Genomic DNA, 230,686 nt, shown 5'->3' with positions numbered 1-230,686 from the left:
CTGAGCAGGGCTTTCGCAATAAAGCCAAAATGGTGGTCAGCGGCAGCGTTGAAAAGCCGCTGCTGGGGATGCTGCACCGCGACGGTACGCCGGAAGATTTAACCGACTGCCCGCTGTATCCCGCCTCGTTTGAGCCGGTGTTTAGCGCTCTGAAACCGTTTATCGCCCGGGCGGGGTTAACGCCCTATAACGTTGCCCGCAGGCGCGGCGAGCTGAAATACCTTCTGCTGACCGAAAGCCAGATCGACGGCGGGATGATGCTGCGCTTTGTGCTGCGTTCGGAAACCAAACTAGAGCAGCTGCGCGCGGCACTTCCGGGATTGCAGCAACAGCTTCCGCAGCTCAAGGTTATCACCGCAAATATTCAGCCGGTGCATATGGCGATCATGGAAGGGGAGAAAGAGATCTTCTTCACCGAACAGCATGCGCTGGAGGAGCGTTTTAACGGCGTGCCGCTGTGGATCCGTCCGCAAAGCTTCTTTCAGACTAACCCCACCGTCGCCAGCGCGCTGTACATCACCGCGCGCGACTGGGTGCGTGCGTTACAGGTTCATCACATGTGGGATCTGTTCTGCGGCGTCGGCGGCTTTGGCCTGCACTGTGCCACGCCAGACATGCAGCTCACCGGCATTGAGATCTCCGCCGAAGCGATTGCCTGCGCGAAGCAGTCCGCCGCGGAGCTGGGGCTGACGAATCTGCACTTCCAGGCGCTGGACTCCACGCAGTTCGCGACCGGGCAGGGCAACGTGCCGGAGCTGGTGCTGGTGAACCCGCCGCGCCGGGGCATCGGCCAGGCGCTCTGCGACTACCTGAGCCAGATGGCGCCGGAGTACATCGTCTACTCCAGCTGTAACGCGCAGACCATGGCGAAGGATATCGCCAGCCTGCCGGGCTACCGCATCGCGCGCGTTCAGCTTTTCGATATGTTCCCCCATACCGCCCATTATGAAGTGTTGACGTTGTTAACCAAAGCGTAGGCCGGGTAAGGCGAAGCCGCCCCCCGGCATAAACCCCACACAATGTTCAACAAAATGTGAACTCTTCCCCCGCTCGAAATCAGGTAAGCTTACGACATAACAAATGATTGAAGGCTTACCCATGAAGCAGATCCTGCTGGTAGAAGATGACCACGATATCGCGGCACTCCTGCGTCTTAACCTGGAAGATGAAGGCTACGCCATTACCCACGAGCCCGACGGGGGCAACGCCTTACAGCGTCTTGAAACACAGCCGTGGGACGCGGTGATCCTCGATCTGATGCTGCCGAATGTCGATGGTCTGGAGATTTGCCGCCGTATCCGCCAGATGACCCGTTACCTGCCCATTATCATCATTAGCGCCCGCAGCAGTGAAACTGACCGTATTACCGGCCTGGAAACCGGGGCGGATGATTATCTGGCAAAACCTTTCTCGGTGCAGGAGCTGATTGCCCGCATTAAGGCGCTGTTCCGCCGACAGCAGGCGATGGGCCAGGCGCAGACGGACGGCATTATTCAGGCGCACGGTCTGACTATCGATCCGCTGGCGCGCACCGTGCGTCTTAACGGTCAACACGTCGATCTCACTCCGCGTGAATTTGAACTGCTCTATTTTTTTGCTCGCCATCCTGGAGAGGTCTTTTCACGGCTGGCATTGCTGGAGCAGGTGTGGGGGTATCAGCACGAAGGCTACGAACACACCGTCAACACCCATATTAACCGCCTGCGCATCAAAATAGAAAAAGATGCCGCCGAGCCGGAGATCGTTCGCACCGTCTGGGGCAAAGGCTACAAATTCGCGGAGCAGAATCATGATGCGTCGCTTTAGCCTGAGCCAGCGCCTGACGCTGCTGTTTACGGTGTTACTGCTGCTCTGCGCCACCGTCGCCTGTGCGGTGCAGCTCTACAGTAGCATGCAGTACGGCAACGCGATGGTGCAGCGGCTCTCCGGCGGGCTGGCGCAGCAGATTGTGCAGCGGGAAGCGATTCTGGATTCGCAGGGCAGGGTGGATCGCAGCGCCTTAAAACCGCTGTTCGACCGGCTGATGACCTTTAATCCGAGCGTCGAGCTGTATGTTGTCTCGCCTGATGGCGATATCCTGGCCGATGCCGCCCCGCCGGGGCACATTCAGCGGCAAAAAATTGACCTCGCGCCGATACAGAATTTCCTGAGCGGGACGGTGATGCCGGTGTTTGGCGACGATCCCCGAAGCCAGAATAAGAAAGTCTTCAGCGCCACCCCGCTGCGGCAGGACGGCGAGCTGAAGGGGTATCTGTACATTATTTTGCAGGGGGAAGAGTCCAACGCGCTGGCGGAGATGGCCTGGCACAAAGCGCTCTGGAGTACGGCGCTGTGGTCGATGCTGCTGGTGGCGCTGTTTGGTCTGCTGGCGGGGGTGCTGCTCTGGTACTGGGTGACGCGCCCGGTTAAAGAGCTCACGCTGGACGTGGCCGGGCTGGAGCAGGACAGCATCAGCGCGATTAAGCAGCTGGCGGCCCAGCCGCTTGAGCCTGCCGGCCAGGATGAAGTGGCGATCCTGCGCAATACCTTTATCGAGCTGGCGCGCAAAATCACCTCTCAGTGGGATCGGCTGGCCGACAGCGACCGCCAGCGCCGGGAGTTTATCGCCAACATTTCGCACGACTTACGCACCCCGCTGACGTCGCTGCTGGGTTATCTGGAAACGCTGTCGCTCAAATCCGCCACGCTGTCGCCGCAGGAGCATCAGCAGTACCTCGCTACCGCGCTGCGTCAGGGGCAAAAGGTACGCCATCTGTCGCAGCAGCTGTTCGAGCTGGCGCGTCTTGAGCACGGCGGCATCAAGCCCCAGCGCGAACGTTTTGCCATGGCTGAACTGATTTCCGACGTGGCGCAGAAGTTTGAGCTTACCGCCCGCACGCGCGAGGTGAACCTGCGTATTGATGTGCCGGGGCGATTGCCGCTGGTGAACGCCGACGTGTCGATGATCGAGCGCGTGGTCACTAACCTTCTGGATAACGCCATCCGTCATACGCCGAGCGGCGGAGAAATTCGTCTGGCGGTCTGGCAGGAGAATGAACGACTTCAGGTCGAAGTGGCAGACAATGGTACGGGCGTAGATGCCTCGCTGCGCGACGATTTGTTCCAGCGGCCTTCAGCGTTAAATCCTCAGGCGTCGCGAGAGAACCGTGGGGGATTAGGGCTGTTAATCGTGAAGAGAATGCTGGAGCTGCACGGCGGTGGGATCAGGCTGATGGAGTCCGTGAGCGGGGCGCGGTTCAGGTTCTTTGTACCGCTATGAGAAATTGCCGGGTGGCGCTGCGCTTATCCGGCCTACAGACCACCCCCGCAGGCCAGACCACCCGGCAAAAAGAGATTACTGAGGGAACCACTGCTCGCTGATTTTCTGGTACGTACCGTCAGCTTTGATCGCTTTCAGCGCGCCGTTCAGTTTCTCAAGCAGAGCCTTGTTATCCGGACGCACGGCAATACCGAGGCCAGTGCCGAAATACTGCGGATCGGTCACTTTCTCCGTCGCTGTACCCAGCTGCGGGTTGGTTTTCAGCCACTCATTCACGACTGCGGTGTCGCCAAATACGCCATCGATACGGCCATTTTTCAGGTCGATAATGGCATTCTGGTAGCTGTCGTAGGCCACGGTTTTCACTTCAGGATGCTTGTCCTGGAGGTATTTCTGGTGCGTGGTGCCGTTCTCCATGCCGATGCGCTTGCCTTTCAGCTCGTCGAAAGATTTATAAGCTCCTTTCTTCGCAATCACCACCGCAGAGTTCGCGTAGTACGGGTCGGTGAACGCGACCTGCTTGCTGCGCTCTGGCGTAATGTCCATGCCGGAGATCACCGCATCGTATTTTTTAAATTTCAGGGACGGGATCAGGCTGTCAAACGCGTGGTTAGTAAAGGTGCAGTCGGCCTGCATCTGTTTGCACAGCGCTTTCGCCAGGTCAATGTCGAAACCGACGATCTGGTTGCTGGCATCCAGCGATTCAAACGGCGGATAGGTGGCAGAAACGCCAAAATTGATTTTATCGGCGGCGGATGCGCCAGCGGCGAAGGTTGCGAGTAATGCGGCCAGAACTAACTTTTTCATTGTAATGCTCCCGTCTGTCTTATTGATGCGCCGTGTCTGCGGCCTGGATGTACAATGCCAGTTAATGAATTTATATGCAATAAAAATGATTAAGTATTATTTTAATCACAAAAAAAAGCGGATAACCCATCAGGTTACCCGCTCCATGAATACCGTTTTATGCATTTGCGTGGTTAATTCCTGCGCTCAAACGCTAACGCCTTACGCTCGATAAGACGCATCATCAGCGTCAGCAGACCGTTGACCACCAGATAGACCAGACCCGCCGCACCGAACACCATTACGTCGTAGGTGCGTCCGTACAGCAGCTGTCCGTGGCCCATCACTTCCATCAGGGTGATGGTGTAGGCCAGTGAGGTGCTTTTGAACACCAGAACGACTTCGTTGGAATAGGAAGAGAGCGCGCGCTTAAAGGCATAGGGCAGCAGGATCGCCAGCGTATCCTTCTTGCTCATGCCCAGCGCTCCGCAGGACTGCCACTGGCCTTCCGGGATCGCGCGAATGGCACCGTAGAACAGCTGCGTGGTGTAGGCGGCGCTGTTCAGCGAGAGGGCAATCAGGGCGCAGAGCCACGGTTCAGAGAGCAGGTGCCAGATCACCGGGTATTCCTGTAACGACGGGAACTGCCCCGGGCCGTAGTAAATCAGGAAGATTTGCACCAGCAGGGGCGTACCGGTAAAGAGCGTAATGTAGCCACGTACAATCCACACCAGCACTGGCGTTTTCAGCGTCAGGACGATGGTGAAGATCAGCGCCAGGATCAGCGCCACGATGATAGACGCGACGGTCAGCGTCAGGCTGGTGTGCAGCCCTTTCATCAGTTCGGGTAAATAATCCAGCATCAGCCTGGTCTCCGTTCAAAACGCGTTGCGCGCAGGTCAATACGCTTCAGAACGTACTGGCTCAGCAACGTGATCACCAGGTAGATTGCCGCCGCGACGATGTACCAGGTAAACGGCTCCTGCGTACGGGTGGCGATACTTTTGGTTTGCAGCATCAAATCGTTCACGCTGATCAGGCTTACCAGCGCGGTATCTTTCAGCAGTACCAGCCACTGATTACCCAGCCCTGGCAGGGCATGACGCCACATCTGCGGCATCACCAGGCGGAAGAAGATCGCCGCTTTCGACAGGCCCAGCGCCTGACCGGATTCCCACTGACCCTGTGGCACCGCTTTCAGCGCGCCGCGCAGCGTTTGTGACGCATAGGCTGAATAGAGCAGGGAGAGCGCAATCACGCCGCACAGGAACGGGCTGACGTCGAAGTTCTCGATCTGCATCTGCACCGGGATTTGCGCAAAGCCGAGATTAATCGTGAAGCCGTCCGACAGCGTTAACAGCAGCTGTGAGGAGCCGAAATAGATAAACAGGACCACCAGAATTTCCGGGAGTCCACGCAGCACAGTCACCAGCGCTGAACCGAGCCATGCGACAGGGCGCCACTTAACGGACTCCCACACCGCAAAGAACATCGCCAGTACGAGGCCGATAATCAGTGCACAAACGGCAAGGCCGACGGTCATCCCGGCGGCGCTTGCTAAAGGAAAAATTTCATTCATCAGGAATTACTTCTGGAACCATTTTTTGTAGATGGTTTCGTAGGTGCCGTCTTTCTTCACTTTTTCCAGCGCAGCGTTGAATTTCTGCTGCAACTCGGTGTTGCCCTGACGTACGGCAATACCCAGACCTGTACCGAAGTAGTCTTTATCGGTCACCTTGTCACCCACGGCAGCCAGCTTGTCGTTCGCTTTCAGCCATTCAGTCACGACAGCCGTATCCCCGAACACCGCATCGATACGACCGTTTTGCAGGTCCAGTTTCGCATTCTGGTAGCTGTCATACGGCACGGTGGTGATTTCCGGGTGCTTATCCATGATGAATTTCTGGTGCGTGGTGCCGTTCTGCACGCCGACTTTCTTGCCTTTCAGCAGGTCAACGGAGGCGTATTTACCTTTCTGACCGATGAACAGCGCCGAGTTGTCGTAGTAAGGGGTGGTGAACAGAACCTGCTTCTCACGCTCCGGTGTGATGTCCATACCGGCCATTACGGCGTCGATACGGCGGAACTTCAGGCTTGGGATCAGGCTGTCGAACGCCTGGTTGCTGAAGGTACAGGTCGCGTCGATCTCTTTACACAGGGCATTTGCCAGGTCCACGTCGAAGCCAACAATCTTGTTGTTCGCATCAATGGATTCAAACGGAGGGTAGGACGCTTCAGTGGCGAAACGGATGGTCTGGGCTGCGGTAGCGGAAAGGCTGACGCTAGCAAGCAGCGCGGCAATCAATACTTTTTTCATTATAATTTCCCTAACACATCAGTGTGATAAGTAGTTTTTGAAGGCATCGGTTTGCGGGTTAGTGAAGCAGCTCGCGTCACCCTGCTCAACGATATACCCGTTTTCCATATAGACCACGCGGCTGGCGGTTTTGCGCGCCACTTCCACCTCGTGGGTCACGATGACCTGGGTAATGTTGGTTTCCGCCAGCTCACGAATGATACTCACGATCTGGGCAGTAATTTCCGGATCCAGCGCCGCGGTCGGCTCATCGAACAGCAGCACCGCTGGCTCCATCATCAGCGCACGGGCGATCGCCACACGCTGTTGCTGACCACCAGAGAGATGCAGAGGATAACGGTCGCTGTACGGTTTCAGACGCAGACGTTCCAGCAGCTTTTCAGCACGCGCCATTGCCTGGTCTTTGCTTAAGCCAAGCACGCGGCACGGGGCTTCAATCAGGTTTTGCACCACCGTCAGATGCGGCCAGAGATTGTATTGCTGGAAAACCATGCCCACGTTTTGACGCAGTTCACGAATCGCTTTATCAGAAGGGGTTTTCGCGAAGTCAAAATGGTTACCGGCGATGGCCAGCGTTCCCGAACGGGGCATTTCAAGCAGATTTAAAACACGCAGAAGGGAGCTTTTTCCCGCGCCGCTTGGGCCAAGCAAAACCAGCGTTTCGCCCTCCGGGCAACTCAGCGTAATGTCGAACAGCGCCTGGTGTGCGCCGTAGAAGCAGTTAATGCCGTTTAGTTTAATACTCATCGGGGCAGTCTTTACTCATCCAGGCAAACTATAGCAATTGAGGCCGCAGATAGTACCGTTGACAGAATAGTTATGCAATATTTATGCGTTAAAAGTTAAATATAACCCGTGTTTACTCTTAAACATAGCACAAAATAGCGACGGGAAAGGGGGGCGAGTATAAATGTCGGCATTCCGCCTGAAATGCCGGACATTTTACGGGGTTAACGTTTATTTAACGGATGCGTTAGCGGTTCTCAATCGACTGGCGAAGGGTGCCTGCCGGGGCATGAACGCTGCCGCCAATGTAGCGTACATCATCTACTGCCCAGCACTGGCCTTCACGGATCATCAGCACCTCATCCTGCCAGGTTTGCGTCCCCTGGGTTAGCTTCACGCGCAGGGGAATATTGCGTGCGTCGGTATTTGGAATGGTGGATGCGCTGGCGACGTCGGCGCTGTCCGGCAGCGTGTCGCGGCTTGAGAACGGATCGGATGACAGCAGGGCGTTATGCTGCGGATCGCGCGAAGCGTCGGTGAGCAGTTTCGCCAGATTATCGCTCAGGTACGGGCGCAGGGCGGTCAGGTCATTACCGCGATGCTGAATACGGTAATCATAAAATTGTTGCGCCACGGCGTCCGGGCCACCCTCAATACAAGGGCCGCTGCGGGTTCCGATATCCTTAAAGGCTGGCGTGACCGGCGTTGTGCAGGCGCTGAGCACCAGCGCGCATGGCACTAAAAGCGTTAAAGCAGAGTAGCGCATGTTGATTTCCTTATTTATTAACTATCCTTTCAATCATAGCGTAACGAACCGATAATGCAGTTGCTAACGCATTGAACGCTAAAGAAGGAGAGAAAGTATGCAGTTTTCAACAACGCCAACCCTGGAAGGTCAACCGATTACCGAGTACTGCGGCGTGGTCACCGGTGAGGCGATTCTGGGCGCGAACATATTCCGGGACTTCTTTGCCGGCATTCGGGATATCGTCGGGGGTCGCTCCGGCGCGTACGAGAAAGAGCTGCGTAAAGCGCGTGACATTGCGTTTAAGGAGCTGGGCGAGCAGGCCAAAGCGCTGGGCGCGGATGCGGTGGTAGGTATTGATATCGACTACGAAACGGTCGGGAAAGATGCCAGCATGCTGATGGTGAGCGTAAGCGGTACGGCGGTGAAAACCCGTCGATGAAGCGTTCGCTCTCAACCCTCCTGCTGGCGATATTGCTGGCAGGATGCGCCTCGGAAGAGGGCATCGTTGATAAAGGCGCCTACGAGCTGGATACGCGCCATCAGGCGCAGGCGGCCTACCCGCGTATAAAGGTGCTGGTTATTCACTACACCGCCGACGATTTCGACACCTCGCTTGCGACCCTGACCGATAAAAACGTCAGCTCTCACTATCTCATTCCCGCAAAGCCCCCAGCTCCACAGGGCAAACCGCGTATCTGGCAGCTGGTCCCGGAGAGCGAGCTGGCCTGGCATGCGGGCATCAGCTTCTGGCGTGGCACCAACCGCATAAATGATACCTCCGTCGGCATTGAGCTGGAAAACCGCGGCTGGCGGCAAACCGATGGCGTGAAAACCTTTACCCCCTTCGAACCGGGGCAAATTGCGGCGCTGATCCCGCTTGCCAGAGATATCATCGCCCGCTACGACATAAAACCGCAGAACGTGGTGGCACACTCGGATATCGCCCCGCAGCGCAAAGACGATCCTGGCCCGATGTTTCCGTGGCGCGAGCTGGCGCAGCAGGGTATCGGGGCCTGGCCCGATCCGGCGCGGGTGAATTTTTATATCAACGGCCGACCGCATTATCAGCAGGTTGATACCGCAGCGCTGCTCGATCTGCTGGCGCGCTACGGTTACGAGGTGCCAGAAAACAGCACGCCCGCACAGCAAAAACGCATCATCATGGTTTTCCAGATGCATTTCCGCCCGCAGTTATGGAATGGCGTAGCGGATGTGGAAACCATGGCGATTGCCGAAGCACTTTTAGAGAAATACGGGCAGGGGTAAACCTTCGGATTACCCCCGAGTGAGTATATTTTCTTAAGTTTCTATCAGATTAATCCTAAGTACAAACTCATTTCATTTTTAGTTAATTGACTTAAAATTATCCCGATTTAAGATGGACACATAGCGCGCTAAGTAATGTAGCGAATTAATCAAAAACTTTACTCTTTTATTTTTATTCTTGAGATTTTCATCAGGTAAAAATTTATGGTTCGGCGTAAATGCCGCGGCCATCTTATTTTAAAAAATCACATCTTAAATCGGGTATAACAATGTTAAGCATCTATGGAAAAAAATTACGTCCACAATATGAAATGGAAAGAATTATTTCTGCAACCGCAGGCGTTGAAGAAAAAACGTTAAAGAAATGGCAGAAAATTTCCACTACTGATTCCGGTTACATTCATGTCATCGTCAGCGGCGAAGTCGAATTTCGACGTGAATCTGACGAACTGTGCATGTTTACTGTCACCGGACAATGCCTTTTCGGCCTATCGTCAATGTATTACAACGCCACCCATATGTACGGCCTTGTCCGGACGAATACGGTCGTTCGCTCGATCAAGAAAGAGGTCTTCGCCCAGCTGATGACCGAAAAAAATCTGTGGCCTGACCTGACCAAAGTCCTTTCCTGGTACATATGCGTGATGAGCAAACGTGATGATGTTCTGGTTGCCCGCAGTGCGTATTCTGTTGTTCGTGAATTTTTATATGAGATTAACGATCTGACTGTTCATCAGCAACGTGATATTAACGTTTATGATTACATTCAGGAATACACTAACCTCGCACGTAGTACTATTATCAAAATCCTTTCTGATCTGAAAAAAGGTCAATATATTGTGGTGGAAAAAGGTCGATTGCTTAACCTCACCGCACTGCCTGAAAAATATTAACACCTACTCCCGCCGTTCTCCTTTCTCACTCAAAGGAGAACGGCTATTTCCACTGTTTTTTACACTCGCTTGTGAATTATCCTGCGTTTCGTCAACCGGCGGCGCGGGAATTTTTCCTTGAGAATAATCCTGCTCCTGCTCTTTTAATGCCTGCTTAAATAATTCCGTTAATGATGACTCTTCACTGCTCGTGCTGGCGGGGGCGATATCGTGCTCATGCGCCTCGGTTCCGGGTAAGGTATCCCGCGAGGTATCGTGCGGCACCGCGCCCTCGGGCGCCTGCTGCCAGTCGGCATCATCACTGCTGATCGGCAGATCCTGCATCGGTGGAACATCAACATGCACTGGCGCAACTTTAGGCTGCGGATGCGGGAACGGTTTACTCACGTACACGTAATGCATTTCCGAAAGCTGCGTTTCCGGTTTGGCAACGCTGGCGTTGACCGGTTCAGGTGCCGGGTGGCGCAGGTTCCAGTAGACGTGCATATACAGGCCGACAACCAGCATGGCGCAAAGCCCGACCAGCCATAACGCTGTTTTGCCGAATACGTTTTTCAGGCTGGGGAGGCGGTACGAAAACCAGACCGCTTCCCCGGTTGTATAGCTGCGCTGAGCCGCAAGGCAGATGGTCGACATTAGGCTTTCTTCTCCTGCATTTTTGCGTCCGGGGTGGTGCGGGTTGCCTGAATCAGTACGCCCGGCGTGCTGTTGGTCACGCGCATCAGCTGCATCAGCGTTTCTTCACCGGGGATACCATCCACGTGCAGATGCATTTTTTGCTGGAACTCGCGGGTGCGTTTCATCATTTCTGCGGTCCAGATCCGGGCATGCGTTTCGGGCTGGCTCAACGCGATGCTTAACTGCTGATCGAGCCAGACCATGTCTTTGCTGTCGCTGGCCGTGCCGATCGCGTCTTTTCCTTCCGGTGTCAGGCGGTGCAACTGGGTGAAGTTGCCGGTCGCATGCCGGTTAAACCAGCTGCGGCTTACCTGCCAGGTCCGGTTATTCATTAACAAGTCAATTGATGTATCTCCGACCCTGGCGACCACTGCATAGTTAAGGTGACCGCTGGTTTTCAGCTCACTGACCCACGGATACCCTTCCTGCGCCAGCGTCTGCGGGGACGCGTTCCCCTGTTTACACATCAGGTTCACTTTAGCGGCGTTCTGGCACAGCGCATCGTCGGCCGAGGCGTCATACCCCCACATGAGATAAAGCTGATGCATCGCATCCGGCTGATTAACTATTTCGTTGTCGATAACCGGCACTACGGCTGCCTCAGGTTTTGGCGTCTGCTGTTTCCAGCTGACGGGCACCGGCAGCTGGATCGGCAGGCGCGCGCCGATCGACGAGGTAAAATACCAGCCGCAGGCGGCAAATAGCACGGACGCAAACAGCCCCACGGTTGCCAGGCGCTTACCGTGTTTTTTGGCGGGCAGGATCTCTCCCGCCGCCAGACGTAAATGGCGTGGGCTGACCTGCGCCGCGCGTTCCGTCCAGGCGGCGAGCATTGACAGGTGTGCCAGCGCGTTCAGTTTGCTGATGTTGCCTTTGGTCAGCGTGTGCATTTTGCGCACGCGGGCAGGCGGCAACGGCGAATGTTCACAGTCGTGTTCTTCGCACTGCGCCTGCACATAGCTCAGGTATTCGCGGCAGGTGAGGGGGCGCAGGACATGATGTGTGTGCGTATATTCGCGCAGTTCAGGTTGCTTTAGCAGGCGTTCCTGCTCCGCAGCACCCGTCAGCACCACGGCGAGCCGGAAGTTCAGCTCCTGGGCGCGCGTGAGCAGCGTTCCCAGGACTTCACGGCAGCTCTCCTTCATGGCTTCGGAATGGGCGATCGTCAGCACTCTGGATTTTGCTTTCCCCTCCTGCCACTGGCGCAGGACGGCATCCACCGCCTGTATGCGATCTTTAATCGCTTTCGTTCCCGGGTTGAGTTTGTACAGCAGGCTACTGGCACTCAGTTTGGGAAACGCGTTGATGGCAATAACGGTATTGCTGCTGGCTTTCAGCGCGTCGATGAAGTGGCTCAGAAGCGGAGCGTCGTCGCAAAAAAGCCCGATAATACCCGCCAGCTGGGTTTTCTCTTTCAGCAGGTTGAACACGTCCTGATGATAAGGCACCAGAAAATCACCGGATAAACGGGTGATTGTCCTGAATGGCGGATTTTTAAAATTAAAGTGGCTCTGATACATAACGACTGACCGTCTCTGATTAGGAATAGCAACAGCAGCAGAAAGTAAGGTAATGCCCCTGAGCGGTCAATTTGCAGACAGGGTAAAAATATCCAGCTGGCCGCGCCTAACATCTGGATTTTATACGGTCAATATTTTTCTGTATGAAAGTTGGTGGCGAAGTCAGTGGTCGTATTTGCAACAGCTTATTACTATTTTCCTCCATATTGGCGCAGTATGACGCTGCTTATTTTTGCTTTGCTATAGGCCGGATAAAAAATGAGGTTCTCATTTCTGTCACGGTGGGTAACGCCTTGTATTATGTTTGTGCTGCTCATTTTTAGCGGCCAGCAAGGGTATCTCACCTTAAAAGATTATAAAAAAGTTACGAATAAGTTGGCTAAAGCTGATCTACAGCCGCTGAAAAAAACGCGCGAAGATAAACCCTTCACGCTTTTTACGGCTGCCGTCCGTCAGGAGAACTTAGCGGATGCGGCAAAAGCCCCGCTGGCAGCGGAGATAGAGGGCATTGTGCGCAGTGATGACGCCTGGCTCTCCTTTGCTGTTATCAAAACCCCAGGCGGTCAGCGAAGCTACCGTGAGGGTGAACCTCTCGCCGGATTTAACGACGCATTTATTCAGGAAATAAACAAAGATAATGTGGTGGTTAATTATGAAGGTGCTACGCAGGTACTGGCGTTAAATAAACCGGACTATTTTAAGGGGGGCGTGGATAGCGGCCCGGTTACACAATCGACGAAAGATGCTGGCGCAGAAAGTTTGCATCTTGATGATTATCTGGTGTTAAAACCCATCATTGAAAAAGGCCGACTGGAAGGCTACAGGATAAATCCAAGGAATGCCTCCGCCTTTTACAGTCAGTCAGGTCTGGAAAAAGGCGATGTGGCGGTTCAGGTTAACTCTGTCGATATGACCGATGAAGCAAAAGCGAAAAGCATTATTGCCAACTGGTCGAAAATGAAAGAAGCGGATGTCGTCGTGCGGCGTCACGCTCACCTTGAAAATATTCGGGTTAATGTTCTAAACAATTAACAAGTGTGCAGACATGAAAAAATTTCCCTGGGCGTGCGTGGCGCTGACCGCATTGTCGTTATATTCCAGTTCGCTGCTTGCAGCTAACTTTAGCGCGAGTTTTAAAAATACTGATATTCGCGAGTTTATCGATACGGTAGGCCGCAATCTCAACAAAACCATTCTGGTCGACCCGTCCGTCCAGGGCACCGTCTCGGTCCGAACCTACAACGTGCTGACAGAAGATGAGTACTACCAATTCTTTCTGAGCGTGCTGGATCTCTACGGCCTGTCGGTGATCCCGTTGGACAACGGCATGGTCAAAGTGGTGCGCTCAAGCGTGGCGCGTACCGCCGGTGCGCCGCTGGCAGACAGCAAGAACCCGGGCAAAGGTGATGAGATCATCACCCGCGTGGTGCGCATGGAAAACGTACCCGTTCGCGAGCTGGCCCCGCTGCTGCGTCAGCTCAACGATGCCACTGGCATCGGGAACGTGGTGCACTTTGAGCCGTCCAACGTCCTGCTGTTAACCGGTAAAGCCTCGGTGGTGAACCGCCTGGTGGATCTGGTGCAGCGCGTCGATAAAGACGGTATTCAGCGCCGCGAAATCATCCCGCTGCGCTTTGCCTCTGCCAAAGAACTTTCGGATATGTTGAACAACCTCAACAACGAAGAGCAGAAAGGGCAGAACGCGCCGCAGCTGGCGACCAAGGTGGTGGCGGATGACGAAACCAACAGCCTGGTGATCAGCGGTTCGGAAGATGCGCGCGCGCGTACCCGTTCCCTTATCCATCAGCTGGATCGCGAGCAGAATAACGAGGGGAACACCCGCGTCTTCTACCTCAAATATGCCAGCGCCACCAAAGTGGTGCCGGTGCTGACCGGGATTGGCGAGCAGCTGAAAGACAAGCCGGGCGCGGCCAAAGCGAAAACCGCGAGCGCCTCAACCGATCTGAATATCACCGCCGACGAGTCAACCAACTCCCTGGTGATCACCGCGCAGCCTAATGTGATGAACTCCCTGGAGAAGGTGATCGACAAGCTGGATATTCGCCGTCCGCAGGTGCTGGTGGAAGCGATCATTGCCGAAGTGCAGGACGGCAACGGCCTGGATCTTGGGGTGCAGTGGACCAGCAAGCACGGCGGCGTGCAGTTTGGCGCTACCGGCCTGCCAATCAGCCAGATTAAAAATGGCACCATGAAAGGGGCGAGCTTCACGGGCCTTGCGACCGGCTTCTTTAACGGTGATTTCGGTGCGCTGATGACCGCGCTCTCCACCAACGGCAAAAACGACATCCTCTCCACGCCAAGCGTGGTCACGCTGGATAACAAAGAAGCGTCATTCAACGTCGGTCAGGATGTGCCGGTGCTTTCCGGTTCGCAAACCACCAGCGGCGACAACGTGTTTAACTCCGTTGAGCGTAAAACCGTCGGTACCAAGCTGAAGATTGTGCCGCAAATCAACGATGGCGACATGATCCACCTGAAGATTGAGCAGGAAGTGTCCAGCGTTGACAACAGCGCGACGGAAGATTCGAGCCTCGGCCCAACCTTCAACACGCGCACGATCAATAACGAAGTGATGGTTCACAGTGGCCAGACGGTGGTGCTCGGCGGCCTGATGGAAAATGTGACCAAACAGTCCGTCTCCAAAGTGCCGCTGCTCGGCGATATCCCGCTGGTCGGGCAGCTGTTCCGCTACACCTCGCAGGATACCTCTAAACGCAACCTGATGGTGTTTATTCATACCACCGTCCTGCGTGACGATGACAACTACAGCGCAGCCTCGAAAGAGAAATATGACCAGATCCGGGTGCGCCAGATGCAGCGCGTGGAAGAGAAAAAGCTCGGTATTGTTGAGCCGAGCGACAACGCCGTCCTGCCCGCGTTTCCTTCAGCAAGCCCTCACGTCGCACCGGTGAAAACCTCCGCGGCACGCAATCCGTTTAAAGAGTAAGGCGGAGGGATACCGTGGACGAACTGAGTAAATCCCTGTGTAGCAGCAACTACGCAAAAGATAACGGCGTTCTGCTTTACAACAATGACGTCTATATCCGTGAGGACACCCCGGCGTTAGCACTGCTGGAGGTGCGCCGGGTGCTTGGACGCGCGTTCGTCCCGATCACTCTGGCGCCGGAAGCGTTTGATGAGATGCTGGCCAAAATCTGGCAGCAGAGCAGCGGCGTGTCGCAGCAACTGGTGGACGACATGGACGCGGATATCGATCTGATGGCGTTAACCGAGGAGATCCCGGATAACGAAGATCTGCTCGATAACGACGAAAACTCGCCGGTGATCCGCCTGATCAACGCCATTCTCGGCGAGGCGGTGAAGGACGGCGCGTCGGATATTCATATCGAAACCTTCGAGCGCACCCTGAGCATTCGCTTTCGCGTTGACGGCGTGCTGCGCCCGGTGCTGCAACCGGCGCGTAAGCTCGCCCCGCTGCTGGTATCGCGAATCAAGGTGATGTCGAAACTCGACATCGCCGAGAAACGTCTCCCCCAGGATGGCCGTATCTCCCTGCGCATCGGTCGCAAGGCGATCGACGTGCGTGTGTCGACCATTCCGTCCCAGTACGGCGAGCGCGTGGTGATGCGTCTGCTCGATAAAAGCAATCTCAAGCCCGACATCAACAAGCTGGGGCTGATTGATGAAGAACTGGAGAAGCTGAAAGGGCTGATCGAACGCCCGCACGGGATCATCCTCGTTACCGGCCCGACGGGTTCCGGTAAAAGCACCACGCTGTACGCCATTCTTTCAGCGCTGAACGGCCACGAACGCAACATTCTGACCGTGGAAGATCCGATTGAGTACGAGCTGGAAGGGGTGGGGCAGACGCAGGTTAACCCGCGCGTGGACATGACCTTTGCCCGCGGGCTGCGCGCCATTCTGCGTCAGGACCCGGACGTGGTAATGATCGGGGAAATTCGTGACGGTGAGACCGCCCAGATTGCGGTGCAGGCGTCGCTGACCGGTCACCTGGTGATGTCGACGCTGCACACCAACAGTGCCGCAGGGGCGATAACCCGTCTGCGGGATATGGGGCTGGAGTCCTTCTTAATCGGTTCATCGTTGCTCGGTGTCATTGCCCAGCGTCTGGTGCGTCGGCTGTGTACGCACTGCCGGACCACCAGTCCGCTGGACGCCAATGAAAAAGCGCTGTTCAGCTTTATGGACGCGCCGCCAGAAGCGATTTACCGCGCGGTGGGGTGCGAACACTGCCGTCAGAGCGGCTATCAGGGCCGCGCCGGTATTCATGAATTTCTGGTGGTGGACAGCGCCATGCGCCGCGCCATCCATGAAGATAAGGACGAAATGTCCCTCGAAACGCAGCTCTTTAAGCAGGCCTACAGCCTGCGTGAAAACGGGCTGCTGAAGGTGATCGGCGGCGTGACGTCTCTGGAAGAGGTCATGCGCGTCACCGCCGAGCGTGGGGGGGATGCATAATGGCTTTCTACGCCTGGACAGCGACGGATGCCGCGGGGAAAACCCAGCGCGGGACGTTACAGGCCGAGGGGCAGAAGCAGGTTCGCCAGTGGCTTCGCGAGCAAAAACTGATGCCCGTCAGCATTACCGAAACCCGCGAAACGGCGGCTGGCGGGAAAGCGAAAACCGGGGTGAAGCTCTCCACTCCGGTGCTGTCGATGTTTACCCGTCAGCTTTCGACGCTGGTCAACGCCGCGCTGCCGCTGGAGAGCGCGCTGAAAGCGATCTCGAAGCAGACGGAAGACAAAAAGCTGGCGGCGATGGTGGTGGAGATCCGCGAGAAGGTGGTGGAAGGCCACACCCTGTTCGATGCCTTCAGCCAGTTCCCGCGCACCTTCGACAAGCTTTACTGCACGCTGGTGATGGCCGGGGAGAAAACCGGTCACCTGGGCGACGTGCTGGAGAAGCTGGCGGAGTACAACGAGCAGCGCCAGAAAATGAAAAGTAAGCTGACGCAGGCGATGGTCTACCCGATAACCCTCACCGTGGTCGCCATCGCGGTCATCAGCATACTGCTAGTGGCGGTGGTGCCGCAGGTGATCGAGCAGTTCACTCACATGAAGCAGCAGCTGCCGATCACCACCCGGACGCTGATTGCGGTAAGTGATTTCCTGCAAGCCTGGGGCATTTATATTGTGGGCATTCTGGGGGGGGGCTTTATCGGCTTCAAAACCTGGCTGAGGAATGCCAAAAACCGTTTTCGCTGGCACAGCTGGCTGGTGAACGGCTCGCCGATTAAAAAGCTGGTCTGCGCCATCAACAGCGCCCGCTATATCCGTACCCTGAGTATTTTGCAGGCCAGTAGCGTGCCGCTGCTGGAGGGAATGTATATCGCGATGGACGGTATCGAAAACCGCTATGCCCGGCAGGTGCTGGAGCAGGCCGCCGACACCGTGCGCCAGGGGGCGTCGCTGTATGCGGCGCTGGAACAGGCGAAATTATTCCCGCCCACCATGCTGTATATGGTTGCCTCCGGTGAAGAGAGCGGGGAATTAGGTAATTTAATGGATCGCGCGGCGGAAAATCAGGAATCGGCCTTACAACATCGAATTACATTAACGCTGTCGGTCTTTGAACCGGCGCTGGTGGTATCCATGGCGACGATTGTTTTATTCATCGTGCTTTCAATATTACAACCGCTTCTGCAACTTAATAATATGGTAGGTTAAATCATGGCTTTAAAACGTAAAAACCTGGCTCGCCAGGCGGGCTTCACATTGCTCGAATTAATGGTGGTCATTGTTATTCTCGGCGTACTGGCGAGTATGGTAGTGCCAAATTTAATGGGCAATAAGGAAAAAGCCGATACGCAAAAAGCAACCAGCGATATTGTCGCGCTCGAAGGCTCGCTGGATATGTACAAGCTGGATAACCACCGCTACCCGACCACAGAGCAGGGTTTGCAGGCGCTGGTGACCAAACCTGAAATCGCGCCAATCCCGAACGGCTACCGCACGGACGGCTATATCCGTCGCCTGCCGCAGGACCCCTGGGGCAATGATTATCTTCTGGTGAGCCCGGGTGAACACGGCGCGGTGGACGTCTTCTCAGCCGGTCCGGACGGCGAAGCCAATACCGCCGATGACATTACCAACTGGTCTCTGGATAAGAAAGAGAAATAATGAAAAATCAACGCGGCTTTACGTTGCTGGAAATTATTCTGGCGCTGGTGATATTTGCCAGTTGCGCCATGATGGTGGTGTCCACCATTCCTTCGCGCAGCGGCGCGGATATATTTGGCCAGCAATTAAAAGCGCTTGTTGATTATGGTTCAGACCGTGCGGTGATGGACGGAAATATTGTCGGGCTGGTGATCGCCACCGATAAATATCAGCTGGTGACGATCGCCGATGAAAATGGCGAGCGTCACTGGGTGCCATTATCTGCCGGACGCATTACCACCAAAGGTGATTTTCCGGAAGAGATGCATGTGTCGCTCTCGCCGCAGCGCCTGGCCGCGACGGTGACGTCCGAGCCGCAGGTGATCTTTTTACCGGACGGTGAAATCAGCCGCTTTACGCTGACGCTGCAAAGTTATGACAAACAGCACCATTTCCGCGTGGTGTCGCAAGGTGCGGCGCCGTTATCGGTAGAAAACGATGGCTAACGGCAACAAAAAGCAAAAGGGGATGACGCTGCTGGAGGTGATGGTCGCTCTGGTGATTTTCTCCACCGCCGCGCTGGCGCTGATGAACTCGGTCTCCCTGAACGTGCGTTTTACCCATGGCCTGGCCGATACCTTGCAGGCTAGTTGGGTGGCGGAAAACCAGCTGGCGGAAGCACAGCTCACGAAAACCGACTTCCCGGATGCTGAACAGCAGGGGACGGAAATCATGGGCGGGCGCAGCTGGAACTGGCGTAAGCAGCGGGTGAAAACCGCCGACAACGTCTGGGCGAATACAATACGCGTGTATGCGGAAGGCGATGAGAGCCAGCCGGTTATTTCCCTGCATATCATTCCGCCGGGAGAGAGCAAGTGAAGAAAACGCGACGCCAGCGCGGATTTACCCTGCTGGAGATCATGATTGCGCTGACTATCTTCGCGGTGATCAGCACCCTGGCCTGGCAAATTCTGGACGGCGCGATGCGTACCAGCTCGGCGACGGATGCCAGCGCCGCAAAGCTCAACCAGCTTCAGCGCGCCTGGAGTCTGATGGAGCGTGATTTTTTCCAGCTTCAGGCGCGCGCCCCGCGTAATGAGCCGGAGCTGTTTCGTCAGGCGGGCGATGCCCTTGAACTGACCACCCTGAATGGCGTGAGCGGAACGGTCCAGCTGGAGCGCGTGCGCTGGCGGCTGGAAGAGGGGCGTTTGTATCGCGACGTCTGGCCGGTCATTGACGGCCCGGCGGACGTTAAGCCTGACGAAGTGCCGATTGTCAGCGGCGTTAAATCATTGCAGTGGCGGTTTTATCGTCAGGGCTGGCTGAAAAGCTGGAGCGACGCCGCCCATCTGCCGGACGGCGTGGAGGTTACGTTGACGATGGAAAACGGGGATACCTGGCGCTGGGTATTCACCACGCCGGGTGATATGCAGGAGGTGGCCGCTGCCGCGGCGCCAGAGAAAGCCGCCGACGCGCCTGGGACGCCCCCGGATGCAGCCCCTGCGTCTGCCCCTTCGCCGGAGACCAGACCATGAAGCGGATGCGTCAACAACAGGGCGTAGCCCTGCTGGTGGTGCTGATTTTGCTGGTGATGATGTCGGCGCTGGCCGCCAAAATCAGCCAGCAGTTCTGCCGTAATTTGCAGAAAACGCATTATCAGGTAAGCCAGCAGCAGCTGCGCTGGGCGATGCAGGCCCAGGAAAAAGTGGTGAAGGACCGGTTACAGACCGACACCAGTGGCGAGAGCAAGCCGCTGGCGCTGGACGGCGACTGGCATCAGCCGCTGGAGACGCAGGGTGAAGATTACACGGTCGTGAGCCAGGTGGAAGATGCGCAGGACTGCTTTAACGTCAATAACCTGTTGACCGCCGACATCGCACCCCAGGGGCAAAGCGCTCCCGCGGTGGCGGAAACACCGCTTAAAGCGCGGATTGTAGAACAACTTCTGACGGAAAGTGGGCTCAGTCCGGGCACGGCGGAGGCGGTCTATTTCCAGCTGGTGGATTATCTCGATGGTGACAGCACCACGGCGAAGGAGGGGGCCGAAAGCGATGCGTGGGCTGGCGTCGTGCCCGCGCGGCAACCGGCAAATCAGATGATGCGCAGCATCGCGGAAATCAAACTGCTGCCGGCGTTCCCTGTTACGGCATATCCAAAGGTGAGCAAGCTGTTATGCGCGCTGCCGGACGCCGCCAGCAAGGTGGACGTGAACACCCTGCAACCGGAACAGGCCGCCGTGCTGGCGGCCATGTTCCCGGGAAAACTCACGCGGGATGACGCCGTTCGCCTGCTGGATTCGCGTCCGGAATCGGGCTGGGAAAATATGGAAGCGTTCAGCAAAGCGCTGGAGCAGGCCTTCCCGCAGTTAAAAGACGATCTCCCGCAGGTGGTAGATCAATTTTCTATAAACAGCCGGTACTTCCGCGTGAATTACACCGGCAATACCGATGAATTAACGCTTCGCGTGGTCAGCCAGTTTCAGGTGAATAACGAAGCCGGTGAGATCGTGACGTGGCAGCGTCGTTACCGAATGATTGAATAAGAAAAGTAGAACGTTATGAAACAGGTACTTTTTGTTCGTCCCGACAGCCGCGAGCGCGGGAAAATAATGTGGTGTGAGTCCGGCAGCGAGCGCGTCGAGGTGGTCGACAGCCTGGAGATGCTGGCCGAACACCCCCTGGCTACGCGCGTTTGTCTCCTGTTACCCGCCAGCGACATGATTTTCCGCCATTTTAGGCTAGCGAAAAAGGTGGCTTCTCAGGGAATGGCCTTCTCGTGGATGGCAGAAGAGACGCTGATTGGCGACGTGGACAACCTCCACTGGACGGTACTCCACAAAAAAGGCGCCGACGTCGACGCCGTGGCCATTGACGCCGACCGCCTGCGCGCAACATTAACCCGCTGTCAGGAGGCCGGATTAAACGTGATTCAGGCCCTGCCTGATGCCTGGCTCCTGCCCGTGACGGCAGGGGGCAGCACGCTGGTCGCGCAGGATGATGGCTACTGGCTGCGTTTATCGCCCCATGTGGCGGGTGAAATGGAGGCAACCCTGCTGCCGCTGTTAATGCAGAAAGCCGGGGTCGGGGAAGTGTGGTGTTACGGCGATGCGCCTGCGAAGGTGCACGTTGACGTGCAGCATGCCTGGCAGCATCCGCTGGCGCTGATCCAGCCGCAGTGGCAAACCTGTCGCGTTAACCTGCTTCACGGTGAATTCAGCCTTAAGGCCGGTCATGGGCGGGCGGCGAAAAGGATGAAAGCCGCGATGGTGGCGGCGGGCGTGCTGTCTGTTGGTCTGCTGCTGGGGCCACGCATTGCGATGGCCTGGATGCTGGTGCAGCAGGAAAATCGGGTGCAGCAGGAGATCGTCCAGGTTTATCAGCACCATTTCCCCAGCATGCGCCAGCAGACCAATATCAAATATCACTTTGGCCAAAGCCTGAAAAAACAGAGCAAGGGGTTCTTTCTTCAGCTTGAGGAGCTGGAGAAAGCCCGGCAGTCAGTCCCTGCGATGGAGATCGATCTGCTGGAATACGATGCGCAGCAAAACACCCTGACGCTGAGCGTCAGCGCGCAAAACCAGCCCGCGTTGCAGGCGTTTGTTAACCAGACCAGTGAGAATTTTGATTTTACCTTACAGCCTGTTTCAACAACCGAACCGTATACCGCCATGATCGCAGGGAAACATAAATGAAAGAGCGAATCGCACAGCTGAAAGCGCGCTATCAGAATTACAGCGCCCGGGAAAAAATCATTTTAAAAATATGTGCCGTTGCCATTGTGGGGGCAGCGGTGTATTACACAGGAGTGATCCCCTTGGATAATATGATTAAAAATAGTAAATCGACACTTAAAAGACAAAAAGAGACGCTTAACTGGATGCGCAGTGAAATTGATAAAAATCATCTTCAGATCCAGTTAGTCAAAACGGATAATCCGCGTACGGTGGTCGAGAATAGCGCCCATGAAATTAACCTTTCGCTGACGGATGTGCGCCAGGAGGGGCAAACTTTATCGTTCGTGGTGAATCGGGTTAATGTGTATGAATTAAAAAGCTGGCTGCGTGAAATTAATCAGACCACCGGTGTGAGATTGCAAAAAATAAACCTCACGCCGGTTGACCACCTCAGCGATGTGAAAGCGCAGGTGCAACTCACCTGGGCAAAAAACGCATGAATACCTTCGCGCTGATGCGGGATGCCTTTCCGGTAGGGTTCCCGATAATGAGTGCGATCCTGGGCGGCATTGTGGGCAGTTTTCTTGGCGTTGTCGCCGAACGCGTACCGGGGATGGTGATGGATGAGGAGGGGAGCGGTAATCTGCTCATTCCGGCCTCGCACTGTCCGGTGTGCCAGCACGCGCTCGCCGCGTGGGAAAACATCCCGCTGCTCAGCTGGCTTTTATTACGGGGGCGCTGCCACCAGTGCGGCAGCGCGATCCCGCTGCGACTCTTTCTGGTCGAACTGATCTCCGCCTTGTTTTTTGGCATCACGGCCTGGTGCATGCCGGACGTTCAGGCGCTGTTCTCTTTGTGGTTACTGGCGGCTTTTTTACTGCCGCTGGCCATGATCGACTGGCAGCACCAGCTGCTTCCGGACTGCCTGACCCAGCCGCTGCTGTGGGCAGGTCTCTTGCTTCATGTGTTTGACCACACGTTGCCGCTACGCGATGCGCTGTTCGGCGCGGTGGCGGGCTATCTGTCGCTCTGGCTGCTCTACTGGGCTTTTCGTCTGATCACGGGACGAGAAGGTCTGGGTTACGGGGATTTTAAGCTACTGGCAGCGCTGGGCGCCTGGTGCGGCTGGCAGGCGTTGCCCTCTATTGAACTGGCGGCAGCGTTAAGCGGTATTGTCGGTTATTTCGCCGTAAATAATTTAAATAAAAATAACCTCACTATTTCTTTTGGTCCTTATCTCGCCTTTGCTGGAATAGGGGTTTTTATTAGTCAGCAAATTGCTTTCACATTTTAAATATACAGGTCAAGATTTTTTATAAATCTTTTTGATGGAGGAAGGAAAGGACGATCCTTTACGCTCAGTGTATCGTAAGAGATATAAGCTACACGGGATTTGGCTTGTATCTTTTAATGGAGGAATACAACGCAGCAACAATTTTTTGTTCACGGCACTCACGTTGGTTAAATACGCATTACGCGAAACGCATCCATGATCTCACGGAAGACATGGGTTACTACGTTATAAATAAATTTATCAGGAAATAAAAATGAAATTTATGAAGCCAAAATATCTGGCGCTCTTTATTGCGGCGGCAACCAGCTCCGCATTTGCAGCAGCGCCAGGTGCACCGACGATCGGCTATGGCAATGACAAATTTGCCCTGGTGGAAGTGGATCAGGCTGCACAGGATTATAACAATCTTGTCAAAGTGCATAACGATGGCGTGGATGTAAAAGTTGAGTGGAACGTCTGGAGTGGTGATGCGCCAACTTCTGCGAAAGTTCTGCTGGACGGACAGACCGTATGGACCGGCGCAGCCGGTGCGACGGGCTCTGCAACGTTTAAAGTGAAAAAAGGCGGGCGTTATCAGGAACAGGTTGAAGTCTGTAATGCCAGCGGCTGTGCGAAAAGCGCCAGTAAGCTGATTATTGTGGCTGACACCGACGGTAGCCACCTGCTGCCGCTGAATACGTCTCTCCAGGAGAACAACAAAGCGTTCGCGAAGCATACCGATAAAGTGGTTGCGGCCTACTTCCCGGAATGGGGCGTTTACGACCGTAACTTCCCGGTTGATAAGATCCCTGCGGCAAACCTCAACCACATTCTGTACGGCTTCATTCCAATCTGTGGCGGTGACGGCATCAACGACGGCCTGAAAACCATTGAAGGTGGTAACAGCTTCCGCGTGCTTCAGAACGACTGTAAGGGCCGTCCTGACTTTACCGTGGCGATCCACGACCCATGGGCTGCGCTGCAAAAACCACAGGCTGGAGTCTCCAACTGGGATGATCCGTACAAAGGTAACTTTGGCCAGCTGATGGCGCTGAAAAAAGCGCATCCAGGCCTGAAAGTGCTGCCATCTATCGGCGGCTGGACGCTTTCCGATCCGTTCTTCCACATGGGCGACCCGGCTATCCGAGCACGCTTTGTCTCTTCTGTGAAAGATTTCCTCCAGACGTGGAAATTCTTTGACGGCGTGGATATCGACTGGGAATTCCCGGGCGGTGGCGGTGTAACCGAAAACCTGGGTAACCCGCAGCAGGATAAAGCGACCTATACCGCACTGATGCACGACCTGCGCACCATGCTGAACGAGCTGTCTGCACAGACGGGCCGTACCTATGAACTGACCAGCGCCATCGGTGCAGGCCGCGATAAGATCGAAGACGTGGATTACACCACGGCTCAGCAGTATCTCGACCACATCTTCCTGATGAGCTACGACTTCTACGGCGGCTGGAGCAACACCGTTCTCGGCCACCAGGCTGCGCTGCGTGCGCCAGCATGGCGTCCGGACACTGATTACACCACTGAAAACGGCGTTAACGCGCTGCTTGCGCAGGGTGTACAGCCAGGCAAGATCGTGGTGGGTGCGGGCATGTATGGCCGCGGCTGGACCGGCGTGCATGGCTACACCGGTGACAATCCATTCACCGGTACGGCAACCGGCATGGTGAAAGGCACCTGGGAACCGGGCGTGGTTGACTATCGTCAGATCGTGAACGAATACAAAGGCAAACCGGGCTGGGAATACGGCTACGACACGACCGCTGAAGCCCCTTACGTCTTCAACAAATCCACCGGCGACCTGATCTCGTATGAAGATGCGCGTTCAACCACGGCGAAAGGCAAGTATGTTCTGGCCAATAAACTGGGCGGTCTGTTCGCGTGGTCTATCGACTCTGATACCGGCGACATTCTGAATGCGATGAACGAAAGCCTGCTGGGCGGCGACTCGACTCCGGTTGATCCGGTGGTCACCAACCACGCGCCAATCGCGTCCTCTGCCGATCAGAACGTGTCTGGCCCGGCAACCGTCACGCTCGATGGCTCTGCTTCCAGCGATCCTGATGGCGATGCGATTACCTACAAATGGACTCAGGTCTCTGGTCCGTCTGTCACCATCAACAACAGCACCAAAGCGAAAGCGACCTTCAATGTTGCGGCAGCGACCACCGACCAGACCATGACGTTCCGCCTGACGGTGACCGATGCAAAAGGCCTGAGCAACGCGATTGATGTCCAGGTGGTGAACAAGGCACCGAAAGCTAACCAGGCACCGGTTTTAAACCCAATGGAAGCGATCACGCTTGAATCTGGTGAAACCTATGCGCTGCATGCCCAGGCTGCGGACCCAGACGGTGATGCGCTGACCTACGCCTGGAGCGTACCAGCAGATATGCACGCCACCGGAACTGACTCCGCGAACGTGAATATCACGGCGCCGGAAGTGAGCTCGACGTCTACCTACACCCTGAGCGTGGTAGTGAGCGACGGTAAGACCAGCGTGCAGTCTAACGTCCAGGTTACCGTGAATCCGAAAGCGGCGCCTGCACCGGTACCTGCTGACGAAGACACTAACCCGGTGGATGACGTTACCCCTCCGGCTGATGATGTGACTCCTCCGTCTGACAAAGGAAGCTGCGATGCACCTGTGGATGCTAACGCCAGCAAATACGCGGCGTGGGAATCCAGCAAAATCTACAACGGTGGCGATACCGTAAGCTTCGACCATCTGGTGTGGAAAGCGAAGTACTGGACTCAGGGCAATCAGCCTGGCTTCGGTGTGGATGCATGGGAGCTGGTGAGCAACGTGAAGATGAACTGGCGTTCTGACCTGGTCTACAACGGCGGCGACACTACCACCTATGAAGGTAACGTTTACCGTGCGAAATGGTGGACCCGTGGTGATAACCCAGCCAACAGCGACGTATGGGTAAAAGAAGGCGCATCAACAGATTGCAAATAATCTAACCCATTAATCACTCCCCCTTTAGAGGGGGAGTGATTCAAAATTCATTTTACAGGATGTTGGTAAGGAGAAATAACCGAAACTGTCAGCAGGTAAAAATGAAAAAGTTAATTTTGTTGTTATTGATAATAAGCCAAAGCGCACTGGCAAATTGTTGGGATAAAGCGGCGCATTATTATCATGTCGATCCTTATTTACTGTACGCGATAGCGAATGTGGAATCCGGTATGAATCCGTATGCGGTTGGGCAAAACCGTGATGGCACGCGGGATGTCGGGCTGATGCAAATCAACAGTTCGCATTTTACCGCGCTGGAAAGCAGAGGCATCGACGAATATCGATTAATCACGGAGCCGTGTACTTCGATCATGGTCGGGGCTTCTATCCTTTCCGGGATGATCAGGGTGTATGGCTATAACTGGGAAGCCGTTGGCGCGTATAACGCCGGACTGAAAAAAGAAAATTATCCGCAGAGGATGAAATATGCCCATAAGGTCTGGGCCAAATATCAGCAACTGAAATTAGCAGCACGTTATTAACGTTTTTTATTTTTGAAGAATTCCTGAAGGTGTTCTTCGAAAAGTGAAAACAGCTGAATGTGGTTTATGTATTAACGGAGTAATACCTAAGCCGGGATATTAACATTTAATTTGAAACGAACAGGAAAACTGAAATGAACAAAAGGACGTTACTGAGTGTACTCATTGCGGGAGCCTGCGTGGCGCCATTCATGGCCCAGGCTGCGAATCTGAAGGAGACCAGCAGTGAGCCGTACACCATCAAAGCCAGCGATCTGGCGAAGAAAGAGAAGGAACTGACGGACTTCCCGCTGATGGCTTCGGTTAAAGAGACCATCCAGACGCTGGATAACGCGCAGGTCGAACTGATTGAGCCAGGCCGGGCGGCGAACCCGGACAACGTTAAACGCGTTGAAGGGATTGTGAAAGCCAGCGACTGGGAATATCTCTTCCCGCTGCGCGCCCAGGCCTATACCTACAGCAACTTCCTGAAAGCCGTGGGTAAATTCCCGGCGCTGTGTAAAACCTATAATGACGGTCGTGACAGCGACGCCATCTGTCGCAAAGAGCTGGCCACCATGTTTGCCCACTTTGCCCAGGAAACTGGCGGCCACGAAAGCTGGCGTCCGGAAGCCGAATGGCGTCAGGCGCTGGTCCACGTACGTGAAATGGGCTGGAGCGAAGGGCAGAAGGGCGGTTATAACGGCGAATGTAACCCGGACGTCTGGCAAGGACAGACCTGGCCTTGCGGTAAAGATAAAGACGGCGATTTCCTGAGCTATTTCGGACGCGGTGCGAAACAGTTGTCTTACAACTACAACTACGGTCCATTCTCTGAAGCGATGTACGGCGACGTGCGTACGCTGCTCGACAAACCTGAGCTGGTGGCGGACACCTGGCTGAACCTGGCGAGTGCGATCTTCTTCTTCGCCTATCCGCAGCCGCCAAAACCAAGCATGTTGCAGGTGATCGACGGTACATGGCAGCCGAACGACCACGATAAAGCCAACGGTCTGGTTCCGGGCTTTGGTGTGACCACCCAGATCATCAACGGCGGCGTTGAGTGCGGCGGCCCGACTGAAATTGCGCAGTCTCAGAACCGTATCAAATACTACAAAGAGTTTGCAAACTACCTGAAAGTGCCTGTTCCGGCGAATGAAGTGTTGGGTTGCGCCAACATGAAGCAGTTCGACGAAGGTGGCGCAGGCGCCCTGAAGATTTACTGGGAACAGGACTGGGGATGGAGCGCGGATACCCCGGACGGCAAGACCTACTCTTGCCAGCTGGTGGGCTACCAGACTCCGTTCAGCGCCTTTAAAGAAGGTGACTACAGCAAGTGCGTGCAGAAGTTCTTTAACGTGAAAATCGTTAACGATGATGGTTCTTCCGTTACCCCGGACGAAACCCCGGTCACGCCAACACCGACGCCATCTGGCGATGAAACGCCAGCGCCAACACCAACGCCGGATGAAACCCCGGTCGAACCTGTTGTGGTGAACCACGCGCCGGTTGCGCAGATTGCCGGTCCGATCGGTGCAGTGGAAGCAGGTGCGCAGGTTTCTCTGAGTGCGGAAGGCTCCACCGATCCTGATGGCAACAAACTGACGTATACCTGGCGTTCCCAGGATGGTCAGACTGTTACCGGTCAGGACAAAGCGGTTGTGACCTTCACAGCGCCAGAGTCTGCGACGGCGCAGCAGTATGAAGTGAGCCTGACCGTCAGCGATGGCGAGCTGAGCAGCACCACGTCTTACCTGCTGAACGTGAAAGCGAAAGCGGCAACGCCATCCGGAGAAGATACGTCTTACCCGGCATGGAGCGCGAACAGCAAGTACAACGCCGGTGATATCGTGAACAACCACGGTAAACTGTTCCAGTGCAAACCGTTCCCGTACAGCGGCTGGTGTAACAACTCTCCAACGTACTATGAACCAGGCGCAGGTCTGGCATGGGCTGAAGCCTGGACGGCTCTGTAAAAGCAAACGGCAACCCCCAGGGTTGCCGTTTTAGTGTCTGCACCCTCTCCCTGTGGGAGAGGGCCGGGGTGAGGGCATCAGTCCGCACTCTCTGTTTTTTGCCGGGTGGCGCTGCGCTTACCCGGCCTACATGAGGCAGGAACGCTTACCGGTGCAACTTCCCGTGATCCCGTAACCACGCCGCCGTACGCACTATCCCTTCATCCAGCGAGACAATCGGTTTATATCCCAGCTCGTTCTCCGCCCGAGAAATATCCAGCGTAAAATCAAAGTTGAGCTTCGACACACCGTAATGCGTCAGCGCAGGCTCTTTCGCCGATTTGCTGCCAAAACGCTCCATGCTGCGGGCAATCATGTCCAGCATTGGGTAGGGAACGGAACGGATCCGGCAGTCGATTTTTAATTCGTCAATCAGCCTTTGCACAATGCTGCGCAGGGTACAGGGTTCGCCGTTGGTGATGTTATACGCGCGCCCCGACACCAGCTTATCGCATTCCGGCTGGCTCGCCAGCCACATGGCGTGAACGGCATTTTCGTAATAGGTCATGTCCACCAGCGCATCGCCGCCGCGCGGTAACAGCACGCTGCCGTAGTGATGCATCATCTGGGCCAGTCGCGGGATGAAGACTTTGTCGTGCGGCCCAAACAGGCTCTGCGGACGCAGCACGGTAAAGCGGGTGTGCGGGTTTGACTGGGCCAGCAGGTCGATCACCTCTTCGCCCGCCGCTTTACTGCGGGCAAACTCACAGGCAAAGCGCGCCGGGCGGAAATCTTCCTGAATATCACGATGGTGGTGATAGTCGAAATAGAGCGACGGAGAGGAAATATGAATAAAGTTACGCACGCCCCAGGCGACGGCCCATTCACCCAGACGGCGCGTGGCGCGCACGTTGGCGAGATCAAAGGCTTCCTGGGTACCCCACGGGGAGGTAAAACTGGAGCAGTGCCACAGCGTATCGATACCGGCGAGCATCACCTTGGCCTGAGAGGAGACCAGCTCCGTCAGATCGGCATGGACAAATTCAGCGCCCATTTTTTGCAGGAGCTTACCCATCGCCTCATTGCGACCAGTGGCCCTCACGCTGATGCCTTTGTTGCGCAGAAACTCGACCGCATTTCGGCCTAAGCCGCTGGTCGCCCCGGTAACCAGTACCTTCATAACAATCCACTGTGTTGAAAAGAATTTCGTGCGCATTCTTTCGTGAATTACGATGTGTTGCAATGGGAAAGGTGAAAGATTAAGAGTTTTATTTAGTTATTTTCCCGCTTTTCTTCTGCCAGTAGCGCAATCCGTTTCGCCATTCCGCGGAAGATAAACAGGTGTGCCGGGATCATCAGCAACCAGTAAAACAGACCCGGCATTCCGTGCGGATGCCACCATGCCCGAACGTCCAGTTCACGATGGTCGCCCTTGTCCTTCAGGGTGAAGCAGAGCCGCCCCAGCCCCGGCGCCTTCATGCCAAACAGCAGCGCCAGCTGTTTTTCCGGCTCAACGATAATCACCTTCCAGCTGTCGACGGTATCGCCCACCTTCAGCCAGGGATGGGCAGGGCGCCCTTTTGCCAGCCGGTGACCGACCAGCAGATCCAGCGCGCCGCGCGTTTGCCACAGAATATTGCCGAAGAAATAGCGCTCTTTGCCGCCAATCTGGTTCACAACTTCCCACAGCGCTGCCAGGCTGGCCGTGGTTTTGACCGTACAGCCCGCCTGTTTCGGATAATAGCCGTACTCGGGCCGCCAGCGGGCAAACGCCTGCGCGTCGTAGCCCCAGTCGCTGGAGTTCACCAGCTTCTCTTCTTCTTTCAGCGTATTGCGTACGGCATCGTCGAAGGGGATCAATTCCTGAGGGATCAAGGCACGCAGTTCACGATCGTCCGCCAGCAGATCGTGCTTCAGTCCCTGTATAAGCGCTTTGGCAGTCGTCGGCGGCACGGAGGTGATCACATTCAAAAACCACACCGAAATCCAGCGGGTCGGGAAGGGGATGGGGATCAGCCAGCGGCGGCGGCCGCTCACCCGCATAAAATGTTCGAACTGCGCCTGATAGCTCAGCACTTCCGGGCCTGCCGCCTCCAGCACGCGATGCTGCTCCGCCGGGTGATCCAGCAATGCCACCAGATAGTGGAGTAAATTCTCCAGTGCAATGGGCGTGGTGCGCGAGCGTACCCAGCGCGGCGGCGTCAGCACAGGCAGGTTGTAGACCATATCGCGCATCACTTCGAATGCGGCGGACCCCGCGCCGACGATGATCCCTGCCCGGAGTTCGGTGACGGGGATACGGGCGCTTCGCAGCGTTTCTGCCGTCAGCTGTCGGGCGCGCAGATGATCTGACTGCTCGTTCTCAGGCGCCTGGAGTGAGCTTAAAAAAATCACCTGCTTCACCGGCGTTTGCCGCAGCGCATCACGAACGTTCATCGCCACCTGACGCTCGTGGGCGATAAAATCGCCGCCTTCGCCCATGCTGTGGACAAGGTAGTAAAGCGTATCGACCCCTTCCAGCAGCGCAGGAAGCGCTTTCGGCCAGTTAAGGTCAACGTTGTGACACGTCACGCCAGGCAAATGTAGCTTTTGCAGGCGTTCCGTGTTGCGTGCCGCTGCCAGCACCTGGTGCCCCTGCTGGCTTAACGCAGTGGTCAGATGCTGACCGATATACCCGCTGGCGCCGAGCACCAGAATACGTTGCGGCACGGTATGCTCCTTAACGCTGTAAAAACGCCTGCCAGTGTTTCACCACCTCGGTCAACTGCTCGCGGTTAACGTCAAGATGCATCACCAGTCGCACGACCGGGGAGGCGTTGATCAGCACGCCTCGGGCTTTCATAAAGTCGCCCAGCGCGGCAGCATGCTCATCGCCGACGCGGACAAACAGCATGTTGGTGTCGTGTCGCATGACATCAGCGCCGATTTCACGCAGCTGCGCTGCCATCCACGCCGCATTATCGTGATCGTCTTTCAGGCGTGACACGTTATTTTTCAGGGCGTACAGTCCGGCAGCCGCCAGAATACCCGCCTGACGCATCCCGCCGCCGGTCATTTTGCGCCACCGGTTGGCGCGTCTGATGTAGTCTGCGCTGCCAACCAGCAGGGAACCTACCGGCGTGCCCAGCCCTTTAGAGAGGCAAATGGTGAACGAGTCGCAATATTGGGTGATCTCTTTCAGCTCGCAGCCGTACTCCACCACGGCGTTGAAGATACGTGCGCCGTCAACGTGGAGGCCGAGCTTGCGCTCGCGGGTAAAATCCCATGCCGCTTTCAGGTATTCGCGCGGCAGGACTTTACCGTTATGGGTGTTTTCGAGGCTCAGCAGTTTAGTGCGGGCGAAGTGAATATCGTCGGCTTTGATTTTCGCCGCGACTTTGTCCAGCGGCAGCGTACCGTCCGGCGCAGCATCGATCGGCTGCGGCTGGATGCTGCCGAGCACCGCCGCGCCGCCGGCTTCGTACAGGTAGTTATGCGCCCCCTGGCCAACGATATACTCTTCGCCGCGCTCGCAGTGGCTCAGCAGCGCCACCAGGTTAGCCTGCGTGCCGGTGGGCAGGAACAGAGCAGCCTCTTTACCGCTCAGCTCGGCCGCATAGCGCTGGAGTTCGTTGACCGTCGGGTCATCGCCGTAGACGTCGTCCCCGACCGGGGCGGCCATCATCTCTTCGAGCATGGCGCGGCCCGGACGGGTAACGGTATCACTACGTAAATCAATCATGGCATGTCCTTATATTTAAAAAGGCGATGCCAGATGTTTTACCTGAGCCAGTTGGTTTTTGCCAGTTCGATCACCTCGTCACCGCGCCCGCTGATGATGGCGCGCAGCATGTAGAGGCTAAATCCTTTGGCCTGTTCCAGCTTGATTTGAGGCGGGATCGCCAGCTCTTCTTTGGCGACCACCACATCCACCAGCACCGGGCCGTCGATGGCGAAGGCGCGTTGCAGGGCGTCGTCCACCTCTGAGGCTTTCTCCACCCGAATACCGGTGATACCGCAGGCTTCGGCGATGCGGGCGAAGTTGGTGTCGTGCAGCTCGGTGCCGTCCGTGAGGTAGCCTCCGGCCTTCATCTCCATCGCCACGAAGCCCAGCACGCTGTTGTTAAAGACCACGATTTTCAGCGGAAGCTTCATCTGCGCCACCGACAGGAAATCCCCCATCAGCATACTGAACCCGCCGTCGCCACACATCGCCACCACCTGACGTTCCGGTGCCGTCGCTTTTGCGCCCAGCGCCTGCGGCATGGCGTTGGCCATTGAGCCATGGTTGAACGACCCAAGCAGGCGTCGTTTGCCGTTCATTTTCAGGTAGCGTGCTGCCCAGACGGTGGGCGTACCCACGTCGCAGGTGAAGATGGCATCGTCGTCGGCGAAGTGGCTGATCTGCTGCGCCAGATACTGCGGGTGGATCGCTTTTTCGCTCGGTTTGGCGAGATCGTCCAGCCCCTTACGCGCATCGCGATAGTCGCTCAGGGCTTTATCGAGGAATTTGCGGTCCGTTTTTTCTTCCAGTAGCGGCAGCAGGGCGGCGAGGGTGGATTTGATATCGCCGATAAGCGCCATATCCACCTTGCTGTGCGCGCCGATGCTGCCGGGATTAATGTCGATCTGGATAATTTTGGCATCCGTCGGGTAGAACGCGCGGTACGGGAACTGAGTGCCGAGCAGGATCAGCGTGTCGGCGTTCATCATGGTGTGGAAGCCGCTGGAAAAACCGATCAGCCCGGTCATGCCGACATCGTACGGATTATCGTATTCAACGTGCTCTTTCCCGCGCAGGGCGTGCACCACTGGCGCCTTGAGCTTGCCGGCAAATTCCACCAGCTCTTTATGCGCACCGGCGCAGCCGCTGCCGCACATCAGGGCGATATTGCTGGAGTATCGCAGCAGTTGCGCCAGCTTTTTCAGCTCTTCTTCGGCAGGGGTAATGGTTGGCTGTGGCGCAGAGTACCAGTGGGTGGTGGCGGTTTCAGGTGCGGCCTTCAGCGCCACGTCCCCCGGCAGCACAACCACCGAAACCCCGCGATTCAGGATCGCCTTACGCATGGCTATCGCCAGCACCTGTGGGATCTGCTCCGGTGATGAGACCAGCTCGCAATAGTGGCTGCATTCACGGAACAGCTCCTGAGGATGCGTCTCCTGAAAATAGCCGCTGCCGATTTCGGATGACGGAATATGTGCGGCAATCGCCAGCACCGGAACATGGTTGCGGTGACAGTCGAAAAGACCGTTGATAAGGTGCAGGTTTCCCGGTCCGCAGGAACCTGCACAGACGGCGAGTTCGCCCGTGAGCTGCGCTTCGGCACCCGCGGCAAAGGCGGCGACCTCTTCATGGCGGGTGGGCATCCATTCAATGGTCTTCATCTTGTTGAGGCTGTCGCTGAGTCCGTTCAGCGAATCGCCGGTGACGCCCCAGATACGCTTTACGCCAGCCTGCTCCAGGGTTTTCGCTATGTATGCAGCCACGGTTTGTTTCATGGTGGTCCTTCTCCTTTATGTGATATCGCTTACAAGCTTAGAAGAAAGTCACTGTATTGGCTGCCTGGTATTCCATACGCACAGGCAGTAGGCACAACGTAGGCCGGGTAAACGTAGTGCCACCCGGCAAAAAGCCCGGTGGCGCTGACGCTTACCGGGCCTACAGGTGAACCACGACAGATTATGCGAGCACAAGATCGCCCTGCGGATGGCACGAACATGCCAGCACATAGCCCTCGGCAATTTCCGCTTCGGTCAGCGTCATGGTGCTGGTGACCGTGTACTCACCGGAAATCACTTTGGTCTTACAGCAACCGCACACCCCGGCGCGACAGGCCGCCACTACCGGCACGTTGTTGCTTTCCAGCGCTTCAAGCAGCGTGGTGCCCACGCGGCCAAAGAAAGTCTGCGCCGGTTGCAGCTTCGTGAACTTCATCCCGCTGGTCGCCGCTGCCGCTACAGGCGTGAAGAACTGCTCTTTGAAGAAGCGGGTCACGCCGAGCGCTTTCACTTCTTTCTCCACGATCTCCATATAAGGCGCCGGGCCGCAGGTCATCACGATGCGGTTCGCAATATCCGGCACGCTTTGCAGCAGCTCGCGGCTCAGGCGCCCCGCGACAAAACCGTGCGTCGCGTTGTGCTCAGCCACCAGCGTCACCGGATAGTTGCGCCATTCTTCGGCAAAAATCACATCTTCCGGGGAACGCACGCTGAAAATCACCTGCACGTCGGCCTGAGGACGGTATTTCGCCAGCCAGCGACGCATCGACATAATCGGCGTCACGCCACAGCCTGCCGCCAGCAGCAGGAATTTATCTTCCGTCTTGTCGTCACAGGTAAACTCGCCCTGGGCGTCAGACAGCCAGATGTAATCCCCGCGCTTCACGTCCCGGGTCAGCCACTCGGATCCTGCGCCGTCATCAATACGACGGACGGTGAGCGTAATGTATTCGCTCACGCCCGGCGTGGAGGAGAGGGTGTAGGCGCGCAGGGTATCCGCCGAATTACGCACGCTAACCAGCGCATACTGACCTGGGCGGTACGGGTAGTAGTCATGGCACAGCAGCGACAGCGTCCACACATCCGGCGTCTCCTGATGGATGTGATGAACCTGCATCCGCCACGGACATTGTGAGGTTGGCATGGTCATGAGTTACTCCTTACGCGCTCAGCAGTTGCTTCATATCATCTTCAACGTTGGTCACGGAACGCAGACCAAATTTCTCGTTCAGGATGGCCAGCAGGTCCGGCGTCAGGAAGCCTGGCGCAGTCGGCCCGGTGACGATGTTGGTCACGCCGAGAGAGAGCAGGGTCAACAGAATAACGATCGCTTTCTGCTCGAACCAGGAGAGCACCAGCGACAGCGGCAGGTCGTTCACGCCGCAGCCCAGTTTCTCTGCCAGCGTGACCGCCAGAATGATGGCTGAATACGCATCGTTACACTGACCCGCATCCACCAGGCGCGGCAGACCTTCGATGTTGCCGAAGTCCAGCTTGTTGAAACGGTACTTACCGCAGGCCAGGGTCAGGATCAGGCAGTCTTCCGGTACGCGGGTGGCGAAATCGGTGAAGTAGTTACGTTCCCCGCGCGCGCCGTCACAGCCGCCGATAAGGAAGATGTGACGCAGTTTTTCACGGCTGACGAGGTCAATCAGGGAATCCGCCGCACCCAGCAGGGTTTCACGGCCAAAACCGACGGTGATGAGGTGCGGGATTTCGCTGTACGGGAAGCCTGCCATCTGCTGCGCCTGAGCGATAACCGGACCGAAATCGTCGCCTTCAAGGTGGCTCACGCCCGGCCAGCCGACGATGCTGCGGGTCCAGATACGGTCGTCATACGCGCCGACGGTCGGGTCGATGATGCAGTTAGAGGTCATAACAATTGGGCCAGGGAAGCGGGCGAACTCCACCTGCTGGTTCTGCCAGCCGCTGCCGTAGTTACCGATCAGATGCTTAAATTTACGCAGCTCCGGGTAGCCGTGCGCGGGCAGCATTTCGCCGTGGGTATAGACGTTAACGCCAGTGCCTTCGGTCTGCTTCAGCAGGTTGTAGAGATCTTTCAGGTCATGACCGGAGATCAGGATGCATTTGCCTTCGGTCGCTTTGACGTTGACCTGCGTTGGCGTTGGGTGGCCGTAGGTGCTGGTTTCACCGGCATCCAGAATACTCATCACTTTGAAGTTCATCTGGCCGATTTCCATCGAGCATTCCAGCAGGGCGTTCATGTCGGAAGGCCAGGTGCCCAGCCATGCCATGATTTTGTGGTACTGGGCGTAAATAGCGTTATCGTACTGGCCGAGTACGTGCGCGTGCTCCATATAGGCCGCAGCACCTTTCAGACCGTACAGGCACAGCAGGCGCAGGCCGAGGATGTTCTCGCCAATTGCCGCTTTGTCCTTATTTGGGGTGAATTCTGCGGCCTGACGCTGTAGCTCGCCCAGGTCGTCGCTCACCAGCTGTAGCTCCGCCATCGGGTTGTCCACGCGGGCGCTGGCGTCGGCATTCAGGCACTGCGCTTTCAGGGCTTCACGCAGGGCAATCGCTTCGCGGGCATAGCCCACAATGCGTGGAGAATCGAAGTTAACGTTGGTCAGCGTGGAGAAAAATGCGCGCGGCGCAAAGCTGTCGACATAGTGATCGACAATGCCATATTCACGGGCTTTGAAGGCCCAGGCGGACAAGCCTTGCAGCGCCGCAATCAGCAGATCCTGGAGATCGGACGTTTCTGCGGTTTTGCCGCACATACCCTGCGCGTAAGAGCAGCCGTTGCCTGCTGGGGTACGGATGGTTTGTTCACATTGCACACAAAACATAATCACACCTGTTAAAGTTATATTTGAGATACATGTTTAAGGTTATGCCTGTGCTACAGCAGAGAAAAGTGCTTTCTTATACTAAGTGGAGGGTTATTGATTTAGCGCAATTTTGGCGGCAGGTTCACTACCGCCAAAGCAGTATCAGGCTGAGAAGAACGCCATCAGAATGGGTACCAGCAGGCTCAGAATAAAGCCGTGTACAATGGCGGCAGGAACCATCTCCAGCCCTCCCGAGCGCTGTAACACCGGCAGGGTAAAGTCCATTGAGGTGGCCCCGCACAGGCCCAGCGCAGTAGAGCGGCTGCGGCGTACCAGGCCGGGGATCAGCATGATGGCTATCAGCTCGCGCGCCAGATCGTTAAAGAAGGCGGCGCTGCCGATCACCGGACCAAACGATTCGGTCAGCAGAATACCTGAGAGCGAATACCAGCCGAAACCGGACGCCATCGCCAGGCTGGTTTTCAGCGGCAGATCGAGAATAAAGGCGTTAATCACTCCCCCCGCCAGTGAGCTGGCCACAACGATAACGGCAACCATCATGCCCCGGCGGTTAAGGACAATCTGTTTCAGCGTCATGCCATTATTTCGCAGCTGAATACCAATCAGGAAGAGCAGGAAAATAAGCGTATATTCGCTGGCTTCCGTTGCGTGCTGTAAAAATGCCCAGCCGGTCAGACCCAGTAAAAAACCGAGTACCACCACGCCGCACAGCTTTAATGATTCCAGCGCCATCGCAATACGGGAGGGAAGCTTTTCCTGATGATGGTGATTTTTCCAGGGAATAGTGCGTTCCAGCCAGAACAGCGCGGCAATATTGCACAGCAGAATAACCACTACCGTAACCGCAGAATAATGCAGGATGGAAAGCAAGTTCGTCGCCAGATTATCCAGGAAGGCCAGGCTGATCCCCATAAAGAACAGAATGACGTAAACAATCCAGCTGAGAAAACGATTAATAAGCTTTAAGGCCGATTCATGACGCAGCGGAATAAGGTAGCCCGCAATCAGGGGCAGAAGAATGATGAGGAGTCCTGAGAACATGAACAGCCGGTCCTTTTGAGTATCAGTTAAGCGCCAGAGACACTACCCAATAAAGGCTGTGAGGTAAAGCTACAAAAAAAGCCGGGTGGCGGCTACGCCTTACCCGGCTTGTCTATTTGGGGTGGTGCGGCCTGATGCCCTCACCCCGGCCCTCTCCCACAGGGAGAGGGGGGAAAACCATTAATCGCGTTTTTCCAGCAGGGTGCGATACAGCACGCCGCCCAGAATACCGCCGATAATTGGCATCACCCAGAATAGCCACAGCTGTTCAAGCGCCCAGCCGCCCTGGAAAATAGCCACCGCGGTGCTGCGCGCCGGGTTAACGGAGGTGTTGGTCACCGGGATGGAGATGAGGTGGATCAGCGTCAGCGCCAGACCAATAGCGATGGGGGCAAAGCCCGCAGGCGCGTATTTGTCCGTTGCGCCGTGGATCACCAACAGGAAACCTGCGGTGAGCACAATTTCAATCACGATAGCAGACAGCATTGAGTAGCCGCCTGGCGAGTGTTCGCCGAAGCCGTTCGACGCAAATCCGCTGGCCGCGGCGTCAAACCCGGCTTTTCCGCTGGCAATTACGTACAGCACCGCTGCGGCAATAATACCGCCAATAACCTGGGCAATAATATAGCCAATAATATCTTTCGCCGGGAAACGTCCGCCCGCCCATAAACCTAATGTGACGGCCGGGTTGAAATGACCGCCGGAAATATGCCCCACGGCGAATGCCATGGTTAATACAGTTAAACCGAATGCCAGCGCGACGCCGACAAAACCAATACCTAATTCCGGAAATGCGGCTGCCAGTACTGCGCTACCGCAGCCACCAAACACCAGCCAGAATGTGCCAAAGCATTCTGCCGCTAATTTTCTGAACATAACCACCTCAATAATAAACGTCCGCGCCCATTCCTGCGCGCGGGTTATATCGCCATAAAGGGATGACGACTCAAAGAGCCAGTATTTTGAAACCATCAACATCCCTTCGCCACTCAAATAAATTCACTAAATTTGATTTAAGGCAATGTGATGTCAATCCTTGTTCAGAACGGAGGTAATTAGAGCATAGCCCAATAATTAAGGGGGCGTATATTCTGCTGTCGTGACCCACAGCCTGCCGCTATACTGCTGATAACTTGAAGGAAAAAGTGGCCGAATTGCGGGGGATGTATGCTACTCGAACGTGTGGAGATTGTCGGGTTTCGCGGGATTAACCGCCTGTCGCTGCAACTGGAACAGAACAACGTCCTGATAGGCGAAAACGCCTGGGGTAAATCCAGCCTGCTGGATGCCCTGACGCTGCTGCTTTCGCCCGAAGAGAACTTGTACCACTTCGTTCATGATGACTTCTGGTTTCCGCCGGGGGATGTCAACGGGCGCGAGAAACACCTGCATATCATTCTGACCTTCCGCGAATCCGAGCCCGGTCGCTATCGCGTGCGTCGTTTTCGCCCTATGTCGGCCTGCTGGGTTCCCTGTGAAGATGGGTTCCAGCGTATTTTCTATCGCCTTGAGGGCGAAATGGCGCAAAACGACGGGGTATTAACCCTGCGTGAATTTCTTGATGAGAAGGGGAATCCGATCCCGCTCGATAATATTGACGAGCTTGCCCGACATCTTATCCGCCTCTCCCCCGTATTGCGCTTACGCGACGCGCGTTTTATGCGGCGGATCCGTAACGGCACCGTGCCGAATATGCCCGAGGTGGAAGTAACCGCCCGCGAACTGGATTTCCTCGCCCGTGAACTGGTCTCACGGCCGCAGAACCTCACCGACGGCCAGATCCGTCAGGGACTGTCTGCCATGGTACAACTGCTGGAGCACTACTTCTCCGAGCAGGGAACGGGGCAGGCGCGCCACCGTCTGATGCGTCGCCGCTCGCACGATGAACAACGAAGCTGGCGCTATCTCGATATTATCAACCGCATGATCGACCGCCCCGGCGGGCGCACGCATCGGGTGATCCTGCTGGGTTTATTCTCCACGCTTTTACAGGCGAAAGGGACGGTGCGCCTGGATCGGGACGCGCGCCCGCTGCTGCTGGTGGAAGATCCGGAAACGCGGCTCCACCCGATTATGCTTTCCGTGGCGTGGCATCTTCTTAATCTGCTGCCGTTGCAGCGAGTCACCACCACGAATTCCGGAGAGCTGCTCTCTCTGACGCCGGTAGAGTATGTCTGCCGCCTGGTGCGTGAATCGTCGCGGGTCACCGCCTACCGGCTCGGGCCCGGCGGGTTAAATGCCGAAGATGGCCGACGGATTGCGTTTCATATCCGTTTTAACCGTGCCTCTTCCCTGTTTGCTCGCTGCTGGTTGCTGGTGGAAGGGGAAACGGAAACCTGGGTGATAAACGAGCTGGCTCGCCAGTGCGGGCACCACTTTGATGCCGAAGGGATCAAAGTGATCGAATTTGCTCAGTCTGGCTTAAAACCGCTGATCAAATTTGCGCGCCGGATGGGGATAGAGTGGCACGTGCTGGTGGATGGCGATGAGGCGGGTAAAAAATATGCGGCGACCGTGCGCAGCCTGCTCAATAACGATCGTGAAGAGGAGCGGGAACATCTGACCGCGCTGCCTGCGATGGACATGGAGCACTTTATGTACCGTCAGGGATTTGACGACGTCTTTCACCGCGTGGCGATGATCCCGGTGGATGTACCCATGAACATGCGTCGGGTGATTGCCAAAGCTATCCATCGGTCGTCAAAACCGGATTTGGCCATTGAAGTCGCGACGGAAGCCGGCAGGCGAGGCGTGGAGTCGGTGCCCACGCTGCTGCGTAAAATGTTCTCCCGCGTCCTCTGGCTGGCTCGCGGGAGGGCCGATTAGCGGTCAGTCGCCTGCGAAACCTGTTGGATCAGGCTATCAAGCAGGGTATAGCGGCGGCGGTATTCGGACCGTTTTTTACTCGCAATCTCTTCCATCGGTTTGCGTGGCATGGTCAGTGGCAGGGCAAAGTTGCCGTTATCCTGCTGCTGTCCGCCAAGGGAGCGCCAGAAGCTGTCATAGTCAGCCAGCAATTTTCCCTCTTTTTTCTTGCGATAGCGCCAGCTGCGGTAGATGTGGGTGGCGTTACTCACCGCGAGGATCTGCTCGACCGGGAAGGCGCCTGCCAGCGTCATGACCGCTTCAACCAGCAGACGTTTTGGGAACAGTCCGTGACAGGCTTTGGTCGCCAGCTGAATGTGCTCGTGCGGGACATGCGCTTTCGCCCCCTGCATTCCGCCGATGAAGAGCGTTGTCTTGCCCTGGTATTTGCACAGCGTAAAGGTCAGCTCGGCCAGCACCGTGTTCTGGTGGTCGCAAAAAGTGAGGGTCGCTTCCCCTTCTTTGTCCAGAAACGCATCCGCGCTCAGGCGAACGCTAAACTGCTGTTCCTCTTTGCCCGTTAACGTCACCAGCGTGATGCCCTGGCTGGAGAGGTAGCCGTTGAGCAGCGACGCCGGAAGATGGCGGCTCATCATCTGATAGTGATCGTTCAATGCGTCCAGCGTATTCTGACGACCCATATTTACGGTCAGCCACGGCCGGTGCAGGCGGCACGGCAGGCCGGGCTGCACGCGCAGGATCTGCATCAGACGGGGCTGTTTTGCAAGGTTTCCGAGCAGGCGCGCAGTGGTGAACGGCGTTGCCAGCGAGCGCAACATAAACTTACGTCGATAGGCCGGATTTTGCCACGCCAGCCCCGGCGTGAGGGAACCCGATGTCAGGCTTTTAAACAGTTGCCAGCCCGATTTAGGCTGAGGCAGCGTTGAATAAGGTGTATCGACGATGGAAGACATGTTAGATCCTGCTTCTGGTGGAATATCGCTATTTCAGCAGGCGCTTTATCAACATCGGGTAAACAATTCCCGACGATTACGGGGATCGGGGGTTTCGTTGAGGAGTGGTTTAGATAAAATCAACGGTGATGATAGCCAGAACAACTATTTGGAATATTTATGAACCTGAAGGGAAAACGCAGAAAGCTGTTTCTGCTGCTGGCGGTAGTGGTGTTAGCGGGCGGATTCTGGTTATGGAAGGTACTGAACGCGCCGGTACCACAGTATCAAACGCTGATTGTTCGTCCGGGCGAGCTGCAACAAAACGTGCTGGCGACGGGGAAACTGGATGCCCTGCGTAAGGTTGACGTGGGCGCGCAGGTCAGCGGTCAGCTTAAAACCCTGTCAGTTGAGATTGGCGATAAGGTTAAAAAAGGCCAGCTGCTGGGCGTGATCGATCCTGAGCAGGCGCAAAACCAGATCCGCGAAGTGGAAGCGACGCTGATGGAGCTGCGCGCGCAGCGCGCGCAGGCTCAGGCGGAGCGTAATCTTGCTCAGGTCACCCTGACGCGCCAGCAGGCGCTGGCGAAAACGCAGGCCATCTCGAAACAGGATCTGGACACAGCCGCCACGGAGCTGGCGGTGAAGCAGGCGCAGATTGGCACCATCGATGCGCAAATCAAACGGAATCAGGCCTCGCTGGATACGGCGAAAACCAACCTCGATTACACGCAAATCGTTGCGCCAATGGCCGGGGAAGTGACGCAGATAACCACCCTGCAAGGCCAGACGGTCATCGCCGCGCAGCAGGCGCCAAACATCCTGACCCTGGCGGATATGAGCACCATGCTGGTAAAAGCCCAGGTATCCGAAGCGGACGTCATTCACCTTAAGCCGGGGCAGAAAGCCTGGTTTACGGTGCTGGGCGATCCACAAACCCGCTATGAGGGCGTGCTGAAAGATATCCTGCCGACGCCGGAAAAGGTCAACGACGCCATCTTCTACTACGCGCGTTTCGAGGTGCCAAACCCGCAGGGCGTGCTGCGTCTGGACATGACCGCCCAGGTGCATATCCAGCTGACCGGCGTGAAAAACGTGCTGACGGTTCCGCTCTCCGCGCTGGGCGAATCCGCCGGGGACAATCGCTACAAGGTGAAAGTGCTGCGCAACGGCGAAACCCGCGAGCGGGAAGTAGTGATTGGCGCGCGTAACGACACCGACGTGGTGGTGGTAAAAGGGCTGGAAGAGGGTGAGGAAGTGGTCACCAGCGAAACCCTGCCCGGAGCCGCGCAATGACGGCGCTGCTTGAGCTGAATGACATTCGTCGCAGCTATCCGTCCGGCGACGGGCCGGTGGAGGTGCTGAAGGGCATCTCCCTGCGCGTTGAAGCCGGTGAAATGGTGGCGATTGTCGGGGCGTCGGGCTCGGGTAAATCAACGCTGATGAACATTCTCGGCTGTCTGGATAAGCCCACCAGCGGCACCTATCGCGTGGCCGGGACGGATGTTTCCACCCTGGACGGCGACGCGCTGGCGAAGCTGCGTCGCGAGCATTTTGGCTTTATTTTTCAGCGTTACCATCTGCTTTCACACCTGAGCGCGGCGCAGAACGTGGAGGTGCCGGCGGTGTATGCGGGCGTCGAGCGCAAAAAACGCCTTGAACGCGCGAAGGCGCTGTTAACGCGTCTTGGGCTGGCGGAGCGTGTTGATTATCAGCCTTCGCAGCTTTCCGGCGGTCAGCAGCAGCGCGTGAGTATTGCCCGCGCGCTGATGAACGGCGGACAGGTGATCCTCGCCGATGAGCCAACCGGTGCGCTCGACAGCCATTCCGGTGAAGAGGTGATGGCGATCCTGCATCAACTGCGCGATCAGGGGCATACGGTGATTATCGTCACCCACGATCCGCAGGTGGCGGCGCAGGCGGAACGCATTATCGAGATCCACGACGGCGAGCTGGTCAGCAACCCGCCGCCGCGTCAGTCCAGAGCGGCGGCGGCGAAAGAAGCTTTGCCTGCGTCCACCGGCTGGGGCCAGTTTTCCAGCGGTTTCCGCGAGGCGCTGACCATGGCCTGGCTGGCGATGGCGGCCAACAAAATGCGCACTCTGCTGACCATGCTCGGCATCATTATCGGTATTGCCTCGGTGGTGTCGATTGTGGTGGTGGGCGATGCGGCGAAACAGCTGGTGCTGGCGGATATTCGGGCCATCGGGACTAACACCATCGACGTTTACCCCGGCAAAGATTTTGGCGACGACGAGCCGCAGTATCAGCAGGCGCTGAAATACGACGATCTGGCGGCTATTCAGAAGCAGCCGTGGGTGAACTCCGCCACGCCTGCCGTGTCGCAAAACCTGCGTCTGCGCTACGGCAACATCGACGTGGCGGCCAGTGCTAACGGCGTCAGCGGAGATTACTTCAACGTCTACGGCATGACCTTTAGCGAAGGGGCGACCTTCAACGCGGAGCAGCTGGCGGGCAGGGCGCAGGTGGTGGTGCTGGACGCGAACTCGCGCAGACAGCTTTTCCCCAATAAAACCCGTGTAGTGGGGGAAGTGATCCTGGTGGGTAACATGCCCGCCACGGTGATTGGTGTGGCGGAAGAGAAACAGTCCATGTTTGGCAGCAGCAAGATCCTGCGCGTCTGGCTGCCATACAGCACCATTTCCGGGCGCATTATGGGGCAGTCCTGGCTTAACTCCATTACCGTGCGAGTGAAGGAGGGCTACGACAGCGCGCTGGCGGAACAGCAGCTCGAGCGGCTGTTAACCCTGCGCCACGGGAAAAAGGATTTCTTCACCTGGAACATGGACGGCCTCTTGAAAACGGCGGAAAAGACCACACGTACTCTTCAGCTGTTCCTGACGCTGGTGGCGGTGATTTCGCTGGTCGTCGGCGGGATTGGGGTGATGAACATTATGCTGGTGTCGGTGACCGAACGTACGCGGGAGATAGGCATCCGCATGGCGGTCGGGGCCAGAGCCAGCGACGTGCTCCAGCAGTTTTTGATTGAAGCGGTGCTGGTGTGTCTGGTGGGAGGCGCGATGGGGATTGCGCTTTCGATGATGATCGCCTTCGCGCTCCAGCTCTTCTTACCGGGCTGGGAAATTGGCTTCTCGCCGATGGCGATCCTGACGGCGTTTTTATGTTCCACCTTCACCGGTATTCTTTTCGGCTGGCTGCCGGCGCGAAACGCGGCGCGGCTCGATCCGGTGGATGCGCTGGCGCGGGAATAGCCCGAAAATAAAAATGCCAGCCGATCGGGCTGGCATTTTGCCTGCGGGGTGTACACAATGAATCAGAGAGCTATGCAACCGTTTCTGCTTCAACGGGCACGATAAGACTGGCGTGATTGCCTTTTGGCCCCTGGTGTACATCGAACCGGACGGACTGCCCGGCTTTGAGCGTCCTGTAACCATCCATCTGAATGGTGGAATAGTGAGCGAAGATATCCTCGCCGCCGCCTTCGGGGCAAATGAAGCCAAACCCCTTGGCGTTGTTGAACCACTTAACAGTACCCATTTCCATGCTTCGACATCCTTCGTAAATCTTATAAATTAAGATGGAATGAACCGGTGGTGGAGTGGGGGCTGTTCAAAACCTCGCCAACTCACGCTTGTACAATTTAGAGAAACGGAAGAAGCCGTCAAGCGTTTGGCGCTGGAGTTGGGACAATAATCAACCAAAATTTGAGGCAGTTAACGCTATTGCAACAGTTTGTGACAGACATCGCGGATGACAGTAATAGATGATTGTTATCTAACATCTGAGGTAGATTCAAAGTGGTTATGCATCATGGGTAAGACCAACGATTGGCTGGATTTTGACCAGCTGGCGGAAGATAAAGTGCGCGACGCGCTAAAACCGCCATCTATGTATAAAGTTATGTTAATGAACGATGATTACACGCCAATGGAATTTGTTATTGACGTGCTACAAAAGTTCTTTTCTTATGATGTTGAACGTGCAACGCAACTGATGCTTACCGTTCATTATCGTGGCAAAGCGATCTGCGGCATCTTCACTGCCGAAGTCGCGGAAACCAAAGTAGCGATGGTGAACGACTATGCGAGGGAGAACGAGCATCCGTTGCTGTGTACGCTGGAAAAGGCCTGATAAGGCATAAAATTGGGGGAGGTGCCTATGCTCAATCAAGAACTGGAACTCAGTTTAAACATGGCTTTCGCCAGAGCGCGTGAGCACCGACATGAGTTTATGACCGTCGAGCACCTGCTGCTCGCACTGCTTAGCAACCCATCTGCCCGCGAAGCGCTGGAAGCCTGCTCCGTGGATCTGGTGGCGCTACGTCAGGAACTCGAAGCCTTCATCGAACAAACCACACCGGTGCTGCCAGCCAGTGAAGAAGAGCGCGACACGCAGCCGACGCTCAGCTTCCAGCGCGTGTTGCAGCGCGCGGTTTTCCACGTCCAGTCTTCCGGACGTAGCGAAGTGACTGGCGCCAATGTCTTAGTCGCCATCTTCAGCGAACAGGAGTCCCAGGCGGCCTACCTGCTGCGCAAACACGAAGTCAGCCGGCTCGACGTGGTTAACTTCATCTCTCACGGAACGCGAAAAGACGAGCCTAACCAGGCGTCGGATCCCAGCGGGCAGATCAACAACAGTGAAGAGCAAGCAGGCGGGGAGGATCGTATGGAAAACTTCACCACCAACCTTAACCAGCTTGCTCGCGTCGGCGGTATCGACCCGCTGATTGGCCGTGACAAAGAGCTGGAGCGTGCCATCCAGGTGCTGTGCCGTCGCCGTAAGAACAACCCGCTGCTGGTGGGGGAATCTGGCGTGGGTAAAACCGCGATTGCCGAGGGCCTTGCCTGGCGCATTGTGCAGGGCGACGTGCCGGAAGTGATTGCCGACTGCACCATCTACTCGCTCGACATCGGCTCGCTGCTGGCGGGCACCAAATATCGTGGTGATTTTGAAAAACGCTTCAAGGCGTTGTTAAAACAGCTTGAGCAGGACACCAACAGCATCCTGTTTATCGATGAGATCCACACCATTATCGGCGCAGGTGCGGCCTCCGGTGGCCAGGTGGATGCGGCTAACCTGATTAAACCGCTGCTCTCCAGCGGCAAGATCCGCGTGATGGGCTCCACGACATACCAGGAGTTTAGCAACATCTTTGAGAAGGATCGTGCGCTGGCGCGTCGTTTCCAGAAAATCGACGTTACCGAGCCGTCGGTTGACGAAACGGTGCAGATCATCAACGGCCTGAAAACGAAGTACGAAGCGCACCACGACGTGCGTTACACCGCGAAAGCGGTACGTGCGGCGGTGGAGCTGGCGGTGAAATACATCAACGATCGTCATCTGCCGGACAAAGCGATCGACGTGATTGATGAAGCGGGTGCGCGTGCGCGCCTGATGCCGGCCAGCAAGCGTAAGAAAACCGTGAACGTGGCGGATATCGAGTCCGTGGTCGCCCGAATCGCGCGTATTCCTGAGAAGAGCGTTTCTCAGAGCGATCGCGATACGCTGCGCACGCTCGGCAATCGCCTGAAAATGCTGGTCTTTGGTCAGGATAAAGCCATTGAGGCCTTAACCGAAGCGATCAAGATGGCCCGTGCTGGCCTGGGGCATGACCACAAGCCGGTTGGTTCCTTCCTGTTCGCCGGTCCGACCGGTGTGGGTAAAACCGAGGTAACGGTTCAGCTCTCCAAAGCGCTGGGCATTGAGCTGCTGCGCTTTGATATGTCCGAGTATATGGAGCGTCATACCGTCAGCCGTTTGATTGGTGCGCCTCCGGGATACGTGGGCTTTGACCAGGGCGGCCTGCTTACGGACGCAGTTATCAAGCATCCGCACGCGGTACTGCTGCTCGATGAAATCGAGAAAGCGCACCCGGACGTGTTCAACATCCTGTTGCAGGTGATGGACAACGGGACGCTGACCGATAACAACGGGCGCAAGGCCGATTTCCGCAACGTGGTGCTGGTGATGACCACCAACGCGGGCGTGCGGGAAACCGAGCGTAAATCCATCGGCCTGATCCACCAGGATAACAGCACCGATGCGATGGAAGAGATCAAGAAGATCTTCACGCCGGAGTTCCGTAACCGTCTGGACAACATTATCTGGTTCGATCACCTGTCTACCGAGGTGATCCATCAGGTGGTGGACAAGTTTATCGTCGAGTTGCAGGTTCAGCTGGATCAGAAAGGCGTGTCGCTGGAAGTGAGCCAGGAGGCCCGCAACTGGCTGGCTGAGAAAGGCTACGACCGTGCGATGGGCGCTCGTCCGATGGCGCGTGTGATTCAGGACAACCTGAAGAAACCGCTGGCGAACGAGCTGCTGTTTGGCTCGCTGGTGGACGGCGGCCAGGTAACGGTAGGGCTGGATCAGGCGAAGAACGAACTGACGTACGATTTCCAGAGTGCGGCGAAGCACAAGCCGGAAGCGGCTCACTGAGTGAATTGAACGTTAATGTTAAAAACCGGGCGAATGCCCGGTTTTTTTATGCCTGCTTTTCCCCCTCTCCCTGTGGGAGAGGGTTGGGGTGAGGGCAACAGACCGCAGAGGAATTTTGCGAAGCGCTTTCCAGTTTCGTACTACGTTGGTTGCTGGATAAATCTACAGTAATAAAATGGCGGCGCACCTGCAAAATCAGGTGTCGGGATTGGCGTCCTGATTACACACATATGGAAAGATGTTGCTAACGCAACATCATTGGTTTCGTTCACTCTTTTTTTAGCTGCGGTATAATCCGTATCTTCTATTATGGTGGACTGAACCGGGGCTTCTTTTGAAGCGCCGATTTTCCATATGGTCGGTACGCCAAACCGGTTCAGTCTGCCACCCGAAGTTGGCGTTTCTGGTGGTAGTTTTCAGCTTTTAATATGGAAATTATGAATATGGAAAACCAGTCTATCTCCCAGCTCTATAGCGAACTCTCCCTCAACCCCGATCTCCCAACCCTTGCCGAGCGCTGCAAACTGCTCACCGAAATCCTCCTCGACTGCAAATCACTTCCGCAAACGCAGCCCGTTTGCCGTTGCCTCGGAGCCTACCTGGAAGAGGTGAAATCCGGCCTCACAGAGTCAATGCGTGATTTTCAGGTGGTTGAATTTGAGGACGACGCGGAGCAACCGCGACAAAAAGAGTGGCTGCTGGAAGATACCGAAACGAAATGCGACTACTGCCGGGCGTTAAACCATGTGCTGCTGGTATCGCATGTTGACCGCGATAAGCTGCCGCACCTGACGGGACTGCTGCATGACATTACCCACGCAATAGCTGAAGATTTAATCGTACCTATGAACCCGTGCATGACTATACATCTGCCGACACAGCCACACTAAGACCATAAATAAAAAAGGCCGGGAATATCCCGACCTTTTAAATATTCATCTGCCATTACAGGCGAAAACAATTAGCGACTACGGAAGACAATGCGGCCTTTGCTCAGGTCGTACGGGGTCAGTTCAACAGTCACTTTGTCGCCCGTCAAAATGCGGATATAGTTTTTGCGCATTTTACCGGAGATGTGCGCAGTTACCACGTGACCGTTTTCCAGTTCTACGCGAAACATGGTATTAGGCAACGTATCAAGTACGGTACCCTGCATTTCAATATTGTCTTCTTTGGCCATCTAATCCTCTGGGGTATCACTACCAAGTTTTGAACCGGCAAGATAATGCCGAAATTCCTCAATTAAGTAAAGAATTGCGCGTTTAAAACGCAGCAAAACAGTCTCAGCGTATTGCCCAAGCGTCACGGTACAACCGAACGGAAAGCGCATTCGTAAAGGGGAGACGACAGGATAAACGTCAGGACGTTATCTGAAGCGAGGGTCCCAAACGGCGGCGGGGCAACAGGCAGAAGCTACTCTGCGGCATAATTATAACACCCTCATAAAAAATATGCGGAAAACATTTAGGCATTGGGCATAAAGAGCGCTCTGGGAACCCAAAAATCGCGTGGAAGGGTCTCTTTTCGGCATTGTTCAATATGTTCGATATAGTGTCGGCGGGAGATTTCAACGGCGCCGAGCGAGGCGGTGTGCTCATTCAGCACCTGACAATCCATCAGCCGTCCGCCACGTCGGGCAAATTCCTCGCTAAACACCAGCAGCGCGGTTTTTGACGCATTCGTGGCACGGGAGAACATCGACTCACCGCAGAACAGCGTGCCCTGCGCCACGCCGTACATTCCGCCGACGAGGTTATCCTCTTTCCATACTTCAATAGAGTGCGCGTAGCCCAGCTCATGAAGCTGGTGGTAGGCGATAATGATATCGCGGGTTATCCAGGTGCCTTCATGACGATCTTCAGCGCAGCCTTCGATAACCTGGCCGAAGGCGTGATTGAGCGTGACGCGAAAGGGTGATTTTGCATGAAACCGCTTCATGCTGCGGCTCAGGTGAAACTGCCCAGGCCACAGCACGGCTCGCGGGTCGGGAGACCACCATAAGATCGGGTCGCCAGGCGAAAACCAAGGGAAGATGCCGCGCTGGTAAGCCATTAAGAGCCGTGCCGGGCTGAGATCGCCGCCCAGAGCCAGCAAGCCGTTAGGTTCACGCAGCGCCCCCTCCGGTGAAGGGAACGCAATATTATGGCGAGAAAGCTGCACCAGGCGCATGACAACAGAACTCCAGTACGCGAGAGAGGACGCTACAAATATAGTCTACAGGCGCTGTTTAAACTGGTAGTAGCGACCCTGTTTTGCCAGCAGCTCTGCGTGACTACCTTGCTCAATTATGTGTCCGTTGTCCATCACAATTATCTGATCGAAATTCACCAGCCCGCGCAGACGGTGCGTGACCATCAGTACGGTTTTACCTTTCATCACATTCGCCAGTAAATCAAGGATTTGGCTCTCTGTCGTGGCATCCAGTCCTTCTGTCGGTTCATCCAGCAGCATCAGCGGCGCATCGTGCAGCAGCGCACGCGCAATGGCCAGACGACGCAGTTCGCCGCCGGAAAGCTGTCGACCCCCTTCACCCAGCCAGCTGTTCAACCCGTCGTCTTCAAGCAGCTTGTGCAGCCCAACCTGCTCCAGCATTGCCCGCAGCGTATCGTCGGAGGCGTCTGGTGCCGCCAGAAGAAGATTATCGCGCAGCGTAGCGCTGAACAGATGCACCCGCTGGGGCACGACGCTGACCGTTTTACGCAAGGCCGCTTCGCTAAAACCAGACAGCGGAACGTCGTTAAACCGAATCTCGCCCTGCTGTGGGTCCCACGCGCGCGTGAGAAGTTGCAGAAGTGTCGATTTCCCACATCCCGTACGGCCAAGGATCGCAATGCGCTGCCCGGCATCAACAGATAGAGTGATGTCTTCCAGCGCGTTTTGCGCCTGCTTGTCGTAGGCGAAAGTAACATTGCTGAGCGTCAGCGCGACCTGCTCCGGCACAGCGGTTTGACCGGCGCTGAACTTCACTTCCGGCTCCTGCTCGGCAATATCCGTAATGCGCAGCGCAGAGGCAATCACCTGGCCGAGATGCTGAAAGGCGCCCGTGACCGGGGCTAAGGCTTCAAAGGCTGCCAGGGCACAGAAAACAAACAGCGCAATCAGCGGGCCAGGCTGCGCGTTACCGCCCACGCCACCGGAGGCCATCCAGAGCATGGCGATTACGGCAATCCCACCAATTAACATCATCAGCGCCTGGGAGAACGCGGTCAGTTCAGACTGGCGACGCTGGGCTTCATGCCAGTTCAGCTCCGTATTTTCCATGCGGGCGCGGTAGCGCTTGCTGGCGCCAAAAAGGGTAAGCTCGGCCTGTCCCTGCAACCAGGCGGTGAGCTGCTGGCGATATTCTCCACGCAGGCGCGTCAGGTTTTCCCCGGTGGTTTTACCTGCACGATAAAACAGGGGCGGCAGAATAATCAGCGTCATCAGCATGATGCCGCCGAGCGTCAGTGCGATGGGAACATCCAGGAAACTCAACCCCAGCGTCACCACGACAATCACCACAAACGCGCCCACCATGGGTGAAATGACGCGCAAATAGAGGTGATCCAGCGTATCCACATCCGCGACCACGCGGTTGAGTAATTCGCCCTGTCGAAAACGTGCCAGCCCGGCAGGGGAGAGGGGCAGCAGTTTGCTGAACGTATAAATACGCAGGTGTTGCAGCACGCGGAAGGTCGCGTCGTGGCTGACCAGACGCTCGAAGTAGCGCCCGGCAGTTCGCGTAATCGCCGTGCCGCGCACCCCGGCGGCAGGCAGCATGTAGTTAAAGCTGTACAGTCCGGCAAAGCCTGCGGCCGCAGACGCGGAGAGGAACCAGCCGGAAAGCGTAAGCAGGCCGATGCTGGCGAGCAGCGTGACGATCGCCAGCACGATCCCGAGCGTCAGCATCCATTTGTGGCGTTTATACAGTGCAAGATACGGAAGCAGGGCGCGCATCAGATATCCTCCTGACGGTTCGCCAGCAGGGTCGCAAACGGCCCCTGCGCGGTAACAAGCGCGGCGTAATAGCCTTGCTCAACAATGTGTCCGTTTTCCATCACCCAGATCTGATCCCAGTCGGCAATACCTTCCAGCTGGTGAGTCACCATCAGGGTGGTTTGCTGGCGTGAGGCTGCGTTAAGCGCATCCATCACGCGCTGCTCGCTATGAGCGTCCAGGCTGGCGGCGGGTTCGTCCAGCAGCATTAGCGAAGAGGGGTTCAGCAGCGCACGGGCAACCGCGACGCGCTGTGCCTGGCCTACTGACAGCCCGGCAGACTGATCGCCAATGACGGTATCGATACCCTGCGCAAGCAGCGGCAGAAACTCGCTGACCCAGGCGCGGTCGAGGACCGATTGCAGCTCATCGTCACGCGCATCCGGGCGTGCCAGCAGCACATTCTCGCGAAGCGTCGGAGCTGGCAGCTGCGGGTTTTGCCCCACCCAGCTTAGCTGTTTACGCCAGGCATCAGGATCGAGCTCGCGCAGCTCCGTTTTGTTGATACGCAGCGATCCGGTGTACGCCATAAAACCTGAAAGCGCATTCAACAATGAGCTTTTACCTGAGCCGCTGGTACCCACCAGCACCACACGTTGCCCGGCAGGCAGGGTAAAGTTCAGCGGACCGGCCAGTACTTTGCCTTCAGGCGACAGAACAGAAAAATCCTGTGCTTCAATGGTCACCGGATCGTTCGTATTCAGCGTTACCTCACCACGCTCCGGATGCGCCAGCGGCGTTTCCATGAAGGTTTTCAGGCTGTCGGCAGCACCCACCGCCTGCGCTTTGGCATGGTAAAAGGTGCCGAGATCGCGAAGCGGCTGGAAAAATTCCGGGGCCAGGATCAGCGCCAGGAACCCAGCGGAAAGCGTAACCGCCGTACCGTAGTGACCAAAGTCCAGCGCGCCGAGGTAGGAGAAACCAAAGTAAACCGCCACCAGCGCAATCGACAGGGAGGTGAAAAATTCAAGTACGCCAGAAGAGAGAAAGGCCATGCGCAACACTTCCATGGTGCGCTGACGAAAATCCTGCGACGCCAGGCGAATGTTTTCGGTTTCCGCTTCACCACGACCAAAGATCCGCAGGGTTTCCATGCCGCGCAGCCGGTCCAGGAAATGGCCGCTTAACCGACCCAGCGCCAGGAAGTTGCGGCGGTTAGCATCAGCCGCGCCCATGCCGACCATCGCCATAAACAGCGGGATCAGCGGGGCGGTCCCCAGCAGGATCAGCGCCGCCACCCAGTTAACCGGGAAGATGGCGATAACAATCATCAGAGGCACAAACACCGCCAGCGCCATCTGCGGAAGATAACGCGCGTAGTAATCGTGCATATCGTCGATTTGCTCAAGGATCAGCGTCGCCCAGCTACCGGCCGGCTTGCCCTGGATCCACGCAGGCCCGGCTTCTGAAAGCCGATCGAGCACCTTGCGGCGGATCTCATAGCGGATGTGCTGCCCGGCATGGAACCCAACCCGCTCGCGCAGCCAGACCACCCACGCACGCAGAACGAAAACCAGCACCAGAACGATAAACGGCAACAGCAGCGCTTCGCGCGGGATGTTCTCCATGATCATATGGTTGAGAATGCGGGCCAGCAGCCATGCCTGGGCAACAATCAACAGACCGCTGATAAATCCCAGAACGCGGGAAATCATAAGCCAGCGGCGGGACAGAACGCTTTGCTGTTTCAGCCAGCGGGTTAACTCTTGTTGACGGGTTTTTTCCATTGCGTACTTTGCAGGTGACGTTATAAGAAATTTGACATCTGCATGTTACACGTGAGCAAAAATAAAGGCGACCAGTGGCCGCCTTTATTTACGTTTGTTACTGACTTGTAAAGATTATTTACCTTGTTCAGCCAGCCCGTCCAGATAGCGTTCTGCGTCCAGCGCGGCCATACAGCCGGTGCCCGCAGAGGTGATCGCCTGACGATAAATATGGTCCATCACGTCACCAGCTGCGAAGACACCCGGAACGCTGGTCTGGGTGGCGTTGCCGTGAATGCCAGACTGCACTTTAATGTAGCCGTTCTCCAGCTCCAGCTGGCCTTCAAAGATAGCCGTGTTCGGGCTGTGACCGATTGCCACAAACAGGCCTGCCACTTCCAGCGTTTCGACGTTATCGGTGTTCTGGGTATCACGGATACGCAGTCCCGCGACGCCCATCTGATCGCCAGTTACTTCTTCCAGCGTACGGTTGGTATGCAGCACAATGTTACCGCTCGCCACTTTGTCCATCAGGCGTTTGATCAGGATCTTCTCCGCGCGGAAGGTGTCGCGACGGTGGATCAGGTGTACTTCTGAGGCAATATTTGCCAGATACAGCGCTTCTTCCACAGCGGTGTTGCCGCCGCCGATCACCGCAACTTTCTGGTTGCGATAGAAGAAACCGTCGCAGGTCGCGCAGGCTGACACGCCGCGGCCTTTGAACGCTTCTTCAGACGGCAGACCGAGATAGCGGGCAGAGGCGCCGGTGGCGATGATCAGCGCATCGCAGGTGTATTCGCCGCTGTCACCCGTCAGGCGGAACGGACGGTTCTGCAAATCCACTTTATTGATGTGGTCGAACAGGATTTCGGTTTCGAATTTGGCGGCATGCTCGTGCATGCGCTCCATCAGCAGCGGCCCGGTCAGGTCGTTCGGGTCGCCCGGCCAGTTTTCCACTTCCGTGGTGGTGGTCAACTGACCGCCTTTTTCCATCCCGGTGATCAGTACCGGTTGCAGGTTAGCGCGTGCAGCATAGACCGCTGCGGTATAACCCGCAGGTCCAGATCCAAGGATTAGCAGCTTACTGTGTTTGGTCGTGCCCATGAGATCCCCATTGTTGTTGGCAGGCAATGGGCTGGATTGTAGGGAATTTGTTGCCGTAAAAAAAGAGCACGACAGTTTTGCTTCCGATATATGCAATAGACGCGCCCTATGGGTCAGAGGCGGTCACATCACGTCTGCTACTGAAAACAGCGCGTTTATAAGGCAATAAAATGAGGATTAATACCCCTCCGTAATGAATATCCGGCATCTTGTACTAAAAATCGATGTTTTGCTTTGACAATCCCCTGCGCTTTTGCGAAAACATTCAAGGAAGAAAAAAAGACGCACGAACTGCATGCCGCATAGACATGCACGGAAATGCCATTTTTACCGGGTCAGTGAAATCTACGCATGGTGTGGACAGACGCCATACGTGATGTCTGTGACTGCTTTCGGGCAACGGTCTTCTTACCGCAGAACCCGAATCCACATCGCGTCTAATACATAACCAGGCGATGTGATGAATAACGGGTACAGGCTCTGAACAGTGATGTGCACAGGGTCCAGGCAGGAGTAGGGAAGGAATACAGAGAGACAATAATAATGGTAGATAGCAAGAAGCGCCCTGGCAAAGATCTCGACCGTATCGATCGTAACATTCTTAATGAATTGCAAAAGGATGGGCGTATTTCCAACGTCGAGCTTTCAAAACGTGTGGGACTTTCCCCGACGCCGTGCCTTGAGCGTGTGCGTCGACTGGAAAGACAGGGTTTTATTCAGGGCTATACGGCTCTGCTGAACCCGCATTATCTGGATGCCTCACTTCTGGTATTTGTTGAGATTACTCTGAATCGTGGTGCACCAGATGTGTTTGAGCAATTTAACGCCGCTGTACAAAAACTTGAAGAAATTCAAGAGTGTCATCTGGTTTCCGGTGATTTTGACTACCTGTTAAAAACCCGTGTGCCTGATATGTCCGCCTACCGTAAGCTGCTGGGGGAAACCCTGCTGCGTCTGCCAGGCGTGAACGACACCCGTACTTATGTGGTGATGGAAGAGGTCAAACAGAGCAATCGTCTGGTTATTAAGACGCGCTAACACGGAACAGGTGCAAAATCAGTGTAGTTTGATTACACTCCTGTTAATCCATACAGCAACAGTGCCGGGGAGTCCCGGCGCTGTTGTCCGTTTTAGCACACAGGCAGGACATGCCTGATACCTGGAGAGCCTTTCTTGAGCCAGGAATACACTGAAGACAAAGAAGTCACATTATCTAAGCTAAGCAGCGGACGTCGTCTCCTTGAGGCGTTACTGATTGTTATTGCCCTTTTTGCCGTCTGGCTGATGGCTGCCTTACTCAGTTTCAACCCCTCAGATCCCAGCTGGTCGCAAACCGCATGGCATGAGCCTATCCATAATTTGGGTGGCGTTCCCGGCGCCTGGCTTGCGGACACGCTCTTCTTCATTTTCGGTGTGATGGCCTATACCCTTCCCGTCATCATTATTGGCGGATGCTGGTTTGCCTGGCGTCATCGACAGAACGACGACTACATCGATTATTTTGCCGTTTCGCTGCGCCTGATTGGCGCCCTGGCGCTGATCCTCACCTCCTGCGGACTGGCGGCGATCAATGCCGATGACATCTGGTATTTCGCCTCCGGCGGTGTGATTGGCAGCCTGTTGAGCTCCGCGCTGCAACCGATGCTTCACAGCAGCGGCGGCACGCTGGCGCTGCTCTGCATCTGGGCGGCGGGCCTGACGCTGTTTACCGGCTGGTCCTGGGTGAGCATTGCCGAAAAAATCGGCAGCTTTATTCTGACTCTGCTGACGTTTGCCAGCAATCGTACCCGTCGTGATGATACGTGGGTCGATGAAGACGAATATGAAGATGAATACGAAGAGGAAGACGAGGCACCTGTGCAGCGTCGTGAATCCCGCCGTGCCCGTATTCTGCGCGGTGCTCTGGCACGCCGCCAGCGCGTTGCTGAAAAATTCGCTAACCCGTTAGGCCGTAAAACGGATGCCGCGCTTTTCTCCGGCAAACGTATGGATGAAGACGAGCAGATTGAGTATCGCGGTGCGGCCGTCGATCCTGATGATGTGTTGTTCTCTGGTCATCGAGCTACGCCGGGTGAGTATGACGAATACGATCCGCTGTTGCATGGTCATTCCGTGACTGAACCGGTAGCCGCTGCTGCCGCCGCAACGACGGCTGCGCAGGCCCATGTTGCGCCTGTTGAAGCCGTGATGCCGTCCTCGCCTGTTCCGGCACCGGAGTCCGCGATCCAGCAACCGCAGGTGGACTGGCAGACTGCGCCTGGCGTCCATACGCCTGAACCGACCATTGCGCCGGAGCTTGAAAGCTATATTCCTGTGCAGCAGGAACAGTGTCAGCAATCGTATCATCCGTCTGAGCCTGCCAGCGAGCCGCAACAGCCGTATCAGGCTTATACGCCCGAACCCGCTGTGCCTGAACAGCCATATGTTGCGCCGGTGTCTGAACCCGAAGTGGTGGAGGAAGCGAAGCCATCCCGTCCGCCATTGTACTATTTTGAAGAAGTGGAAGAGCGCCGTGCCCGTGAGCGCGAGCAGCTTGCCGCCTGGTATCAGCCCGTGCCTGAGCCGGTGCAGGAGCCTGTTGTAAAAGCGCCTTCTGCGAGCGTTGCACCTGTAGACCCAGCGCCAGCCGTTGCGTCAGGAGCAGAAACCGTGAAGCAGGCAACGGCAGCCGCTGCCGCGTCCGCTCCGCTATTCAGCCCGGCAACCGACGGTGCGCCGCGTCCTCAGGTGAAAGAGGGCATTGGTCCACAATTGCCGCGCCCTAATCGCGTGCGCGTACCTACGCGCCGGGAGCTGGCCTCTTATGGCATTAAACTGCCTTCTCAGCGTATGGCCGAAGAGAAAGCCCGTGAATCCGACTACGAAGATGATGCCGACGAACTGCATCAGGATGAGCTGGCGCGTCAGTTTGCTGCCCAACAGACTCAACGCTACGGGAATGAGTACCAACACGATGTTCATTCTCAGCAGGATGAAGATGATGCTGCCGAAGCGGAATTAGCGCGTCAGTTTGCCGCCACGCAACAGCAACGTTATTCCGGTGAGCAGCCTTCGGGGGCAAATCCGTTCTCGCTCTCGGACTTTGAATTTTCACCGATGAAAGATCTGGTGGATGACGGTCCGAGCGAACCGCTGTTCACGCCGAGCGTGATGCCGGAAGCGGAACCGGTGCGTCAGGCGCCAGCGCCACAGGTTAATGCGCAGCCACCACAGCCAGCGTCGCAGGCTTATGCGCAGCCGCATACACCACCGGCCCAACCGCCGCAGCCGCAGTTCCAGCAGCCAGCACCACAGCCGCAGGAAAGCCTGATTCACCCGCTGCTGATGCGTAACGGAGACAGCCGTCCGCTGCAACGACCAAGTACGCCGCTGCCGTCGCTGGATCTGTTAACGCCGCCGCCAGCGGAAGTCGAGCCGGTGGATACCTTTGCCCTTGAACAGATGGCCCGTCTGGTGGAAGCGCGTCTGGCTGACTTCCGTATTAAAGCGGACGTGGTGAACTACTCACCTGGCCCGGTGATCACCCGTTTCGAACTGAATCTGGCGCCAGGCGTAAAAGCGGCACGTATTTCTAACCTGTCCCGTGACCTGGCGCGTTCTCTGTCGACCGTGGCGGTACGCGTGGTGGAGGTGATCCCAGGTAAGCCTTACGTTGGCCTTGAGCTGCCAAACAAGAAACGCCAGACCGTTTATCTGCGTGAAGTTCTGGATAACACCAAATTCCGCGACAACCCGTCCCCGCTGACCGTGGTGCTGGGTAAAGATATCGCCGGCGATCCGGTGGTTGCCGATCTCGCGAAGATGCCGCATCTGCTGGTTGCGGGTACCACCGGATCCGGTAAATCGGTCGGGGTGAACGCCATGATCCTCAGTATGCTCTACAAAGCGCAGCCTGAAGATGTGCGTTTCATCATGATCGACCCGAAAATGCTTGAACTGTCCGTCTACGAAGGCATTCCGCACCTGTTAACGGAAGTTGTGACCGACATGAAGGACGCCGCCAACGCATTGCGCTGGAGCGTCAATGAAATGGAGCGTCGCTACAAGCTGATGTCGGCGCTGGGCGTGCGTAACCTGGCCGGTTATAACGAGAAAATCGCCGAGGCGGCGCGTATGGGCCGTCCGATTCCGGACCCATACTGGAAGCCGGGTGACAGCATGGATGCCCAGCATCCGGTGCTGGAAAAACTGCCTTACATCGTGGTGCTGGTGGATGAATTTGCCGACCTGATGATGACCGTTGGTAAGAAAGTGGAAGAGCTGATTGCGCGTCTGGCACAGAAAGCGCGTGCGGCGGGCATCCACCTGGTACTGGCAACGCAGCGTCCGTCCGTAGACGTTATCACCGGTCTTATTAAGGCAAACATCCCGACCCGTATCGCGTTTACCGTGTCGAGTAAAATTGACTCGCGTACTATCCTTGACCAGGGCGGTGCAGAGTCGCTGCTGGGAATGGGTGATATGCTCTATTCCGGCCCGAACTCCACCTCGCCGGTGCGTGTCCACGGTGCGTTTGTTCGCGACCAGGAAGTGCATGCGGTGGTACAGGACTGGAAAGCGCGCGGGCGGCCGCAATACGTTGACGGCATCACCTCCGACAGTGAAAGCGAAGGTGGCGGCGGTGGTTTTGACGGCGGCGAAGAACTGGATCCGTTATTTGACCAAGCGGTTAATTTCGTCACCGAAAAACGTAAGGCGTCCATCTCCGGCGTCCAGCGCCAGTTCCGTATCGGCTACAACCGCGCGGCGCGTATTATCGAGCAGATGGAAGCCCAGGGTATTGTGAGCGAACAGGGGCATAACGGTAACCGAGAGGTGCTGGCACCACCGCCTTTTGATTAACCTTCAGCGATTGCAAAGAAGGGTAAATCAGCAAAAATTAAGCATATTCTTCTGTCGCCTGCCTTCAGGCAGGTCCAGAATAGAAACGGAACCCCCATATCGGGAAGACGTATTTTAAGGAATAACAATGAAAAAAATCGCCATCGCCTGTGCATTACTCTCCAGTTTTGTTGCCAGCAGCGTCTGGGCTGATGCAGCAAGCGACCTTAAAAGCCGACTGGATAAAGTGAGCAGCTTCCACGCCAGCTTCACGCAAAAAGTGACTGACGGCAGCGGCAACGCGGTGCAGGAAGGTCAGGGGGATTTGTGGGTGAAACGCCCGAATCTCTTCAACTGGCACATGACCCAGCCTGATGAAAGCGTGCTGGTGTCCGACGGGAAAACCTTGTGGTTCTACAACCCGTTTGTTGAGCAGGCAACCGCCACCTGGCTGAAAGACGCGACCAGCAATACGCCGTTTATGCTCATTGCCCGTAACCAGTCCAGCGACTGGCAGCAGTACAACATCAAACAAAACGGTGATGAGTTCGTCCTGACGCCAAAAGGCAGCAACGGTAATCTGAAGCAGTTCACGATTAACGTGAGCAGCAACGGTACCATCAATCAGTTCGGCGCGGTTGAGCAGGACGATCAGCGCAGTAGCTATCAGCTTAAGTCTCAGCAAAACGGCGCTGTAGATGCTTCGAAATTCACCTTTACCCCGCCGCAGGGCGTAACGGTGGACGACCAACGTAATAAGTAAGAGGCATGAGTGAGCAACCTGTCGCTCGATTTTTCAGATAATGCGTTTCAACCTCTGGCCGCCCGTATGCGGCCAGAAAATTTAGCGCAGTACATCGGCCAGCAACACCTGCTGGCTGCGGGGAAACCCTTGCCGCGCGCTATTGAGGCGGGGCATCTGCACTCCATGATCCTCTGGGGGCCACCCGGCACCGGCAAAACCACCCTCGCTGAAGTGATCGCCCGCTATGCTAACGCGGACGTTGAGCGCATCTCGGCGGTTACCTCCGGCGTGAAGGAGATCCGCGAGGCGATCGAGCGCGCACGGCAAAACCGTAATGCCGGGCGCCGCACCATTCTGTTTGTTGATGAAGTCCACCGCTTCAACAAGAGCCAGCAGGATGCGTTTCTGCCGCACATTGAAGACGGCACGATTTTCTTCATCGGCGCAACCACGGAAAACCCGTCGTTTGAACTCAACTCCGCGCTGCTTTCCCGCGCCCGCGTTTACCTGCTTAAATCCCTGACCACAGAGGATATCGAAAAGGTTCTGACCCAGGCGATGGAGGACAAAGCGCGGGGTTACGGCGGACAGGATATCGTTCTGCCGGACGAGACGCGTCGTGCGATCGCTGAACTGGTCAACGGCGATGCGCGTCGGGCACTGAATACGCTGGAAATGATGGCCGATATGGCCGAAGTGGACGATGCGGGCAAGCGCGTATTGAAGCCTGAACTGCTCACCGAAATTGCCGGTGAACGCAGTGCGCGCTTCGATAATAAAGGCGACCGTTTCTACGACCTTATCTCTGCGTTACATAAATCCGTGCGCGGCAGCGCGCCGGATGCGGCACTCTACTGGTATGCGCGTATCATTACCGCCGGTGGCGATCCGTTATATGTCGCGCGTCGCTGCCTGGCCATTGCGTCAGAAGATGTCGGTAATGCCGATCCACGCGCCATGCAGGTCGCTATTTCCGCCTGGGACTGCTTTACCCGCGTCGGACCCGCGGAAGGTGAGCGTGCCATTGCGCAGGCAATTGTCTATCTGGCCTGCGCGCCGAAAAGCAATGCAGTGTATACCGCCTTTAAAGCGGCGATGTCGGATGCACGTGAACGTCCGGATTACGACGTTCCGGTACACCTTCGCAATGCCCCTACAAAGCTGATGAAAGAAATGGGTTACGGGCAGGAGTATCGCTACGCCCATGATGAACCCAATGCCTACGCCGCCGGGGAGGAGTATTTCCCGCAGGAGATGGCACAAACCCGCTATTATCACCCTACAAACAGAGGTCTTGAGGGTAAGATTGGCGAAAAGCTCGCCTGGCTTGCCGGACAGGATCAAAATAGCCCTATAAAACGCTACCGTTAGTTCAATCGTTGCGGTAATGTTGGCAATATATCTCTGTGGCCGCAGGCTGTGGTCACTTTTTCCTTTTTTAATTCGATAAGCACAGGATAAGCATGCTCGATCCCAATCTGCTGCGTAATGAGCCAGACGCAGTCGCTGAAAAACTGGCACGCCGGGGCTTTAAGCTGGATGTAGATAAGCTGCGCGCTCTTGAAGAGCGTCGTAAAGTTTTGCAGGTACAAACTGAAAATCTGCAAGCAGAGCGTAATTCTCGATCGAAATCCATTGGCCAGGCGAAAGCGCGCGGGGAAGATATTGAGCCATTACGCCTGGAAGTGAACAAACTGGGTGAAGAGCTGGATCAGGCGAAAGCTGAACTGGACGTTCTTCAGGCTGAAATTCGCGATATTGCTCTGGCGATCCCGAACATTCCTGACGACAGCGTGCCTGTCGGCAAAGACGAAAACGACAACGTTGAAGTGAAACGCTGGGGTACGCCTCGCGAGTTTGACTTCGAAGTGCGCGATCACGTGACGCTGGGCGAAATGCACGCGGGCCTGGACTTTGCGGCAGCGGTTAAGTTGACCGGTTCTCGCTTCGTGGTAATGAAAGGGCAAATTGCTCACCTGCACCGCGCGCTGGCGCAGTTCATGCTGGATCTGCACACCGAGCAGCACGGCTACAGCGAAACCTACGTTCCGTATCTGGTTAACCACGATACGCTGTACGGTACAGGCCAGCTGCCGAAATTTGCCGGCGATCTGTTCCATACCCGTCCGCTGGACGAGGAAGCTGACAGCAGCAACTACGCGCTGATCCCAACTGCGGAAGTGCCGCTGACCAACCTTGTGCGTGATGAGATCATCGACGAAGACGATCTGCCAATCAAACTGACTGCGCACTCTCCATGTTTCCGTTCTGAAGCCGGTTCTTACGGTCGCGATACGCGCGGTCTGATCCGTATGCACCAGTTCGATAAAGTTGAGATGGTGCAGATCGTTCGTCCGGAAGAGTCTATGGACGCGCTGGAAGAGATGACCGGCCACGCGGAAAAAGTGCTGGAGCTGCTGGGTCTACCATACCGTCGTATGGCGCTGTGCACCGGCGACATGGGCTTCGGTGCCTGCAAAACCTTCGACCTTGAAGTCTGGGTGCCTGCGCAGAACACCTACCGTGAAATCTCCTCCTGCTCCAACGTCTGGGATTTCCAGGCGCGTCGTATGCAGGCGCGTTGCCGCAGCAAATCTGACAAGAAAACCCGTCTGGTTCATACCCTGAACGGTTCTGGTCTGGCAGTAGGCCGTACGCTGGTTGCTGTGCTGGAAAACTACCAGCAGGCTGACGGGCGCATTGAGATCCCTGAAGTGCTGCGCCCTTACATGAAAGGCCAGCAGTTCATCGGATAATTATTTGCTCTAAGACAAAAAAGCGCCTCAGGGCGCTTTTTTTATGCCTCTGATTTGATACGAAGCAATAACCCCTCCCTCTAAAGTAGTAATACTCCTCCGAACGAAAGTCAGCATAAAACACCAATAACGTTGTAATTCGTTATAAATAAAACTACATAGCGGTTTGCGCCGCCTCTCTTTTCTTTGTGAGCAACCAAAGTGAGTCTTTATGAAAATCAAAGCGCCTGAAGCGTTAATGGCTGCCGAGGTCACTCGCCGTGGGTTGATGAAAACCACGGCAATAGGTGGTCTGGCGGTTGCCAGCAGCGCCTTTACGCTCCCCTTTACCCGACTGGCGTCGGCGGCGGAGGCTCTGTCTCCCGCTTCAGCCCCGGAAAAAGTGGTGTGGAGTGCCTGTACCGTTAACTGCGGTAGCCGCTGCCCACTGCGTATGCACGTGGTGGACGGTGAAATCAAATATGTCGAAACCGACAATACCGGCGATGATAACTACGAAGGGTTACATCAGGTTCGTGCCTGTCTGCGTGGTCGCTCAATGCGCCGTCGCGTATATAACCCGGATCGTCTGAAATACCCAATGAAGCGCGTCGGTAAGCGTGGGGAAGGGAAGTTCGAGCGCATTAGCTGGGACGAAGCCTACGATATTATCGCGACCAACATGCAGCGCCTGATCAAAGAGTACGGCAACGAATCTATCTACCTCAACTACGGCACCGGGACGCTTGGCGGCACCATGACCCGTTCCTGGCCGCCGGGTAAAACGCTGGTAGCGCGCCTGATGAACTGCTGCGGCGGCTATCTCAACCATTACGGCGACTACTCTTCCGCACAGATTGCCGCGGGCCTGAACTACACCTACGGCGGCTGGGCAGACGGCAACAGCCCGTCGGATATCGAGAACAGTAAACTGGTGGTGTTGTTCGGCAACAACCCGGGCGAAACGCGCATGAGCGGCGGTGGGGTAACCTATTACCTTGAGCAGGCGCGCGCCAAATCCAACGCACGAATGATCATCGTCGATCCGCGCTACACCGATACCGGCGCAGGGCGTGAAGACGAGTGGATCCCCATCCGCCCTGGTACCGACGCGGCGCTGGTCAATGCGCTGGCGTATGTAATGATTACTGAAAACCTCGTCGACCAGCCGTTCCTGGATAAATACTGCGTCGGTTACGACGAGAAGACGCTGCCAGCCAGCGCACCGGCTAACGGGCACTATAAAGCCTATATTCTTGGCCAGGGCAGCGACGGCGTGGCGAAAACCCCGGAGTGGGCATCCACTATCACCGGCATTCCTGTCGAACGTATTGTTCAGCTGGCACGTGAAATTGGTTCAACCAAACCGGCTTATATCAGCCAGGGCTGGGGACCTCAGCGCCACGCGAATGGCGAAATTGCCACCCGCGCTATTTCTATGCTCTCGATTCTGACTGGCAACGTCGGTATTCACGGCGGTAATAGCGGGGCGCGTGAAGGCTCGTATGAAGTACCGTTTGAACGTATGCCAACGCTGGATAACCCGGTTCAGACCAGCATCTCCATGTTTATGTGGACAGACGCGATCGAGCGCGGCCCGGAAATGACTGCGCTGCGCGACGGTGTTCGGGGCAAAGATAAGCTGGACGTGCCGATCAAAATGATCTGGAACTATGCCGGTAACTGCCTGATCAACCAGCACTCTGAGATCAACCGCACCCATGAAATTTTGCAGGACGACAAGAAGTGCGAAATGATTGTGGTGATCGACTGCCACATGACCTCATCGGCAAAGTATGCCGATATTCTGCTCCCAGACTGCACCGCGTCTGAGCAGATGGATTTCGCGCTGGATGCCTCCTGCGGCAACATGTCCTATGTGATCTTCACTGACCAGGCCATCAAACCGCGCTTCGAGTGCAAAACCATCTATGAGATGACTTCCGAGCTGGCGAAACGTCTTGGCGTTGAGCAGCAGTTCACTGAAGGACGTACTCAGGAAGGGTGGATGCGCCATCTGCACGAGCTTTCCCGCAAAGCCATTCCTGACCTGCCGGACTTCGATACCTTCCGCAAGCAGGGCATGTACAAGCAGCGCGATCCGGAAGGGCATCACGTGGCGTATAAAGCCTTCCGCGACGATCCGCAGGCCAATCCGCTGACCACGCCGTCGGGCAAAATCGAGATCTACTCCGAAGAGCTGGCAAAAATTGCCGCAACGTGGGAATTGCCGGAAGGGGACGTTATCGATCCGCTGCCGATTTATACGCCAGGCTTCGAAAACTACAACGATCCGCTGACGGAGAAATTCCCGCTTCAGTTGACTGGTTTCCACTACAAAGCGCGTGTTCACTCCACCTACGGCAACGTTGACGTACTGAAAGCGGCCTGCCGACAGGAGATGTGGATCAACCCGATGGATGCGAAAGCGCGCGGCATTAGTAATGGCGATCGCGTACGTATCTTCAACGGACGTGGTGAAGTGCATATCGAAGCTAAAGTGACTCCGCGTATGATGCCTGGCGTTGTCGCGCTGGGGGAAGGGGCCTGGTATAACCCGGATGCGAACCGTATCGATCAGGCGGGCTGCATCAACGTTCTCACTACGCAGCGTCCATCGCCGCTGGCGAAGGGCAACCCATCCCACACAAACCTCGTTCAGGTTGAAAAGGCGTAAGGAGTAACCGATGACAACCCAGTATGGATTTTTTATTGATTCCAGCCGCTGCACCGGGTGCAAAACCTGCGAGCTGGCCTGCAAGGATTACAAAGATCTGACCCCGGAGGTCAGCTTCCGGCGTATTTATGAATACGCGGGCGGCGACTGGCAGGAGGATAACGGCGTCTGGCATCAGAATGTCTTCGCCTATTACCTGTCGATTGCCTGCAACCACTGCGAAGATCCGGCCTGCACCAAGGTCTGCCCGAGCGGGGCAATGCACAAGCGCGACGACGGTTTTGTGGTGGTGGACGAGGATGTCTGCATCGGCTGTCGCTACTGCCACATGGCCTGCCCGTACGGCGCGCCGCAGTACAATGCCGCCAAAGGCCACATGACCAAGTGCGACGGCTGCCACAGCCGGGTGGCGGACGGCAAAAAGCCCATCTGCGTCGAATCCTGCCCGCTGCGCGCGCTGGACTTTGGCCCGATTGAGGAGCTGCGCAAAAAACACGGCCAGCTTGCTGCCGTCGCGCCGCTGCCGTCTGCGCACTTCACAAAGCCGAGTATTGTGATTAAACCTAACGCCAACAGCCGTCCGACGGGGGACACCACCGGCTACCTGGCAAACCCGAAGGAGGTGTGAGATGGGAAGTGGATGGCATGAATGGCCGCTGATGATCTTCACGGTCTTTGGGCAGTGCGTGGCGGGCGGGTTTATCGTTCTTGCGCTGGCGCTGTTAAAAGGGAACCTCAATACTGAACAGCAGCAGCGTTTAGTGTTAAGCATGTTTGGCCTGTGGGTGTTGATGGGCATTGGGTTTATCGCCTCTACGCTGCACCTGGGCTCACCGATGCGCGCGTTTAACTCCCTGAACCGCGTAGGTGCCTCTTCGCTGAGTAACGAGATTGCCAGCGGCGCAATCTTCTTTGCCGTTGGCGGGCTGGGGTGGTTACTGGCAGCGGTGAAAAAGCTGCCGTCAGGGTTACGCGCGTTGTGGCTCATCGTCACCATGGTACTGGGCGTTGTCTTCGTCTGGATGATGGTCAGGGTGTACAACACCATTGATACGGTTCCAACCTGGTACAGCGTCTGGACGCCGATGAGCTTCTTCCTGACCATGTTTATTGGCGGGCCCCTGCTGGGTTATCTGCTGCTGCGCGTGGCTGGCATTAATGGTTGGGCGATGCGCCTGCTGCCCGCGGTCTCGCTGCTGGCGCTGGTAATCAGTACCGTTGTCGCGCTCATGCAGGGAGCGGAGCTGGCGACCATTCACAGCTCTATCCAGCAGGCTTCGGCGCTGGTGCCGGATTACGGTTCGCTGATGGCCTGGCGTGTGGTGCTGCTGACGGCTGCGCTGGTGTGCTGGATTGCCCCTCAGCTTAAAGGTTACTCGCCTGCGCTGCCGTTACTGTCCCTGGCCTTTGTACTGGTGCTGGCAGGGGAGTTAATTGGTCGCGGCGTATTTTATGGTCTGCATATGACGGTCGGTCTGGCTATCGCCAGCTAATTTTAGATTTTGTTATAAAAAGCCGGGACATAGCGCCCGGCTTTTCTTTTTTCATTCATGAAATTTTTCGACTGATGTTTCGTTGTAAAAATTCCCGGAAATAAATAAAAACAAATAGATAATTAATATAAGTAGCAGGCTTTGCATTAGCAGGATGAGTTTTTTAAATCGACAAGGCGCATAACGTGCGTGACGCCTGAATCGGTGGATTGACTTTGTTTTTGCCAGTGGCATGATGCGCACGAAATCTGAACTTCCTCACGGTTTTTAATCCATGACCACCTATACCCGCCCGGTGCTTTTGTTGCTCTGTGGCCTGCTTTTGCTGACCCTGGCGATCGCGGTGTTAAACACACTCGTCCCGCTATGGCTCGCCCATGAAAACTTACCGACCTGGCAGGTGGGTATGGTTAGCTCGTCCTTTTTTACGGGCAATCTGCTGGGCACCTTATTAACGGGCAGCCTTATTAAGCGCTTTGGTTTTAACCGCAGTTATTATCTGGCGTCGCTGATCTTTGCCGTCGGCTGCGCCGGTTTAGGCCTTATGGTCGGCTTCTGGAGCTGGATGGTCTGGCGCTTTATTGCGGGCGTCGGCTGCGCCATGATCTGGGTGGTGGTTGAAAGTGCGCTGATGTGCAGCGGCACGTCCCGTAATCGCGGGCGTCTGCTGGCGGCCTATATGATGGTTTACTACGTCGGTACCGTTCTGGGACAGCTGATGGTCAGCAAACTGCCAACCGACCTGATGAGCGTGCTGCCGTGGGTGACGGGCATGGTGCTGGCGGCGATCCTGCCGCTGCTCTTTACCCGTATTGTGAATCAAAACAGCGAACATCAGGAAGCCACCCACGTCTGGCCGATGCTGAGACTGCGCCAGGCGCGTCTGGGGGTTAACGGCTGCATTATTTCCGGGATTGTTCTGGGCTCGCTCTATGGCCTGATGCCGCTCTATCTTAACCATCAGGGCGTCAGTGATTCCGGGATCGGTTTCTGGATGGCGGTGATGGTCAGCGCGGGGATTGTCGGCCAGTGGCCGATTGGCCGCCTGGCGGACCGCTTTGGTCGTCTGCTGGTGCTGCGCGTTCAGGTCTTCGTGGTCATCATGGGCTGTCTCGCCATGCTCAGCAACGCCGCGATGGCGCCCGCGCTGTTCATTCTGGGGGCTGCGGGCTTTACGCTCTATCCAGTCGCGATGGCGTGGGCCTGTGAGAAAGTTGAGCATCACCAGCTGGTGGCGATGAACCAGGCTTTGTTGCTGAGTTACACCATCGGCAGTTTATTGGGGCCGACTTTTACCGCTATGCTCATGCAAAATTATTCTGATAATCTGCTGTTTATCATGATCGCCAGCGTGTCGTTTATTTATCTGCTAATGCTGCTGCGCAAAGTGGGCGAACATCCAACGCCAGTGGCCCATGCCTGATTTATTAAAAGCCTGTCGATGACAGGCTTTTTTGTCCCTGTCACATATAAGACTTTTACTGATTGTGAGTTTTTACTGCCTGGCGATAATTCCAATGAGTTCTCCCACTAAAAGGCAGCCATCATGTCTACTCGTCGTTTTTCCACTACCGCACTTGCCGTAGTGTTGGCTTTAACGTTTGCAACGGCTCCGGCCATGGCTAATCCTGGAAACGGGAATGGCGGTGGTCACGGAAACGGTGGCGGACAAGGTAATAGCGGCAATCATGGTAACGGGAACTCTGGTAACCATGGTAATAAGCACAATAACGGTCAGGATAACCCTGGGAAATCGGATAAGAGCTTTAAAAACAGCAAAGATGTCGGTAATGATGTGGATGCTCGCGTAAGCTTCGATCATGCCCGCCATCTGGCCCTGAATTACGGCTTAACGGGCTACGACTCTCTGCCTCCGGGTATTGCGAAAAACCTGGCGCGCGGTAAGCCACTGCCTCCGGGCATTGCGAAGAAAACCGTGCCAGCCGATATGCTGGGTCAGCTTCCTTCCTATCCGGGCTATGAATGGCGCGTGGTAGGTGACGACCTGGTCTTAATTGCGCTGAGTACAGCGATTGTGACTTCCGTTATTAACGGCGTCTTTAAATAGAATATAAAAAGGCCCGGTTTTCACCGGGCCTTTTCGTTAATACATGACCTTGTGGCCATACTGCTCAAGAATACCTTTGACGCGCTCCATCGTCTCTTTTTTCGGCGGCTTCACGCCATCGAGCTTGTACTCTTCACCCATCGCCACCCATTTATGTTTACCCAGCTCGTGATAGGGCAGGAGTTCGATTTTCTCCACGTTACCCATATCCCGGGTAAATTCACCCAGACGATGTGCAGAGTCATCATCATCTGACCAGCCCGGCACCACCACGTAGCGGATCCAGGTCTTGACGCCTTTGTTGGCAATGTATTTGGCAAATTCCAGGGTACGGTGGTTCGAGACGCCAACCAGATTCTGGTGGATCTCATCGTTCATCTGCTTGAGATCGAGCATGACCAGATCGGTCACTTCAAGCAGTTCATCAATAACTGGATCGTAACGGCGCACAAAGCCGTTGGTGTCGAGGCAGGTATGAATGCCTTCTTTGTGGCAGGCGCGGAACCAGTCGCGCACAAATTCAGCCTGAAGAATGGCTTCACCGCCGGATGCCGTCACGCCACCGCCGGACGCGTTCATAAAGTGGCGATAGGTCACCACCTCTTTCATCAGATCTTCTACGGTGACTTCTTTACCTCCATGGGTGTCCCAGGTGTCACGGTTATGGCAGTACAGGCAGCGCATCAGGCAGCCCTGGAAGAAAGTGATAAAGCGGATCCCCGGGCCATCGACGGTGCCACAGGATTCAAAGGAGTGAATACGACCAATAATTGACATTGCGGTGATATCTCCGAATTTGGCCCATCCGGGGGCCTATGTAGATGCACAGCTCAAAGGCTATGTCGAGTCTGTTTTGGCTGTTATCCATTAAGTATAGATAGCGGACAAAAGAGACTGATGAAGCGAGGGTGTTAAAAAGGCCCCACTTGCGTGGAGCCTTTATTGTACGCTTCTTAACGCGTGATTTCAGTCAATTCCACTTACATGGACTGAGTGAAAGTACGGGTAATAACGTCCTGCTGCTGTTCTTTCGTCAGGGAGTTAAAACGTACTGCGTAGCCAGATACGCGGATGGTCAGCTGAGGATATTTCTCAGGGTGTTCCATCGCATCGAGCAGCATTTCACGGTTCATCACGTTCACGTTCAGGTGCTGACCACCTTCGATGGACGCTTCGTGGTGGAAGTAACCATCCATCAGACCCGCGAGGTTAGTTTTACGCACTTCGTCGTCTTTACCCAGCGCGTTTGGCACGATAGAGAAGGTGTAAGAGATACCATCTTTCGCGTAAGCAAACGGCAGTTTAGCAACGGAGGTCAGAGAGGCAACCGCACCTTTCTGGTCACGACCGTGCATTGGGTTAGCACCTGGGCCGAATGGCGCGCCAGCACGACGACCGTCTGGGGTGTTACCGGTTTTCTTACCATACACAACGTTAGAGGTGATGGTCAGAACAGACTGAGTCGGGATAGCGTTACGATAGGTAGTGAGTTTCTGAATTTTCTTCATGAAACGTTCTACCAGGTCAACCGCCATGTCATCAACGCGAGCGTCGTTGTTACCAAACTGCGGATATTCGCCTTCGATTTCGAAGTCGATAGCCAGACCATCTTCGTCACGAATTGGTTTAACTTTCGCATATTTGATTGCAGACAGGGAGTCAGCCGCAACGGACAGACCTGCGATACCACATGCCATGGTGCGAACGACGTCACGGTCATGCAGCGCCATCAGAGAGGCTTCGTAGCTGTACTTGTCGTGCATGTAGTGGATAACATTCAGCGCGGTCACGTACTGTTTAGCCAGCCAGTCCATGAAGTGATCCATGCGGTCCATGACTTCGTCATAGTTCAGCACGTCGCCTTTGATCGGTTCAGACTTAGGACCAACCTGCATTTTCAGTTTTTCATCAACGCCGCCGTTGATTGCGTACAGCATGGTTTTCGCCAGGTTTGCACGCGCACCGAAGAACTGCATTTGCTTACCAACAACCATTGGACTTACGCAGCAAGCGATAGCGTAGTCATCGTTGTTGAAGTCAGGACGCATCAGGTCATCGTTCTCATATTGCAGAGAAGAGGTGTCGATGGACACTTTAGCGGCGAATTTCTTGAAGTTCAGAGGCAGTTTTTCAGACCACAGAACGGTGATGTTCGGCTCCGGAGAAGGACCCATGGTGTACAGGGTGTTCAGGAAGCGGAAGCTGTTTTTGGTTACCAGAGTACGGCCATCTACGCCCATACCGCCGATAGATTCGGTTGCCCAGATTGGGTCACCAGAGAACAGCTCATCATATTCTGGGGTACGCAGGAAGCGAACCATACGCAGTTTCATGACCAGGTGGTCAATCATTTCCTGAGCGTCTTGTTCGGTGATTTTGCCTGCTTTCAGGTCACGTTCGATGTACGCATCCAGGAAGGTGGATACGCGGCCGAAGGACATTGCTGCACCGTTCTGAGACTTAACTGCGGCCAGGTAGCCGAAGTAGGTCCACTGGATAGCTTCCTGAGCGTTGGTAGCAGGACCAGAGATATCACAGCCGTATTTAGCCGCCATCTCTTTGATCTGACCCAGCGCACGGTGCTGTTCAGCGATCTCTTCACGCAGACGGATAGTCGCTTCCAGGTTTACGCCGTTTTCCAGGTCAGACTGGAGAGAGACGAACTGCGCGTATTTGTCTTTCATCAGGAAGTCGATACCGTACAGCGCAACGCGACGGTAGTCACCGATGATACGGCCACGGCCATAGGCATCTGGCAGACCGGTCAGAACGCCAGATTTACGGCAGTTCAGAATGTCTTTGGTGTAAACATCGAATACGCCCTGGTTATGGGTTTTGCGGTATTCGGTGAAGATTTTTTTCAGCATTGGGTCCAGCTCGCGGTTATACGCTTTGCAGGAACCTTCAACCATTTTGATACCACCGAACGGGATGATTGCGCGTTTCAGTGGTGCTTCAGTTTGCAGACCAACGATTTTCTCAAGGGCTTTATTGATGTAGCCAGCATCGTGAGAAGTGATGGTAGAAGCAACGGAGGTGTCAAAATCAACTGGTGCGTGAGTGCGGTTTTCCAGTTTAACGCCTTCCATTACGCTGTCCCACAGCTTGGTGGTTGCGTCAGTCGCACCAGCCAGGAAGGATTCGTCACCTTCATACGGGGTATAGTTTTTCTGAATAAAGTCACGGACGTTGACTTCATTCTGCCAGTCACCTTTCGTAAAACCTTCCCAGGCTGTGGCTAACTTTTCATTAAGCTCGGACATGTAACACCTACCTTCTTAAGTGGATTTTTTATTTACTGCCTGAGACAACCATTAATGATGATCGCCGCCACGCAGGTAAATGACCCAGTATGTCAACCCAACTAACAGACCCCCACCGATAATGTTCCCGATAGTGACGGGGATCAGGTTATCAGTAATGAAGTTCATAATCGTCAGGTGTGGAAAACTTTCCGGGGTTGAACCTACAGCAGTCCAGAACTCCGGGCTTGCAAAGTTGCGGATAACAATCCCCATCGGGATCATGAACATATTCGCAATACTGTGCTCAAAGCCGCTGGCAACAAACATCGCAACCGGCAGAACCATAATCATGGCTTTATCCATCAGGCTACGACCAGAGTAGCTCATCCAGACCGCCAGGCAGACCATCAGGTTTGCGAGGATGCCGAGAGCAACGGCTTCGATAAATGTATGGTGCATTTTGTGGTCGGCGGTTTGCAGGACGTTAAGCCCCCAGCCGCCGTTGGCGGTCATATACTCGCCAGAGAACCACATCAACAGAACAAAGAGCAGACAGCCAATCAGGTTGCCAACGTAAACGTTGAGCCAGTTGCGCCCCAGTTGACCCCAGGTAATTCTTCCGCTGGCTTTTGCCACAACAATCAGCACCGTTGAGGTGAAGAGGTCGGCGCCGCAGATGACGCAGAGAATCAGGCCCAGTGAAAAGCAAATACCACCAATCAGTTTCGCTATGCCGAAAGGCATCCCGGCCGTGCCGGTGGTGGCTGTGATATAGAAGACGAAAGCGATGGAGATGAACACCCCAGCCGTAATGGCCAGAAAGAACGTCGTCATCGGATGTTTCGTGGCTTTGTAGACACCCGCTTCTTCGGCAACTTTCGCCATCGCAGCGGGGAGTAATAGATCAAAAGGGTTGTCAGCTTTCACACTAACTCTCTCTTTATTAAGTCGGCGACGAGATACTAACAAAGCATTATAGAAGAGAAATTGATATAGATCATATCTCGCCTGGCTTATAGGCCCGCAGTGTGTATGGTTTTACAGCAAAAGCGGAGTAAGTATTTGATTATCCGTATAAAAATAAATTTTAAAAGTTATGAAAAGAGTTGAATTTTTTCCTTCAGCCTCCCATGGAACAGTTAATTAAAATGGAGTATTTATTATAATTAGTAACAGTAAAGCTCAGGTAAGCGTTTTTATATTTACCCGTGGTTAACTTAATTATTACAATTAAACGTCATTGCGGAAAAATAAAAAAAAGGGGCAATGAAATTGCCCCGTAATATAGCTCAGGCGATTGAATACGCCTACAGCCATTAATGTTATATGCGCTTATTTTGACCAGTAAGCGGCTTTTGCCTTCTGCAATTTTTCATACGCATTCAGCAGTGACTGATGCGCCGGGAAGGCTTGCAGATCGCTGTCAACCGCTTGCAGGCCGTAGAATGGTTCTTCACCGCTCAGCGCCGCGCTGGCAGCTTCAACGGCATCCGCACCGTACATACGCACAAAGGCGTTCAGATACTGCAATGGCTCGCGGTCGTCTTCCTGAGAAAGCAGGAGCAGCGTTTGCAGGCAACGGTAATAATTAGTGCGCTCGGCGGAGAAGACGGACTGGTTAAACTCCATCGTCCACTCGGTCCAGGCCAAAGCCTGATCCAGATCGCCGCCCGCCAGCGCCAGCATCGCTTTCAGCTCGCCGATGCGCAGGGTGTACCAGCCGTTATCTTTTCCGGTCGCCAGACCCAGCAGTTCGCGTACGCGGGTGAAATCATCGTGTCCTTCTTCGTCCAGCTGGGCGATCAGGTTCAGATAATCTTCTTTATCCCACTCGCTGCCTGGCAGGGCCAGCAGGGTTTCACGCAGATGCGCGCCCATGCTGTTGTTTGCCAGCCACAGATCTTCTGCCGGATAAATGTCCGACATACCTGGCACAATAATACGGCACGCGTAAACGCCGAGATGTTCATAGTCGGCAATGTAGACTTCCTGATCTTCCGCGTGGAAGATCGCCATCAGGGTGGCGAACTCTTCTTCCGTCGTACCGGCAAAGCTCCAGTCCACGAACGGATAGTCCGCGTCCTGTTTGAACATATCCCAGGAGATCAAACCGCTGGAGTCGATGAAGTGCGTTTCGAGGTTGGTGTGCTCGGCGACCTCTTCGTCATCAAAGGTCGGCGGCGTAAACACGTCGAGATCTTTCAGGCTACGACCTTGCAGCAGTTCGGTCACGGTACGCTCCAGCGCCACGCCGAAGTCAGGGTGCGCGCCGAAGGAGGCGAAGCAGGTGCCGTTGGCCGGGTTGAACAGCACTACGCAGATAACCGGATATTTGCCGCCCAGAGAGCCGTCATAAGCAAAGATTGGGAAACCTTCTGCTTCCAGTTTGGCGATGGATTCCACCACGCCCGGGTAGCGCGCCAGCACGTCAGCCGGGATCTCCGGCAGGCTGATGGATTCAGCAATAATGCGGTTTTTGATGTGACGCTCGAAAACTTCAGACAACCCCTGCACGCGCGCTTCGTTGCGGGTATTACCGGCAGACATGCCGTTGGACACATACAGGTTGCCGACGATGTTCATCGGGATATAAACGGTCTGCTCGTCAGACTGACGGGTGAACGGCAGGGTGCAGATCCCACGATCCTCATTGCCGGATTGCAGGTCGATCAGCATGCTGCCGGTCAGCTCGTTTTCCGGATCGTAGAACGCGCGCAGGCGGGCATCGAGAATGCCTTCCGGCAGTTCATCGTTTTCGGTCAGCGGGAACCATTTTTCGTTCGGGTAGTGAACGAACGGACCGTTGGCGATAGTTTCGCCCAGCCAGAAGTCGGCGAAGAAGTAGTTGGTGGACAGACGCTCAAAATACTCACCCAGCGCAGAGGCCAGCGCCGCTTTTTTGGTCGCGCCTTTACCGTTGGTAAAGCACAGCGCACAGTCTTTGTCGCGAATATGCACGGACCAGACGTGAGGCACCGGATTCAGCCAGGAGGCTTCTTCGATATTAAAGCCCAGGTCGGTCAGTTTCTGCTGGAAGCGAGCTATGGAATCTTCCAGAGCGGCGTCTTTGCCGGGGATAAACGTTTGAGTCATGGCGTTCACTTTTATCGTACGTAAAGCGCGCAATGATACGGGTTTTGCGTGACGGGTGCTATCTCCGGCGAAAATAAATGGCTGGGCTATGCTTATAAGCAGTAACCTACTGTTAAGGCATAGAAAAATGAAAGCATTTGATCTCCAGCGGATGGCGTTTGATAAAGTCCCGCCTGAGTTTTTAGGCGAAGTGGCGTTGCGCAGCCTTTACACCTTTGTACTCGTCTTCCTGTTTCTGAAAATCACCGGACGTCGCGGCGTGCGGCAGATGTCGCTGTTTGAAGTACTGATTATCCTGACGCTGGGGTCGGCGGCGGGGGATGTTGCCTTTTATGACGATGTGCCTATGGTGCCGGTCTTTATCGTCTTTGTGACGCTTGCACTGCTGTACCGGCTGGTCATGTGGCTGATGTCGAAAAGTGAGAAACTTGAAGATCTGCTCGAAGGGAAGCCGGTGGTGATTGTCGAAGATGGTCAACTGGCCTGGGAGAATGTGCAAAGCGCCAATATGACGGAGTTTGAGTTCTTTATGGAACTCCGTCTGAGCAGTGTTGAGCAACTGGGGCAGGTGCGTCTGGCGATTATGGAAACGAATGGTCAAATCAGCGTTTATTACTATCCCGACGATGAGGTGAAGCCCGGTCTGTGCATCCTGCCGGATATGCTCATCGAGCGATACAAAACTGTACCTGAAGCGGGGGAGTATGCCTGCATAAAATGTAGTCATGTGGTGGTCATGCAGGCGGGCGATCATCAATTATGCCCCCGCTGTACGAATCCAGAATGGACGAAGGTTAGCCGGGCTAAACGCATCACCTGACAGCGATTTTGTCGGTTTTGTGACAACGGTACGGCAGATTGTATTGTGTGACGAGTGACACATTTCTTCGGCCATCAGTTTTAGACATTGCGGCGCGTGTCACTGAATGATAAAACCGATATCCACAGTTATAACTTATGGCTTTTAGCGTGGTGAGGGGAAATGGCTCAAGTCTTTAATTTCAGTTCAGGTCCGGCAATGTTACCGACAGATGTGCTCAAACAGGCTCAACAGGAGCTGTGTGACTGGAACGGTCTGGGTACGTCGGTGATGGAAGTCAGCCACCGGGGTAAAGCGTTTATTAAGGTGGCGGAAGAGGCAGAAAAGGATTTTCGCGATCTGCTGAATATTCCCTCGAACTACAAAGTATTGTTCTGTCACGGCGGTGGACGCGGCCAGTTTGCGGGTATCCCGCTCAATCTGCTGGGCGACAAAACCACCGCTGATTACGTTGATGCGGGCTACTGGGCGGCCAGTGCGGTAAAAGAAGCGCATAAATATTGCACGCCGAATGTCATCGATGCCAAAGTGAAAGTTGAGGGTCTGCGCGCCGTGAAGCCGATGAGTGAGTGGCAGCTTTCTGACAACGCCGCGTATCTTCACTACTGCCCGAACGAAACCATCGACGGTATTGCCATTCACGAAGAGCCAGACTTTGGCGAAAATGTCATTGTGACGGCGGACCTCTCTTCAACCATTCTGTCCACCCCGCTGGATGTCAGCCGCTACGGCGTCATCTACGCGGGTGCCCAGAAAAACATCGGTCCTGCGGGCCTGACAATCGTTATCGTGCGTGAAGACCTGCTGGGGAAAGCCCATAAGTCTTGCCCGTCAATTCTGGATTACACCGTCCTGAACGACAACGATTCCATGTTCAACACCCCACCAACGTTTGCCTGGTATCTCTCCGGCCTGGTCTTCAAATGGCTGAAGCAAAAAGGCGGTGTGGCGCAGATGGATAAGATCAATCAGCAAAAGGCTGAACTGCTGTACGGCGTGATCGACAAGAGCGATTTCTACCGTAACGATGTCGCCAAAACTAACCGTTCGCGCATGAACGTGCCGTTCCAGCTGGCGGACAGCAACCTGGATAACGTGTTCCTTGAAGAGTCCTTCGCGGCGGGTCTGCATGCGCTGAAAGGCCACCGTGTGGTAGGCGGGATGCGCGCCTCTATCTATAACGCCATGCCGCTGGAAGGCGTTAAAGCCCTGACTGATTTCATGATCGACTTCGAACGTCGTCACGGTTAATTGGCTGTTTTTCACCCCCGCAGCGTTCCTGCGGGGTTTTTATTATGTTGAGTTGAGAGTTGAGTTTCATGGAATCCCTGACGTTACAACCTATCGCGCGGGTAGATGGCACCATTAATCTGCCTGGTTCAAAAAGTGTCTCGAACCGCGCTCTGCTGCTGGCAGCTCTGGCAAACGGCACCACCGTCCTCACTAATCTGCTGGACAGCGATGACGTGCGCCATATGCTCAATGCACTGAAAGCGTTGGGCGTTCAGTACGCGCTGTCTGACGATCGTACCCGTTGTGAAGTCACTGGTAACGGCGGCGCGTTACATTCTGCTGAAGCGCTGGAGCTTTTCCTGGGTAACGCCGGTACCGCGATGCGTCCTCTGGCCGCTGCGCTGTGTCTGGGGAGTAACGATATTGTGCTGACCGGTGAGCCGCGAATGAAAGAGCGTCCGATCGGCCATCTGGTGGATGCCCTGCGCCAGGGCGGCGCGCAGATTGATTATCTTGAGCAGGAAAATTACCCGCCCCTGCGTCTGCGCGGGGGATTCACTGGCGGCAATGTAGAGGTTGACGGTAGCGTTTCCAGCCAGTTCCTGACCGCGCTGCTGATGACCGCACCGCTGGCACCACAGGACACCGTCATCAGCATTAAAGGCGACCTGGTTTCTAAGCCGTACATTGATATTACCCTGCACCTGATGAACACCTTTGGTGTTGAGGTGGAAAACCAGTCTTATCAGCGCTTCGTGGTGCGCGGAGCGCAGCAGTATCAGTCCCCGGGCCACTACCTGGTTGAAGGCGATGCTTCCTCCGCCTCCTATTTCCTTGCCGCAGGTGCGATTAAAGGCGGTACGGTAAAAGTGACGGGCATTGGCCGCAACAGCGTGCAGGGCGATATCCGTTTTGCTGACGTGCTGGAAAAAATGGGCGCGGTGGTGACCTGGGGCGATGACTTCATCTCCTGTACCCACGGTGAGCTGAACGCCATTGATATGGATATGAACCATATTCCGGATGCGGCGATGACCATTGCTACCGCTGCGCTGTTTGCGAAAGGCACCACCACGCTGCGAAACATTTACAACTGGCGTGTGAAAGAGACGGACCGCCTGTTCGCGATGGCAACCGAGCTGCGTAAAGTGGGGGCCGAGGTAGAAGAGGGCGAAGACTACATTCGCGTCACGCCGCCGGCAAAACTGCAATTTGCAGAAATTGGCACCTACAACGATCACCGCATGGCGATGTGTTTCTCGCTGGTGGCGTTGTCAGATACGCCAGTCACTATCCTTGATCCGAAGTGTACGGCAAAAACGTTCCCGGACTACTTCGAACAGCTGACGCGCATTAGCACCCTGGCCTGATGATCGTATGCCGCATCACCTGATGCGGCATTTCCTTACGCTTTCTGACACTCATCCTCTTTCATTTCTTCTACACTCTGCTTCAATCATTCCGTAATTTGCACGCAAAGGTAACAGTTGCGCACGTTGGCGCGTATAATGCGCGGCGTTCATGTAAACGGTATGCCTTAATTAAGGAGAAAAAGATGACGGCAATTGCCCCGGTAATCACCATTGATGGGCCAAGTGGCGCAGGGAAAGGTACTCTGTGCAAAGCGATGGCGGAAGCATTGCAATGGCATCTTTTAGATTCGGGAGCAATCTATCGCGTGCTGGCGCTGGCTGCGCTGCATCATCATGTGGATGTTGCGTCTGAAGAAGCGCTGGTACCGCTGGCTGCGCATCTGGATGTGCGCTTTGTCTCGACCGATGGCAACCTTGAAGTGATCCTGGAAGGGGAAGATGTCAGCGGTGAAATCCGTACCCAGGAAGTGGCCAATGCGGCCTCTCAGGTGGCGGCTTTCCCACGCGTTCGTGAAGCGCTGTTACGTCGCCAGCGCGGTTTCCGTGAAGCGCCGGGGCTGATCGCCGACGGCCGCGACATGGGAACCGTGGTATTCCCTGAAGCGCCAGTGAAAATTTTCCTTGACGCCTCTTCAGAAGAACGTGCCCATCGCCGCATGCTTCAGTTGCAGGAAAAGGGGTTTAGTGTTAACTTTGATCGCCTTTTATCCGAGATAAAAGAGCGCGATGACCGCGATCGTAACCGCGCCGTCGCACCACTTGTTCCCGCGCAAGACGCATTAGTGCTGGATTCAACCAGTTTAACTATTGAGCAAGTGATTGAAAAAGCGCTACAATATGCGCGCCAAAAACTGGCACTCGCGTAATCGCGACCGATTTAGCAGTACCCCCGCTGCAATGGATTGACGGCGGGTATGTGAAACAACCCCATCCGGCACGGAGCCAGGTGGACGTTAATATTAACCTGAAGATTAAACATGACTGAATCTTTTGCTCAACTGTTTGAAGAATCCTTAAAAGAAATCGAAACCCGTCCGGGTTCCATCGTTCGTGGCGTTGTTGTTGCTATCGACAAAGACGTTGTACTGGTTGACGCCGGTCTGAAATCTGAGTCTGCCATCCCGGCTGAGCAGTTCAAAAACGCCCAGGGCGAGCTGGAAATCCAGGTAGGTGACGAAGTTGACGTTGCTCTGGACGCAGTAGAAGACGGCTTCGGCGAAACCCTGCTGTCTCGTGAGAAAGCTAAACGTCACGAAGCATGGATCACGCTGGAAAAAGCTTACGAAGAAGCTGAAACTGTGGTCGGTGTTATCAACGGCAAAGTTAAAGGTGGCTTCACTGTTGAGCTGAATGGTATTCGTGCGTTCCTGCCAGGTTCTCTGGTAGACGTTCGTCCAGTCCGTGACACCCTGCACCTCGAAGGCAAAGAGCTTGAGTTCAAAGTAATCAAGCTGGACCAGAAGCGTAACAACGTTGTTGTTTCCCGTCGTGCCGTTATCGAATCCGAAAACAGCGCAGAACGCGATCAGCTGCTGGAAAACCTGCAGGAAGGCATGGAAGTCAAAGGTATCGTTAAGAACCTCACTGACTACGGCGCATTCGTTGACCTGGGCGGCGTTGATGGCCTGCTGCACATCACCGACATGGCGTGGAAACGCGTTAAGCACCCAAGCGAAATCGTGAACGTGGGCGACGAAATCACTGTTAAAGTGCTGAAGTTCGACCGCGAGCGTACTCGTGTATCCCTCGGCCTGAAACAGCTGGGCGAAGATCCATGGGTAGCTATCGCTAAGCGTTACCCAGAAGGTACTAAACTGACTGGTCGCGTAACCAACCTGACTGACTACGGCTGCTTCGTTGAAATCGAAGAAGGCGTTGAAGGTCTGGTGCACGTTTCCGAAATGGACTGGACCAACAAAAACATCCACCCATCCAAAGTTGTTAACGTTGGTGATGTAGTGGAAGTGATGGTTCTGGATATCGACGAAGAACGTCGTCGTATCTCCCTGGGCCTGAAGCAGTGCAAAAACAACCCATGGCAGCAGTTCGCGGAAACCCACAACAAGGGTGACCGTGTTGAAGGTAAAATCAAGTCTATCACTGACTTCGGTATCTTCATCGGCCTGGACGGCGGCATCGATGGCCTGGTTCACCTGTCTGACATCTCCTGGAACGTTGCAGGCGAAGAAGCAGTTCGTGAATACAAAAAAGGCGACGAAATCGCAGCAGTTGTTCTGCAAGTTGACGCAGAGCGTGAGCGTATCTCCCTGGGCGTTAAACAGCTTGCAGAAGATCCGTTCAACAACTGGGTTGCACTGAACAAGAAAGGCGCAATCGTAAACGGTAAAGTGACTGCTGTTGACGCTAAAGGCGCAACCGTAGAACTGGCTGACGGCGTTGAAGGTTACCTGCGCGCTTCCGAAGCTTCACGTGACCGCGTTGAAGATGCAACTCTGGTTCTGAGCGTTGGTGACGACGTTGAAGCTAAGTTCACCGGTGTTGACCGTAAGAACCGTGCAATCAGCCTGTCTGTTCGTGCTAAAGACGAAGCTGATGAGAAAGATGCAATCGCAACTGTGAACAAACAGGAAGATGCAAACTTCTCTAACAACGCAATGGCTGAAGCTTTCAAAGCAGCTAAAGGCGAGTAAGTTCAGGTTCGCACCATCATTTGAGCTGTAACGCATTTACAGCGCGAAGGATGGAGAGCAGACTTGACAGATTGCAGGATTCGTCCTGTAATCAATAACAAAGGGCGGCTACGGCCGCCCTTGTTTAATAAGCTGTTCAGCTAATGGGTTTGAAAGGAACCGGAGGAATCATGACCAAGTCAGAATTGATTGAAAGACTTGCCAGTCAGCAACCGCATATCCCTGCCAAGGCTGTGGAAGATGCCGTTAAAGAGATGCTGGAGCATATGGCTACCACTCTTGCCCAGGGCGAGCGCATTGAAATCCGCGGTTTCGGTAGTTTTTCCCTGCACTATCGTGCACCACGTACCGGGCGTAACCCGAAGACTGGCGATAAAGTGGAGCTGGAAGGAAAGTATGTTCCGCACTTTAAGCCGGGTAAAGAACTGCGCGATCGCGCCAATATTTACGGTAACTGAGTTTAATCATCAGGGTTAAACTGAGTTTAAAGAAAGCACCTTAGGGTGCTTTTTTTGTATCCCGCCCCTGCATTTCTGAATACGCGCCGCATTTAAATTTTCTCTTTACTGTAAACGCTAAAAAACGTTGCAGCGTCCGCTGTAAATCACGCCTTTTCTGTCTGACGACGCATCAGTCCCGCCGCATAATCGCCTGAAACATGGAGGTGAAGATGGGGATCCACGTTATCAGCATGTGCGCCATTCTGGCCATAATCCCGCTCTATTGGTTACCCGTTTTGCCAGATTTGCATATTGTCTGGTTGCTGATTGCCGCAGGAATTGCGTTATCAGTACAGCAGAGAAAATGGCTCAGGTTTTCAGGCCTCGCATTGCTTTTTATGTGCTGGGGGATCCTGGCCGCTCAGGAAAGCGTGTGGCCGATGAACCATTTAACGAAAGTTCCGCAGCAGGCCGAGGTGGTCATTACCGAAACGGACGGCGCAACGATGCATCAGGGAAGGATTGTCAGCCTCAATGGAGAACGTGTGTGGGCTGCCATGGGCGTGGCGCTGTATGGCAACTATCTGCCGCAAAACGTCTGCGTGGGTCAACGCTGGGCAATGACCCTGCGGCTCAGGGCGGTACACGGAGAACTCAACGATGGCGGCTATGATTCACAGAAAAATGCCTTTGCCCGACATCAGACGCTGAGTGGACGGTTTACCCATGCGGCGCTCGTTGACGAAGGCTGTAGCCTGCGTGCGCAGTACCTGACATCACTACAGAGTACGCTTTCAGCATATCAGTGGGGACCCGTGATACTGGGGCTGGGAATGGGGGAGCGGCTGTCGGTCTCGCGGGAGATAAAAAACCTGATGCGTGAGACCGGAACGATGCATCTGATGGCAATCTCGGGATTGCATATTGCGCTGGCCGCTTCTGTCATCTGGTTTCTGGCGCGAGGCATCCAGTTCTTCCTGCCGGGCCGCTGGATTATCTGGCAAATCCCCTTGCTGGCAGGGCTGATTTTTGCCGCGTTTTACGCATGGCTAACAGGCTTACAGCCGCCTGCGCTGCGCACGGTTATCGCGCTTGTGGTACTGGCGGTGTTAAAAATGAGCGGTCGCCAGTGGTCGCCCTGGCAGGTATGGCTTACCTGCGTGGCGGCGATCTTGGTTTTCGATCCACTGGCGGTCCTGTCACAAAGCCTGGCGCTATCAGCGTTTGCGGTCGCCGCGCTTATTTTTTGGTATCAGTGGTTGCCTCTCCCGCTCTGGCAACGTGGCCGGTGCCTGCGGCCGCTGGTTACGCTGTTGTATTTGCAGGTCGGTATGCTGCTGCTTCTGTTGCCGCTTCAGGTGCTGATTTTCCATGGTTTCAGTCTCTCCTCGCTGGCGGCGAATCTGTTTGCCGTTCCTCTGGTCACGTTTATCTCAGTTCCGCTGATCCTGCTCGGCATGTTTCTGCATCTGTTTCCGGTGGCGACGCTGGAAAGTATCGTCTGGCTGGCTGCCGATAAATCTCTGCCAGGGCTTTTCTGGCTATTGATGCGTTTACCGAATGGCTGGCAGGACGTTGATGAACGCTGGCAATACCTGACGTTACTGCCATGGCTGCTGATCATTGGCTGGCGATTCAGGGCCTTCAGCGCAATACCCGCAGTCTGTCTGGCAGGCAGCGTGGTGCTGGCATTTCCCCTCTGGCACAGGGCCAAAACAGACAGCTGGTCCCTGCATATGCTGGATGTAGGGCAGGGGCTGGCGATGGTCATTGAGCGTCACGGGAAGGCCATTCTGTATGACACTGGGTTGGCATGGCCCGGTGGGGACAGCGGGCAGCAGCTGATTATCCCCTGGCTACGCTGGCATCATCTGAGGCCGGAAGGGGTGATCCTGAGCCATGAACATCTCGACCACGCGGGGGGACTGGCATCGCTAAAAGCTGCCTGGCCCGCAATGTGGATCAGAAGCCCCTTATCCTGGGCCGGGCATCTTCCTTGCTTTCGTGGAGAGCGATGGCAGTGGCGGGGTTTAACGTTCTCCGTGCACTGGCCACCCGAAAATACCTCGGCAAAAGGTAACAACCGCTCCTGCGTGGTAAAAATCGATGACGGCGAACAAAGCGTTTTACTGACCGGAGATATTGAAGGGCAGGCAGAACTGGCAATGCTGAGCCACCGCTGGCGTCAACTAGCGTCTACACTGATTCAGGTGCCGCATCATGGAAGTAACACGTCATCTTCAACACCGCTGCTACAGCGTGTGGAGGGACAGGTTTCGCTGGCCTCAATGGCCCGCTATAACGCGTGGCGTTTCCCTTCCATCAAAGTAGTCAGGCGCTATCGAACTGAGGGATATCTCTGGCTTGATACTCCGCAGTCCGGACAGATATCTGTGACGTTTTCGCACCAAAGTCGGCAAATTCGCCGCTTACGTGAACACTATTTACCGCGTTGGTATCATCAGTGGTTTGGCGCGCCCGTAGATAACGGGTAGAATATGCGGCTATTTCAACAAATGCTGGTTTTTTGAATGCATAACGACAAAGATCTCTCCACGTGGCAAACGTTCCGCCGGCTCTGGCCGATGATTGCTCCTTTCAAAGCAGGCTTGATCGTGGCGGGCGTAGCGTTAATCCTCAACGCAGCCAGCGATACGTTTATGTTATCGCTTCTCAAACCGTTACTGGATGACGGTTTCGGTAAAACGGATCGTTCAGTGCTGCTATGGATGCCGCTGGTGGTTATTGGGCTGATGATCTTACGCGGAATCTCCAGCTATGTATCCAGCTACTGCATCTCCTGGGTATCCGGTAAAGTGGTGATGACCATGCGCCGTCGGTTATTCAGCCATATGATGGGGATGCCGGTCTCATTCTTTGACAAGCAGTCAACCGGTACCCTGCTGTCGCGTATTACCTACGATTCAGAGCAGGTTGCGTCGTCCTCTTCCAGCGCACTGATTACCGTTGTGCGTGAAGGCGCATCCATCATCGGCCTGTTCGCGATGATGTTCTATTACAGCTGGCAACTGTCGCTGATCCTTATTGTGCTGGCGCCGATTGTCTCCATCGCGATCCGCGTGGTATCAAAGCGTTTTCGCAACATCAGTAAAAATATGCAGAATACGATGGGGCAGGTGACTACCAGCGCCGAGCAGATGCTGAAAGGCCATAAGGAAGTGTTGATCTTCGGCGGTCAGGAAGTCGAAACCAAACGCTTTGACAAGGTCAGCAACAGAATGCGTCTGCAAGGGATGAAAATGGTATCGGCCTCGTCGATTTCCGATCCGATCATTCAGCTGATTGCCTCTCTGGCCCTGGCCTTCGTCCTGTATGCCGCAAGCTTCCCGAGCGTCATGGAAACCCTGACTGCGGGTACCATTACCGTGGTGTTCTCATCCATGATCGCGCTGATGCGTCCGCTGAAATCGCTGACTAACGTCAACGCCCAGTTCCAGCGCGGGATGGCAGCCTGTCAGACGCTGTTCAGCATCCTCGATTCCGAACAGGAAAAAGATGAAGGTACACGCGTGATCGAGCGCGCTAAAGGCGACCTGGAATTCCGTAACGTGACCTTTACCTATCCAGGCCGTGAAGTGCCGGCGCTGCGTGATATCAGCCTGTCCATCCCGGCGGGTAAAACCGTCGCGCTGGTCGGTCGTTCCGGTTCGGGCAAGTCGACCATTGCCAGCCTGATTACCCGTTTCTACGATATCGACCAGGGCGAGATCCTGCTTGATGGTCACGACCTGCGGGAATATACCCTCCAGTCGCTGCGTAACCAGGTCGCGCTGGTATCGCAGAACGTGCATCTGTTCAACGATACGGTGGCGAACAACATTGCGTATGCCCGTACCGAAGAGTACAGCCGTGAAGAGATCGAGAATGCGGCGCGTATGGCCTATGCGATGGACTTCATTAACAAAATGGATAACGGTCTGGATACGATCATTGGCGAAAACGGGGTGCTGCTCTCCGGTGGTCAGCGTCAGCGTATCGCGATTGCCCGTGCGCTGCTGCGCAACAGTCCGATTCTGATCCTCGATGAAGCAACGTCCGCACTGGATACGGAATCTGAACGCGCTATCCAGTCTGCTCTGGATGAATTACAGAAAAACCGTACCTCGCTGGTTATCGCGCACCGTCTGTCGACCATCGAACAGGCTGACGAAATCGTGGTGGTGGAAGATGGCGTGATCGTTGAACGCGGCAGCCATGCGGACCTGCTGGAACAGCGTGGTGTTTACGCGCAGCTTCATAAAATGCAGTTCGGTCAATGATTGCACGCATCTGGTCGGGTGAATCCCCTCTGTGGGTGCTGCTTCTCCCGCTCTCCTGGCTGTATGGCCTGGTGAGCGGTGCTATTCGTCTGCTTTACCGCCTTGGGATCAAGCGCGCCTGGCGCGCACCGGTACCGGTAGTGGTGGTCGGCAACCTGACGGCGGGTGGAAACGGCAAAACCCCGGTGGTGATCTGGCTGGTAGAGCAGCTCCAGAGGCGCGGTATCCGCCCGGGAGTTGTCTCACGCGGTTACGGTGGTAAAGCGGCGCAGTATCCACTGGTGCTGAGCCCAGCTACGACAACCGCTGAAGCCGGTGATGAGCCGGTACTGATTTACCAGCGTACAGGCGCGCCGGTTGCGGTATCGCCGGTGCGCAGTGATGCCGTGAAGGCACTGCTTGCGGAGCATGATGTACAAATCATCATTACCGATGATGGTTTGCAGCATTACGCGCTGGCGCGTGATAAAGAGATCGTGGTCATTGACGGTGTGCGGCGTTTTGGCAACGGCTGGTGGCTTCCAGCCGGTCCAATGCGCGAGCGTGCGTCGCGCCTGAAAACCGTCGATGCCGTGATTGTGAACGGTGGTGAAGCCAGAGCGGTCGAAATCCCAATGCTTCTTCGTCCCGGACAGGCCGTAAATATGCTGACCGGCGAGCGTAAAGATGTCGCGCAACTGGAACATCTGGTTGCGATGGCCGGTATAGGTCATCCGCCGCGTTTCTTCGCAACGCTGGAGCAGTGCGGCGCGCGGCTGGAAAAACGGGTGCCGCTGGCCGATCACCAGGCGTTAATTGCCGAAGAGGTTGAAAGGCTGGCAGCGCCGGGCCAGACGCTGATCATGACGGAAAAAGACGCGGTAAAATGCCGGGCCTTTGCGAAAGAAAACTGGTGGTATCTGCCGGTTGACGCTGAACTCAGCGGCGAACAGCCGGAACATTTGCTCAAGGAACTGCTCGCGTTAGTGCCGTAACTTCTACGCGGTTCCGGTGGCGCTTTGACTGACAGGAAAACGCATGTCTCTACCGCAACTCTCACTTGCAGCCGCACGAAACCTGCATCTTGCCGCCCAGGGGCTTCTGAAAAAGCCCCGCCGCCGCGCGCAGCCAGCTGATATCCTCTCTACCGTGCAACGCATGTCGTTGCTGCAAATCGACACCATTAACATCGTGGCGCGTAGCCCGTATCTGGTCCTGTTTAGCCGCCTGGGAAACTATCCTCCGCAGTGGCTGGATAATGCGCTGAGTCAGGGCGAACTGATGGAATACTGGGCGCATGAAGCCTGTTTTCTCCCGCGCAGCGATTTTGCACTGGTGCGTCACCGCATGCTCGCCCCGGACAAAATGGGCTGGAAATACCGCCAGGAGTGGATGGTGGAACACGCGGATGAAATAGAACAACTGATTGCCCATATTCAGAAAAACGGTCCGGTACGCTCCGCGGATTTTGAACACCCGCGAAAAGGCGCCAGCGGATGGTGGGAGTGGAAACCGCACAAACGCCATCTTGAAGGGCTGTTTACGTCGGGCAAAGTGATGGTGGTCGAGCGCCGCAACTTTCAGCGCGTCTATGACCTCACGCACCGCGTTATGCCTCACTGGGACGATACGCGTGACCTGCTGTCTCAGGAGGTAGCCGAAGCCATCATGCTCGGGAACAGCGCCCGCAGCCTTGGCATCTTCCGCCCGCAGTGGCTGGCGGATTATTATCGTCTGCGTCAGCCGCAGCTAAAACCACTGCTCGAAACGTGGCAGCGCGAACAGCGCGTTATGCCGGTCTCGGTAGAGTCGTTAGGTGAAATGTGGCTGCATGCGGATTTGTTCCCTCTGCTGGCGCAGGCGCAGGAGGGCAAACTCCAGGCGACCCACAGTGCCGTGCTGTCGCCGTTCGACCCCGTTGTCTGGGACAGAAAGCGGGCCGAACAGCTGTTTGATTTCAGCTACCGTCTGGAATGCTACACCCCGGCGCCCAGGCGTCAGTATGGTTATTTTGTTTTGCCGCTGCTGCACAAAGGACAGCTTGTCGGGCGCATGGACGCTAAAATGCACCGTAAAACCGGCATGCTTGAAATTATCGCGCTCTGGCTGGAAGAGGGCATAAAGGTGACGGCTGGCCTGGAAAAAGGGTTAACGACTGCGCTCAGTGAATTTGCGCGCTGGCAGGGGGCGCATGAAATTGTACTCGGTCGCGTGCCTGTGGAGCTGTTTGCGACCTGTCGAGATGGCTGGGAAACAGACACTCCCTGAAAAGGGAATGTGATAAGCTTTAGCGATTACCCATACGGAGGAACTATGGATCACCGTTTACTAGAAATTATTGCCTGCCCGGTGTGCAACGGCAAACTGTATTACAGCCAGGATAAACAAGAGCTGATTTGCAAACTGGACAGCCTGGCGTTCCCGCTGCGTGACGGTATTCCGGTCCTGCTGGAAAATGAAGCCCGTTCACTGGTGGCAGAAGAGATCAAACCATGAGTTTTGTTGTCATTATCCCTGCGCGTTATGCTTCAACGCGCCTGCCAGGTAAACCGCTGGTGGATATCAATGGCAAACCGATGATTGTGCATGTCCTTGAACGGGCACGCGAATCGGGCGCCGGACGTGTCATCGTCGCCACCGATCACCCGGATGTCGCGCGAGCGGTTGAGGCCGCGGGTGGGGAAGTGTGCATGACCCGTGCCGATCATCAGTCAGGCACCGAGCGCCTGGCGGAAGTCGTCGAAAAATGCGGTTTCAGCGACGAGACGGTGATTGTGAACGTGCAGGGCGATGAGCCGATGATCCCGGCGGCGATTATCCGTCAGGTGGCCGACAACCTGGCTCGGCGTCAGGTCGGGATGGCAACCCTCGCGGTGCCGATTCACCACGCTGAAGAGGCGTTCAATCCGAATGCGGTGAAAGTGGTCATGGACGCAGAGGGCTACGCGCTCTATTTCTCCCGCGCCACCATTCCGTGGGATCGCGATCGTTTCGCGCAATCGAAAGAGACAATCGGCGAAACCTTCCTGCGCCACATCGGTATTTACGGCTACCGCGCCGGCTTTATTCGTCGCTACGTCGCCTGGGCACCAAGCCCGCTGGAGCATATTGAAATGCTCGAACAGCTTCGCGTGCTGTGGTACGGCGAGAAAATTCACGTTGCGGTTGCCCAGGAAATCCCCGGCACCGGCGTGGATACCCCTGAAGATCTCGAGCGCGTACGCGTCGAAATGCGTTAATTCGCTGGCATCCCCTCGTCTGGGGGGGATGCTCTCCCGCCAGGCGATTTTCCTTTTCTTTTTCATTATTGATCTCTACCGGGTGACATCCGGGTTTCGCGCGCTCATTATAAAAGCAGTAGTCTTAATGGGGGTAATCTCATATGGAACAGCTGCGTGCTGAACTCAGCCATCTCCTTGGCGAAAAGCTAAGCCGGGTGGAATGCGTGAATGAAAAGGCCGATACCGCACTCTGGTCGTTGTATGACAGTCAGGGAAACCCCATGCCGCTGATGGCCAGAAGTTTTACCTCGCCGGGCGTCGCCAGACAGCTGGCCTGGAAAATGTCAATGCTTGCGCGGGAAGGGACTGTCCGTATGCCGACGGTCTACGGCGTGATGACCCATGAGGAGCATCCCGGCCCGGATGTTCTGCTTATCGAGCGTTTACGCGGGGTTTCTGTTGAAGCCCCGACGCGTACACCGGAGCGCTGGGAACAGCTGAAAGATCAGATTGTCGAGGCTCTGCTTGCCTGGCATCGGCAGGACAGCCGGGGTCTTGTTGGCGCGGTAGACAGCACCCAGGAAAACCTGTGGCCGCTGTGGTATCGCCAGCGTGTCGAAGTGCTGTGGGGCACGCTGAACCAGTTCAACAACACCGGCTTAACGATGCAGGACAAACGTATTCTGTTCCGCACCCGGGAATGTCTGCCGACGCTGTTTGAGGGTTTTAACGACAACTGCGTGCTGGTTCACGGCAACTTCACGCTACGCAGTATGCTTAAAGACTCGCGCAGCGACCAACTGCTGGCGATGGTCGGGCCGGGGATCATGCTCTGGGCGCCGCGCGAGTACGAACTGTTCAGGCTGAGCGAGGGCGGGGCGGCGGAAGATTTGCTCTGGCACTATCTCCAGCGCGCCCCTGTTGCGGAGGCCTTTCTCTGGCGACGCTGGCTCTATCTTCTCTGGGATGAGGTGGCGCAACTGGTCAACACCGGGCGCTTTAATCGCGCCAGTTTCGATCTGGCCGCAAAATCACTCCTGCCCTGGCTTGCCTGACGAACCCTTAAGCCACTGCCACAGACGGCCAAGCGTCTCGTAGCCGACGCGGTCGCTGTGCATCAGCCATACCGGGGACGGGATTATCCGTTCCCACGGATTGAGCGGGGCGTCAATAGCCATCTGGTTTGCCGGAGCAGGAAGCGGATGCAGGCCCTGCTTCTCAAAGAAAATCATTGCGCGCGGCAGGTGTGAAGCAGAGGTCACCAGCAGGAACGGTACATCACCGATGGCCTGTTTCACCGCCGCCGCCTCTTCTTCGGTATCTTTTGGGCTATCCAGCGTGATGATGGCGGAACGCGGTACGCCAAGCGATTCAGCCACTCTTGCTCCTGCTTCAGCGGTACTGACCGGGTTGGTTTTTGCCGCTGCGCCCGTGAAGATCATCTTCGATCCAGGATTGGCCAGCCACAGGCGAATCCCCTCGTTCAGGCGCGGCAGGCTGTTGTTGATCAGGTTCGAGCTGGGCGCCCAGTTCGGATCCCAGGTATACCCGCCGCCCAGCACCACGATATAGCCCACCTTCTGATTTCCCTGCCACGTCGGGTAGGTGTTTTCAATCGGACGTAATAAACCGTCAGCGACCGGTTGCAGGCTGAGTAACAGCAGCGCCAGCCAGCCCACGGTAACGAGGGATTTACCGCTTTTCTGAAAGCGGCTAAACCATATCATTGCCAGCCCCAGCGCGATGAGAAGCAACAGCAGGGGAAGGGGAAGCATCATGCCTCCGATATATTTTTTTAGGGTAAAAAGCATCCTTTTTGGTTCCTTTTTTAACCATACAGCAGGCGATTGTCGGTGATATTACACCAGAGTGGTTCATTCTCCGCGCGGGTGTGACAAAATAGCGGTTTTGCAGTGAGTGGAACCCTCCCAATGCGGGATCGCAATTTTGATGACATCGCGGAAAAGTTTTCGCGCAACATTTATGGCACCACCAAAGGTCAGCTTCGTCAGACGATCCTCTGGCAGGATCTGGACAAGCTGCTGGCTGAATTCGGTGACCGACCGTTGCGCGTGCTGGATGCCGGCGGTGGGGAAGGTCAGACTGCAATTCTGATGGCGCAGCGGGGACATCACGTCACGCTTTGCGATCTTTCTGCCGAGATGGTTGCGCGCGCCGGGCGAGCGGCAGAAGAGAAAGGTGTGAGCGACAACATGCATTTTATACATTGCGCCGCTCAGGACATTCCGCAGCATTTGGAAACGCAGGTTGATCTGATATTGTTTCATGCTGTGCTCGAATGGATCGCCGAACCCCAGGCGATGTTAAAAACGCTGTGGTCGATGTTGCGCCCGGGCGGTGCGTTATCGCTGATGTTTTACAATGCCAACGGCCTGCTAATGCGAAACGTGCTGGTCGGCAATTTTGGCTACGTACAGCAGGGCATGTATAAAAAGAAACGACGCACGCTTTCACCGGATTTCCCCCGTGAACCGCAGCAGGTTTATGGCTGGCTGGAGGAGATCGGTTGGGAAATTACCGGCAAAACCGGCGTGAGGGTGTTTCATGATTATCTGCGTGATAAACAAAAACAGGACGACTGTTTAGACGCCTTAACAGAAATAGAGACGCGGTACTGCCGCCAGGAGCCTTATCTGAGCCTTGGCCGCTATATACACGTCACCGCGCGCAAGCCGCAGATGCAAGGATAATCTATGAGTGAATTTTCCCAGACAGTCCCCGAACTGGTTGCCTGGGCCAGGAAAAACGATTTCTCCATCTCGCTGCCGGTAGACAGACTCTCATTCCTGCTGGCGGTTGCGACGCTAAACGGCGAACGCCTGGATGGCGAAATGAGTGAAGGCGAACTGGTGGATGCGTTCCGCCACGTCAGTGATGCGTTTGAGCAAACCAGCGAAACCATTAGCGTGCGTGCCAACAACGCAATCAATGATATGGTGCGTCAACGTCTGCTGAACCGCTTTACCAGCGAGCAGGCGGAAGGAAACGCCATCTATCGTCTTACGCCACTGGGCATTGGCATTACCGACTATTACATCCGCCAGCGCGAATTTTCCACGCTGCGTCTCTCCATGCAGCTCTCTATTGTTGCAGGTGAGCTGAAGCGTGCCGCCGACGCGGCTGATGAAAACGGTGACGAATTCCACTGGCATCGCAACGTTTACGCGCCGCTGAAATACTCGGTCGCCGAGATTTTCGACAGTATCGATCTGACTCAACGTCTGATGGACGAACAGCAGCAGCAGGTGAAAGACGATATCGCTCAACTGCTTAATAAAGACTGGCGTGCGGCTATCTCCAGCTGTGAACTCTTGCTGTCAGAAACGTCCGGTACGCTGCGTGAGTTGCAGGATACGCTGGAGGCGGCGGGGGATAAGCTACAGGCCAATCTGCTGCGCATCCAGGACGCGACAATGGCGCACGACGATCTGCATTTTATCGACCGTCTGGTGTTTGATTTGCAGAGCAAGCTTGACCGCATTATCAGCTGGGGCCAGCAGTCAATCGACCTGTGGATCGGTTACGACCGCCACGTGCATAAATTTATCCGTACCGCCATCGATATGGATAAGAATCGCGTCTTTGCTCAACGTCTGCGCCAGTCGGTACAGACCTATTTCGATGCGCCGTGGGCGCTGACCCACGCCAACGCCGATCGTCTGCTGGATATGCGCGACGAAGAGATGGCGCTGCGCGATGAAGAGGTCACCGGTGAACTGCCGCCGGATCTGGAATACGAAGAATTTAACGAAATTCGCGAGCAGCTTGCGGCGATGATCGAAGAACAGCTCGCTGTCTACAAAACCAGACAAGCACCGCTGGATCTTGGCCTCGTGGTACGCGACTATCTGGCGCAGTATCCGCGCGCGCGCCACTTCGATGTTGCCCGCATTGTTGTAGACCAGGCGGTGCGCCTGGGCATCGCACAAGCCGATTTCACCGGACTGCCGCCGAAGTGGCAGCCGATTAACGATTACGGAGCCAAGGTACAGGCGCATGTCATTGACAAATATTGAACAAGTGATGCCAGTTAAGCTGGCACAGGCGCTGGCGAATCCGTTGTTTCCGGCGCTGGACAGCCAGCTGCGTGCCGGTCGTCACATTGGCCTTGACGAGCTGGATAATCACGCCTTTTTGATGGACTTTCAGGAGTACCTGGAAGAGTTTTACGCTCGCTATAACGTTGAGCTGATCCGCGCGCCGGAAGGGTTTTTCTACCTGCGTCCGCGCTCTACCACGCTTATTCCGCGCTCGGTGCTTTCCGAACTGGATATGATGGTCGGCAAAATTCTCTGCTACCTCTATCTCAGCCCGGAACGTCTGGCGAATGAAGGGATCTTCACCCAGCAGGAGCTTTACGATGAGCTGCTGTCGCTGGCGGATGAAAGCAAGCTGCTCAAGCTGGTGAATAACCGCTCAACGGGGTCCGATCTGGACCGTCAGAAATTACAGGAAAAAGTTCGCTCATCCCTTAACCGTCTACGCCGTCTGGGAATGGTCTGGTTCATGGGTCACGACAGCAGCAAGTTCCGCATCACCGAATCGGTCTTCCGTTTTGGCGCCGACGTGCGTGCGGGTGATGATGCGCGTGAAGCGCAGCTGCGCATGATACGTGACGGTGAAGCGATGCCGGTGGAAAACCATTTGCAGCTCAATGACGAGCACGAAGAGAATCAGCCGGATAGCGGGGAGGAAGAGTAATGATTGAACGCGGTAAATTTCGCTCACTGACGCTGATTAACTGGAACGGCTTCTTTGCCCGAACCTTCGATCTGGATGAGCTGGTGACAACGCTCTCCGGCGGTAACGGGGCGGGTAAATCCACCACCATGGCGGCCTTCGTGACGGCGCTGATACCTGACCTGACCCTGCTGCACTTCCGTAACACCACTGAAGCGGGCGCCACGAGCGGCTCTCGTGATAAAGGTCTGCACGGTAAGCTGAAAGCGGGCGTTTGTTATTCAGTGCTGGACGTGATCAACTCCCGCCATCAGCGCGTGGTTGTAGGCGTGCGTCTGCAACAGGTTGCCGGCCGCGATCGTAAAGTAGATATCAAACCGTTTGCGATCCAGGGGCTGCCTACCTCCGTACAGCCAACCGCGCTGCTGACGGAAACCCTGAATGAACGTCAGGCGCGCGTCCTGACGCTCCAGGAGCTGAAAGACAAGCTGGAAGCTATCGAAGGCGTGCAGTTTAAGCAGTTTAATTCCATTACCGACTACCACTCTCTGATGTTCGATCTCGGCGTGGTAGCCCGTCGTCTGCGCAGCGCGTCAGATCGTAGTAAATACTACCGTCTGATTGAAGCCTCCCTGTACGGCGGTATCTCCAGCGCCATTACCCGCTCCCTGCGCGACTACCTGTTGCCGGAAAACAGCGGCGTGCGTAAGGCCTTCCAGGATATGGAAGCCGCGCTGCGTGAAAACCGCATGACGCTGGAAGCGATTCGCGTTACGCAGTCTGACCGGGACCTGTTTAAGCACCTGATCAGCGAAGCCACCAACTACGTGGCGGCGGACTATATGCGCCACGCCAACGAGCGCCGTATTCATCTCGATCAGGCGCTGGAGTATCGCCGCGAGCTGTTTACCTCCCGCAAACAGCTGGTGGCCGAGCAGTATAAGCATGTCGAAATGGCGCGCGAACTGGGCGAGCACAATGGTGCGGAAGGGGATCTGGAAGCCGATTACCAGGCGGCCAGCGATCATCTGAATCTGGTGCAGACCGCGCTGCGTCAGCAGGAAAAAATCGAGCGCTACGAAGCCGATCTTGATGAGCTGCAAATTCGTCTTGAAGAGCAAAATGAAGTGGTGGCCGAAGCTGCCGAATTGCAGGAAGAGAACGAAGCCCGCGCGGAAGCCGCCGAGCTGGAAGTGGATGAGCTGAAAAGCCAGCTCGCTGACTACCAACAGGCGCTGGACGTGCAGCAGACGCGTGCGATTCAGTACAACCAGGCGTTGCAGGCGTTGCAGCGTGCCAAAGAGCTGTGCCATCTGCCGGACCTGACCCCGGAAAGCGCTGACGAATGGCTGGATACCTTCCAGGCCAAAGAGCAGGAAGCTACTGAGAAACTGCTTTCTCTCGATCAGAAAATGAGCGTGGCGCAAACGGCGCATAGCCAGTTTGAGCAGGCGTACCAGCTGGTGGTGGCGATTAACGGTCCGCTGGCGCGTAACGAAGCGTGGGACGTTGCCCGTGAGCTGCTGCGCGACGGCGTCAATCAACGCCATCTGGCCGAACAGGTGCAGCCGCTGCGCATGCGCCTGAACGAGCTGGAACAGCGTCTGCGTGAACAGCAGGAAGCCGAGCGTCTGCTGGCGGAATTCTGCAAGCGTCAGGGTAAAAATTACGATTTCGACGAGCTTGAGGCCCTGCATCAGGAACTGGAAGCGCGTATTGCGGCCCTGTCCGATACCGTATCGAATGCCAGCGAACAGCGCATGACGCTGCGTCAGGAGCTGGAACAGCTTCAGTCCCGTTCGAAGACGCTCTTACAGCGTGCGCCGATCTGGCTGGCTGCACAAAGCAGCCTGAACCAGCTCAGCGAACAGTGTGGCCAGGAATTTGCCTCCAGCCAGGACGTCACCGAATACATGCAACAGCTGCTGGAGCGTGAGCGTGAAGCGATTGTTGAGCGTGACGAAGTGGGCGTGCGCAAGCGTGACGTCGATGAAGAAATCGAGCGTTTAAGCCAGCCTGGCGGCTCAGAAGATCCGCGTCTGAATGCCTTAGCCGAGCGTTTCGGCGGCGTGCTGTTGTCTGAAATTTACGACGATGTTGGTCTGGACGATGCGCCGTACTTCTCCGCGCTGTACGGTCCATCCCGTAACGCGATTGTGGTGCCGGATCTGTCGCTGATTTCTGACCAGCTTGCAGGGCTGGAAGACTGCCCGGAAGATCTCTACCTCATCGAAGGAGATCCGCAGTCGTTTGATGACAGCGTATTCAGCGTTGACGAGCTGGAAAAAGCGGTGGTGGTGAAAATCGCCGATCGCCAGTGGCGCTATTCGCGCTTCCCGGAACTGCCGCTGTTTGGCCGCGCCGCGCGTGAAAGCCGCATTGAAAGCCTGCATGCCGAGCGCGAAACGCTTTCTGAACGTTTTGCGACCCTGTCGTTTGATGTACAAAAAACGCAGCGTCTGCATCAGGCGTTCAGCCGCTTTATCGGCAGCCATCTGGGCGTGGCCTTTGAGCCCGATCCGGAAGCCGAAATTCGCAAGCTCAACACCCGCCGCGGTGAGCTGGAGCGTGCGCTGGCTAGCCATGAAAATGACAACCAGCAGAGCCGCGTCCAGTTCGAGCAGGCGAAAGAGGGCGTTGCGGCGCTTAACCGCATTCTGCCACGCCTGAACCTGCTGGCGGACGATACGCTCGCCGACCGCGTGGATGAAATTCAGGAACGACTGGACGAGGCGCAGGAAGCCGCGCGCTTTGTGCAGCAGCACGGCAATCAGCTGGCGAAGCTGGAGCCGATGGTTTCCGTTCTCCAGAGCGACCCGGAACAGTTTGAACAGTTAAAAGAGGATTACGCCTGGTCACAGCAGGTGCAGCGCGAAGCGCGTCAGCAGGCGTTTGCCCTGACGGAAGTGGTGCAACGTCGCGCGCACTTCGGCTACTCCGATTCAGCAGAAATGCTGAGCGGGAACAGCGATCTTAATGAAAAGCTGCGCCAGCGCCTTGAGCAGGCGGAAGCGGAACGTACGCGCGCGCGCGAAGCGATGCGTACTCACGCCGCACAGCTGAGCCAGTACAGTCAGGTGATGGCGTCGTTGAAAAGCTCCTTCGACACCAAGAAAGAGCTGTTAAACGACCTGCATAAAGAGTTGCAGGACATTGGCGTGCGCGCCGACAGCGGTGCAGAAGAGCGGGCACGTATTCGCCGCGATGAGCTGCATGCTCAGCTCAGCAACAACCGTGCGCGTCGTAATCAGCTGGAAAAAGCGCTGACCTTCTGTGAAGCGGAGATGGACAACCTGACGCGTCGCCTGCGCAAGCTGGAACGTGACTATCACGAGATGCGCGAGCAGGTTGTGACCGCGAAGGCGGGCTGGTGCGCGGTGATGCGCATGGTGAAAGACAACAACGTGGAGCGTCGTCTGCACCGCCGCGAGCTGGCGTATCTGTCGGCCGATGAACTGCGTTCTATGTCGGATAAGGCGCTGGGCGCGCTGCGTCTGGCGGTGGCGGATAACGAACACCTGCGCGACGTGCTGCGCATGTCCGAAGATCCGAAGCGTCCTGAACGCAAAATCCAGTTCTTCGTGGCGGTGTATCAGCACTTGCGCGAGCGTATCCGTCAGGACATCATCCGTACCGACGATCCGGTTGAAGCGATCGAACAGATGGAGATCGAGCTGGGCCGTCTGACGGAAGAGCTGACCTCCCGCGAGCAAAAGCTGGCAATCAGCTCCCGCAGCGTGGCGAATATTATTCGTAAAACCATTCAGCGCGAGCAGAACCGTATCCGTCAGCTGAACCAGGGCCTGCAAAGCGTGTCGTTTGGCCAGGTCAACAGCGTGAGGCTGAACGTGAACGTGCGTGAGGCGCACTCCACGCTGCTGGACGTGTTGTCTGAACAGCATGAGCAGCACCAGGATCTGTTCAACAGTAACCGCCTGACCTTCTCCGAAGCGCTGGCGAAGCTGTATCAGCGTCTGAATCCGCAGATTGACATGGGCCAGCGTACGCCGCAAACCATCGGCGAGGAGCTGCTGGACTACCGCAACTATCTGGAAATGGAAGTTGAGGTTAACCGTGGCTCAGACGGCTGGCTGCGCGCGGAATCCGGTGCGCTCTCTACCGGTGAAGCCATCGGTACCGGTATGTCGATTCTGGTGATGGTGGTGCAGAGCTGGGAAGATGAAGCGCGTCGTCTGCGCGGCAAAGACATCTCTCCATGTCGTCTGCTGTTCCTCGATGAAGCCGCGCGTCTCGACGCCCGCTCCATCGCCACGCTGTTTGAGCTTTGCGAGCGACTCGATATGCAGCTCATCATCGCGGCGCCGGAAAACATCAGTCCGGAAAAAGGGACAACCTATAAGCTGGTGCGTAAGGTGTTCCAGAACAGTGAACACGTGCACGTCGTGGGCCTGCGTGGTTTCGCCCCGCAGCCACCGGAGTCATTACCGGGCACGGCTGACGCCTCTTAACCTGGGGTGCGACAAATAGCGGCGCTCATGCGCCGCTTTTTTTATTCACTTAACTTGTGTTCAGGGCTGCGTTATCTTTAAACTTCTTTACATAAGGCAAGGCAGCAGCGTGTATGCCTTTCTATACTGAAGGAAAGCTCCAGAATACTGGGCATGTCGTGAAAAACAGGGGGCAAGGGATGTTGCTTAAGAAGAATCGTGGTCGTCAGCTGTCTGCGCTGAGTTTGTGCCTGACAGTGATGTTTGCTCCACTGTTTACCGCTCAGGCCGATGAGCCTGAAATTGTACCGACTGACAGCTCCGCGACGATGGGCGCGCAGCCGACGTCGCTGTCACAACCGCTGGATCAGTCTCCGGCGACGGCCATCATGGCCGGCATTAAACCACTGCCGGAAGGCATCGATACTGGATCATTACGTCAGCAGCTTATGACCGGGCTGCCCTCGGGCTATACTCCCGCTTATATTAACCAGCTCACGCTGCTTTACGCTGCGCGCGATATGAAACCGATGTGGGAAAATCGCGAGGCGGTACGTGCCTTCCAGCAGCAGCTGGCTGAAGTGGCGATTGCAGGTTTTCAGCCGCAGTTCACGACCTGGGTTGAACTCCTGACCGATCCTGCCGTGACCGGACAAGCGCGTGACGTGGTGCTGTCTGATGCCATGATGGGCTACTTACAATTTGTTGCGGGGATTTCGGTGAACGGCAACCGCTGGTTATACAGCAGTAAGCCGTACAAGCTGGCGACGCCTGCGCTGTCCGTCATTAACCAGTGGCAGCTGTCGCTGGATAACGGCGAACTGCCGCGCTTTATCGCAAGCCTTGCGCCTGCCCATCCGCAGTATGCCACGATGCATCAGTCGCTTCTTGAGCTGGTTGCGGATTCCCGCCCGTGGCCTCAGCTGCGCGGCACCACAACGCTGCGTCCGGGGCAGTGGAGTAGCGATGTGCCTGCGATCCGCGAAATTATGAAACGCTCCGGCATTCTCGACAGCGGCCCTAAAATTGCGCTGCCCGGTGACGAGACGCAAAATGCGGTCGTCAGCCCGTCGGCGCCGGTAAAAGAGAAAACCGCCGTTGCGTTGAGCAATAAGCCCGCCGCTTACGATCGCGAGCTGGTCGCCGCAGTGAAGCAGTTCCAGGCCGCGCAGGGGCTGGGCGCTGACGGCGTGATTGGTCCATCTACTCGCGACTGGCTGAACGTCTCTCCGGCCCAGCGGGCTGGAGTGCTGGCGTTGAATATCCAGCGCTTGCGCTTGCTGCCGGGCACGTTATCCACCGGCATTATGGTCAACATTCCGGCGTACTCCCTGGTCTACTATCAGGACGGTAGTGAAGTGCTGGCGTCCCGCGTGATTGTCGGCCGACCTGACCGTAAAACGCCAATGATGAGCAGCGCGCTGAATAACGTGGTGGTTAACCCGCCGTGGAACGTGCCGCCGACGCTGGCGCGCAAAGATATTCTGCCTAAGGTCTGGAATGACCCGGGTTATCTGGAGCGACATAACTATACGGTGATGCGTGGCTGGAACAGCAAAGAAGCGATTGACCCCTGGATGGTGGACTGGTCAACGATTACGCCTTCGAACCTGCCGTTCCGTTTCCAGCAAGCACCGGGCGCACATAACTCGCTGGGACGTTACAAATTCAATATGCCAAGTTCGGACGCAATCTATCTGCATGATACCCCGAACCATAATTTGTTCCAGAAAGACGCACGCGCGCTCAGCTCGGGCTGTGTCCGCGTGAACAAGGCCTCTGAGCTGGCAAATATGCTGTTGCAGGATGCAGGCTGGAACGATACGCGGATATCAGATGCGCTGAAGCAGGGAGATACGCGTTACGTCAATATCCGCCACAATATTCCGGTCAATCTTTACTATCTGACGGCGTTTGTAGGGGCAGACGGACGTACCCAGTATCGTACAGATATTTACAATTATGATCTGACAGCGCGATCCGGCGCACAAATTTTGCCAAAAGCGGAACAATTAATCAGGTAAATGAAGTAGTTCGGTAAAAATGGTTGTCGTAAGTTATGGTGAATATGAGGCGATCTGGCTGCAAGCCGCGTATTTACTGGGGTTGGGCGCCTTGACGTAACAGGTTTTGCCAGTTATGGTGCCCTTCGTGCGCTAAGCATATTGACAATTTCTTTTACCTGTAGACCTGATTATCATGGACAAATTTGACGCTAATCGCCGCAAATTGCTGGCGTTAGGTGGCGTTGCGCTGGGCGCAGCAGCCATCCTTCCGACGCCAGCATTTGCCACCCTCTCGACACCTCGTCCGCGTATTTTAACGCTCAACAATCTGCATACTGGTGAGACGCTTAAAGCGGAATTTTTCGATGGCAGAGGCTATATTCAGGATGAATTAGCAAGACTCAACCATTTTTTCCGTGATTTCCGCGCGAATAAAATCAAAGCCATCGACCCTGGATTATTCGATCAGCTTTACCGCTTGCAGGGACTGCTAGGGACCAAAAGGCCGGTGCAGCTCATCTCTGGCTATCGCTCTCTGGATACCAACAATGAACTGCGTGCTCACAGCCGTGGGGTAGCGAAAAAAAGCTATCACACCAAAGGGCAGGCGATGGATTTCCATATTGAGGGCGTTTCGTTAGCCAATATTCGCAAAGCGGCGTTATCTATGCGCGCAGGTGGTGTAGGATACTACCCACGTAGCAACTTTGTGCATATTGATACCGGGCCGGTTCGGCACTGGTAATAACGAAACACAGGAGCAGTATGAACTATCGTATTATTCCGGTTACCGCGTTCTCACAGAACTGTTCATTGATCTGGTGTGAACAAACTAAACTGGCCGCGCTTGTTGATCCCGGTGGCGACGCTGAGACAATCAAGCAGGAAGTCGCTGCCAGCGGTGTAACGCTGATGCAGATTTTACTCACCCATGGCCATCTCGACCATGTGGGTGCAGCGGCTGAACTGGCTGAATACTACGGTGTGCCGATTATCGGCCCGGAAAAAGAAGATGAGTTCTGGCTACAGGGATTACCTGCTCAAAGCCGTATGTTTGGCCTGGAAGACTGTCAGCCACTGACACCGGACCGCTGGCTGAACGAAGACGATCGCGTTAACGTAGGGAATGTAACTTTACAGGTGTTGCATTGCCCCGGACATACGCCCGGCCATATTGTCTTCTTTGATGACGTGTCGCGTCTGCTGATTTCCGGTGACGTGATTTTCAAAGGGGGCGTAGGACGCAGTGATTTCCCACGCGGCGATCACGGTCAGCTGATTCAGTCGATTAAGCAGAAGTTATTACCGTTAGGTGATGATGTGACGTTTATCCCTGGACACGGACCAATGTCAACGCTGGGGGATGAGCGGTTGCATAACCCGTTCCTTCAGGATGAAATGCCTGTCTGGTAAACCCGGTAAAATAAAAAAGCCTGCACGATGCAGGCTTTTTTTTAGGGATGCAGGTTACAGCACCGCGACAATGGCTTCGCACAGCGGCGCCATGTTGTCAGGCGTCATACCTGCAACGTTCACGCGGCCAGATGCAACGGCATACACGCCAAACTCTTCACGCAGGCGCAGCACCTGCTCTTTGGTCAGGCCGCTGAAGGAGAACATGCCGTTCTGCTTGATGATGAAGCTGAAGTCACGGTCAGCGCCTTTCTCAGCCAGCGTGTTCACAAACAGCAGACGCATGCGCTGAATGCGCTGACGCATATCGTTCAGCTCTTGCTCCCAGATGGCGCGCAGCGCATCGTTGCTCAGGATCGTCGCGACCACAGACGCACCGTGTGCCGGTGGGTTGGAGTAGTTAGCGCGGATCACGGACTTCATCTGGCTGAATGCGCGATCGACGGTTGCTTCGTCAGCAGCCACCAGCGTACAGGCGCCGACACGCTCGTTATACAGACCAAAGTTCTTGGAATAGGAGCTTGCGACTATCAACTCCTGATGCACGGCGGCGAATGCACGCAGACCTTCTGCATCTTCTTCCAGACCACGGGCAAAGCCCTGGTAAGCGAAGTCAAACAGCGGCAGCCAGCCTTTTTCAACGGACAGCTTAGCCAGCTGTTCCCACTGCTCAAGCGTAGGATCGATACCGGTTGGGTTATGGCAGCAGCCGTGGAACAGCACCACATCGCCCGCCTGGGCTTCGCTCAGGCTGGCCAGCAGGCCGTCGAAATCCAGCGCGTGGCTGGCTGCGTCGTAGTAGGCGTATTCACGCACTTCCAGACCCGCAGAATTAAACACGCTCTTATGGTTCGGCCAGCTTGGATTGCTTACCCACACACGCTTCACAGAAGTGTTTTTCGCCAGGAAATCTGCCGCCACGCGCAGTGCGCCGGTACCGCCTGGGGTCTGCGCCGTGCGGGCGCGTTTTTCGCTCACAATGGTGCTGCCTTTGCCGAACAGCAGCTCCTGGGTGCAGCGACCAAATTCAGGGATACCATCAATACCGAGGTAGTTTTTGGTGGTTTCGTTTTCCAGCAGATACTGCTCAGCTTTTTTGACGCTGGTCAGTACCGGAGTTTTGCCGGTTTCATCTTTATATACACCAATACCCAGGTTGATTTTTCCAGGGCGGTCGTCGGCGCGAAACAGATCGGCCAGGCCCAGAATTGGGTCGGCAGGAGCGGCAGTAATGTTCTCAAACATGACGAAGTTCCATTGTGATTACAGAAGTGAAATCCGCTATCAGGTTAACGGTAGATTTACAAAATGCCAACCGTTTGCGACGAAAAGCGTGCGGCTTTTCAAAAGTCGCTATTATTTTCTCTCAGGAATAAAAAAACAGGGCCGAAGCCCTGTTCATTAAGCATATAACAACGAGGTGTGCTGATTAGAACTGGTAAACCAGACCCAGAGCCACGATGTCGTCGTTGTTGATGCCCAGCTTGTTGTCGTCTTTCAGCTGGTTGATCTGATAGTCAACATAGGTAGACATGTTTTTGTTGAAGTAGTATGTCGCACCAACGTCGATGTAGTTGATGTAGTCTTCATCACCGATACCTTCTACGTCTTTCGCTTTAGATTTGTAATAAGCGATGGATGGACGCAGACCGAAATCGAACTGGTACTGAGCGACGACAGAGAAGTCCTGAGACTTGTTAGCGAAACCACGGCTGCCCAGACGCGCTGCGTTACGCATTTCGCCATAAATAGCTGCCAGGTAGATGTTGTTCGCGTCATATTTCAGGCCGGTTGCCCACTGTTCAGCTTTGTCGCCTTTACCCCATTCCAGCGTCTGCTGGTTGTTGGTACGGTCAGCGGCGCCATAAGCACCCACAATGCCGAAGCCTTCGAAATCATAGCTCAGTGAGGTTGCCCAGCCGTCGCCGTTGGAACGTACTGCATCAGTACGCTCGTTTTTGCCCAGGTACTGAACACCAAAGTTCAGACCGTCAACCAGGCCGAAGAAGTTGCTGTTACGGTACGTCGCCAGGCCACCGGTACGGCCAGAGAAGAAGTTATCGCTCGCGCCGGTGTCGCCACCGAACTCAGGGAGCATATCGGTGATGCCGATTGCATCATAGACCAGACCGTAGTTACGACCGTAGTCGAAGGAGCCTGCGTCACCGAATTTCAGACCTGCGAATGCCAGACGGGTTTTGTTGCCGTTCTGTGCATCGCCACCTTCAGAGTTGTTACCCTGGAAGTTGTATTCCCACTGACCGTAGCCAGTCAGCTGATCGTTGATCTGAGTTTCGCCTTTGAAGCCCAGACGTGCGTAAGTGTTGTCGCCATCGTTGCTGTCATTATCGGAGAAGTAATGCAGGCCGACTGCTTTCCCGTAAAGATCTAATTTGTTGCCGTCTTTGTTATAGATTTCAGCAGCGTTTGCTGCACCGGCTACCAGCAGGGCAGGGACTACCACTGCCAGGATATTGCGCTTCATCATTATTTATTACCCTCATTGGTTTTTTTATGACACTCGCCACTGCCGTCAATAAATTCTGTCAATAAATATTTCCGGAACTATTGATGAGAGTTAGGGAAGGTGCGAACAAGTTCCTGATATGAGATCATCATATTCATCCGGAGCGCATCCCAGAGGGACATCATGAGCCATCAACTCACCTTCGCCGATAGTGAATTCAGCACTAAGCGCCGTCAGACCCGAAAAGAGATTTTCCTCTCCCGCATGGAGCAGATTCTGCCATGGCAGAATATGACCGCTGTCATCGAGCCGTTTTATCCCAAGGCGGGCAATGGCCGACGGCCCTATCCGCTGGAGACCATGCTGCGTATTCACTGCATGCAGCATTGGTACAACCTGAGCGACGGTGCCATGGAAGATGCCCTGTACGAAATCGCCTCCATGCGCCTGTTTGCCCGATTATCCCTGGATAGCGCCCTGCCGGATCGCACCACCATCATGAATTTCCGCCACCTGCTCGAGCAGCATCAACTGGCCCGTCAATTGTTCAAGACCATCAATCGCTGGCTGGCCGAAGCAGGCGTCATGATGACCCAAGGCACTTTGGTGGATGCCACCATCATTGAGGCACCCAGCTCTACCAAGAACAAAGAGCAGCAACGCGATCCGGAGATGCATCAGACCAAGAAAGGCAATCAGTGGCACTTTGGCATGAAGGCCCACATTGGTGTCGATGCCAAGAGTGGCCTGACCCACAGCCTGGTCACCACCGCGGCCAACGAGCATGACCTCAATCAGCTGGGTAATCTGCTTCATGGAGAGGAGCAATTTGTCTCAGCCGATGCCGGCTACCAAGGAGCGCCACAGCGCGAGGAGCTGGCCGAGGTGGATGTGGACTGGCTGATCGCCGAGCGTCCCGGCAGGGTAAAAACCTTGAAGCAGCATCCGCGCAAGAACAAAACGGCCATCAACATCGAATACATGAAAGCCAGCATCCGTGCCAGGGTGGAGCACCCGTTTCGCATCATCAAGCGGCAGTTCGGCTTCGTGAAAGCCAGATACAAGGGGCTGCTGAAAAACGATAACCAACTGGCGATGTTATTCACCCTGGCCAACCTGTTTCGGGTGGACCAAATGATACGTCAGTGGGAGAGATCTCAGTAAAAACCGGAAATAACGCCAGAAATGGTGGAAAAAATAGCCTAAATAGGCTGATTCGATGTGTTTGCGGGAAAAAAATCGGCCCAGATCCGCGAAATTTTAATCAGCGAGTCAGCTTGGGAAGAAATGACCTGCTTATTCGCACCTTCCTTAGGTGTCTTTATGTGTCTGACAGGCATCTTTCCATTCATAGAACCGTTTCGCTACACTGAAAGTGCTACAATCTTCAAAATTCAGTTACCAAAAGAAAATATATGTAACTAAATATGTATTTTTGGGAACTTTGTGAAGCACCTCAAACTTCAGCGCTTTCTGGTGAATTAACCCTCCGCTTTATTCTTATATATATGATTTCCTTATGTTTAATTTAGCTAAAGGCCTTTCGTATAAACAGAAGTTAAACGGCTCATTTTTTCTTATAATCGACAAAAGCCATCCAGATGGCTGTGAGGGTGGTTGTTTTTTGTGCTATTGCGTAAGGATTGTATTAAGCGCCATAAAAATGGAGTTAATTTTTTATCTCAGGGTATTTCGTGGAAACAAAACGTAACAGGTAGAGGTAATCGCGGGGTTGTGGTTTAAAGACGCTTACTTTTGACTGACGAAAACTGACATTGCAGGATAAAATAATGGCCAGCATTTGCTGGCCATTAAGGATTTGGTCGGTTAGAAACTTGCGTTACGCGGTGTGCGTGGGAACGGAATCACATCACGTACGTTCTGAACACCTGTTACGTAAGCAATCAGACGTTCAAAGCCCAGGCCAAAGCCGGAGTGCGGGACGGTGCCGTAGCGACGGAGATCGCGATACCAGCTGTAGTCCGCCGGGTTCAGACCCATCTCCTGCATACGCGCGTCCAGCACATCCAGTCGCTCTTCACGCTGGGAGCCACCGATAATCTCACCGATGCCCGGCGCCAGCACGTCCATCGCGGCAACGGTTTTACCGTCTTCGTTAAGGCGCATATAGAACGCCTTAATGTCTTTCGGATAATTTTTCACCACAACCGGTGCTTTGAAGTGCTTCTCTGCCAGATAACGTTCGTGCTCGGAGGAGAGATCCACGCCCCAGTAAACCGGGTTTTCGAATTTCTCACCGCATTTTTCCAGGATAGCGACCGCGTCGGTGTAATCCACCTGCGCGAAGTCTGCGGAGACGAAGCGCTCAAGACGGGCGATGGCGTCGTTATCGACACGCTCAGCGAAGAATTTCATGTCGTCTGCGCGCTCTTCGAGAACCGCTTTGAACACGTATTTCAGCATCGCTTCTGCCAGGCCTGCCACGTCATTCAGATCGGCAAAGGCCACTTCCGGCTCCAGCATCCAGAATTCCGCCAGGTGACGGCTGGTGTTGGAGTTTTCCGCACGGAAGGTTGGGCCGAAGGTATAGATCTTAGACAGCGCACAGGCGTAGGTTTCGCCGTTCAGCTGGCCAGAAACCGTCAGGAAGGCTTCTTTACCAAAGAAGTCTTTGTCGTAATCCACTTTACCTTCCGGCGTACGCGGCAGGTTTTCCATATCCAGCGTTGAAACGCGGAACATTTCACCTGCGCCTTCGGTATCGGATGCCGTGATCAGCGGAGTAGAAACCCAGAAGTAACCCTGCTCGTCAAAGAAGCGATGCAGCGCCTGCGCCAGCGTATGACGCACGCGGGCAACCGCACCAATCAGGTTGGTGCGCGGACGCAGGTGCGCAACTTCACGCAGATATTCGATGCTGTGACGCTTTGCAGCCATCGGGTAGGTGTCCGGATCTTCAACCCAGCCGGTCACTTCCACCGAGGTCGCCTGAATTTCGTAGCTCTGACCCTGGCCCGGAGAGGCCACCACTACACCGGTGACGATCACGGAACAACCGGTTGTCAGGTGCAGAACGTCATCATTGTAATTGGGCAGAGAATTATTAATGACGGCCTGTACAGGATCAAAGCAGGAACCGTCATAGACGGCGAGGAAGGAGATGCCAGCTTTAGAATCTCGGCGAGTACGCACCCATCCGCGCACGGTGACCTCCTGGTCAACGGCGACACGGCCCTGGAGTACGTCGGCTACAGGCACAACGCTCATAATATTCTCTCTGTTAATAGTCGGAAAAAATAAACACTTGTCCGCCCTTATAGGGGGGATATCTATGTTACCTGCCATCCGCTATCAGACAAGTAAATTTCACCGTCTTGAGAGAAGAAATAAGAAATAAATAAGAGAAGGGGAGCCATGAAGGCTCCCCCGAAGCCGTTAACTGGCTTTTTTAACCTGAGGCAGATCGAAGGCTTTACGTAATGCGCGGACAAACGCTTTGTCATGGCAGATGGTTTTGCCAGGGCTGTCGGAGAGCTTCGCGACCGGCTTACCGTTACATTCCACTAGCTTTATGACGATGTTCAGCGGTTTCACCTGGGGGATATCACAGGTTAAGCGCGTACCAATCCCGAAACTCAGGTTCACCCGCGATGAGAAGTGGCGATAAAGGTCGACGGCTTTCGCCAGGTCAAGGTTATCGGAAAAGACCAGCACCTTACTCATTGGGTCGATACCCAGCTTTTCGTAATGGGCGATGGCTTTCTCACCCCATTCAACCGGGTCCCCGGAATCATGGCGCAAACCCTGGTAGCGTTCGGCAAACTCAGGGCCAAAGTCGCGCAGGAACGCGTCCATGGTAATGCAGTCGGTAAGGGCAATACCCAGCCGATCCGGGTATTCCTCTAGCCACGCGGCGAGGGCGGCGCGCTGGCTGTTGGCAAGGTCAGGGCTGATCTGCTGGTGCGCCTGGAACCATTCGTGCGCCTGGGTGCCCATCGGCGTTAAATCAAGGCGACGTGCCAGATCGTAGTTACTGGTGCCAACGAACCACGGCTCCTGTTGCAGACGTCTGACAATGGCTTCCTGAACCTCGCGAGAGAAGCGGCGGCGCGTGCCAAAGTCCATCAGACGGAAGCGGGACATATCCAGCCCTTCGGTCAGTCTGGAAAACTCAACGAGTTTATTCTCCAGAGCGGCGACCGCCTGCGTCACACCGGTTTCAGGGGAGCGATAGCGGTGGGCCAGCTCGCTGATCACGGCCAGAAGCGGCACTTCCCACATGATCACCTCGCGCCACGGGCCGGTCAGACGAATGTCCAGCTTGCCGTTATCATTGGTGACGGTGACCTGTTCCGGCTTATAGCGGAACTCACGCAGCCAGTTCAGATAGTCCGCTTTAAAGAAAGGCAGGCCTGAAAGCCACTGATATTCGTCATCGGTGAGCGCCAGATGCTGCATGGCCTCGACCTGTTCACGAATGGAATCTGCGTAGATACCCAGCAAGTCGTCACCCCGGCAGCGAAATTCCGCCGCAACATGGACATCATGATAGTGGTGAAACACGGCTTGCTGCATATGCAGCTTGTACGCGTCGGTATCCAGCAACGTATGCAGAACCGGAGAAGCGAATTGAGTCATAGGTGCGCTGTAGCATCCTCTCACGGGAGCGTTTAGTACAATAAACAACTCCGGAGTATACCCTGTTTAGTGATTTATTGAACCCCGATCACAACATAAGCACACTTTATGGTCGAGAGCATTTCGTGCCCCGTGTTATAAAAATGTAGCAAAAAAGGGCGTTGTGCCTGAAAAGATGAACATTCTGCATAGCGCGTTTTACACAACAGGAATATATTGAATCGTTACTCGACAAACGATGCATAAGGTTTTCTATGACACAACAGCCACAAGCTAAATACCGCCACGACTACCGTGCGCCGGAATACCTGATAAGCGATATCGATCTGACTTTCGACCTGGATGCCACAAAAACCGTCGTGACGGCGGTAAGCCAGGTGACGCGCCAGAGCGCGACAGCCGTGCCGCTGCGTCTGGATGGTGAAGACCTGACGCTGGTTTCCCTGCATATTAACGATGAAGCCTGGTCAGACTATAAAGAAGAAGGCAACCAGCTGGTCATCGACAACCTGCCGGAACGCTTTACCCTGCGCATCGTGAATGAAATTAGCCCTGCCGCCAATACCGCGCTGGAAGGGCTTTACCAGTCAGGCGTAGCCCTGTGTACCCAGTGTGAAGCCGAAGGTTTCCGCCACATTACCTGGTATCTTGATCGCCCGGACGTCCTGGCGCGCTTTACCACCAAAATTATTGCCGACAAAACGCTGTACCCGTACCTGCTCTCCAACGGCAACCGGATTGGCGAGGGGGAAATGGAGAATGGCCGTCACTGGGTACAGTGGCAGGATCCGTTCCCGAAACCCTGCTATCTGTTTGCGCTGGTGGCGGGAGATTTCGATGTTCTCCGCGACACCTTTAAAACGCGCTCTGGCCGTGAAGTCGCGCTGGAGCTGTTCGTGGATCGTGGCAACCTTGACCGCGCACCGTGGGCAATGACCTCTCTCATCAACTCCATGAAGTGGGATGAAACGCGCTTTGGTCTCGAATATGACCTCGACATCTATATGATTGTTGCTGTCGATTTCTTCAACATGGGCGCGATGGAGAATAAAGGTCTTAACATCTTTAACTCCAAATACGTGCTGGCGCGTACCGATACCGCCACGGATAAAGATTACCTCGATATCGAACGCGTTATCGGCCACGAATATTTTCACAACTGGACCGGGAACCGCGTCACCTGTCGCGACTGGTTCCAGCTGAGCCTGAAAGAGGGCTTAACCGTCTTCCGCGATCAGGAGTTCAGCTCCGATCTGGGATCGCGGGCGGTGAACCGCATCAACAACGTGCGCACTATGCGTGGTCTGCAATTTGCAGAAGATGCCAGCCCAATGGCCCACCCGATCCGCCCGGATAAAGTCATTGAGATGAATAACTTCTACACCCTGACGGTGTATGAAAAAGGCGCTGAAATTATCCGCATGATCCACACCCTGCTGGGCGAAGAGAATTTCCAGAAAGGGATGCAGCTTTACTTCGAGCGTCACGACGGCAGTGCGGCCACCTGCGACGATTTCGTCCAGGCGATGGAGGACGCCTCTAACGTGGATCTGTCTCATTTCCGCCGCTGGTACAGCCAGGCCGGTACGCCGATCGTGACGGTCAAAGACGACTACAACCCGGAAACCGAGCAGTACACGCTGACCATCAGCCAGCGCACGCCGCCAACGGCCGAGCAGGAAGAGAAACATCCGCTGCATATACCGTTCAGCGTTGAGCTGTACGACAACGAAGGCAACGTGATCCCGTTACAGAAGGGCGGTCACCCGGTGCATAACGTGCTGAACGTGACCCAGGCAGAGCAGACCTTTATTTTCGATAACGTCTATTTCCAGCCCGTTCCTGCCCTGCTGTGCGAATTCTCTGCGCCGGTGAAACTCGAATATAAGTGGAGCGATCAGCAGCTGACGTTCCTGATGCGTCACGCGCGCAACGATTTCTCGCGCTGGGATGCGGCACAAAGCCTGCTGGCGACCTACATCAAGCTGAACGTCAACCGTTACCAGCAGGGCCAGCCGTTGACGCTGCCGGTTCATGTGGCAGACGCGTTCCGTGCCATCCTGCTGGATGAGAACATTGACCCGGCGCTGGCGGCTGAAATTTTAACGCTGCCGTCTGCGACTGAAATCGCCGAGCTGTTTGACATCATTGATCCGATTGCCATCGTCGCCGTGCGTGAAGCGCTGACCCGCACGCTGGCGACCGAACTGGCAGATGAGTTCCTCGCCATTTACAACGCCAACAAGCTGGACGCGTATCGGGTGGAACATGCGGATATCGGTAAACGTTCCCTGCGCAATACCTGCCTGCGCTATCTGGCGTTTGGTGAGGCAGAGCTGGCGAACACGCTGGTCAGCAAGCAGTACCACGAAGCCGATAACATGACGGATGCCCTGGCCGCGCTGGCTGCAAGCGTTGCCGCCGAGCTGCCGTGCCGCGATGCGCTGATGCAGGAGTACGACGACAAGTGGTATCAGGATGGACTGGTGATGGACAAGTGGTTCATCCTTCAGGCCACCAGTCCGGCAGCCGATGTACTCAGCAAAGTACGTAGCCTGCTGAAGCACCGTTCGTTCACCATGAGCAACCCGAACCGCGTCCGCTCTCTGATTGGTGCCTTCGCCAGCAGCAACCCGGCCGCGTTCCATGCCGAAGACGGCAGCGGTTATCAGTTCATGGTTGAAATGCTGACCGAGCTGAACAGCCGTAACCCGCAGGTGGCGTCTCGTCTGATTGAGCCGCTGATCCGCCTGAAACGTTACGATGCGCAGCGTCAGGCGAAAATGCGCGCCGCGCTTGAGCAGCTGAAAGGGCTGGAAAATCTGTCTGGCGATCTGTACGAGAAGATTGCTAAGGCGCTCGCCTGATGTAAAAAAGCCCGGTGGCGCTACGCTTACCGGGCCTACGTGGGGCCGCGGGGCATCGGTTTTCTCCCTCTCCCTGTGGGAGAGGGCCGGGGTGAGGGCATCAGGCATTAGCCTTTATCCGCTGAATCTCCGCTTCCCCACGCTTCATCACCCGATCCAGCACTTCGGCTTCCAGCTCCCCCAGTCGGGCCGATCCCACGCGGCGAGGACGCGGAATATCTACCGTCAGATCCAGACCAATTTTACCTTCTTCTATTAACAGCACCCTGTCTGCCATTGCCACGGCTTCACTGACATCATGCGTCACCAGCAGCACCGTAAAGCCGTGCGTCTGCCATAGGGTTTCAATCAGATCCTGCATTTCGATCCGCGTCAGGGCATCAAGCGCGCCGAGCGGTTCATCAAGCAGCAGCAGGCCGGGACGATGAATCAGCGCGCGTGCCAGCGCTACGCGCTGCTTTTGTCCACCCGACAGGGCCGCAGGCCACTCTCCCGCGCGATTCTCCAGCCCTACCGCAGCGAGTGCCTGCCGGGCGTCCTCCCGCCAGATGCCCTTCAGGCCCAGCCCGACGTTATCCATCACCGTTTTCCACGGCAGCAGACGCGCATCCTGAAACATCATGCGCGTATCATCCTGAATCGTGGCCAGCGGCGTAGTGCCTGCCAGAATGTCACCGCTGTTTGGCGCTTCCAGCCCGGCTAAAAGACGCAGCAGGGTACTCTTGCCGCCACCGCTGCGGCCGACAACGGCAACAAACTGTCCGGCAGGAATATGCAGATCCAGTGCATTCAGAATGGTGTTGTCGCCGTAGCGTTTGGTCACGCCGTTCAGCAGTAACGGTGTTCCCTGGTTCAGTCGTGCAGTATTCATGCTTTCGCCTCCTGAGCGGTGTAGGCCGGGTTCCAGCGCAGCCAGCTACGTTCCAGCCACTGGGCGCTGACGTCCGCAAGTTTGCCGAGCAGGGCATAAAGGATAATGGCAACCACCACCACGTCCGTTTGCAGGAACTCGCGGGCGTTCATCGCCAGATAACCAATGCCGGAGTTAGCCGAAATGGTTTCCGCCACGATCAGGGTTAGCCACATCAGGCCGAGCGCAAAACGCACCCCAACCATAATGGAGGGCAGGGCGCCCGGCAGGATCACATGGGTAAACAGGGCAAAACCTGACAGGCCATAGCTGCGGGCCATCTCAACCAGACCGCGATCGATATTGCGGATCCCATGCCAGGTATTGATATAAATCGGGAATAACGTTCCCAGCGCCACGAGGAAAATTTTGGCGCTCTCATCAATGCCAAACCACAAAATAACCAGTGGGATAAGCGCCAGATGCGGCACGTTACGCAGCATCTGAACGGAGGTATCCAGCAGCCGCTCACCCCAGCGGGACAGGCCGCTGATCAGCCCCAGCGTCAGGCCGATGCTTCCGCCAATCGAAAAGCCGATTACCGCGCGCCAGGAGCTGATGGCAAGATGTTGCCACAGCTCACCGCTGGCGCTGAGCGACCAGAACGCTTCCACAACGCCCTCCGGAGAGGGCAAAATGCGGCTCGACAGCCAGCCAGTTGAAGACGCCAGTTGCCAGACGAGGACAATGCCGACGGGCAGAAACCACGGCGCGGCGCGCAGTAGCCATTTTTGTGCGGTTGCAGACATGGTGGCTCCTTAGCTTTGCACGACTTTTCTCGGGATAAACGCGTTCGCCACGGCTTCGCCCTGTAACTGAAGCTGGCGTGGCTGCGGAATTTCCGGGATAGCGACATCCAGGTGCGGGAACAGCAGTTCACCCACCTTGTACGCCTCCTCCAGATGCGGGTAGCCAGACAGGATAAAGCTGTCGATCCCCAGCGCCGCGTATTCATTAATGCGTGCCGCTACGGTTGGACCGTCGCCGACCAGCGCCGTGCCGGCGCCGCCGCGCACCAGACCCACCCCGGCCCACAGGTTCGGGCTGATCTCAAGATTTTCACGCTTGCCGTTGTGCAGGGAGGCCATACGGTGCTGGCCCACGGAGTCGGTTTTGGCAAACGCCGCCTGTGCTTTAGCGATAGTATCGTCGTCCAGATGAGCGATCAGACGGTCGGCGGCTTGCCAGGCCTCGTCGTTGGTTTCGCGGACGATCACGTGCAGGCGAATACCAAAGCGTACCGTACGGCCATGTTCTGCGGCTTTAGCGCGTACCTGAGCAATTTTCTCTTTCACCAGCTCCGGTGGCTCGCCCCAGGTCAGATAGAGATCGACCTGCTCAGCCGCCAGCTCCTGCGCCACGTCCGACGATCCGCCAAAATAGAGGGGAGGGCGCGGCTGCTGTACCGGCGGGAAGTAGAGCTGCGCATCGCGAACGTGGATATGTTTCCCTTCGAAGGTGACGGTTTCCCCTTCCAGCAGACGTCGCCAGACGCGGGTGAACTCAGCGGAGGCTTCATAGCGTTCGGTATGATCGAGGAAAACGCCATCCCCCGCCAGCTCCTGCGGATCGCTGCCCGTCACAAGGTTGAACAGCGCACGGCCGTTGGAAAGCCTGTCCAGCGTTGCCGCCTGACGCGCCGCGACGGTGGGCGACACCACGCTCGGGCGCAAGGCTACCAGGAATTTCAGGCGCTGGGTGACGGGGATCATTGACGCGGCAACCAGCCACGCATCCTCACATGAACGGCCCGTCGGGATCAGCACCCCGGTAAAACCGATGCGGTCTGCCGCCTGGGCGATCTGCTGTAGGTAGCCGTGATCGACCGGGCGGGCGCCTTCTTCTGTGCCAAGATAGTGTCCATCACCGTGGGTGGGTAAAAACCAGAAAAGATTCAGACTCATGATTTTTTTCCTTCAATGCCAGCGGGTTGCCAGATGCGTTCGCGAATATTCACCTGCTTTGGAACCAGGCGGTTTTGATAAAAGAGGTCTGCCGTTTGCTGCTGGAGAGCGGCAACGTGGGCGTCAACCGGTGCTATGGTGGTGGGAGGACGGTGGTCAAGATAGGTGGCGATCACCGGTTCAGGCAGGCCCATGGTTTTTGCCAGCAGCGTGATGCTCTGCTGACGCTGGCTTTGGGTCAGCGCATCGGCCTGAGAGAAGGTATCCAGCACCTGGTGAATAAATGCGCCATTTTTCTCAGCGTAAGGACGTGCCGCCAGGTAGAACGAACCGGTCTGCTTCAGGGTGGTGCCGTCTTTCAGCACCCGCACACCGCCCTGCAACAGTGCGGCGGAGTAGTACGGATCCCAGATAGCCCAGGCATCAACATTTTTTTGCTGAAACGCCGCGCGCGCATCGGCAGGCGTCAGGTAAACGGGCTGGATATCGGTGAATTTTAGGCCGGCCTCCTGCAACGCGCGCAGCAGCAGGTTGTGCGAGCTTGAACCTTTCTGGAAAGCAACCTTATGGCCTTTGAGGTCGGCGACGCTTTTGATCTCGCTGTTTTCGGGCACCAAAATAACCTCTGCCTTCGGCTTGGCGGGCTCAACGCCAACGTAAACCAGATCCGCCCCGGCAGCCTGCGCAAAGATCGGCGGGATATCGCCGGTGCTGCCTAAATCAATACTCCCGACGTTCAGCGCCTCCAGCATCTGTGGTCCGGCAGGGAACTCGACCCATGAGAATTTGGTCTCCGGGAAACGCTTCTCCAGCAACGCATGGCTTTTCGCCAGCACCATGCTGACGCTGCCTTTCTGATAACCGATACGCAGGCTCTCCGGCGCTTTCACCGTCGCCTGAGCCAGCGACGCCACTGCCAGCAGACCTGCCAGCCCGATACGGGTAACTGTTTTAAACATGCGCCACTCCTTGTGATTGATGAAATGCCGCCGCGTGGCGATCCCGACGGTTCAGGGCGTGCCAGAAGGTTTCAAGCGCGCTGTCGAGGCGGGTTTGCAGATTCGGCGTGAAATGCGGTTTATGCTGGTAGTCGATTACCTGTGAGTCGTCAGCGAAGACGCCATGCAGGATCTCCTGTGCTTTCAGCGCGTTCAGAACCGGCTTGAGGGCATAATCCACCGCCAGTAAATGGGCTACCGTACCGCCTGTGGCCAGCGGCAGGACGACCTTACCGTCCAGCGCACGTTCGGGCAGCAGATCGAGGAGCGTTTTCAGTGCGCCGGAAAAAGAAGCTTTATAAATCGGTGTCGCGACGACCAGCCCGTCAGCACTCTTAAGTTGTTCGATCAGGGTTTTCAGCGCCGGGCTGTCGAAACGGGCGTAGAGCAGATCTTCAGGCGCGAAATTGTGCAAATTCCAGTGACACACTTCGACATCCAGAGCATTAAGCTTTTCGCGAGCGTATTCCAGCAGTGCGCTGGAGCGAGAGGGGAAGCGGGGGCTTCCGGCCAGGGTAATGACGCGCATGGTTGCTCCTTATAACTAATTGTTTGCTTTTATCTAACATTCATAACAATTTTCAGGAGTGTGACATTGCGTGGTTATTCCACTAAATGATTTATCCTCAGGATGAATGCAGAAAAATGCATAAGAAGCGAACCGATAAGTAAACGATTGCGTTTTACGTGGCTTTTTTTGCCACAGGTCAATTCCCTTTCCGGGCGGGATCGCACATAATCCCCTCCCGGTTTGCACACCGGGAATCCAGGAGAGTTCATGTACTACCCCTTCGTTCGTAAAGCCCTTTTCCAGCTCGATCCTGAGCGCGCTCATGAATTTACATTTCAGCAGTTACGCCGTATTACAGGAACGCCTCTGGCCGCGCTGGTGCATCAAAACGTGCCGGAAAAACCAGTTCAGTGCATGGGCCTGACTTTCAAAAATCCACTGGGCCTGGCGGCCGGTCTGGACAAAAATGGCGAATGCATTGATGCACTCGGTGCGATGGGCTTTGGCTCGATCGAAATCGGGACGGTAACGCCGCGTCCGCAGCCGGGAAATGACAAGCCACGTCTGTTTCGCCTGGTTGAAGCCGAAGGGCTGATCAACCGCATGGGCTTTAATAACCTTGGCGTCGATCATCTGGTTGAGAACGTTAAGAAAGCCCATTTTGATGGCGTGCTGGGTATAAATATTGGCAAAAATAAAGACACGCCGGTCGAGCAGGGTAAAGATGACTATCTGATTTGTATGGAAAAAGTCTATGCCTATGCCGGTTATATTGCGGTGAATATTTCCTCGCCTAACACCCCAGGGCTGCGTTCATTACAATATGGCGAAGCGCTCGACGATCTTCTTAGCGCCATTAAAAATAAACAAACGGCGCTACAGGCGATCCACCATAAATATGTTCCGGTCGCGGTTAAGATCGCCCCGGATCTTTCGGCAGAAGAATTGATCCAGGTTGCCGACAGTTTAGTTCGCCATAATATTGATGGTGTGATTGCGACCAATACGACACTCGATCGCTCTCTCGTTCAGGGAATGAAAAACTGTGACGAAGCGGGTGGATTAAGTGGCCGTCCGGTACAATTAAAAAGCACCGAAATTATTCGCGCACTCTCCGCGGAATTAAAAGGCCAGCTGCCGATTATTGGCGTGGGTGGCATTGACTCCGTCATCGCTGCACGTGAGAAGATGGCGGCAGGCGCATCGCTGGTGCAAATTTATTCCGGCTTTATTTTTAAAGGGCCGCCGCTGATTAAAGAAATCGTCACGCATATCTAATCTTTTCTCTTAATCAGACAACCAGGGCTTTATTTCCAGCCCTGGTTGTTTTATATTCCGTCATTGTTGCTTATTTAGACATTATAGTCTTTTATTACTAGTGTTATAAGCGAAGCGGCAAACAGGACATTTTTAGTACAGGACGTTTAGGGGACGGGAGAGAAACATGCGAATTAAACCTGACGATAACTGGCGCTGGTATTTTTGTGAAGAGCATGACCGTATGATGCTCGACTTAGCCAATGGCATGTTGTTTCGCTCTCGTTTTGCGCGCCGAATGTTAACGCCAGACGCGTTTGCTCCCTCAGGCTTTTGCGTTGACGATGCCGCGCTCTATTTTTCTTTTGAAGAAAAATGCCGCGAGTTCGATCTCTCCAAAGAACAGCGCGCCGAACTGGTATTAAACGCGCTGGTGGCAATCCGTTTCCTGAAACCGCAAATGCCGAAAAGCTGGCATTTCCTTGCGCACGGCATGAGCTGGACCCCGGCTATCGGCGATGCGGCGAGCGTCAATCTGAGCGATACCGAAGAGGAGGTGAATTTGCTGGTGGTTGAACCCGGTGAAAACGCTGCGCTCTGTTTGCTGGCCCAACCCGGCGTGACCATTGCCGGGCGAGTTATGCAGTTAGGTGATGCCATCAAAGTGATGAACGACAGGCTGAAGCCACAGCTGCGCGTTGATTCCTTCAGCCTCGAACAGGCGGTTTAAGCTTCCAGCTGTACGGATGTTTTCGGGACACAGCTACAGCACAGGATCGTGCCGTCACCGCCAATCGCAGATTTCTTCAAGGCACTCACTTCACCATCGACCAGTTTAATGCGACAGCATCCGCAAATCCCCGCGCGACAGGAATACGGTACGCGGATACCCGCCTGTTCCAGTTGTTCCAGTAGCACCTGCTGATTGTTACCACGGATAACTTTGCCTTCCCAGTGAATATCCACCGCGGAAGCGACGTTGGTTACCACGTCAACCATCTCTTCTTCCTGACCTGCGCCGTACACCCTGGCAGGCCCTCGGGTAAGGATCTCGATCTCGTCGCCCACGCGGATCACGCCGCTGGAGCGGGGGATCAGGTTCTGGCCGAAGTCGACATCACCTTTATCCTGCGCGGTGCGAAATGACTGCAAGGTTTTTAGCGGTTCACCGGAAGGATGCTTCTGGCCTTTCTCCGGGCTAATGGTGGTGAGAATACAGCGGCTGCACGGTTTCACCACGTCAAAAATAACGCTGCCGATGCGGATGACTTTCCAGGTATCTTCATCCCAGGCCTCCGCTCCGGTCACCACCAGATTCGGGCGAAACTGCTCCATCTGCACGCTGGCTTTGCAACGTTTTTGTAAATCTCGCAGCGAGGCCTCGCTGGTCAGCAGAAAGGGAAAACCATCCGCGAAGGAGAGGGGAACCGCATCGTGGCGCTTCACGCGACGGGTCAGCGCAGGCCCAACCCAGCGCAGCTGAACGTCACGGGAGAAAAAGCCGCTGAGCCACTGGTTAATGTTATCCGGCGCGATACGCGCGGTAAAATGATTGCCCCACACTTCCGTTGGCGCATCAAGCGGCGCAAAATCAGCAAAGCGGATCACGACGCTTGAACCGTCTGGCGCGGTCAAATGCAGCCCGTCATGAAGCGGGGAAGGCGTAAAGCGAACCATCTGCGGGAACTGACGTGCGGTGATAAACGTACCGTCAGGCTCGGTGACCATAAAAATACGATCGAAGGCGAATCCGCTCATATCGGCCAGCGCGTGAGTCACGCCGATACCGCGCATCGATTTCACCGGATGAATAAAAAGCCTGGATAACGTCGCCACTACACACTCCCGCTAAAGAAAATAAGCCTTCAACTTTATGACATACACGCCATATTAGCTATAATGCGCGACAATTTTCTATGAGTAAAAGTGACGATATGAATTCTCTGTTTGCCAGTACGGCCCGTGGGCTGGAAGAGCTGTTAAAAACTGAACTGGAAGCCCTGGGCGCGAAAGAGTGCCGGGTGGTTCAGGGTGGTGTCCATTTTGAGGGCGACACGCGGCTTATTTACCAGAGCCTGATGTGGAGCCGTCTGGCGTCGCGCATCATGCTGCCGATGAAAGAGTGCAAGGTCTACAGCGATCTTGATCTCTACACCGGCGTACAGATGATCGACTGGACAGAGATCTTCACCCCGGACGCCACCTTTGCGGTGCATTTCAACGGCGTCAACGATGAGATCCGCAACAGCCAGTACGGTGCCCTGCGCGTTAAGGATGCCATTGTGGACTGCTTCACGCGTCGTAATAAAGAACGTCCGAACGTTGACCGTGAAAACCCGGATCTGCGTATCAACGTCTGGCTGAACGGCGATACGGCCAGTATTTCCCTTGATCTGAGCGGCGCAGGCCTGCATCTGCGCGGTTATCGCGATCGCACCGGGATGGCGCCGATCAAAGAAACGCTGGCTGCCGCTATCGTGATGCGCTCCGGATGGCAGCCAGGTACGCCGCTGCTCGATCCGATGTGCGGTTCCGGTACGCTGCTGATTGAAGCCGCGATGCTGGCCACCGACCGTGCGCCAGGGCTGCACCGCGGCCACTGGGGCTTCAAAGGCTGGGCACAGCACGATGAGGCCATCTGGAAAGAGGTCAAAGACGATGCGCAGACCCGCGCCCGTAAAGGGCTGGCGGAATACACCTCTCACTTTTACGGTTCGGACAGCGATGCACGGGTGATTGAACGTGCGCGCAGCAACGCCCGTCGTGCCGGTATCGGCGAGCTGGTCACCTTCGAGGTGAAAGACGTGGCGAACCTGACCAACCCGTTGCCAAAAGGCCCGTACGGTACGGTGATCAGCAACCCGCCGTATGGTGAGCGTCTGGACAGCGAGCCGGCGCTGATTGCACTGCACAGCCTGCTGGGCCGCAACATGAAAGCGCATTTCGGCGGCTGGAACCTCTCCCTGTTTAGCGCCTCGCCGGAGCTGCTGAGCTGCCTGCAATTGCGTGCCGATCGCCAGTTCAAGGCGAAAAACGGCCCGCTGGACTGCGTGCAGAAAAACTACCATCTGGCAGAGATAGCGGCGGATAGCAAACCGTCAGGCGTGGCGGAAGATTACGCCAACCGCCTGCGCAAAAACCTGAAGAAATTTGAGAAGTGGGCAAAGCAGGAAGGCATCGAATGTTATCGCCTGTACGACGCTGACCTGCCGGAATACAACGTGGCGGTTGACCGCTATGCGGACTGGGTAGTGGTTCAGGAATACGCCCCGCCGAAAACTATCGATGCGCAAAAAGCGCGTCAGCGTATGCTGGATGTGATTGCGGCCACCATCGCCGTACTCGGCATTTCGCCAAACAAGCTGGTGCTGAAAACCCGTGAGCGTCAGAAAGGCAAAAACCAGTATCAGAAGATGGGCGAGAAGGGTGACTTCATCGAAGTGGGCGAATATAACGCGCGCCTGTGGGTTAACCTGACCGACTACCTTGATACCGGTCTGTTCCTCGACCACCGTATCGCCCGCCGCATGCTGGGCCAGATGAGCAAGGGCAAAGACTTCCTGAACCTGTTCTCCTATACCGGCAGCGCCAGCGTTCATGCGGGGCTTGGCGGCGCGCGTAGCACCACCACGGTCGATATGTCCCGTACTTATCTGGAGTGGGCAGAGCGCAACCTGCGTCTTAACGGCTTAACCGGTCGTCAGCATCGCCTGTTACAGGCCGACGTGCTGGGCTGGCTGCGCGATACCGACGAGCAGTTTGACCTGATCTTTATCGATCCGCCGACCTTCTCTAACTCCAAGCGTATGGAGGATAGCTTTGACGTTCAACGCGATCACCTGCGCCTGATGACCGACCTGAAGCGCCTGCTGCGTAAAGGCGGCACCATTATGTTCTCGAACAACAAGCGCGGATTCCGCATGGATCACGACGGCCTGGCCGAACTGGGACTGAAAGCACAAGAAATCAGCCAAAAAACGCTGTCTCAGGACTTTGCCCGTAACCGTCAAATCCACAACTGCTGGCTGATTTCCGCGGTCTGAAAGGAAAAATAAATGTCTTTAATTAGTATGCACGGCGCGTGGCTCTCTTTCAGCGACTCACCGCTTCTCGATAATGCAGAGCTGCATATCGAAAATAACGAGCGCGTCTGTCTGGTGGGCCGTAACGGCGCAGGTAAATCGACGCTGATGAAAATCCTCAACCGTGAGCAGGGGCTGGATGACGGCCGTATTGTTTACGAGCAGGATCTGATCGTCTCTCGTCTGCAACAGGATCCGCCGCGTAACGTCACCGGCAGCGTTTACGATTTTGTGGCCGAAGGGATTTCAGAGCAGGCGGAATACCTCAAGCGTTACCACGAGATTTCGCATCTGGTGATGACGGACCCGAGCGACAAGAATCTCAACGAGCTGGCAAAAGTGCAGGAGATGCTCGATCACCACGGTCTGTGGCAGCTGGAAAACCGCATTAATGAAGTGCTGGCCCAGCTTGGCCTGGAAGCGGATATGGAGCTGTCGGCGCTCTCCGGCGGCTGGCTGCGTAAAGCGGCGCTGGGCCGTGCCCTGGTGAGCGGGCCTAAGGTGCTGCTGCTGGACGAACCGACGAACCACCTGGATATCGAAGCGATTGACTGGCTGGAAGGGTTCCTGAAAACCTTTAACGGCACCATTATCTTCATCTCCCACGACCGTTCGTTCATCCGCAATATGGCCACGCGCATTGTCGACCTCGACCGCGGCAAGCTGGTGACTTACCCGGGCGATTACGATACCTATCTACTGGAGAAAGAAGAGAACCTGCGCGTCGAAGAGCTGCAAAACGCCGAGTTCGACCGCAAGCTGGCACAGGAAGAGGTCTGGATCCGTCAGGGCATCAAAGCCCGTCGTACCCGTAACGAAGGCCGCGTTCGCGCCCTGAAGGCGATGCGCCGCGAACGTAGCGAACGCCGTGAAGTCATGGGGAGCGCCAAAATGCAGGTTGAAGAGGCGTCCCGCTCGGGCAAGATTGTCTTCGAAATGGAGAACGTGAATTATTCGGTTGACGGCAAAGTGCTGGTGAACGATTTCTCCGCTCAGGTTCAGCGCGGCGACAAAATTGCGCTGATCGGCCCGAACGGGTGCGGTAAAACCACGCTGCTGAAACTGATGCTCGGTCAGCTCCAGGCCGACAGCGGTCGTATCCACTGCGGTACCAAACTGGAAGTGGCGTACTTCGACCAGCACCGCGCAGAGCTGGATCCAGACCGTACGGTGATGGATAACCTCGCTGAGGGCAAACAGGAGGTCATGGTTAACGGCAAGCCGCGTCACGTGCTGGGCTACCTTCAGGACTTCCTGTTCCACCCGAAACGCGCCATGACGCCGGTGCGCGCGCTGTCCGGCGGTGAGCGTAACCGTCTTTTGCTGGCGCGTTTGTTCCTGAAACCCAGTAACTTATTGATTCTCGATGAACCGACTAACGATCTGGATGTCGAAACGCTGGAACTGCTGGAAGAGTTGATTGATGGTTATCAGGGAACCGTGATGCTGGTCAGCCACGATCGTCAGTTTGTCGATAACACCGTGACCGAGTGCTGGATCTTCGAAGGCGAAGGACGCATCGGGCAATATGTAGGCGGCTATCATGACGCGCGTGGACAGCAATCGCAGTCGCTGGCGCAAAAACAGGCGAAGACCAAAAATGTCGCTGAACCTGTTGTTGCGAAAGCAGAAACTGTCAAAAAGTCTCCTGCTAAAATGAGTTATAACTTGCAGCGCGAGCTGGAGGGGCTGCCGCAGCGTCTGGAAGAGCTGGAAGCGGCACTGGAAGCACTGCAAATCCAGGTCGCTGATGCGTCATTCTTTACGCAGCCTCACGACTATACTCAGAAAGTATTGGCTGAACTCTCCCAGGCTGAACAGGCGCTGGAAGAGGCATTTGAGCGCTGGGAGTACCTTGAGTCTCTGAAAAACGGCGCATAAACAGGGATAATCTATGTGTGACCAGCACCATGCCGATCGGCATATATTATGCTCGCAATGCGATATGCTCGTGGCGTTGCCAGAGCTTGGTCACGGACATAAGGCTGCCTGCCCGCGCTGCGGCGCTACGCTGACGACCGAGTGGGACGCGCCAAGGCAGCGTCCTACGGCTTACGCGCTGGCAGCCCTGTTCATGTTACTGCTCTCCAATCTCTTCCCTTTTATCTCTATGAAAGTGGGTGGGATGGTAAGCCAGGTAGATTTACTGGAAATTCCTGGCGTGATGTTCTCGGAAGATTACGCCAGCCTTGGCACCTTCTTTCTTCTTTTCGTGCAGATCGTCCCGGCTTTTTGCCTGGTCGTCATTCTGCTATTGGTCAATCGCGTCAGGATGCCCACCGCCCTTAAAATCAAACTCGCGCGGATCCTGTTCCAGCTGAAAAGCTGGGGGATGGCGGAAATTTTTCTCGCGGGTATCCTGGTCAGCTTCGTGAAGCTGATGGCCTACGGCGATGTGGGGATTGGCAGCAGCTTTATTCCGTGGTGTCTGTACTGCGTGCTGCAACTGCGCGCGTTCCAGTGCGTGGACCGACGCTGGGCCTGGGACGATATTGCCCCGGCACCGACGCTCTCGCAGACGGTAAAGGTGGGCGTACCGGGTATCCGTCAGGGGCTGCGCTCCTGCTCGTGCTGCACCGCCGTGCTGCCCGCGGATGTCGAGGTGTGTCCGCGCTGTGAAACAAAAGGTCACGTCCGGCGCAAAAATAGCCTGCAATGGACCATGGCGCTGCTGGTGACCTCTGTCATGCTCTATCTGCCCGCCAATATCTTGCCGATCATGATCACCGATTTGCTCGGCGACAGAATGCCCTCGACCATACTAGCCGGGGTGATTTTGCTGTGGAGCGAGGGATCTTACCCTGTAGCAGGCGTCATATTCCTCGCCAGTATTATGGTTCCGACCTTAAAGATGATTGCCATTGCCTGGCTTTGCTGGGATGCAAAAGGGCACGGTAAGCGAGACAGCGAGCGCATGCATCTGATTTATGAGGTCGTGGAATTTGTTGGCCGCTGGTCGATGATTGACGTGTTCGTGATTGCGGTTCTCTCAGCGCTGGTGCGTATGGGGGGGCTGATGAGTATTTATCCCGCTATGGGAGCGCTGATGTTTGCGTTGGTCGTCATTATGACCATGTTTGCGGCCATGACCTTCGACCCTCGTTTATCGTGGGATCGTGAGCCCGATTCAAGCCATGAGGAAGAGTAAGAGCATGGAAAATAAGAGTGGAGAGGCTAAAGTGCAGAAGGTCAGAAACTGGTCGCCGGTGTGGATTTTCCCCATCGTGACCGCGCTGATCGGTGCATGGATCCTGTTTTATCATTACAGCCATCAGGGACCGGAAGTCACGCTAATTACCACCAATGCAGAGGGGATTGAGGGCGGAAAAACCACCATCAAGAGCCGCAGCGTGGATGTGGGTGTCGTGGAAAGCGCGACCCTGACGGATGATTTAACCCATGTTGAAATCAAGGCCCGCCTGAATGCTGGCATGGAAAAACTGCTCCATGAAGATTCTGTTTTTTGGGTAGTGAAACCGCAGGTTGGGAGAGAAGGGATCAGCGGCTTAGGGACGCTATTGTCCGGGGCTTATATTGAACTCCAGCCCGGCAACAAAGGCGCCCAGCCAGCAAACTATCAGCTGCTGGATTCACCGCCGCTTGCGCCACCGGATGCAAAAGGGATCCGCGTTATTCTGGACAGTAAAAAAGCGGGCCAGCTCTCGCCGGGCGATCCGGTGCTGTTCCGTGGGTATCGCGTCGGTTCGGTTGAAACAAGCACCTTCGATCCGCAAAAACGGACCATCAGCTATCAGCTATTTATCAACGCGCCTAATGACCGCCTGGTGACCAGCAACGTTCGCTTCTGGAAAGACAGCGGGATCGCGGTAGATCTCACCTCTGCGGGGATGCGCGTTGAGATGGGTTCACTCACCACGCTGTTTGGTGGGGGCGTCAGTTTTGACGTGCCGGAAGGTATAGATCTGGGACAACCGGTGGCGGAGAAAACCGCCTTCAGACTGTTTGACGATCAAAAAAGCATTCAGGATGCGCTCTATACCGATCACATCGACTACCTGATGTTCTTTAAGGACTCTGTACGCGGCTTGCAGCCAGGGGCGCCAGTTGAGTTCCGCGGTATTCGTCTGGGGACAGTGGGACAAGTGCCTTACTTTGTTCCGGGACTGAAGCAGATGCTTGATGATGATTATCGTATTCCGGTGCTGATCCGCATTGAGCCTGAGCGTTTGATTAACCAGATAGGCGAGGACCAGGATATTGGGGAGCATATCAGCGACCTGCTGAATCGCGGGCTGCGCGGCTCGCTGAAAACCGGCAACCTGGTCACAGGGGCGTTGTATGTCGATATGGACTTCTATCCAAAAGCGCCACCAATGACGGGTATCCGTGAATTTGGTGGCTACAAAATCATTCCTACGGTCAGCAGTGGCCTGGCGCAGATCCAACAGCGCCTGATGGAAACGCTGGATAAGATCAACAATCTGCCGCTGAATCCAATGCTTGAAGCTGCGACGGGATCACTGCATCAGAGCCAGGCAACGATGCAACGTCTGCAAACCACGCTGGATAATATCAACAAGATCACCGCTAACCAGTCCATGCAGCAGCTGCCGCAGGATATGCAGAAAACGTTGCGCGAACTGAATCGTAGTATGCAGGGCTTCCAGCCGGGCTCAGCGGCCTACAACAAGATGGTGGCGGATATGCAACGTCTTGATCAGGTTTTACGCGAGCTACAGCCCGTTCTGAAAACGCTCAATGAAAAGAGCAACGCACTGGTGTTTGAAGCGAAAGACAAAAAGGATCCTGAGCCTAAGAGGGCGAAACAATGAAAAAATGGCTAATCATCGCAGGCGCACTGGTATTAACGGCCTGTAGCTCTGGAAGCGATAACAAAAGCTACTACCAGCTGCCGTTAAGCGCCCAGTCCGGTGCGCAGAGCAGCACCTCGCAGGGCAGCCGTCTGCTGTGGGTTGAACAGGTTGCCGTGCCAGATTACCTGGCGGGCAACGGGGTGGTCTACCAGACCAGCGATGTGCAGTACGTAATCGCCAACAATAACCTGTGGGCCAGCCCGCTGGATCAGCAGCTACGCAATACGCTTGTGGCGAATCTGAGCAGCCAGCTCCCCGGTTGGGTCGTTGCCTCGCAGCCTCTGGGAAGCGATCAGGACACTCTGAATGTTAACGTGACGGGATTCCATGGCCGCTATGATGGTGCTGTTGTTATCAGCGGGGAGTGGCTCTTGAATCATCAGGGCCAGCTTATTAAGCGTCCTTTCCATCTGGAACTGAAGCAGCAGAAAGATGGTTATGACGAAATGGTGAAAGTGCTTGCGCAGGGGTGGTCACAGGAGTCGGCTGCTATCGCAAGAGAGATTTCCCGCCTGCCATAAGTAAAATTCATCGACGAAAGCCGCACTCAGCTTCTTGCTGATTGCGGCTTTTTTTTCGTTTTGCGTTCAGGTTGTTACTTGTCCCGCGTCACATTTTTTGTACAAACGATCTTCCATGTAGCTCACAAATATGACACCCGTATGAATTTTGAACGTTGACGCTGACGTCGATTCGGGGTATTCGTTAACTGTGCTTGCACATATTGCAACCACTGTTTTCTTTCCACCAGACAAAAGAATGAGGGAAACGAGGCATGAAGAGACAGAAACGAGATCGCCTGGAAAGGGCTCATCAACGTGGTTATCAGGCTGGCATCGCCGGACGTTCAAAAGAAATGTGTCCCTATCAGGCCCTGAATCAAAGGTCCCAATGGCTAGGGGGCTGGCGAGAAGCCATCGGAGACAGGGCAGTACTTGCTTGATACCGTCTCTTTAAAAAGAAACCTCCGCAATGCGGAGGTTTCGCCTTTCTGGATGGGGCTAAAAGCCGTTATCAGAAAGCGGAGGTATCCTGGAACAGACCCACTTTCAGGTCGTTCGCGGTATAGATCAGGCGACCATCTACCAGCACTTCACCGTCCGCCAGGCCCATAATCAGGCGGCGGTTAACGATGCGTTTGAAATGGATACGGTAGGTGACTTTTTTCGCGGTAGGCAGAACCTGACCGGTGAATTTCACTTCGCCTACGCCCAACGCACGGCCTTTGCCTTCACCGCCAAGCCAGCCCAGATAGAAGCCAACCAGCTGCCACATGGCATCGAGGCCCAGGCAGCCAGGCATTACCGGATCGCCAATAAAGTGGCAACCGAAGAACCACAGGTCCGGGTTGATATCGAGTTCTGCTTCTACGTAACCCTTATCAAAGTTGCCGCCGGTTTCGGTCATTTTCACGACACGGTCCATCATCAGCATATTTGGGGCTGGTAACTGCGGGCCTTTCGCGCCAAACAGTTCACCGCGACCAGAGGCAAGAAGGTCTTCTTTAGTATAGGATTCGCGTTTATCTACCATGTTCTCAGTAAGCCTTATTTTAGTGAAGGACGCAGGATAGCTAACACGTGTACGCTGAACAAGTCCGATCAGTTCGCACTAAACCAACTTAACCAGCGTAACGGCCCCGGATAACGATGACGAGCATCCTGCTGTGTCGCCTGAGCTATACGTTCCTGAATGGTCTGCATCAGGGTTGTCTGGCCTTCGCCGTCCCAGACCAGGTTTGTCAGTAAGGGTAGTGCATCCTCAACCCCTTCGATGGCCCAGACGGTGAATTGTTCCTGCTCTACCGCATCCAGAATCGCCTGGCTCAGGCTCAAATGGCGAGCGTTAGGTGCCGGAATAATCACGCCCTGTTTGCCGTTTAAACCGCGCTGCTGGCAGATTGCGAAGAAGCCTTCGATTTTCTCATTCAGTCCGCCCACCGGTTGGGCACGGCCAAACTGATCCACGGAACCGGTAATCGCAATATTCTGGTTAATCGGCACGTCTGCAAGCGCGCTGATCACGGCACACAGCTCCGCCATTGAGGCGCTGTCGCCGTCGACTTCACTGTAGGACTGCTCAAAGGTCAACGAGGCAGAGAAGGGGATCTGCTGCTCGAGCTGAAGTTCAGACATCAGGAACGCCTGCATGATCATCATGCCTTTGGCATGAATGCTTCCGCCCAGTTCGGCCTTGCGTTCGATATCGGTAAATTCGCCGTCACCAATGTGTACGACACAGCTGATACGGGAAGGCTCACCAAAGGCGCGCGGGTGTCCGGGGAACTCGATGACGGACAAGGCGTTGATTTGCCCGATACGTTCGCCTTCGGTCTCCACCAGAATCTGTTCCAGCAGAATTTCATCCTGCATACGGTCAGCAAGATAACCTTCACGCCATTCACGCTGGGCCAGCATCTGGCTAAGCTGCTCACCGGTAAACGGACCGTTACCGCTGATAACCCCCACTTCACGCAGCTGTTTACCGATCCAGAGCGGGCAGAGCGGCAGGGTTTCCTGATCGCCAGTGTAGCGTACGGCCTCGCGGATTAAGCCCGGCCACGCATCCTCGGCAGGCGAGGGCAGTGCGAAACGTTCCGCCACGGCCATAACCCACTGACACCACTGCGCCATGTCATCGGCATCGGCGATCTGAATATTATCTTCAAATTCGCTATAGACAGCCTGCTCCGCGAGTTCTGGCTCCATTTCCTGGAAATCAGCCAGAGATTCACGGTCGCCCGTCAGCACGACGGTCAGCGACAGCGGCATAGACGGAATGGATACAGGCAGCGGACGCGAATCGTCGTAGCCTACCCAGTCAAAACGTTGCTGCGTCACCACCGTTTTCAGGCGCATCCACAGCAGAGGCTGCGCAAGCAGGGTGCGAAGGGAGATGAGCAACACGCCGCCATTCGCGCGGTGTACCAGCCCCGGTTGCAGTGACACATCGCCATTGAACTGACGAAGGCAGCCGAACAGCTGTTCTGCTTCCACCCAGTTGGCGGTGATCACCTCGCCTTTTGCAGCGAACTGTCCGTCTGCCTGCGTGGCAGGTTCGTACGTCACGTCACGTCCGGCAATATGATACTGGCCACCAAAAACGGCATTCGTTTTTGGCTGCAACTGGCGCATGGCATCACCGAGAAGCGTCAGATACTCGGCTTCTTCCGGGGCTTTGAGCAGCATGAAAGGAGATGTAGCCCATGGGGATGACATCTGCTCCAGCGCGTAATGCAAACGCGGTTGTGTATCGCTAAGTATGAATTCGTGTTCTTTTGTGAGGTCTGGCTGTGCAAACAGCTCCTGATAGCTCTCGGTATCCGGAACCAGGTCACGCCATGCAAGTTTCGTAATGGTCAAAGTTGATGTTTTTTAGTCAGAAGTAAAACCGTGGAGTATACCGTAAGCGGCGCACTCTGCCCAATCAGGATTCGGGTTTTCGTCATGCGGATCGCCTGCGGCGTTTCACAGGATATGATTTCTTTTCAGCAGATTGCCAAAAAACTGATATTCTGAACAGAGTTACACGGTAACACTGAGATCGCAATGAAATATCAACAACTGGAAAACCTCGAAAGCGGCTGGAAATGGAAGTACCTGGTCAAAAAGCACCGTGAAGGGGAGCTGATCACCTGCTACATCGAAGCCAGCGCGGCGCAAGAAGCTGTGGATATGTTGCTGACCCTCGAAAACGAACCGGTACTGGTCAACGGCTGGATTGAGAAACACATTAATCCGGCCCTGTTAAACCGGATGAAGCAAACTATCCGTGCTCGTCGTAAACGGCATTTCAATGCCGAGCATCAGCACACCCGTAAGAAATCCATCGACCTGGAGTTTATGGTCTGGCAGCGTCTGGCCGGGCTGGCGCAACGGCGCGGGAAAACCCTGTCGGAAACGGTGGTGCAGCTGATTGAAGATGCCGAGCACAAAGAGAAGTATGCCAGCCAGATGTCGACGCTGAAGAACGATCTACAGGCACTGTTAGGTAAAAAATAAGCGTTTTGCTTTTCTTCAGATAATAAAAAACCCCGCATGGCGGGGTTTTTTTATAAGACGATAACTTATGCCGCAGGCTGAGTTACAACGTCTTTGATACCTTTAACTTCGATCTCTACGCGACGATCTGGTGCCAGGCAGTCGATCAGTGCAGCGCGTGGTTTCACGTTGTCACAGGTAGAACCGGTAACTGGGTTAGATTCGCCCATACCACGTGGGGAGATCTTGTTAGCTGGGATACCTTTAGATACCAGGTAATCAACTACAGACTGAGCACGTTTCTCAGACAGACCCTGGTTGTAAGCGTCAGAACCGATACGGTCGGTGAAGCCCAGAACCACTACAGAACCGTCTTTAGGATCCAGGTTGCTCAGCTGGGTGTACAGCTGATCCAGTGCCTGCTGACCTTCTGGTTTCAGGGTAGCTTTGTTGAAGTTGAACAGAACGTCAGACTTCAGAGTGAAGTGCTTGGTCTGTACTTCTGGCGCTGGAGCCGGAGCTGGAGCTACGACTGGCGCATCTTCCTGCTGACCGAAACGGTAAGAAACACCAACGCTCAGCATGCCGTTGTCTGGACGAACGCCAACGGTAGCACCGTCACCGATGTTGTTAACCCACTGGTATTCCAGACGGGTAGCGATGTCACGGGTCATTGCCCACTCAACGCCACCAGCGAATACTGGGGAAACACCCGTGTCGTGGTCGTCACCAGCACGGCTGTTGCTGGAGTCTGCACGCCATACCATGCCGCCCAGACGGGTGTACACGTCCAGATCGTCAGTTACTGGGTAGCCCAGTTTAGCGGTCAGCTGTACGCCTTGAGCTTTGAAAGCGCCATTGGTTTCGTTGCCTTTGTAAGGCATACGACCTAACCAGTCGTAACCCATTTCGAAGCCAACATACGGGTTAACCTGATAGCCACCGAACGCACCTGCACCAAGCTGGCTCTCATGAGTTGGGCCATCATTGTTGTTTGCGCTGTCGTACCAACCGGTGTCATGGAACTGAGACCAACCCAGTTTACCACCTGCATACCAGGTATTATCTTTCGGAGCGGCCTGCGCTACGGTAGCGAAGCCAGCCAGTGCCACTGCAATCGCGATAGCTGTCTTTTTCATTTTTTGCGCCTCGTTATCATCCAAAATTTGCCATGAATATCTCCATCGGAGGAATCACGGTTAAATCCTTCACCGGGGGGCGTGGTCAAATATAAACCTACCGATATCTTCGGCTTAGGCCGAGCACCCCTGGCGATGTAAAGTCTACAACGTAGCTGAAAACTTACAAGTGTGAAGTCCGTCAGGCATATGAAAAAAAAAGTTCCGTATACCTAATATTTAACAATTTTTGAACGAATTTTGTGCAGTAAAATTAACGAGAACCGCGTCAGACAAGCTTTGCCGCAGTTTTGGCGCGTTGAACTTTTTTTGCATACTGCGGTCGAAAAAAATTCCAGGAAAACTCTTAAAATGACTCAATGGTACACATTTGAGTGAATTTTTAGCCCGGGATGTTGTCCTCTGCGATAGGAATCTCCACGAACTGGCCGCATGATGAAACCCATCGCGTTACCTTCTTCAGCCGCTTCAGTCAGACGCAAATGTTCCTCTTGCGACAGATCCTCAGGCAACCACCCAATCACGACGCTATAGTTCCCGGTACGTAATGCCCGGACCATCGACTCGACCGTATCGCAAGGGGAGAGTTGATTAATCTGCATCACCTTCGCTAACGGCAGCCCAGCCGACTGAACCCATTCGCGACTTAATTTTTGCTGTGGCGTCAGCCAGAGCTGCCAGCGAGACTGTTGCCCGAGCTGCTGCAAAAGCGGCAGGAGTAAGAGTTGTGTCAACAGCGGCTGGTCTTCACGGTAAACCACTTCACTGATAAGCCCTGTCGATTCACGCCCGATAGAATTCTGCGCAGCATTGCCTGCGGCAGAAGTAGAAGGTGTTAAGTGATTTGCATAGCCTGAAGTGTACATAATCATTCCAGCTCTGTAGTTACTGTATGGATATACAGTAACCCCTGTATGCATAAAGATCAACCTCATTTTCGGAAAGCGACTCGCAAATTTCATCCATTCCTGGTGAACATGAAAAAATCATCTTGCCCAACGGCAATAAGTTGCCTATTTTCCTGCTAACGGATCCGTTAGTAAGAAATATCGTGGTTACTGTATGATTTTTAATGGAATTATCATGAAAAAGATATCTTATGAGCGGATTTATCAATCTCAAGAATACCTCTCTCCGCTGGGCGAAATTCATCATCGCGCCCTGTTTGGCGGTTATACCCTGGCCGTGGATGAAGCGGTGTTCGCGATGGTGTCTGACGGCGAGCTGTACCTTCGCGCCTGTGAGCAAAGTGCAAAATACTGTGTAAAAAACGCTTCCTCTTTTCTGACCCTGATGAAACGAGGACGCCCAGTGCTGCTTAATTACTACCGTGTGGACGAAGGTCTGTGGCAAAACAGGGAAAAACTGCTTCAGCTCTCCTCGTTTGCGCTCGATGCCGCCAGGAAAGAGCGCTACCAGCGCCATCAGCGTAACCGGCTTAAAGATCTGCCGAACCTGACCTTTCAGATTGAGGTCCTGCTTATGGAGGCGGGCATTACCAATGAAGAGACGCTACGACAGTTGGGGGCGAAGACGAGCTGGCTGAAAATGCGCTCGAAGAATAAAGCGCTGAGTATCCGGGTATTGTTCGCGCTTGAAGGCGCGATTGAAGGGTTACATGAAGCGGCACTCCCGGCGGATATTCGCCGGGAGCTTACGGAGTGGTTTAATGCGCTGCCTGAGTCGCAGGGCCATCATTCCGCCAGGTAGCGATCTGCTGTCGCAGCCGACAAATTTCCGGCAGCAAAGCGATAAGCAGGCCAATTTGCTGAAGGACCAGTGGAGCTTTGTTGTCGGTGCCTGGATCAAGGTGTGCGATACGTTGCACCAGTTCATCCAGTGCCTGGTGAACCCGTGGCTCATCCGCAGGTTGATGATGAAGCGCATCATCAACGTAGCAAACGGCGTCGTCCAGCAGCGCCAGGATGCCCGGATTTGTCAGTTTCTCTCGGTGGGCGCCAAGGGTAGAGATATAGCTGGTGAACGTGTGGTTCAGACACAGCAGGCGGAAGGCTGTCTCACGGATTTCTGCCGTAGCGCGCGGCTCAGTTGACATATTCGAGACAACGGAAGCCAGCTCTGCGTCAGTGTTATGCGCATCGCGACGGGCAATCCGATAGGCCAGACGGTTATCGCGACCCTGATGGTATTGCTCAAGAATAGCATCCAGGTAGCGGCAGTTGGCGTTCATTGCTCTGTCGGACACGCGCGGTAAATTTCGGAAACGCCAGTCAGGCCAGATAAAACTCACCGCCGCCCAGGCGATGGCGCAGCCGATTAGCGTGTCAATCACACGGGGGAGGGCCACCTCAAAGCCTTCACCCAGCAGATTGAAGCAGAGCAGCACCAGCAGCGTGATGAACATCGTGGCGTGGGCATACTGCACATTGCGGAAAGCGAAGAACAGTACACCGGTAATCACAATCAGGATCAGTTGCCCTTCTACGGATGGCACAAAGTAGAGCACCGGCAGCCCGATGGCGACCCCGACTAATGTCCCGACAATACGCAGCGCGAGCCGATGGCGGGTAGCGTTATAGTTCGGCTGGCAGACAAACAGGCTGGTCAACAGGATCCAGTAGCCGTGGTGCAATCCTGTTATCTGTATAAACGCGTAGCCGACGCACAGTACCAGCGACATCCTTACCGCATGGCGAAAGAGGGCGGATTCCGGCGTAAAATGACGGCTCAGGCGCAGCCACATATCGCTGAAACCGTTGAGACTGTCGTCGGCAAGCTGGTTGTCAGCGTCATTGCCCGGCATCGCCATCGCCTGTTCAGACTCAATGGTGGCGAGCTGAGCATCAATGGCTCTCAGGTTGTTGAGCAGGAATCCCAGGGCTTTGAACTGTTCCGGTGATGTCCCACTGGCCTGAACGCGATCGAGCGCTGCATCCAGGTGGCTGAATGCGCGTTCAAAGCGCGGATCGTGCTGATAGGGCGTGCGCAGCAGTATTGAGCGCGCAAGTTGCTGGCAGGCCTGAGACTGCATCGACAGCAGGCGCTGGAAACGGAACATCACGTCGCTATAGCGGAATTTCTCGCGCAGGTCAGCGTACTGCACATGCGAGGAGCTGGCGCGCTCGTGAATATCCTGGGCGACAAAATAGTAGTGCAGTGTGCGCCGTGTACCGCGCTGACCGCGATCGCCGCGCAGACGGGTGAGCAGAGACGCTTTGGTCTGATTCAGCGTGGCGACCAGCTGGCCATTTGCCAGCGCCAGATCGTACAGGGGCGCCTGACTGTCCTCTTCAATATCCGGATCAAACAGCCGGGATTTCAGCTCCAGATAGTGGGCCAGCTGTTCGTAACTGCGGGCAATGTTGTCCTGTAAGGCACGAACCGGAAAAATAAGATGCCCGGTTAAGGTCAGCAGGTTATACCAGATAGCACCCAACAGCAGCAGGACCGGTTGCTGATACCACTGCTCGTAAAGAGAGACGCCCAGCATGGTGTAAATGGCAATCAGCAGGGCGCCAAACGCGATAGTGGCGTAGCGCTGCCCGAGGCCGCCGAGCAAAATGAAGCCGCTGGTTGACACCGTCAGCCCTAAGGCAAACAGCCAGGGCCACGGGAAAAGCAGCTCAACGGAGGCGGAAGCAATAAAGAAGCAGACCAGCGTGATGACCAGATTACGCAAACGACCGGCCAGGCGGTCGTCGAGATCCGCCAGCGCACCGGCCACCACCCCAAGCGTGAGGGGGATGGTGAGCTTCACATCATTCAGCCACCACGGCAGAGCGACGGTGCCGCAGAGGGCGATAAAAATCCTGACGTTATACAGCCAGTTACTGTTCCATGTATAGCGACGAAGCAGGGGGCTTAGCATGAGAGCGGCCAGTCCTTATTACTGAAAACGACGACGGGCATTGGCTTCACGCGCGGCTTGCGCGACTTCGACCGGGACAACTCGGCGTCCTACCGGCCACAGGGCGATGGTGGCAATTTTGAAATTAGCGATGCCAACCGGAATGCCAATAATCGTAATGCACTGGGCGATGCCGGCGAAAATATGCATCAGACACAGCCACCAGCCAAAGAAGATCAGCCATAAAATATTCAGCAGCGTGCCGCCGGTATTCATCAGGGCATTTTTTCTTTCCGGCTCCAGCTCATCCACGTGCACGGCTTCATTTCCATAAGGAACGAGGGACAGTTTGGTGATTTCCCAGCAGGAGCGCGTCAGCGGAAGGGTGAAGATGAGCACAATGCTCACCAGGGTGGCAAAAAGCCAGGAAAGGGTGGTGGCAAAACCGCCAAGGACAAAATTCAACACATTCAGAACGGTACGCATAAACCCTCATTTCCTTCGATATGATTAACGCCCGGTGATTGTAACGTTTTTTTGGGCTGGAGCACCTTAAAACTGGCAGTTAAACTGTCTGACAAATTATGACCTCGTGGATCCGGCAGGATATGGAACTGAAAGCAACTTCAATGGGCAAACGCCTGGCGCAGCACCCTTACGACAAGGTTGTCCTTCTCAATGCGGGAGTGAAAGTCTCCGGGGAACGCCACGAATATCTTATTCCGTTTAATCAGCTACTGGCCATTCATTGTAAACGAGGGCTGGTATGGGGGGAGCTGGAGTTCGTCTTGCCGGCAGACAAAGTGGTGCGACTCCACGGGACCGAGTGGGCGGAAACCCAACGCTTCCACTACCATCTGAACACGCGCTGGCAACAGTGGAGCCAGGAGATGAGCGTGATAGCCGCACAGGTGCTGCAACAGGTGCTGGACGATATCGCGCTAAGCAATACGCAGCAGAAGTGGCTGACGCGCCAGCAAACCGCCGGGCTTCAGCATAAAATTGCCCAGGCGCTGACGGCATTGCCTTTACCGGTGGCGCGGCTTGAGGAATTTGATAACTGCCGCGACGCGTGGCGGAAGTGTCAGGCCTGGCTGAACGATATCGAGAAAAGCCGTCTGGCGCATAACCAGGCCTGGACTGAGGCGATGCTTACGCAATATGCCGATTTTTTCAGTACGGTGGAATCATCGCCCCTCAATCCTGCCCAGGCGCGCGCCGTGGTGAATGGCGAGCAGTCTCTTTTAGTGCTGGCAGGCGCCGGGAGCGGCAAAACGTCGGTGCTGGTGGCACGCGCGGGCTGGCTTCTGACAACGGGCGAGGCGGTTGCCGACCAGATTTTGCTGCTGGCCTTTGGTCGCAAGGCGGCGCAGGAGATGGATGAGCGCATTCAGGCGCGTTTGCATACCCAGGATATCTCGGCGCGCACGTTCCACTCCCTCGCTTTACACATCATTCAACAGGGCAGCAAAAAAGTCCCTGTTGTCAGCAAGCTGGAGAACGACGCTCAGGCTCGCCAGACGCTGTTTATCAAGGCATGGCGTCAGCAGTGCAGTGAAAAAAAGGCGCAGGCGAAAGGCTGGCGTCAGTGGCTTGAAGAGGAACTCAACTGGGAGGTGCCGGAGGGCAGCTTCTGGCAGGATGAAAAGCTGGCGCGCCGGCTGGGCTCTCGTCTTGACCGGTGGGTAAGCCTGATGCGCATGCACGGCGGCTCTCAGGCGGAGATGATAGAAAGCGCACCGGAGTCGATCCGCGCCGTGTTTTCTAAGCGGGTTAAGCTGATGGCGCCGATGCTGAAAGCGTGGAAAACCGCGCTGAAAGACGAAAACGCGGTCGATTTTTCGGGGCTGATCCATCAGGCCATTATCATTCTGGAGAAAGGGCGCTTCGTCAGCCCGTGGAAACACATTCTGGTGGATGAGTTTCAGGACATCTCGCCGCAGCGCGCTGCGCTGCTTTCGGCGCTGCGGGCGCAGAATAAACACACGTCGCTGTTTGCCGTGGGCGATGACTGGCAGGCTATCTACCGTTTCAGCGGGGCGCAACTTTCTCTCACGACGGCCTTCCACCACTATTTTGGGGAAGGCGATCGCAGCGATCTGGACACCACCTACCGCTTCAACTCGCGGATTGGCGAAATAGCCAACCGTTTTATTCAGCAGAACCCGCATCAGCTGTCGAAACCGCTTAACAGCCTGAGGTCTGGGGATAAAAAGGCCGTCACGCTGCTGGCGGACGATCAGCTGGAACCGCTGCTGGATAAACTGAGCGGCTATGCGAAACCGGATGAACGAATTCTGGTGCTGGCGCGTTACCACCACCTCAAGCCGACGGCGCTGGAAAAAGCGGCGACGCGCTGGCCAAAACTACAGCTCGATTTCATGACCATTCATGCCAGTAAAGGGCAGCAGGCCGACTACGTGATTGTGGTGGGGCTAAAAGAGGGGAGCGACGGTTTCCCGGCGCCGGCGCGGGAATCCGTGATGGAAGAGGCGTTATTACCTGTTCCGGAAGATTTCCCGGATGCAGAGGAGCGGCGCTTACTGTACGTGGCGATAACCCGCGCGCGCCATCGCGTGTGGCTCTTGTTCAACAAAGAGGAGCCGTCGGTGTTTGTCGATATTTTGAAGAGTATTGACGTGCCGGTGGCGAGAAAGCCGTAACGCGCCGGGCAAATTCTGTAGGCCCGGTAAGCGCAGCGCCACCGGGCAAAAAACTACTTCAGTCTCTCCGCAAGATAACGCTGATAATCCGGGATCAAAATCTCCACCGGATCGTTAAACTGCGGCGATTCAATGATGAAATCTGCCGTTGAAAGATTGGTGGCTACCGGAATGTTCCACACCGTCGCCAGACGCAGCAGCGCTTTAACGTCCGGATCATGCGGAACCGCGTTCAGCGGATCCCAGAAGAAAATAAGAACGTCAATTTTACCTTCTGAAATCTGAGCGCCTACCTGCTGGTCACCCCCCATCGGGCCGCTCAGCATGGCATTCACTTCCAGACCGGTTTCGCGGTGGATCAGGTTGCCGGTTGTTCCCGTAGCAGAAAGGGCATGATGCTGTAAAAGAGGCTGATGGCGACGAACCCAGTTAAGCAGCATTTGTTTACAGTGATCGTGCGCAACCAGAGCAATGTGCTTGCGCGCCGGAAGTGTGCGTGTTGTCAGTTCCATAATCTTATCCGTGAGGTTACCTCGCTACACGATGACGGGAACTGACTGATGCTGCAAGAGAAAGGACAAAAAAATGTGGCTTACGACGAAGGTTGTTGTTTTGCCCATTGCAGAAAACGGGCGCGCGTGTCCGGATCGGCATTCTGGAACCAGAACTTGAGACGTTGCTCAGTAAGGGTCTGCGACTGAGGGGGGAGTACATCCAGCTCCGATACGCCCGAAAGCAGGGTACTGTCATCCGCCATCATGGTGGCGAACTGGGGCAGCGAGGCGCGCCTGCTGGCCCTGTTGTAGGTCTCGGTGTCCGCTTCATAGTCAGTTCCCTTTGGCCTTTTTGTCAGCGCCAGAATATCCAGCTTTACCGGGATGGGCATGGAATCCCCGTCCACCAGTTCAATGCGCGGCGAGGCATCAAATGCCAGTGACTCCTTTTCTGTCTCAAGGCGCGGGAGACGAAAATTGACCTGGCTGATACGCTGGGTATTAAAGCTGACCACCAGCGGAGGCGAAATGTACACCTGCTGTTCGTCGTCGGCGAGGCGAATGGTCTTTTCCACCCGAAAAACCAGCTGATGCGGGCCGTTATCCAGCTCGATGCTGTCTGCGCCCCGTAGCAGGGAGCTGGAGACTTTTTTCCCGTCCAGCACCAGCAGGTCAATGTCGGTTGTGAGTCTGAGAGTAGTTGCGAAAACACAAACCGGCATGATTAACGCAACCACAGCCCAGGCAATGCCGGTTTTCATAGCAGACTCCTGTAGACAAACTACCCGGTAAGAATGTATCAAAATTTTTCGATAAACACGTTTACTAACATATAGACATATTCTGCCGTTTTGCCCTCATACTTCTGTATGGGATGCGTGGTTGAGATGTTCGCTTTGACGTACACTTTGAAAAAAACCAGGAGGAACAGCATGAAAGAGAACGACATTGTCGAGATTCTGACGACCACGCGCACTATCGCGCTGGTCGGCGCGAGCGATAAACCGGATCGCCCAAGCTATCGGGTCATGAAATACCTTCTGGACCAGGGATATCACGTGATCCCGGTCTCGCCGAAGGTGGCGGGGAAAACGCTGCTGGGTCAGCAGGGTTATGCGACGCTCGCGGACGTGCCGGAAAAGGTGGATATGGTGGACGTTTTTCGTAATTCAGAAGCGGCCTGGGGCGTGGCGCAGGAAGCGATCGCCATTGGCGCGAAAACGCTGTGGATGCAACTGGGCGTGATTAATGAGCAGGCGGCCGTGCTGGCACGCGATGCCGGGCTGAAAGTGGTGATGGATCGCTGTCCGGCAATCGATATTCCCCGTCTGGGGCTGGCAAAATAAAAAAAGCCCGTTTGACGGGCTTTTTTACACCTTTAGTTACGCAGTCTTGGTGCCTGTAACTGTTTGCGGATGGTCTGAGCAAGCTCGTCCATAGTGGGTTGTTCCGGATGCTCATCCTGTAGTTCACCACTCAGCTGCGCTTCGGCAAGATAGGTATGGACAGGCTGACCATCGTCGCCCTCCATAACCACATGATACCAGGGCGCGGCGCGAAGCTCTGCGTCAACGGCCAGATCGTCTGCTGACGGTTCATCAAGGGAATACTCCGGGTCGATATCCACGACCACACCCAAATATCCAAGCAAGGTGTGGCGGACCTGCTGGCCGATACCGAATTTGCTGGCAATCATAGTCACCTCCCGGGAAACATTACATACACACTATGTGCGGGCAATATTTCTCTTTTCAAGTTACATGACGCGACAGGCAAACCCTTTCAGATACAGCCCTTCCGGGTAGGTAGCGATCACCGGGTGATCGGCGGCCTGACGGAACTGCTCTATAAATTGTACATCACGACCCGCATCTATTGCGGCATCGGCGATGATTTTTTGGAATAAATCTGTCGTCATCAGGCCAGAGCAGGAGAACGTCAGCAGTACGCCGCCCGGGTTCAGCAGCTGGATCGCCAGCATGTTAATGTCTTTATAGCCACGGCAGGCGCCCATCAGCTGGCTTTTATTTTCCACAAACTTCGGCGGGTCCATCACGATGACGTCAAATTTCTCGCCCTGGTCGCGGTATTTACGCAGTAGTTTGAACACGTCGTCGCGCACAAACTCCGCTTTGCTCAGATCCAGCTTGTTCAGCTCAACGTTCTGTTTCGCCACATCCAGCGCTTCCTGTGAGGTGTCGACGCTCACAACCTGGGCACAGCCGCCCATCAGGGCAGAGACCGCAAAGCCGCCGGTATAAGAGAAGCAGTTCAGCACGCGCTTATCGGCAACGTACTGGCGCGTTGCCAGACGGCTGTCACGCTGGTCGAGATAATAACCGGTCTTATGGCCGCCCTGGATGTCCACCAGCAGCTTCATGCCGTGCTCCTCGATAGGCAGCAGGGCAGGCGGCAGTTCGCCGGTGACCGGGCCCTGCGTCAGCTCCATGCCCTCTTTTTTACGTACCGCCACGTCGCTGCGGTCGTAAATGGCACATTCCGGGAACAGGGTTTGCAGGGCGCTAATCAGCGCGGCACGCTGGTATTCCGCCCCGGCGCTCAGCAGCTGCAACACCAGGAAATTGCCGAAGCGGTCGATGGTCACGCCCGGCAGCCCGTCGGACTCTCCGGCAATCAGACGATAGCTGTCCAGCCCGTCACGCTTTGCCAGCCACTCACGCCACTGCTGCGCCTGTTGCAGACGACGGACAAAGAAGTCGATATCGATGGCTTCTTCTTTATTGAACGTCCAGACGCGCGCGCGGATCTGAGATGCAGGCGAGTATGCGCCGCGTGCTAACCATTTCCCCTGATGGTCAACAATATCGATGGTTTCACCGAGGCTGGCTTTACCTTCCATGCGGGCAACCGCGCCGGAAAAGACCCAGGGATGACGGCGCAGTAATGACTTCTCGCGCCCTTTGGCTAACACTAAACGTACACTCATAATTTGCTATTCTGTCGATTCCAATGAAATGGCCGCCATTTTCCCGACTTCAGTGAGGAAATGCAACGCGCCAGTCGGATAAGGAGAAGGATGATGTCAAATGTTTGCACCATTGCCTGGGTCCATGGCCTTGTACAGGGCGTCGGATTCCGCTACAGCACCCAGCGCGAAGCCCTTCAGCTCGGGCTGACGGGGTATGCGCGTAACATGGATGATGGCAGCGTGGAGGTTGTGGCCTGCGGTGAGGCGGATCGGGTTGAGAAGCTGGTGGCGTGGCTGAAAGCGGGCGGGCCGCGCAGCGCGCGGGTTGATAAGGTGCTAACGGAACCGCATCAACCCGGCCGGGAATACGCTGACTTCAGTATTCGCTATTAAATGCATTTTACCGGCTTTGGCAGGCCGGCGATTTTTGTCGCCTGTTTAGCCGGGCCTTTCGGAAACAGGCGATACAGATAACGGCTGTTGCCTTTCTCTTCGCCAAATTTATTCGCCATGGCTTTGACCAGCATGCGGATAGCTGGCGACGTGTTGAATTCAAGGTAAAATTCTCGCACGAAGCGCACCACTTCCCAGTGTTCCGGGGAGAGGGTAATTCCTTCGTTATCCGCAATTTTCTCCGCCAGCGCTTCGCTCCACTGGCTGCTCTCTTTCAGATAACCGTCGTTATCGGTTTCGATCTCTTTGCCTTCAAAACTCAACATATTCATTCACGCGTTAGTCAAAAACCGCCTAAGTTTACCAAAAAAAACAAAGCCCCGCATAAGCGGGGCCCTGTTCACAGCACGGTGTGTTAATCGCGGCTGGCGAAGCCCAGGATGCTCAGCAGGCTGACAAAAATGTTGTACAGCGACACATACAGGCTCACGGTGGCGCGGATATAGTTCGTCTCACCGCCGTGAATGATGTTGCTGGTTTCATACAGGATTGCGCCGGATGAAATCAGGATAAACACCGCGCTGATTGCCAGATGCAGCGCAGGCAATTGCAGGAAGATGTTCGCCAGCATACCGACCAGTACAATCACGATACCCGCCATCAGCATACCGCCAAGGAAGGACATGTCCTTACGGGTGGTCAGCACGTAGGCCGAGCAGCAAAAGAACACCAGCGCGGTACCGCCCAGCGCCATACCAATCACGTCGCCCATTCCGGCAGACAGATAGGCATTCAGGATTGGCCCCAGAATGTAGCCCAGGAAGCCGGTAAAGGCGAACGCGGAGAGAATCCCCACCGGTTTATCCGCGGTTTTGTAGGTCAGGAACATCAGACCGTACATACCCACCAGCGTCAGGATCAGGCCTGGAGAAGGCAGCATCAGTACGGTGCTGGCCGTTGCGGTGATCGCCGAAAACGCCAGCGTCAGGCTGAGCATGAAATAGGTATTGCGCAGCACCTTATGGGTGCTGAGTAGCGATGTGCGGTCGCGTGAAGAAGTAATTATACGATCCATGAGTCACTCTCTTATGACAGATGTAATTAGCGCAAAGAATAGGAAACGGCGCGGCAGACGCAAAGTGGTTTTACCCATCTTTACTCAGCCCCTTAGGGATTATGCTGGTTTTTTATTCTGGCAAAGCCTTTGTACTCAGAATGAAGTGCGGTTTGTAGGGCGTATTCAGATCAACCTCTTATAGGTCACTGAAAAATATTGCGTTATTTCCCTAAGGCCGCTAAGAGTTATTTCCGGATCGTCATAAAAACAGACAATAAGGCGAAGGAAATGAAACCACAAACACGCACGCACTTTACACTCTCTTTGTTAACCGCAGGGATCCTGTGCGCCAGCACGGCAACCTGGGCGGCTAACGTGCCGGCAGGAACCCAGCTGGCAGATAAGCAGGAACTGGTCAGGAACAACGGCAGTGAACCCGCCTCGCTCGACCCGCATAAAGTCGAAAGCGATGTCGAATTCAATATTATCAGCGATTTATTCGACGGGCTGGTCAGCGTCTCTCCGGCAGGTGAAATCCAGCCGCGCCTGGCGGAGAAATGGGAAAATAAAGACAACACCGTCTGGACGTTCCATCTGCGCCCGGGCATTACCTGGAGCGATGGAACCCCCATCACCGCGGAAGATATTGTCTGGAGCTGGCAGCGGCTGGTCGACCCGAAAACCGCCTCTCCGTATGCCAGCTATCCCGGTAGTATGCGTATCGTCAACGGCACTGATATCGCAGAAGGCAAAAAAGCGCCCGAGTCGCTGGGGGTGAAAGCCATCAATGACACCACGCTGGAAGTGACGCTCACGCAACCTAACGCCGCTTTCCTGGCGATGCTGGCTCACCCGTCTCTGGTGCCAATTGATAAAGTCCTGGTAGGCCGTTTCGGTGATAAGTGGACCAAACCGGAGCACTTCGTCAGCAGCGGGGCCTATAAACTGTCACAGTGGGTGGTTAACGAACGCATTGTGGCGGTGCGTAACCCGAAATATTGGGATAACGAACATACCGTCATTAACAAGGTGACCTATCTGCCCATTTCCTCTGAAGCTGCTGACGTTAACCGCTACAAAGCGGGCGAAATCGACATTGTCTACACGGTGCCGATCAACCAGTTTGCTCAGCTGAAGAAAACGCTGGGGAGCGAGCTGGATGTATCGCCGCAGCTTGCCACCTATTATTACGAATTCAACACCACCCGGCCGCCGTTCAACGACGCCCGCGTGCGCAAGGCGCTGAACCTGGCGCTGGATAAAGACATTATCGCCGATAAAGTATTAGGGCAGGGTCAGCGCCCGGCATGGCTCATCAGCCAGCCGGATATTGGCGGCGTCAAGCTCCAGAACCCGGATTACGCCAGCTGGCCGATAGATAAACGCATTGCCGAGGCGAAAAAGCTGCTGGCCGAAGCCGGATTTAACGACAGCCATCCGCTCAGCTTTAATCTCCTCTATAACACCTCGGAATCGCACCAGCGTATTGCCATTGCCGCCAGCTCAATGTGGAAGAAGAACCTCGGCGTGGAGGCCAAGCTGCAAAATCAGGAGTGGAAAACCATGCTTGATACCATGCACACCCATAACTTTGACGCGGTACGCTACGCCTGGATTGCCGATTACGACGATGCGGCAACCTTCCTGAACAACTTCCGTACCGGGGACAGCCAAAACACCACTCAGTACAGCAATCCGGACTACGATCGGGCACTGGTGAACGCGGCGAAATCGCAAACGGCGGAGGAGCGCGGTAAATTCTACCAGCAGGCAGAAGATCTGCTGGGACGGGATGTACCGGCGATCCCGGTCTATCATTACGTGCGCACGCACCTGGTGAAACCGTGGGTAGGGGGCTTCACGCCAGACAAGCTCGGGTACTACTACACCAAAGATATGTACATCAAAAAGCACTAACGATCCGCGGTGGATATTATGCTGTCAAAACGGCCAATCTGTCGTCTATTCAACCGATTAAACGCATTTTGGCTATTTTTAAAGCGAACGAATGCGCGCACTCTTTACAGCGCGCGGTGAGGTGTTTATAGTTCGCCTCACTTAGGAAGCGTGGCCGAGCGGTTGAAGGCACCGGTCTTGAAAACCGGCGACCCGAAAGGGTTCTAGAGTTCGAATCTCTACGCTTCCGCCAAATTCGAAACCCCTGCGATAGCAATATCGCAGGGGTTTTTTGCTTATGCGCCAGGCTTCTGTCATGCCACCATGTTGTAGCTTATCGTGATCCCGGCGTCGGCTTTGCAGACCTGAGCTTTTACGCACCAGGTGTCCTCAATGTTTGCCGGCGTCAGAACCGCTTCGGGCGCGCCCGTGGCGGCGATCTGCCCGGCCTTCAGGAGGATCAGACGCTGGCAATAATTGGCTGCAAGATTGAGATCGTGCAGTGCAACCACCACCGTAAGCGGCAGCTGTGAAACGAGCCGCATCAGCTCCAGCTGGTGCTGAATGTCCAGGTGGTTTGTCGGTTCATCGAGCAACAGCACCTGCGGCTGCTGGGCCAGCGCGCGGGCTATCTGGCTTCGCTGGCGCTCTCCGCCAGACAAAGAGTGCCATCGCCGCTGGCGTAAGCGGCATAACTGCATCAGGCCAATCGCCTGCTCAACCGCAGCCTCATCGTCGCGCGAGGTTTTCTGGAATGTTTTCCGGTAGGGCGTACGCCCCAGTCTGACAATGTCCTCAACGGTCAGTTCTCCGTCGACCTCAGCATGTTGCGGGACAAACGCCATGTGCTGCGCGCGTTTTTTCAGCGGCATCATGCCGAGCGTTGTGCCATTAAGCGCCACGCGTTCGCCGAGTCGTGGAAACAGCCCGGCGAGACAGCGCAGCAGCGTCGACTTGCCCGAGCCGTTTGGCCCTAACAGGCCGATAATCTGTCCGGATGGCAGGTCGAGATCGATATCCTTAAGCACCGTCTGCGCTTGTCGGGTTACGGTTAACCCGGCCACAGTAATATTCATGGATGCTCCTTTCGGTTTTGATAAAGCAACGCCACAAAGACGGGGGCGCCCACCAGCGCAGTCACTACCCCGATGGGCAGAACCTGGTGCACAATCAGCGTGCGTGAGACGATATCGGCGAGGATCATAAAGTGGGCGCCGATAAGAAACGTCAGCGGGATCGAGCGACGATGGCCCGGCCCGCATAGCATGCGCGTCACATGGGGAATGACCAGCCCGACAAACCCCACTGCGCCGGTGGCGCTCACCAGCGTTGCGGTAACAATGGCACAGGTCAGCAATAAGACAATACGCACGGCGGTAACCGGGATCCCCAGCGTGGTGGAGACCTCATCCCCGAAGGTGAAGGTGTCCAGCGCCCGTGAAAAGAGCAATACCACCAGTAAACCCGCCAGCGTAACGGCCAGCGCCAGCAGCGCGTCAGGCCAGCGCACGCCGCTCAGACTTCCCAGCAGCCAGAACATGACGCTACGGGACTGCTCGGCATTGGCGGACGTGCTGACGACGTACGCGGTCATGGCGTTGAAGAGCTGGGTGCCCGCAATGCCAGCCAGCAAAATGCGCGACGGGCTTTCACTCATCCCGTTTGTTATCACCATGATGAGCGCAAAGGCGGCGCATGAGCCGACAAACGCACCGCTGCTCACGCCAATCACGCTTCCCCCCATGCCGAGAAGCATCACGCAGACGGCCCCCAGCGAGGCGCCCGCGGAAATCCCCAGCAGATAAGGCTCAGCCAGAGGGTTACGCAGGATCGACTGTAACACCAGCCCGCACATCGCCAGGCCGCCGCCGTTGCACGCGGCCATTACTGCCCGGCTCATGCGATATTGCCAGACGATACCTTCCTCCGTTTGCGGCAACGCATAAGAGGTCAAACCCAGTCCGTTGAGGATCGCTTTCCCGGTACTGGCATACGACACCGGCATATCCCCGATACTGGCGGCAAAGACCAGCATCAGCGGCAGCGCCATGGCACCTGCTGCCAGTAAACCCTGCTGGCGGCGGTCAAAAGCGAAATGACTCATTGTTCATCCTGGAAAGAAGCCAGCCGATCGCTGATAAGCTCAACCGCATCGACGTTACGCAATGAAGGGTTTAACGACATCGCTGGCACCACGATGATGTGGTTGTTCCTGACCGCAGGCATGTTCTTTGTCACCGGGTCACTGCGCAAGAACGCTTTTTTTACCTCAACCTCATCGGCAGGATAGAGCCTGCGGGACATCCCGGCGATAACAATCACGTCCGGCTGCGATCGGGCAATATGTTCCCACGTTACAGCGGGCCATTCGTCGTGAGAGTCAATAATGTTCTTCAACCCCAGCGTGCGGCTGATCCAGCCAGGCGCGCCGTAATTCCCCGCCACCCAGGGATCGCCATTCAGACGGCTGCTGGAGAACCAGAATACGACGCTAAGTTGTTTCGCGGAGGCGCGCGCCTGGGCCTTTTTAATACGCTCCGCCAGCGCACGATTGAGCTGCTCACCTCGCGCGGAAACATCAAAAATCGTCGCCAGATCTGTCACTTCCCGTGTAATTTCCGCCAGTGAAAACGGCGCGCTACGTGCTCCGTCTGCGTTTGAGGTTTCCGTTACCGTTTTATCCGTGCAGTCGGCAGGGGAGATCCACGTATTAATCCCCAGCGACGCAAACTGTTCACGGGTTCCCACTTCTCCCTGCGGACCAATGTGCCAGTGATACTGCGCGAGAACGAGTTCAGGTTTCTGCCCTACCACGGCCTCAAAGGAGGGGGAATTATCCGCAAGCCGGGGGAGGTTTTTCCCGGCATCCTCCAGCGTGGGTGGCAGCGTGCCGAACCAGACTGACGTCGCGGCGATCGTTTTCTCCAGCCCCAGTGCGAGCAGTAATTCTGTTTCATGCTGACCCACGGTCACGACGCGCTGAGGAGCCTGCGTAAAGGTCTGCTTTACGCCGCAATTTTCAATCGTGAGAGGCCAGGTGGTTGCGGCGAAAGCGGCAGGTGCCATGGAGAGCAGTGAAGCCAGAAATAACCCTTTTTTAAGTAACATAGAACGCTATCCGAAATTGTTATGTTATAACATAATACATATATTGCGATTGAGAGCAACACGCTCACCGTCGCTTGTTGCAGAAACGAAAGGCTGGACTATTCTCAACATACCCACTTGGCATTCGCGGGTTGCCTGAAAAATAACAAGATTTCTGACCTGGGGGAGTGAGGATGAAAAAGATCCTGCTCGCGTTTGCGTTCTGTTTTGCCGCCCTGAGCGCCTTCTCATCGTATGCCGCAGAGCCCCGCCAGGCGCCTACGGAGCAGGAGCGCGCCCGAACGGTCTATATCTTCCATCAGCCCATCGTCATGCTACAGGCGAAATTTGGCCTGACCACGCCGGAAGAGCGCGTTTTACGCATCCGCAACACCCTGCGCAATTTTACCGAGGCGGATGTGCGTGAGCCGCTCAGCATCGTCCCCGTGACCCGCTATAACCAGCAGGGACGGCTGATAGTGATGAACGGTAAACCTGTGATGCTGCTGACGGAAGGGGATTTGGACGAAGGGGACGATCTTACCCTCGATCAGGCCGCACAGCGCGTGCTGGCGCGCATGGAAGCACAGAGAATGGCGCTGCGCGATCAATACGATTCCGGCTGGCTGGCGCTGTCGACGGTAAAAGCTGCCGCTGGCCTGCTGGCGCTGTTGCTGCTCTGCTACGGCGCGTGGCGATCCTGGCGCTGGTTCCGGCGCGTCTACCGTCGGCGTATTGTGGAGAATCGCAGCCGGGTGCCGCAAAGCTGGCGGCGGTACATTGGCGCCATTGAGATTCGGCTTTACGCCTTGCTGATGTTCCTGCTGGGGTTGATCGGCTTTTACGTCTGGCTGAGCTGGGCATTCAGTCTGTTTCCGTGGACGCGGGTGTGGGGCACGTCGCTGGGAGACTGGACGCTTCGCGTGGTGCAGCAAATCGCCCTGGCGATTGTCTCGGCCTTGCCGGGGCTGACGATTGTTCTGATCATTTTCCTCATTACCGCTTTTATTCTGAAGCTTCTTAAGATGGTGCTGAATCAGGTGGAGGCTGGTCGTCTGCAACTTCCCGGCGTACATCCGGAAACCGTGGGGGCTACCCGTAAGCTCATTTCCGTTGCCGTCTGGCTATTTGCTCTCTCCGCCGCCTGGCCGTTTCTTCCCGGTGCAAACTCGCTGGCGTTTAAAGGTATTAGCGTCTTCTTTGGACTGATGTTAACGCTGGGTTCGGCAGGGGTGATGAACCATGCCATGAGCGGTCTGGTCCTGATTTACTCCCGCGCACTGCGTAAAGGCGATGTCATTCGGGTGGCGGATAACGAAGGTAAGGTCAGTGAAATTGGCATGCTGGCGACCAAAATTATTACCCGGGAAAATTATGTCGTTACCGTGCCCAACGCGGTGGTGGTGAGCGGTAAGATCACCAACCTGAGCGCGCTACAGCCCGATGGCAGCCTCAATCTGACGGTCAGCGTCACTATCGGTTATGACACCCCATGGCGTCAGGTGCATGCCATGCTGGAGCTGGCCGCGAAACGGGCAAAAGGGATTGACCTTTCCGAGCCGCCGCTGGTGCGCCAGTTAGGGTTAATGGACTGGTATATCGCTTACGAATTGCAGGTCCGCCTGCTGCCCGATCAGTCCCTCGCGGTTGCCCGCAATGAACTGCATAGCCAGATACAGGATGTGTTTAACGAATTTAACGTGCAGATCATGTCCCCGAATTTTGTTATGCAGCCAGAGGGCAGCGTGATGGTTGTCAAAGAGAACTGGTATACCGCGCCAGCCAAACCCCCTCAGGGCGAAACGTGACGGCCCGGTTTTTCCGTGGCAAGGCAAAATGTTACAGCTTTTAATCGACGATCGCCGATTTTACACGGGTCATCGCCAGAATGTTTTTTGAGCGCATATTTAATTTCTCGAGGATCCTCACGCGGTAGGTGCTGGTCGTTTTTTGTGACAATTGCAGCTTTTTCGCGATCTCATGGTTTTCCAAATGAAACAGCTTCAGCACGTCATATTCGCGTCGCGTAAAGGAGTGTGTTCTGAGCGCCCGGTAAAAGCGCATCAGCTGCTGAAAAGGGTGAGCAGTAAAATGCATCGACGAATAGATAATATTATCGATTCTCACTGCGCGGTTGGCTTCTATCTCATGCATCAGGACAATGTAATCACGCTTAACTTTTTTGACCTGCCGAATGGTTTTATTGCGTAACTTATCCTGTTCAATCGCAATGATAAAATCCATCGCCTGATCGACCCCATCAAGATCGTGAATATCCGCGTCATCGCGAATCAAATGGGTTGATGTCAGGGAGCTTGATACACCATGGCAAAGGTAATAGTTATCACTGATAAATAAAAAATTCATAATCGTCGTTAAACAAAGTCATGGCTAATCTCTTATCGCAGTGATCCACGGTTAATGGGTGTTGTGCGAAAAAGAGTCTAAATGACCACCCGCGAATCTAATAAACGTTATGAATGTAAAAATAAATGTTTACATTTTAACCAGTCGATGACGAAGAAATCAGCGGGACGGAAGGGGACGACGGAAGACGTGTAATGTTATGCAAATTCGTGCTTTACATCATGCTCAGAGATGTTTATAGTGCGCCTCACTTTGGAAGCGTGGCCGAGCGGTTGAAGGCACCGGTCTTGAAAACCGGCGACCCGAAAGGGTTCTAGAGTTCGAATCTCTACGCTTCCGCCAAATTCGAAAACCCTGCGATAGCAATATCGCAGGGTTTTTTCGTTATTCCAGCCCCAGCGTATACTGCGCAATTTTGAAGTAGATAATCAGCCCGGTGCCGTCGATTAACGTGGCGATAAACGGTGCGGAGACCACCGCTGGGTCGATTTTGCAGCGTTTCAGTACCATCGGGATCACCGACGAGACGATAGCGCTCCACAGCGTAATGCAGACCAGCGTCAGGCTGACGATGAGCGTGATTTCCATCCCAATGCCCATCATCCAGGCGCGAACGCAACCCGCCAGACCCAGCGTGGCGGCAATCATTAACGAGGTGCTCATCTCTTTGCGCAGCACACGACCCACATCGCGAAGGTGGACTTCACCCAGCGCCATGGCGCGCACCAGCGTCGAGGTGATCTGCGTCCCGCTGTTTCCGCCGGTGCCAATCAGCAGCGGAATAAAGAACGCCAGCGCAATTGCGGATTCCAGCGCCTCTTCAAAATGCTGGATCACCGAGCTGGTATACGCTTCCGCGACAAACAGCAGCAGCAGCCAGACGGAGCGTTTCTTCCACAGGCTGAAGGCGCTGGTTTCCAGATAGGGCTTCTCCAGCGGCAGCGTCGCCCCCTGAAGCTGGGCATCTTCAGTAACGTCATCTTCCAGCAGATGGGCGATTTCACGCTCGGTAAGGCAGCCCACCAGCTTGCCGTGGGTCACCACCGGCACTACATCCGCACCCGCATGCGCCAGCAGCCCGGCGACATCCGCCCGCTCATCTTCCGGTTTGAGCTGAATAAAATCCGATATCATCAACCCCTTAACGGGCTGCACGGTGTCGGTGGCCTGCAACAATTTGCGTACGGCGATCAAACCCGCGAGGCGACCGTTATCTTCGATAAAAATATGCGACGGAATATCATCATCTTTTAATTTTTCAAAGAACTGCTCGCGTGCCAGAGCCACGCATAATGAAATATCAATAACGATAAAATCGGTATTCATATATTGCGCGATGGCGCTGTCATTGAAAGCCAGGTTTTGGTTGTGAATAGCGTAAGACATAGTAAATTCCCTTTGAATAATAAAATCTCTCAGGGGCGAGCAAGACAGGGCATGTCGGAAAGGAGATCCCCACGTCCTGGGTTCAGCACTGTACACCGTATCCCGCAAGGGAAGTTATACTGACAAAGCCTTGATTCGACAGTGCCTGTTTTACCCTGTGCCGGTTCTCTCGAACCCACCAGAGCGATAACGTGTATTTGTACAGGAGCCTCGCCATAACGAGATCGTTGTAAAACGAGAGGGATAATACGCTTATTTAAAACTGCTGCTGAGGAATTTTAATAATGTTGAAGAACGGTTTAAATGAATAGTATTAAACGCATGTTGAGGTTTTATTTAACTGTTTTCTTTTTAAATGGAGAATTCATTTGTTACCGGAGAGAGTAAAATGGCATGGCTGGACACGCTGCTGGATCATTTTGCGCATTATCCGACGCATCTGTTCGCGCTGCTCGTTGTTATGGCGTTGAGTAAATCGACGGTGCTGGTCTCCTCGGTGCTGCCGCCCGCATCGGTCATGCTGATGGCGGGGATCGCCGTCAGCCAGTCGAGTCTGCATCCCGGAATGACGTGGCTGGCGGTGGTGATGGGCGCTACGGCAGGTTCGGTGCTGAATTACCATATCGGCCAGCTGATGGGGCATACCCGGCTGGTGTCACGCCTCACCGCAAAACATGCCGATAAGATTCTGCGGGTACAGCATCAGCTGCAAAAGAACGGCGTAGTCGCGCTGTTCACGTCGCGTTTCCTGGCGGTGCTGCGTTATATCGTGCCGCTGGCGGCCGGCATGCTCAGGATGAGCGCGATGAAGGTTTACGTCGTTAGCCTGCTGTCAGCCTGCGCATGGGCGGCGCTGTATGTCGGCATCGTCACCGGCATCAGCATCTGAACGTATTCATCAGTTTGAGAAATGCTTCCCGAAAAAACGGTCACCAGTCTGTCACACTCAGCGTAACGATAAAAACGCATGAGGAAAAAGGGATGAGAAAAGCACTACTCGCTGTCGCCGTGGCAGGAACGCTTTCAGTGACGTTTGGGGCGCAGGCACAGGACACGCCGGATGGCTATCAGCTGGAACAGGTGCTCATCATGAGCCGCCACAACCTGCGCGCGCCGCTTGCCAATAACGGCAGCGTGCTGGAGCAGTCCACGCCGAAGCAGTGGCCGGAGTGGGACGTCCCGGGTGGACAGCTCACCACCAAAGGTGGCGTACTGGAAGTGTATATGGGTCACTATATGCGCGAGTGGCTGGCAGAGCAGGGGATGGTGAAGACGGGTGAATGCCCGCCAGCGGATACCGTCTATGCCTACGCCAACAGCCTCCAGCGCACCGTGGCGACCGCGCAGTTCTTTATCACCGGCGCGTTCCCCGGGTGCGATGTTCCTGTGCATCACCAGGAAAAAATGGGCACCATGGACCCCACCTTCAATCCGGTCATTACCGATAACTCCCCTGAGTTTCGCGAGAAAGCGCTGAAAGCGATGGAGACGGAACGGCAGAAAATGCAGCTGGATGAAAGCTACAAACTGCTGGAAAAGCTGACAAACTACAGCGACTCGCCGTCCTGCAAGGAGAAAAAAGTCTGCTCCCTGACGGAGGCGAAAGATACGTTCAGCGCCGATTATGAAAAAGAGCCGGGCGTCTCCGGGCCGCTGAAGGTGGGTAACTCGCTGGTAGATGCTTTCACGCTACAGTATTACGAAGGCTTCCCGACAGACCAGGTTGCCTGGGGGGAAATCAAAACCGATCAGCAGTGGCGCGTGCTGTCGAAGCTGAAAAACGGCTATCAGGACTCGCTGTTTACGTCGACGGAGGTGGCGCAGAACGTGGCTAAACCGCTGGTGAAGTACATTGATAAAGCGCTGGTGACCGACCAGGCAAAAGCGCCAAAAATCACCCTGCTGGTAGGGCACGACTCTAACATCGCCTCGCTGCTGACCGCGCTGGACTTCAGGCCTTATCAGCTGCACGACCAGCAGGAAAGAACCCCGATTGGCGGTAAAATTGTCTTCCAGCGCTGGCATGATAAAAACACTAACCAGGAGCTGATGAAAATTGAGTATGTTTACCAGAGTTCAGATCAGCTGCGTAACGCCAGCGTACTGTCGCTGCAATCCCCTGCGCAGCGCGTGACGCTGGAGCTGAAGGGCTGTCCGGTGGATGGCAACGGCTTCTGTCCTGTCGATAAATTCAATGCGGTGATGGATAACGCGGCGAAATAGAAAATAACCCCCCGCGTGGGCGGGGGGGAACGTTCAGACGTTTTTACGTTCGATGGTTTGCTCGCCCCAGAACAGCGAGTCTTTGTCGGTTTTTTTGAAGGCGCGAACCAGCACTTCATCGTTGCCTTCTTCCCAAATCTGTTCAGCCAGCTTTTCGTCATAATTGGCGACTTCAAAGATGGCTTCGGCAATCTCCGGAGAGGTATTGCGTAAACTTGCCCATTCGCCACGTGGTGAGCTTTGGATTCTTGAGTTGGCATACTTGTCCTCCTGTTAGGTTAGCCGTTCAGTTTTTTGGCAAGACCCGCGACGTATTCACCCTGATAGCGGGCGATTGAAAGTTCTTCATTGCTTGGCTGACGTGAACCATCCCCACCGGCAATCGTTGTTGCGCCATAGGGCGTACCACCACGGACCTGGGAGACATCAAACAGTTCCTGCGCGCCGTAGCCAATCGGCACAATGACCATCCCATGATGCGCAAGCGTTGTCCAGGTGGAAGTGATCGTCTGCTCCTGGCCGCCGCCCGTGCCGGTAGAGCTGAACACGCTGGCCAGCTTGCCGTATAACGCGCCGGAGGCCCAGAGCCCGCCCGTCTGGTCGAGGAAGGTGCGCATCTGGCCGGACATATTGCCGAAGCGGGTCGGGGTGCCGAAGATAATGGCATCATAGTCCGCGAGCTCCTGCGGGGTGGCGACCGGGGCGTTTTGTGTTTTCCCCCCGGCTTTGGCGAAGGCTTCCGCCTGCATGGTTTCCGGTACGCGTTTAACCACGACCTCAACGCCGTCTACTCTGTTTGCGCCTTCTGCTACTGCGTGAGCCATGGTTTCAATGTGTCCATACATGGAATAATAGAGCACCAGAACTTTTGCCATTTTGCATCACTCCTCGTTGGTTTTTCTTACAGCGGATCGCTGCGTTCCTTTAAAGATATGACATCACAGCCAGACTGCAAAAATGAACGGCATTTCTTTGATATATAACAATATCTTTTCGTTACGTGCTTTGTAGCAAAATGAAACAACTTTCGCGGCGCGGATTTTTCAAAATATAAGAATGGCTTATGAATGACTTCCTCAATATTTCATACGAAAGGCTGAGATCATGTTGCAGAATATTACCTCTCGCTTGCCGGATAGCCGCATTACACTAAGCTTAGTTTCACGCGGCACAGATAAAGGCACTGTCCTTGAGCCGCGAGGTGAAAGAATCCTCTTTTACTGAATGCAATATGATGTCTAATGTTTCACACTCTGGAGGTTAGAGATGGCAAACCATCGTGGTGGTTCAGGTAATTTCGCTGAAGACCGTGAAAGAGCATCAGAAGCAGGTCGTAAAGGTGGCCAGTCTAGCGGGGGCAACTTTAAAAACGACCCTCAGCGCGCATCAGAGGCTGGTAAAAAAGGGGGTAAAAATAGCCACGGCAGCAACAAGTAGTATGCCGGGTTAACTCTCTGCCGCCGGGTTTCCCGGCGGTTTTTTTATGTCTGCTACATTGAACTGTCATCAAAGGCATCGCACACTACAGGATTGATTCTTCGTGCTGGTGTCCCATGTCCGTTTCCCGTTTTACCTTCTCCATTAAGCCTCAGGAAGCCATCCTGATTTTGATCACCATGTTCTGGGGCGGAACCTTTCTTGCCGTTCAGTACGCGGTCACGATGAGCGATCCGTTTTTCTTTGTAGGGCTGCGTTTTGCAACCGCTGCGGTTGCCGTGGCGCTTATTTCACTGAAAACCCTGCGCGGATTGACCCTGAGAGAGCTTAAAGCGGGTGTCGCCATTGGCGTGGCGATTGCCATGGCTTACAGCCTGCAAACGTGGGGGCTCCAGTCTATCTCCAGCAGTAAATCCGCCTTCATCACCGCCATGTACGTACCGCTGGTGCCGCTGTTGCAGTGGCTGTGCCTCGGCAGAATGCCGGGCCTGATGTCGTGCATTGGCATCGTGCTGGCGTTCATCGGCCTTATTTTATTAGCCGGGCCGGAAAATAATCTGCTGGCGCTGGGGCCGGGGGAGATCATCACTCTGGTGGGGGCCGTCGCCATTGCGGCAGAAATTATTCTGATTAGCGCCTGGGCAGGAAAAGTGGACGTCAAGCGGGTGACGGTGGTGCAGCTTGCCACCGCGTCGCTGGTGGCGTTCGCGACGATGGTGCCGGCAGGGGAGTCCGTCCCGCCGATGTCTACCGGGCTTATCGTCGTGGCGCTGGGGCTGGGTATTTTCAGCGCCATTATCCAGGTTACCATGAACTGGGCGCAGCGCAGCGTATGCCCGACACGGGCGACGGTCATTTACACCGGTGAACCGGTGTGGGCGGGTATTTTCGGGCGACTCGCCGGGGAGCGTCTGCCGCTGCTGGCGCTGGTGGGCGCGGCATTTATTATCGCCGGGGTGCTGGTGAGCGAGTTGAAGTTAAAAAAACGACGTAAGGCGACTGCCGGATTGAGCGCTGAACAAGGGGCAGATAGCTAACAACGCGCACCCTGTCCGTTTAGCCCGGCGGCGCTTCGCTTGCTCGGGCCTACTTGCCAATTGTAGGCCGGGTAAGCGTAGCGTCACCCGGCAAGAATGCGGCACGTATTTCAGGTGGAAGGGGTGATGGCTTTTCCTTGCGGTACATCCCTTTTCCGGCGGCTCAGCAGGGCGTTGAGCAGGATCGCGCCGAAGGTCGCCGTGCCAATCCCGCCTACCGTAAACCCGCCCAGCGTCAGGGCGAAATCACCCGCCCCCAGCACCAGTGTCACCGCCACCATGATCAGGTTACCATTCTGGCTCAGATCAACATGATTCTGCACCCAGATACGTGCCCCCGCGACGGCAATAAGACCAAATACCACAATCGAGGCGCCGCCAATCACGGGTGCCGGGATGGTGTGGATCAATGCGCCGAATTTTGGGGAAAAGCCGAGCAGCATCGCCATCACCGCCGCCGCCACGAAGACCAGCGTCGAGTAGACTTTGGTCACTGCCATCACGCCGATGTTTTCCGCGTAGGTCGTCACGCCGCTGCCGCCGACCGAGCCGGAGAGCATGGTCGCCAGACCGTCTCCCACAAACGCCCGTCCCATATACGGGTCCATATTGCGGCCGGTCATTCCCGCTACGGCTTTCAAATGGCCCAGGTTTTCAGCCACCAGAATCACCGCGACAGGCGCGATGAGCATCATCGCCTGAGCGTTAAAGGTGGGCGAGGTTATGTGCGGCATGCCGAACCAGGCGGCCTGATGAATCAGTGTGAAATCAACCGGTTTGCCGAGGCCGAACACGTTCGCCAGCAGCGCGTAGACCAGACAGGCCGCAATCAGCCCGACCAGTATCAGCAGCCGCTGGATCATGCCGCGCGTAAAGACCGCCACCACGCCGATGCACAGCACCGTAATCACCGCCATCCAGCTTTCAAACGGTGAGCCGGAAACGCTCTTCACCGCAATCGGCGCGAGGTTCAGGCCTATCGCCATCACCACCGCCCCGGTGACGACGGGGGGCATCATCCGCTCGATCCAGCGTGTGCCGACTTTCATCACCACCAGACCGGTCAGGGTGTAGACCAGCCCACAGGCGATAATGCCGCCGAGGGCCACGCTCAGGTTGGGGTTAATACCCTGACCGTTAAACCCGGTCGCTGCAATGACCACCCCAACGAAGGCGGCGCTGGAGCCCAGATAGCTGGGCACACGCCCGCCGGTGACAAAAAAGAACAGCAGGGTACCCATACCCGACATCAAAATGGCGAGGTTAGGATCCAGCCCCATCAGCATGGGCATCAGCACCGTCGCACCAAACATCGCGACCGCATGCTGCACGCCCATCACCATGGTCTGCCCGAGCGGGAGCCTTTCATCCGGCGCGACCACGCCTGCTTCTGTGGAGGTCGATTTCAACTGCCAGTGGGGAAGTCCGAACATGATCTGTCTCCTGAATGCGGATTAACAGGCGGGTCGCATAAGTGCGTGATAGCCGCGGTCGAACCACACCAGCCCTTGCGGCGCCGGGTGGCGTACGATGGATACGATGTCGCAAAACAGAATGTCGTGAGTGCCAACGCTCACCACCTGGCTGATGCGGCAGTCGAACGAGGCCAGCGCATTTTCCAGACGCGGGCAGCCCGTGTCGCCTGTCTGCCAGCGGGCAGCGGCAAAGCGGTCCGCCATCGGCGTTTTCCCGCCAAACAGGTTGGATAAAGGCTCCTGTCCGGCACTCAGCGTGTTAACGCACAGGGTGCGGTTCTCGCTGAAAATCGGCCAGACCGACGCGCCGCGGTTCAGGCACACCAGCAGGGTAGGCGGGGAATCCGTGACGCTGCATACCGCGCTGGCGGTGAAGCCCGCCAGGCCTGCCGGGCCGTCGGTGGTAATGATATTGACCGCTGCGCCGACGCAGGCCATAGCGTCGCGAAAGGTTTGTTTATCCGGTGTCATCACGTTCGCTCCTTACGCCAGCCCGCAGGCATCGTCAAAGGCCAGACGCGGCAGGCGTCCGTACAGTTTGGTCGTATCGCCATAGCCGATGTTAATCAGCAGATTGCTTTTGAGTAGCGTGCCCGTGAAAAATGCCGCGTCCACTTTTTCCCGGTCAAAACCCGACATCGGCCCGGTGTCCAGCCCGAGCGCGCGGCAGGCGAAAATCAGGTACACGGCCTGCATTGAGCTGTTGCGAAAGGCGGTCTCTTCCGCCAGCGCGGGGCTTGCGGTAAACCAGCTTCTGGCATCGCCGTGCGGGAACAGTTCAGGCAGGCGCTCATAAAACTCGCTGTCCCAGGCGACAATCGCCGTGACCGGGGCAGTGAGCGTTTTCTCAAGGTTGCCGCTGGAGAGCGCCGGGCGCAGCTTCTCTTTTCCTTCCGGGCTTCGCACAAACACAATGCGCGCCGGGGAGCAGTTGGCGGACGTCGGCCCCCATTTCATCAGGTCATAAATCTCGCGCAGCGTCTCGTCACTGACCGGTATATCCAGCCAGCCGTTATGGGTACGTGCGCCGGTAAACAGCGTTTCCAGCGCGGCGTGCGTGATGGCTTCGCTCATTCAAACTCCTTACAAAGCGGGTTCTGGGCTGTGCAGCAGGCTGGCAAGCCCGTTCAGCAGCAGAGTGTTAAAGTTGTCCGGCGCGGTCACGTTGCAGGCATGCCCGCCCTGACGCATGACCGTTTTACGGGCGTGCGGGAGTACGGCGTGCAGTTCATCAGAACAGACGGACGGCACCAGCAGATCGTCGGTGGAACAGATAATCTGCACGGGGCAGCGAACGCGTGCAGCGTGGCGGCTGAAATCGGCCTGCTTCAGCGCATGCAGCCTGCGCAGCAGATTGGCTTTGCCCTGAAAATGGGCCAGCGCCAGCGCGTCCTCGGCCTCCAGCCGCGGGGCACGGGCGGCCATCCAGTCTGCCGGGTAGAGGAACAACGGCTGTGCCTCTACCCACGCCTGCGCGCCGCCCGCATGCAGCAGACGTTCGCGAACGTCAAAACAGCGGCGGGTATGGGCATTGAGGGTCAGCCAGCCGTTGACGCAGACCAGCGCGGTGAGGGCGTCGGGCTTATCGATGGCCAGCCGCAGGCCGACCAGCGCCCCCAGCGCGTGGCCGACCACGCAGTAACGGGCGATCCCGGCCTCGGCTAAAGCCAGCGCAAGCTCGTCGGCCATGTGTGCGAGGGTGTAGTCTTCCGGCAGGGTATCCGGGTTATTCCCCGTGCCCCGCTGGTCGTAGCACACCACCTGATACTCCTGCCCCAGCACGGCGAGCTGAGGCAGCCAGTAGCTCCCGCTGCCGCCGAGCCCGGCAATCAGTACCACCACGGGCGCGCCCGCAAAGGGGGGCGGGGAAATGGACAGTTTCATGGCGGCCTCACTTCGCGATGTGCGCAACGGTGGCAATTTCAACCAGCGCGTCCGGCTTTACCAGCCCGCACTGGATGCAAAACCGCGCCGGTTTATCGCCCGGGAAAAACTCCGCGTAGATTTCGTTAATCGCGGCGTAGTTTTTCCAGTCGGTGATAAAGATGCTGTTGAAGGTCACGTCCTCCATCGTACCACCCGCCGTTTCGATCACGGTTTTGATCGTCTCCAGCACGTGGCGGGTTTGCCCCTTTGGGTCGTTGATAAACACCACGTTGTTGTCTTTATCAAATGGCAGCGTGCCCGAGACATACACCACGCCGTCGGCGAGGGTGCCGGGAACGAAGGGGGCAATCGGAGTGCTGGTGCCCGGCGGAAAAATCACGGATTTCGGCATAGCGGTTCTCCTCATGCGATACGGGCGAGCGGGGGATCCAGCGCGTCGCAGAAATCATTGACGTTACTGACCCAGCCAAAAAAGGTTTCGATATTGAACAGGGCGGCTTTCTGGGCAAAATCCGGCCCGGCCTGATGGGTAGCGTCTTCCAGCACCACGCCAAAATACTCGAGGAAAAAGCCGTCGCGCAGGGTCGACTCCACGCAGACGTTGGTGGCAATGCCCGTAAAGACCAGATGACGAATGCCCCGGCTGCGCAGCAGGCTGTCGAGCGGGGTATTGAAAAAGCCGCTGTAGCGCGGTTTCGGCAGTACGATATCGCTGGCTTCCGGTACCAGCTCATCCACCAGCTGATAATCCCAGCCGCCTTTCGCCAGCAGCGTGCCCTGGAGTTCGGGCCGTTGGCGCATGGTTTTCAGGGCGTTGGATTTGTGAAAGTTGGGTGAGCCGGGACCGCCAGCCTCGACGTACTGGTCGTCCCAGCCGTTCTGGAACCAGACGATGAGCATGCCCGCAGCGCGCGCAGCGTGCACGGCGGTTTTAATGTTCTCGATCACCGGCTGCGTGGTGGAGACGTCAAACCCGGCCAGATCCAGATACCCGCCTTTACTGGCATAGGCGTTTTGCATATCCACCACGATCAGCGCGCTGCGCTGCGCGTCAAAGGTAATGGCTTCCGGGCGAGCGTTGAGGGTCGTCATTACGCCACCTCCTTCGTCACGGCAGGGATGTGGGCGCGACACTGCATCAGCGGCTGAATGCGCTCGCCGAAGGTTTCCACGCCGGTGAGAAAATCATCGAAGGTCAGCAGTACGCCTTCGGCGCCGGGCACGGCAGCCACTTCGTCGAGCATTCTGGCGACGCTGGCATACGAGCCAACCAGGGTGCCCATGTTGATATTGACGGCAGACGTCGGGTCGGCCATCTGGCGAACGTTGGTGTCCGCGCCGGAGCGGGTATCCTTCTGGCTCTGCTCGGTCAGCCAGCTCAGCGCTTCGTCATCCGCGCCGTCCTTGTATCGTTCCCATTTGGCGCGCGCGGCGTCATCGGTTTCGTCGGCAATCACCATAAACAGCACGTAGGAGCCCACGTCGCGCCCGGTTTTGTCGGCGGCCGCTTTCATGCGTGCCGCAGTGGGCGCGAAGGCGGCAGGGGTGTTAACGCCTTTACCGAAGCAGAAGTTGAAGTCGGCGTATTTCGAGGAAAATTCCATTCCCGCGTCGCTCTGCCCGGCGCAGATAACCTTCATCGGCACCGACGGCTGCGGGCTGACGCGGCAGTCGTTCATGGTGAAGAAATCGCCTTTGAAATCGCTTTTGCCGGTGCCCCACAGATCGCGCAGCACCTGCACATATTCAGTCAGGTAGTCGTAGCGACGGGAGAAGTAATCGTCCCCCGGCCAGATCCCCATCTGCTCGTACTCCGGCTTTTGCCAGCCGGTGACCAGGTTAACGCCAAAGCGCCCGCCGGAGATGGAGTCGATGGTGGAAGCCATCCGCGCCACGATCGCCGGGGGCAGGGTAAGGGTGGCGGCGGTGGCGTAGATCTGGATCCGCGAGGTGACCGCCGCCAGGCCCGCCATCAGGGTAAAGGACTCCAGGTTGTGGTCCCAGAATTCGGTCTTACCGCCGAAACCGCGCAGCTTGATCATCGAGAGGGCAAAGTCGAAGTGGTAGTGCTCCGCTTTCTGCACGATGGCTTTATTCAGCTCAAAGGTCGGCATGTATTGCGGGGCAGTGGTCGAGATAAGCCAGCCGTTGTTGCCGATCGGTACAAATACGCCAATTTTCATCACGAACCTCTCTTCATCTCTGTGTGGGTGAAAGTCAGACGTGGCGCTGCATCCTGCATATCCTGTTCAGCCTCGTGAAAAGGGTTTTGCAAAGGGGATGCCAGTTTTTAAAAGGGCTTTATTGTTAATGTGTTAACGCAAGGTTGGTGAATAGAGTGCAAATAAAGTGGACTAAATGGTCAAAATAGATGCACGCAAACAGGCAACGGTGCGCGATGGCGGTGCAGGGGCGGTAAGGGATTGGGGAGCGGGTCGTCCGCATTGAGCAAAAAGCAAAAGTTAGTAATCGCTCTCGTTGCTGATGAGGGCCGCACCCGTGGCAGGATAAAAGGTGTTGTTATTCAATCTATCCAGGGTACAGATTCTCCAATATAAGTGTGTGTGTGCAGCAGCGGCAAGTCACCTTAACATCCTTTATCGTGATTGAAGTATTTACCTCTTGCAGAATTCCATTCTCATCAACAAACAGACCCGGATAAAAACTGCTTTCGCCAATGCAGAATAAATCCCTTCGCTGATGCTCATGTAGCGCGACCAACCAGAATACAGGCTCGGTGGTATCAAGACGTCCACATACTTCGCTGAATATTTCATTCCACGATTTGCCAATCTTTTTGATCAGAAAATAAAACAATGGTGTGTAGTCTCGGCCATGCTTCTGTCCGCCATGTATTGACTCGCGCTTGGCCAGTAGTTCATCCCCGACTCTTTTACGATTACGTTCCCAGCAATATTCAGCACCTGGATTATTAGAATGGTGCCGCGTAGTCGTGTTGACGCTGCAATACAGTTTACGAGGCTTATTCTGTTTATGAGTACGCATAATCCGATCCCGTGCATCCTTTATTCTATGAGTTAGTAACTCCTGCCGGAGCTAGATTTAATAGTTGGAGACTGCATAAAACATTGCCGTGTTTAAAGGTAACCTCATTTTGCTGAAATACCCTCCCATTGACAACAACTAAAAGCCCGCTGCTGGCTGTGAATTCAACGGTTCGGAGCAATCACCAGTTTGGACGTTCAGGTTGTTCTGTCCAATTTCAGGTAATGGGAAATTCACCATGTAAATATATTTCACAAATCCATGTATCATGTGTATGAATTGTTTTCATGACCTGTTTCTTCTATAATTTGTGCCAGGACATAAACATCAAACATAATTTAGGTCGCAAAGATATGTATAAATGCCTCAGGTTGCCTTTTGACAAAGTAAAAATCGACAGAATGTGTGATGAGAAAGGTAACAATGCCTCATACGTAAGAATCACCTACAATGAGTTCTACTATTATTTAAGTTACTACGATCTGAGACCAGTCACACCAAATTTTAATTCCATTGAATGCATTCCCAAAAACAGCGATCTTTATATCATTGTATATAAAATATCACCTAATAGCTATAGGATATGCTGGCTAGGAGATTGCGATTGCATCGAGTTCAGAATGATGGACACTGAAAGAAATCGTGGTAAATCTGCATCTTTAGCTGTATTGCTTGGTCTGATTTTATGTACACTTTCTATAGGTGCGTATTACTCATCTAGCACTGATATATTTGTATGTTATGTCCCATTTTTATTACTAAGTTTGTTTGGTTTTATCCTGACACTCCTTAATTTTTGTCATACATACTCAGATGAATTCATTCAATTTCGAGGTTTGATGCGAAAAAACCTTATGCAAGAAAAAGATTTATTTTCCTCTGTGACAAACTTATCAAAAAGTTGCCAGCATAAACAAGATTACGAGCTAAACCTAAGATTACCTAAGGAACTCAACCGAAGAATAGTTACAATAGACTCTGTATACCGGGAGAGAAGAAAAGTAACTGTATACGAGCCCAATACTGGTTCAGATTTGTCTTATAGTACAAGTTATACAAAATGCATGGTGAATATGGTTTGTGATGGAGAAAAATTTACATTTGAGTATAAGGAGGCTTCTGGTGATCCAGCTCCATTTATTGCAAAGGGCGATAAAGCCAAACTATATTGGTATGGACCGGAACACGAAGTAATTCCTAGTGATCGCGAAGATATTACCTATGGAACACGACTTATCTGTTTACATAATATAACAACGGATAACTTTTATGAAAGTCGCATGTGTAATGAACCGGGTAATGTTTTCAAACTATCGCAGAAGGGAGGACGGGATATTTATAACCACTACTCGCAATGTTGATTAAAAAATCATCTATCATGCGATCCCACTAGATGCACTCCCAATAAGAGCTGGATGCAGCCATCGAGCCGCACCAGCCGTCTTTTCTTCACTCTTTTAATTCTCCGCAATCACTTGGACATACAGCATTTTATATCCACTGGGACTGATAACATATCAGTTCAAAAATATCCTATATAAAACAACTGCAACTAAACAAATAAATGCTGCTAGTGAGATTTTCCCAAGACCGGACTCGTATTTTAAAACCATAAAAACCAAAAGAAGAAAAGCCAGAGCAGGCAGTCTCCATACCACAAAAAACACGGTTAATTTTGGCATCATTGATTATACATCACTGATCCTTTCATTGTAATATCTGCTTCCTCGGGATGCTCAGACTGTTCTGTCTATATCCGTCAGAGCATGGGAGGCATTTAACGACGAAACTCCCGCAGCGTTAGCGAGGACAAAAAACGAGCTACGACTTCAGCCATAATAATCCCCCATACTGCAAAACTGGGTTTTCTACCGTGGTGCTTCGTGGGCCAATTTTCTGGGATTCAGACCCGGAACGCGCCATTTCAGCAATATTTCAGACCAGTTTTGTTGTAATCTAAAGCAGTCAGCTCTCGATCTTCCAGGATAAGTATCGCCTGTGTCCTTTTCCGTGTCACCCTGACAAACAGGAAGTTCCGTCCATTTATGTAAAATAACAGCCGATACACCTTCAGAAATCACGGTAGTTGACCGGCTGCTATGAGCAGAGGAACGGAAATACAGGAAATGATGTAAGCGCTTTTCATGATACAGAGAAAGTAATTATGCCAAACGCATTAATTGACCAACGCTTTTACTGAACTGATACCACCCGTCAGATGATCCTGCCTGAATATTTGCGCAGGATCGTCTATCAGCATTGGGGAAGTATATTAGCGACTATCGCGTCTCGTGTTAAACCGCCTCTATATTGTACCCATCAGGATCAAGGATGAACGCGGCGTAATATCCAGGGTGATAATGGGGCCTGTAACCCGGCGCACCATTATCTTTTCCACCTGCCTGGAGGGCGACACGGTGGAATGCCTCAACATCCTCTTTGTTTTTTGCATTGAAGGCAAGATGCATTCGGGGTGTGGAGGGAGTTCCCTGTGTTAACCAGAACGCACCGCCAGGATCTTGCCCTTCATCGAGTTGGGCGGGACCAAAACCTACCGCCTTGCCCGGAAATTCAAGCCGGATAACATGACCAAGACTGGCAAGAACATTTGTGTAACATTACTTACTGTCTTCAAGATTTATGACGTTGAATCCGGTGTGGTCAATCATTTTTTACTCTCGTCAGCAAAGAAGAATAACAGTAAAACATTAAACCATCGGGTGAGGTTGGATTTGGTATAAGAATTGGTGATTGCGTCTGTTCTTTACCTGTGTGAAACGATCTCTCCCAGAGCTGGTATGTTTGTTCTCTATTGATTCTCGCGCTGATATTTGTAAGGTCCACTCCTGACACGATGCAGCCAGCACCGAAGGTCCGCTGTGAGCGAAAATCGGACGTTATATACACATCCCCATTATCTTGAGTATGCTCCGCTGTGACTCTGTTTCAAAAACGATGTCGCTGATGTATTGCATTCCCTGCTTTTTATAGAATCTATGAGCATGTTCGTTTTGCTCGAGAACCTCCAACCATAAAAATTTTTTTCCATCACTTCGGGCAAGATCTATGACTTTTTTAAACATTAATTGACCGTAATGCTGATTCGTTTTAGTTGGGGCAAGGTAGAGTTTGTCAAGAAGAACACCACTAATGTCTGTATTAGGGATAGTCGCTTGCCATGTCAGCTTCGCAAAACTAATCGGCTGATCTATTTCCGCTATATACCAGCTTATGTTTTGTCATTAATATTCTGCTCAATAACAGGAAGAGAATATTCACATTCCAAATAATTATACAATCCTGATTCTGACTGCCACATATGCTTAAAGTGCGCTGGATAGATGCGATAGCCAAGCTCTTTTAGTAATACTGAATCGGCTAATGTTGCTTGTCGTATGACTAAAGGCATGGGAAAAGCCCTTACTTAACGAGAAAAAAGTGATATCAAATTTGTAATATAAGTGGGCTGTTAAGTCTACCTGTCCGTACATTTTCCTTTTTGATTTGGTGCAGCCCCGCTCCCCAAAATGTCGAGAGAAAGCAGGGCTTTTGCTATGCTATGGCAAACCAATAAGGAGAGCGAAAATGACACAAGGCGCAGTGAAAACACCCGGTAAACGTTCGCAGGCGGTGAGCGCCAAGAAACAGGCGATCCTCAGCGCTGCGCTGGAGACATTTTCGCAGTTTGGTATTCACGGTACGCGCCTTGAGCAGGTGGCGGAGCAGGCCGGGGTATCCAAAACCAATCTGCTCTACTACTACCCGTCAAAAGAGGCGCTCTATATCGCGGTGATGCAGCAGATCCTCGATATCTGGCTGGCACCTCTCAAGGCATTTCGCGAAGAGCTGGCCCCGCTGGTGGCGATAGAGGAGTACATACGCCTGAAGCTGGAGGTATCGCGTGATTACCCGCAGGCATCCAGGCTGTTCTGCCTGGAGATGTTGCAGGGCGCGCCGCTGTTGCAGGCGGAGCTGACGGGAGATCTAAAGCAGCTGGTGGACGATAAATCGGCCATTATTGCCGGATGGGTCGCCAGCGGAAAACTGGCGACCGTCGATCCGCATCATCTGATCTTCATGATTTGGGCCTCAACCCAGCACTACGCTGACTTCGCGGCCCAGGTCGAGGCGGTGACCGGTAAAACGCTCCAGGACGAGGCGTTTTTCCAAAGTACGCTGGATAACGTGCAGCGGATGATTATCGAAGGGATCCGTGTGCGTTAATCAGCCGGTTGGAAAGGGCAGCTTAAATTGCCCTCTTCACACTGCATCAACGAGGCCAGAAAGGCTTCGCGCTCCGCTGTTTTCTCCGTCAGGCACTGGTTGATAATCATCGGCTGAATAGTGCCACCTTCGGTTCCTGAACCCATCAATTTACAGTCTGCGTCACGCAGGGCGATCCACGCCTGCTGCGCCTTTTTCAGCAGGTCGCGCTGAGGGGCTGCCGCGCGTTTGATGGCGGCCTGGTACGTCTGGTTGAGCTTTTTATCCGCAGCCTGGTACTGCTCTGCCGCACAGGCACTGAGTTCTGTCTGGGTGGTCGCTTTGTCGCACTCGTCGGCCAGCGCGCTGACGCTGAGCAGCAGTGCTGCGCCTGCGATAAGATATCGTTTCATACACTCCCCAATAAAATAAGGCTCCGTCTCCGGAGCCTTATTAGCACAGCGTTAGCCGATTGTCATCAGGCTGGCGTTACCCCCCGCCGCCGCGGTGTTGACGCTGAGCGAGCGCTCAACGTACAGACGCTCCAGCAGCAGGTTGGTTTCCCCGCGCGCAAAGCCCTGCACGGAAACGATGGCACCGCTTCGGGCCGCCACCTGCTCACATAGTTCGCGCAGCTGGTCGGAATCACCGTGGTAGATCACCGCGTCAAACGGCTGGGTCAGCAGGGCATCGGCCTTCGCAAAGCGAATGCGGGCCGAGACCGCTTTTGGCAACTGTTTGGCGAGGTCGCGATGCAGGGCATCTTCCGGCCACAGCACCTCACAGCCCGTTGCCGTTGCGGCTGCCAGCTGCACCAGCGCATCCTGCTCGTTATCCGCCACGCACAGCACACGCTCGCGCGGCATCAGCGTCCAGGTGTTGCGCTCGCCGGTAGGACCCGGCAGCAGACGCTGTGTTCCCGCCTGCGCCAGCTCGCCGTACTGCTGTGCAATCGCACGCAGCTCAGGACGATTATCAGCCCACTTAATCAGCGCGTCCAGCGGCTGGGTCAGCACGGCTTTCACCTGCGCATCCACCGGATATTCCGCGTCCTGACGCGCCAGCGTCACGCCCAGCGCATTTTCCGGGCGGTTAGCCAGCAGACGGTACAGGTAGAGCGGGCCGCCCGCTTTCGGACCGGTGCCGGAGAGGCCTTCACCGCCGAACGGCTGCACGCCCACGACCGCGCCAACCATGTTGCGATTAACGTACAGGTTGCCGACTTTGGCATTGCCGGTCACCTGGGCAATGGTTTCGTCGATACGGGTATGCACGCCAAGCGTCAGGCCATAGCCGGAGGCGTTGATCTGATCGATCAGCTCGTTGAGGTTGTTACGGTTGTAGCGCACCACGTGCAGTACCGGGCCGAAGACCTCTTTTTTCAGCTCGTCGAAGCTTGCCAGCTCAATCAGCGTTGGCGGCACGAAGGTGCCGGTCTGCCACTCGCGGGCATCTTCGCTGTTCTCGCGCACCGCCTGGAACACCGGACGGCCTTTTGCACGCATGGTCTGAATGTGGTTTTCAATGTTGGCTTTGGCTTCCGCGTCGATCACCGGCCCGATGTCGGTAGTGAGACGGCCCGGGTTGCCCATGCGGCATTCCGCCATCGCACCGCGCAGCATCTTCAGCGTGTGGTCAGCCACGTCATCCTGTAAGCACAGTACGCGCAGGGCGGAACAGCGTTGGCCCGCGCTGTCGAAGGCAGAGGCCAGCACGTCAACGACGACCTGCTCGGTGAGTGCGGAGGAGTCCACGATCATGGCGTTCATGCCGCCGGTTTCAGCGATCAGCGGGGTAGGACGGCCCTGCGCATCCAGACGGGTGGCGATGTTGCGTTGTAGCAGGGAGGCCACTTCGGTAGAACCGGTAAACATCACGCCGCGTACGCGGTTATCGGAGGTCAGTTTGGCCCCGACCGTTTCACCGCGCCCTGGCAGCAGCTGCACCACGCCCGCCGGTACGCCCGCTTCCAGCAGAATGTTAATGCCCTGGGCGGCAATCAGCGGGGTCTGCTCTGCCGGTTTTGCCAGCACGCTGTTGCCTGCGGCAAGGGCCGCGGCAATCTGGCCGGTGAAGATCGCCAGCGGGAAGTTCCACGGGCTGATACACACCACCGGGCCGAGCGGACGGTGGGTTTCGTTGTCGAAATCATCGCGCACCTGACCGGCGTAGTAGTGCAGGAAGTCGACCGCCTCGCGCACTTCGGCGATGGCGTTGCTGAAGGTTTTACCCGCTTCACGCACCAGAATGCCGATCAGCTGCTGCATCTGATCTTCCATCAGAACCGCCGCGCGTTCCAGAATGGCGGCACGCTCCTGCGGCGGGGTGGCAAACCAGATTGGCGCGTTGTTCACCGCGCTCTCCAGGGCCTGCTCCACTTCCGTTTCCGTGGCTTCGCGCACGTAGCCGACGATATCCTTCGGCTCTGCCGGGTTGATCACCGGCTGCATTTCACCGTCCTCAACGGACTGCTCAAGGATCGGCCTGGCCTGCCACTTCTGCAATGCGCTGTTAAGCAGGGCAGAAGAGAGCGAGGCCAGACGGTGTTCGTTGGCGAGATCCAGACCCGCCGAGTTGACGCGACCTGCACCATACAGCTCGCGCGGCAGGGCAATCTTCGGATGCGGCAGACCAATCTGGCCTTCCTGCGCCGCCATCTTCTCAACGGCCTGTACCGGGTCGGCCACCAGTTCGTCCAGCGGCAGGGTGGTATCGGCGATGCGGTTAACGAAGGAGGTGTTCGCCCCGTTCTCCAGCAGACGACGCACCAGGTAGGCCAGCAGAGTTTCGTGAGTACCTACCGGGGCATAAATACGGCACGGACGGTTCAGCTTGCCGTCGGCCACTTTACCGGTCACCTGCTCGTACAGCGGTTCGCCCATGCCGTGCAGACACTGGAACTCGTACTGGCCCGGATAGTAGTTCTGACCCGCCAGGCTGTAGATCGCCGCCAGGGTGTGGGCGTTGTGGGTGGCGAACTGCGGATAAATCAGGTTCGGCACGCCGAGCAGTTTTTTCGCGCAGGCGAGGTAGGAGACGTCGGTGTAGACCTTGCGGGTATAGACCGGATAGCCTTCCAGACCTTCCATCTGGGCGCGTTTGATTTCGCTGTCCCAGTAGGCGCCCTTCACCAGACGGATCATCAGGCGGCGACGGCTGCGGCTGGCCAGGTCAATCAGGTAGTCAATGACGAACGGGCAGCGTTTCTGGTAGGCCTGGATAACGAAACCAATCCCGTTCCAGCCCGCCAGCTCCGGCTCGAAGCACAGTTTTTCCAGCAGATCGAGGGAGATCTCCAGACGGTCCGCCTCTTCGGCGTCGATGTTAATGCCGATATCATACTGGCGCGCCAGCAGGGTCAGGGACTTCAGGCGCGGGTAGAGTTCTTCCATCACCCGGTCGTACTGCGCGCGGCTGTAGCGCGGGTGCAGGGCGGAGAGCTTAATGGAGATGCCCGGGCCTTCATAAATACCGCGACCGTTGGACGCTTTACCGATGGCGTGGATCGCCTGCTGGTAAGATACCATGTAGGCCTGCGCGTCGGCGGCGGTCAGCGCCGCTTCACCCAGCATGTCGTAGGAGTAGCGGAAGCCTTTATCTTCCAGCTTGCGGGCGTTCGCCAGCGCTTCGGCAATGGTTTCCCCGGTGACGAACTGCTCGCCCATCAGGCGCATCGCCATGTCCACGCCCTTGCGGATCAGCGGCTCGCCGCTCTTGCCGATGATGCGGTTCAGAGAGCGCGACAGGTTGGCTTCGTTATGGGTGGAGACCAGCTTGCCGGTAAACAGCAGGCCCCAGGTGGCGGCGTTAACGAACAGCGACGGACTGCGGCCAATGTGGGAGTGCCAGTTGCCGTTGCTGATTTTGTCGCGGATCAGGGCATCGCGGGTGGCTTTATCCGGAATACGCAGCAGCGCTTCCGCCAGACACATCAGCGCCACGCCTTCCTGCGAGGAGAGGGAGAACTCCTGCAACAGACCCTGCACCATACCGGCGCGTCCGCTGGCGGTTTTCTGATTACGCAGCTTGTCGGCGAGCTGATACGCCAGGCTGTGCGCCTGAGCGGCAACGGCTTCCGGCAGGCGCGCCTGCTCCAGCAGCATCGGCACGGCGTCGGTTTCGGCACGGCGGTAGGCGCCGGTAATGGCGGCGCGGCTGACGGACTGCGGCAGGATCTGCTCGGCAAATTCGAGGAACGGCTGGTGGTTCTCCTCAACGGCCGTCGCGGCTTCTTCGCTTTCGTTCGCTGCGCCCGCCAGCAGGGCAGGCAGCTCCGGCAGACCTTCTTCACTCTCCAGTCTTTCCAGATAGTTAAAAATCGCCTGCTTGATTAACCAGTGCGGTGTGCGGTCGATGCGGGTCGCAGCGGTTTTAATCCGTTCGCGGGTAGCGTCATCCAGCTTAACCCCCATGGTGGTCATCCCCATGCCAAAACTCCTGTTGTTCTGTAATAGCGTTCTGTTGATAGCGTGAAATATCCACCATGTTGCAACTTTGTGCAACCGTGTTAAATGTGACCTGGTCTGCAAGCTGGAAAATGAATGGATTGTTAACGATTAGTTAGCTGTGAAAAAGAACGTGCGGCCGTTTCTGAGCCCAGTTTTTATGCGGTGCTTAACACTTTTTAAAGGTGCAACCCGTAAAAGCGTGAGCGAGTGCAACCTATAGGAAAGACGTATAAAACCAGTGATGAAATTCATGTAAATGCAGTGTTAAATCGTTTGTCAGTGGGATGCGTATACGGCAGGATAGCGCGCCCAACGGAAACACATACACACATCACTACGTTCCGGTGATGACATAACAAGGCAACCCGGACGGTTGTCGCTCGACATTTTGGAGAATTTGAATGGCTATTAGCACACCGATGCTGGTGACATTTCTCGTTTATATTTTTGGCATGATCCTGATAGGGTTTTTGGCATGGCGTTCCACTAAAAACTTTGACGACTACATCCTCGGCGGGCGCAGCTTAGGCCCGATGGTCACCGCACTCTCTGCGGGCGCTTCCGACATGAGCGGCTGGCTGCTGATGGGGCTGCCGGGCGCGATTTTCATCTCCGGTATCTCCGAAAGCTGGATCGCCATCGGCCTGACCGTTGGCGCATGGATCAACTGGAAGCTGGTAGCAGGCCGTCTGCGCGTGCATACCGAAGCCAACAACAACGCCCTGACGCTGCCGGACTACTTCACCGGACGCTTTGAAGATAACAGCCGTATCCTGCGCATTATCTCTGCGGTGGTGATCCTGCTGTTCTTCACCATCTACTGTGCTTCCGGCATCGTGGCGGGCGCGCGTCTGTTCGAAAGTACTTTCGGCATGAGCTATGAAACCGCCCTGTGGGCCGGTGCGGCCGCGACCATCCTCTATACCTTCGTGGGCGGATTCCTGGCGGTAAGCTGGACCGACACCGTGCAGGCGAGCCTGATGATCTTCGCCCTGATCCTGACTCCGGTGATTGTCATTTTCACCGTCGGCGGCTTTGGCGAATCGCTGGAAGTGATCAAGCAGAAGAGCATCGAAAACGTCGATATGCTGAAAGGGCTGAACTTTGTCGCCATCGTCTCCCTGATGGGCTGGGGCCTGGGCTACTTCGGCCAGCCGCACATTCTGGCGCGTTTCATGGCGGCGGATTCTCACCATACCATCGTTCACGCGCGTCGCATCAGCATGACGTGGATGATTTTGTGTCTGGCGGGCGCGTGTGCGGTCGGTTTCTTCGGTATCGCCTACTTTAATAACAACCCGGCGCAGGCGGGCGCGGTGAACCAGAACGCCGAGCGCGTGTTCATCGAACTGGCGCAGATTCTGTTTAACCCTTGGATTGCCGGTATTCTGCTCTCCGCGATCCTGGCGGCGGTGATGTCCACCCTGAGCTGTCAGCTGCTGGTGTGCTCCAGCGCCATCACCGAAGACCTCTACAAAGCGTTCCTGCGTAAGGGCGCGAGCCAGAAAGAGCTGGTGTGGGTAGGGCGTTTTATGGTGCTGCTGGTTGCGCTGGTGGCGATTGCGCTGGCAGCAAACCCGGAAAACCGCGTGCTGGGGCTGGTGAGCTACGCGTGGGCGGGCTTCGGTGCCGCGTTTGGGCCGGTAGTCCTGTTCTCCGTCATGTGGTCACGCATGACCCGCAACGGCGCTCTGGCGGGGATGATTATCGGTGCGGTGACCGTTATCGTCTGGAAACAGTTCGCCTGGCTGGGCCTGTACGAAATCATTCCTGGCTTCATCTTCGGCAGCATCGGTATCGTGGTCTTCAGCCTGCTGGGTAAAGCACCGTCTGCCTCCATGCAGAAACGCTTTGCGGAAGCCGACGCGCACTACCACACTGCGCCGCCGACTAAGCTTCAGGCTGAGTAATCTCCCCTCACCCTAACCCTCTCCCCGGTGGGGAGAGGGGATAGTCCTTTCACCTATGTGAGTCTTCATCAATGAGAATTAAAACAGGGTTAATGGTGGCAGCATTCGTGATGCTGGCGGGCTGTAACGCACCCGCGCAGCACGTGCCGGTGGAAACCTGCAAAGCGGATAACCAGATGCAGCAGACCACGCTCTATTTTGGCTTGAATCGCCCGGCAGGGGCGCAGATTACCGGCAGCGAGTGGCAGCAGTTTGTTGACCAGGACGTGACGCCGCGTTTTCGCGATGGCTTAACGGTGTTTGATGCCCGTGGTCAGTGGCTGGGTAACGACGGCAAGGTGGCGCGCGAGCCGAGCAAGGCGCTGATGCTGATCCACGGGAAAGACGCGCAGAGTGAGAAGAATATTGAAGCGTTGCGCGGGATCTATAAGTCACGCTTCGCGCAGGAGTCGGTGATGCGGGTTGACCAGCCGGTGTACGTGCAGTTTTAATGAAAAACGGCGGGAAATCCCGCCGTTATTGTATCGTAGGCCCGTGCAAGCGAAGCGCCGCCGGGCATTAACCGCACAAAACTTACAACACCAACCCCGCAAAGCTCGCCGAAAGCAGGCTCACCAGCGTCGCGCCGTACACCAGACGCAAACCAAACCGCGACACCACGTTGCCCTGCTGCTCGTTCAGACCTTTTATTGCCCCCGCCACAATGCCAATGGAAGCGAAGTTAGCGAACGACACCAGGAACACGGACAAAATACCCAGCCCGCGAGGTGACATTTGATGGGCAATTTTTTGCAGCTCGATCATCGCCACAAATTCATTCGCCACCAGTTTAGTTGCCATAATGCTCCCCGCGTTTAAGGCATCGCTCAACGGAATACCAATAAGCCACGCCAGCGGATAAAACACATAACCCAGAATCTGCTGGAAGCTCATGCCAAATATGCTGGAGAAGAGGGCGTTAACGGCGCTAATAAGGGCGATAAAACCAATCAGCATCGCCAGAATAATCATTGCCACCTTAAAACCGGCCAGAATATACTCGCCCAGCATTTCAAAGAAGCTCTGGGATTCGTGCAGTTTTTCCAGCTTGATATCCGGCTCCGCTTCCGGGCGGGTCGGGTTAATGACCGAAAGAATAATAAAGGTGCTGAACATGTTCAGGATCAGCGCCGCGACGACAAATCTGGCGTCGAGCATGGTCATATAGGCCCCGACAATCGACAGCGACACCGTCGACATAGCCGTGGCAGCCATCGTAAACAGACGACGCGAGGAGAGATCCCCGAGTACGCCCTTGTAGGCAATAAAGTTTTCCGACTGACCGAGGATCAGCGAGCTCACCGCGTTGAAGGATTCCAGCTTGCCCATGCCGTTCAGTTTTGACAGCAGCGTCCCGATCACCCGAATAAAGATCGGCAGAATGCGCCAGTGCTGAAGAATACCAATCAACGCCGAGATAAAAATAATGGGGCAGAGCACGCCAAGGAAAATAAACGCCAGCCCTTTTTCACCCATCCCGCCAAAGACAAAATTCGTCCCTTCGGCAGCGAATTTAAGCAGCGACTCAAAGAAACCGGAGACGTATTTAATAATAAACAGACCGCTTTCTGCATGCAGGAAAAAGAACGCCAGCGCAATTTCAATCACGATCAGCTGTAAAACGAAACGAATACGAACTTTTCGGCGGTCGAAACTCACCAGCCAGGCAAGAGCAAGAATAATCACCAGCGCCAGCAGGAAATGGACAATTTTAAACATGGGTTATTTTCAGTTGGTTTTCGAGGTGGACATTTAGCCACAGCCCCGGTTAACCGTAAATGGGCATTTTCGTTATACCTTATAAACGCAACGGTTACTCAGGCAATTATTACTCCGCAATGCGTTTACATCTGGTCATCAAAACGCAACACATTTCGCTTGTTTTTCTTGTTGCCGTAATGATAATCACTATCACAAGAATTTACCTTTCTTTGCATCAGTTGACCGCGATAAACATTTAAGGTGTCGGCATGTTTGTTCCTTTTCTCATTATGTTACGTGAAGGCCTTGAAGCGGCCCTGATTGTTAGCCTTATCGCCAGTTATCTGAAGCGTACCCAGCGCGGACGCTGGATTGGCGTGATGTGGGTTGGCGTTTTCCTTGCCGCGGCGCTCTGCCTGGGGCTGGGTATTCTTATCAACGAAACCACCGGTGAATTTCCGCAGAAAGAGCAGGAGCTGTTTGAAGGCATTGTTGCCGTAATAGCGGTGGTGATCCTCACCTGGATGGTGTTCTGGATGCGCAAAGTTTCCCGTAACGTGAAGGTACAGCTTGAGCAGGCGGTGGATAACGCCCTGCAAAAAGGCAACCACCACGGCTGGGCGCTGATCATGATGGTCTTTTTCGCCGTGGCGCGTGAAGGCCTGGAGTCCGTGTTCTTCCTGCTCGCGGCTTTTCAGCAGGACGTGGGCATCTGGCCGCCGCTGGGCGCGATGCTCGGGCTGGCCACGGCGGTTGTGCTTGGCTTCCTGCTCTACTGGGGCGGCATTCGTCTTAACCTGGGCGCGTTCTTCAAGTGGACCAGCCTGTTTATTCTGCTGGTGGCCGCGGGACTGGCGGCAGGGGCGATCCGCGCCTTCCACGAAGCGGGCCTGTGGAACCACTTCCAGGACGTGGCGTTCGATCTCAGCAACGTCCTGTCGACCCATTCACTGACCGGTACCCTGCTCGAAGGGATCTTCGGCTACCAGGAAACGCCGAGCGTCAGCGAAGTGGCGATGTACTTTATCTATCTGGTTCCGGCGCTGATCCTGTTCGCTATGCCGCCACGTACCGGCTCGCAGACGTCGCGCGTTGCGCCGTAAGTGCTGTTTTAGTTACAACATACTTTTAAAGGGAAGAGTCATGGCCATTCAGTTCCGTCGTAGTGCGTTATGCGCAGGCATCGCCGCGCTGTTCGTGTCTGCCTTCGCCGCTCAGGCAGCAGATATTCCGCAGGTCAAAGTCACCGTCAACGATAAACAGTGTGAGCCGATGACCATCACGGTTAACAGCGGTAAAACCCAGTTTATTATTCAGAACCACAGCCAGAAGGCGCTGGAGTGGGAAATCCTGAAAGGCGTGATGGTGGTGGAAGAGCGCGAGAATATCGCGCCGGGCTTCAGCCAGAAGATGACCGCAAATCTTCAGCCCGGGGAATATGACATGACCTGCGGCCTGCTGACTAACCCGAAAGGTAAGCTGATCGTCAAAGGCGCAGCGACGGCGGACGCGGCCAAAGGCACGGCGCTGCTGAGTCTCGGCGACGCTATTACCGCCTATAAAGCCTACGTCACCAAAGAGACGGCGGACCTGGTGGCAGGCACCAAAGCCTTTACCGACGCGGTGAAAGCGGGCGATATCGAAAAAGCGAAATCCCTGTATGCGCCTACACGTCAGCACTACGAGCGCATCGAGCCGATTGCCGAGCTGTTCTCTGACCTCGATGGTAGCATTGACGCCCGTGAAGACGACTACGAGCAGAAGGCCGCCGATCCGAAATTCACCGGCTTCCACCGTCTGGAAAAAGCCCTGTTTGGCGATAACTCCACCAGGGGGATGGAGAAATACGCCGAGCAGCTCAACAGCGACGTGCTGGAGCTGCAAAAACGCATCAGCGAGCTGGCATTCCCACCGTCGAAAGTGGTGGGTGGCGCAGCGGGTCTGATTGAAGAAGTAGCCGCCAGCAAAATCAGCGGTGAAGAAGATCGTTACAGCCACACCGACCTGTGGGACTTCCAGGCAAACGTCGACGGCGCACAGAAAATTGTCGATCTGCTGTGGCCACAGCTGCAAAAAGAGAACGGCGAGCTGCTGGCGAAAGTGGATGCCAATTTTAAGAAAGTTGACGCTATCCTGGCGAAATACCGCACCAAAGACGGGTTCGAAACCTACGACAAGCTGACCGATGCTGACCGTAACGCGCTGAAAGGCCCGATTACGACGCTGGCGGAAGATCTCTCCCTGCTGCGTGGCGTACTGGGTCTGGATTAAGCGATGAACGAGCATGACGAGTACGACGTGGCGGAACCTTCCCGACGTCGGTTGTTAAAAGGGGTAGGGGCGCTGGGCGGCGCGTTTGCCCTGGCGGGAGGCTGTCCGGTGGCGCATGCGGCAAAACCGCAAAGCGCCCCCGGCACGCTCTCCCCGGACGCGCGTATGGAAACGCAGCCGTTTTATGGTGAGCACCAGGCGGGGATCCTGACGCCGCAGCAGGCCTCGATGATGCTGGTGGCTTTCGATTCGTTGGCGAGTGATAAGGCCGACCTTGAGCGTCTGTTCAGGCTATTAACCACGCGCATTGCCTTCCTCACAGCCGGAGGTCCGGCACCGGAAACACCGAATCCGCGCCTGCCGCCGATGGATTCCGGGATCCTCGGGGCGTTTATCGCTCCCGATAATCTGACCATCACCGTGTCGGTGGGGGAATCACTATTTGATGATCGCTACGGTCTGGCGAAGCAGAAGCCGAAAGCGCTGCAAAAAATGACGCGATTCCCGAATGATTCTCTCGACGCGGCGCTGTGCCACGGCGATCTGCTGTTGCAGATCTGCGCTAATACCCAGGATACGGTGATCCACGCCCTGCGCGATATTATCAAGCACACCCCGGATCTGCTGAGCGTGCGCTGGAAGCGGGAAGGTTTTATCTCTGACCACGCCGCGCGCTGTAAAGGGAAAGAGACGCCGGTCAACCTGCTGGGCTTCAAAGACGGTACCGCCAACCCGGACAGCAGCAATACCGCGTTGATGAACAAGGTGGTCTGGGTGACGGCGGATCAGGGCGAACCGGCCTGGGCGGTGGGCGGCAGCTATCAGGCGGTGCGTATCATTCAGTTTCACGTGGAGTTCTGGGACCGCACGCCGCTGAAAGAGCAGCAGACTATCTTCGGCCGCGATAAGCAAACCGGCGCACCGCTCGGCATGAAGCTCGAGCACGATGAACCCGACTACGCCCGCGATCCGAACGGGGATGTCATCGCGCTGGACAGCCATATTCGCCTCGCCAATCCTCGCACCAAAGAGACGCAATCCAGCCTGATGATGCGCAGGGGTTACAGCTACTCGCTGGGGGTGACCAACTCCGGGCAGCTTGATATGGGACTGCTGTTTGTCTGCTATCAGCACGATCTGGAGAAGGGATTCCTCACCGTGCAGAAGCGGCTCAACGGCGAAGCGCTGGAAGAGTACATTAAGCCCATCGGCGGCGGCTATTTCTTTGCCCTGCCCGGCGCGCGTGACGCGAACGCCTGGCTCGCTCAGGGTCTCATAGAAGCCTGATAATCGTCCCTGCGACAGTTCGCGGGGACATTATTTTTTTCCCAGACTATCTTATTGTTATATTTCTGTAATATTTCTATATAAGACTGATTTTCCATGTAGGGGCAGTCCGAAAAGTTGCATTCAGGTAAAATAAATGTTGCATTTATGATAATTCCTGATGTACTTAAGAGAAGACAGCGGTAGTTCCCGGCAGTGATGTTAACTCACTATGGAGATCGCGAATGGTTGCGTCCTGTACTGGACAAGGTAAACATATCAACCGCAGTATCCGGCGCGGAGGCTCAGACTCCGGCAGCGATTTCTTCACCACCAAATTCTCTCCTTCACCTCAACAACCTTTTTCTACCGACGTGCATAACGGTGCGCGTAGCCGTTGTATATCGTCATCCGGTAATGCAAGCAATGGCTTACAAGGAAGCCAACCCTCTGATGTTCGTGCGCATAATCGTGCCGATGCTGGCGCGTGTGATGAATACCAACAACTCAAGGTGCTATCCATGGGAAGACAGAAAGCAGTGATCAAAGCTCGTCGCGAAGCAAAACGTGTGCTGAGACGGGATTCACGTAGTCATAAACAGCGTGAAGAAGAATCGGTCACCTCGCTTGTGCAGATGAGCGGCGTAGAATCAATTGGCATGGCGCGGGACAGCCGCGATGCATCGCCAATTGTGGCGCGAAATGAAGCTCAGGCGCACTACCTGAATGCTATCGAGAGTAAACAGCTCATCTTTGCAACCGGGGAAGCCGGATGCGGGAAAACCTGGATCAGCGCCGCCAAAGCGGCGGAGGCGCTGATTCATAAGGACGTGGAAAGGATCATCGTTACCCGTCCGGTACTGCAAGCGGATGAAGATCTGGGCTTCCTGCCCGGCGATATTTCCGAGAAGTTTGCCCCGTACTTCAGGCCCGTCTATGACGTGCTGGTGAAGCGGTTGGGCGCTTCCTTTATGCAGTACTGCCTGCGACCAGAGATTGGCAAGGTGGAAATCGCGCCGTTCGCCTATATGCGCGGACGTACATTTGAAAATGCGGTCGTTATTCTTGACGAGGCTCAGAACGTGACCGCTGCGCAAATGAAGATGTTTTTAACGCGCCTCGGGGAGAACGTGACGGTGATCGTCAACGGCGATATTACCCAGTGTGACCTGCCGTCGGGCGTTAAGTCTGGCCTGAGCGATGCCATGTCACGTTTTGAGGAAGATGAGATGATAGGGGTGGTACGCTTCACAAAAGAGGATTGCGTCCGCTCGGCGCTCTGCCAGCGCACACTACAAGCGTATTATTGAATATGCTGTTGTGTTCAAGGCCCGGGAAACCGGGCTTTGTTTTTTGTGCATTTTACCCCCTCTTCCCTGGGGAGAGGATTAGGGTGAGGGGCTCAGGCCGCACCGAACTGCATATAGCACCGGGGGGATTGACTCGCTGCGCTCGCCCTGCGGGCAGCCTGTTCGCTTCGCTCTCAGTCTGTCCAACTGGCTGCGCCAGTTGTCGAACCCCGGTCGGGGGTTCTCATTCCCCCCAAAGGCGTACAACATGCGAAAAAAAAGCCCGCATTTTCATGCGAGCTCTTCTTCAAATATGGCGGTGAGGGGGGGATTCGAACCCCCGATACGTTGCCGTATACACACTTTCCAGGCGTGCTCCTTCAGCCACTCGGACACCTCACCATATTGTTTTGCTGCCTGACCGCTTGGGGGGCAACGGGGCGCTACTATAGGGAGTTGCGCTAAAACGGTCAAGCAGATTTTCAGCATTCGTGCTTGTTCGGTTAAGCCTTAATCAGCTTATGTCGCAGCGCGCAGGATTAACGCTGCGAATCGAGCACTTCGCTATTTTTCACCACGTCCTGCGCTTTGCTGTAGCTTTCGATCAGCAGCTGGTAGGCAGGGAAGATGTGTGTGTACACCTCTGCCCATTCACCCGCATCTTCACGGTTCCACGTGCGCTGAATTTCGGAAGCAACAGCAGCCGTGTCCATCGGCACCACGCCTGCCTGCACCACGCGCGCCAGGGTGATCTCCTGCGCCATTTTGCTGTAGGTGCCGGAGGCATCAATCACCGCAAACACTTTATATCCGTCCGCCACCGCGCTGATGGACGGGAAGGCCATGCAGACGCTGGTGATCGTCCCCGCGATAATCAGCGTTTTGCGCCCGGTGGCTTTCACCGCCGCCACGAACTCCGGGTTATCCCAGGCGTTGATCTCACCCTTGCGTGCCACATACTGTGCGTGCGGCGCGTTGGCGTGGATCTCCGGGATAAGCGGGCCGTTCGGTCCCTGTGGAACCGACGCCGTGGTGATCACCGGGATCTTCGCCAGCGAGGCGATTTTTGCCAGCGCTGCTGCACGGGCGCGCAGCTCAGGCATTGGCATGTCTCCTACGGTCTGGAACAGCCCGCTCTGGTGATCGATAAGCAGCATAACGGCATCGTTTACGTCAATAACGGGACGTGCACCGTTGAAGTTTGCAGGGGTAGACATAATGCGCTCCTTATTACGTTTAGATTTGGCCAAAGCGGCCGGAGTTGAAATCGCGAATAGCCTCGGCAATTTCGGTTTTACTGTTCATCACAAACGGGCCATAGCCCACGATGGGTTCATTCAGCGGCTCCCCGGCCATCAGCAGCACTTTGGCATCGCTGCTGGCTTCGAGATGCAGTTTGTCACCGCTCTGGCTCAGCACGACCAGTTGCGCCTCACCGGCAGGCGTGGTGCCGTTCATCGTCACGCTGCCTTCAACGACAACCAGCGCCGTGCTCCAGCCTTCGGGCTGATTGAGCGTCAGATGGCTACCCTGGCGCAGCGCGAGATCCCACACGTTCAGCGGTGAGAAGGTATGCGCCGGGCCGGTTACCTCTCCAAAGCGGCCAGCAATCACGCGCAATGTTCCGCTGTTATCCGGCAGGGTGACCACCGGGATATCCGCCTGAGTGATGCTCTGGTAGCCAGGCGTCGCCATTTTGTCTTTGGCGGGCAGGTTGACCCACAGCTGCATCATTTTCAGTTCACCGCCTTTCTGCGAAAACGCGCTGGAGTGGAACTCCTCGTGCAAAATGCCTGCGCCCGCCGTCATCCACTGCACGTCACCTGGACCAATAACGCCGCCTCTGCCGGTTGAATCACGGTGCTCCACTTCGCCTGAGTAGACGATGGTTACCGTTTCAAAACCGCGATGAGGATGCTCGCCCACGCCGCGTTTCGCGCCATCCGCCGGGAAGGTATGCGGTCCGGCGTAGTCCAGCAGCAGGAACGGGCTCAGGGGCTCGCCATGCGTCTGGTAAGAAAACATCGAACGAACCGGAAAACCGTCACCGACCCAGTGCGGACGAGGTGCGGTATACACGCCTGTTACGTTTTTCATGATTAACTCCTGATGTCCTGTTGATGGAATTAGCTTATATTCAGGGTTAATATCCCGGTAGATAGCAAAAATGACATTCACTGTTCCTTAAATGGAACAATGGAGGCGTATGCAGGACCTCAATGATTTCGTATGGTTTGTGAAGGTGGTGGAGCATGGCGGCTTTGCAGCGGCGGGTCGGGCGCTCGATCAGCCTAAGTCGAAACTGAGCCGTCGGATTGCGCAGCTGGAGGAACGCCTGGGTGTTCGGTTGATACAACGTACCACGCGGCAGTTTGCGGTGACGGAGGTGGGGCAGACATTCTATCAGCACTGTAAAGCTATGCTGGTGGAGGCTGAAGCTGCGGAGGAGGCGGTGGCTGCTTTACAGGCTGAGCCGCGTGGTATGGTCCGGATCACCTGTCCTGTCACCTTGCTGCACGTTCACGTGGGGCCCATGCTGGCGCGGTTTATGGCGCGCTATCCGGGGATCAACCTTCAGCTCGAAGCCACCAACCGCCGGGTCGATCTGGTGGCGGAGGGGGTGGATGTGGCGATCCGCGTTCGTCCGCGCCCGTTTGATGACAGCGATCTGGTATTAAGGGTGCTGGCGGACAGGGGACACTGTCTGGTTGCCGGGCCGGCACTGATTGAACGGATGGGCAACCCGGCGATGCCCTCTGAACTCAGCGAGTGGCCGGGGTTAAGTATAGGGGCGGGCAAGCACCTGCATAAGTGGGAATTGAGCGGGCCGGAGGGCGCAAAGGCAGAAATTCACTTCACGCCGCGCCTGGTGACTACCGACATGCTGGCGCTGCGGGAGGCGGCGATGGCGGGCGTGGGCGTGGTACAGCTGCCCATTTTGATGGTGAAGGATCAGCTGGCTTCAGGTGAACTTGTTCGGGTGCTGAATGCCTGGGAACCCAGACGGGAAGTGATCCACGCGGTGTATCCATCCCGGCGCGGCCTGCTGCCATCGGTCAGGACGCTGGTGGATTTTCTCACCGAAGAGTATGCAAAGATGGTTGAAGACTAGCTTTTTGTAGGTCGGGTAAGCGTAGCGCCACCCGACACAATTACCGCAGGGGCTGCAAAGTTCGAATCCTCCACAGGCGTGCAACATGTGAAAAAAAAGCCCGCATTTTCATGCGAGCTCTTCTTCAAATATGGCGGTGAGGGGGGGGATTGACTCGCTTCGCTCGCCCTTCGGGCAGCCTGTTCGCTACGCTCTCAGTCTGTCCAACTGGCTGTCGCCAGTTGCCGAACCCCGGTCGGGGGTTCTCATCCCCCCTTACGAGAATATAAAAGAAAAAAGCCCGTACTTTCGTACGAGCTCTCATCATGAATATGGCGGTGAGGGGGGGATTCGAACCCCCGATACGTTGCCGTATACACACTTTCCAGGCGTGCTCCTTCAGCCACTCGGACACCTCACCATATTGTCATCCCGTTGTTGTCGGGACGGGCGCTAATGTAAGGAAAAGCCGTACTGCCGTCAACCCACTTTTTCAGTAATTTAGCGTGTTTAGACAAACTTCAGGCAACCTGATTCCGAAATGTGCGAAATGCGCCTCTTTTATCAGCAACGCGGTTTAGCGATAAATTTGTTATGCTGGCAAGCCAGTTGAAAATGAAAATAAAACAGTGCAATAAAAGGCAATGACTATGGATATTATCTTCTATCACCCCACTTTTGATACGGCTTACTGGATTAACGCGCTTACGGCGGCACAGCCTGGCGCACGCGTTCGCGAATGGAAACAGGGCGATAATGAACATGCCGACTACGCGCTGGTCTGGCATCCCCCGGTCGAAATGCTTCAGGGACGCCGTTTGAAGGCGGTATTTGCTCTTGGTGCGGGGGTGGATTCCATTCTCAGTAAGCTGAAGGCACACCCTGAAATGCTGCCGGAAGATATTCCCCTGTTTCGTCTGGAAGATACCGGTATGGGGCAGCAGATGCAGGAATATGCCGTGAGCCAGGTGCTGCACTGGTTCCGCCGTTTCGACGATTATCAGGCGTTTAAACAGCAATCCCACTGGGAACCGCTTCCGGATTATCAGCGTGAAGATTTCACCATCGGCATCCTCGGCGCGGGTGTACTGGGTTCGAAAGTCGCCGAAGCGCTCGCACCGTGGGGTTTCCCACTGCGCTGCTGGAGCCGGAGCCGTAAGGAGTATCCGGGCGTCGAGAGCTTTGCCGGAACGGACGAACTCCCGGCGTTCCTGAAAGGGACTCGCGTCCTCATTAACCTGCTGCCGAATACGGCGGAAACGGTCGGCATTATCAATGGCACGCTCCTCAACCAGTTGGCAGAAGACAGCTACTTAATGAACCTGGCGCGCGGGGTACACGTTGTGGAAGTCGATCTGCTAAAAGCGCTGGATAGCGGTAAACTGAAAGGCGCAATGCTGGATGTGTATAGCCGCGAACCGCTGCCAAAAGACAGCCCGCTCTGGGCACATCCGCGCGTGGCGATGACGCCCCATATTGCGGCCGTGACGCGACCGGCGGAGGCCGTGGCGTACATCTCGTATACCATCAGCGAAATAGAGAAGGGCAACGCGGTGACCGGACAGGTCGACAGACAGCGAGGCTACTGAGAGAAACCCGGCGTTCGCCGGGTTTTTGCTAATATTCGCCGCTGATAACTGCTATCCTTTGGAAAAGCCGCAGAGGAGAGAAAGATGTATCCCGTTGACCTGCATATGCACACCGTCGCCAGTACCCACGCTTACAGTAACCTCCATGATTATATCGCTCAGGCGAAGCTGAAAGGCATCAAACTGTTTGCGATAACCGATCACGGTCCGGATATGGCGGATGCGCCTCACTACTGGCATTTTGTGAATATGCGTATCTGGCCACGCCTGGTGGACGGTATTGGGATACTGCGCGGCATCGAAGCGAACATCAAAAATACCGACGGTGAAATTGATTGCACCGGCCCGATGCTGACCTCTTTAGATCTGATCCTCGCTGGCTTCCATGAGCCGGTCTTTGCGCCCCAGGATAAAGAGACCAACACCGCAGCGATGATTGCCACTATTGCCAGCGGCAACGTGCACATTATCAGCCACCCGGGAAATCCGAAATACCCGATTGATATTCAGGCCGTGGCGCAGGCGGCAGCGAAGCACCGCGTGGCGCTGGAGATTAACAACTCCTCCTTTGTTCACTCGCGTAAGGGCAGTGAAGCCAACTGCCGCGAAGTGGCGGCGGCCGTGCGTGACGCGGGCGGAATGGTGGCGCTGGGCTCTGATTCACACATGGCCTTCACGCTGGGGGATTTCAGCGAGTGCCTGAAAATATTGCGGGACGTGAATTTCCCGGAAGAACAGATCCTGAACGTCACGCCGCGTCGTATGCTCGACTTCCTTGAGTCGCGCGGCATGGCGCCGATTGATGAATTTGCCGATCTTTAATTAATAACGGAATAAAAACATGAATGAGTTTTCCATCCTTTGCCGCGTGCTGGGCACCTTATATTACCGCCAGCCGCAGGATCCGCTGCTGGTTCCGCTGTTTACCCTAATTCGTGAAGGTAAACTGGCGCAGAGCTGGCCGCTGGAACAGGATGAATTGCTGGAACGTTTGCAAAAAAGCTGCGATATGCAGCAGATTTCAACGGATTACAACGCGCTGTTTGTGGGGGAAGAGTGTCGCGTGTCGCCGTATCGTTCTGCCTGGCAGGAAGGTGCGACCGAAGCGGAAGTTCGGGCGTTTCTTTCAGAACGCGGCATGCCGCTGACGGATATGCCTGCCGATCATATCGGTACCCTGCTGCTGGCGGCCTCCTGGATTGAAGATAATGCAGGTGATGATGAGAACGAGGCGATTGAAACCCTGTTCGAAACGTATCTGCTGCCGTGGGTTGGCACCTTCCTGGGTAAAGTGGAAGCCCACGCCACTTCGCCATTCTGGAGAACGCTGGCTCCGCTGACGCGTGACGCTATCGCTGCTATGTGGGACGAGCTGGAAGAAGAGAACGAAGAGTGACTTGAATCACAAAAATCCTGCAACGATACATTTCAACTTGCACGTAATGTGCTTCTGATCTCATTTCTATGGTGCGCATCTGCTAAGATGCGCACCATGAACATATTACTTTGTATTGCAATCACGACTGGCATCCTCTCCGGCCTCTGGAGTTGGGTGGCTGTTTCTCTCGGCTTGTTGAGCTGGGCTGGTTTTCTTGGCTGCACGGCCTATTTCGCCTGCCCGCAGGGTGGTCTCAAGGGGCTCTTTATTTCAGGCTGCACGTTACTGAGTGGCGTGGTCTGGGCGCTGGTCATTATGAAAGGCAGCGCGCTGGCGCCGCATCTTGAAATCCTGGGGTACGCCATGACCGGCATTGTGGCCTTCCTGATGTGCGTTCAGGCAAAACATCTGCTGTTGTCCTTTGTGCCCGGCACTTTCATGGGTGCCTGCGCGACCTTTGCAGGGCAGGAGGACTGGAAGCTGGTGGTCCCTTCGCTCATGCTGGGGTTACTGTTTGGCTACGCCATGAAGAACAGCGGCCTTTGGCTTGCGGCCCGACGCGAGAAGAGCCAGAGCGTTCCTGCGGTAAGTAAATAAAAAAAGGCGAGACGGAATTCTCGCCTTTTTTATGCGCCGTCGATTATGACTCTGGCGGCACCGACATCTCACGATATTTCACCAGCACCGCATTACTCACGTCACTTTTATTCTGAAGATCCCACAAGCCGCGATCGATACCGTCATTAATCAGGAAAATCACGCCGGTTTCGATGGCCGACATCAGACACAGCATGACCGGCTCGTTAGAGGTATAGCCAATTTCACCCTCCAGCAGACGCTGGTAATCGATAAAGCGGAATACCCCGGCCTGCACTTCATAAGAGAGAATCGTTTTGCTGGTGGTCACCGAGGATAATATCTCACCCGTGCTCACGTTAACCACGCGCAGGTTGACGGCAATCTGGTCCAGCTGATACTGCGTGTCGGCCCCGATGCCAAAGTAACGCGCACCCGCGCCACCCGATTTCACGTTACTTTCGTAGCCGATAATCGAGCCTTCCACCATGATATTGGCTGCGGTGAGAGACTGTAGCGGCATGCGGTTATTGACGCCAACGGTACCATTCTCCTGCGCGGCACGAATGATTTTTCGTTCGTTAAGCAGGTTTTGCAGCCCCTGACGTTCCAGCGGGATAAACCAGCGAGAATCTTTCAGGGCGGTAACCAGCATCGCGGTGGCGCTCTGCGGTACGGCTGTCGAGAAGTTACTGGCCGGATACGGTTTGAACTGACCCGTCTCATCCTGAATGTTATACACCGAGACGAATATCTTTCCGGTTGGGACCGGCAGATGCGTCAGATCCCGATAGCTCTGGGCACGAGGCATCAGGGTGGGTTTAGCGGCTTCTTTTGGCGGGGCAGTTAAACAACCGCTTAATAAGCACACTGCAACTAAAATAAAAAAGCGCTGCATAATAATTGTCCTTATTTCGGGGTTGTTTAGAAATCAGTTGAACTGGTCTGCAAACCGGAAACCTGGATTGTCGACGTTTTACCGGTTTTTCGGTCTGTCACATTTAACTGAAGCTGCCCGTCTTTATTGGCAATATCGACGATAAAGTCGTTAGTGACCATCCGGCCGGGTTTTCCGGTATTAATGTTAGTTAATAAGCCACCTAATATTTGCGACTGGATGGCCTGAGTAAAATTATCCAGGGCTGACGGGGTCTCGATACCGAAATCATCGTCATAGCTGGGGTCTTTATAGGAGTTTTGAGCCTGAGCCTGGTTAAGCATAAAGGCTCCGTTATTCGGGTTGCCGCCAAAATTAGGGTTGCGGAACTGGAATGTCATATTTCCGGCCCAGCTCAACGGCGCAATGAGCATTAACGAAATCACTGTGTGTGCGAGACGCATTACAGCCTCCGAAATTGGTATCGTTGTTAGAACTCATCTTTTGCTAAATCGCCTGTGCTCAAAAGGGCTTTGTCTAACTGTAGGCGGTTAATAGCTTCTTCTGTTTGTGCCAGCGCGAAAGCGACGTTCTGATCGAAGTCTCTTTTCGTTGGGAATAAAAAAGTCTGGTAAATAACGTCCTGATTAGCGGTTATTGTGATCCAGCTTCCCCACCGCGCACTGGGCCGTTCGTTGATGGTTAAGTTACCCGGATAATCGCTTTCCCACTTATCGCTGAAGGCACGATAAAAATCGTGTCCGACAGAGGTGACGGTGTGGTCGGTTAACAGTCCGGGAACTTCTACCTCAACAGCCTGAAGGTTTCCGGCAGCAAGCATAATGCCTGCGGCGGCAATCCAACTTAAGGTGCGTTTCATGCTATTAACGCCTGAGGTTATCGTTTGCCCACGACACCGCCTGCGTGCGATTTTTAACAGCTATCTTTTTGAAAAGATTATAAAGATGCGTCTTAACCGTATTTTCGCTGATAAATAACGAACGGGCGATTTCAATATTTGAAGCACCAATACGCAGTTTGTTCAGGATCTCTTTCTCACGGTGCGTCAGAAGGGCCGATTCCGAACTGTTATAGCGATAATTTCCGGAGTGGGTAATGAGGTAGCTGGCCAGTTTCTGCGAGAAATAACACTCCCCCCGCAATATGCCCTGCAAACCCTCCACGACACGGTTTTCTTCTTCAGTGACGTAAAACACGCCGTTAATATGCGGCCAGCTCTCAATTTCGCGGAAAGGATACTCATCAGGCGTATTTAATAACAATACGCGGATATTATTGTTTTTCCTGCTTAAATTATCTTGCCAGTAATGAATGAGTTTTTTATCCGCTTCCATCATATCGAGAAGAATGATGCTGCCAGAAGCGATATCATCAAAAGAACGTTGAATATTATGCAGTTTCCCGTTAAGAGACAGGCATTGCTTTAAATGCTGCAATAACGCTGTCGCTTGTAAGGAAGGTTTTGTGATCAACAATAATGTATGACCGGGTAAGCTATGGACTTCATTAAACATGATGAAACCCCACGTTATTTATGACACCCGGCAGTTGCCCTCGTATTATTGAAAAGGGCACCAGAGGTACTGACAGGTGTGGCACTGCTGTGTGTAGTAAAAAACCTTCCTCCAAAGGAGGCGGTAAAATTAAAAACAAATAACGTACTGCTGTTTTCAATCTAGCTATTGCAAACTTTAAAGCAAGTGTTAATCGTGTAACAGAATGTAAAATTCGATATTAATTTGTGTATATTGCAGGGCTAATAGATTTTAAGATAAGGGGAAAGTTGTACATGTGTATAAACGTGCACAGATTTTAAAAACCATAAAGTATATTATAATGGGTTGAATTATTTGGCTTTGTATTATTCTAAGCCAGCCGGTAAAAAGTATGATCTCTGCTAAAAACATAAGACTTCCCTAAGCCAGAATTTTTTCTTAAGAAAACTTGCTTCGTGTCTCGCGCGTGGCAAAGGGCATTGTCTTTTTTGTCTGAAGAAGCCGGTGCAGGTTGGACAGTCTGTCTCGCTGTTGTACAAGCGCAGGAAGACATTTTTGGTTTCTGCTTTAGGCGTGTATCCCGTCGTTTCAGGCGAGATTTACGACTTTGAGGTGAAGGAGAATATAAAAATAAGGCGCACGGGTGAGATATTAAACATGTTTCGGCAGACATACTCTTTTCCGTAACGCGGCGTTAACAAAACGAATCGCGTTAACGGAGCAAGAGATACTTTTTTATAGCCAGGTCCAGGGTGACAGCATGAAAAACAAAACGTTGTTTATGATGTTTACATTACTGGGTGCGCCTGGGTTTGTAATCGCAGGTGATTCAGATTTAGCCAGTTCTGAATATAATTTTGCGATAAATGAATTAAGTAAAGCTTCATACAATCAGGCAGCCATTATTGGTCAACAGGGTTCAGGAAATAATTCTGATGTACGCCAGGACGGTTCTAAATTGCTGTCCGTTATTTCTCAGGAGGGCGGGAATAACCGCGCGAATGTTGATCAGTCAGGGACGTATAACCTTGCTTATATCGATCAGACCGGCAACGGCAACGATGCGAGTATTAAGCAGGGCGCTTTTGGCAACACCGCCATGATTATCCAGAAAGGCTCGGGTAACAGGGCGAATATAACGCAGTATGGTACGCAGAAAACAGCAGTTGTAGTACAGAGACAGTCGCAAATGGCTATTCGCGTTATTCAACGTTAGCGATGTGTGACGCCTTAATCAATCCGATGGGGGTTTACCATGAAACTTTTCAAAGTGGCAGTTATTGCAGCAATCGTAGTTTCTGGCAGTGCTTTCGCAGGTGCGGTACCACAATTTGGCGGCGGCCACGGTGGTGGCTGGGGTGGCGGCAATAACGGCCCTGACTCAACCCTGAGCATTTACCAGTACGGCGGCGGTAACTCCGCGCTTGCTTTGCAGACGGACGCCCGAGATTCTGAATTGACCATTACCCAGCATGGTGGTGGTAACGGCGCAGATGTTGGCCAGGGCTCTGATGACAGTTCTATCGATCTGCTGCAAAAAGGCTTTGGTAACAGCGCCACCATCGACCAATGGAATAGCAAAGACTCTGTTATCAACGTGAAACAGTTCGGCGGCGGCAACGGCGCGGCGGTAGACCAGACAGCGTCCGGCTCAACGGTGACTGTGCACCAGGTTGGCTTTGGCAACAACGCGACCGCACACCAGTACTGATTCATTTCTGTACCAAAAAACAGGGCATGCGCCCTGTTTTTTTTCGGGAGGATCTCATGAGCACCTTCATTCTCCTTGCCGCGCTTGCCAGCCAGATAACGTTCAGCACCTCACAGCAGGCAAATATGACAACCATTATTCCTCAGGTCACGCTGGCAGACGCCTGCGAATGTCAGGTTGAGGTGTTATCTGTCCGACAGGGGCAGGGGGGACAAAGTACATCGCGGCAGAAAAATACTCTTTTTATACCCGCTAATCAGCCGATTGATTTAACGCGAATCAGTTTAAATATTCGCTCAGGGGATGCGGTAAAAATAATCGTCACCGTTTCCGATGGAAAATCGCTTCATTTATCACAGCAGTGGAACGCACCGGTAAGTGCGCTTTAATAATTCATGAAATCAATGATTTAATAAAGTGGCGGCGCTGCACAGGTAAGCTATGCTGATATCAAGAACCCAGTCATCGGGTTGCTTAAATTGATACGTCATAACGGAGCGTTTTTACCCCTCAAGGACGAATTTCATTGAGGAGTACAAATAATGTTCAAATCCGCAGCGTGTATTATTTCTGGTCTGGGACTGATCCTGTCCTCTTTTTTTTCTCCGGCTTATTCAGCAACTATAGAAAATGGTGGGGTGATTCATTTTCGTGGCGCGGTGGTCGCTGACCCGTGCGAAGTCACGCCCCGGCATCAGCAGTTTGCGATCTCCTGTCCGGAAAATAACCGTATGAAAACGCATACCATCAGTTATGACGAGGCGCTCCGGGGCCATCATCCTCATTCAGCTCTGGCCGCTGTCAGCATGAAATACCTGAATGAACAGAAAACGCTTGCGGTCGTTCAGGTGGATTACCGCTAACCGACGTTTTTTTCGCGGCAGTTTTTCTCCTCCTCCCTCTGCGATACACTGATGAAAAAGGCGGGTTGCAGAGGGTGTTTATGAGACCGCAAATCGACGTTATTCATGGCGATATCACGACGGTGCACGTTGACGTGATCGTCAACGCAGCCAATTCCTCCCTGATGGGTGGTGGCGGGGTGGACGGTGCCATTCACCGGGCCGCAGGCCCTCAGCTCCTTGAAGCATGCAAAACCGTGCGTCAGCAGCAGGGAGAGTGCCCGCCGGGGCATGCTGTAATTACGCTTGCGGGCGATCTCCCGGCCAAAGCGGTGATCCATACCGTTGGACCCGTCTGGCACGGTGGCGACCGCCATGAGGCTGAGATTCTGGAGCAGGCGTATCGTAACTGCCTGCGGCTTGCGGCGGATAACGGGTATAAGACCATGGCGTTCCCCGCCATTAGCACCGGGGTGTTCGGTTATCCAAAGGAAGCGGCAGCTACGATCGCCGTGAATACCGTTTATCACTACCTTTCCCTCAAACCCATGCCGGAAAAAGTCATTTTTGTCTGTTTCGATGAGCACACCGCCGACCTGTATCAGCGGATTTTGACCGCGCGCAGCCAGGCATTTTGATGTCTGAAGTGCAAAAACGGCGCCCTGGAGGCGCCGTTTTGTTATCCCGCTTTAACCTGAGGTTTGCCTGAGAACAGGAAACGCAAAAGCGGGATCCGCAGGTGGATTTCATACAACACGATGGCAATGCCAACCACAAAGACCAGGCCGGTGAAGAAGCCCAGCGCATTCGAGGCGATATGCGGCGTAATGTACGCCCCGAAAAACAGCGTCAGCGGATGGTGAACCAGGTAGATAAACAGCGAAGCATTAACGAAATAGGTGACGCGACCGGATTTAAAATTCAGCAGACGATGGCCAAGGGCGAACACCACGTTCACCATCCACAGGCCCATCAGCATCGTTATCACGCTCTCTGTCTCATACATCCACGCGTCCCCGCTGCCATAGCGCTGATTGAGAAGATAGGCGGCAAAGGCCAGCGCAGCACCCACCGCACACCAGGGGGAGGGGGTGGTAAACAGCGCTTTAAGCCGGGGATGAATAAATGCCAGCGCCCCAATCAGGAAGAAGGGAATGTAGAACAGGGTCTGCATCACCACGAAATTAAACAGCCCATCGCTCAGAATGGGAGGGTAGACAATGAGCAGGGTACGCCTGACGGCGGCATACGCGACCCCCAGCGCAAGAAACAGCAGCGACAGCTTGCCCAGGGTGATGTTGGCGAAGAAGGTCGAGGATGCGGTGCTCGCGCGCTGACGCAGCTGGCTGAAGATCAGCAAACTCACCGTGGTTAGCACCACCAGTACCAGCAGGAACCAGAGGTGGGAAATAAGCTCCCAGACCAGGGTGTTGTATTTCTCATAGAAGGAGAGATTCGGCCAGTTTTCCGCCTTGCCTTTAACATGCTGCAACATGATGAACTGCGGCAGCGTCAGCAGCGGAATGGCCGTCAACATCGGTATGCCCACGCGCTCCACGCGCACTTTCCACCATCGCTTGAGGGGATAGCGCAAGAAGAGCATGTAAGAGAAATAACCGGAAATAACAAAAAACACCTGCATGCGGAAGGCATGGATAAAATCATTAAACAGCGTCAGCCACCAGGAGGGCATCTGGCTGTTCACGTGCCAGGTGTGGCTGGAATAGATCAGTGAAATATGAAAAGGGATCCCCAATAGCATGAGCCATGCGCGGATCGAGTCGAGGAAATATTCACGTTGTACAGGGGTTGTGCTCATATAACTTTGCGCATTCTCAGACTTTTCGCCTTATCCCTAAGGCTCATAATGGTTACATTCGGAGCCAACCCTACACCAAGACCGACACCCTGTCTCCAGGATAAGCACGCAAAGTGAAAAGCGGGTTCTTTCATTTGCTTAATCCATGAGCCAGCGAGCTGAACAAAGCAGTGATAATGTTGTCGGATTGCCTGAGTTTCCATTAAAATGGATCGGATCGATATAAGCACACAAAGGGGGAAGTGCTTACTTATTATGAAACATAAACCACAAATGATGAAAATGCGTTGGTTGGGTGTAGCAGTGCTGTTGTCACTGTATACCTCATCTGCACTGGCCTTTAACATCGATGATGTCGCAAAACAGGCAAAATCGATGGCGGGCAAGAGCTACGAAGCGCCAAAAAGTAACCTGCCCTCCGTTTTCCGCGACATGAAATACGCGGACTATCAGCAGATCCAGTTCAATCACGATAAAGCGTACTGGAACAATATTAAAACCCCGTTCAAGCTTGAATTTTACCACCAGGGTATGTACTTCGACACGCCAGTTGCCATCAATGAAGTGACGGCGACCGCGGTACGCAAAATCAAGTACAGCCCGGATTACTTCAATTTTGGCGATGTGCAACACGATAAAGACACGGTGAAAGACCTCGGCTTCGCAGGCTTCAAGGTGCTTTATCCGATTAACAGCAAAGATAAAAACGATGAAATCGTCAGCATGCTTGGCGCCAGCTACTTCCGCGTGATTGGCGCGGGGCAGGTGTACGGGCTTTCTGCGCGCGGTCTGGCAATTGATACCGCGCTGCCATCAGGTGAAGAATTTCCACGTTTTCGCGAGTTCTGGATCGAACGTCCAAAACCAACCGACAAACGTCTGACAATTTATGCGCTGCTGGACTCCCCTCGTGCGACCGGCGCTTATCGCTTCGTGATCATGCCAGGGCGTGACACGGTGGTTGACGTGCAGTCTAAAGTTTACCTGCGCGATAAAGTGGGCAAACTGGGCGTCGCACCGCTGACCAGTATGTTCCTGTTTGGGCCGAACCAGCCATCTCCGGCGACCAATTTCCGTCCTGAACTGCATGATTCCAATGGCCTCTCCATCCATGCCGGTAACGGCGAGTGGATCTGGCGTCCGCTGAACAACCCGAAACACCTCGCGGTCAGCAGCTTTGCGATGGAAAACCCGCAGGGCTTTGGTCTGCTGCAACGTGGCCGTCAGTTCTCCCGCTTTGAAGATCTGGATGACCGCTACGATCTGCGCCCAAGCGCCTGGGTTACGCCGAAAGGCGACTGGGGTAAAGGTAAGGTTGAGCTGGTTGAAATTCCAACCAACGATGAAACCAACGATAACATCGTGGCGTACTGGACACCGGATCAGCTGCCTGAAGCCGGTAAAGAGATGAACTTCAAGTATGCGATTACCTTCAGCCGTGACGAAGACAAGCTGCACGCACCGGATAACGCGTATGTGATGCAGACGCGTCGTTCAACGGGTGATGTGAAGCAGTCCAACCTGATTCGTCAGCCGGATGGCACGCTGGCATTTATCGTGGACTTCACCGGGCAGGATATGAAAAAACTGGCGCCGGATACTGCCGTGACGGCACAGGCCAGCATTGGCGATAACGGTGAAATCGTTGAAAACGCCGTGCGGTACAACCCGGTCACCAAAGGGTGGCGTTTGACCCTGCGCGTGAAGGTGAAGGATCCGAAACAGACCACTGAAATGCGCGCCGCGCTGGTCAGTAACGATAAGCCGCTGAGTGAAACCTGGAGCTATCAGCTACCTGCCAATGAATAATACATCTGAATATATTGATGCCATGCCGCTGACGGACATTGAAAAAGCGGCGCTCCCTGCGAGCGACATCCGCGCGGTTCACACCGCGCTGGATGGTGAACATCGTCATTTTTCCCGTGATGATGATACGCCGCTGGGGTCAGTGAAGGCACGTCTGGAGCAGGCATGGCCGGACTCGCTGGCAGAAGGGCAGTTAATCAAGGATGACGAAGGGCGTGACCAGCTACAGGCGATGCCGAAGGCCACGCGTTCCTCCATGTTCCCCGATCCGTGGCGCACCAACCCGGTGGGCCGCTTCTGGGATCGTCTGCGTGGGCGTGACGTGACACCGCGCTATCTGTCACGTCTGACCAAAGAACAGCAGGCCTCCGAGCAGAAATGGCGTACCGTAGGAACGATTCGTCGTTACATTCTGCTGCTGCTGACGCTGGCGCAGACGGTTGTCGCCACCTGGTACATGAAAACCATTCTGCCGTACCAGGGCTGGGCGTTGATTAACCCTGCTGACATGATTGGCCAGGATATCTGGGTCTCCTTCATGCAGCTGCTGCCGTATATTTTACAGAGCGGCATTCTTCTGCTGTTCGCCGTGCTGTTCTGTTGGGTCTCCGCCGGGTTCTGGACGGCGCTGATGGGCTTCCTGCAACTGCTGATGGGGCGTGACAAATACAGCATTTCCGCGTCGACGGTCGGGGATGAACCCCTCAATCCTGAGCACCGTACCGCGCTGATCATGCCTATCTGTAACGAAGACGTTGACCGCGTATTCGCCGGGCTGCGTGCCACCTGGGAGTCCGTGAAGGCGACCGGTAACGCGGCGCATTTCGACGTCTATATCCTGAGCGACAGCTACAACCCGGATATTTGCGTGGCAGAGCAAAAAGCCTGGATGGAGCTGATTGCCGAGGTGCAGGGGGAAGGGCAGATCTTCTACCGCCGTCGTCGTCGTCGTGTTAAGCGTAAGAGCGGGAACATTGATGACTTCTGTCGTCGCTGGGGTAACCAGTACAGCTACATGGTGGTTCTGGATGCGGACTCCGTGATGAGCGGCGACTGCCTGAGCGGGCTGGTCCGTCTGATGGAAGCCAACCCGAACGCGGGTATTATTCAGTCCTCGCCAAAAGCGTCAGGTATGGACACGCTGTATGCGCGCTGCCAGCAGTTTGCGACCCGCGTCTACGGGCCGCTGTTTACTGCCGGTCTGCACTTCTGGCAGCTGGGTGAATCTCACTACTGGGGCCACAACGCCATTATCCGCGTGAAGCCATTCATCGAGCACTGTGCCCTGGCGCCGCTGCCGGGTGAAGGGTCGTTTGCCGGGTCCATTCTGTCGCATGACTTTGTGGAAGCTGCTCTGATGCGTCGTGCAGGGTGGGGCGTCTGGATTGCCTACGATCTGCCTGGCTCGTATGAAGAGCTGCCGCCGAACCTGCTGGATGAGCTCAAACGCGACCGCCGCTGGTGTCACGGTAACCTGATGAACTTCCGCCTGTTCCTGGTGAAAGGGATGCACCCTGTTCACCGTGCGGTGTTCCTGACGGGCGTTATGTCCTATCTGTCTGCGCCGCTGTGGTTTATGTTCCTGGCACTCTCGACCGCGTTGCAGGTTGTGCATGCTCTGACGGAGCCGCAATACTTCCTGCAACCGCGCCAGCTGTTCCCGGTGTGGCCGCAGTGGCGTCCGGAGCTGGCGATTGCGCTGTTCGCGTCGACCATGGTGCTGCTGTTCCTGCCTAAGCTGCTCAGTATCATTCTGATCTGGTGCAAAGGTTCGAAGGAGTACGGTGGTTTCTGCCGCGTGACCCTTTCACTGCTGCTGGAAGTGCTGTTCTCGGTCCTGCTGGCGCCGGTGCGTATGCTGTTCCATACGGTGTTTGTGGTGAGCGCGTTCCTGGGATGGGAAGTGGTGTGGAATTCACCGCAGCGTGACGATGACTCTACGCCGTGGAGTGAGGCCTTTATGCGCCACGGCTCTCAGCTGCTGCTGGGCCTGGTGTGGGCCGTTGGTATGGCCTGGCTGGATCTGCGTTTCCTGTTCTGGCTGGCGCCAATCGTCTTCTCGCTGATCCTGTCGCCGTTTGTGTCGGTGATCTCCAGCCGTTCCATGGTTGGCCTGCGTACCAAACGCTGGAAGCTGTTCCTGATCCCGGAAGAGTATTCTCCGCCGCAGGTGCTGGTGGATACCGATACCTATCTGGAGCAGAACCGCAAACGCATGCTGGATGATGGCTTTATGCACGCCGTGTTTAACCCGTCATTCAACGCGCTGGCAACCGCGATGGCGACGGCGCGTCACCGCGCCAGCCAGGTGCTGGAGATCGCCCGCGATCGCCACGTTGAGCAGGCGCTGAACGAGACGCCAGAAAAGCTTAACCGCGACCGTCGTCTGGTGCTGTTGAGCGATCCGGTGACGATGGCACGGCTTCACTACCGCGTGTGGTCTTCTCCGGAGAGATACTCTTCGTGGGTGAACTACTATAAGGACGTTAAGCTGAATCCGTTGGCACTGAAGGCGAAGTAAGTTGTTAAGTAGGGCGGGTAAGCGAAGCGCTACCTGCCAAATGAAATACCGGCTTAATCGCCGGTATTTTTTTAGAGGTCAGACATGAAAGTAATCATTGTCGTCATGATGGCATGCCTGCTCAGCGGCTGCGGCAGCATTATCAGCCGCACCATCCCCGGGCAGGGCCACGGGAATCAATACTACCCCGGCGTACAGTGGGACGTTCGCGATTCCGCATGGCGCTATCTCACCGTGCTCGATCTGCCGTTTTCGCTGATTTTCGACACGCTACTGCTGCCCATCGATGCCAGCCACGGCCCTTACGAGTAACGGGAGCTCATCGCTCGTCCCATTCGTCCGCTGCGGCCTGACCCTCTTCGGTATCCAGCGGCGGTTCGAGCTGAAACTCGCCTTCGTCCCATTCGTGCAGCGTATTTTCTTCCAGCCACTCCTGACGTAACTCAATTTCGTCATAGTCGCCGTCGAATACCGCCTGTGCACCTTCACCACTCAGTATCGGCAGACATTCACCATCTTCACCTTCATCAGCAAAGAATTCGGCCTGCCACATAATATCGCCGTCCTGTAGGACGTATTTTTGGATATTGAGTTGTTGCACGTCAGCATCTTCTTCCTCAATGCCGGGATTATCGGCGAGGAACTCTTCGCGAGCGGCATCAATTGCTTCTTCCAGCGTGGCGTACATGGTCATTGGTGTCTCCCTGTTTTTCGTGAAGGTATTCAGGGAAAGAATAGCTGATTATGTGATTTTGCAAGTATGAATGCGAAAATTAGCCGTCACGATGTTGTCTTATTCGCCCCGGGCGTAGCGCCCGGGATAAGCTGAGCCACGAATAAACGGCGTTGAACAGCACGACGCCTGCCGTCACGATAAAGACCGCCCGGAAACCGAAACTGGCTGAAATCCCCGCACCGACCAGCGGCCCGGTGACGTTACCCAGATCGCGAAACGACTGGTTATAGCTGAAAATACGACCGGCTATCTGGTTGGTGGAATTATAGACCAGCAGCGTCTGCACGGCCGGGAGCAGTGCGCCATCGGCAGCCCCCAGCAGGAAGCGCAGGACGCCGAGCTGCCAGGGAGACTGCACCATCGCCATGGGGATCAGCAGCAGGACGGAGACGATCAGGGCGCAGATCAGGATCTTCTCCGGGCCGATACGGTCTCCCAGCTTGCCGAGCCGCGGCGCGCTCAGTAGCGCCGCCACGCCGGGAACAGAGGCGATCAGGCCGCTGATAAAGGCGATATTGCTGACGTTTCCCGCCAGATCGCGGACATAGAGCGTCAGAATAGGCGCGATTGAACCGGTGGCCACCTGGATAATCATGGTAGTCACAAACAGGCTCAGCACCAGCTTTGGGTTTTTCAGCGAGGCCAGCACATCCCGGGCGTGCAGCATCTCTTTTTTGGCTACCGGCGTGAAATTCTCCCGGATACAGATAAGCGTCACCAGGAAGCAGAGGAACAGCACGCTGGCGGTAATGAAGAATACCGGCCGCAGTCCGTAGTGGTCGGCCAGCAGCCCGCCCGCCAGCGGGCCCAGCAGTGCGCCACTTACGCCGCCAGTGGAGAGCGTGCCCAACGCCCAGCCGCTTTTCTGGCGCGGGATTTGGGTGGCGATCAGGGCGTTGGCGTTAGGGATAAATCCCCCGAGCAGACCCAGGAGTGCGCGTAATATCAGGAACTGCCAGACGTTCTGCGCCACCCCATCAGCAGCATAATGATCGCCATGCCGAGCGCGGAGCGCAGCAGCATAATTTTGCGGCCTTTGCGATCCGCCAGCCCACCCCAGAAAGGCGACGCAATGGCGGAGAACAGGAACGTAATGCTGAACACCAGGCCGGACCACATATTCAGGGCGCTATGTCCGGTGACGCCGAGCTGCTCAACGTAGAGGGGCAGGAAAGGCATCACCAGGCTAAAGGCGGCGCCAGTAAGAAAACAACCCAGCCACGCAACCGTCAGGTTACGTTTCCAGTTTATGGGAGCATCTGTGGGGGACATAACTATCCGCATAATGAGGTGCAGGGCACCGTGACCAGTGAGGTAATAAGCCTGCTAATTATGCGCCCGGGGTATGATTGCCGCAATGACGGGGAGCTTTTAAAGCTAAAACAACATGCGGCCCGGAAGGCCGCATGCAGATTAATACCGGGAAGGGACGCCCTGAGGCCGGGTTTTAAAGCGGCGATGCAGCCACATGTACTGCTCCGGGGCGAGCATAATGCATTTCTCGACAACGCCGTTCATCCAGCGGGCGGTGGTTTCCGCATCAATCAGCGGTGGCGCGAGCTCCGGCTCCAGCATGATGAGCTGATAGCCTGAACCGTCTGGTTTACGGCGCGGTACAAACGGCACGATAGCCGCTTTGGACATTCGCGCCAGCATCCAGGTCCCGGTGGTCGTCGCTGCATCTTCCACCGCAAAGAACGGAACAAACACGCTGGATTGCGGGCCATAGTCATGATCCGGGGCGTACCAGACCACTTCACCTGATTTCAGGGCGCGGATCATCCCTTTCAGGTCTTTTCGGTCGATCATGCTTTTATTGGAGCGCATACGTCCGTTGGTCTGGATCAAATCGATCACCGGATTATCGTTAGGACGATAAACGCCAATACCGGGCGCCTGCATGCCGAACATGCGTGCGCCAATTTCGAGCGTCAGAAAATGAACGCCAATCAGCAGGACGCCAGTCTGGTTGGCCTGAAGAGTATGCACTGGCTCCATGCCGGTCCCGGCCACTTCCGTCCAGCGCGCCATGCGCTTATCCGACCAGAACCAGGCCATACCGGTCTCCATCAGCCCCATGCCGACAGATTCGAAGTTTTTAACCACCATGTCGTGGCGCTCAGATTCACTCATCTGAGGAAAGCAAAGCTCAAGGTTGCGATACGCGATCCTGGCGCGACGCTTCATAAACTGCTGAGCAATGCGACCCAGCCCTTTACCCATGCGGAAAATGACGGGATAAGGCAGCTGTACAATTAGCCACAACAAGCCAATGCCTGACCATGTTAACCAATAGCGGGGATGCAAAAGCGCGGCAGTAAATTTCGGTAACTGGGTCATGTCTGTCCTGTGTTCTAACGTCCTGAAAGGCTATTGTCTCATTTTTTAAGGCATAGCCAAAATGTCTGTCATCGAAACATGAAAGAATATGCAAATGTTAAGTCTGATTAATCAGATTGACTGAAATGTAGCGTAAATTGTGTGGATGTAAATTGTCTTTGTTTGCTATATCATGCCGACCGATTTTTATTTCTCAACGATTGCAGGACTTGTACACCATGCCAGTGTTACACAACCGCGTTTCGAATGAGATGTTGAAAGCGCGTATGTTGGCCGAAACCGAACCGCGCACAACGATCTCTTTCTATAAGTATTTCACCATCGACGATCCACAGGCGACCCGCGATGCGCTTTACCAGGCTTTCACCGCCCTGAACGTGTTTGGTCGCGTCTATCTGGCGCGTGAGGGGATTAACGCGCAGATCAGCGTGCCGGAAAGCAAGGTCAGCGCCTTCCGCGATCTCCTTTACGGGTTTGATCCGGCGCTTAACGGCTTACGCCTGAATATTGCGCTGGATGATGACGGTAAATCATTCTGGGTGCTGCGCATGAAGGTGCGCGAGCGTATTGTGGCGGATGGCATTGACGATCCGAGCTTCAATGCTGCTAATGTGGGGGAATACCTGAAGGCCGCTGAAGTGAACGCGATGCTCGACGATCCGGATGCGGTGTTCATCGATATGCGTAACCACTACGAATATGAAGTGGGGCACTTCGAAAATGCGATGGAAATTCCTGCCGACACCTTCCGCGAGCAACTGCCGAAAGCGGTTGAGATGATGCAGGAGCATAAAGACAAAAAGATCGTGATGTACTGTACCGGGGGGATCCGCTGTGAAAAAGCCAGCGCCTGGATGAAGCACAACGGGTTTAATAAAGTCTGGCACATTGAGGGTGGGATTATCGAGTATGCCCGCCGCGCCCGTGAGCAGGGTTTACCGGTGCGTTTTATCGGTAAGAACTTTGTGTTTGATGAGCGTATGGGCGAGCGAATTTCAGAGGACGTGATCGCGCACTGCCACCAGTGCGGAACACCGTGCGATACGCATACCAACTGCAAAAACGACGGGTGTCATCTGCTGTTTATTCAGTGCCCTGCATGTGCCGAGAAGTTTAATGGCTGCTGTAGCGAGCTGTGCAGTGAAGAGAGTATGTTGCCTGAAGAAGAGCAACGTCGTCGCCGTGCCGGACGCGAGAACGGGAATAAGATCTTTAATAAATCCCGGGGCCGACTGAATACCAAACTGGGTATTCCGGACCCGGAGTAAAACACTGCCCGGCGGCTCACAAGCCTGCCGGGCCTGTTTTATGACTTCTGCTGAACGCCTTCCACCGAAATAATCAGCTCTACATCCTGCGATGCCGGACCTAAATCCGTGGTGATATTAAAATCTTTCAGATGAATTTTGCCTGCGGCTTCAAAGCCAGCACGTTTACCGCCCCATGGATCGTCACCCTGTCCAATTAATTTGGCATCCAGTGTGACCGGTTTTGTTACGCCGTTCAGCGTGAGATTACCGGTAATAGCGAGTTTATCACCATCTTTCTTCACCTCTGTCGACGCGAAAGTAGCTTGCGGGAATTTGCCCACGTTCAGGAATTCAGCGCTGCGCAGATGTTTATCACGCTCGGCGTGATTAGTGTCGACGCTGTTGGTATTAATGGTGACGTTCACTTTATCGGCAGCAGGGTTTTTCTCGTCGAAAGTAAATGTGCCATCGAAATCATTGAACGTGCCATATAACCAGCTGTAACCCAGATGCTGAATACGGAAATTGACGAAGGCATGCTGGCCCTCTTTATCAATTTTATAGTCGGCGGCCAGGGCCGAACCGGTAGTAAATAACAGCGAACCTAATGCGATACCCAACAGGCGTTTTTTCATTTTATGCTCCAGAGTCAACTGACGAACGGCCAAGCATGCGCTTCAGCGTATCGTCTTTATCAATAAAGTGGTGTTTCAGGGCCGCAAGGCCATGCAGGACAGACAGGATCACTACGCTCCATGCCAGCCACAAATGAACCACACCTGCGGTATCAGCCTGTGAACCGGCGTCAGCCAGCGTGGCTGGGACATCAAAAAGCCCAAATACGCTGATCGGTTTGCCGTCTGCGGTCGAAATGAGATAGCCGCTGATCAAAATGGCGAACAGCAGGGCATAGAGTGCGATATGCGCGCCAACAGCGCTTATGCGGGTAAGTCGGCCATGGCTTTTGGGCGCAGGAGGGGGCGGAGAGATATGTCGCCAGATCACGCGAAAAACCAGACCCATCATCAGCAGAACCCCAATGCTTTTGTGCAATTCGGGGGCCTGATGATACCAACCGTCATAATAGCTTAATGTCACCATCCAGAGGCCGAGACCAAACATGGCATAGACGGCAATTGCAAATAGCCAGTGTAAACACATGGATATTATTCCGTAGCGACGGGAGGAGTTACGCCATTGCATATGAATTTCCGTTCTCAAATGACTGAGCAATAAAAATGGACGGGTTAAATAAATAATGCAACTGAAAAAAATGAATAATGTATTTTATTTAATTTATTTCAGCGAATTTGAATGTGTTTGCGCAATGTATTTCAATCGCTTCGTTCAATAAATTTGAGGCGACGTTTTTTAAAAAATATAAGTTAAATAAATTTAAAGGAGTGTCAATAAACGTCAGCGAGAATGTTCAGAAGAATACAATATAGATAACGTCAATGATCGCCAGTAGCGACCAAAGAACAATGTAGAGCATGAAATGCTCGCGGATGTTATTGATAAGGTAATTCACCAGTCTGCGCATCATGCCCCTCTCGCTAAACAGGCCCCGGTTACTCGGAGCCTGAAGAGGTATTATCGATCAAAGCGCGAGAGCGCGAAGGGCTTGAGATCAAACGAAGGCGCTATCCCCTGAGCAAACTGGGCGGCGATTTCACCTAACACAGAGGCAAATTTAAACCCGTGACCGCTGAGCCCGGTTACGAGCAGGGTGTTGTCGTGCCCCGGCAGGGTGTCGATGATAAAGTCTTCATCCGGGGTGTTGTCGTAGGTGCACGCTGCGCCGTAAAGCAACCCGCCTACACCCGGCAGGATATTACGCAGGAACGTAAAGGCTTCGGAACCATCCTGCGGATAAGCGCCGTACGGTTTGCGTTCTTCCGCAGAGGAAATTACCTGCCCGCCGTTATGTTTGCCAATCTTGAGCGCGTCTTTTTCCGAGGGGAAACCGTAGAACTGGTCGCCATTGGGTAACTCGCCTGTAAACGCCGGGAATTTGTTCTGGCTGCTGTAACGCCCGTCAGACTGGAACCAGGAGAAGACTTTTCGCACCGGCTGGATGGGCAGGTCCGGCAGCAGTTTCGTCACCCACGTTCCCGCACTCACCAGCAGACGCGTGGCGGTATATTCACCTTCAGAGGTGGTGACGGTTGAACCCTCTGCATGGTGGGTGATGCCCGTGACCGGACAGTTGAACAACTGCGCGCAGCCCGCTTTGGCGGCGAGATCAATCCAGGTCTTAATGGCCGTTTCGCTGTGCAGTACGCCAGAGTTGGCTTCAAACAACCCAATGTAGTCTTCAGGGACAGAAATTTCCGGCCAGCGCGCCATGATGCCGTTCGCATCCAGACGCTCGACGTCCAGGCGGTAGGCTTTCGCGCTCTCCTCGACGGTCGCCAGAAACGTGGAGCTGGCTGGCCCCAGGTTAACGACCCCGGTGCGCTCAAAAATGCGTTCTTCGGTGAGGGCGGCCAGCTCATCCCACAGCGTCTGAGCCCGAAGCACCAGCGGTACATAGCGCTCACCTTCGCCATAAGCGTGACGTATCAGACGGGTATCGCCGTGATGGCTTCCTTCAGAGTGGGGGGGACGATGTGCGTCAATCATCAGCACATTCAGACCCGCCTGCGTGGCGTAATAACCGGCGGCAGATCCTACGGAGCCGCTTCCGATAATGATCAAATCGTATTTCATAGGCTTCTCTTTACTAACGCTTTGTTAGCAGAGTAATTAACTATGTAGGCTTATACAAGAACGAAATAAATAAGGCACCGCGAGGGTGCCTGTTGAGTGAAGAGGCATAAGATTAATGCCGTTTATACTCATTTTCCTGGTAGTCGCCAGATTCTATTTTTGCGATGCCTGCTTCCAAAATAGAGATAAACTGACGGGCGACGTCTGTTGTAAGCCACAGCGTCTGTCCAACTTCCGCTTCATCACGGTTTAGCTGATTTGGGGTCTGGTAGTGCAAACGCAGCATCAGCGCATCGTAGCTGTCTACGGTGCTGATATCCCAGCCAACAAGCGGATGGGTCTGGATCACTTCACTATTCTTTTCCATTATAACCCCCTTAATGCGTGTTAGAAGACAACGACTTTGAGGTTCAATGCATGTTTTTCTGAAAGCAATTTCAGTATATCAATTAATAAGGGTTCAGCAGGAAAAAATAAACGGGTAGCAACACATTTTTCTGCTTTTTAGGATTGTTCGAACAATAAAACGCCATCTTGTTCACGATTTTCTAAGAAGATGCTGAAATATTTTGAACTTTCAGGAGACGAAACGAAAAAAAGCCGGGGCGACCCGGCAAAAAACACAATGAGGGAGCAAATTTTAATCAGTGATGAACCAGTCGTCGGCGCTTTCCCATGTTTCCTGCAAAATTTCGCTGATGCGTTCTTTGTCTTCTTTCGCACCGCCGATGACGGAAAGATGGTTTGCTGTCGCATAACGTACCGTTACGGCGCCATCGTTTTCAGGAAAAGTGCTGTTAATACGTCGGGATAGTTCACCCGCCAGAGCGTCGAGTGCGCCAGCAGGCAGGACGGTGGATTTGGCAATGGTGACTTCAATACGCATAAATGCCCCCTGTGTAATATACTGTTTATTTATACAGTTATATTGTCGGTTTGACAACAGGGGGCGACACTTTTTTAGCGTTTTACCGTCCAGTTTACGGTTTCACCGGCCAGGAAGGGGATCAGCGTATCGTCGGTGAGCGCAATCGACGCTTCAACCTGGCTTTCTTTGCGCTCCAGCTCAATGAACGTGTCATTGATCGGCAGACCGTAGAAACGCGGGCCGTTAAGGGAGCAGAAGGCTTCGAAATGGTCTAACGCATTCATCTCTTCAAACACGGTTGCGTAACTTGCCAGGGCGGTCGGGGCGTTAAAGCAGCCTGCACAGCCGCAACTCGCCTCTTTACGGTGACGGGCATGCGGGGCGGAATCCGTGCCGAGGAACGCGCGCGGGAAGCCGCTGGCGACCAGCTCACGTAGCGCCTGCTGGTGGATGTTGCGCTTGAGGATCGGCAGACAATACAGATGTGGGCGAACGCCGCCCACCAGCATGTGGTTACGGTTAAACATCAGGTGCTGCGGGGTGATGGTGGCGGCAATCAGCTCGTTTCCATCCCGGACATACTCTGCGGCATCTTTAGTCGTAATGTGTTCAAACACCACTTTCAGCCCCGGAAGACGCTGGCGCAGCGGCTCCATGACCGTTTCGATAAAACGTGCTTCGCGATCGAAAATATCAATGTCAGCGTGGGTCACTTCCCCGTGCACCAGCAGCGGCATGCCCAGTTTTTGCATACGCTCCAGAACGGGCATGATGGCGTCGGTACTGGTCACCCCATGGCTGGAGTTGGTGGTGGCATTCGCCGGGTAGAGCTTCGCGGCGGTGAACACACCTTCGTTAAACCCGCGCTCAACCTCATTGGGATCCAGCGAGTCCGTCAGGTAGCAGGTCATCAACGGGGTAAAATCGTGCCCGGCCGGAACGGCGTCAAGGATACGCTGGCGATAGGCGATCGCGGCCTCGACGGTGGTGACTGGTGGAACCAGGTTAGGCATTACAATCGCACGGCCATAAATTTCGCTGGTATACGGCACGACGGTTTTCAGCATGTCGCCATCACGAAGATGGATATGCCAGTCGTCTGGGCGGCGGATTTTGAGAACCTGGGATTGTACAGTCATGGAAGCTCCGGCTTGAAAGAGATCAGTCATAAGATGGCTGTTTTTGCCGGACACAAATCATAAGCGGAAACGTTTTCGTTTGCACACTATTCCGTTAAAAAAAACGGGCGCCTGAGCGCCCGGAGTATTTAGTCGGTGAAAGGGATGATGATTTCACCCGGTTTCACCTCTATCCCTTTGGCATATTTTTTCGCCAGAGATTCCCCTTTGCTTTTGTCTTCGCTCAGAACATATGCAGGCTGTTGGTTAAAGTAGTTCTGCAACGACTGGTTGAGATACGGCATCAGCGTTTGCAGCACCGGTTTCATTTTATCCGGCGTCACAACCGCATCGACGATTTCCATCTCTTGCAGGAAAATTGCCCCTTTATCTTTATTAAAGACCGGCAGCGCCTTGAGCTTCAGCTTGATATCCGCTTTCTGATTGCCGAAGAGCGAGGTCATATCGAGGCTGGCATCGCCGGAAAGGGTGACTTTGTTAGGCTCCTCGCGACCAATCTGGCTGGCGAGATTCGTCAGGACGATATGCGCATCCGCAAGGCCGGGCACGCCGATATCTTTTGAAAAGTTATTATTTTTTTCCAGCGCCTGATTAATTTCCTGCTCACTGACGGTGTACTGCGTAAGCTGGTTACATCCCACCAGCAGACCACTGACAATTAACGCAGCGGCAATAACGATCTTTTTCATGGCGTTCCTCAACATAAAATCGGCGCATCTGTCCTGATACGCCAGTATGTCAGGGAGATCCTACAGAAACCAGCAGAAAAAACTGATAATGTAAGAGGTCAGGCGCCAGGCTCCAGCATCCCGCGGGTGCTGCGTTTATCACTGAACTGCCACCAGAGGGCAATCAGCGTCATAAAGCCGACCATGCCGAGCATGACCCACGGCAGCTCCGGCTGATGGAGCGCTTTTCCGGCATCAAACAGCCAGCCGCCACCGGTGTAACCCAGCGCGCCGCCAAGCGCCAGCCCGAGACGGCTGAAGCCCATGTAGCTGCCCCGGGCCCGGGCGTCGGCAAGTGACGCGCTCAGCGTTTCACGGGCTGGCTCGGCAATGATTGAGCCAATATAGAAGGTGCAGATCAGCATAAACAGTTGCTGAAGCGAACTTACCAGACCGATGGGCATCATGCTCAGCGTCATCAGCAACAGCCCGGCCATCAGACGGTGCTCAAGCCGGAAACGGCGCTCGCTCCAGCGGGCAATTGGATAGAGCAGAGTCAGTGAGAGGCAGGCCTCAATGGCATACATCCATTTCACCGCTGCCGGCGTGCCGGCAATATCGTTAACCATAATGGGCAGCATCAGCATGACCTGCACGGCGAGCATGTAGTAGCCGGTCAGGGTTAACACATAGGTGACGAAGCGTTTATCGCTCAACACACGGTCAAGCCCTTCCCGCACAGGCGCTTTCACCGTCGACAGCTTCCATGCGGGCAGAAACAGACCGTTAAACAGCGCGCAGAGAATAAACAACACCGCGCCGGTGGCGCAAACCAGGCGGAAATCGTATTGCAGCAGCCAGCTTCCCAGCAGGGCGCCCACCACCGCGCCAGCGCTGTCCTGCATCATCAAAATCGAGAAGAAGCGCCCCCGATGTTGCGGACGGATAAGCTTAACCACCAGCGCGGTACGCGGTGGGTCGAAAAGGGTGCCGCCAATCCCGGAAAGGAAACAGGAGAACCACAGCAGCCAGGGTTCATGAGCGATTGCCATGGTGGCGAATCCCGCCGCACGTAACAGCATGCCGGTGACGATCATCGGTTTCGCGCCGAAGCGGTCAGCTATTGCGCCGCCAAACACGCCCAGACCCTGTTGTACAAACTGGCGTAGACCCAGCGCGATCCCGACCATCAATGCCGCCCAGCCCATTTGATCGACAAAACGAATTGATATAAGCGGAAAAACGACAAAAAAGCCGAGCACGACCAGCATGTTATCGACGAGCAGGAAATATTTACCCAGGCTCCTGGCCTGTGATACGCGGGACATTTTCCCTCCAGGGAAAATAAAAGGTGAGCACGCTAACATTCTGCGGTGTCGCCGCGCTTTTTCCCATACCCGCTGGCGACAATATTTTTTTATCAAAAAGGTGCTTTGATAGAGAGTTCTCATCGAAAAATGTGAAAAGCGATCAAAATGGTATGTCACTGTTTTCACAGAAGGCGCAGGCACAGGTATAGTAAAGTTAACAGGCAGAGCAGAAGCGACGGGAAGGAGTGGTAACGATGTTTGGCTATCGCAGTAATGTGCCAAAAGTGCGTCTGACGACGGACAGGCTGGTCGTTCGTCTGGTGCATGAGCGTGATGCCTGGCGTCTGGCGGATTATTACGCCGAGAATCGCCAGTTTTTAAAACCCTGGGAACCCGTTCGGGACGAGAGCCACTGCTACCCCTCTGGCTGGCAGGCGCGCCTCAGTATGATTGCGGAATTTCATAAACAGGGAAGTGCGTTTTATTTCGCGCTTCTCGATCCGGAAGAGAAAGAGATCGTTGGCATTGCCAATTTTTCAAACGTGGTACGCGGATCGTTTCACGCCTGCTATCTCGGGTATTCCATCGGCCAGAAATGGCAGGGACAGGGGCTCATGTTTGAGGCGCTGACGGCGGCGATTCGCTACATGCAGCGCACGCAACATATCCATCGCATTATGGCTAACTACATGCCGCACAATAAGCGCAGCGGCGATCTGCTGGCCCGCCTGGGGTTTGAGAAAGAAGGCTATGCCAAAGATTATCTGCTGATTGACGGCGAGTGGCGGGACCATGTGCTCACCGCGCTCACCACGCAGGAGTGGACCGCGGGTCGTTAAGGAGAAAAGATGAAATATCAGTTAAATGGCGCCGAAGCGCGCGTGATCGGCTGCCTTCTGGAAAAGCAGGTCACCACGCCGGAACAGTATCCTCTGTCCGTGAATGCCGTCACGATGGCCTGCAACCAGAAGACGAACCGTGAGCCGGTGATGAACCTTGGCGAGCACGAGGTGCAGGATATCCTTGATGAGCTGGTGAAGCGCCACTACCTGCGCACCGTCAGCGGCTTCGGTAACCGCGTCACTAAATATGAACAGCGCTTTTGTAATTCTGAATTTGGCGATTTAAAACTCAGCGCTGCGGAAGTGGCTGTTATCACCACGTTGCTGCTGCGCGGGGCGCAGACGCCGGGGGAACTGCGCACACGCGCTTCCCGTATGCATGAGTTTCAGGATATGCAGGACGTTGAACAGACGCTGGAGGGATTAGCCTCACGCGAGGACGGTCCCTACGTGGTGCGTCTGCCCCGCGAACCGGGCAAGCGTGAAAGCCGCTACATGCACCTGTTTAGCGGCGACGTGGAGCCCTCTGCGCTGGCCGTCGTATCCGACACGCCAGCATCAAACGAAAGCCTGACCGCGCGCGTGGCAGCCCTGGAAGACGAGGTTGCCGGGCTGAAGCAGCGTCTGGATGCGTTACTCGCACATCTGGGAGATTAATCGTGACCACATTACGCATTGGTGTTGTGGGGCTGGGAGGGATTGCGCAAAAAGCCTGGCTGCCCGTTTTAGGCGCCGCGTCAGACTGGACGCTGCAAGGGGCGTGGTCGCCCACCCGCGAGAAAGCAGAGCGCATCTGCAAAACCTGGCGCATCCCTTATGCCGGTTCGCTACAGGATTTAGCACGTGAATGTGATGCGGTATTTGTGCATACCTCAACCGCGACGCACTACCAGGTGGTGATCGAGTTGCTGAATGCAGGCGTTCACGTCTGCGTGGATAAACCCCTGGCGGAAAATGTACAGGATGCTGAGCGACTGATTGAGCTGGCCGCGCGTAAAAAGCTGACGCTGATGGTCGGCTTCAACCGCCGTTTTGCGCCGCTCTATCAGCAGCTTAAAGCGCAGTCCGGCTCGTTCGCCTCTCTGCGTATGGATAAGCACCGTACCGACAGCGTGGGGCCGAACGATCTGCGCTTCACGCTGCTGGATGATTATCTCCACGTCGTGGATACGGCCCTGTGGCTGAGTAACGGAAAAGCCCAGCTGCAAAGCGGCACGCTGTTGACCAACGAGCAGGGTGAGATGGTTTACGCCGAACATCATTTTGCCGTTGAGCATTTGCAGGTGACGACCAGCATGCATCGTCGGGCGGGCAGCCAGCGCGAGTCCGTGCAGGCCGTTACGGATGGCGCGCTGTATGACGTCACCGATATGCGAGAGTGGCGGGAAGAGAAGGGCAATGGCGTGGTTGCGTTACCCGTTCCCGGCTGGCAGAGCACCCTGGAACAGCGTGGCTTTGTGGGCTGCGCGCGTCACTTCATCACCTGCGTGCAGAATCAGACGGTTCCTGAAACGTCCGGGGAGCAGGCCATTCTGGCGCAGCGCATCGTGGAACGACTCTGGCGCGAAGCCATGTCGGAATAACTCGCTGTAACATCTGCCGATAGTAATTCGTTGAAATCCGGTTAGACTAAGCGCCGCTTGTTGGCTTTGCCGGGTGGCGCTTTCGCTTATCCGTCCTGGAAATCCGTAGGGTTGTGGAACTTCACGTTAATGAACTTATTAAAATCGCTGGCGGCCGTCAGCTCGATGACCATGTTTTCCCGCGTGCTTGGCTTTGCGCGCGATGCCATTGTGGCAAGGGTTTTTGGCGCAGGGATGGCGACTGACGCCTTTTTCGTTGCGTTCAAGCTGCCGAACCTGCTGCGCCGTATTTTTGCTGAAGGGGCTTTCTCACAGGCATTTGTCCCGATCCTTGCGGAATATAAAAGCAAGCAGGGCGAAGATGCCACCCGCGTCTTTGTGGCTTACGTTTCCGGTTTACTGACGCTGGCGCTGGCGATCGTGACCGTCCTGGGCATGCTGGCAGCGCCCTGGGTAATCATGGTAACGGCACCGGGCTTTGCCGACACGGCGGATAAATTTGCCCTGACGACGCAACTGCTGCGGATAACCTTCCCCTATATTCTGCTGATTTCGCTGGCGTCGCTGGTGGGTGCCATCCTGAATACCTGGAACCGCTTCTCCGTGCCGGCCTTTGCCCCCACGTTCCTTAATGTCAGCATGATTGGCTTTGCGCTGTTCGCCGCGCCGCATTTTAACCCACCGGTGCTGGCGCTGGCCTGGGCCGTGACCGTCGGCGGGGTGTTACAGCTTGCTTACCAGCTTCCGCACCTGAAAAAGATCGGCATGCTGGTTCTGCCGCGCATTAGTTTCAAAGATGCGGGCGCAATGCGCGTTATTAAACAGATGGGACCGGCGATACTCGGCGTGTCCGTCAGCCAGATCTCGCTGATCATCAATACCATCTTCGCCTCTTTCCTGGTGTCGGGCTCGGTGTCCTGGATGTACTACGCCGATCGTCTGATGGAGTTTCCATCAGGGGTGCTGGGCGTGGCGCTGGGGACTATTCTGCTGCCGTCGCTGTCGAAAAGTTTCGCCAGCGGCAACCACGATGAATACTGCCGCCTGATGGACTGGGGACTGCGTCTCTGTTTTCTGCTGGCATTGCCAAGCGCGGTGGCGCTGGGGATCCTGGCAAAACCGCTGACGGTGTCGTTGTTCCAGTATGGAAAATTCACCGCCTTTGATGCCGCCATGACCCAGCGTGCACTGGTAGCCTACTCGGTGGGGCTGATGGGGCTGATCGTCGTGAAGGTGCTTGCGCCCGGTTTCTATTCACGTCAGGACATCAAAACGCCGGTTAAGATTGCCATTGTGACGCTGATTATGACGCAGCTGATGAACCTCGCGTTTATTGGACCGCTGAAACACGCGGGGCTGTCATTGTCGATTGGTCTGGCGGCCTGTCTGAACGCCGGGCTGCTGTACTGGCAGCTGCGCAAGCAGGATATCTTCACACCGCAGCCGGGCTGGGCAAGCTTCCTGCTGCGTCTGGCGATCGCGGTAGTGGTGATGGCGGCCGCGCTGGTTGGCATGTTGTATGTCATGCCTGAATGGGCGCAGGGCACCATGCCTTACCGCCTGATGCGTCTGATGGCCGTGGTGGCGGTCGGGGTGGTGGCGTACTTTGCCACGCTGGCGGTGCTTGGCTTCAAGGTGAAAGAATTCACCCGCCGCACGGTATAAACGTCAAAAGGGGAGTTCACCAGAAGGTGCTCCCCGCTTCATGACGTGCCGCTACTGCGTCAAATCGAAATCTTTTTCCCGCCCGTGATACGTGCCGTGGCCGTCTGACCATCCGCACCGTACAGCCCCGGCTCTTTATAGGGCTTTAACACCTCAAGCGCCTGCTGATTACGGATAATCTGACCTTCCAGCAGCCAGCCGTTATGCTGGTTGAGATCGCGAAGATGCTGGGTTTTTTCTGTAATGGTCTGCCAGCGTTCGTTGATCTCATCATTGGCGCTGCGTTTCGCGTCTTGCTCAGCGCGTCGCTGTTTTTCCAGATAATCCAGGGTCGCCAGCAGCGAGCTTTTATCTTCAGTTATGCGTTGCAACGCGCTGCCGTTGATTTGACCAGAAGAGAGGTGGTGCTGTTCGGCATCCATCACCGTTTTCAGGTCGTTCAGGACCACCGTCATCTGATCCAGTATTTCTGACAGTCGACTCATACGGTTAGTTACTCTGGAGGAAACTCTGTGCGTCCTGAATCAGCGCATCAGCGATTTTGCTGGTATCCATTTTCAGTTCGCCGTTACGGATAGCCGTTTTCAGCGCTTCAACACGTTCCATGTTGATATCGCTGCTGCCTGGCTGCATCAGCTTCGACTGCGCATCGCTCAGCGTGACGCTGGTGCTGTTAGCGGTCGACGTTTTTTCCAGACGCGTTTTTTGCGGGGCAGCCTCATTCGTTTCGCGAGGTTGTACAGTGCTAACCGGCTTCAGGGCTGATGTACGATCAATGCTCATAGTGTTGTCCTCATCGAGGGTTCGCGGCGTTTGCGCCTGACATCATCATTTGTTGAATATTTATCGGCAGTCGCCGCGAAATCTTTAAAAAGATTACAGGTTAATCAGAATATTCCCATCAGGACCGACCGTGCCGCTGACCACCTGGCCTGAGGACATTCTGACCCGGGCATTTTGCGCCACTGCGGCATTATTCAGCGCTTTTCCTTCGCTGTTGATACTAAAGCCTTCGCCATTGGCGACCACCATCACCTGTTGTCCCGCTTTCACCCGCCATGCCTGGCGCAGCATGGATAGCTGTATCGCCTGTCCAGGGGCGACATCGCGCAGGCTGACCGCCTCCTGAGCCTGGTTAATGTCCAGCATCGTCCGCGGTGGAAGCTGATCCAGACGGCCTCGCTTCAGCGTTACGCTGTCAGGTTGCAGCAGGCTGCCTCGCGGAATCGGAACGGCGGCGACAACATAATTGCCCGTCGCCTGTACCGCAACCTGTAAATACCGTTTTTCATTGGCGCAACGCGCCAGCACGTTCACGTTACCCCATAACTTTGTGCTGCCGGTCACGCTAAATGACGGGGCTTCGCAGGAAGGGTAAAGGTTAGGCGGGGTGCGCACGGTCACGCGTACGTCATCGCTGAAACCGGCCAGCTTCTGCGCAAAGAATGCATTGAGCTGGTCCTCTAACCCCTCCGCCTGCACCAGAGGGCTCAAAAGCAGTAGGGTCGCCGCCAGGCCACGTTTAAAAGTCCGCATCGCACGTTCCACCATGTCCAGAATTAAGCAAATTCTACCCGCAGTGGTTTTCCATCAACGCAACAAATAGCGACGCATTTTGCGCTTATTCCGTCGATAAGGGAGACGCCTTGAGATTTAAGCTGTGAACTGAAATTTTCTCATCAGCGGAGGAGACATGCTCGATAAACTCGACGCCGCGTTACGTTTTCAGCAGGAAGCGCTCAATTTACGCGCCCAGCGGCAGGAGATTTTAGCCGCCAATATCGCCAACGCGGATACCCCCGGGTATCAGGCGCGCGATATTGATTTTTCCAGTGAACTCAAAAAAGTGATGGAGCGTGGACGTGCCGAAGGAACGGGTGTCTCACTGGCCCTGACATCCTCACGTCATATTCCCGCTCAGGCGATGACCGCGCCAACGACCGACCTGCTTTACCGTATTCCCGATCAGCCCTCGCTTGATGGTAACACCGTCGACATGGACCGGGAGCGCACACAGTTTGCCGATAACAGCCTGCAATACCAGACAGGCCTGACGCTACTCGGCGGGCAAATTAAAGGCATGATGACCGTCCTACAGGGGGGCAATTAGTAAATGGCCTTGCTGAATATTTTTGATATCGCCGGTTCGGCATTAACGGCGCAGTCTAAACGACTGAACGTGGCCGCCAGTAACCTGGCCAACGCCGACAGCGTGACCGGCCCTGACGGGCAACCGTATCGCGCTAAACAGGTTGTCTTCCAGGTTGATGCTGCACCGGGTGCGGCAACGGGCGGCGTAAAAGTGGCGGACGTGGTTGAGAGCCAGGCACCCGACAAGCTGGTTTACGAGCCAGGCAACCCGCTCGCGGATGCCAGCGGCTACGTGAAAATGCCGAACGTGGATGTGGTCGGGGAGATGGTGAACTCCATGTCCGCGTCGCGCAGCTACCAGGCAAACGTCGAAGTGCTTAATACCGTGAAGAGCATGATGCTCAAAACACTCACTCTCGGCCAGTAAAGGAGACACGCATGTCCATCGCCGTAAACGTGAATGACCCGACAAATACCGGCGTCAATAGCACCAGCAGTGCGACCGGTTCCAGCTCTCTCACCGGGAGCAATGCCTCCGATTTACAGAGCAGCTTCCTGACCCTGCTGGTGGCGCAGCTGAAAAATCAGGACCCGACCAATCCGATGCAGAACAACGAACTGACCACGCAGCTTGCGCAGATCAGTACCGTCAGCGGCATTGAGAAACTGAACACCACGCTCGGCTCGGTCTCCGGTCAAATCGATAATAGCCAGTCCTTGCAGGCCGCCAACCTGATCGGGCACGGGGTGATGATCCCGGGGACCACGATTCTGGCGGGCACCAGCACCACCGATGGCACGTCCACCACCACCACGACGCCGTTTGGCGTTGAGTTGCAGCAGCCGGCCGACAAAGTCACCGCCACAATCAAAGACGCCAGCGGCAACGTGGTGCGCACGATTGAGATTGGCGAGCTTAAAGCGGGCGTTCATACCTTTACCTGGGATGGCAGCCTGACCGACGGCACTAAAGCGCCTAACGGCTCGTATCAGGTTGCGATTAGCGCCAGCAACGGCACCACTCAGCTGGTGGCTCAGCCGCTACAGTTTGCCCTGGTTCAGGGCGTCATCAAAGGTAGCGATGGTAACAAACTGGATTTGGGTACCTCCGGTACCACCACACTCGACGAAGTTCGGCAGATTATCTAAGCCTTCATACTTATCAGGAGTAAGTCATGGCCTTTTCTCAAGCGGTCAGCGGCCTGAATGCTGCGGCCACCAACCTGGACGTCATTGGCAACAACATCGCCAACTCCGCGACCTATGGTTTTAAATCCGGTTCTGCGTCTTTTGCAGATATGTTTGCAGGCTCTAAAGTGGGCCTGGGCGTGAAGGTGGCGGGTATCACCCAGGACTTCACCGACGGGACGACCACCAACACCGGTCGCGGTCTGGACGTCGCCATCAGCCAGAACGGTTTCTTCCGTATGGTGGATGCCAACGGTTCCGTATTCTACAGCCGCAACGGCCAGTTCAAGCTGGATGAAAACCGTAACCTGGTGAACATGCAGGGGCTTCAGTTAACCGGTTATCCGGTTGCCGGCACGCCACCTACGGTGCAAACCGGTGCGAATCCGCAGGCTATCTCCATCCCAACGACGCTGATGGCGGCGAAGTCCACCACCACGGCCTCTCAGCAGATCAACCTGAACTCCACCGATACCGCACCAACCGTCGCCTTCGACCCGGCCAACCCTGACTCTTACAACAAGAAAGGCACCGTGACGGTGTTTGACAGCCAGGGTAATGCGCACAACATGAACCTGTTCTATGTCAAAAACGCGACGCCAGCTAACTCCTGGAAGGTGTATTCCCAGGACGGCAGCGTAGCAGGAGATGCCGCGAAACTGGCAACCACGCTGACCTTTAACGCGAGCGGCGTGCTGACGGGTGGCGATGATATCAAGATCACAACGGGCACCGTTCCGGGCGCGACGCCAGCCACGTTTGACATGAGTTTCGCCAACTCCATGCAACAGAATACCGGTGCGAACAACATCGTGGCGACGAGCCAGAACGGTTATAAGCCGGGCGATCTGGTGAGCTACCAGATCAACGATGACGGTACCGTTGTCGGTAACTATTCGAACGAACAGACCCAGGTGCTGGGCCAGATCGTGCTGGCAAACTTCGCCAACAACGAAGGCCTGAAATCCGAAGGGGACAACGTCTGGTCTGCCACGCAGTCTTCCGGTGTTGCCCTGCTGGGTACTGCGGGTTCCGGTAACTTCGGCACGCTGACCAACGGCGCGCTGGAAGCCTCTAACGTCGATCTGAGTAAAGAGCTGGTGAACATGATCGTCGCGCAACGTAACTACCAGTCCAACGCGCAGACCATCAAAACCCAGGATCAGATCCTTAACACGCTGGTTAACCTGCGTTAAGCAGCTGACGGGAAAGCGCAATGGATCACGCAATATATACAGCGATGGGCGCAGCAAGCCAGACGCTCAACCAGCAGGCTGTTACCGCCAGCAACCTGGCGAACGCCTCCACGCCAGGTTTTCGTGCGCAGCTCAACGCGCTGCGTGCGGTGCCGGTAGAAGGGCTGTCATTGCCCACGCGTACGCTGGTCACCGCTTCCACGCCGGGCGCCGACATGACGCCAGGCCAGATGGATTACACCGCGCGTCCGCTGGACGTTGCCCTTCAGCAGGACGGCTGGCTGGCGGTGCAAACGGCTGACGGCGGGGAAGGGTATACCCGCAACGGTAATATCCAGGTGAGCGCCACCGGGCAGCTGACGATTCAGGGGCATCCGGTGATGGGCGAAGCCGGTCCGTTGACGGTGCCGGAAGGGTCAGAGCTGACCATTGCGGCAGACGGGACGATTTCGGCGTTAAATCCGGGCGACCCGGCTAACACCGTTGCGCCTGTCGGTCGTCTGAAGCTGGTGAAAGCGGAAGGCAACGAAGTGCAGCGTGGCGATGACGGGATGTTCCGTCTGACCCAGGCGGCGCAGGCCACGCGTGGCGCCACGTTACAGGCCGACCCGACCATCCGCGTGATGTCCGGCGTGCTGGAAGGCAGTAACGTCAAACCGGTAGAAGCCATGACCGACATGATCGCCAGCGCCCGCCGCTTCGAAATGCAGATGAAAATTATCAGCAGCGTCGATGAAAACGCAGGCAAGGCTAACCAACTTCTGGCTATGAGTTAACAGGACTCCCTATGATCAGTTCTTTATGGATCGCGAAAACCGGTCTGGACGCACAGCAAACCAATATGGATGTGATTGCCAACAACCTGGCAAACGTCAGCACCAATGGTTTCAAGCGCCAGCGTGCGGTTTTCGAAGATTTGCTTTATCAAACGATTCGTCAGCCAGGGGCGCAGTCTTCTGAGCAAACCACGCTGCCGTCCGGTCTGCAAATTGGTACCGGCGTGCGCCCGGTTGCCACCGAGCGTCTGCACAGCCAGGGCAACCTGTCCCAGACCAACAACAGTAAAGACGTTGCCATCAAAGGTCAGGGTTTCTTCCAGGTGCAGCTGCCTGACGGGACCTCCGCCTATACCCGCGATGGTTCGTTCCAGGTGGATCAGAATGGTCAGCTGGTGACAGCGGGCGGCTTCCAGGTTCAGCCTGCGATCACCATCCCGGCGAACGCGCTGAGTATCACCATTGGTCGTGACGGTATCGTCAGCGTCACTCAGCAAGGTCAGGCCGCGCCGGTCCAGGTTGGACAGCTCAATCTGACGACCTTCATGAACGATACCGGGCTGGAAAGCATCGGTGAGAACCTCTACACCGAAACGCAGTCTTCCGGCACGCCAAATGAAAGTACCCCGGGCCTGAACGGGGCGGGGCTGCTGTATCAGGGGTATGTGGAAACCTCGAACGTTAACGTGGCGGAAGAGCTGGTGAATATGATCCAGGTCCAGCGCGCCTATGAAATTAACAGTAAAGCAGTGTCGACGACCGACCAGATGCTGCAAAAACTGACGCAACTCTAAGGTGTAGCCCGGTGCGGTAAACGTCGCACCGGCTCCCTGTTTTCGAAGATGAAGGCAATGCAAAAAAACGCGGCGTTTCGTTATCCGATCCTGACTGTTCTGGCCGTCACCCTCAGCGGGTGTGCCTGGATCCCGTCTAAACCATTGGTACAGGGTGCGACTACCGCCCAACCCGTTCCCGGCCCCGCGCCGGTGGTGAACGGCTCTATTTTCCAGACCGCGCAGCCGATTAACTACGGTTATCAGCCGCTGTTTGAAGACCGTCGTCCGCGTAACGTTGGCGATACGCTGACCATTGTGTTGCAGGAAAACGTCAGCGCGAGCAAGAGCTCGTCGGCGAACGCCAGCCGCGACGGCAAAACCAATTTTGGCTTCGACACCGTACCGCGCTATCTGCAAGGGCTGTTCGGCAATGCCCGTGCGGATGTGGAAGCCTCCGGCGGCAACACCTTTAACGGTAAAGGTGGCGCGAACGCCAGCAATACCTTCAGCGGAACGCTGACGGTAACGGTTGACCAGGTTCTGGTGAACGGCAACCTGCACGTGGTGGGCGAAAAACAGATCGCCATTAACCAGGGTACGGAATTTATTCGCTTCTCCGGTGTGGTTAACCCTCGCACTATCAGCGGCACCAACACCGTACCGTCCACCCAGGTGGCGGATGCGCGCATTGAGTACGTCGGCAACGGCTACATCAACGAAGCGCAAAATATGGGCTGGCTGCAACGCTTCTTCCTTAATCTATCGCCGATGTAAGCGAGGTGACCTATGTATAAATTTCTCTTCGCCGTGGCGCTGTCGTTGGTCGCTACCGTTGCGCAGGCCGATCGCATACGCGATCTCACCAGCGTGCAGGGCGTGCGCGAAAATTCCCTGATTGGCTATGGCCTGGTGGTGGGGCTGGATGGGACGGGTGACCAGACGACCCAGACGCCGTTCACCACCCAGAGCCTGAACAACATGCTCTCGCAGCTCGGTATTACCGTACCGGCCGGGACCAACATGCAGCTGAAAAACGTGGCGGCCGTGATGGTGACCGCGTCTTATCCGGCCTTTGCGCGTCAGGGGCAGACCATCGACGTGGTTGTCTCGTCGATGGGTAATGCCAAAAGCCTGCGTGGCGGTACGTTGCTGATGACGCCGCTGAAAGGCGTCGACAGCCAGGTGTATGCTCTGGCGCAGGGCAACATTCTGGTTGGCGGAGCAGGTGCGTCGGCGGGCGGCAGCAGCGTGCAGGTGAACCAGCTGAACGGGGGACGTATTACCAACGGCGCGATCATCGAACGTGAGCTGCCGACCCAGTTCGGCACCGGCAACACCATTAACCTGCAACTGAATAACGAAGACTTTACGATGGCGCAGCAGATTGCTGACACCATCAACCGCAGCCGGGGCTACGGCAGCGCCACCGCGCTGGATGCCCGCACCGTGCAGATCCGCACGTCAACCGGCAGCAGCAACCAGGTGCGAATGCTGGCAGATATCCAGAATATGGAAGTGAACGTGCCGGTTCAGGATGCGAAAGTCATTATCAACTCCCGTACCGGCTCGGTGGTGATGAACCGCGAAGTGACGCTGGACAGCTGCGCCGTGGCGCAGGGCAATCTCTCCGTCACGGTTAACCGCTCGGCCAACGTCAGCCAGCCGGATACCCCGTTTGGTGGCGGTCAGACGGTAGTGACCCCGCAAACGCAGATTGATTTACGACAGAGCGGCGGTTCGTTGCAGAGCGTGCGCTCCAGCGCCAACCTGAACAGCGTGGTGCGTGCCTTGAATGCGCTGGGTGCAACGCCAATGGATCTGATGTCCATTCTGCAATCCATGCAAAGTGCAGGCTGCCTGCGCGCTAAACTGGAAATCATCTAAATGCTGACCGATAGCAAACTGTTGACCAGTGCCGCCTGGGATGCCCAGTCGCTCAACGAGCTGAAAACCAAAGCGGGCAAGGATCCGGCGGCGAATATCCGCCCGGTTGCCCGTCAGGTGGAAGGCATGTTCGTGCAGATGATGTTGAAAAGCATGCGTGAAACTCTGCCGAAAGACGGCATGTTCAGCAGTGATTCCACGCGGCTTTACACCAGCATGTACGATCAGCAGATTGCCCAGCAATTGACCGCCGGAAAGGGACTCGGCCTGGCGGACATGATCGTGAAGCAGACCGCAGCCGCTCAGGGACTCCCGCCTGAAGAGGCTCCGCCGCAGGTGCCGCTGAAGTTTGATCTGGAAAAGGTGACCAGTTATCAAAATCAGGCGCTAACGCAGATGGTGCGTAAGGCGATGCCGAAGCCGGCAGAAACGCGTGACGAGCCGCTCTCCGGCGACAGCAAAGACTTCCTGGCGCAGCTCTCCCTGCCGGCGCGTCTTGCCAGTGAAGAGAGCGGCGTGCCGCACCATCTGATTCTGGCGCAGGCGGCGCTGGAGTCGGGCTGGGGGCAACGTCAGATCCGCAGGGAGAACGGCGAGCCGAGCTTCAACATCTTTGGCGTGAAGGCCACCTCCAGCTGGAAAGGGCCGACCACGGAAATCACCACCACCGAATATGAGAACGGTGCGGCAGTGAAGGTGAAAGCCAAATTCCGCGTCTACAGCTCGTATCTGGAAGCGTTGTCGGATTATGTCGGGCTGTTGAGCCGGAATCCGCGCTACACCGCGGTGACCCAGGCCGCCACGCCAGAGCAGGGCGCTCAGGCATTGCAGAATGCAGGCTACGCGACCGATCCAAACTATGCACGCAAGCTGACCAGCATGATCCAGCAGCTGAAATCCATGTCTGAGAAGGTCAGTAAAGCGTATAGCACAGATCTCGAAAATCTGTTCTGAAAGTTCTCAAGTCCCGGAGGAGGTTGCCGATAACCTTCATCAGGACTCGTGTCTGAACGTATAAAAGGAACCCCCATGTCCAGTTTGATTAACAGCGCCATGAGTGGCCTCAGTGCTGCGCAGTCGGCACTCAATACCGTCAGTAATAATATTTCAAGCTACAACGTGGCAGGTTATACCCGCCAGACCACCATTTTGGGGGCATCAAACAGCACCCTGACCGGTGGTGGCTGGGTGGGTAACGGGGTCTATGTCTCCGGCGTTCAGCGTGAATATGATGCGTTTATCACCAACCAGCTGCGTGCGGCGCAGAACCAGAGCAGTGGGCTGACCACGCGCTACCAGCAGATGTCAAAAATTGACGACGTGCTGTCGGATACCACGAACTCGCTTTCTGCCAACCTCCAGGATTTCTTTAAAAGCCTGCAAACGCTGGTGAGTAACGCAGAAGATCCGGCTGCACGCCAGACGGTGCTCGGTAAGGCGGATGGTCTGGTAAACCAGTTTAAAACCAACGATCAATATCTCCGCGATCAGGATGCGCAGGTCAATACGGCGATTTCTACCAGCGTCGATCAGATCAATAACTATGCGAAGCAGATTGCTAACCTTAACGATCAGATCTCCCGGCTGACTGGCGTAGGGGCGGGCGCATCCCCGAACGAACTGCTCGATCAGCGCGATCAGCTGGTGAGTGAACTGAACAAGATTGTCGGTGTGGACGTTACCGTACAGGACAGCGGCACGTATAACATCTCTATCGCCAATGGTTACACCCTGGTACAGGGCAGCAACGCAAGTCAGCTGGCGGCGGTGAAATCCAGTGCGGACCCAGCGCGTACAACGATTGCGTATGTGGATGCCGCAGCAGGCAACGTGGAGATCTCAGAGAAACAGATCACCACGGGGTCGCTTGGAGGGCTGTTAACGTTCCGTTCTCAGGATCTGGATCAGGCGCGAAACACCCTCAACCAGATGGCGCTGGCGTTTGCGGATGCCATGAATACCCAGCACCAGGCGGGCTTTGATGCCAACGGGGATAAAGGCGGCAAGCTGTTTGATTTTGGCTCCCCGGCAGTGCTGAGTAACGGCAAAAACACCGGAAGCGCGTCCGTTACGGCCACGATGACGGACAGTACCAAGGTCCAGGCGACAAACTACAAAGTTGAGTATAACGGTACTGACTGGACAATCACGCGTCTGTCGGACAACACCAGCTTCACGGCCAAGCCTGACGCCAGCGGTAATCTGTCGTTTGATGGTCTTAACGTTAAGATTAGCGGCTCAGCCAATAATAAAGACAGTTTCATCGTCAAACCGGTGAATGACGTCATTGTAAATATGGACGTTGCGATCAGCGACGAATCCAAACTGGCGATGGCCTCCGCGCAAGGAAGCGGCGAAAGCGACAATACCAATGGCCAGAAGCTGCTGGATTTACAGAGCGCTAAGCTGGTGGGGGGGAACAAAACCTTTAACGATGCTTATGCCGCGCTGGTCAGTACGGTGGGCAGCACCACGGCGTCGCTGAAAACCAGCAGCGAAACCAAAGTTAACGTGGTGACGCAGCTGACCAAACAACAGCAGTCAATCTCCGGGGTTAACCTGGATGAAGAGTATGGCAACCTGCAACGCTATCAGCAGTACTATCTGGCGAATGCGCAGGTGCTGCAAACGGCGAGCACGCTGTTTGATGCATTGATCAATATCCGCTAAGGCTGAGGCATAAAAAATGCGTATTAGTACTCAAATGATGTATGAGCAAAGCATGCGCGGCGTGACGAACTCCCAAAGTCTCTGGCTCAGCTACGGCGAGCAGATGTCTACGGGGAAGCGCATCAATCGTCCATCTGACGATCCGATTGCCGCTTCGCAGGCCGTTGTGCTCTCTCAGGCACAAACGCAAAACAGCCAGTATGCGCTGGCGCGCTCCTTCGCTACGACGAAAGTCTCGCTGGAAGAGAACGTGTTATCGCAAGTGACAACCGCTATCCAGGCTGCTCAGGAAAAGATTGTCAATGCGGGCAACGGTACGTTAAGTGACGATGACCGCGCTTCGCTGGCCACGAACCTGCAAGGTATTCGCGATCAGCTCATGAACCTGGCTAACAGCACGGACGGTAACGGCCGCTATATTTTTTCCGGTTACAAGACCGAAGCGGCGGCTTTCGACCAGACTACGGGTGATTATAAGGGCGGCGGAACGCCAATCAGCCAGCAGGTTGACTCCGCGCGCACGATGCAAATCAGCCATACGGGCACTGAAGTTTTCGATAGCTTCACCAGCAATGCGAAGCCAGAGCCAGATGGTAGTAAACCGGAAACGAATTTGTTCAAGATCCTCGACTCCGCAATTGAAGCGCTGAATACGCCGATTGGGGAGGATGAAACGAAAGCCGAGGCGTTTACGGCGGCTATTGATAAAGCCAACCGTGGCCTTAGCAACTCCCTCAACAACGTGCTGACCGTGCGCGCCGACCTCGGCATCAAGCTGGATGAGCTGGGCAAGCTGGACGCTCTGGGTGAAGACCGCGCGCTGGGTCAGACCCAGCAGATGAGTAACCTGGTTGACGTGGACTGGAACTCGGTGATTTCGTCCTACACCATGCAGCAGGCGGCGTTGCAGGCCTCGTATAAAGCCTTTAGCGATATGCAGGGTATGTCTTTGTTCCAGATGAACAGATAAGACTCTGACCTGTTTAACATGTCTTGAAACTGGGCATGTTTTGACTGCCCAACCCGTCCGGGTTGGGCATTTTTTTTACACACTTTCTGCCTGTGCGGACAGCACCCGGGCGCTTTCAATCACTCTGATAGCCAGCGCAATGGCACCACACAGGGTTGCCAGAGCCACCACGCCAGACCAGCCTGCCAGCGTGTAGATATTGCTGCCTAATGCCGAACCCAGCGCCATTCCGATGAAAATGACGGTAAACAGCAGGGCGTTCAGGCGTCCGCGGGCCTGCGGCTCAAGGCTGTAGACCAGATTCTGGTGGGCCACGAGGCTGGACTGCAAGCCGAGATCGAAACCGACCGCGGAGAGGGCAATCAGGATCAACTGACCGTGTATACCCAGTGCCGGCATCAGGAACATCAGGGCAAACGAGAGGGTCACCAGCGCGGCACCCAGTTGGGTGACTTTACCGGCGCCCAGCTTATCTGCCAGACCACCTGCCAGCGGTGCGGCCAGCGCGCCAGCGGCTCCGGCAATACCAAATCCACCCGCCACGGCGCTGCCAAGGTGATACCGTTCCAGCAGCATGACCGCCAGCGTTGACCAGAATGCGCTAAAGGCAATCGACAGAAAACCCTGGGCCAGCGCGGCCCGACGCAGCGCCGGGTAGCGGCGCCAGAGGTGTTCCATGGAGCGCATCAGCGCCGGGTAGCTCAGCGTGGAGTGAACGGCGAAGCGGGGAAGCACGGCCCACATGACCACGCCGACAAAGGCAATACTTGCGGCGGCCAGCTGATACATCACCCGCCAGCCAAAGGCTTCACCCACCACGCCGCTCACGGTTCTGGAGAGCAAAATCCCCAGCAGCAGGCCGGTCATCACCGTGCCGACCGTTTTTCCCTGTTTGCCTTCCGGCGCGAGGATCGCTGCGGCCGGGACAATATCCTGCGCCATGGTGGCGGCCATGCCAATCAGCAGGCTGGTGAGCAGCAAGGAGTGCAGTTGTCCGGTCAGGCTACAACCCAGCAGGAACAGCGCCAGAGCCGCACTTTTTATCAGGATCAGCGTTCTGCGATCATGACGATCGCCGAGCGGGAGCAGAAACAGGATACCTAAGGCATAACCCGCCTGGGTAAGCGTCGGGACCATGCCCATGCCTTCGATACTCAGGTTCAGGTCTGAGCCCATCAGCGGCAGCAGAGGCTGGGCATAATAGATGGATGCCACGCTAAAGCCCGCACCGAGCGCCAGCATTAAGATTACCCAGCGGCTTACGGCCCGGGTGGTAGTTGTGTTCATAAGATGTTCCTCATTCGTCGTGTGCGGCTATTTTTTATCAGTACGCCTTGCGACGGTAGCGGGCGCGGTGGTAAAACGCTTATACGTGTAGCGTATGGATGGAAATAGTATGAAAAGGCCTGAGCGTATAGATCGGGTAGAACTGATGCGAACGTTTGTTCGCATTGTGGAGGCGGGGTCTCTTTCTGCGGCAGCACGTCAGTTGGCAACAACCCAGGCAACGGTGAGCCGACGGTTGCAGTCGCTTGAGACCATACTGGGAGTACGCCTGATGCTGCGCACAACCCATACGACCCGGCTGACCGATGACGGCGAACGCTGCTATCAGCATGCCCGACGGGTGATTGACAGCTGGCTGGCGCTGGAAGACGAGGTAGGGCAGACGGAAGATGAACCGGTTGGGGTGCTGAGGGTGCGCGCCCCGCACGCGTTTGGCCAGGATCAGCTTCTTAAACCGTTAACCGAATTTTTGCAGCGCTATCCCCAGCTTTCTGTTGAGTGGATGCTCAACGATCGCTCGGTTGATTTCCTCGGCGACAACCTTGACTGTGCTATTCGGGTGGGTGTGGAAGTCGATCCGGCAACCGTGTCCGTGCTGCTGGCTGAAGTGCCGCGCTCGGTGGTGGCTTCACCGGAATTACTGGCCCGTTATCCCGCGGTTAAAACGCCGGAAGATTTGCAACAGCTTCCCTGGATTGCCATCAGCTCTTTTTATCAACGCCATGTGGAGCTTTTCCACGATGCATCATCTGCCCCGACGCGGGTTACCATTACGCCACGCCTGAGTACCGACAGCCTGTATGTGGCGCGCAATACGGCACTCACCGGGCTAGGCGTTGCGGTGGTATCCAGCTGGACAGTACAGGATGATATTCAGGAAGGACGACTGGTGCATCTACTGCCAGAGTGGCAGCCGGCAGCGCTACCGGTACATCTGGTTTACCCCTGGTCTCGTTATTATCCGGCGCGCTTGCGGCGTTTTCTGGAGCTGATGCGGCAGATAATGCCGGAGGTCACCGGAATGAGAAAGCCCCTGCAACAGCCATAAAAAAGCCGACCCGAAGGTCGGCTTTCAGTATTAGCGTGCGTTATTCAACAGGCTGAGGACGAGTAGCTGGCGCAGTAGCCATGTGCGTTGCACTGTGACCACCGGCAGCACCTTTGCCTTCGAAGTTGAATGCCGGACGAACCCAGTCGCTATGGCGTGGCGCTTCAGGCACATACTCAGGTGCCGGGGCGCGAGTCATCGGCGCGGTAGCAACGTGAGCAGGCGCTACAGCTGCAACGACCTCAATCGGCTCTGATTTCACTTCAGGCGCTTTGACCTCTTCGACAACAGGTTCAACCTGAATCTCGACGTCCTGAACAACCTCTTCAGTCACCGTTTCGACGGTAACGTCAGCGGGCTCTTCTGCTGCGGAGACTGGCTCAGCGTCTTCTGTGACTTCTTCAGCCACCACGGTATCTTCTTCGGCAATGATCTGCGGAGCGGCATCAACCGGCGCAGCAATGACTTCAGGATGGGTCGTTTCCACTTCCACAGCCTGCGGTGCCGCTGTGTCAATAACCTGCGGTTCAACCACGGTTGCCGCTTCAGTCACGACGTCTTCCACCGCTGCTACCGGTGCAATCACCTCTTGGGTCACAGCCTGTTCTTCAATAGCCTGCTCCGGGCGAGCAACCGGATAACGGATCCAGACTTTACCGGATGCCATCTCAGGTGACGCGCACGCCACGGTCAATGGCATTGGCGACTGAGTTGGGTAACGCTCGTCACGGTAACGACGACGACGCTGACCGCTCACGCGCAGATGACGCGGAGAACGACGGGAGCGACGCGGCATACCTGCGTTGTCACGGTTTTCGCTGCTTTCGTCCTGCTCAACCTGATTTTCTACTACGGCTGGCAGGTCAACTTTCGCAACCTGTGTACCCGTTGTGCTTTCTGCTGCTTCAACCGCGATAACGTTGTTTTCTTCCGCCTGAACAGCACCCACACGCACTTTCTGGGTCAACTGACGCTGCTTACGACGCGGCATAACCTGAGTACGCTCTTCCTGCTCCGTGTCCTGCTGTTCAACAGGCGCTTCGCGGTTCAGGTTTTTGACTTCCTGCTGGGCCTGGCGTTTCTCGTCGTTACGACGACGGTTACGCTCGCGGCGAGGTTGCTGCTCGTCACGCTGTTTGCTCTTCTCGGACTCATCGCCCGCCTGCTGGCGAATCTCACGATCTTCAACGTTCTGCTGTTGCTTCTCGCGACGGTTGCGACGGTTGTCCTCGCGTTGTTCACGACCTTCGTTGTTCTCGGAACGATTATCACGGCGCTCGTTACGATCGCTACGGTCATTACGATCGCGACGATTGTTCTGACGCTTACGACGGTCCTGCTGACGCTCTGGTTTCGCTTCTTTTGGCGCTTCTTTCGGCTGCTCAGGCTGAACTTCTTCGCCAGCAAACATTTTTTTCAGCGCGCCGAAGATGCGGCTCAGGAGACCCGGCTGCTCAGGCTGCGCTTTTGCCGCGGCAGGGGCCGCCTTTTGCACGGCAGGTTTTGCCGCTGGTTTTTCCAGCGTCGCTTCCGGCGGGGCTTCCGGCATGATGAAGGTTGCTAATGCAGGCTGCTCAGGCAGTTTACGCTCGGCAGGCTCTTCATCCGATGGCAGCGCCATTTCTTCTTCATGAAGCTTCGGCAGCAGGTAGCTGAGGGTGCTTGTCTCTTCACCTTTACGCACGCGCAGCACGTGATAGTGCGGGGTTTGCATCTCGTCGTTTGGCACGATGATGCAGCGAACGCCGCCCTGACGCGCTTCGATTGCGCTCACCGCTGCACGTTTTTCGTTCAGCAGGTAGGAGGCAATCGGCACCGGAACAATGGCGTGAACCTCTTTGGTGTTCTCTTTCAGCGCTTCTTCTTCAATCAGACGCAGAATAGAGAGGGAGAGCGATTCATTGTCACGCACGGTACCTGTCCCGGAACAGCGCGGGCAGACGTGATGGCTGGACTCGCCGAGTGACGGGCTCAGACGCTGACGGGACATTTCCAGCAGGCCGAAGCGCGAGATATGGCTAATCTGGATACGCGCGCGATCCTGGCGCACCGCTTCACGCAGACGGTTTTCAACCGCACGCTGGTGGCGAACCGGGGTCATGTCGATGAAGTCGATAACAATCAGACCACCCAGGTCGCGCAGGCGGAGCTGGCGGGCGATTTCATCAGCGGCTTCTAGGTTGGTGTTGAAGGCGGTCTCTTCGATGTCGCCGCCGCGGGTTGCACGCGCGGAGTTGATGTCGATAGCGGTCAGCGCTTCGGTGGTATCGATAACGATAGAACCGCCGGACGGCAGACGCACTTCACGCTGGAAGGCAGACTCGATCTGGGATTCAATCTGATAGTGGCTGAACAGCGGGATTTCACCGGTGTACAGTTTAATTTTGCTGGTGAAATCCGGGCGACCCAGCGCGGCGATGTGCTGGCGAGCCAGCTCAAGCACTTTCGGGTTATCAATCAGAATTTCACCGATGTCCTGACGCAGATAATCACGGAAGGCACGCACAATGACGTTGCTTTCCTGGTGGATCAGGAACGGAGCAGGACGGCTTTCAGCCGCTTTCTTGATGGCTTCCCAGTGCTTCAGACGGAAGCTCAGGTCCCACTGCAATGCTTCGGCAGATTTGCCGACGCCTGCGGTGCGCACGATAAGGCCCATGCCGTCTGGCAGCTCAAGACTTGCCAGCGCTTCTTTCAGCTCGGTACGGTCATCGCCTTCGATACGGCGAGAGATGCCACCCGCACGCGGGTTGTTTGGCATCAACACCAGATAGCTTCCTGCCAGACTGATAAAGGTGGTCAGTGCGGCACCTTTGTTGCCACGCTCTTCTTTATCGATCTGGACGATAACTTCCTGACCTTCACGCAGAACATCTTTAATGTTCGGACGGCCATGGGAGTTGTAGTTTGCAGGAAAATATTCGCGGGCGATTTCTTTGAGAGGAAGGAAACCGTGACGCTCAGCACCGTAATCGACAAATGCAGCTTCAAGGCTTGGTTCAATGCGGGTGATTTTGCCTTTGTAAATGTTCGCTTTTTTCTGTTCGTGTCCAGGACTTTCGATATCCAGATCGTACAGGCGCTGCCCATCCACAAGGGCGACACGCAACTCTTCTTGCTGAGTTGCGTTGATTAACATTCTTTTCATCGTAACTTACTCGTTATTCTTACATTGACGACAAAGCTGCGGGCAAGGTGACGCTTTCCGGGGTATGAACCGATGGCCTCGTGTCTATTCACGTCGCCAACCTCACGGTTGTCGCTCGCTTAAGAGGCGCAGAGTGTCGGTTGCCTGTGTTTCATACGGAAACACAGCGCAATTATCAGGGGAATTGCCTGGGAAAACTCTCCAGAGAACAATCCTTATACCGGGAAGTACTGCAACCCGCAGCCCGCTAACTGCCTGAAAGATCAATACGTCTTACGCCATTGCTGCGTGGATGATCGGTCAGACAAAATTGGTCATTCCGTCGACATCCTTACAAAACCCGGATTTAACGCGGAAAACGGATTCATTATTCCACTGCTCGCCGGGTTATAGCAAGATGACTTTTACCAATTATCACCCGGTTACTCACAGTTTCTTCACTTCAACGGGGTGATTGGTTTAATAACCACCAAATCGATTGCGCGAAAGGGGAGCGGTCCGGATAAAAGTAAATATAAGCATAGAAAAATGAGTGGCGCTAATGCCTGACGCTAT

208 protein-coding genes, 4 tRNA genes, 1 other RNA gene, 2 pseudogenes and 1 riboswitch (1 of these 216 running past the window's edge) are annotated in these 230,686 nt (G+C 55.3%); of the genes and pseudogenes, 119 read left to right on the top strand and 96 right to left on the bottom strand.

The features are described from left to right. The 3 genes from rlmC to CU081_RS20505 form a co-directional block, all read left to right on the top strand. Positions 1 to 977, top strand: partial view of a 23S rRNA (uracil(747)-C(5))-methyltransferase RlmC gene (gene rlmC / locus CU081_RS20515; protein WP_003858373.1) — the 3' portion only. The gene continues 151 nt to the left of window position 1, outside the view; the window shows 977 of its 1,128 coding nt (coding positions 152-1,128); its start codon lies off the left edge, out of view; the stop codon is at positions 975 to 977. 121 nt (positions 978 to 1,098) lie between these two features. Beyond that, on the top strand, positions 1,099 to 1,806 hold the full coding sequence (locus CU081_RS20510) for a response regulator transcription factor (protein WP_022650690.1): 708 nt from the start codon (positions 1,099 to 1,101) through the stop codon (positions 1,804 to 1,806). Next, a complete protein-coding gene (locus CU081_RS20505; protein ID WP_022650691.1) occupies positions 1,790 to 3,259 on the top strand; it encodes a sensor histidine kinase in 1,470 nt (489 codons plus the stop codon). Before CU081_RS20510 ends, CU081_RS20505 begins: the two co-directional genes overlap by 17 nt. Before the next feature lie 75 nt (positions 3,260 to 3,334). Here the strand turns inward: CU081_RS20505 and artJ are convergent, their stop codons facing one another. The 6 genes from artJ to CU081_RS20470 form a co-directional block, all read right to left on the bottom strand. Continuing rightward, entirely contained in the window at positions 3,335 to 4,066 is a 732-nt protein-coding gene (artJ, locus tag CU081_RS20500; protein WP_015571008.1) for an arginine ABC transporter substrate-binding protein ArtJ, read from the bottom strand. Between the two features lie 173 nt (positions 4,067 to 4,239). Next, the gene (gene artM / locus CU081_RS20490) at positions 4,240 to 4,908 is read right to left on the bottom strand and encodes an arginine ABC transporter permease ArtM (protein WP_003858369.1); all 669 of its coding nucleotides are present in this window, start codon (positions 4,906 to 4,908) and stop codon (positions 4,240 to 4,242) included. After that, positions 4,908 to 5,624: an arginine ABC transporter permease ArtQ gene (gene artQ, locus CU081_RS20485; RefSeq protein ID WP_003858367.1), complete on the bottom strand. Its 717-nt coding sequence runs from the start codon at positions 5,622 to 5,624 to the stop codon at positions 4,908 to 4,910. Before artQ ends, artM begins: the two co-directional genes overlap by 1 nt. A gap of 6 nt (positions 5,625 to 5,630) precedes the next feature. Beyond that, a complete protein-coding gene (artI, locus tag CU081_RS20480) occupies positions 5,631 to 6,362 on the bottom strand; it encodes an arginine ABC transporter substrate-binding protein ArtI (protein ID WP_006174322.1) in 732 nt (243 codons plus the stop codon). 18 nt (positions 6,363 to 6,380) lie between these two features. After that, a complete protein-coding gene (gene artP / locus CU081_RS20475; RefSeq protein WP_006809439.1) occupies positions 6,381 to 7,109 on the bottom strand; it encodes an arginine ABC transporter ATP-binding protein ArtP in 729 nt (242 codons plus the stop codon). Positions 7,110 to 7,335: 226 nt separating this feature from the next. Further along, complete coding sequence (locus CU081_RS20470) at positions 7,336 to 7,854, bottom strand: lipoprotein (RefSeq protein WP_022650693.1); 519 nt, start codon at positions 7,852 to 7,854, stop codon at positions 7,336 to 7,338. Between the two features lie 97 nt (positions 7,855 to 7,951). Between CU081_RS20470 and CU081_RS20465 the strand changes: the two genes are divergently transcribed. The 3 genes from CU081_RS20465 to CU081_RS20455 all read left to right on the top strand — a co-directional run bounded on the left by CU081_RS20465 (position 7,952) and on the right by CU081_RS20455 (position 9,995). Further along, positions 7,952 to 8,275: a heavy metal-binding domain-containing protein gene (locus tag CU081_RS20465; protein WP_003858361.1), complete on the top strand. Its 324-nt coding sequence runs from the start codon at positions 7,952 to 7,954 to the stop codon at positions 8,273 to 8,275. Further along, positions 8,272 to 9,102, top strand: coding sequence for an N-acetylmuramoyl-L-alanine amidase (locus CU081_RS20460; RefSeq protein ID WP_022650694.1), 831 nt, complete (start codon positions 8,272 to 8,274; stop codon positions 9,100 to 9,102). Before CU081_RS20465 ends, CU081_RS20460 begins: the two co-directional genes overlap by 4 nt. Before the next feature lie 269 nt (positions 9,103 to 9,371). After that, positions 9,372 to 9,995, top strand: a complete 624-nt coding sequence (locus CU081_RS20455) for a helix-turn-helix domain-containing protein (RefSeq protein ID WP_022650695.1) — start codon at positions 9,372 to 9,374, stop codon at positions 9,993 to 9,995. A gap of 3 nt (positions 9,996 to 9,998) precedes the next feature. On the opposite strand, the gene CU081_RS20450 is transcribed toward CU081_RS20455, so the two are convergent. Together CU081_RS20450 and CU081_RS20445 are read right to left on the bottom strand one after the other, a co-directional pair. Then, positions 9,999 to 10,631 carry a hypothetical protein gene (locus CU081_RS20450; protein WP_022650696.1) on the bottom strand — a complete coding sequence of 211 codons (633 nt, stop codon included), beginning with the start codon at positions 10,629 to 10,631 and terminating at the stop codon, positions 9,999 to 10,001. After that, positions 10,631 to 12,193, bottom strand: coding sequence for an ExeA family protein (locus CU081_RS20445; protein ID WP_022650697.1), 1,563 nt, complete (start codon positions 12,191 to 12,193; stop codon positions 10,631 to 10,633). Before CU081_RS20445 ends, CU081_RS20450 begins: the two co-directional genes overlap by 1 nt. A gap of 300 nt (positions 12,194 to 12,493) precedes the next feature. Between CU081_RS20445 and gspC the strand changes: the two genes are divergently transcribed. From gspC to CU081_RS20370, 15 genes are all read left to right on the top strand, one after another. Next, positions 12,494 to 13,225, top strand: a complete 732-nt coding sequence (gspC, locus tag CU081_RS20440) for a type II secretion system protein GspC (protein ID WP_032645856.1) — start codon at positions 12,494 to 12,496, stop codon at positions 13,223 to 13,225. A gap of 13 nt (positions 13,226 to 13,238) precedes the next feature. After that, the gene (gene gspD / locus CU081_RS20435) at positions 13,239 to 15,161 is read left to right on the top strand and encodes a type II secretion system secretin GspD (protein WP_022650699.1); all 1,923 of its coding nucleotides are present in this window, start codon (positions 13,239 to 13,241) and stop codon (positions 15,159 to 15,161) included. 14 nt (positions 15,162 to 15,175) lie between these two features. Continuing rightward, entirely contained in the window at positions 15,176 to 16,654 is a 1,479-nt protein-coding gene (gspE, locus tag CU081_RS20430) for a type II secretion system ATPase GspE (protein WP_022650700.1), read from the top strand. After that, the gene (gene gspF, locus CU081_RS20425; RefSeq protein WP_022650701.1) at positions 16,654 to 17,862 is read left to right on the top strand and encodes a type II secretion system inner membrane protein GspF; all 1,209 of its coding nucleotides are present in this window, start codon (positions 16,654 to 16,656) and stop codon (positions 17,860 to 17,862) included. Before gspE ends, gspF begins: the two co-directional genes overlap by 1 nt. A gap of 3 nt (positions 17,863 to 17,865) precedes the next feature. Next, entirely contained in the window at positions 17,866 to 18,315 is a 450-nt protein-coding gene (gene gspG, locus CU081_RS20420; RefSeq protein ID WP_003858352.1) for a type II secretion system major pseudopilin GspG, read from the top strand. Then, positions 18,315 to 18,800, top strand: coding sequence for a type II secretion system minor pseudopilin GspH (gene gspH, locus CU081_RS20415; protein ID WP_003858349.1), 486 nt, complete (start codon positions 18,315 to 18,317; stop codon positions 18,798 to 18,800). Before gspG ends, gspH begins: the two co-directional genes overlap by 1 nt. Then, entirely contained in the window at positions 18,793 to 19,173 is a 381-nt protein-coding gene (gene gspI / locus CU081_RS20410) for a type II secretion system minor pseudopilin GspI (protein WP_003858348.1), read from the top strand. Before gspH ends, gspI begins: the two co-directional genes overlap by 8 nt. After that, positions 19,170 to 19,829 (top strand): type II secretion system minor pseudopilin GspJ, encoded by a 660-nt coding sequence (gspJ, locus tag CU081_RS20405; RefSeq protein ID WP_022650703.1) that lies wholly within the window; start codon positions 19,170 to 19,172, stop codon positions 19,827 to 19,829. Before gspI ends, gspJ begins: the two co-directional genes overlap by 4 nt. Continuing rightward, on the top strand, positions 19,826 to 20,836 hold the full coding sequence (gspK, locus tag CU081_RS20400; RefSeq protein WP_022650704.1) for a type II secretion system minor pseudopilin GspK: 1,011 nt from the start codon (positions 19,826 to 19,828) through the stop codon (positions 20,834 to 20,836). The genes gspJ and gspK overlap by 4 nt, the downstream gene beginning before the upstream one ends. Before the next feature lie 15 nt (positions 20,837 to 20,851). Continuing rightward, positions 20,852 to 21,985: a type II secretion system protein GspL gene (gspL, locus tag CU081_RS20395; protein ID WP_003858342.1), complete on the top strand. Its 1,134-nt coding sequence runs from the start codon at positions 20,852 to 20,854 to the stop codon at positions 21,983 to 21,985. Next, positions 21,982 to 22,467, top strand: coding sequence for a type II secretion system protein GspM (gene gspM / locus CU081_RS20390; protein ID WP_022650705.1), 486 nt, complete (start codon positions 21,982 to 21,984; stop codon positions 22,465 to 22,467). The genes gspL and gspM overlap by 4 nt, the downstream gene beginning before the upstream one ends. Then, positions 22,464 to 23,261, top strand: a complete 798-nt coding sequence (locus tag CU081_RS20385; RefSeq protein WP_022650706.1) for a prepilin peptidase — start codon at positions 22,464 to 22,466, stop codon at positions 23,259 to 23,261. Before gspM ends, CU081_RS20385 begins: the two co-directional genes overlap by 4 nt. A gap of 253 nt (positions 23,262 to 23,514) precedes the next feature. Then, positions 23,515 to 26,217, top strand: coding sequence for a glycosyl hydrolase family 18 protein (locus CU081_RS20380; protein ID WP_022650707.1), 2,703 nt, complete (start codon positions 23,515 to 23,517; stop codon positions 26,215 to 26,217). Between the two features lie 101 nt (positions 26,218 to 26,318). Next, a complete protein-coding gene (gene iagB, locus CU081_RS20375) occupies positions 26,319 to 26,759 on the top strand; it encodes a type III secretion system invasion protein IagB (RefSeq protein ID WP_022650708.1) in 441 nt (146 codons plus the stop codon). Positions 26,760 to 26,893: 134 nt separating this feature from the next. Further along, positions 26,894 to 28,714 carry a chitinase gene (locus CU081_RS20370; RefSeq protein ID WP_022650709.1) on the top strand — a complete coding sequence of 607 codons (1,821 nt, stop codon included), beginning with the start codon at positions 26,894 to 26,896 and terminating at the stop codon, positions 28,712 to 28,714. 145 nt (positions 28,715 to 28,859) lie between these two features. On the opposite strand, the gene CU081_RS20365 is transcribed toward CU081_RS20370, so the two are convergent. From CU081_RS20365 to aqpZ, 8 genes are all read right to left on the bottom strand, one after another. Further along, positions 28,860 to 29,873, bottom strand: coding sequence for an NAD-dependent epimerase/dehydratase family protein (locus tag CU081_RS20365; RefSeq protein ID WP_017384852.1), 1,014 nt, complete (start codon positions 29,871 to 29,873; stop codon positions 28,860 to 28,862). Positions 29,874 to 29,965: 92 nt separating this feature from the next. Continuing rightward, positions 29,966 to 31,402, bottom strand: coding sequence for an SDR family oxidoreductase (locus CU081_RS20360; RefSeq protein ID WP_022650710.1), 1,437 nt, complete (start codon positions 31,400 to 31,402; stop codon positions 29,966 to 29,968). A 10-nt stretch (positions 31,403 to 31,412) separates the two neighbouring features. Continuing rightward, positions 31,413 to 32,414: a low-specificity L-threonine aldolase gene (gene ltaE, locus CU081_RS20355; protein ID WP_022650711.1), complete on the bottom strand. Its 1,002-nt coding sequence runs from the start codon at positions 32,412 to 32,414 to the stop codon at positions 31,413 to 31,415. A 38-nt stretch (positions 32,415 to 32,452) separates the two neighbouring features. Further along, positions 32,453 to 34,171, bottom strand: a complete 1,719-nt coding sequence (gene poxB, locus CU081_RS20350) for a ubiquinone-dependent pyruvate dehydrogenase (protein ID WP_017693711.1) — start codon at positions 34,169 to 34,171, stop codon at positions 32,453 to 32,455. A gap of 181 nt (positions 34,172 to 34,352) precedes the next feature. Continuing rightward, on the bottom strand, positions 34,353 to 35,321 hold the full coding sequence (gene hcr / locus CU081_RS20345) for an NADH oxidoreductase (protein WP_003858333.1): 969 nt from the start codon (positions 35,319 to 35,321) through the stop codon (positions 34,353 to 34,355). A gap of 10 nt (positions 35,322 to 35,331) precedes the next feature. Next, positions 35,332 to 36,984 (bottom strand): hydroxylamine reductase, encoded by a 1,653-nt coding sequence (hcp, locus tag CU081_RS20340; RefSeq protein ID WP_017384847.1) that lies wholly within the window; start codon positions 36,982 to 36,984, stop codon positions 35,332 to 35,334. Between the two features lie 144 nt (positions 36,985 to 37,128). Then, positions 37,129 to 38,028 carry a lysine exporter LysO family protein gene (locus CU081_RS20335; protein WP_022650712.1) on the bottom strand — a complete coding sequence of 300 codons (900 nt, stop codon included), beginning with the start codon at positions 38,026 to 38,028 and terminating at the stop codon, positions 37,129 to 37,131. 180 nt (positions 38,029 to 38,208) lie between these two features. Then, positions 38,209 to 38,904: an aquaporin Z gene (gene aqpZ / locus CU081_RS20330; RefSeq protein WP_026080729.1), complete on the bottom strand. Its 696-nt coding sequence runs from the start codon at positions 38,902 to 38,904 to the stop codon at positions 38,209 to 38,211. A gap of 291 nt (positions 38,905 to 39,195) precedes the next feature. Here aqpZ and CU081_RS20325 point away from each other — a divergent pair, with 291 nt between their 5' ends. Then, positions 39,196 to 40,854, top strand: a complete 1,659-nt coding sequence (locus CU081_RS20325) for an ATP-dependent endonuclease (protein ID WP_022650713.1) — start codon at positions 39,196 to 39,198, stop codon at positions 40,852 to 40,854. Here CU081_RS20325 and CU081_RS20320 read toward each other — a convergent pair. Next, a complete protein-coding gene (locus CU081_RS20320; RefSeq protein WP_022650714.1) occupies positions 40,851 to 41,807 on the bottom strand; it encodes a VirK/YbjX family protein in 957 nt (318 codons plus the stop codon). The two genes, CU081_RS20325 and CU081_RS20320, sit on opposite strands and share 4 nt — an antisense overlap. Before the next feature lie 159 nt (positions 41,808 to 41,966). Between CU081_RS20320 and macA the strand changes: the two genes are divergently transcribed. Then, complete coding sequence (gene macA / locus CU081_RS20315; protein ID WP_017384842.1) at positions 41,967 to 43,082, top strand: macrolide transporter subunit MacA; 1,116 nt, start codon at positions 41,967 to 41,969, stop codon at positions 43,080 to 43,082. Continuing rightward, entirely contained in the window at positions 43,079 to 45,019 is a 1,941-nt protein-coding gene (gene macB, locus CU081_RS20310; RefSeq protein WP_022650715.1) for a macrolide ABC transporter ATP-binding protein/permease MacB, read from the top strand. The genes macA and macB overlap by 4 nt, the downstream gene beginning before the upstream one ends. A 70-nt stretch (positions 45,020 to 45,089) precedes the next feature. On the opposite strand, the gene cspD is transcribed toward macB, so the two are convergent. Continuing rightward, positions 45,090 to 45,311, bottom strand: a complete 222-nt coding sequence (gene cspD, locus CU081_RS20305) for a cold shock-like protein CspD (RefSeq protein WP_006809408.1) — start codon at positions 45,309 to 45,311, stop codon at positions 45,090 to 45,092. A gap of 267 nt (positions 45,312 to 45,578) precedes the next feature. On the opposite strand from cspD, the gene clpS reads away from it, so the two are divergent. The 3 genes from clpS to CU081_RS20290 all read left to right on the top strand — a co-directional run bounded on the left by clpS (position 45,579) and on the right by CU081_RS20290 (position 49,096). After that, positions 45,579 to 45,899 carry an ATP-dependent Clp protease adapter ClpS gene (gene clpS, locus CU081_RS20300; protein WP_006174393.1) on the top strand — a complete coding sequence of 107 codons (321 nt, stop codon included), beginning with the start codon at positions 45,579 to 45,581 and terminating at the stop codon, positions 45,897 to 45,899. Between the two features lie 27 nt (positions 45,900 to 45,926). Continuing rightward, positions 45,927 to 48,206, top strand: a complete 2,280-nt coding sequence (gene clpA / locus CU081_RS20295) for an ATP-dependent Clp protease ATP-binding subunit ClpA (RefSeq protein ID WP_022650716.1) — start codon at positions 45,927 to 45,929, stop codon at positions 48,204 to 48,206. A gap of 437 nt (positions 48,207 to 48,643) precedes the next feature. Next, the gene (locus CU081_RS20290; RefSeq protein ID WP_032645852.1) at positions 48,644 to 49,096 is read left to right on the top strand and encodes a hypothetical protein; all 453 of its coding nucleotides are present in this window, start codon (positions 48,644 to 48,646) and stop codon (positions 49,094 to 49,096) included. Positions 49,097 to 49,167: 71 nt separating this feature from the next. Here CU081_RS20290 and infA read toward each other — a convergent pair whose 3' ends face one another. The 5 genes from infA to trxB form a co-directional block, all read right to left on the bottom strand. Further along, on the bottom strand, positions 49,168 to 49,386 hold the full coding sequence (gene infA / locus CU081_RS20285; RefSeq protein ID WP_002211347.1) for a translation initiation factor IF-1: 219 nt from the start codon (positions 49,384 to 49,386) through the stop codon (positions 49,168 to 49,170). A 284-nt stretch (positions 49,387 to 49,670) separates the two neighbouring features. Then, the gene (aat, locus tag CU081_RS20280; protein ID WP_003858309.1) at positions 49,671 to 50,375 is read right to left on the bottom strand and encodes a leucyl/phenylalanyl-tRNA--protein transferase; all 705 of its coding nucleotides are present in this window, start codon (positions 50,373 to 50,375) and stop codon (positions 49,671 to 49,673) included. Positions 50,376 to 50,420: 45 nt separating this feature from the next. After that, a complete protein-coding gene (gene cydC / locus CU081_RS20275) occupies positions 50,421 to 52,142 on the bottom strand; it encodes a heme ABC transporter ATP-binding protein/permease CydC (RefSeq protein ID WP_003858307.1) in 1,722 nt (573 codons plus the stop codon). Then, positions 52,142 to 53,908 (bottom strand): heme ABC transporter permease/ATP-binding protein CydD, encoded by a 1,767-nt coding sequence (gene cydD, locus CU081_RS20270; protein ID WP_022650718.1) that lies wholly within the window; start codon positions 53,906 to 53,908, stop codon positions 52,142 to 52,144. The genes cydC and cydD overlap by 1 nt, the downstream gene beginning before the upstream one ends. Before the next feature lie 114 nt (positions 53,909 to 54,022). Then, a complete protein-coding gene (gene trxB / locus CU081_RS20265) occupies positions 54,023 to 54,991 on the bottom strand; it encodes a thioredoxin-disulfide reductase (RefSeq protein ID WP_003858303.1) in 969 nt (322 codons plus the stop codon). A gap of 543 nt (positions 54,992 to 55,534) precedes the next feature. On the opposite strand from trxB, the gene lrp reads away from it, so the two are divergent. The 10 genes from lrp to CU081_RS20205 all read left to right on the top strand — a co-directional run bounded on the left by lrp (position 55,535) and on the right by CU081_RS20205 (position 69,530). Next, the gene (lrp, locus tag CU081_RS20255) at positions 55,535 to 56,029 is read left to right on the top strand and encodes a leucine-responsive transcriptional regulator Lrp (RefSeq protein WP_000228469.1); all 495 of its coding nucleotides are present in this window, start codon (positions 55,535 to 55,537) and stop codon (positions 56,027 to 56,029) included. 135 nt (positions 56,030 to 56,164) lie between these two features. After that, the gene (locus tag CU081_RS20250; RefSeq protein ID WP_003858273.1) at positions 56,165 to 59,833 is read left to right on the top strand and encodes a DNA translocase FtsK 4TM domain-containing protein; all 3,669 of its coding nucleotides are present in this window, start codon (positions 56,165 to 56,167) and stop codon (positions 59,831 to 59,833) included. A 127-nt stretch (positions 59,834 to 59,960) separates the two neighbouring features. Further along, the gene (gene lolA, locus CU081_RS20245; RefSeq protein ID WP_003858270.1) at positions 59,961 to 60,575 is read left to right on the top strand and encodes an outer membrane lipoprotein chaperone LolA; all 615 of its coding nucleotides are present in this window, start codon (positions 59,961 to 59,963) and stop codon (positions 60,573 to 60,575) included. 9 nt (positions 60,576 to 60,584) lie between these two features. Continuing rightward, positions 60,585 to 61,928 (top strand): replication-associated recombination protein RarA, encoded by a 1,344-nt coding sequence (gene rarA, locus CU081_RS20240; protein ID WP_003858268.1) that lies wholly within the window; start codon positions 60,585 to 60,587, stop codon positions 61,926 to 61,928. Positions 61,929 to 62,020: 92 nt separating this feature from the next. After that, positions 62,021 to 63,313, top strand: coding sequence for a serine--tRNA ligase (serS, locus tag CU081_RS20235; protein WP_003858266.1), 1,293 nt, complete (start codon positions 62,021 to 62,023; stop codon positions 63,311 to 63,313). 211 nt (positions 63,314 to 63,524) lie between these two features. Beyond that, on the top strand, positions 63,525 to 65,969 hold the full coding sequence (gene dmsA / locus CU081_RS20230) for a dimethylsulfoxide reductase subunit A (protein ID WP_022650720.1): 2,445 nt from the start codon (positions 63,525 to 63,527) through the stop codon (positions 65,967 to 65,969). A 10-nt stretch (positions 65,970 to 65,979) separates the two neighbouring features. Beyond that, the gene (locus tag CU081_RS20225; protein ID WP_003858259.1) at positions 65,980 to 66,597 is read left to right on the top strand and encodes a DMSO/selenate family reductase complex B subunit; all 618 of its coding nucleotides are present in this window, start codon (positions 65,980 to 65,982) and stop codon (positions 66,595 to 66,597) included. 1 nt (position 66,598) lies between these two features. Continuing rightward, positions 66,599 to 67,462 (top strand): dimethyl sulfoxide reductase anchor subunit family protein, encoded by an 864-nt coding sequence (locus tag CU081_RS20220; RefSeq protein WP_003858256.1) that lies wholly within the window; start codon positions 66,599 to 66,601, stop codon positions 67,460 to 67,462. 274 nt (positions 67,463 to 67,736) lie between these two features. Further along, positions 67,737 to 68,885, top strand: coding sequence for an MFS transporter (locus CU081_RS20210; RefSeq protein ID WP_003858254.1), 1,149 nt, complete (start codon positions 67,737 to 67,739; stop codon positions 68,883 to 68,885). Positions 68,886 to 69,008: 123 nt separating this feature from the next. Beyond that, complete coding sequence (locus tag CU081_RS20205; RefSeq protein ID WP_022650721.1) at positions 69,009 to 69,530, top strand: anti-virulence regulator CigR family protein; 522 nt, start codon at positions 69,009 to 69,011, stop codon at positions 69,528 to 69,530. A gap of 36 nt (positions 69,531 to 69,566) precedes the next feature. Here the strand turns inward: CU081_RS20205 and pflA are convergent, their stop codons facing one another. From pflA to ycaO, 4 genes are all read right to left on the bottom strand, one after another. Continuing rightward, positions 69,567 to 70,307 (bottom strand): pyruvate formate lyase 1-activating protein, encoded by a 741-nt coding sequence (gene pflA / locus CU081_RS20200; protein WP_003858250.1) that lies wholly within the window; start codon positions 70,305 to 70,307, stop codon positions 69,567 to 69,569. Between the two features lie 203 nt (positions 70,308 to 70,510). Next, positions 70,511 to 72,793, bottom strand: coding sequence for a formate C-acetyltransferase (pflB, locus tag CU081_RS20195; RefSeq protein WP_003858247.1), 2,283 nt, complete (start codon positions 72,791 to 72,793; stop codon positions 70,511 to 70,513). Positions 72,794 to 72,844: 51 nt separating this feature from the next. Beyond that, positions 72,845 to 73,702, bottom strand: coding sequence for a formate transporter FocA (focA, locus tag CU081_RS20190; RefSeq protein WP_003858245.1), 858 nt, complete (start codon positions 73,700 to 73,702; stop codon positions 72,845 to 72,847). Between the two features lie 405 nt (positions 73,703 to 74,107). Next, positions 74,108 to 75,868: a 30S ribosomal protein S12 methylthiotransferase accessory factor YcaO gene (gene ycaO, locus CU081_RS20185; RefSeq protein ID WP_003858243.1), complete on the bottom strand. Its 1,761-nt coding sequence runs from the start codon at positions 75,866 to 75,868 to the stop codon at positions 74,108 to 74,110. Positions 75,869 to 75,995: 127 nt separating this feature from the next. On the opposite strand from ycaO, the gene CU081_RS20180 reads away from it, so the two are divergent. The 13 genes from CU081_RS20180 (at position 75,996) to CU081_RS20120 (ending at position 90,920) form a co-directional block, all read left to right on the top strand. After that, the gene (locus CU081_RS20180; protein ID WP_003858241.1) at positions 75,996 to 76,688 is read left to right on the top strand and encodes a DUF421 domain-containing protein; all 693 of its coding nucleotides are present in this window, start codon (positions 75,996 to 75,998) and stop codon (positions 76,686 to 76,688) included. A gap of 162 nt (positions 76,689 to 76,850) precedes the next feature. Next, positions 76,851 to 77,939, top strand: coding sequence for a 3-phosphoserine/phosphohydroxythreonine transaminase (gene serC, locus CU081_RS20175; RefSeq protein ID WP_022650722.1), 1,089 nt, complete (start codon positions 76,851 to 76,853; stop codon positions 77,937 to 77,939). A gap of 68 nt (positions 77,940 to 78,007) precedes the next feature. Next, positions 78,008 to 79,291 (top strand): 3-phosphoshikimate 1-carboxyvinyltransferase, encoded by a 1,284-nt coding sequence (gene aroA / locus CU081_RS20170; protein WP_003858238.1) that lies wholly within the window; start codon positions 78,008 to 78,010, stop codon positions 79,289 to 79,291. A 185-nt stretch (positions 79,292 to 79,476) separates the two neighbouring features. Then, positions 79,477 to 80,160 (top strand): (d)CMP kinase, encoded by a 684-nt coding sequence (cmk, locus tag CU081_RS20165; RefSeq protein WP_022650723.1) that lies wholly within the window; start codon positions 79,477 to 79,479, stop codon positions 80,158 to 80,160. A gap of 111 nt (positions 80,161 to 80,271) precedes the next feature. Beyond that, positions 80,272 to 81,945: a 30S ribosomal protein S1 gene (gene rpsA / locus CU081_RS20160; protein WP_003858235.1), complete on the top strand. Its 1,674-nt coding sequence runs from the start codon at positions 80,272 to 80,274 to the stop codon at positions 81,943 to 81,945. Positions 81,946 to 82,115: 170 nt separating this feature from the next. Beyond that, positions 82,116 to 82,403 carry an integration host factor subunit beta gene (ihfB, locus tag CU081_RS20155; RefSeq protein WP_003858233.1) on the top strand — a complete coding sequence of 96 codons (288 nt, stop codon included), beginning with the start codon at positions 82,116 to 82,118 and terminating at the stop codon, positions 82,401 to 82,403. 212 nt (positions 82,404 to 82,615) lie between these two features. After that, positions 82,616 to 84,880 carry a ComEC family protein gene (locus tag CU081_RS20150; RefSeq protein WP_058647429.1) on the top strand — a complete coding sequence of 755 codons (2,265 nt, stop codon included), beginning with the start codon at positions 82,616 to 82,618 and terminating at the stop codon, positions 84,878 to 84,880. A 36-nt stretch (positions 84,881 to 84,916) separates the two neighbouring features. Continuing rightward, entirely contained in the window at positions 84,917 to 86,665 is a 1,749-nt protein-coding gene (gene msbA, locus CU081_RS20145) for a lipid A ABC transporter ATP-binding protein/permease MsbA (RefSeq protein ID WP_003858227.1), read from the top strand. Then, positions 86,662 to 87,639 carry a tetraacyldisaccharide 4'-kinase gene (gene lpxK / locus CU081_RS20140; RefSeq protein WP_022650725.1) on the top strand — a complete coding sequence of 326 codons (978 nt, stop codon included), beginning with the start codon at positions 86,662 to 86,664 and terminating at the stop codon, positions 87,637 to 87,639. The genes msbA and lpxK overlap by 4 nt, the downstream gene beginning before the upstream one ends. Positions 87,640 to 87,682: 43 nt before the next feature. Further along, positions 87,683 to 88,912, top strand: coding sequence for a winged helix-turn-helix domain-containing protein (locus tag CU081_RS20135; RefSeq protein WP_022650726.1), 1,230 nt, complete (start codon positions 87,683 to 87,685; stop codon positions 88,910 to 88,912). Between the two features lie 45 nt (positions 88,913 to 88,957). Then, a complete protein-coding gene (gene ycaR, locus CU081_RS20130; RefSeq protein WP_003858220.1) occupies positions 88,958 to 89,140 on the top strand; it encodes a protein YcaR in 183 nt (60 codons plus the stop codon). Beyond that, positions 89,137 to 89,883 carry a 3-deoxy-manno-octulosonate cytidylyltransferase gene (gene kdsB / locus CU081_RS20125; RefSeq protein ID WP_003858218.1) on the top strand — a complete coding sequence of 249 codons (747 nt, stop codon included), beginning with the start codon at positions 89,137 to 89,139 and terminating at the stop codon, positions 89,881 to 89,883. The genes ycaR and kdsB overlap by 4 nt, the downstream gene beginning before the upstream one ends. 143 nt (positions 89,884 to 90,026) lie before the next feature. After that, positions 90,027 to 90,920, top strand: coding sequence for a YcbJ family phosphotransferase (locus CU081_RS20120; RefSeq protein WP_003858216.1), 894 nt, complete (start codon positions 90,027 to 90,029; stop codon positions 90,918 to 90,920). On the opposite strand, the gene elyC is transcribed toward CU081_RS20120, so the two are convergent. Then, the gene (elyC, locus tag CU081_RS20115) at positions 90,897 to 91,676 is read right to left on the bottom strand and encodes an envelope biogenesis factor ElyC (RefSeq protein WP_003858214.1); all 780 of its coding nucleotides are present in this window, start codon (positions 91,674 to 91,676) and stop codon (positions 90,897 to 90,899) included. The genes CU081_RS20120 and elyC overlap by 24 nt on opposite strands. A 120-nt stretch (positions 91,677 to 91,796) precedes the next feature. Between elyC and cmoM the strand changes: the two genes are divergently transcribed. The 7 genes from cmoM to CU081_RS20075 all read left to right on the top strand — a co-directional run bounded on the left by cmoM (position 91,797) and on the right by CU081_RS20075 (position 102,433). Continuing rightward, positions 91,797 to 92,576, top strand: a complete 780-nt coding sequence (cmoM, locus tag CU081_RS20105; RefSeq protein WP_003858212.1) for a tRNA uridine 5-oxyacetic acid(34) methyltransferase CmoM — start codon at positions 91,797 to 91,799, stop codon at positions 92,574 to 92,576. 3 nt (positions 92,577 to 92,579) lie between these two features. After that, a complete protein-coding gene (gene mukF, locus CU081_RS20100) occupies positions 92,580 to 93,902 on the top strand; it encodes a chromosome partition protein MukF (protein ID WP_003858210.1) in 1,323 nt (440 codons plus the stop codon). Then, the gene (gene mukE, locus CU081_RS20095) at positions 93,883 to 94,587 is read left to right on the top strand and encodes a chromosome partition protein MukE (protein WP_003858208.1); all 705 of its coding nucleotides are present in this window, start codon (positions 93,883 to 93,885) and stop codon (positions 94,585 to 94,587) included. The genes mukF and mukE overlap by 20 nt, the downstream gene beginning before the upstream one ends. Beyond that, a complete protein-coding gene (gene mukB, locus CU081_RS20090) occupies positions 94,587 to 99,035 on the top strand; it encodes a chromosome partition protein MukB (RefSeq protein WP_022650727.1) in 4,449 nt (1,482 codons plus the stop codon). Before mukE ends, mukB begins: the two co-directional genes overlap by 1 nt. 179 nt (positions 99,036 to 99,214) lie before the next feature. Next, positions 99,215 to 101,038 (top strand): L,D-transpeptidase, encoded by a 1,824-nt coding sequence (ldtD, locus tag CU081_RS20085; protein ID WP_003858203.1) that lies wholly within the window; start codon positions 99,215 to 99,217, stop codon positions 101,036 to 101,038. Positions 101,039 to 101,213: 175 nt separating this feature from the next. Further along, complete coding sequence (locus CU081_RS20080; protein ID WP_003858202.1) at positions 101,214 to 101,765, top strand: YcbK family protein; 552 nt, start codon at positions 101,214 to 101,216, stop codon at positions 101,763 to 101,765. A gap of 20 nt (positions 101,766 to 101,785) precedes the next feature. Next, positions 101,786 to 102,433 carry an MBL fold metallo-hydrolase gene (locus tag CU081_RS20075; RefSeq protein ID WP_022650729.1) on the top strand — a complete coding sequence of 216 codons (648 nt, stop codon included), beginning with the start codon at positions 101,786 to 101,788 and terminating at the stop codon, positions 102,431 to 102,433. A 54-nt stretch (positions 102,434 to 102,487) separates the two neighbouring features. On the opposite strand, the gene CU081_RS20070 is transcribed toward CU081_RS20075, so the two are convergent. Together CU081_RS20070 and ompF are read right to left on the bottom strand one after the other, a co-directional pair. Beyond that, complete coding sequence (locus tag CU081_RS20070) at positions 102,488 to 103,678, bottom strand: amino acid aminotransferase (protein WP_003858198.1); 1,191 nt, start codon at positions 103,676 to 103,678, stop codon at positions 102,488 to 102,490. Positions 103,679 to 103,862: 184 nt separating this feature from the next. Then, positions 103,863 to 104,921, bottom strand: coding sequence for a porin OmpF (gene ompF, locus CU081_RS20065; protein WP_022650730.1), 1,059 nt, complete (start codon positions 104,919 to 104,921; stop codon positions 103,863 to 103,865). Positions 104,922 to 105,083: 162 nt separating this feature from the next. Here ompF and CU081_RS20060 point away from each other — a divergent pair, with 162 nt between their 5' ends. Both CU081_RS20060 and CU081_RS26775 read left to right on the top strand, forming a co-directional pair. Next, positions 105,084 to 106,064, top strand: a complete 981-nt coding sequence (locus tag CU081_RS20060) for an IS5-like element ISKpn26 family transposase (protein ID WP_000019450.1) — start codon at positions 105,084 to 105,086, stop codon at positions 106,062 to 106,064. After that, entirely contained in the window at positions 106,046 to 106,273 is a 228-nt protein-coding gene (locus tag CU081_RS26775; protein ID WP_315941693.1) for a hypothetical protein, read from the top strand. The genes CU081_RS20060 and CU081_RS26775 overlap by 19 nt, the downstream gene beginning before the upstream one ends. Before the next feature lie 454 nt (positions 106,274 to 106,727). On the opposite strand, the gene asnS is transcribed toward CU081_RS26775, so the two are convergent. Then, entirely contained in the window at positions 106,728 to 108,128 is a 1,401-nt protein-coding gene (asnS, locus tag CU081_RS20050) for an asparagine--tRNA ligase (RefSeq protein WP_003858191.1), read from the bottom strand. 168 nt (positions 108,129 to 108,296) lie between these two features. After that, positions 108,297 to 109,499, bottom strand: a complete 1,203-nt coding sequence (gene pncB / locus CU081_RS20045; protein ID WP_003858188.1) for a nicotinate phosphoribosyltransferase — start codon at positions 109,497 to 109,499, stop codon at positions 108,297 to 108,299. A 254-nt stretch (positions 109,500 to 109,753) separates the two neighbouring features. Between pncB and pepN the strand changes: the two genes are divergently transcribed. Then, positions 109,754 to 112,366: an aminopeptidase N gene (pepN, locus tag CU081_RS20040; protein WP_022650731.1), complete on the top strand. Its 2,613-nt coding sequence runs from the start codon at positions 109,754 to 109,756 to the stop codon at positions 112,364 to 112,366. Between the two features lie 100 nt (positions 112,367 to 112,466). On the opposite strand, the gene ssuB is transcribed toward pepN, so the two are convergent. Genes ssuB through ssuE form a run of 5 tightly spaced genes read right to left on the bottom strand, consistent with a single transcriptional unit; the run spans position 112,467 to position 116,707 of the window. Beyond that, entirely contained in the window at positions 112,467 to 113,237 is a 771-nt protein-coding gene (gene ssuB / locus CU081_RS20035) for an aliphatic sulfonates ABC transporter ATP-binding protein (protein WP_022650732.1), read from the bottom strand. Then, complete coding sequence (gene ssuC, locus CU081_RS20030; protein ID WP_003858185.1) at positions 113,234 to 114,025, bottom strand: aliphatic sulfonate ABC transporter permease SsuC; 792 nt, start codon at positions 114,023 to 114,025, stop codon at positions 113,234 to 113,236. The genes ssuB and ssuC overlap by 4 nt, the downstream gene beginning before the upstream one ends. Positions 114,026 to 114,034: 9 nt before the next feature. Then, complete coding sequence (gene ssuD / locus CU081_RS20025; RefSeq protein WP_022650733.1) at positions 114,035 to 115,180, bottom strand: FMNH2-dependent alkanesulfonate monooxygenase; 1,146 nt, start codon at positions 115,178 to 115,180, stop codon at positions 114,035 to 114,037. Then, entirely contained in the window at positions 115,177 to 116,139 is a 963-nt protein-coding gene (locus CU081_RS20020; RefSeq protein ID WP_022650734.1) for a sulfonate ABC transporter substrate-binding protein, read from the bottom strand. Before CU081_RS20020 ends, ssuD begins: the two co-directional genes overlap by 4 nt. Then, entirely contained in the window at positions 116,132 to 116,707 is a 576-nt protein-coding gene (ssuE, locus tag CU081_RS20015) for an NADPH-dependent FMN reductase (RefSeq protein WP_003858180.1), read from the bottom strand. The genes CU081_RS20020 and ssuE overlap by 8 nt, the downstream gene beginning before the upstream one ends. A 249-nt stretch (positions 116,708 to 116,956) precedes the next feature. On the opposite strand from ssuE, the gene pyrD reads away from it, so the two are divergent. Together pyrD and zapC are read left to right on the top strand one after the other, a co-directional pair. Next, positions 116,957 to 117,967, top strand: a complete 1,011-nt coding sequence (pyrD, locus tag CU081_RS20010) for a quinone-dependent dihydroorotate dehydrogenase (RefSeq protein ID WP_022650735.1) — start codon at positions 116,957 to 116,959, stop codon at positions 117,965 to 117,967. 166 nt (positions 117,968 to 118,133) lie between these two features. Continuing rightward, positions 118,134 to 118,676: a cell division protein ZapC gene (zapC, locus tag CU081_RS20005; protein ID WP_022650736.1), complete on the top strand. Its 543-nt coding sequence runs from the start codon at positions 118,134 to 118,136 to the stop codon at positions 118,674 to 118,676. Here zapC and CU081_RS20000 read toward each other — a convergent pair. Continuing rightward, the gene (locus CU081_RS20000; protein ID WP_003858174.1) at positions 118,673 to 119,782 is read right to left on the bottom strand and encodes a YcbX family protein; all 1,110 of its coding nucleotides are present in this window, start codon (positions 119,780 to 119,782) and stop codon (positions 118,673 to 118,675) included. The genes zapC and CU081_RS20000 overlap by 4 nt on opposite strands. Before the next feature lie 98 nt (positions 119,783 to 119,880). On the opposite strand from CU081_RS20000, the gene rlmKL reads away from it, so the two are divergent. The 6 genes from rlmKL (at position 119,881) to rmf (ending at position 127,806) form a co-directional block, all read left to right on the top strand. Continuing rightward, the gene (rlmKL, locus tag CU081_RS19995; RefSeq protein WP_003858171.1) at positions 119,881 to 121,989 is read left to right on the top strand and encodes a bifunctional 23S rRNA (guanine(2069)-N(7))-methyltransferase RlmK/23S rRNA (guanine(2445)-N(2))-methyltransferase RlmL; all 2,109 of its coding nucleotides are present in this window, start codon (positions 119,881 to 119,883) and stop codon (positions 121,987 to 121,989) included. A 12-nt stretch (positions 121,990 to 122,001) separates the two neighbouring features. Beyond that, the gene (locus tag CU081_RS19990) at positions 122,002 to 123,909 is read left to right on the top strand and encodes an ABC transporter ATP-binding protein (protein ID WP_022650738.1); all 1,908 of its coding nucleotides are present in this window, start codon (positions 122,002 to 122,004) and stop codon (positions 123,907 to 123,909) included. A 13-nt stretch (positions 123,910 to 123,922) separates the two neighbouring features. Continuing rightward, entirely contained in the window at positions 123,923 to 125,176 is a 1,254-nt protein-coding gene (gene pqiA, locus CU081_RS19985) for a membrane integrity-associated transporter subunit PqiA (RefSeq protein ID WP_022650739.1), read from the top strand. Positions 125,177 to 125,180: 4 nt separating this feature from the next. Then, positions 125,181 to 126,821 (top strand): intermembrane transport protein PqiB, encoded by a 1,641-nt coding sequence (gene pqiB / locus CU081_RS19980; RefSeq protein ID WP_003858166.1) that lies wholly within the window; start codon positions 125,181 to 125,183, stop codon positions 126,819 to 126,821. Beyond that, a complete protein-coding gene (gene pqiC, locus CU081_RS19975; RefSeq protein ID WP_022650740.1) occupies positions 126,818 to 127,384 on the top strand; it encodes a membrane integrity-associated transporter subunit PqiC in 567 nt (188 codons plus the stop codon). The genes pqiB and pqiC overlap by 4 nt, the downstream gene beginning before the upstream one ends. A gap of 254 nt (positions 127,385 to 127,638) precedes the next feature. Further along, on the top strand, positions 127,639 to 127,806 hold the full coding sequence (gene rmf / locus CU081_RS19965) for a ribosome modulation factor (RefSeq protein WP_003858162.1): 168 nt from the start codon (positions 127,639 to 127,641) through the stop codon (positions 127,804 to 127,806). A gap of 71 nt (positions 127,807 to 127,877) precedes the next feature. Here the strand turns inward: rmf and fabA are convergent, their stop codons facing one another. Both fabA and CU081_RS19955 read right to left on the bottom strand, forming a co-directional pair. Beyond that, complete coding sequence (gene fabA, locus CU081_RS19960; RefSeq protein ID WP_000227926.1) at positions 127,878 to 128,396, bottom strand: bifunctional 3-hydroxydecanoyl-ACP dehydratase/trans-2-decenoyl-ACP isomerase; 519 nt, start codon at positions 128,394 to 128,396, stop codon at positions 127,878 to 127,880. 68 nt (positions 128,397 to 128,464) lie between these two features. Next, positions 128,465 to 130,225: an AAA family ATPase gene (locus CU081_RS19955; RefSeq protein ID WP_022650741.1), complete on the bottom strand. Its 1,761-nt coding sequence runs from the start codon at positions 130,223 to 130,225 to the stop codon at positions 128,465 to 128,467. A 186-nt stretch (positions 130,226 to 130,411) separates the two neighbouring features. On the opposite strand from CU081_RS19955, the gene matP reads away from it, so the two are divergent. Then, positions 130,412 to 130,864, top strand: a complete 453-nt coding sequence (matP, locus tag CU081_RS19950) for a macrodomain Ter protein MatP (RefSeq protein ID WP_003858158.1) — start codon at positions 130,412 to 130,414, stop codon at positions 130,862 to 130,864. Between the two features lie 65 nt (positions 130,865 to 130,929). On the opposite strand, the gene ompA is transcribed toward matP, so the two are convergent. Then, positions 130,930 to 131,982: a porin OmpA gene (gene ompA / locus CU081_RS19945; protein WP_003858156.1), complete on the bottom strand. Its 1,053-nt coding sequence runs from the start codon at positions 131,980 to 131,982 to the stop codon at positions 130,930 to 130,932. Positions 131,983 to 132,338: 356 nt separating this feature from the next. Continuing rightward, positions 132,339 to 132,848: an SOS-induced cell division inhibitor SulA gene (gene sulA / locus CU081_RS19940; RefSeq protein ID WP_032610196.1), complete on the bottom strand. Its 510-nt coding sequence runs from the start codon at positions 132,846 to 132,848 to the stop codon at positions 132,339 to 132,341. Positions 132,849 to 133,065: 217 nt separating this feature from the next. Here sulA and CU081_RS19935 point away from each other — a divergent pair, with 217 nt between their 5' ends. After that, entirely contained in the window at positions 133,066 to 133,692 is a 627-nt protein-coding gene (locus CU081_RS19935) for a TfoX/Sxy family DNA transformation protein (RefSeq protein ID WP_023315767.1), read from the top strand. On the opposite strand, the gene yccS is transcribed toward CU081_RS19935, so the two are convergent. Then, positions 133,649 to 135,811, bottom strand: coding sequence for a YccS family putative transporter (gene yccS, locus CU081_RS19930; RefSeq protein WP_022650744.1), 2,163 nt, complete (start codon positions 135,809 to 135,811; stop codon positions 133,649 to 133,651). The two genes, CU081_RS19935 and yccS, sit on opposite strands and share 44 nt — an antisense overlap. A gap of 18 nt (positions 135,812 to 135,829) precedes the next feature. Then, complete coding sequence (locus CU081_RS19925; RefSeq protein WP_003858149.1) at positions 135,830 to 136,276, bottom strand: YccF domain-containing protein; 447 nt, start codon at positions 136,274 to 136,276, stop codon at positions 135,830 to 135,832. A 122-nt stretch (positions 136,277 to 136,398) separates the two neighbouring features. On the opposite strand from CU081_RS19925, the gene helD reads away from it, so the two are divergent. Then, complete coding sequence (gene helD / locus CU081_RS19920) at positions 136,399 to 138,453, top strand: DNA helicase IV (protein WP_022650745.1); 2,055 nt, start codon at positions 136,399 to 136,401, stop codon at positions 138,451 to 138,453. 53 nt (positions 138,454 to 138,506) lie between these two features. Here the strand turns inward: helD and mgsA are convergent, their stop codons facing one another. Then, a complete protein-coding gene (gene mgsA, locus CU081_RS19915; RefSeq protein WP_003858146.1) occupies positions 138,507 to 138,965 on the bottom strand; it encodes a methylglyoxal synthase in 459 nt (152 codons plus the stop codon). Positions 138,966 to 139,045: 80 nt separating this feature from the next. Continuing rightward, positions 139,046 to 139,708 (bottom strand): curli synthesis inhibitor, encoded by a 663-nt coding sequence (csgI, locus tag CU081_RS19910; RefSeq protein WP_022650746.1) that lies wholly within the window; start codon positions 139,706 to 139,708, stop codon positions 139,046 to 139,048. Positions 139,709 to 139,879: 171 nt separating this feature from the next. On the opposite strand from csgI, the gene CU081_RS19905 reads away from it, so the two are divergent. Further along, positions 139,880 to 140,293, top strand: coding sequence for a CoA-binding protein (locus tag CU081_RS19905; protein ID WP_003858138.1), 414 nt, complete (start codon positions 139,880 to 139,882; stop codon positions 140,291 to 140,293). Positions 140,294 to 140,325: 32 nt separating this feature from the next. Here the strand turns inward: CU081_RS19905 and hspQ are convergent, their stop codons facing one another. Next, the gene (gene hspQ / locus CU081_RS19900; RefSeq protein WP_003858136.1) at positions 140,326 to 140,643 is read right to left on the bottom strand and encodes a heat shock protein HspQ; all 318 of its coding nucleotides are present in this window, start codon (positions 140,641 to 140,643) and stop codon (positions 140,326 to 140,328) included. 60 nt (positions 140,644 to 140,703) lie between these two features. Further along, entirely contained in the window at positions 140,704 to 141,894 is a 1,191-nt protein-coding gene (rlmI, locus tag CU081_RS19895; protein ID WP_022650747.1) for a 23S rRNA (cytosine(1962)-C(5))-methyltransferase RlmI, read from the bottom strand. Positions 141,895 to 141,987: 93 nt separating this feature from the next. Between rlmI and yccX the strand changes: the two genes are divergently transcribed. Beyond that, positions 141,988 to 142,269, top strand: coding sequence for an acylphosphatase (yccX, locus tag CU081_RS19890; protein WP_003858131.1), 282 nt, complete (start codon positions 141,988 to 141,990; stop codon positions 142,267 to 142,269). On the opposite strand, the gene tusE is transcribed toward yccX, so the two are convergent. Together tusE and yccA are read right to left on the bottom strand one after the other, a co-directional pair. Then, complete coding sequence (gene tusE / locus CU081_RS19885) at positions 142,266 to 142,595, bottom strand: sulfurtransferase TusE (protein ID WP_032610197.1); 330 nt, start codon at positions 142,593 to 142,595, stop codon at positions 142,266 to 142,268. The two genes, yccX and tusE, sit on opposite strands and share 4 nt — an antisense overlap. A gap of 89 nt (positions 142,596 to 142,684) precedes the next feature. Beyond that, positions 142,685 to 143,344 (bottom strand): FtsH protease modulator YccA, encoded by a 660-nt coding sequence (yccA, locus tag CU081_RS19880; protein WP_003858127.1) that lies wholly within the window; start codon positions 143,342 to 143,344, stop codon positions 142,685 to 142,687. A 270-nt stretch (positions 143,345 to 143,614) separates the two neighbouring features. Here yccA and CU081_RS19870 point away from each other — a divergent pair, with 270 nt between their 5' ends. Together CU081_RS19870 and CU081_RS19865 are read left to right on the top strand one after the other, a co-directional pair. Continuing rightward, positions 143,615 to 145,243, top strand: a complete 1,629-nt coding sequence (locus tag CU081_RS19870; RefSeq protein ID WP_022650749.1) for an ABC transporter substrate-binding protein — start codon at positions 143,615 to 143,617, stop codon at positions 145,241 to 145,243. Positions 145,244 to 145,387: 144 nt separating this feature from the next. After that, positions 145,388 to 145,475: transfer RNA gene (locus tag CU081_RS19865), tRNA-Ser, on the top strand. Positions 145,476 to 145,536: 61 nt separating this feature from the next. On the opposite strand, the gene CU081_RS19860 is transcribed toward CU081_RS19865, so the two are convergent. Genes CU081_RS19860 through CU081_RS19850 form a run of 3 tightly spaced genes read right to left on the bottom strand, consistent with a single transcriptional unit; the run spans position 145,537 to position 148,330 of the window. After that, positions 145,537 to 146,298 carry an ABC transporter ATP-binding protein gene (locus tag CU081_RS19860; RefSeq protein WP_022650750.1) on the bottom strand — a complete coding sequence of 254 codons (762 nt, stop codon included), beginning with the start codon at positions 146,296 to 146,298 and terminating at the stop codon, positions 145,537 to 145,539. Then, a complete protein-coding gene (locus CU081_RS19855; RefSeq protein WP_022650751.1) occupies positions 146,295 to 147,326 on the bottom strand; it encodes a FecCD family ABC transporter permease in 1,032 nt (343 codons plus the stop codon). The genes CU081_RS19860 and CU081_RS19855 overlap by 4 nt, the downstream gene beginning before the upstream one ends. Then, positions 147,323 to 148,330 (bottom strand): ABC transporter substrate-binding protein, encoded by a 1,008-nt coding sequence (locus CU081_RS19850; RefSeq protein ID WP_022650752.1) that lies wholly within the window; start codon positions 148,328 to 148,330, stop codon positions 147,323 to 147,325. The genes CU081_RS19855 and CU081_RS19850 overlap by 4 nt, the downstream gene beginning before the upstream one ends. 173 nt (positions 148,331 to 148,503) lie before the next feature. Here CU081_RS19850 and CU081_RS19845 point away from each other — a divergent pair, with 173 nt between their 5' ends. Continuing rightward, positions 148,504 to 150,117 (top strand): mechanosensitive ion channel family protein, encoded by a 1,614-nt coding sequence (locus CU081_RS19845; protein WP_003858118.1) that lies wholly within the window; start codon positions 148,504 to 148,506, stop codon positions 150,115 to 150,117. 40 nt (positions 150,118 to 150,157) lie between these two features. On the opposite strand, the gene CU081_RS19840 is transcribed toward CU081_RS19845, so the two are convergent. Then, positions 150,158 to 150,676, bottom strand: coding sequence for a LuxR C-terminal-related transcriptional regulator (locus CU081_RS19840; RefSeq protein WP_003858117.1), 519 nt, complete (start codon positions 150,674 to 150,676; stop codon positions 150,158 to 150,160). Between the two features lie 254 nt (positions 150,677 to 150,930). Between CU081_RS19840 and CU081_RS19835 the strand changes: the two genes are divergently transcribed. Next, positions 150,931 to 151,018 (top strand) — tRNA-Ser (locus tag CU081_RS19835). Positions 151,019 to 151,060: 42 nt separating this feature from the next. Here the strand turns inward: CU081_RS19835 and CU081_RS19830 are convergent. Beyond that, the gene (locus CU081_RS19830; RefSeq protein WP_003858115.1) at positions 151,061 to 152,062 is read right to left on the bottom strand and encodes a magnesium transporter; all 1,002 of its coding nucleotides are present in this window, start codon (positions 152,060 to 152,062) and stop codon (positions 151,061 to 151,063) included. 60 nt (positions 152,063 to 152,122) lie between these two features. Beyond that, positions 152,123 to 152,292: riboswitch (M-box (ykoK) riboswitch) on the bottom strand. Positions 152,293 to 152,450: 158 nt separating this feature from the next. Here CU081_RS19830 and CU081_RS19825 point away from each other — a divergent pair. Then, complete coding sequence (locus CU081_RS19825) at positions 152,451 to 152,951, top strand: DedA family protein (protein ID WP_003858113.1); 501 nt, start codon at positions 152,451 to 152,453, stop codon at positions 152,949 to 152,951. 92 nt (positions 152,952 to 153,043) lie between these two features. After that, complete coding sequence (gene agp / locus CU081_RS19820) at positions 153,044 to 154,285, top strand: bifunctional glucose-1-phosphatase/inositol phosphatase (protein WP_022650753.1); 1,242 nt, start codon at positions 153,044 to 153,046, stop codon at positions 154,283 to 154,285. Between the two features lie 33 nt (positions 154,286 to 154,318). On the opposite strand, the pseudogene CU081_RS19815 reads toward agp, so the two are convergent. Next, positions 154,319 to 154,545 (bottom strand): annotated as a pseudogene (locus tag CU081_RS19815) (YccJ family protein). Positions 154,546 to 154,563: 18 nt separating this feature from the next. Further along, positions 154,564 to 155,160 carry an NAD(P)H:quinone oxidoreductase gene (gene wrbA, locus CU081_RS19810; RefSeq protein WP_006809323.1) on the bottom strand — a complete coding sequence of 199 codons (597 nt, stop codon included), beginning with the start codon at positions 155,158 to 155,160 and terminating at the stop codon, positions 154,564 to 154,566. Between the two features lie 391 nt (positions 155,161 to 155,551). Between wrbA and CU081_RS19805 the strand changes: the two genes are divergently transcribed. Together CU081_RS19805 and CU081_RS19800 are read left to right on the top strand one after the other, a co-directional pair. Then, positions 155,552 to 155,722, top strand: a complete 171-nt coding sequence (locus CU081_RS19805) for a general stress protein (protein WP_001273664.1) — start codon at positions 155,552 to 155,554, stop codon at positions 155,720 to 155,722. Between the two features lie 116 nt (positions 155,723 to 155,838). After that, positions 155,839 to 156,759 (top strand): DMT family transporter, encoded by a 921-nt coding sequence (locus tag CU081_RS19800; protein WP_058647428.1) that lies wholly within the window; start codon positions 155,839 to 155,841, stop codon positions 156,757 to 156,759. Between the two features lie 110 nt (positions 156,760 to 156,869). On the opposite strand, the gene rutG is transcribed toward CU081_RS19800, so the two are convergent. From rutG to rutA, 7 genes are read right to left on the bottom strand one after another with little or no spacing between them, the layout of a single operon-like run. Beyond that, positions 156,870 to 158,192, bottom strand: coding sequence for a pyrimidine utilization transport protein G (gene rutG, locus CU081_RS19795; RefSeq protein WP_039268798.1), 1,323 nt, complete (start codon positions 158,190 to 158,192; stop codon positions 156,870 to 156,872). 21 nt (positions 158,193 to 158,213) lie between these two features. Next, the gene (gene rutF, locus CU081_RS19790) at positions 158,214 to 158,705 is read right to left on the bottom strand and encodes an NADH-dependent FMN reductase RutF (RefSeq protein ID WP_015570873.1); all 492 of its coding nucleotides are present in this window, start codon (positions 158,703 to 158,705) and stop codon (positions 158,214 to 158,216) included. A gap of 12 nt (positions 158,706 to 158,717) precedes the next feature. Further along, the gene (locus tag CU081_RS19785) at positions 158,718 to 159,308 is read right to left on the bottom strand and encodes a malonic semialdehyde reductase (protein WP_039268799.1); all 591 of its coding nucleotides are present in this window, start codon (positions 159,306 to 159,308) and stop codon (positions 158,718 to 158,720) included. Positions 159,309 to 159,317: 9 nt separating this feature from the next. Further along, positions 159,318 to 160,118: a pyrimidine utilization protein D gene (rutD, locus tag CU081_RS19780; RefSeq protein WP_022650757.1), complete on the bottom strand. Its 801-nt coding sequence runs from the start codon at positions 160,116 to 160,118 to the stop codon at positions 159,318 to 159,320. Between the two features lie 7 nt (positions 160,119 to 160,125). After that, positions 160,126 to 160,512 carry a pyrimidine utilization protein C gene (gene rutC / locus CU081_RS19775; RefSeq protein ID WP_022650758.1) on the bottom strand — a complete coding sequence of 129 codons (387 nt, stop codon included), beginning with the start codon at positions 160,510 to 160,512 and terminating at the stop codon, positions 160,126 to 160,128. An 11-nt stretch (positions 160,513 to 160,523) separates the two neighbouring features. Beyond that, positions 160,524 to 161,213 carry a pyrimidine utilization protein B gene (rutB, locus tag CU081_RS19770; protein ID WP_003858095.1) on the bottom strand — a complete coding sequence of 230 codons (690 nt, stop codon included), beginning with the start codon at positions 161,211 to 161,213 and terminating at the stop codon, positions 160,524 to 160,526. Further along, positions 161,213 to 162,304 carry a pyrimidine utilization protein A gene (rutA, locus tag CU081_RS19765; protein WP_022650759.1) on the bottom strand — a complete coding sequence of 364 codons (1,092 nt, stop codon included), beginning with the start codon at positions 162,302 to 162,304 and terminating at the stop codon, positions 161,213 to 161,215. Before rutA ends, rutB begins: the two co-directional genes overlap by 1 nt. A 1,443-nt stretch (positions 162,305 to 163,747) precedes the next feature. Here rutA and CU081_RS26180 point away from each other — a divergent pair. Beyond that, positions 163,748 to 164,488, top strand: coding sequence for a hypothetical protein (locus CU081_RS26180; RefSeq protein WP_123839385.1), 741 nt, complete (start codon positions 163,748 to 163,750; stop codon positions 164,486 to 164,488). Positions 164,489 to 165,421: 933 nt separating this feature from the next. On the opposite strand, the gene CU081_RS26915 is transcribed toward CU081_RS26180, so the two are convergent. Both CU081_RS26915 and CU081_RS26645 read right to left on the bottom strand, forming a co-directional pair. After that, positions 165,422 to 165,595 carry a VOC family protein gene (locus tag CU081_RS26915; RefSeq protein WP_015570867.1) on the bottom strand — a complete coding sequence of 58 codons (174 nt, stop codon included), beginning with the start codon at positions 165,593 to 165,595 and terminating at the stop codon, positions 165,422 to 165,424. Positions 165,596 to 166,024: 429 nt separating this feature from the next. After that, a complete protein-coding gene (locus CU081_RS26645) occupies positions 166,025 to 166,279 on the bottom strand; it encodes a GNAT family N-acetyltransferase (protein ID WP_229289434.1) in 255 nt (84 codons plus the stop codon). A 433-nt stretch (positions 166,280 to 166,712) separates the two neighbouring features. On the opposite strand from CU081_RS26645, the gene rutR reads away from it, so the two are divergent. Beyond that, entirely contained in the window at positions 166,713 to 167,351 is a 639-nt protein-coding gene (gene rutR / locus CU081_RS19745; protein WP_022650763.1) for an HTH-type transcriptional regulator RutR, read from the top strand. Here rutR and CU081_RS19740 read toward each other — a convergent pair. Both CU081_RS19740 and putA read right to left on the bottom strand, forming a co-directional pair. After that, on the bottom strand, positions 167,348 to 167,743 hold the full coding sequence (locus tag CU081_RS19740) for a lysozyme inhibitor LprI family protein (RefSeq protein ID WP_022650764.1): 396 nt from the start codon (positions 167,741 to 167,743) through the stop codon (positions 167,348 to 167,350). The two genes, rutR and CU081_RS19740, sit on opposite strands and share 4 nt — an antisense overlap. Before the next feature lie 51 nt (positions 167,744 to 167,794). Beyond that, positions 167,795 to 171,757: a trifunctional transcriptional regulator/proline dehydrogenase/L-glutamate gamma-semialdehyde dehydrogenase gene (putA, locus tag CU081_RS19735; RefSeq protein ID WP_022650765.1), complete on the bottom strand. Its 3,963-nt coding sequence runs from the start codon at positions 171,755 to 171,757 to the stop codon at positions 167,795 to 167,797. Positions 171,758 to 172,179: 422 nt separating this feature from the next. Between putA and putP the strand changes: the two genes are divergently transcribed. Both putP and CU081_RS19725 read left to right on the top strand, forming a co-directional pair. Beyond that, positions 172,180 to 173,688, top strand: coding sequence for a sodium/proline symporter PutP (gene putP, locus CU081_RS19730; RefSeq protein ID WP_003858085.1), 1,509 nt, complete (start codon positions 172,180 to 172,182; stop codon positions 173,686 to 173,688). A 71-nt stretch (positions 173,689 to 173,759) separates the two neighbouring features. Next, on the top strand, positions 173,760 to 174,179 hold the full coding sequence (locus tag CU081_RS19725) for a DUF3574 domain-containing protein (RefSeq protein WP_022650766.1): 420 nt from the start codon (positions 173,760 to 173,762) through the stop codon (positions 174,177 to 174,179). An 82-nt stretch (positions 174,180 to 174,261) separates the two neighbouring features. Here the strand turns inward: CU081_RS19725 and CU081_RS19720 are convergent, their stop codons facing one another. Then, positions 174,262 to 175,446 carry a NupC/NupG family nucleoside CNT transporter gene (locus CU081_RS19720; RefSeq protein WP_003858081.1) on the bottom strand — a complete coding sequence of 395 codons (1,185 nt, stop codon included), beginning with the start codon at positions 175,444 to 175,446 and terminating at the stop codon, positions 174,262 to 174,264. Positions 175,447 to 175,697: 251 nt separating this feature from the next. Here CU081_RS19720 and efeU point away from each other — a divergent pair, with 251 nt between their 5' ends. The 4 genes from efeU (at position 175,698) to phoH (ending at position 180,275) form a co-directional block, all read left to right on the top strand. Beyond that, complete coding sequence (efeU, locus tag CU081_RS19710; RefSeq protein WP_003858080.1) at positions 175,698 to 176,531, top strand: iron uptake transporter permease EfeU; 834 nt, start codon at positions 175,698 to 175,700, stop codon at positions 176,529 to 176,531. Between the two features lie 40 nt (positions 176,532 to 176,571). Next, a complete protein-coding gene (gene efeO / locus CU081_RS19705; protein ID WP_022650767.1) occupies positions 176,572 to 177,699 on the top strand; it encodes an iron uptake system protein EfeO in 1,128 nt (375 codons plus the stop codon). 3 nt (positions 177,700 to 177,702) lie between these two features. After that, on the top strand, positions 177,703 to 178,986 hold the full coding sequence (efeB, locus tag CU081_RS19700) for an iron uptake transporter deferrochelatase/peroxidase subunit (RefSeq protein WP_022650768.1): 1,284 nt from the start codon (positions 177,703 to 177,705) through the stop codon (positions 178,984 to 178,986). Positions 178,987 to 179,486: 500 nt separating this feature from the next. After that, a complete protein-coding gene (phoH, locus tag CU081_RS19695; RefSeq protein WP_003858070.1) occupies positions 179,487 to 180,275 on the top strand; it encodes a phosphate starvation-inducible protein PhoH in 789 nt (262 codons plus the stop codon). A 293-nt stretch (positions 180,276 to 180,568) separates the two neighbouring features. Here the strand turns inward: phoH and CU081_RS19690 are convergent. From CU081_RS19690 to CU081_RS19680, 3 genes are all read right to left on the bottom strand, one after another. Beyond that, positions 180,569 to 180,656 (bottom strand) — tRNA-Ser (locus CU081_RS19690). A 137-nt stretch (positions 180,657 to 180,793) separates the two neighbouring features. Further along, entirely contained in the window at positions 180,794 to 181,471 is a 678-nt protein-coding gene (locus CU081_RS19685) for an isochorismatase family protein (RefSeq protein ID WP_003858068.1), read from the bottom strand. Between the two features lie 19 nt (positions 181,472 to 181,490). Next, complete coding sequence (locus CU081_RS19680; RefSeq protein WP_022650770.1) at positions 181,491 to 182,351, bottom strand: pirin family protein; 861 nt, start codon at positions 182,349 to 182,351, stop codon at positions 181,491 to 181,493. Between the two features lie 109 nt (positions 182,352 to 182,460). On the opposite strand from CU081_RS19680, the gene CU081_RS19675 reads away from it, so the two are divergent. Then, positions 182,461 to 183,366 carry a LysR family transcriptional regulator gene (locus CU081_RS19675; RefSeq protein ID WP_022650771.1) on the top strand — a complete coding sequence of 302 codons (906 nt, stop codon included), beginning with the start codon at positions 182,461 to 182,463 and terminating at the stop codon, positions 183,364 to 183,366. A gap of 131 nt (positions 183,367 to 183,497) precedes the next feature. Here CU081_RS19675 and CU081_RS26910 read toward each other — a convergent pair. After that, a non-coding RNA gene (locus CU081_RS26910) (RtT sRNA) lies at positions 183,498 to 183,636 on the bottom strand. Between the two features lie 42 nt (positions 183,637 to 183,678). Next, positions 183,679 to 183,766: transfer RNA gene (locus CU081_RS19670), tRNA-Ser, on the bottom strand. Between the two features lie 229 nt (positions 183,767 to 183,995). Between CU081_RS19670 and ghrA the strand changes: the two genes are divergently transcribed. The 4 genes from ghrA (at position 183,996) to CU081_RS19650 (ending at position 186,909) form a co-directional block, all read left to right on the top strand. Further along, positions 183,996 to 184,934 carry a glyoxylate/hydroxypyruvate reductase GhrA gene (gene ghrA, locus CU081_RS19665; RefSeq protein ID WP_022650772.1) on the top strand — a complete coding sequence of 313 codons (939 nt, stop codon included), beginning with the start codon at positions 183,996 to 183,998 and terminating at the stop codon, positions 184,932 to 184,934. A gap of 84 nt (positions 184,935 to 185,018) precedes the next feature. Continuing rightward, the gene (locus CU081_RS19660; protein WP_022650773.1) at positions 185,019 to 185,756 is read left to right on the top strand and encodes a phosphatase; all 738 of its coding nucleotides are present in this window, start codon (positions 185,019 to 185,021) and stop codon (positions 185,754 to 185,756) included. A gap of 19 nt (positions 185,757 to 185,775) precedes the next feature. Next, positions 185,776 to 186,330 (top strand): TorD/DmsD family molecular chaperone, encoded by a 555-nt coding sequence (locus tag CU081_RS19655; RefSeq protein ID WP_003858059.1) that lies wholly within the window; start codon positions 185,776 to 185,778, stop codon positions 186,328 to 186,330. Positions 186,331 to 186,426: 96 nt separating this feature from the next. Beyond that, complete coding sequence (locus CU081_RS19650) at positions 186,427 to 186,909, top strand: DUF1097 domain-containing protein (protein ID WP_072200710.1); 483 nt, start codon at positions 186,427 to 186,429, stop codon at positions 186,907 to 186,909. 43 nt (positions 186,910 to 186,952) lie between these two features. On the opposite strand, the gene csgG is transcribed toward CU081_RS19650, so the two are convergent. From csgG to csgD, 4 genes are read right to left on the bottom strand one after another with little or no spacing between them, the layout of a single operon-like run. Then, the gene (csgG, locus tag CU081_RS19645; RefSeq protein ID WP_003858055.1) at positions 186,953 to 187,786 is read right to left on the bottom strand and encodes a curli production assembly/transport protein CsgG; all 834 of its coding nucleotides are present in this window, start codon (positions 187,784 to 187,786) and stop codon (positions 186,953 to 186,955) included. Positions 187,787 to 187,812: 26 nt separating this feature from the next. Further along, positions 187,813 to 188,229: a curli production assembly/transport protein CsgF gene (gene csgF / locus CU081_RS19640; protein ID WP_003858054.1), complete on the bottom strand. Its 417-nt coding sequence runs from the start codon at positions 188,227 to 188,229 to the stop codon at positions 187,813 to 187,815. 26 nt (positions 188,230 to 188,255) lie between these two features. Further along, on the bottom strand, positions 188,256 to 188,645 hold the full coding sequence (gene csgE / locus CU081_RS19635) for a curli production assembly/transport protein CsgE (RefSeq protein WP_003858052.1): 390 nt from the start codon (positions 188,643 to 188,645) through the stop codon (positions 188,256 to 188,258). Between the two features lie 4 nt (positions 188,646 to 188,649). Beyond that, positions 188,650 to 189,300: a biofilm master transcriptional regulator CsgD gene (gene csgD / locus CU081_RS19630; RefSeq protein WP_003858049.1), complete on the bottom strand. Its 651-nt coding sequence runs from the start codon at positions 189,298 to 189,300 to the stop codon at positions 188,650 to 188,652. Positions 189,301 to 190,042: 742 nt separating this feature from the next. On the opposite strand from csgD, the gene csgB reads away from it, so the two are divergent. The 5 genes from csgB to ymdB all read left to right on the top strand — a co-directional run bounded on the left by csgB (position 190,043) and on the right by ymdB (position 192,473). Beyond that, positions 190,043 to 190,498: a curli minor subunit CsgB gene (gene csgB / locus CU081_RS19625; protein WP_003858046.1), complete on the top strand. Its 456-nt coding sequence runs from the start codon at positions 190,043 to 190,045 to the stop codon at positions 190,496 to 190,498. Between the two features lie 39 nt (positions 190,499 to 190,537). After that, positions 190,538 to 190,993 (top strand): curli major subunit CsgA, encoded by a 456-nt coding sequence (gene csgA / locus CU081_RS19620; protein WP_003858043.1) that lies wholly within the window; start codon positions 190,538 to 190,540, stop codon positions 190,991 to 190,993. Positions 190,994 to 191,049: 56 nt separating this feature from the next. Beyond that, entirely contained in the window at positions 191,050 to 191,382 is a 333-nt protein-coding gene (gene csgC, locus CU081_RS19615) for a curli assembly chaperone CsgC (RefSeq protein ID WP_003858040.1), read from the top strand. A 153-nt stretch (positions 191,383 to 191,535) separates the two neighbouring features. After that, positions 191,536 to 191,856, top strand: a complete 321-nt coding sequence (locus CU081_RS19610) for a type 1 fimbrial protein (RefSeq protein WP_003858038.1) — start codon at positions 191,536 to 191,538, stop codon at positions 191,854 to 191,856. A gap of 80 nt (positions 191,857 to 191,936) precedes the next feature. Further along, the gene (ymdB, locus tag CU081_RS19605) at positions 191,937 to 192,473 is read left to right on the top strand and encodes an O-acetyl-ADP-ribose deacetylase (protein WP_022650775.1); all 537 of its coding nucleotides are present in this window, start codon (positions 191,937 to 191,939) and stop codon (positions 192,471 to 192,473) included. 41 nt (positions 192,474 to 192,514) lie between these two features. Here the strand turns inward: ymdB and mdoC are convergent, their stop codons facing one another. Further along, positions 192,515 to 193,654 (bottom strand): glucans biosynthesis protein MdoC, encoded by a 1,140-nt coding sequence (mdoC, locus tag CU081_RS19600; protein WP_022650776.1) that lies wholly within the window; start codon positions 193,652 to 193,654, stop codon positions 192,515 to 192,517. A 255-nt stretch (positions 193,655 to 193,909) separates the two neighbouring features. Here mdoC and mdoG point away from each other — a divergent pair, with 255 nt between their 5' ends. From mdoG to CU081_RS19580, 3 genes are all read left to right on the top strand, one after another. Further along, the gene (gene mdoG / locus CU081_RS19590) at positions 193,910 to 195,463 is read left to right on the top strand and encodes a glucans biosynthesis protein MdoG (protein ID WP_015570847.1); all 1,554 of its coding nucleotides are present in this window, start codon (positions 193,910 to 193,912) and stop codon (positions 195,461 to 195,463) included. After that, positions 195,456 to 197,984: a glucans biosynthesis glucosyltransferase MdoH gene (gene mdoH / locus CU081_RS19585; protein WP_058647426.1), complete on the top strand. Its 2,529-nt coding sequence runs from the start codon at positions 195,456 to 195,458 to the stop codon at positions 197,982 to 197,984. The genes mdoG and mdoH overlap by 8 nt, the downstream gene beginning before the upstream one ends. Positions 197,985 to 198,068: 84 nt before the next feature. Then, positions 198,069 to 198,296 carry a YceK/YidQ family lipoprotein gene (locus tag CU081_RS19580; protein ID WP_003858030.1) on the top strand — a complete coding sequence of 76 codons (228 nt, stop codon included), beginning with the start codon at positions 198,069 to 198,071 and terminating at the stop codon, positions 198,294 to 198,296. A 7-nt stretch (positions 198,297 to 198,303) separates the two neighbouring features. Here the strand turns inward: CU081_RS19580 and CU081_RS19575 are convergent, their stop codons facing one another. The 3 genes and pseudogenes from CU081_RS19575 to CU081_RS19565 all read right to left on the bottom strand — a co-directional run bounded on the left by CU081_RS19575 (position 198,304) and on the right by CU081_RS19565 (position 201,060). Next, entirely contained in the window at positions 198,304 to 198,678 is a 375-nt protein-coding gene (locus tag CU081_RS19575) for a MysB family protein (RefSeq protein ID WP_003858026.1), read from the bottom strand. Between the two features lie 79 nt (positions 198,679 to 198,757). Beyond that, positions 198,758 to 199,992, bottom strand: a pseudogene (gene mdtG, locus CU081_RS19570) (multidrug efflux MFS transporter MdtG). 141 nt (positions 199,993 to 200,133) lie between these two features. Beyond that, a complete protein-coding gene (locus tag CU081_RS19565; protein WP_003858019.1) occupies positions 200,134 to 201,060 on the bottom strand; it encodes a Kdo(2)-lipid IV(A) acyltransferase in 927 nt (308 codons plus the stop codon). A gap of 218 nt (positions 201,061 to 201,278) precedes the next feature. Here CU081_RS19565 and trhO point away from each other — a divergent pair, with 218 nt between their 5' ends. Further along, positions 201,279 to 202,328, top strand: coding sequence for an oxygen-dependent tRNA uridine(34) hydroxylase TrhO (trhO, locus tag CU081_RS19560; RefSeq protein WP_003858018.1), 1,050 nt, complete (start codon positions 201,279 to 201,281; stop codon positions 202,326 to 202,328). Positions 202,329 to 202,366: 38 nt separating this feature from the next. Here the strand turns inward: trhO and CU081_RS19555 are convergent, their stop codons facing one another. The 9 genes from CU081_RS19555 to mdtH all read right to left on the bottom strand — a co-directional run bounded on the left by CU081_RS19555 (position 202,367) and on the right by mdtH (position 209,025). Further along, positions 202,367 to 202,945: a YceI family protein gene (locus CU081_RS19555; RefSeq protein ID WP_022650779.1), complete on the bottom strand. Its 579-nt coding sequence runs from the start codon at positions 202,943 to 202,945 to the stop codon at positions 202,367 to 202,369. Position 202,946: 1 nt separating this feature from the next. Further along, positions 202,947 to 203,513, bottom strand: coding sequence for a cytochrome b (locus CU081_RS19550; protein ID WP_003858015.1), 567 nt, complete (start codon positions 203,511 to 203,513; stop codon positions 202,947 to 202,949). A gap of 226 nt (positions 203,514 to 203,739) precedes the next feature. Continuing rightward, complete coding sequence (locus CU081_RS19545) at positions 203,740 to 203,853, bottom strand: YceO family protein (RefSeq protein ID WP_003858014.1); 114 nt, start codon at positions 203,851 to 203,853, stop codon at positions 203,740 to 203,742. Between the two features lie 50 nt (positions 203,854 to 203,903). Further along, positions 203,904 to 205,022: an N-methyl-L-tryptophan oxidase gene (gene solA / locus CU081_RS19540; protein ID WP_003858013.1), complete on the bottom strand. Its 1,119-nt coding sequence runs from the start codon at positions 205,020 to 205,022 to the stop codon at positions 203,904 to 203,906. A 112-nt stretch (positions 205,023 to 205,134) separates the two neighbouring features. Then, the gene (bssS, locus tag CU081_RS19535) at positions 205,135 to 205,389 is read right to left on the bottom strand and encodes a biofilm formation regulator BssS (protein WP_003858012.1); all 255 of its coding nucleotides are present in this window, start codon (positions 205,387 to 205,389) and stop codon (positions 205,135 to 205,137) included. A gap of 273 nt (positions 205,390 to 205,662) precedes the next feature. Then, positions 205,663 to 205,908, bottom strand: a complete 246-nt coding sequence (dinI, locus tag CU081_RS19530) for a DNA damage-inducible protein I (protein WP_003858011.1) — start codon at positions 205,906 to 205,908, stop codon at positions 205,663 to 205,665. Between the two features lie 74 nt (positions 205,909 to 205,982). Further along, complete coding sequence (pyrC, locus tag CU081_RS19525; protein ID WP_003858010.1) at positions 205,983 to 207,029, bottom strand: dihydroorotase; 1,047 nt, start codon at positions 207,027 to 207,029, stop codon at positions 205,983 to 205,985. Positions 207,030 to 207,157: 128 nt separating this feature from the next. Beyond that, positions 207,158 to 207,718 carry a lipoprotein gene (locus CU081_RS19520; protein WP_022650780.1) on the bottom strand — a complete coding sequence of 187 codons (561 nt, stop codon included), beginning with the start codon at positions 207,716 to 207,718 and terminating at the stop codon, positions 207,158 to 207,160. A gap of 98 nt (positions 207,719 to 207,816) precedes the next feature. Next, the gene (gene mdtH / locus CU081_RS19515; RefSeq protein WP_003858008.1) at positions 207,817 to 209,025 is read right to left on the bottom strand and encodes a multidrug efflux MFS transporter MdtH; all 1,209 of its coding nucleotides are present in this window, start codon (positions 209,023 to 209,025) and stop codon (positions 207,817 to 207,819) included. Between the two features lie 236 nt (positions 209,026 to 209,261). On the opposite strand from mdtH, the gene rimJ reads away from it, so the two are divergent. From rimJ to murJ, 4 genes are all read left to right on the top strand, one after another. Further along, positions 209,262 to 209,846, top strand: coding sequence for a ribosomal protein S5-alanine N-acetyltransferase (rimJ, locus tag CU081_RS19510; RefSeq protein WP_003858007.1), 585 nt, complete (start codon positions 209,262 to 209,264; stop codon positions 209,844 to 209,846). Between the two features lie 9 nt (positions 209,847 to 209,855). Beyond that, positions 209,856 to 210,506: a YceH family protein gene (locus CU081_RS19505; RefSeq protein ID WP_003858006.1), complete on the top strand. Its 651-nt coding sequence runs from the start codon at positions 209,856 to 209,858 to the stop codon at positions 210,504 to 210,506. A gap of 2 nt (positions 210,507 to 210,508) precedes the next feature. Beyond that, positions 210,509 to 211,432, top strand: coding sequence for a Gfo/Idh/MocA family protein (locus CU081_RS19500; RefSeq protein WP_003858005.1), 924 nt, complete (start codon positions 210,509 to 210,511; stop codon positions 211,430 to 211,432). Positions 211,433 to 211,561: 129 nt separating this feature from the next. Next, positions 211,562 to 213,097 (top strand): murein biosynthesis integral membrane protein MurJ, encoded by a 1,536-nt coding sequence (gene murJ, locus CU081_RS19495; RefSeq protein WP_003858004.1) that lies wholly within the window; start codon positions 211,562 to 211,564, stop codon positions 213,095 to 213,097. A gap of 59 nt (positions 213,098 to 213,156) precedes the next feature. Here murJ and flgN read toward each other — a convergent pair whose 3' ends face one another. The 3 genes from flgN to flgA all read right to left on the bottom strand — a co-directional run bounded on the left by flgN (position 213,157) and on the right by flgA (position 214,633). Beyond that, positions 213,157 to 213,582: a flagella biosynthesis chaperone FlgN gene (flgN, locus tag CU081_RS19490; protein WP_003858003.1), complete on the bottom strand. Its 426-nt coding sequence runs from the start codon at positions 213,580 to 213,582 to the stop codon at positions 213,157 to 213,159. Between the two features lie 4 nt (positions 213,583 to 213,586). Then, positions 213,587 to 213,880, bottom strand: a complete 294-nt coding sequence (gene flgM / locus CU081_RS19485) for a flagellar biosynthesis anti-sigma factor FlgM (protein WP_003858002.1) — start codon at positions 213,878 to 213,880, stop codon at positions 213,587 to 213,589. Positions 213,881 to 213,973: 93 nt separating this feature from the next. Further along, the gene (gene flgA, locus CU081_RS19480; RefSeq protein WP_003858001.1) at positions 213,974 to 214,633 is read right to left on the bottom strand and encodes a flagellar basal body P-ring formation chaperone FlgA; all 660 of its coding nucleotides are present in this window, start codon (positions 214,631 to 214,633) and stop codon (positions 213,974 to 213,976) included. A 157-nt stretch (positions 214,634 to 214,790) separates the two neighbouring features. Here flgA and flgB point away from each other — a divergent pair, with 157 nt between their 5' ends. The 11 genes from flgB (at position 214,791) to flgL (ending at position 224,648) form a co-directional block, all read left to right on the top strand. Continuing rightward, positions 214,791 to 215,207 carry a flagellar basal body rod protein FlgB gene (gene flgB / locus CU081_RS19475; RefSeq protein ID WP_003857999.1) on the top strand — a complete coding sequence of 139 codons (417 nt, stop codon included), beginning with the start codon at positions 214,791 to 214,793 and terminating at the stop codon, positions 215,205 to 215,207. A gap of 3 nt (positions 215,208 to 215,210) precedes the next feature. Then, complete coding sequence (flgC, locus tag CU081_RS19470) at positions 215,211 to 215,615, top strand: flagellar basal body rod protein FlgC (RefSeq protein WP_003857997.1); 405 nt, start codon at positions 215,211 to 215,213, stop codon at positions 215,613 to 215,615. A gap of 11 nt (positions 215,616 to 215,626) precedes the next feature. Further along, complete coding sequence (gene flgD / locus CU081_RS19465) at positions 215,627 to 216,337, top strand: flagellar hook assembly protein FlgD (RefSeq protein ID WP_003857994.1); 711 nt, start codon at positions 215,627 to 215,629, stop codon at positions 216,335 to 216,337. 26 nt (positions 216,338 to 216,363) lie between these two features. Next, on the top strand, positions 216,364 to 217,572 hold the full coding sequence (flgE, locus tag CU081_RS19460; protein WP_003857992.1) for a flagellar hook protein FlgE: 1,209 nt from the start codon (positions 216,364 to 216,366) through the stop codon (positions 217,570 to 217,572). Between the two features lie 20 nt (positions 217,573 to 217,592). Next, a complete protein-coding gene (locus tag CU081_RS19455) occupies positions 217,593 to 218,348 on the top strand; it encodes a flagellar basal body rod protein FlgF (protein ID WP_003857990.1) in 756 nt (251 codons plus the stop codon). Between the two features lie 11 nt (positions 218,349 to 218,359). Further along, a complete protein-coding gene (gene flgG, locus CU081_RS19450; RefSeq protein ID WP_000625853.1) occupies positions 218,360 to 219,142 on the top strand; it encodes a flagellar basal-body rod protein FlgG in 783 nt (260 codons plus the stop codon). Between the two features lie 57 nt (positions 219,143 to 219,199). Then, on the top strand, positions 219,200 to 219,898 hold the full coding sequence (gene flgH, locus CU081_RS19445; protein ID WP_003857987.1) for a flagellar basal body L-ring protein FlgH: 699 nt from the start codon (positions 219,200 to 219,202) through the stop codon (positions 219,896 to 219,898). 12 nt (positions 219,899 to 219,910) lie between these two features. Then, a complete protein-coding gene (locus CU081_RS19440; protein ID WP_003857984.1) occupies positions 219,911 to 221,008 on the top strand; it encodes a flagellar basal body P-ring protein FlgI in 1,098 nt (365 codons plus the stop codon). Then, on the top strand, positions 221,009 to 221,962 hold the full coding sequence (flgJ, locus tag CU081_RS19435; RefSeq protein WP_003857982.1) for a flagellar assembly peptidoglycan hydrolase FlgJ: 954 nt from the start codon (positions 221,009 to 221,011) through the stop codon (positions 221,960 to 221,962). A 75-nt stretch (positions 221,963 to 222,037) separates the two neighbouring features. Further along, positions 222,038 to 223,678: a flagellar hook-associated protein FlgK gene (flgK, locus tag CU081_RS19430; RefSeq protein WP_003857979.1), complete on the top strand. Its 1,641-nt coding sequence runs from the start codon at positions 222,038 to 222,040 to the stop codon at positions 223,676 to 223,678. A 16-nt stretch (positions 223,679 to 223,694) separates the two neighbouring features. Then, on the top strand, positions 223,695 to 224,648 hold the full coding sequence (gene flgL, locus CU081_RS19425) for a flagellar hook-associated protein FlgL (protein ID WP_003857977.1): 954 nt from the start codon (positions 223,695 to 223,697) through the stop codon (positions 224,646 to 224,648). Between the two features lie 75 nt (positions 224,649 to 224,723). Here flgL and CU081_RS19420 read toward each other — a convergent pair whose 3' ends face one another. Further along, complete coding sequence (locus CU081_RS19420; protein ID WP_003857976.1) at positions 224,724 to 225,935, bottom strand: MFS transporter; 1,212 nt, start codon at positions 225,933 to 225,935, stop codon at positions 224,724 to 224,726. A gap of 109 nt (positions 225,936 to 226,044) precedes the next feature. Here CU081_RS19420 and CU081_RS19415 point away from each other — a divergent pair, with 109 nt between their 5' ends. Further along, the gene (locus tag CU081_RS19415; protein WP_003857974.1) at positions 226,045 to 226,983 is read left to right on the top strand and encodes a LysR family transcriptional regulator; all 939 of its coding nucleotides are present in this window, start codon (positions 226,045 to 226,047) and stop codon (positions 226,981 to 226,983) included. 40 nt (positions 226,984 to 227,023) lie between these two features. Here CU081_RS19415 and rne read toward each other — a convergent pair whose 3' ends face one another. Beyond that, complete coding sequence (gene rne / locus CU081_RS19410; RefSeq protein WP_022650781.1) at positions 227,024 to 230,131, bottom strand: ribonuclease E; 3,108 nt, start codon at positions 230,129 to 230,131, stop codon at positions 227,024 to 227,026. Positions 230,132 to 230,686 lie beyond the last annotated feature (555 nt).

The sequence above is a fragment of the Enterobacter sp. CRENT-193 genome (assembly GCF_002787395.1).
Taxonomy (GTDB): domain Bacteria; phylum Pseudomonadota; class Gammaproteobacteria; order Enterobacterales; family Enterobacteriaceae; genus Enterobacter; species Enterobacter hormaechei_C.
The sequence above is the reverse complement of the archived record's forward strand: the minus strand, read 5'-3'. Positions and strand labels throughout refer to the sequence as shown.

Excerpts from the sequence above, each read along its gene's own strand:
- CU081_RS20510 (WP_022650690.1), top strand. The coding sequence starts at position 1,099 with ATGAAGCAGATCCTGCTGGTAGAAGATGACCACGATATCGCGGCACTC.
- CU081_RS20505 (WP_022650691.1), top strand. The coding sequence starts at position 1,790 with ATGATGCGTCGCTTTAGCCTGAGCCAGCGCCTGACGCTGCTGTTTACG.
- artJ (WP_015571008.1), bottom strand. The coding sequence starts at position 4,066 with ATGAAAAAGTTAGTTCTGGCCGCATTACTCGCAACCTTCGCCGCTGGC.
- artM (WP_003858369.1), bottom strand. The coding sequence starts at position 4,908 with ATGCTGGATTATTTACCCGAACTGATGAAAGGGCTGCACACCAGCCTG.
- artQ (WP_003858367.1), bottom strand. The coding sequence starts at position 5,624 with ATGAATGAAATTTTTCCTTTAGCAAGCGCCGCCGGGATGACCGTCGGC.
- artI (WP_006174322.1), bottom strand. The coding sequence starts at position 6,362 with ATGAAAAAAGTATTGATTGCCGCGCTGCTTGCTAGCGTCAGCCTTTCC.
- artP (WP_006809439.1), bottom strand. The coding sequence starts at position 7,109 with ATGAGTATTAAACTAAACGGCATTAACTGCTTCTACGGCGCACACCAG.
- CU081_RS20470 (WP_022650693.1), bottom strand. The coding sequence starts at position 7,854 with ATGCGCTACTCTGCTTTAACGCTTTTAGTGCCATGCGCGCTGGTGCTC.
- CU081_RS20465 (WP_003858361.1), top strand. The coding sequence starts at position 7,952 with ATGCAGTTTTCAACAACGCCAACCCTGGAAGGTCAACCGATTACCGAG.
- CU081_RS20460 (WP_022650694.1), top strand. The coding sequence starts at position 8,272 with ATGAAGCGTTCGCTCTCAACCCTCCTGCTGGCGATATTGCTGGCAGGA.
- CU081_RS20455 (WP_022650695.1), top strand. The coding sequence starts at position 9,372 with ATGTTAAGCATCTATGGAAAAAAATTACGTCCACAATATGAAATGGAA.
- CU081_RS20450 (WP_022650696.1), bottom strand. The coding sequence starts at position 10,631 with ATGTCGACCATCTGCCTTGCGGCTCAGCGCAGCTATACAACCGGGGAA.
- CU081_RS20445 (WP_022650697.1), bottom strand. The coding sequence starts at position 12,193 with ATGTATCAGAGCCACTTTAATTTTAAAAATCCGCCATTCAGGACAATC.
- gspC (WP_032645856.1), top strand. The coding sequence starts at position 12,494 with ATGTTTGTGCTGCTCATTTTTAGCGGCCAGCAAGGGTATCTCACCTTA.
- gspD (WP_022650699.1), top strand. The coding sequence starts at position 13,239 with ATGAAAAAATTTCCCTGGGCGTGCGTGGCGCTGACCGCATTGTCGTTA.
- gspF (WP_022650701.1), top strand. The coding sequence starts at position 16,654 with ATGGCTTTCTACGCCTGGACAGCGACGGATGCCGCGGGGAAAACCCAG.
- gspG (WP_003858352.1), top strand. The coding sequence starts at position 17,866 with ATGGCTTTAAAACGTAAAAACCTGGCTCGCCAGGCGGGCTTCACATTG.
- gspH (WP_003858349.1), top strand. The coding sequence starts at position 18,315 with ATGAAAAATCAACGCGGCTTTACGTTGCTGGAAATTATTCTGGCGCTG.
- gspI (WP_003858348.1), top strand. The coding sequence starts at position 18,793 with ATGGCTAACGGCAACAAAAAGCAAAAGGGGATGACGCTGCTGGAGGTG.
- gspK (WP_022650704.1), top strand. The coding sequence starts at position 19,826 with ATGAAGCGGATGCGTCAACAACAGGGCGTAGCCCTGCTGGTGGTGCTG.
- gspL (WP_003858342.1), top strand. The coding sequence starts at position 20,852 with ATGAAACAGGTACTTTTTGTTCGTCCCGACAGCCGCGAGCGCGGGAAA.
- gspM (WP_022650705.1), top strand. The coding sequence starts at position 21,982 with ATGAAAGAGCGAATCGCACAGCTGAAAGCGCGCTATCAGAATTACAGC.
- CU081_RS20385 (WP_022650706.1), top strand. The coding sequence starts at position 22,464 with ATGAATACCTTCGCGCTGATGCGGGATGCCTTTCCGGTAGGGTTCCCG.
- CU081_RS20380 (WP_022650707.1), top strand. The coding sequence starts at position 23,515 with ATGAAATTTATGAAGCCAAAATATCTGGCGCTCTTTATTGCGGCGGCA.
- iagB (WP_022650708.1), top strand. The coding sequence starts at position 26,319 with ATGAAAAAGTTAATTTTGTTGTTATTGATAATAAGCCAAAGCGCACTG.
- CU081_RS20370 (WP_022650709.1), top strand. The coding sequence starts at position 26,894 with ATGAACAAAAGGACGTTACTGAGTGTACTCATTGCGGGAGCCTGCGTG.
- CU081_RS20365 (WP_017384852.1), bottom strand. The coding sequence starts at position 29,873 with ATGAAGGTACTGGTTACCGGGGCGACCAGCGGCTTAGGCCGAAATGCG.
- ltaE (WP_022650711.1), bottom strand. The coding sequence starts at position 32,414 with ATGATTGATTTACGTAGTGATACCGTTACCCGTCCGGGCCGCGCCATG.
- poxB (WP_017693711.1), bottom strand. The coding sequence starts at position 34,171 with ATGAAACAAACCGTGGCTGCATACATAGCGAAAACCCTGGAGCAGGCT.
- hcr (WP_003858333.1), bottom strand. The coding sequence starts at position 35,321 with ATGACCATGCCAACCTCACAATGTCCGTGGCGGATGCAGGTTCATCAC.
- hcp (WP_017384847.1), bottom strand. The coding sequence starts at position 36,984 with ATGTTTTGTGTGCAATGTGAACAAACCATCCGTACCCCAGCAGGCAAC.
- CU081_RS20335 (WP_022650712.1), bottom strand. The coding sequence starts at position 38,028 with ATGTTCTCAGGACTCCTCATCATTCTTCTGCCCCTGATTGCGGGCTAC.
- aqpZ (WP_026080729.1), bottom strand. The coding sequence starts at position 38,904 with ATGTTCAGAAAATTAGCGGCAGAATGCTTTGGCACATTCTGGCTGGTG.
- CU081_RS20325 (WP_022650713.1), top strand. The coding sequence starts at position 39,196 with ATGCTACTCGAACGTGTGGAGATTGTCGGGTTTCGCGGGATTAACCGC.
- CU081_RS20320 (WP_022650714.1), bottom strand. The coding sequence starts at position 41,807 with ATGTCTTCCATCGTCGATACACCTTATTCAACGCTGCCTCAGCCTAAA.
- macA (WP_017384842.1), top strand. The coding sequence starts at position 41,967 with ATGAACCTGAAGGGAAAACGCAGAAAGCTGTTTCTGCTGCTGGCGGTA.
- macB (WP_022650715.1), top strand. The coding sequence starts at position 43,079 with ATGACGGCGCTGCTTGAGCTGAATGACATTCGTCGCAGCTATCCGTCC.
- cspD (WP_006809408.1), bottom strand. The coding sequence starts at position 45,311 with ATGGAAATGGGTACTGTTAAGTGGTTCAACAACGCCAAGGGGTTTGGC.
- clpS (WP_006174393.1), top strand. The coding sequence starts at position 45,579 with ATGGGTAAGACCAACGATTGGCTGGATTTTGACCAGCTGGCGGAAGAT.
- clpA (WP_022650716.1), top strand. The coding sequence starts at position 45,927 with ATGCTCAATCAAGAACTGGAACTCAGTTTAAACATGGCTTTCGCCAGA.
- CU081_RS20290 (WP_032645852.1), top strand. The coding sequence starts at position 48,644 with ATGAATATGGAAAACCAGTCTATCTCCCAGCTCTATAGCGAACTCTCC.
- infA (WP_002211347.1), bottom strand. The coding sequence starts at position 49,386 with ATGGCCAAAGAAGACAATATTGAAATGCAGGGTACCGTACTTGATACG.
- aat (WP_003858309.1), bottom strand. The coding sequence starts at position 50,375 with ATGCGCCTGGTGCAGCTTTCTCGCCATAATATTGCGTTCCCTTCACCG.
- cydC (WP_003858307.1), bottom strand. The coding sequence starts at position 52,142 with ATGCGCGCCCTGCTTCCGTATCTTGCACTGTATAAACGCCACAAATGG.
- cydD (WP_022650718.1), bottom strand. The coding sequence starts at position 53,908 with ATGGAAAAAACCCGTCAACAAGAGTTAACCCGCTGGCTGAAACAGCAA.
- trxB (WP_003858303.1), bottom strand. The coding sequence starts at position 54,991 with ATGGGCACGACCAAACACAGTAAGCTGCTAATCCTTGGATCTGGACCT.
- lrp (WP_000228469.1), top strand. The coding sequence starts at position 55,535 with ATGGTAGATAGCAAGAAGCGCCCTGGCAAAGATCTCGACCGTATCGAT.
- lolA (WP_003858270.1), top strand. The coding sequence starts at position 59,961 with ATGAAAAAAATCGCCATCGCCTGTGCATTACTCTCCAGTTTTGTTGCC.
- serS (WP_003858266.1), top strand. The coding sequence starts at position 62,021 with ATGCTCGATCCCAATCTGCTGCGTAATGAGCCAGACGCAGTCGCTGAA.
- dmsA (WP_022650720.1), top strand. The coding sequence starts at position 63,525 with ATGAAAATCAAAGCGCCTGAAGCGTTAATGGCTGCCGAGGTCACTCGC.
- CU081_RS20225 (WP_003858259.1), top strand. The coding sequence starts at position 65,980 with ATGACAACCCAGTATGGATTTTTTATTGATTCCAGCCGCTGCACCGGG.
- CU081_RS20220 (WP_003858256.1), top strand. The coding sequence starts at position 66,599 with ATGGGAAGTGGATGGCATGAATGGCCGCTGATGATCTTCACGGTCTTT.
- CU081_RS20210 (WP_003858254.1), top strand. The coding sequence starts at position 67,737 with ATGACCACCTATACCCGCCCGGTGCTTTTGTTGCTCTGTGGCCTGCTT.
- CU081_RS20205 (WP_022650721.1), top strand. The coding sequence starts at position 69,009 with ATGTCTACTCGTCGTTTTTCCACTACCGCACTTGCCGTAGTGTTGGCT.
- pflA (WP_003858250.1), bottom strand. The coding sequence starts at position 70,307 with ATGTCAATTATTGGTCGTATTCACTCCTTTGAATCCTGTGGCACCGTC.
- pflB (WP_003858247.1), bottom strand. The coding sequence starts at position 72,793 with ATGTCCGAGCTTAATGAAAAGTTAGCCACAGCCTGGGAAGGTTTTACG.
- ycaO (WP_003858243.1), bottom strand. The coding sequence starts at position 75,868 with ATGACTCAAACGTTTATCCCCGGCAAAGACGCCGCTCTGGAAGATTCC.
- CU081_RS20180 (WP_003858241.1), top strand. The coding sequence starts at position 75,996 with ATGAAAGCATTTGATCTCCAGCGGATGGCGTTTGATAAAGTCCCGCCT.
- serC (WP_022650722.1), top strand. The coding sequence starts at position 76,851 with ATGGCTCAAGTCTTTAATTTCAGTTCAGGTCCGGCAATGTTACCGACA.
- aroA (WP_003858238.1), top strand. The coding sequence starts at position 78,008 with ATGGAATCCCTGACGTTACAACCTATCGCGCGGGTAGATGGCACCATT.
- cmk (WP_022650723.1), top strand. The coding sequence starts at position 79,477 with ATGACGGCAATTGCCCCGGTAATCACCATTGATGGGCCAAGTGGCGCA.
- rpsA (WP_003858235.1), top strand. The coding sequence starts at position 80,272 with ATGACTGAATCTTTTGCTCAACTGTTTGAAGAATCCTTAAAAGAAATC.
- ihfB (WP_003858233.1), top strand. The coding sequence starts at position 82,116 with ATGACCAAGTCAGAATTGATTGAAAGACTTGCCAGTCAGCAACCGCAT.
- CU081_RS20150 (WP_058647429.1), top strand. The coding sequence starts at position 82,616 with ATGGGGATCCACGTTATCAGCATGTGCGCCATTCTGGCCATAATCCCG.
- msbA (WP_003858227.1), top strand. The coding sequence starts at position 84,917 with ATGCATAACGACAAAGATCTCTCCACGTGGCAAACGTTCCGCCGGCTC.
- lpxK (WP_022650725.1), top strand. The coding sequence starts at position 86,662 with ATGATTGCACGCATCTGGTCGGGTGAATCCCCTCTGTGGGTGCTGCTT.
- CU081_RS20135 (WP_022650726.1), top strand. The coding sequence starts at position 87,683 with ATGTCTCTACCGCAACTCTCACTTGCAGCCGCACGAAACCTGCATCTT.
- ycaR (WP_003858220.1), top strand. The coding sequence starts at position 88,958 with ATGGATCACCGTTTACTAGAAATTATTGCCTGCCCGGTGTGCAACGGC.
- kdsB (WP_003858218.1), top strand. The coding sequence starts at position 89,137 with ATGAGTTTTGTTGTCATTATCCCTGCGCGTTATGCTTCAACGCGCCTG.
- CU081_RS20120 (WP_003858216.1), top strand. The coding sequence starts at position 90,027 with ATGGAACAGCTGCGTGCTGAACTCAGCCATCTCCTTGGCGAAAAGCTA.
- elyC (WP_003858214.1), bottom strand. The coding sequence starts at position 91,676 with ATGCTTTTTACCCTAAAAAAATATATCGGAGGCATGATGCTTCCCCTT.
- cmoM (WP_003858212.1), top strand. The coding sequence starts at position 91,797 with ATGCGGGATCGCAATTTTGATGACATCGCGGAAAAGTTTTCGCGCAAC.
- mukF (WP_003858210.1), top strand. The coding sequence starts at position 92,580 with ATGAGTGAATTTTCCCAGACAGTCCCCGAACTGGTTGCCTGGGCCAGG.
- mukE (WP_003858208.1), top strand. The coding sequence starts at position 93,883 with ATGTCATTGACAAATATTGAACAAGTGATGCCAGTTAAGCTGGCACAG.
- mukB (WP_022650727.1), top strand. The coding sequence starts at position 94,587 with ATGATTGAACGCGGTAAATTTCGCTCACTGACGCTGATTAACTGGAAC.
- ldtD (WP_003858203.1), top strand. The coding sequence starts at position 99,215 with ATGTTGCTTAAGAAGAATCGTGGTCGTCAGCTGTCTGCGCTGAGTTTG.
- CU081_RS20080 (WP_003858202.1), top strand. The coding sequence starts at position 101,214 with ATGGACAAATTTGACGCTAATCGCCGCAAATTGCTGGCGTTAGGTGGC.
- CU081_RS20075 (WP_022650729.1), top strand. The coding sequence starts at position 101,786 with ATGAACTATCGTATTATTCCGGTTACCGCGTTCTCACAGAACTGTTCA.
- CU081_RS20070 (WP_003858198.1), bottom strand. The coding sequence starts at position 103,678 with ATGTTTGAGAACATTACTGCCGCTCCTGCCGACCCAATTCTGGGCCTG.
- ompF (WP_022650730.1), bottom strand. The coding sequence starts at position 104,921 with ATGATGAAGCGCAATATCCTGGCAGTGGTAGTCCCTGCCCTGCTGGTA.
- CU081_RS20060 (WP_000019450.1), top strand. The coding sequence starts at position 105,084 with ATGAGCCATCAACTCACCTTCGCCGATAGTGAATTCAGCACTAAGCGC.
- asnS (WP_003858191.1), bottom strand. The coding sequence starts at position 108,128 with ATGAGCGTTGTGCCTGTAGCCGACGTACTCCAGGGCCGTGTCGCCGTT.
- pncB (WP_003858188.1), bottom strand. The coding sequence starts at position 109,499 with ATGACTCAATTCGCTTCTCCGGTTCTGCATACGTTGCTGGATACCGAC.
- pepN (WP_022650731.1), top strand. The coding sequence starts at position 109,754 with ATGACACAACAGCCACAAGCTAAATACCGCCACGACTACCGTGCGCCG.
- ssuB (WP_022650732.1), bottom strand. The coding sequence starts at position 113,237 with ATGAATACTGCACGACTGAACCAGGGAACACCGTTACTGCTGAACGGC.
- ssuC (WP_003858185.1), bottom strand. The coding sequence starts at position 114,025 with ATGTCTGCAACCGCACAAAAATGGCTACTGCGCGCCGCGCCGTGGTTT.
- ssuD (WP_022650733.1), bottom strand. The coding sequence starts at position 115,180 with ATGAGTCTGAATCTTTTCTGGTTTTTACCCACCCACGGTGATGGACAC.
- CU081_RS20020 (WP_022650734.1), bottom strand. The coding sequence starts at position 116,139 with ATGTTTAAAACAGTTACCCGTATCGGGCTGGCAGGTCTGCTGGCAGTG.
- ssuE (WP_003858180.1), bottom strand. The coding sequence starts at position 116,707 with ATGCGCGTCATTACCCTGGCCGGAAGCCCCCGCTTCCCCTCTCGCTCC.
- pyrD (WP_022650735.1), top strand. The coding sequence starts at position 116,957 with ATGTACTACCCCTTCGTTCGTAAAGCCCTTTTCCAGCTCGATCCTGAG.
- zapC (WP_022650736.1), top strand. The coding sequence starts at position 118,134 with ATGCGAATTAAACCTGACGATAACTGGCGCTGGTATTTTTGTGAAGAG.
- rlmKL (WP_003858171.1), top strand. The coding sequence starts at position 119,881 with ATGAATTCTCTGTTTGCCAGTACGGCCCGTGGGCTGGAAGAGCTGTTA.
- CU081_RS19990 (WP_022650738.1), top strand. The coding sequence starts at position 122,002 with ATGTCTTTAATTAGTATGCACGGCGCGTGGCTCTCTTTCAGCGACTCA.
- pqiA (WP_022650739.1), top strand. The coding sequence starts at position 123,923 with ATGTGTGACCAGCACCATGCCGATCGGCATATATTATGCTCGCAATGC.
- pqiB (WP_003858166.1), top strand. The coding sequence starts at position 125,181 with ATGGAAAATAAGAGTGGAGAGGCTAAAGTGCAGAAGGTCAGAAACTGG.
- pqiC (WP_022650740.1), top strand. The coding sequence starts at position 126,818 with ATGAAAAAATGGCTAATCATCGCAGGCGCACTGGTATTAACGGCCTGT.
- rmf (WP_003858162.1), top strand. The coding sequence starts at position 127,639 with ATGAAGAGACAGAAACGAGATCGCCTGGAAAGGGCTCATCAACGTGGT.
- fabA (WP_000227926.1), bottom strand. The coding sequence starts at position 128,396 with ATGGTAGATAAACGCGAATCCTATACTAAAGAAGACCTTCTTGCCTCT.
- matP (WP_003858158.1), top strand. The coding sequence starts at position 130,412 with ATGAAATATCAACAACTGGAAAACCTCGAAAGCGGCTGGAAATGGAAG.
- ompA (WP_003858156.1), bottom strand. The coding sequence starts at position 131,982 with ATGAAAAAGACAGCTATCGCGATTGCAGTGGCACTGGCTGGCTTCGCT.
- sulA (WP_032610196.1), bottom strand. The coding sequence starts at position 132,848 with ATGTACACTTCAGGCTATGCAAATCACTTAACACCTTCTACTTCTGCC.
- CU081_RS19935 (WP_023315767.1), top strand. The coding sequence starts at position 133,066 with ATGAAAAAGATATCTTATGAGCGGATTTATCAATCTCAAGAATACCTC.
- yccS (WP_022650744.1), bottom strand. The coding sequence starts at position 135,811 with ATGCTAAGCCCCCTGCTTCGTCGCTATACATGGAACAGTAACTGGCTG.
- CU081_RS19925 (WP_003858149.1), bottom strand. The coding sequence starts at position 136,276 with ATGCGTACCGTTCTGAATGTGTTGAATTTTGTCCTTGGCGGTTTTGCC.
- helD (WP_022650745.1), top strand. The coding sequence starts at position 136,399 with ATGGAACTGAAAGCAACTTCAATGGGCAAACGCCTGGCGCAGCACCCT.
- mgsA (WP_003858146.1), bottom strand. The coding sequence starts at position 138,965 with ATGGAACTGACAACACGCACACTTCCGGCGCGCAAGCACATTGCTCTG.
- csgI (WP_022650746.1), bottom strand. The coding sequence starts at position 139,708 with ATGAAAACCGGCATTGCCTGGGCTGTGGTTGCGTTAATCATGCCGGTT.
- CU081_RS19905 (WP_003858138.1), top strand. The coding sequence starts at position 139,880 with ATGAAAGAGAACGACATTGTCGAGATTCTGACGACCACGCGCACTATC.
- hspQ (WP_003858136.1), bottom strand. The coding sequence starts at position 140,643 with ATGATTGCCAGCAAATTCGGTATCGGCCAGCAGGTCCGCCACACCTTG.
- rlmI (WP_022650747.1), bottom strand. The coding sequence starts at position 141,894 with ATGAGTGTACGTTTAGTGTTAGCCAAAGGGCGCGAGAAGTCATTACTG.
- yccX (WP_003858131.1), top strand. The coding sequence starts at position 141,988 with ATGTCAAATGTTTGCACCATTGCCTGGGTCCATGGCCTTGTACAGGGC.
- tusE (WP_032610197.1), bottom strand. The coding sequence starts at position 142,595 with ATGTTGAGTTTTGAAGGCAAAGAGATCGAAACCGATAACGACGGTTAT.
- yccA (WP_003858127.1), bottom strand. The coding sequence starts at position 143,344 with ATGGATCGTATAATTACTTCTTCACGCGACCGCACATCGCTACTCAGC.
- CU081_RS19870 (WP_022650749.1), top strand. The coding sequence starts at position 143,615 with ATGAAACCACAAACACGCACGCACTTTACACTCTCTTTGTTAACCGCA.
- CU081_RS19860 (WP_022650750.1), bottom strand. The coding sequence starts at position 146,298 with ATGAATATTACTGTGGCCGGGTTAACCGTAACCCGACAAGCGCAGACG.
- CU081_RS19855 (WP_022650751.1), bottom strand. The coding sequence starts at position 147,326 with ATGAGTCATTTCGCTTTTGACCGCCGCCAGCAGGGTTTACTGGCAGCA.
- CU081_RS19850 (WP_022650752.1), bottom strand. The coding sequence starts at position 148,330 with ATGTTACTTAAAAAAGGGTTATTTCTGGCTTCACTGCTCTCCATGGCA.
- CU081_RS19845 (WP_003858118.1), top strand. The coding sequence starts at position 148,504 with ATGAAAAAGATCCTGCTCGCGTTTGCGTTCTGTTTTGCCGCCCTGAGC.
- CU081_RS19840 (WP_003858117.1), bottom strand. The coding sequence starts at position 150,676 with ATGAATTTTTTATTTATCAGTGATAACTATTACCTTTGCCATGGTGTA.
- CU081_RS19830 (WP_003858115.1), bottom strand. The coding sequence starts at position 152,062 with ATGTCTTACGCTATTCACAACCAAAACCTGGCTTTCAATGACAGCGCC.
- CU081_RS19825 (WP_003858113.1), top strand. The coding sequence starts at position 152,451 with ATGGCATGGCTGGACACGCTGCTGGATCATTTTGCGCATTATCCGACG.
- agp (WP_022650753.1), top strand. The coding sequence starts at position 153,044 with ATGAGAAAAGCACTACTCGCTGTCGCCGTGGCAGGAACGCTTTCAGTG.
- wrbA (WP_006809323.1), bottom strand. The coding sequence starts at position 155,160 with ATGGCAAAAGTTCTGGTGCTCTATTATTCCATGTATGGACACATTGAA.
- CU081_RS19805 (WP_001273664.1), top strand. The coding sequence starts at position 155,552 with ATGGCAAACCATCGTGGTGGTTCAGGTAATTTCGCTGAAGACCGTGAA.
- CU081_RS19800 (WP_058647428.1), top strand. The coding sequence starts at position 155,839 with ATGTCCGTTTCCCGTTTTACCTTCTCCATTAAGCCTCAGGAAGCCATC.
- rutG (WP_039268798.1), bottom strand. The coding sequence starts at position 158,192 with ATGTTCGGACTTCCCCACTGGCAGTTGAAATCGACCTCCACAGAAGCA.
- rutF (WP_015570873.1), bottom strand. The coding sequence starts at position 158,705 with ATGACACCGGATAAACAAACCTTTCGCGACGCTATGGCCTGCGTCGGC.
- CU081_RS19785 (WP_039268799.1), bottom strand. The coding sequence starts at position 159,308 with ATGAGCGAAGCCATCACGCACGCCGCGCTGGAAACGCTGTTTACCGGC.
- rutD (WP_022650757.1), bottom strand. The coding sequence starts at position 160,118 with ATGAAACTGTCCATTTCCCCGCCCCCCTTTGCGGGCGCGCCCGTGGTG.
- rutC (WP_022650758.1), bottom strand. The coding sequence starts at position 160,512 with ATGCCGAAATCCGTGATTTTTCCGCCGGGCACCAGCACTCCGATTGCC.
- rutB (WP_003858095.1), bottom strand. The coding sequence starts at position 161,213 with ATGACGACCCTCAACGCTCGCCCGGAAGCCATTACCTTTGACGCGCAG.
- rutA (WP_022650759.1), bottom strand. The coding sequence starts at position 162,304 with ATGAAAATTGGCGTATTTGTACCGATCGGCAACAACGGCTGGCTTATC.
- CU081_RS26180 (WP_123839385.1), top strand. The coding sequence starts at position 163,748 with ATGATGGACACTGAAAGAAATCGTGGTAAATCTGCATCTTTAGCTGTA.
- CU081_RS26915 (WP_015570867.1), bottom strand. The coding sequence starts at position 165,595 with ATGCATCTTGCCTTCAATGCAAAAAACAAAGAGGATGTTGAGGCATTC.
- rutR (WP_022650763.1), top strand. The coding sequence starts at position 166,713 with ATGACACAAGGCGCAGTGAAAACACCCGGTAAACGTTCGCAGGCGGTG.
- CU081_RS19740 (WP_022650764.1), bottom strand. The coding sequence starts at position 167,743 with ATGAAACGATATCTTATCGCAGGCGCAGCACTGCTGCTCAGCGTCAGC.
- putA (WP_022650765.1), bottom strand. The coding sequence starts at position 171,757 with ATGGGGATGACCACCATGGGGGTTAAGCTGGATGACGCTACCCGCGAA.
- putP (WP_003858085.1), top strand. The coding sequence starts at position 172,180 with ATGGCTATTAGCACACCGATGCTGGTGACATTTCTCGTTTATATTTTT.
- CU081_RS19725 (WP_022650766.1), top strand. The coding sequence starts at position 173,760 with ATGAGAATTAAAACAGGGTTAATGGTGGCAGCATTCGTGATGCTGGCG.
- CU081_RS19720 (WP_003858081.1), bottom strand. The coding sequence starts at position 175,446 with ATGTTTAAAATTGTCCATTTCCTGCTGGCGCTGGTGATTATTCTTGCT.
- efeU (WP_003858080.1), top strand. The coding sequence starts at position 175,698 with ATGTTTGTTCCTTTTCTCATTATGTTACGTGAAGGCCTTGAAGCGGCC.
- efeO (WP_022650767.1), top strand. The coding sequence starts at position 176,572 with ATGGCCATTCAGTTCCGTCGTAGTGCGTTATGCGCAGGCATCGCCGCG.
- efeB (WP_022650768.1), top strand. The coding sequence starts at position 177,703 with ATGAACGAGCATGACGAGTACGACGTGGCGGAACCTTCCCGACGTCGG.
- phoH (WP_003858070.1), top strand. The coding sequence starts at position 179,487 with ATGGGAAGACAGAAAGCAGTGATCAAAGCTCGTCGCGAAGCAAAACGT.
- CU081_RS19685 (WP_003858068.1), bottom strand. The coding sequence starts at position 181,471 with ATGTCTACCCCTGCAAACTTCAACGGTGCACGTCCCGTTATTGACGTA.
- CU081_RS19680 (WP_022650770.1), bottom strand. The coding sequence starts at position 182,351 with ATGAAAAACGTAACAGGCGTGTATACCGCACCTCGTCCGCACTGGGTC.
- CU081_RS19675 (WP_022650771.1), top strand. The coding sequence starts at position 182,461 with ATGCAGGACCTCAATGATTTCGTATGGTTTGTGAAGGTGGTGGAGCAT.
- ghrA (WP_022650772.1), top strand. The coding sequence starts at position 183,996 with ATGGATATTATCTTCTATCACCCCACTTTTGATACGGCTTACTGGATT.
- CU081_RS19660 (WP_022650773.1), top strand. The coding sequence starts at position 185,019 with ATGTATCCCGTTGACCTGCATATGCACACCGTCGCCAGTACCCACGCT.
- CU081_RS19655 (WP_003858059.1), top strand. The coding sequence starts at position 185,776 with ATGAATGAGTTTTCCATCCTTTGCCGCGTGCTGGGCACCTTATATTAC.
- CU081_RS19650 (WP_072200710.1), top strand. The coding sequence starts at position 186,427 with ATGAACATATTACTTTGTATTGCAATCACGACTGGCATCCTCTCCGGC.
- csgG (WP_003858055.1), bottom strand. The coding sequence starts at position 187,786 with ATGCAGCGCTTTTTTATTTTAGTTGCAGTGTGCTTATTAAGCGGTTGT.
- csgF (WP_003858054.1), bottom strand. The coding sequence starts at position 188,229 with ATGCGTCTCGCACACACAGTGATTTCGTTAATGCTCATTGCGCCGTTG.
- csgE (WP_003858052.1), bottom strand. The coding sequence starts at position 188,645 with ATGAAACGCACCTTAAGTTGGATTGCCGCCGCAGGCATTATGCTTGCT.
- csgD (WP_003858049.1), bottom strand. The coding sequence starts at position 189,300 with ATGTTTAATGAAGTCCATAGCTTACCCGGTCATACATTATTGTTGATC.
- csgB (WP_003858046.1), top strand. The coding sequence starts at position 190,043 with ATGAAAAACAAAACGTTGTTTATGATGTTTACATTACTGGGTGCGCCT.
- csgA (WP_003858043.1), top strand. The coding sequence starts at position 190,538 with ATGAAACTTTTCAAAGTGGCAGTTATTGCAGCAATCGTAGTTTCTGGC.
- csgC (WP_003858040.1), top strand. The coding sequence starts at position 191,050 with ATGAGCACCTTCATTCTCCTTGCCGCGCTTGCCAGCCAGATAACGTTC.
- CU081_RS19610 (WP_003858038.1), top strand. The coding sequence starts at position 191,536 with ATGTTCAAATCCGCAGCGTGTATTATTTCTGGTCTGGGACTGATCCTG.
- ymdB (WP_022650775.1), top strand. The coding sequence starts at position 191,937 with ATGAGACCGCAAATCGACGTTATTCATGGCGATATCACGACGGTGCAC.
- mdoC (WP_022650776.1), bottom strand. The coding sequence starts at position 193,654 with ATGAGCACAACCCCTGTACAACGTGAATATTTCCTCGACTCGATCCGC.
- mdoG (WP_015570847.1), top strand. The coding sequence starts at position 193,910 with ATGAAACATAAACCACAAATGATGAAAATGCGTTGGTTGGGTGTAGCA.
- mdoH (WP_058647426.1), top strand. The coding sequence starts at position 195,456 with ATGAATAATACATCTGAATATATTGATGCCATGCCGCTGACGGACATT.
- CU081_RS19580 (WP_003858030.1), top strand. The coding sequence starts at position 198,069 with ATGAAAGTAATCATTGTCGTCATGATGGCATGCCTGCTCAGCGGCTGC.
- CU081_RS19575 (WP_003858026.1), bottom strand. The coding sequence starts at position 198,678 with ATGACCATGTACGCCACGCTGGAAGAAGCAATTGATGCCGCTCGCGAA.
- CU081_RS19565 (WP_003858019.1), bottom strand. The coding sequence starts at position 201,060 with ATGACCCAGTTACCGAAATTTACTGCCGCGCTTTTGCATCCCCGCTAT.
- trhO (WP_003858018.1), top strand. The coding sequence starts at position 201,279 with ATGCCAGTGTTACACAACCGCGTTTCGAATGAGATGTTGAAAGCGCGT.
- CU081_RS19555 (WP_022650779.1), bottom strand. The coding sequence starts at position 202,945 with ATGAAAAAACGCCTGTTGGGTATCGCATTAGGTTCGCTGTTATTTACT.
- CU081_RS19550 (WP_003858015.1), bottom strand. The coding sequence starts at position 203,513 with ATGCAATGGCGTAACTCCTCCCGTCGCTACGGAATAATATCCATGTGT.
- CU081_RS19545 (WP_003858014.1), bottom strand. The coding sequence starts at position 203,853 with ATGCGCAGACTGGTGAATTACCTTATCAATAACATCCGCGAGCATTTC.
- solA (WP_003858013.1), bottom strand. The coding sequence starts at position 205,022 with ATGAAATACGATTTGATCATTATCGGAAGCGGCTCCGTAGGATCTGCC.
- bssS (WP_003858012.1), bottom strand. The coding sequence starts at position 205,389 with ATGGAAAAGAATAGTGAAGTGATCCAGACCCATCCGCTTGTTGGCTGG.
- dinI (WP_003858011.1), bottom strand. The coding sequence starts at position 205,908 with ATGCGTATTGAAGTCACCATTGCCAAATCCACCGTCCTGCCTGCTGGC.
- pyrC (WP_003858010.1), bottom strand. The coding sequence starts at position 207,029 with ATGACTGTACAATCCCAGGTTCTCAAAATCCGCCGCCCAGACGACTGG.
- CU081_RS19520 (WP_022650780.1), bottom strand. The coding sequence starts at position 207,718 with ATGAAAAAGATCGTTATTGCCGCTGCGTTAATTGTCAGTGGTCTGCTG.
- mdtH (WP_003858008.1), bottom strand. The coding sequence starts at position 209,025 with ATGTCCCGCGTATCACAGGCCAGGAGCCTGGGTAAATATTTCCTGCTC.
- rimJ (WP_003858007.1), top strand. The coding sequence starts at position 209,262 with ATGTTTGGCTATCGCAGTAATGTGCCAAAAGTGCGTCTGACGACGGAC.
- CU081_RS19505 (WP_003858006.1), top strand. The coding sequence starts at position 209,856 with ATGAAATATCAGTTAAATGGCGCCGAAGCGCGCGTGATCGGCTGCCTT.
- murJ (WP_003858004.1), top strand. The coding sequence starts at position 211,562 with ATGAACTTATTAAAATCGCTGGCGGCCGTCAGCTCGATGACCATGTTT.
- flgN (WP_003858003.1), bottom strand. The coding sequence starts at position 213,582 with ATGAGTCGACTGTCAGAAATACTGGATCAGATGACGGTGGTCCTGAAC.
- flgM (WP_003858002.1), bottom strand. The coding sequence starts at position 213,880 with ATGAGCATTGATCGTACATCAGCCCTGAAGCCGGTTAGCACTGTACAA.
- flgA (WP_003858001.1), bottom strand. The coding sequence starts at position 214,633 with ATGCGGACTTTTAAACGTGGCCTGGCGGCGACCCTACTGCTTTTGAGC.
- flgB (WP_003857999.1), top strand. The coding sequence starts at position 214,791 with ATGCTCGATAAACTCGACGCCGCGTTACGTTTTCAGCAGGAAGCGCTC.
- flgC (WP_003857997.1), top strand. The coding sequence starts at position 215,211 with ATGGCCTTGCTGAATATTTTTGATATCGCCGGTTCGGCATTAACGGCG.
- flgD (WP_003857994.1), top strand. The coding sequence starts at position 215,627 with ATGTCCATCGCCGTAAACGTGAATGACCCGACAAATACCGGCGTCAAT.
- flgE (WP_003857992.1), top strand. The coding sequence starts at position 216,364 with ATGGCCTTTTCTCAAGCGGTCAGCGGCCTGAATGCTGCGGCCACCAAC.
- CU081_RS19455 (WP_003857990.1), top strand. The coding sequence starts at position 217,593 with ATGGATCACGCAATATATACAGCGATGGGCGCAGCAAGCCAGACGCTC.
- flgG (WP_000625853.1), top strand. The coding sequence starts at position 218,360 with ATGATCAGTTCTTTATGGATCGCGAAAACCGGTCTGGACGCACAGCAA.
- flgH (WP_003857987.1), top strand. The coding sequence starts at position 219,200 with ATGCAAAAAAACGCGGCGTTTCGTTATCCGATCCTGACTGTTCTGGCC.
- CU081_RS19440 (WP_003857984.1), top strand. The coding sequence starts at position 219,911 with ATGTATAAATTTCTCTTCGCCGTGGCGCTGTCGTTGGTCGCTACCGTT.
- flgJ (WP_003857982.1), top strand. The coding sequence starts at position 221,009 with ATGCTGACCGATAGCAAACTGTTGACCAGTGCCGCCTGGGATGCCCAG.
- flgK (WP_003857979.1), top strand. The coding sequence starts at position 222,038 with ATGTCCAGTTTGATTAACAGCGCCATGAGTGGCCTCAGTGCTGCGCAG.
- flgL (WP_003857977.1), top strand. The coding sequence starts at position 223,695 with ATGCGTATTAGTACTCAAATGATGTATGAGCAAAGCATGCGCGGCGTG.
- CU081_RS19420 (WP_003857976.1), bottom strand. The coding sequence starts at position 225,935 with ATGAACACAACTACCACCCGGGCCGTAAGCCGCTGGGTAATCTTAATG.
- CU081_RS19415 (WP_003857974.1), top strand. The coding sequence starts at position 226,045 with ATGAAAAGGCCTGAGCGTATAGATCGGGTAGAACTGATGCGAACGTTT.
- rne (WP_022650781.1), bottom strand. The coding sequence starts at position 230,131 with ATGAAAAGAATGTTAATCAACGCAACTCAGCAAGAAGAGTTGCGTGTC.